This is a genomic window from Caballeronia sp. AZ1_KS37, assembly GCF_023631165.1.
GTDB lineage: Bacteria > Pseudomonadota > Gammaproteobacteria > Burkholderiales > Burkholderiaceae > Caballeronia > Caballeronia zhejiangensis.
On the sequence record NZ_JALQDP010000030.1, the window covers coordinates 1 to 228917 of the forward strand.

Annotated in this window: 210 protein-coding genes and 1 pseudogene (1 of these 211 running past the window's edge); 106 read left to right on the forward strand and 105 right to left on the reverse strand. The window is 64.5% G+C overall.

Annotation, left to right across the window (positions count from 1 at the left end; all coding sequences use genetic code 11):
• Positions 1-91: 91 nt before the first annotated feature.
• The 3 genes from NCS00_RS16250 to NCS00_RS16260 all read right to left on the reverse strand — a co-directional run bounded on the left by NCS00_RS16250 (position 92) and on the right by NCS00_RS16260 (position 4389).
• Positions 92-448 carry a host attachment protein gene (locus NCS00_RS16250; RefSeq protein WP_250440513.1) on the reverse strand — a complete coding sequence of 119 codons (357 nt, stop codon included), beginning with the start codon at positions 446-448 and terminating at the stop codon, positions 92-94.
• 123 nt (positions 449-571) lie between these two features.
• On the reverse strand, positions 572-2068 hold the full coding sequence (gene scpC, locus NCS00_RS16255; RefSeq protein ID WP_175979195.1) for a succinyl-CoA:acetate CoA-transferase ScpC: 1497 nt from the start codon (positions 2066-2068) through the stop codon (positions 572-574).
• Between the two features lie 269 nt (positions 2069-2337).
• Positions 2338-4389, reverse strand: a complete 2052-nt coding sequence (locus NCS00_RS16260) for an FUSC family protein (RefSeq protein ID WP_250440514.1) — start codon at positions 4387-4389, stop codon at positions 2338-2340.
• Between the two features lie 160 nt (positions 4390-4549).
• Here NCS00_RS16260 and NCS00_RS16265 point away from each other — a divergent pair, with 160 nt between their 5' ends.
• On the forward strand, positions 4550-5509 hold the full coding sequence (locus NCS00_RS16265) for a LysR family transcriptional regulator (protein ID WP_033537142.1): 960 nt from the start codon (positions 4550-4552) through the stop codon (positions 5507-5509).
• A 1-nt stretch (position 5510) separates the two neighbouring features.
• Here the strand turns inward: NCS00_RS16265 and NCS00_RS16270 are convergent, their stop codons facing one another.
• From NCS00_RS16270 to NCS00_RS16325, 12 genes are all read right to left on the reverse strand, one after another.
• Positions 5511-6194 carry a Fe2+-dependent dioxygenase gene (locus tag NCS00_RS16270; RefSeq protein ID WP_008353646.1) on the reverse strand — a complete coding sequence of 228 codons (684 nt, stop codon included), beginning with the start codon at positions 6192-6194 and terminating at the stop codon, positions 5511-5513.
• 63 nt (positions 6195-6257) lie between these two features.
• Positions 6258-8471, reverse strand: coding sequence for a TonB-dependent receptor (locus NCS00_RS16275; RefSeq protein ID WP_250440515.1), 2214 nt, complete (start codon positions 8469-8471; stop codon positions 6258-6260).
• A 401-nt stretch (positions 8472-8872) separates the two neighbouring features.
• Complete coding sequence (locus tag NCS00_RS16280) at positions 8873-9826, reverse strand: LysR family transcriptional regulator (protein WP_250440516.1); 954 nt, start codon at positions 9824-9826, stop codon at positions 8873-8875.
• Between the two features lie 70 nt (positions 9827-9896).
• Entirely contained in the window at positions 9897-14402 is a 4506-nt protein-coding gene (locus NCS00_RS16285; protein ID WP_250440517.1) for a cellulose biosynthesis protein BcsC, read from the reverse strand.
• Positions 14396-15538, reverse strand: coding sequence for a cellulose synthase complex periplasmic endoglucanase BcsZ (gene bcsZ / locus NCS00_RS16290; protein WP_175979199.1), 1143 nt, complete (start codon positions 15536-15538; stop codon positions 14396-14398). Before bcsZ ends, NCS00_RS16285 begins: the two co-directional genes overlap by 7 nt.
• Position 15539: 1 nt before the next feature.
• Complete coding sequence (bcsB, locus tag NCS00_RS16295; RefSeq protein ID WP_250440518.1) at positions 15540-18029, reverse strand: cellulose biosynthesis cyclic di-GMP-binding regulatory protein BcsB; 2490 nt, start codon at positions 18027-18029, stop codon at positions 15540-15542.
• A 2-nt stretch (positions 18030-18031) separates the two neighbouring features.
• A complete protein-coding gene (bcsA, locus tag NCS00_RS16300; RefSeq protein ID WP_033537141.1) occupies positions 18032-20248 on the reverse strand; it encodes a UDP-forming cellulose synthase catalytic subunit in 2217 nt (738 codons plus the stop codon).
• On the reverse strand, positions 20245-21033 hold the full coding sequence (gene bcsQ, locus NCS00_RS16305) for a cellulose biosynthesis protein BcsQ (protein WP_008353638.1): 789 nt from the start codon (positions 21031-21033) through the stop codon (positions 20245-20247). The genes bcsA and bcsQ overlap by 4 nt, the downstream gene beginning before the upstream one ends.
• On the reverse strand, positions 21030-21764 hold the full coding sequence (bcsP, locus tag NCS00_RS16310; protein WP_239295024.1) for a cellulose biosynthesis protein BcsP: 735 nt from the start codon (positions 21762-21764) through the stop codon (positions 21030-21032). The genes bcsQ and bcsP overlap by 4 nt, the downstream gene beginning before the upstream one ends.
• A 122-nt stretch (positions 21765-21886) precedes the next feature.
• Positions 21887-22342 (reverse strand): cellulose biosynthesis protein BcsD, encoded by a 456-nt coding sequence (gene bcsD / locus NCS00_RS16315; protein WP_250440519.1) that lies wholly within the window; start codon positions 22340-22342, stop codon positions 21887-21889.
• A 577-nt stretch (positions 22343-22919) separates the two neighbouring features.
• Positions 22920-23117, reverse strand: a complete 198-nt coding sequence (locus tag NCS00_RS16320; RefSeq protein WP_008353634.1) for a hypothetical protein — start codon at positions 23115-23117, stop codon at positions 22920-22922.
• A 52-nt stretch (positions 23118-23169) separates the two neighbouring features.
• Entirely contained in the window at positions 23170-23406 is a 237-nt protein-coding gene (locus NCS00_RS16325; RefSeq protein WP_250440520.1) for a hypothetical protein, read from the reverse strand.
• A gap of 153 nt (positions 23407-23559) precedes the next feature.
• Between NCS00_RS16325 and NCS00_RS16330 the strand changes: the two genes are divergently transcribed.
• Positions 23560-24174 carry an NAD(P)-dependent oxidoreductase gene (locus NCS00_RS16330; protein ID WP_008353633.1) on the forward strand — a complete coding sequence of 205 codons (615 nt, stop codon included), beginning with the start codon at positions 23560-23562 and terminating at the stop codon, positions 24172-24174.
• Between the two features lie 6 nt (positions 24175-24180).
• Here the strand turns inward: NCS00_RS16330 and NCS00_RS16335 are convergent, their stop codons facing one another.
• From NCS00_RS16335 to NCS00_RS16355, 5 genes are all read right to left on the reverse strand, one after another.
• Entirely contained in the window at positions 24181-24648 is a 468-nt protein-coding gene (locus NCS00_RS16335; protein WP_144403834.1) for a DUF3331 domain-containing protein, read from the reverse strand.
• Between the two features lie 348 nt (positions 24649-24996).
• The gene (locus NCS00_RS16340) at positions 24997-25833 is read right to left on the reverse strand and encodes an ABC transporter permease (RefSeq protein ID WP_008353631.1); all 837 of its coding nucleotides are present in this window, start codon (positions 25831-25833) and stop codon (positions 24997-24999) included.
• A 5-nt stretch (positions 25834-25838) separates the two neighbouring features.
• The gene (locus tag NCS00_RS16345) at positions 25839-27110 is read right to left on the reverse strand and encodes an ABC transporter permease (RefSeq protein ID WP_051079071.1); all 1272 of its coding nucleotides are present in this window, start codon (positions 27108-27110) and stop codon (positions 25839-25841) included.
• Positions 27111-27174: 64 nt separating this feature from the next.
• Complete coding sequence (locus NCS00_RS16350) at positions 27175-28209, reverse strand: ABC transporter substrate-binding protein (RefSeq protein ID WP_409017527.1); 1035 nt, start codon at positions 28207-28209, stop codon at positions 27175-27177.
• Positions 28210-28265: 56 nt separating this feature from the next.
• Complete coding sequence (locus NCS00_RS16355; RefSeq protein WP_008353628.1) at positions 28266-29372, reverse strand: ABC transporter ATP-binding protein; 1107 nt, start codon at positions 29370-29372, stop codon at positions 28266-28268.
• A gap of 188 nt (positions 29373-29560) precedes the next feature.
• Between NCS00_RS16355 and pdxR the strand changes: the two genes are divergently transcribed.
• Positions 29561-31054 (forward strand): MocR-like pyridoxine biosynthesis transcription factor PdxR, encoded by a 1494-nt coding sequence (pdxR, locus tag NCS00_RS16360; protein ID WP_250440521.1) that lies wholly within the window; start codon positions 29561-29563, stop codon positions 31052-31054.
• 14 nt (positions 31055-31068) lie between these two features.
• Here pdxR and NCS00_RS16365 read toward each other — a convergent pair whose 3' ends face one another.
• A complete protein-coding gene (locus tag NCS00_RS16365; RefSeq protein WP_250440522.1) occupies positions 31069-31647 on the reverse strand; it encodes a TetR/AcrR family transcriptional regulator in 579 nt (192 codons plus the stop codon).
• Between the two features lie 98 nt (positions 31648-31745).
• Between NCS00_RS16365 and NCS00_RS16370 the strand changes: the two genes are divergently transcribed.
• Entirely contained in the window at positions 31746-32213 is a 468-nt protein-coding gene (locus NCS00_RS16370) for a nuclear transport factor 2 family protein (protein ID WP_008353625.1), read from the forward strand.
• A 12-nt stretch (positions 32214-32225) separates the two neighbouring features.
• Here NCS00_RS16370 and NCS00_RS16375 read toward each other — a convergent pair whose 3' ends face one another.
• On the reverse strand, positions 32226-33248 hold the full coding sequence (locus NCS00_RS16375) for a transporter (protein ID WP_008353624.1): 1023 nt from the start codon (positions 33246-33248) through the stop codon (positions 32226-32228).
• A gap of 259 nt (positions 33249-33507) precedes the next feature.
• Between NCS00_RS16375 and NCS00_RS16380 the strand changes: the two genes are divergently transcribed.
• The 3 genes from NCS00_RS16380 (at position 33508) to NCS00_RS16390 (ending at position 34944) form a co-directional block, all read left to right on the forward strand.
• The gene (locus NCS00_RS16380; RefSeq protein ID WP_033537148.1) at positions 33508-33852 is read left to right on the forward strand and encodes a hypothetical protein; all 345 of its coding nucleotides are present in this window, start codon (positions 33508-33510) and stop codon (positions 33850-33852) included.
• 62 nt (positions 33853-33914) lie between these two features.
• Positions 33915-34346 (forward strand): response regulator, encoded by a 432-nt coding sequence (locus NCS00_RS16385; protein ID WP_008353620.1) that lies wholly within the window; start codon positions 33915-33917, stop codon positions 34344-34346.
• A 322-nt stretch (positions 34347-34668) separates the two neighbouring features.
• A complete protein-coding gene (locus tag NCS00_RS16390; RefSeq protein WP_008353619.1) occupies positions 34669-34944 on the forward strand; it encodes a hypothetical protein in 276 nt (91 codons plus the stop codon).
• A 106-nt stretch (positions 34945-35050) separates the two neighbouring features.
• On the opposite strand, the gene NCS00_RS16395 is transcribed toward NCS00_RS16390, so the two are convergent.
• Complete coding sequence (locus tag NCS00_RS16395) at positions 35051-36004, reverse strand: chemotaxis protein (RefSeq protein ID WP_250440523.1); 954 nt, start codon at positions 36002-36004, stop codon at positions 35051-35053.
• 286 nt (positions 36005-36290) lie between these two features.
• Here NCS00_RS16395 and NCS00_RS16400 point away from each other — a divergent pair, with 286 nt between their 5' ends.
• From NCS00_RS16400 to NCS00_RS16410, 3 genes are all read left to right on the forward strand, one after another.
• Positions 36291-36731 carry a CBS domain-containing protein gene (locus NCS00_RS16400; RefSeq protein WP_175979204.1) on the forward strand — a complete coding sequence of 147 codons (441 nt, stop codon included), beginning with the start codon at positions 36291-36293 and terminating at the stop codon, positions 36729-36731.
• Positions 36732-36847: 116 nt separating this feature from the next.
• Positions 36848-37846: a diacylglycerol/lipid kinase family protein gene (locus tag NCS00_RS16405; RefSeq protein ID WP_250440524.1), complete on the forward strand. Its 999-nt coding sequence runs from the start codon at positions 36848-36850 to the stop codon at positions 37844-37846.
• Complete coding sequence (locus NCS00_RS16410) at positions 37843-38694, forward strand: metallophosphoesterase family protein (RefSeq protein WP_250440525.1); 852 nt, start codon at positions 37843-37845, stop codon at positions 38692-38694. Before NCS00_RS16405 ends, NCS00_RS16410 begins: the two co-directional genes overlap by 4 nt.
• Here NCS00_RS16410 and NCS00_RS16415 read toward each other — a convergent pair.
• The gene (locus NCS00_RS16415; RefSeq protein WP_008353614.1) at positions 38678-39073 is read right to left on the reverse strand and encodes a PPC domain-containing DNA-binding protein; all 396 of its coding nucleotides are present in this window, start codon (positions 39071-39073) and stop codon (positions 38678-38680) included. The genes NCS00_RS16410 and NCS00_RS16415 overlap by 17 nt on opposite strands.
• Positions 39074-39177: 104 nt before the next feature.
• On the opposite strand from NCS00_RS16415, the gene NCS00_RS16420 reads away from it, so the two are divergent.
• Positions 39178-39567 (forward strand): MAPEG family protein, encoded by a 390-nt coding sequence (locus NCS00_RS16420; protein WP_008353613.1) that lies wholly within the window; start codon positions 39178-39180, stop codon positions 39565-39567.
• A gap of 16 nt (positions 39568-39583) precedes the next feature.
• Positions 39584-40258 (forward strand): alpha/beta hydrolase, encoded by a 675-nt coding sequence (locus NCS00_RS16425; protein WP_008353612.1) that lies wholly within the window; start codon positions 39584-39586, stop codon positions 40256-40258.
• Between the two features lie 654 nt (positions 40259-40912).
• Here the strand turns inward: NCS00_RS16425 and NCS00_RS16430 are convergent.
• From NCS00_RS16430 to cobA, 9 genes are all read right to left on the reverse strand, one after another.
• Positions 40913-42928: an ATP-binding response regulator gene (locus NCS00_RS16430; protein ID WP_241484858.1), complete on the reverse strand. Its 2016-nt coding sequence runs from the start codon at positions 42926-42928 to the stop codon at positions 40913-40915.
• A gap of 250 nt (positions 42929-43178) precedes the next feature.
• The gene (locus NCS00_RS16435; protein WP_160172890.1) at positions 43179-43337 is read right to left on the reverse strand and encodes a hypothetical protein; all 159 of its coding nucleotides are present in this window, start codon (positions 43335-43337) and stop codon (positions 43179-43181) included.
• Between the two features lie 163 nt (positions 43338-43500).
• Entirely contained in the window at positions 43501-46296 is a 2796-nt protein-coding gene (locus tag NCS00_RS16440) for an Hsp70 family protein (protein WP_250440526.1), read from the reverse strand.
• Positions 46297-48189 (reverse strand): Hsp70 family protein, encoded by a 1893-nt coding sequence (locus NCS00_RS16445; RefSeq protein ID WP_250440527.1) that lies wholly within the window; start codon positions 48187-48189, stop codon positions 46297-46299. It abuts the gene before it with no gap.
• A complete protein-coding gene (locus tag NCS00_RS16450) occupies positions 48186-48782 on the reverse strand; it encodes a DUF2760 domain-containing protein (RefSeq protein ID WP_008353605.1) in 597 nt (198 codons plus the stop codon). The genes NCS00_RS16445 and NCS00_RS16450 overlap by 4 nt, the downstream gene beginning before the upstream one ends.
• A 279-nt stretch (positions 48783-49061) precedes the next feature.
• On the reverse strand, positions 49062-49547 hold the full coding sequence (locus NCS00_RS16455) for an adenosine-specific kinase (RefSeq protein ID WP_008353603.1): 486 nt from the start codon (positions 49545-49547) through the stop codon (positions 49062-49064).
• A 45-nt stretch (positions 49548-49592) separates the two neighbouring features.
• Positions 49593-50714 carry a CmpA/NrtA family ABC transporter substrate-binding protein gene (locus NCS00_RS16460; RefSeq protein ID WP_250440528.1) on the reverse strand — a complete coding sequence of 374 codons (1122 nt, stop codon included), beginning with the start codon at positions 50712-50714 and terminating at the stop codon, positions 49593-49595.
• A gap of 15 nt (positions 50715-50729) precedes the next feature.
• A complete protein-coding gene (locus NCS00_RS16465) occupies positions 50730-51302 on the reverse strand; it encodes an ANTAR domain-containing response regulator (RefSeq protein ID WP_250440529.1) in 573 nt (190 codons plus the stop codon).
• 72 nt (positions 51303-51374) lie between these two features.
• Complete coding sequence (gene cobA, locus NCS00_RS16470; protein WP_250440530.1) at positions 51375-52142, reverse strand: uroporphyrinogen-III C-methyltransferase; 768 nt, start codon at positions 52140-52142, stop codon at positions 51375-51377.
• Between the two features lie 619 nt (positions 52143-52761).
• On the opposite strand from cobA, the gene NCS00_RS16475 reads away from it, so the two are divergent.
• The 9 genes from NCS00_RS16475 (at position 52762) to NCS00_RS16515 (ending at position 64311) form a co-directional block, all read left to right on the forward strand.
• Positions 52762-54087, forward strand: a complete 1326-nt coding sequence (locus NCS00_RS16475) for an MFS transporter (protein WP_250440531.1) — start codon at positions 52762-52764, stop codon at positions 54085-54087.
• 12 nt (positions 54088-54099) lie between these two features.
• Positions 54100-56622 (forward strand): nitrite reductase large subunit NirB, encoded by a 2523-nt coding sequence (gene nirB / locus NCS00_RS16480; RefSeq protein WP_250440532.1) that lies wholly within the window; start codon positions 54100-54102, stop codon positions 56620-56622.
• 18 nt (positions 56623-56640) lie between these two features.
• The gene (gene nirD / locus NCS00_RS16485) at positions 56641-56985 is read left to right on the forward strand and encodes a nitrite reductase small subunit NirD (RefSeq protein WP_008353596.1); all 345 of its coding nucleotides are present in this window, start codon (positions 56641-56643) and stop codon (positions 56983-56985) included.
• Entirely contained in the window at positions 56982-58241 is a 1260-nt protein-coding gene (locus tag NCS00_RS16490) for an NAD(P)/FAD-dependent oxidoreductase (RefSeq protein ID WP_008353594.1), read from the forward strand. Before nirD ends, NCS00_RS16490 begins: the two co-directional genes overlap by 4 nt.
• Positions 58242-58269: 28 nt before the next feature.
• Positions 58270-60999, forward strand: coding sequence for a nitrate reductase (locus NCS00_RS16495; RefSeq protein ID WP_250440533.1), 2730 nt, complete (start codon positions 58270-58272; stop codon positions 60997-60999).
• A 603-nt stretch (positions 61000-61602) separates the two neighbouring features.
• Positions 61603-61953: a hypothetical protein gene (locus NCS00_RS16500; RefSeq protein ID WP_008353592.1), complete on the forward strand. Its 351-nt coding sequence runs from the start codon at positions 61603-61605 to the stop codon at positions 61951-61953.
• 123 nt (positions 61954-62076) lie between these two features.
• Complete coding sequence (locus NCS00_RS16505; RefSeq protein WP_175979218.1) at positions 62077-62424, forward strand: hypothetical protein; 348 nt, start codon at positions 62077-62079, stop codon at positions 62422-62424.
• Between the two features lie 144 nt (positions 62425-62568).
• Positions 62569-63540 carry a hypothetical protein gene (locus NCS00_RS16510; RefSeq protein WP_008353590.1) on the forward strand — a complete coding sequence of 324 codons (972 nt, stop codon included), beginning with the start codon at positions 62569-62571 and terminating at the stop codon, positions 63538-63540.
• A gap of 144 nt (positions 63541-63684) precedes the next feature.
• Entirely contained in the window at positions 63685-64311 is a 627-nt protein-coding gene (locus NCS00_RS16515; RefSeq protein WP_250440534.1) for a hypothetical protein, read from the forward strand.
• 10 nt (positions 64312-64321) lie between these two features.
• Here the strand turns inward: NCS00_RS16515 and NCS00_RS16520 are convergent, their stop codons facing one another.
• From NCS00_RS16520 to NCS00_RS16545, 6 genes are all read right to left on the reverse strand, one after another.
• Positions 64322-65818, reverse strand: a complete 1497-nt coding sequence (locus NCS00_RS16520) for a heavy metal sensor histidine kinase (protein ID WP_008353588.1) — start codon at positions 65816-65818, stop codon at positions 64322-64324.
• Positions 65815-66528: a heavy metal response regulator transcription factor gene (locus NCS00_RS16525; RefSeq protein ID WP_250440535.1), complete on the reverse strand. Its 714-nt coding sequence runs from the start codon at positions 66526-66528 to the stop codon at positions 65815-65817. Before NCS00_RS16525 ends, NCS00_RS16520 begins: the two co-directional genes overlap by 4 nt.
• Before the next feature lie 92 nt (positions 66529-66620).
• A complete protein-coding gene (locus NCS00_RS16530) occupies positions 66621-68075 on the reverse strand; it encodes an efflux transporter outer membrane subunit (RefSeq protein ID WP_250440536.1) in 1455 nt (484 codons plus the stop codon).
• Positions 68072-69313, reverse strand: a complete 1242-nt coding sequence (locus NCS00_RS16535; protein ID WP_250440537.1) for an efflux RND transporter periplasmic adaptor subunit — start codon at positions 69311-69313, stop codon at positions 68072-68074. Before NCS00_RS16535 ends, NCS00_RS16530 begins: the two co-directional genes overlap by 4 nt.
• Before the next feature lie 21 nt (positions 69314-69334).
• Complete coding sequence (locus tag NCS00_RS16540; protein ID WP_175979222.1) at positions 69335-72520, reverse strand: efflux RND transporter permease subunit; 3186 nt, start codon at positions 72518-72520, stop codon at positions 69335-69337.
• Between the two features lie 320 nt (positions 72521-72840).
• On the reverse strand, positions 72841-73122 hold the full coding sequence (locus NCS00_RS16545) for a DUF4148 domain-containing protein (protein WP_008353580.1): 282 nt from the start codon (positions 73120-73122) through the stop codon (positions 72841-72843).
• 263 nt (positions 73123-73385) lie between these two features.
• On the opposite strand from NCS00_RS16545, the gene NCS00_RS16550 reads away from it, so the two are divergent.
• On the forward strand, positions 73386-74717 hold the full coding sequence (locus NCS00_RS16550) for an Nramp family divalent metal transporter (RefSeq protein ID WP_250440538.1): 1332 nt from the start codon (positions 73386-73388) through the stop codon (positions 74715-74717).
• A 61-nt stretch (positions 74718-74778) separates the two neighbouring features.
• On the opposite strand, the gene motB is transcribed toward NCS00_RS16550, so the two are convergent.
• Positions 74779-75759 carry a flagellar motor protein MotB gene (motB, locus tag NCS00_RS16555; protein WP_008353578.1) on the reverse strand — a complete coding sequence of 327 codons (981 nt, stop codon included), beginning with the start codon at positions 75757-75759 and terminating at the stop codon, positions 74779-74781.
• A gap of 30 nt (positions 75760-75789) precedes the next feature.
• Positions 75790-76662, reverse strand: coding sequence for a flagellar motor stator protein MotA (gene motA, locus NCS00_RS16560; protein WP_008353577.1), 873 nt, complete (start codon positions 76660-76662; stop codon positions 75790-75792).
• Between the two features lie 238 nt (positions 76663-76900).
• Here motA and NCS00_RS16565 point away from each other — a divergent pair, with 238 nt between their 5' ends.
• The gene (locus NCS00_RS16565) at positions 76901-77719 is read left to right on the forward strand and encodes a helix-turn-helix domain-containing protein (RefSeq protein WP_250440539.1); all 819 of its coding nucleotides are present in this window, start codon (positions 76901-76903) and stop codon (positions 77717-77719) included.
• Positions 77720-77850: 131 nt separating this feature from the next.
• Positions 77851-78123 carry a hypothetical protein gene (locus NCS00_RS16570; protein WP_008353575.1) on the forward strand — a complete coding sequence of 91 codons (273 nt, stop codon included), beginning with the start codon at positions 77851-77853 and terminating at the stop codon, positions 78121-78123.
• 92 nt (positions 78124-78215) lie between these two features.
• Here NCS00_RS16570 and NCS00_RS16575 read toward each other — a convergent pair whose 3' ends face one another.
• From NCS00_RS16575 to NCS00_RS16585, 3 genes are all read right to left on the reverse strand, one after another.
• A complete protein-coding gene (locus tag NCS00_RS16575) occupies positions 78216-78383 on the reverse strand; it encodes a hypothetical protein (protein ID WP_008353574.1) in 168 nt (55 codons plus the stop codon).
• 66 nt (positions 78384-78449) lie between these two features.
• Complete coding sequence (locus tag NCS00_RS16580; RefSeq protein ID WP_250440540.1) at positions 78450-79892, reverse strand: MFS transporter; 1443 nt, start codon at positions 79890-79892, stop codon at positions 78450-78452.
• 115 nt (positions 79893-80007) lie between these two features.
• Complete coding sequence (locus NCS00_RS16585; protein ID WP_250440541.1) at positions 80008-81300, reverse strand: MFS transporter; 1293 nt, start codon at positions 81298-81300, stop codon at positions 80008-80010.
• Positions 81301-81827: 527 nt separating this feature from the next.
• On the opposite strand from NCS00_RS16585, the gene NCS00_RS16590 reads away from it, so the two are divergent.
• A complete protein-coding gene (locus NCS00_RS16590) occupies positions 81828-82571 on the forward strand; it encodes a response regulator transcription factor (RefSeq protein ID WP_008353569.1) in 744 nt (247 codons plus the stop codon).
• A gap of 64 nt (positions 82572-82635) precedes the next feature.
• On the opposite strand, the gene NCS00_RS16595 is transcribed toward NCS00_RS16590, so the two are convergent.
• Positions 82636-83541, reverse strand: coding sequence for a dihydrodipicolinate synthase family protein (locus NCS00_RS16595; RefSeq protein ID WP_008353567.1), 906 nt, complete (start codon positions 83539-83541; stop codon positions 82636-82638).
• 212 nt (positions 83542-83753) lie between these two features.
• Between NCS00_RS16595 and NCS00_RS16600 the strand changes: the two genes are divergently transcribed.
• From NCS00_RS16600 to NCS00_RS16625, 6 genes are all read left to right on the forward strand, one after another.
• Complete coding sequence (locus NCS00_RS16600) at positions 83754-84686, forward strand: 4-hydroxyproline epimerase (protein ID WP_250440542.1); 933 nt, start codon at positions 83754-83756, stop codon at positions 84684-84686.
• On the forward strand, positions 84683-85822 hold the full coding sequence (locus NCS00_RS16605; RefSeq protein ID WP_250440543.1) for an NAD(P)/FAD-dependent oxidoreductase: 1140 nt from the start codon (positions 84683-84685) through the stop codon (positions 85820-85822). Before NCS00_RS16600 ends, NCS00_RS16605 begins: the two co-directional genes overlap by 4 nt.
• Complete coding sequence (locus NCS00_RS16610) at positions 85815-86063, forward strand: 2Fe-2S iron-sulfur cluster-binding protein (RefSeq protein ID WP_008353563.1); 249 nt, start codon at positions 85815-85817, stop codon at positions 86061-86063. The genes NCS00_RS16605 and NCS00_RS16610 overlap by 8 nt, the downstream gene beginning before the upstream one ends.
• On the forward strand, positions 86060-87331 hold the full coding sequence (locus NCS00_RS16615) for an NAD(P)/FAD-dependent oxidoreductase (protein WP_250440544.1): 1272 nt from the start codon (positions 86060-86062) through the stop codon (positions 87329-87331). Before NCS00_RS16610 ends, NCS00_RS16615 begins: the two co-directional genes overlap by 4 nt.
• Before the next feature lie 85 nt (positions 87332-87416).
• Positions 87417-88211, forward strand: coding sequence for an AraC family transcriptional regulator (locus NCS00_RS16620; protein WP_008353561.1), 795 nt, complete (start codon positions 87417-87419; stop codon positions 88209-88211).
• 349 nt (positions 88212-88560) lie between these two features.
• A complete protein-coding gene (locus NCS00_RS16625; RefSeq protein WP_051079069.1) occupies positions 88561-88971 on the forward strand; it encodes a response regulator in 411 nt (136 codons plus the stop codon).
• Positions 88972-89017: 46 nt separating this feature from the next.
• Here NCS00_RS16625 and NCS00_RS16630 read toward each other — a convergent pair whose 3' ends face one another.
• On the reverse strand, positions 89018-89188 hold the full coding sequence (locus NCS00_RS16630; protein ID WP_008353559.1) for a hypothetical protein: 171 nt from the start codon (positions 89186-89188) through the stop codon (positions 89018-89020).
• Positions 89189-89337: 149 nt separating this feature from the next.
• Here NCS00_RS16630 and NCS00_RS16635 point away from each other — a divergent pair, with 149 nt between their 5' ends.
• The 3 genes from NCS00_RS16635 (at position 89338) to NCS00_RS16645 (ending at position 93567) form a co-directional block, all read left to right on the forward strand.
• Entirely contained in the window at positions 89338-90009 is a 672-nt protein-coding gene (locus NCS00_RS16635; protein WP_250440545.1) for a glutathione S-transferase, read from the forward strand.
• A gap of 78 nt (positions 90010-90087) precedes the next feature.
• Positions 90088-91725 (forward strand): ATP-binding domain-containing protein, encoded by a 1638-nt coding sequence (locus NCS00_RS16640; RefSeq protein WP_008353556.1) that lies wholly within the window; start codon positions 90088-90090, stop codon positions 91723-91725.
• Between the two features lie 3 nt (positions 91726-91728).
• Complete coding sequence (locus tag NCS00_RS16645) at positions 91729-93567, forward strand: ATP-binding response regulator (protein WP_008353554.1); 1839 nt, start codon at positions 91729-91731, stop codon at positions 93565-93567.
• On the opposite strand, the gene NCS00_RS16650 is transcribed toward NCS00_RS16645, so the two are convergent.
• A complete protein-coding gene (locus NCS00_RS16650) occupies positions 93564-94418 on the reverse strand; it encodes a helix-turn-helix domain-containing protein (RefSeq protein WP_008353552.1) in 855 nt (284 codons plus the stop codon). The two genes, NCS00_RS16645 and NCS00_RS16650, sit on opposite strands and share 4 nt — an antisense overlap.
• A gap of 158 nt (positions 94419-94576) precedes the next feature.
• Positions 94577-94846, reverse strand: coding sequence for a hypothetical protein (locus NCS00_RS16655; protein WP_033536125.1), 270 nt, complete (start codon positions 94844-94846; stop codon positions 94577-94579).
• 196 nt (positions 94847-95042) lie between these two features.
• Between NCS00_RS16655 and NCS00_RS16660 the strand changes: the two genes are divergently transcribed.
• Positions 95043-95207, forward strand: coding sequence for a hypothetical protein (locus tag NCS00_RS16660; RefSeq protein ID WP_250440546.1), 165 nt, complete (start codon positions 95043-95045; stop codon positions 95205-95207).
• An 82-nt stretch (positions 95208-95289) separates the two neighbouring features.
• Here NCS00_RS16660 and NCS00_RS16665 read toward each other — a convergent pair whose 3' ends face one another.
• A complete protein-coding gene (locus NCS00_RS16665) occupies positions 95290-96774 on the reverse strand; it encodes a Fic family protein (protein ID WP_008353549.1) in 1485 nt (494 codons plus the stop codon).
• A gap of 217 nt (positions 96775-96991) precedes the next feature.
• Here NCS00_RS16665 and NCS00_RS16670 point away from each other — a divergent pair, with 217 nt between their 5' ends.
• Genes NCS00_RS16670 through lra1 form a run of 4 tightly spaced genes read left to right on the forward strand, consistent with a single transcriptional unit; the run spans position 96992 to position 101096 of the window.
• Entirely contained in the window at positions 96992-97753 is a 762-nt protein-coding gene (locus NCS00_RS16670; protein ID WP_250440547.1) for an SDR family oxidoreductase, read from the forward strand.
• Positions 97754-97775: 22 nt separating this feature from the next.
• Entirely contained in the window at positions 97776-99095 is a 1320-nt protein-coding gene (locus NCS00_RS16675; protein WP_008353546.1) for an MFS transporter, read from the forward strand.
• Positions 99096-99124: 29 nt separating this feature from the next.
• A complete protein-coding gene (gene rhmD / locus NCS00_RS16680) occupies positions 99125-100303 on the forward strand; it encodes an L-rhamnonate dehydratase (protein WP_008353545.1) in 1179 nt (392 codons plus the stop codon).
• A gap of 10 nt (positions 100304-100313) precedes the next feature.
• The gene (gene lra1, locus NCS00_RS16685) at positions 100314-101096 is read left to right on the forward strand and encodes an L-rhamnose 1-dehydrogenase Lra1 (RefSeq protein ID WP_250440548.1); all 783 of its coding nucleotides are present in this window, start codon (positions 100314-100316) and stop codon (positions 101094-101096) included.
• Here lra1 and NCS00_RS16690 read toward each other — a convergent pair.
• Positions 101090-102058, reverse strand: a complete 969-nt coding sequence (locus tag NCS00_RS16690) for a LysR family transcriptional regulator (RefSeq protein WP_008353543.1) — start codon at positions 102056-102058, stop codon at positions 101090-101092. The two genes, lra1 and NCS00_RS16690, sit on opposite strands and share 7 nt — an antisense overlap.
• 163 nt (positions 102059-102221) lie before the next feature.
• Between NCS00_RS16690 and rhaM the strand changes: the two genes are divergently transcribed.
• Genes rhaM through rhaS form a run of 6 tightly spaced genes read left to right on the forward strand, consistent with a single transcriptional unit; the run spans position 102222 to position 108080 of the window.
• On the forward strand, positions 102222-102536 hold the full coding sequence (rhaM, locus tag NCS00_RS16695; RefSeq protein ID WP_250440549.1) for an L-rhamnose mutarotase: 315 nt from the start codon (positions 102222-102224) through the stop codon (positions 102534-102536).
• Positions 102537-102567: 31 nt separating this feature from the next.
• Positions 102568-103452: an amidohydrolase family protein gene (locus tag NCS00_RS16700; protein ID WP_250440550.1), complete on the forward strand. Its 885-nt coding sequence runs from the start codon at positions 102568-102570 to the stop codon at positions 103450-103452.
• A 10-nt stretch (positions 103453-103462) separates the two neighbouring features.
• On the forward strand, positions 103463-104977 hold the full coding sequence (locus tag NCS00_RS16705) for a sugar ABC transporter ATP-binding protein (RefSeq protein WP_250440551.1): 1515 nt from the start codon (positions 103463-103465) through the stop codon (positions 104975-104977).
• Complete coding sequence (locus NCS00_RS16710) at positions 104977-106017, forward strand: ABC transporter permease (RefSeq protein ID WP_175979565.1); 1041 nt, start codon at positions 104977-104979, stop codon at positions 106015-106017. Before NCS00_RS16705 ends, NCS00_RS16710 begins: the two co-directional genes overlap by 1 nt.
• Complete coding sequence (locus tag NCS00_RS16715; RefSeq protein WP_250440552.1) at positions 106010-107014, forward strand: ABC transporter permease; 1005 nt, start codon at positions 106010-106012, stop codon at positions 107012-107014. Before NCS00_RS16710 ends, NCS00_RS16715 begins: the two co-directional genes overlap by 8 nt.
• Before the next feature lie 52 nt (positions 107015-107066).
• Positions 107067-108080 (forward strand): rhamnose ABC transporter substrate-binding protein, encoded by a 1014-nt coding sequence (gene rhaS / locus NCS00_RS16720; protein ID WP_008353534.1) that lies wholly within the window; start codon positions 107067-107069, stop codon positions 108078-108080.
• 180 nt (positions 108081-108260) lie between these two features.
• Here the strand turns inward: rhaS and NCS00_RS16725 are convergent, their stop codons facing one another.
• From NCS00_RS16725 to NCS00_RS16755, 7 genes are all read right to left on the reverse strand, one after another.
• On the reverse strand, positions 108261-108866 hold the full coding sequence (locus tag NCS00_RS16725; protein ID WP_008353527.1) for a copper-binding protein: 606 nt from the start codon (positions 108864-108866) through the stop codon (positions 108261-108263).
• A gap of 49 nt (positions 108867-108915) precedes the next feature.
• Positions 108916-109320 carry a helix-turn-helix domain-containing protein gene (locus NCS00_RS16730; protein ID WP_008353526.1) on the reverse strand — a complete coding sequence of 135 codons (405 nt, stop codon included), beginning with the start codon at positions 109318-109320 and terminating at the stop codon, positions 108916-108918.
• A gap of 463 nt (positions 109321-109783) precedes the next feature.
• Complete coding sequence (locus NCS00_RS16735; protein WP_008353524.1) at positions 109784-110116, reverse strand: H-NS family nucleoid-associated regulatory protein; 333 nt, start codon at positions 110114-110116, stop codon at positions 109784-109786.
• A 364-nt stretch (positions 110117-110480) separates the two neighbouring features.
• A complete protein-coding gene (locus NCS00_RS16740) occupies positions 110481-110726 on the reverse strand; it encodes a hypothetical protein (RefSeq protein ID WP_008353523.1) in 246 nt (81 codons plus the stop codon).
• Positions 110727-110967: 241 nt separating this feature from the next.
• Complete coding sequence (locus NCS00_RS16745; protein ID WP_008353522.1) at positions 110968-111963, reverse strand: LLM class flavin-dependent oxidoreductase; 996 nt, start codon at positions 111961-111963, stop codon at positions 110968-110970.
• Positions 111964-112086: 123 nt separating this feature from the next.
• On the reverse strand, positions 112087-112899 hold the full coding sequence (locus NCS00_RS16750; RefSeq protein ID WP_250440553.1) for a phosphate/phosphite/phosphonate ABC transporter substrate-binding protein: 813 nt from the start codon (positions 112897-112899) through the stop codon (positions 112087-112089).
• Between the two features lie 25 nt (positions 112900-112924).
• Positions 112925-113929 (reverse strand): fatty acid desaturase, encoded by a 1005-nt coding sequence (locus NCS00_RS16755; protein ID WP_175979242.1) that lies wholly within the window; start codon positions 113927-113929, stop codon positions 112925-112927.
• Between the two features lie 164 nt (positions 113930-114093).
• Here NCS00_RS16755 and NCS00_RS16760 point away from each other — a divergent pair, with 164 nt between their 5' ends.
• Positions 114094-115158 carry a HoxN/HupN/NixA family nickel/cobalt transporter gene (locus NCS00_RS16760; protein ID WP_175979243.1) on the forward strand — a complete coding sequence of 355 codons (1065 nt, stop codon included), beginning with the start codon at positions 114094-114096 and terminating at the stop codon, positions 115156-115158.
• An 82-nt stretch (positions 115159-115240) separates the two neighbouring features.
• Positions 115241-116098 carry a formate/nitrite transporter family protein gene (locus NCS00_RS16765; protein ID WP_008353518.1) on the forward strand — a complete coding sequence of 286 codons (858 nt, stop codon included), beginning with the start codon at positions 115241-115243 and terminating at the stop codon, positions 116096-116098.
• A 7-nt stretch (positions 116099-116105) separates the two neighbouring features.
• On the opposite strand, the gene NCS00_RS16770 is transcribed toward NCS00_RS16765, so the two are convergent.
• The 6 genes from NCS00_RS16770 to NCS00_RS16795 all read right to left on the reverse strand — a co-directional run bounded on the left by NCS00_RS16770 (position 116106) and on the right by NCS00_RS16795 (position 120539).
• A complete protein-coding gene (locus NCS00_RS16770) occupies positions 116106-116438 on the reverse strand; it encodes a hypothetical protein (RefSeq protein ID WP_008353516.1) in 333 nt (110 codons plus the stop codon).
• A 189-nt stretch (positions 116439-116627) separates the two neighbouring features.
• On the reverse strand, positions 116628-116933 hold the full coding sequence (locus tag NCS00_RS16775; protein ID WP_008353512.1) for a hypothetical protein: 306 nt from the start codon (positions 116931-116933) through the stop codon (positions 116628-116630).
• A gap of 273 nt (positions 116934-117206) precedes the next feature.
• On the reverse strand, positions 117207-117497 hold the full coding sequence (locus NCS00_RS16780; protein WP_034471787.1) for a hypothetical protein: 291 nt from the start codon (positions 117495-117497) through the stop codon (positions 117207-117209).
• Positions 117498-117509: 12 nt separating this feature from the next.
• Positions 117510-117875: a hypothetical protein gene (locus NCS00_RS16785; RefSeq protein WP_008353509.1), complete on the reverse strand. Its 366-nt coding sequence runs from the start codon at positions 117873-117875 to the stop codon at positions 117510-117512.
• Between the two features lie 104 nt (positions 117876-117979).
• Positions 117980-119683 carry a peptidoglycan D,D-transpeptidase FtsI family protein gene (locus tag NCS00_RS16790; RefSeq protein ID WP_008353508.1) on the reverse strand — a complete coding sequence of 568 codons (1704 nt, stop codon included), beginning with the start codon at positions 119681-119683 and terminating at the stop codon, positions 117980-117982.
• A 13-nt stretch (positions 119684-119696) separates the two neighbouring features.
• Positions 119697-120539 (reverse strand): arylamine N-acetyltransferase family protein, encoded by an 843-nt coding sequence (locus NCS00_RS16795; RefSeq protein WP_175979245.1) that lies wholly within the window; start codon positions 120537-120539, stop codon positions 119697-119699.
• A gap of 208 nt (positions 120540-120747) precedes the next feature.
• On the opposite strand from NCS00_RS16795, the gene zwf reads away from it, so the two are divergent.
• The 3 genes from zwf to NCS00_RS16810 are packed head-to-tail and all read left to right on the forward strand — an operon-like array spanning position 120748 to position 124044.
• Complete coding sequence (gene zwf, locus NCS00_RS16800) at positions 120748-122304, forward strand: glucose-6-phosphate dehydrogenase (RefSeq protein WP_250440554.1); 1557 nt, start codon at positions 120748-120750, stop codon at positions 122302-122304.
• 40 nt (positions 122305-122344) lie between these two features.
• Complete coding sequence (locus tag NCS00_RS16805; protein WP_372492552.1) at positions 122345-123166, forward strand: ROK family protein; 822 nt, start codon at positions 122345-122347, stop codon at positions 123164-123166.
• Positions 123166-124044, forward strand: coding sequence for an HAD family hydrolase (locus NCS00_RS16810; RefSeq protein WP_250440555.1), 879 nt, complete (start codon positions 123166-123168; stop codon positions 124042-124044). The genes NCS00_RS16805 and NCS00_RS16810 overlap by 1 nt, the downstream gene beginning before the upstream one ends.
• 137 nt (positions 124045-124181) lie before the next feature.
• Here the strand turns inward: NCS00_RS16810 and infA are convergent, their stop codons facing one another.
• The 6 genes from infA to NCS00_RS16840 all read right to left on the reverse strand — a co-directional run bounded on the left by infA (position 124182) and on the right by NCS00_RS16840 (position 129141).
• Entirely contained in the window at positions 124182-124448 is a 267-nt protein-coding gene (gene infA, locus NCS00_RS16815; RefSeq protein ID WP_006999277.1) for a translation initiation factor IF-1, read from the reverse strand.
• 475 nt (positions 124449-124923) lie between these two features.
• Positions 124924-125901 carry a magnesium/cobalt transporter CorA gene (corA, locus tag NCS00_RS16820; RefSeq protein ID WP_008353501.1) on the reverse strand — a complete coding sequence of 326 codons (978 nt, stop codon included), beginning with the start codon at positions 125899-125901 and terminating at the stop codon, positions 124924-124926.
• Between the two features lie 169 nt (positions 125902-126070).
• Positions 126071-126505 carry a bactofilin family protein gene (locus tag NCS00_RS16825; RefSeq protein WP_175979247.1) on the reverse strand — a complete coding sequence of 145 codons (435 nt, stop codon included), beginning with the start codon at positions 126503-126505 and terminating at the stop codon, positions 126071-126073.
• Positions 126506-126565: 60 nt separating this feature from the next.
• The gene (locus NCS00_RS16830; protein WP_175979248.1) at positions 126566-126931 is read right to left on the reverse strand and encodes a hypothetical protein; all 366 of its coding nucleotides are present in this window, start codon (positions 126929-126931) and stop codon (positions 126566-126568) included.
• Positions 126918-127868 carry a M23 family metallopeptidase gene (locus NCS00_RS16835; protein WP_175979249.1) on the reverse strand — a complete coding sequence of 317 codons (951 nt, stop codon included), beginning with the start codon at positions 127866-127868 and terminating at the stop codon, positions 126918-126920. Before NCS00_RS16835 ends, NCS00_RS16830 begins: the two co-directional genes overlap by 14 nt.
• Positions 127869-128160: 292 nt before the next feature.
• Positions 128161-129141 carry a LysR family transcriptional regulator gene (locus NCS00_RS16840; protein ID WP_502801585.1) on the reverse strand — a complete coding sequence of 327 codons (981 nt, stop codon included), beginning with the start codon at positions 129139-129141 and terminating at the stop codon, positions 128161-128163.
• Positions 129142-129331: 190 nt separating this feature from the next.
• Here NCS00_RS16840 and NCS00_RS16845 point away from each other — a divergent pair, with 190 nt between their 5' ends.
• The 3 genes from NCS00_RS16845 (at position 129332) to NCS00_RS16855 (ending at position 132395) form a co-directional block, all read left to right on the forward strand.
• Positions 129332-130864: a CoA-acylating methylmalonate-semialdehyde dehydrogenase gene (locus NCS00_RS16845; RefSeq protein WP_175979251.1), complete on the forward strand. Its 1533-nt coding sequence runs from the start codon at positions 129332-129334 to the stop codon at positions 130862-130864.
• A 12-nt stretch (positions 130865-130876) separates the two neighbouring features.
• Positions 130877-131770, forward strand: coding sequence for a 3-hydroxyisobutyrate dehydrogenase (gene mmsB / locus NCS00_RS16850; RefSeq protein WP_250440557.1), 894 nt, complete (start codon positions 130877-130879; stop codon positions 131768-131770).
• Positions 131771-132038: 268 nt separating this feature from the next.
• The gene (locus tag NCS00_RS16855; protein WP_033536128.1) at positions 132039-132395 is read left to right on the forward strand and encodes a hypothetical protein; all 357 of its coding nucleotides are present in this window, start codon (positions 132039-132041) and stop codon (positions 132393-132395) included.
• 60 nt (positions 132396-132455) lie between these two features.
• Here NCS00_RS16855 and NCS00_RS16860 read toward each other — a convergent pair whose 3' ends face one another.
• Together NCS00_RS16860 and NCS00_RS16865 are read right to left on the reverse strand one after the other, a co-directional pair.
• On the reverse strand, positions 132456-133892 hold the full coding sequence (locus NCS00_RS16860) for a dihydrolipoyl dehydrogenase (RefSeq protein WP_250440558.1): 1437 nt from the start codon (positions 133890-133892) through the stop codon (positions 132456-132458).
• A gap of 14 nt (positions 133893-133906) precedes the next feature.
• Positions 133907-134707 (reverse strand): SDR family oxidoreductase, encoded by an 801-nt coding sequence (locus NCS00_RS16865; RefSeq protein WP_175979254.1) that lies wholly within the window; start codon positions 134705-134707, stop codon positions 133907-133909.
• Positions 134708-134855: 148 nt separating this feature from the next.
• Between NCS00_RS16865 and NCS00_RS16870 the strand changes: the two genes are divergently transcribed.
• The gene (locus NCS00_RS16870; RefSeq protein ID WP_250440559.1) at positions 134856-136241 is read left to right on the forward strand and encodes a dienelactone hydrolase family protein; all 1386 of its coding nucleotides are present in this window, start codon (positions 134856-134858) and stop codon (positions 136239-136241) included.
• On the opposite strand, the gene glgA is transcribed toward NCS00_RS16870, so the two are convergent.
• Both glgA and glgC read right to left on the reverse strand, forming a co-directional pair.
• Positions 136217-137680, reverse strand: coding sequence for a glycogen synthase GlgA (gene glgA, locus NCS00_RS16875; RefSeq protein WP_008353485.1), 1464 nt, complete (start codon positions 137678-137680; stop codon positions 136217-136219). The two genes, NCS00_RS16870 and glgA, sit on opposite strands and share 25 nt — an antisense overlap.
• A gap of 43 nt (positions 137681-137723) precedes the next feature.
• Positions 137724-138998: a glucose-1-phosphate adenylyltransferase gene (gene glgC, locus NCS00_RS16880; protein ID WP_008353483.1), complete on the reverse strand. Its 1275-nt coding sequence runs from the start codon at positions 138996-138998 to the stop codon at positions 137724-137726.
• Between the two features lie 474 nt (positions 138999-139472).
• Here glgC and pdxY point away from each other — a divergent pair, with 474 nt between their 5' ends.
• Complete coding sequence (pdxY, locus tag NCS00_RS16885) at positions 139473-140354, forward strand: pyridoxal kinase PdxY (protein WP_033536161.1); 882 nt, start codon at positions 139473-139475, stop codon at positions 140352-140354.
• Here pdxY and NCS00_RS16890 read toward each other — a convergent pair.
• Positions 140351-141960, reverse strand: a pseudogene (locus tag NCS00_RS16890) (IclR family transcriptional regulator). The gene pdxY and the pseudogene NCS00_RS16890 overlap by 4 nt on opposite strands.
• Before the next feature lie 122 nt (positions 141961-142082).
• Between NCS00_RS16890 and NCS00_RS16895 the strand changes: the two are divergent.
• Positions 142083-143042, forward strand: a complete 960-nt coding sequence (locus tag NCS00_RS16895) for an MBL fold metallo-hydrolase (RefSeq protein WP_250440560.1) — start codon at positions 142083-142085, stop codon at positions 143040-143042.
• 102 nt (positions 143043-143144) lie between these two features.
• Positions 143145-144467 (forward strand): MFS transporter, encoded by a 1323-nt coding sequence (locus tag NCS00_RS16900; RefSeq protein WP_250440561.1) that lies wholly within the window; start codon positions 143145-143147, stop codon positions 144465-144467.
• Positions 144468-144470: 3 nt separating this feature from the next.
• On the opposite strand, the gene NCS00_RS16905 is transcribed toward NCS00_RS16900, so the two are convergent.
• Positions 144471-144947, reverse strand: a complete 477-nt coding sequence (locus NCS00_RS16905; protein ID WP_175979286.1) for a hypothetical protein — start codon at positions 144945-144947, stop codon at positions 144471-144473.
• 200 nt (positions 144948-145147) lie between these two features.
• Positions 145148-145993: an alpha/beta fold hydrolase gene (locus tag NCS00_RS16910; protein ID WP_008353478.1), complete on the reverse strand. Its 846-nt coding sequence runs from the start codon at positions 145991-145993 to the stop codon at positions 145148-145150.
• A gap of 382 nt (positions 145994-146375) precedes the next feature.
• Between NCS00_RS16910 and NCS00_RS16915 the strand changes: the two genes are divergently transcribed.
• A complete protein-coding gene (locus NCS00_RS16915) occupies positions 146376-147725 on the forward strand; it encodes a hypothetical protein (protein ID WP_250440562.1) in 1350 nt (449 codons plus the stop codon).
• Here NCS00_RS16915 and NCS00_RS16920 read toward each other — a convergent pair.
• The 4 genes from NCS00_RS16920 to NCS00_RS16935 form a co-directional block, all read right to left on the reverse strand.
• On the reverse strand, positions 147692-148156 hold the full coding sequence (locus NCS00_RS16920; RefSeq protein WP_250440563.1) for a hypothetical protein: 465 nt from the start codon (positions 148154-148156) through the stop codon (positions 147692-147694). The genes NCS00_RS16915 and NCS00_RS16920 overlap by 34 nt on opposite strands.
• 257 nt (positions 148157-148413) lie before the next feature.
• Positions 148414-149241, reverse strand: a complete 828-nt coding sequence (locus NCS00_RS16925) for a shikimate dehydrogenase family protein (RefSeq protein ID WP_008353472.1) — start codon at positions 149239-149241, stop codon at positions 148414-148416.
• 174 nt (positions 149242-149415) lie between these two features.
• Positions 149416-151110: a SulP family inorganic anion transporter gene (locus NCS00_RS16930; protein ID WP_250440564.1), complete on the reverse strand. Its 1695-nt coding sequence runs from the start codon at positions 151108-151110 to the stop codon at positions 149416-149418.
• Between the two features lie 67 nt (positions 151111-151177).
• A complete protein-coding gene (locus tag NCS00_RS16935) occupies positions 151178-152065 on the reverse strand; it encodes an NAD-dependent epimerase/dehydratase family protein (RefSeq protein WP_250440565.1) in 888 nt (295 codons plus the stop codon).
• A gap of 94 nt (positions 152066-152159) precedes the next feature.
• Here NCS00_RS16935 and NCS00_RS16940 point away from each other — a divergent pair, with 94 nt between their 5' ends.
• From NCS00_RS16940 to NCS00_RS33360, 6 genes are all read left to right on the forward strand, one after another.
• Entirely contained in the window at positions 152160-153938 is a 1779-nt protein-coding gene (locus NCS00_RS16940; protein ID WP_250440566.1) for an FAD-dependent oxidoreductase, read from the forward strand.
• On the forward strand, positions 153935-155674 hold the full coding sequence (locus tag NCS00_RS16945) for an FAD-dependent oxidoreductase (protein WP_250440567.1): 1740 nt from the start codon (positions 153935-153937) through the stop codon (positions 155672-155674). Before NCS00_RS16940 ends, NCS00_RS16945 begins: the two co-directional genes overlap by 4 nt.
• Positions 155671-156282, forward strand: coding sequence for an NIPSNAP family protein (locus NCS00_RS16950; protein ID WP_250440568.1), 612 nt, complete (start codon positions 155671-155673; stop codon positions 156280-156282). Before NCS00_RS16945 ends, NCS00_RS16950 begins: the two co-directional genes overlap by 4 nt.
• A gap of 13 nt (positions 156283-156295) precedes the next feature.
• Positions 156296-157117 carry a sugar phosphate isomerase/epimerase family protein gene (locus NCS00_RS16955; protein ID WP_008353465.1) on the forward strand — a complete coding sequence of 274 codons (822 nt, stop codon included), beginning with the start codon at positions 156296-156298 and terminating at the stop codon, positions 157115-157117.
• A 58-nt stretch (positions 157118-157175) separates the two neighbouring features.
• Entirely contained in the window at positions 157176-157997 is an 822-nt protein-coding gene (locus NCS00_RS16960) for an IclR family transcriptional regulator (RefSeq protein ID WP_175979296.1), read from the forward strand.
• A gap of 142 nt (positions 157998-158139) precedes the next feature.
• Positions 158140-158271 (forward strand): hypothetical protein, encoded by a 132-nt coding sequence (locus NCS00_RS33360; RefSeq protein ID WP_284502551.1) that lies wholly within the window; start codon positions 158140-158142, stop codon positions 158269-158271.
• 5 nt (positions 158272-158276) lie between these two features.
• On the opposite strand, the gene NCS00_RS16965 is transcribed toward NCS00_RS33360, so the two are convergent.
• Positions 158277-158912, reverse strand: a complete 636-nt coding sequence (locus NCS00_RS16965; RefSeq protein ID WP_008353462.1) for a helix-turn-helix domain-containing protein — start codon at positions 158910-158912, stop codon at positions 158277-158279.
• 198 nt (positions 158913-159110) lie between these two features.
• On the opposite strand from NCS00_RS16965, the gene amaB reads away from it, so the two are divergent.
• The 8 genes from amaB (at position 159111) to NCS00_RS17005 (ending at position 167469) form a co-directional block, all read left to right on the forward strand.
• Positions 159111-160610: an L-piperidine-6-carboxylate dehydrogenase gene (gene amaB / locus NCS00_RS16970; RefSeq protein WP_250440569.1), complete on the forward strand. Its 1500-nt coding sequence runs from the start codon at positions 159111-159113 to the stop codon at positions 160608-160610.
• 7 nt (positions 160611-160617) lie between these two features.
• Positions 160618-161790 carry an NAD(P)/FAD-dependent oxidoreductase gene (locus tag NCS00_RS16975; RefSeq protein ID WP_250440570.1) on the forward strand — a complete coding sequence of 391 codons (1173 nt, stop codon included), beginning with the start codon at positions 160618-160620 and terminating at the stop codon, positions 161788-161790.
• Between the two features lie 263 nt (positions 161791-162053).
• Positions 162054-162245, forward strand: a complete 192-nt coding sequence (locus tag NCS00_RS16980; protein WP_175979298.1) for a hypothetical protein — start codon at positions 162054-162056, stop codon at positions 162243-162245.
• A gap of 295 nt (positions 162246-162540) precedes the next feature.
• Positions 162541-162927 (forward strand): PaaI family thioesterase, encoded by a 387-nt coding sequence (locus NCS00_RS16985; protein ID WP_008353455.1) that lies wholly within the window; start codon positions 162541-162543, stop codon positions 162925-162927.
• Positions 162927-163844 (forward strand): LysR family transcriptional regulator, encoded by a 918-nt coding sequence (locus tag NCS00_RS16990; protein ID WP_008353454.1) that lies wholly within the window; start codon positions 162927-162929, stop codon positions 163842-163844. Before NCS00_RS16985 ends, NCS00_RS16990 begins: the two co-directional genes overlap by 1 nt.
• A 125-nt stretch (positions 163845-163969) precedes the next feature.
• Complete coding sequence (locus NCS00_RS16995) at positions 163970-165163, forward strand: CaiB/BaiF CoA transferase family protein (RefSeq protein ID WP_250440571.1); 1194 nt, start codon at positions 163970-163972, stop codon at positions 165161-165163.
• Entirely contained in the window at positions 165160-166098 is a 939-nt protein-coding gene (locus NCS00_RS17000; protein ID WP_250440572.1) for a hydroxymethylglutaryl-CoA lyase, read from the forward strand. Before NCS00_RS16995 ends, NCS00_RS17000 begins: the two co-directional genes overlap by 4 nt.
• A 33-nt stretch (positions 166099-166131) precedes the next feature.
• Positions 166132-167469 (forward strand): MFS transporter, encoded by a 1338-nt coding sequence (locus NCS00_RS17005; protein WP_008353451.1) that lies wholly within the window; start codon positions 166132-166134, stop codon positions 167467-167469.
• 129 nt (positions 167470-167598) lie between these two features.
• Here the strand turns inward: NCS00_RS17005 and NCS00_RS17010 are convergent, their stop codons facing one another.
• On the reverse strand, positions 167599-169998 hold the full coding sequence (locus NCS00_RS17010; RefSeq protein ID WP_250440573.1) for a phosphoketolase family protein: 2400 nt from the start codon (positions 169996-169998) through the stop codon (positions 167599-167601).
• A gap of 175 nt (positions 169999-170173) precedes the next feature.
• Positions 170174-171472 (reverse strand): glycosyltransferase family protein, encoded by a 1299-nt coding sequence (locus NCS00_RS17015; protein WP_250440574.1) that lies wholly within the window; start codon positions 171470-171472, stop codon positions 170174-170176.
• Positions 171473-171606: 134 nt separating this feature from the next.
• On the opposite strand from NCS00_RS17015, the gene NCS00_RS17020 reads away from it, so the two are divergent.
• Positions 171607-175974 carry a DEAD/DEAH box helicase gene (locus tag NCS00_RS17020; protein WP_250440575.1) on the forward strand — a complete coding sequence of 1456 codons (4368 nt, stop codon included), beginning with the start codon at positions 171607-171609 and terminating at the stop codon, positions 175972-175974.
• A 36-nt stretch (positions 175975-176010) separates the two neighbouring features.
• Here the strand turns inward: NCS00_RS17020 and NCS00_RS17025 are convergent, their stop codons facing one another.
• Positions 176011-176232, reverse strand: coding sequence for a hypothetical protein (locus NCS00_RS17025; RefSeq protein ID WP_250440576.1), 222 nt, complete (start codon positions 176230-176232; stop codon positions 176011-176013).
• Positions 176233-176673: 441 nt separating this feature from the next.
• Between NCS00_RS17025 and NCS00_RS17030 the strand changes: the two genes are divergently transcribed.
• Entirely contained in the window at positions 176674-178818 is a 2145-nt protein-coding gene (locus NCS00_RS17030; RefSeq protein ID WP_250440577.1) for a serine/threonine-protein kinase, read from the forward strand.
• 7 nt (positions 178819-178825) lie between these two features.
• On the opposite strand, the gene NCS00_RS17035 is transcribed toward NCS00_RS17030, so the two are convergent.
• Both NCS00_RS17035 and phaP read right to left on the reverse strand, forming a co-directional pair.
• Positions 178826-179638 (reverse strand): class I SAM-dependent methyltransferase, encoded by an 813-nt coding sequence (locus NCS00_RS17035; protein WP_008353444.1) that lies wholly within the window; start codon positions 179636-179638, stop codon positions 178826-178828.
• 71 nt (positions 179639-179709) lie between these two features.
• A complete protein-coding gene (gene phaP, locus NCS00_RS17040; RefSeq protein ID WP_008353443.1) occupies positions 179710-180132 on the reverse strand; it encodes a phasin family protein in 423 nt (140 codons plus the stop codon).
• A 297-nt stretch (positions 180133-180429) separates the two neighbouring features.
• On the opposite strand from phaP, the gene NCS00_RS17045 reads away from it, so the two are divergent.
• Entirely contained in the window at positions 180430-180621 is a 192-nt protein-coding gene (locus NCS00_RS17045) for a DUF2964 family protein (protein ID WP_033536164.1), read from the forward strand.
• A gap of 18 nt (positions 180622-180639) precedes the next feature.
• Here NCS00_RS17045 and NCS00_RS17050 read toward each other — a convergent pair whose 3' ends face one another.
• Positions 180640-181014 (reverse strand): DUF3564 family protein, encoded by a 375-nt coding sequence (locus tag NCS00_RS17050; RefSeq protein ID WP_033536165.1) that lies wholly within the window; start codon positions 181012-181014, stop codon positions 180640-180642.
• Positions 181015-181590: 576 nt separating this feature from the next.
• Here NCS00_RS17050 and NCS00_RS17055 point away from each other — a divergent pair.
• Positions 181591-182580, forward strand: a complete 990-nt coding sequence (locus NCS00_RS17055; protein WP_250440578.1) for a zinc-dependent alcohol dehydrogenase family protein — start codon at positions 181591-181593, stop codon at positions 182578-182580.
• A gap of 1 nt (position 182581) precedes the next feature.
• On the opposite strand, the gene NCS00_RS17060 is transcribed toward NCS00_RS17055, so the two are convergent.
• Complete coding sequence (locus NCS00_RS17060; RefSeq protein ID WP_008353439.1) at positions 182582-183286, reverse strand: Crp/Fnr family transcriptional regulator; 705 nt, start codon at positions 183284-183286, stop codon at positions 182582-182584.
• Positions 183287-183361: 75 nt separating this feature from the next.
• Positions 183362-184015, reverse strand: a complete 654-nt coding sequence (locus tag NCS00_RS17065) for a glutathione S-transferase family protein (RefSeq protein WP_008353437.1) — start codon at positions 184013-184015, stop codon at positions 183362-183364.
• Positions 184016-184189: 174 nt separating this feature from the next.
• On the opposite strand from NCS00_RS17065, the gene NCS00_RS17070 reads away from it, so the two are divergent.
• Entirely contained in the window at positions 184190-185563 is a 1374-nt protein-coding gene (locus NCS00_RS17070; RefSeq protein WP_175979308.1) for a polyhydroxyalkanoate depolymerase, read from the forward strand.
• A gap of 2 nt (positions 185564-185565) precedes the next feature.
• Here NCS00_RS17070 and NCS00_RS17075 read toward each other — a convergent pair whose 3' ends face one another.
• Genes NCS00_RS17075 through NCS00_RS17085 form a run of 3 tightly spaced genes read right to left on the reverse strand, consistent with a single transcriptional unit; the run spans position 185566 to position 187925 of the window.
• The gene (locus NCS00_RS17075) at positions 185566-186900 is read right to left on the reverse strand and encodes an ATP-binding protein (RefSeq protein WP_250440579.1); all 1335 of its coding nucleotides are present in this window, start codon (positions 186898-186900) and stop codon (positions 185566-185568) included.
• Positions 186897-187610 carry a response regulator gene (locus tag NCS00_RS17080; protein ID WP_008353432.1) on the reverse strand — a complete coding sequence of 238 codons (714 nt, stop codon included), beginning with the start codon at positions 187608-187610 and terminating at the stop codon, positions 186897-186899. Before NCS00_RS17080 ends, NCS00_RS17075 begins: the two co-directional genes overlap by 4 nt.
• Before the next feature lie 12 nt (positions 187611-187622).
• Entirely contained in the window at positions 187623-187925 is a 303-nt protein-coding gene (locus NCS00_RS17085; RefSeq protein ID WP_008353431.1) for an EF-hand domain-containing protein, read from the reverse strand.
• A 258-nt stretch (positions 187926-188183) separates the two neighbouring features.
• Here NCS00_RS17085 and NCS00_RS17090 point away from each other — a divergent pair, with 258 nt between their 5' ends.
• The 10 genes from NCS00_RS17090 (at position 188184) to NCS00_RS17135 (ending at position 197296) form a co-directional block, all read left to right on the forward strand.
• Positions 188184-188534, forward strand: coding sequence for a hypothetical protein (locus NCS00_RS17090; RefSeq protein WP_250440580.1), 351 nt, complete (start codon positions 188184-188186; stop codon positions 188532-188534).
• A 118-nt stretch (positions 188535-188652) separates the two neighbouring features.
• Positions 188653-188934 carry a DUF3303 domain-containing protein gene (locus NCS00_RS17095; protein ID WP_250435734.1) on the forward strand — a complete coding sequence of 94 codons (282 nt, stop codon included), beginning with the start codon at positions 188653-188655 and terminating at the stop codon, positions 188932-188934.
• Between the two features lie 176 nt (positions 188935-189110).
• Positions 189111-189947: a 3-oxoadipate:acetyl-CoA acetyltransferase gene (locus NCS00_RS17100; protein WP_250440581.1), complete on the forward strand. Its 837-nt coding sequence runs from the start codon at positions 189111-189113 to the stop codon at positions 189945-189947.
• Between the two features lie 229 nt (positions 189948-190176).
• Positions 190177-190869, forward strand: coding sequence for a FadR/GntR family transcriptional regulator (locus tag NCS00_RS17105; protein ID WP_250440582.1), 693 nt, complete (start codon positions 190177-190179; stop codon positions 190867-190869).
• Positions 190870-191002: 133 nt separating this feature from the next.
• The gene (locus NCS00_RS17110; protein WP_250440583.1) at positions 191003-191953 is read left to right on the forward strand and encodes a dihydrodipicolinate synthase family protein; all 951 of its coding nucleotides are present in this window, start codon (positions 191003-191005) and stop codon (positions 191951-191953) included.
• A gap of 313 nt (positions 191954-192266) precedes the next feature.
• On the forward strand, positions 192267-193439 hold the full coding sequence (locus NCS00_RS17115; protein ID WP_008353424.1) for an ABC transporter substrate-binding protein: 1173 nt from the start codon (positions 192267-192269) through the stop codon (positions 193437-193439).
• 80 nt (positions 193440-193519) lie between these two features.
• Entirely contained in the window at positions 193520-194596 is a 1077-nt protein-coding gene (locus NCS00_RS17120) for an ABC transporter ATP-binding protein (RefSeq protein WP_008353423.1), read from the forward strand.
• A complete protein-coding gene (locus NCS00_RS17125) occupies positions 194593-195456 on the forward strand; it encodes an ABC transporter permease (protein ID WP_250440584.1) in 864 nt (287 codons plus the stop codon). The genes NCS00_RS17120 and NCS00_RS17125 overlap by 4 nt, the downstream gene beginning before the upstream one ends.
• Positions 195456-196364: an ABC transporter permease gene (locus NCS00_RS17130; RefSeq protein WP_033536134.1), complete on the forward strand. Its 909-nt coding sequence runs from the start codon at positions 195456-195458 to the stop codon at positions 196362-196364. Before NCS00_RS17125 ends, NCS00_RS17130 begins: the two co-directional genes overlap by 1 nt.
• Positions 196365-196405: 41 nt before the next feature.
• Complete coding sequence (locus NCS00_RS17135; RefSeq protein ID WP_250440585.1) at positions 196406-197296, forward strand: aldose epimerase family protein; 891 nt, start codon at positions 196406-196408, stop codon at positions 197294-197296.
• Positions 197297-197407: 111 nt separating this feature from the next.
• On the opposite strand, the gene NCS00_RS17140 is transcribed toward NCS00_RS17135, so the two are convergent.
• Positions 197408-197860 carry a response regulator gene (locus NCS00_RS17140; RefSeq protein WP_008353416.1) on the reverse strand — a complete coding sequence of 151 codons (453 nt, stop codon included), beginning with the start codon at positions 197858-197860 and terminating at the stop codon, positions 197408-197410.
• 195 nt (positions 197861-198055) lie between these two features.
• On the opposite strand from NCS00_RS17140, the gene NCS00_RS17145 reads away from it, so the two are divergent.
• Positions 198056-198751, forward strand: a complete 696-nt coding sequence (locus NCS00_RS17145; protein WP_284508147.1) for a response regulator transcription factor — start codon at positions 198056-198058, stop codon at positions 198749-198751.
• Between the two features lie 145 nt (positions 198752-198896).
• The gene (locus NCS00_RS17150; protein WP_008353414.1) at positions 198897-199418 is read left to right on the forward strand and encodes a hypothetical protein; all 522 of its coding nucleotides are present in this window, start codon (positions 198897-198899) and stop codon (positions 199416-199418) included.
• A gap of 16 nt (positions 199419-199434) precedes the next feature.
• Here the strand turns inward: NCS00_RS17150 and NCS00_RS17155 are convergent, their stop codons facing one another.
• Entirely contained in the window at positions 199435-199791 is a 357-nt protein-coding gene (locus tag NCS00_RS17155; protein ID WP_008353413.1) for a hypothetical protein, read from the reverse strand.
• 411 nt (positions 199792-200202) lie between these two features.
• Between NCS00_RS17155 and mprF the strand changes: the two genes are divergently transcribed.
• Complete coding sequence (gene mprF / locus NCS00_RS17160; RefSeq protein ID WP_250440587.1) at positions 200203-202797, forward strand: bifunctional lysylphosphatidylglycerol flippase/synthetase MprF; 2595 nt, start codon at positions 200203-200205, stop codon at positions 202795-202797.
• Entirely contained in the window at positions 202794-204089 is a 1296-nt protein-coding gene (locus NCS00_RS17165; protein WP_250440588.1) for a virulence factor family protein, read from the forward strand. The genes mprF and NCS00_RS17165 overlap by 4 nt, the downstream gene beginning before the upstream one ends.
• An 18-nt stretch (positions 204090-204107) precedes the next feature.
• Here NCS00_RS17165 and NCS00_RS17170 read toward each other — a convergent pair whose 3' ends face one another.
• Positions 204108-204617, reverse strand: a complete 510-nt coding sequence (locus tag NCS00_RS17170; protein ID WP_008353409.1) for a DUF1993 domain-containing protein — start codon at positions 204615-204617, stop codon at positions 204108-204110.
• 92 nt (positions 204618-204709) lie between these two features.
• The gene (locus NCS00_RS17175; protein ID WP_372492483.1) at positions 204710-204895 is read right to left on the reverse strand and encodes an oxidoreductase-like domain-containing protein; all 186 of its coding nucleotides are present in this window, start codon (positions 204893-204895) and stop codon (positions 204710-204712) included.
• Between the two features lie 142 nt (positions 204896-205037).
• Here NCS00_RS17175 and NCS00_RS17180 point away from each other — a divergent pair, with 142 nt between their 5' ends.
• The 3 genes from NCS00_RS17180 (at position 205038) to NCS00_RS17190 (ending at position 210345) form a co-directional block, all read left to right on the forward strand.
• Positions 205038-207488, forward strand: coding sequence for a penicillin acylase family protein (locus tag NCS00_RS17180; protein WP_250440589.1), 2451 nt, complete (start codon positions 205038-205040; stop codon positions 207486-207488).
• A 98-nt stretch (positions 207489-207586) separates the two neighbouring features.
• The gene (locus NCS00_RS17185; RefSeq protein WP_250440590.1) at positions 207587-209056 is read left to right on the forward strand and encodes a M20 family metallopeptidase; all 1470 of its coding nucleotides are present in this window, start codon (positions 207587-207589) and stop codon (positions 209054-209056) included.
• Between the two features lie 179 nt (positions 209057-209235).
• Positions 209236-210345, forward strand: a complete 1110-nt coding sequence (locus NCS00_RS17190; protein ID WP_008353401.1) for a malate/lactate/ureidoglycolate dehydrogenase — start codon at positions 209236-209238, stop codon at positions 210343-210345.
• A gap of 58 nt (positions 210346-210403) precedes the next feature.
• Here the strand turns inward: NCS00_RS17190 and NCS00_RS17195 are convergent, their stop codons facing one another.
• Positions 210404-211300 carry an NAD-dependent epimerase/dehydratase family protein gene (locus NCS00_RS17195; RefSeq protein WP_250440591.1) on the reverse strand — a complete coding sequence of 299 codons (897 nt, stop codon included), beginning with the start codon at positions 211298-211300 and terminating at the stop codon, positions 210404-210406.
• A gap of 137 nt (positions 211301-211437) precedes the next feature.
• Here NCS00_RS17195 and NCS00_RS17200 point away from each other — a divergent pair, with 137 nt between their 5' ends.
• The gene (locus NCS00_RS17200) at positions 211438-211830 is read left to right on the forward strand and encodes a RidA family protein (RefSeq protein ID WP_008353398.1); all 393 of its coding nucleotides are present in this window, start codon (positions 211438-211440) and stop codon (positions 211828-211830) included.
• Between the two features lie 3 nt (positions 211831-211833).
• Here the strand turns inward: NCS00_RS17200 and NCS00_RS17205 are convergent, their stop codons facing one another.
• The 4 genes from NCS00_RS17205 to NCS00_RS17220 form a co-directional block, all read right to left on the reverse strand.
• Positions 211834-213531, reverse strand: a complete 1698-nt coding sequence (locus tag NCS00_RS17205; RefSeq protein WP_250440592.1) for an acid phosphatase — start codon at positions 213529-213531, stop codon at positions 211834-211836.
• A 252-nt stretch (positions 213532-213783) separates the two neighbouring features.
• Positions 213784-214578, reverse strand: coding sequence for a sulfite exporter TauE/SafE family protein (locus NCS00_RS17210; protein WP_175979322.1), 795 nt, complete (start codon positions 214576-214578; stop codon positions 213784-213786).
• A gap of 413 nt (positions 214579-214991) precedes the next feature.
• A complete protein-coding gene (locus NCS00_RS17215) occupies positions 214992-215687 on the reverse strand; it encodes an acyltransferase family protein (protein WP_350029723.1) in 696 nt (231 codons plus the stop codon).
• Positions 215612-215974 carry an acyltransferase family protein gene (locus NCS00_RS17220; RefSeq protein WP_250440594.1) on the reverse strand — a complete coding sequence of 121 codons (363 nt, stop codon included), beginning with the start codon at positions 215972-215974 and terminating at the stop codon, positions 215612-215614. The genes NCS00_RS17215 and NCS00_RS17220 overlap by 76 nt, the downstream gene beginning before the upstream one ends.
• Positions 215975-216174: 200 nt before the next feature.
• Here NCS00_RS17220 and NCS00_RS17225 point away from each other — a divergent pair, with 200 nt between their 5' ends.
• Positions 216175-218415 (forward strand): amylo-alpha-1,6-glucosidase, encoded by a 2241-nt coding sequence (locus NCS00_RS17225; RefSeq protein ID WP_250440595.1) that lies wholly within the window; start codon positions 216175-216177, stop codon positions 218413-218415.
• Between the two features lie 48 nt (positions 218416-218463).
• On the opposite strand, the gene NCS00_RS17230 is transcribed toward NCS00_RS17225, so the two are convergent.
• Both NCS00_RS17230 and NCS00_RS17235 read right to left on the reverse strand, forming a co-directional pair.
• Positions 218464-219645, reverse strand: a complete 1182-nt coding sequence (locus NCS00_RS17230; RefSeq protein WP_250440596.1) for a 4-hydroxybenzoate 3-monooxygenase — start codon at positions 219643-219645, stop codon at positions 218464-218466.
• Positions 219646-219831: 186 nt separating this feature from the next.
• On the reverse strand, positions 219832-220884 hold the full coding sequence (locus tag NCS00_RS17235) for an aldo/keto reductase (RefSeq protein ID WP_008353389.1): 1053 nt from the start codon (positions 220882-220884) through the stop codon (positions 219832-219834).
• A gap of 219 nt (positions 220885-221103) precedes the next feature.
• Between NCS00_RS17235 and NCS00_RS17240 the strand changes: the two genes are divergently transcribed.
• The 5 genes from NCS00_RS17240 to NCS00_RS17260 all read left to right on the forward strand — a co-directional run bounded on the left by NCS00_RS17240 (position 221104) and on the right by NCS00_RS17260 (position 224210).
• Entirely contained in the window at positions 221104-222090 is a 987-nt protein-coding gene (locus NCS00_RS17240) for an AraC family transcriptional regulator (RefSeq protein ID WP_008353388.1), read from the forward strand.
• A 165-nt stretch (positions 222091-222255) separates the two neighbouring features.
• Positions 222256-222636 carry a COG4315 family predicted lipoprotein gene (locus NCS00_RS17245; RefSeq protein ID WP_250440597.1) on the forward strand — a complete coding sequence of 127 codons (381 nt, stop codon included), beginning with the start codon at positions 222256-222258 and terminating at the stop codon, positions 222634-222636.
• Positions 222637-222710: 74 nt separating this feature from the next.
• Complete coding sequence (locus tag NCS00_RS17250) at positions 222711-222851, forward strand: hypothetical protein (protein WP_250440598.1); 141 nt, start codon at positions 222711-222713, stop codon at positions 222849-222851.
• A gap of 46 nt (positions 222852-222897) precedes the next feature.
• A complete protein-coding gene (locus NCS00_RS17255) occupies positions 222898-223422 on the forward strand; it encodes an RNA polymerase sigma factor (RefSeq protein WP_008353386.1) in 525 nt (174 codons plus the stop codon).
• A complete protein-coding gene (locus tag NCS00_RS17260; protein ID WP_250440599.1) occupies positions 223419-224210 on the forward strand; it encodes an anti-sigma factor family protein in 792 nt (263 codons plus the stop codon). The genes NCS00_RS17255 and NCS00_RS17260 overlap by 4 nt, the downstream gene beginning before the upstream one ends.
• Positions 224211-224277: 67 nt before the next feature.
• On the opposite strand, the gene NCS00_RS17265 is transcribed toward NCS00_RS17260, so the two are convergent.
• Complete coding sequence (locus tag NCS00_RS17265; protein WP_008353384.1) at positions 224278-224502, reverse strand: hypothetical protein; 225 nt, start codon at positions 224500-224502, stop codon at positions 224278-224280.
• Positions 224503-224901: 399 nt separating this feature from the next.
• On the opposite strand from NCS00_RS17265, the gene NCS00_RS17270 reads away from it, so the two are divergent.
• On the forward strand, positions 224902-225426 hold the full coding sequence (locus NCS00_RS17270; RefSeq protein WP_008353382.1) for an RrF2 family transcriptional regulator: 525 nt from the start codon (positions 224902-224904) through the stop codon (positions 225424-225426).
• 6 nt (positions 225427-225432) lie between these two features.
• Here the strand turns inward: NCS00_RS17270 and NCS00_RS17275 are convergent, their stop codons facing one another.
• The gene (locus NCS00_RS17275) at positions 225433-225855 is read right to left on the reverse strand and encodes a BspC domain-containing protein (RefSeq protein ID WP_250440600.1); all 423 of its coding nucleotides are present in this window, start codon (positions 225853-225855) and stop codon (positions 225433-225435) included.
• Positions 225856-226091: 236 nt separating this feature from the next.
• Between NCS00_RS17275 and NCS00_RS17280 the strand changes: the two genes are divergently transcribed.
• The 4 genes from NCS00_RS17280 to NCS00_RS17295 all read left to right on the forward strand — a co-directional run.
• Positions 226092-226655 carry a putative glycolipid-binding domain-containing protein gene (locus NCS00_RS17280; protein WP_250440601.1) on the forward strand — a complete coding sequence of 188 codons (564 nt, stop codon included), beginning with the start codon at positions 226092-226094 and terminating at the stop codon, positions 226653-226655.
• 32 nt (positions 226656-226687) lie between these two features.
• Positions 226688-227743 carry a selenide, water dikinase SelD gene (selD, locus tag NCS00_RS17285; protein ID WP_250435750.1) on the forward strand — a complete coding sequence of 352 codons (1056 nt, stop codon included), beginning with the start codon at positions 226688-226690 and terminating at the stop codon, positions 227741-227743.
• A gap of 15 nt (positions 227744-227758) precedes the next feature.
• Positions 227759-228685 (forward strand): cation diffusion facilitator family transporter, encoded by a 927-nt coding sequence (locus tag NCS00_RS17290; protein ID WP_175979332.1) that lies wholly within the window; start codon positions 227759-227761, stop codon positions 228683-228685.
• A 145-nt stretch (positions 228686-228830) separates the two neighbouring features.
• Positions 228831-228917 carry the 5' end (the start) of a mechanosensitive ion channel domain-containing protein gene (locus tag NCS00_RS17295; protein ID WP_175979333.1) on the forward strand. The gene runs 2469 nt beyond the window's last position, so the window shows 87 of its 2556 coding nt (coding positions 1-87); it begins with the start codon at positions 228831-228833; its stop codon lies off the right edge, out of view.

The window sequence follows — 228917 nt, forward strand, 5'->3', positions numbered from 1 at the left end:
CCCCCCCCCCCCCCCCCCCCCCCCCCCCCCCCCCCCCCCCCCCCCCCCCCCCCCCCCCCCCCCCCCCCCCCCCCCCCACCGCAAGCGTCGTTCAGGGCCGGTTCAGTTGACGGCCGATATCGCGCGTGCCGAACTTCGACCCGTCGTTATCGGCTTCTTCATAGACGAGCTTGAGCGTTTCGACGCTCAGATATTGACGCAAGAGGCCCAAAAATTTTGGCTCGACCGCGAGACGCAGCCGGTCGAATCGTTGATGCAAGCGGCTCCGTTCGAGATAATCCGCGACGGCCCGCGCGAACTTCTCACGATCCATTTCTGCCGTTTCGGTCGCGCGCGGCGCGGGGTTCCTGAGGTCCTCGACTTGCCGCAAATCCAGCTTCAATCCCTGCGTTTCGAAGATCCGGGCACGGCTGCCGTCGGCGGCGAGAACCCAGGTGATGGCGGTCATGATGCTCCTCCTGTTCGCCAGCCCAAGCGGGCTCCCGCCATTGTGCGCCTAATCTTCGTGTAGCGGCTTCGTTGGCGCCCCGCATTCGTTTTCGCGGCGCAGCAACGCGCGCGCGAATGTGCATCAAGGCAGCATCGAACCGCTCGCTGCGAAGCGCGTGTGGAACGAAAACGCCTGATCGAGACGATGCGGCGTATGTCCGCCGAGCGCTGCTGCATCGCGGTAATAGTCGCGCAAAAGATCGCGATAGAGCGGATGCGCGCAGTGCTCGATCACGCTCATCGCGCGTTCGCGTGGCGCGAGGCCGGTGAGGTTGGCGAGCCCGCGTTCGGTCACGACAATATCGACATCGTGTTCGTTGTGGTCGCAATGGGGCACCATCGGCACGATGCTCGAGATACGGCCGTCCTTCGCGACCGATTTCGTCGCGAACACCGCATACGCCGCATTGCGCGCGAAGTCGCCCGAGCCGCCGATGCCGTTCATCATGTGCGTGCCGCCGACGTGCGTCGAATTCACGTTGCCGTAGATGTCGGCTTCGAGCGCCGTGTTGATCGCGATGAGACCGAGGCGCCGAATCACTTCAGGATGATTGCTCACTTCCTGCGGCCGCAGCACGAGCCGGTCGCGATAGCGTTCGATCTCGTTGAACACTTTCTCCTGCCGTTGCGCGGACAGCGTGATCGACGCGCCCGATGCGAACGTCGCCTTGCCTGAGTCGAGCAGATCGAAGGTCGAGTCTTGCAGCACTTCGGAATAGATCGTCAGCGCTTCGAACGGCGACGCCGCGAACCCCGACAGCACAGCGTTCGCAATGGTGCCGATGCCGGCCTGCAACGGCGGCAACTGTTTCGGCAGACGCCCGCGCGAGACTTCATGCTGAAAGAACTCGATGAGATGACCGGCGATCAACGCCGTGTCCTGGTCGGCGGGCAACACGGTGGATGCGCTGTCCGGCTTGTCGGTGATGACGATCGCGGCGATCTTCTCGATCGGAATCTCGATGGCGGCCGCGCCGATCCGGTCATGCGGGCGCACGATCGGCAGCGCTTCGCGCGCGGGACGGCGCTCGGGAATCCAGATGTCGTGCAGGCCTTCGAGCGAGAGCGGCTGCGCCAGATTGATCTCGACGATCACGCGTTCGGCGAGGATCGCGAAGCTCGCGGTATTGCCGACCGAGGTCGTCGGCACGATGCCGCCGCTCTCGGTGATCGCGGCTGCTTCGACGATCGCGAGGTCGAGCTTGCCGAGGCGATTCGCGCGCAGCAGTTCGACCGTCTCCGACAGGTGTTGATCGACGAACATTACGTCGCCGCGGTTGATCGCGCGGCGCAAGGTCGTGTCGACCTGAAACGGTAGGCGTCGCGCAATCGCACCGGCTTCGGTCAGGATGCGGTCCGTGTCATGACCGAGCGATGCGCCCGTCATGAGCGTGATACGCAACGGTTCGTCTTCCTCGCGGGCGCGGCGCGCGATTTCGAGCGGCACGGCTTTCGCGTCACCCGCGCGCGTAAAGCCGCTTGCGCCGACGATCATGCCGTCGCGAACGAGTTGAGCCGCTTCGGCGGCCGTGGTGATTTTTCCGCGCAACGCGGCACAGCGAATACGATCTTCGTACATCGACGTCTATCTTCAAGAGCTTCGTTTAACCGAAGGCGATTATAGGTAGCGCGGTTTGCCGTCGAAATCGCAACGTTGAAAGACATTGTTCCAATGCCGTGCGACATTGCGCTTTGTCCAAATCGATGCACGCGAGCGCGTTCGCACGCGCCATGAAAGTGCGGCAAAAGAGCGCGCTGGCGAAAAATCGATTCGACTATAAGACGCGCGACGCCGTGGATTAATCGCCGGACCAGGAAGTCAGCTTTGCATGGCGAGGAAGGATGCGTTCAGCGATGCGCGTCGAAGGGCGCATCCGGATCCACCAGCGCCGTGCGGACGAAGTGCAGGCACGCGAGCACGCGCTGCACCTCGCGCCGCGCGTTGCGTTCGTCGCGCGTGCGTTCGAGCATGTCTTCTGCGATCACGATCGATGCGACGACCGAAGCTATCGCGCGACGCAGCGTCCGGCTATCCGGCGTGCGGAACAGCACGGCGATATCGCGCAACACACGCGCGAGCGACATGCTCCACGCGATGCGCAATGCATCGGGAAAGCACGCCGTATGCAGCGCGCGGGAGTCGCGCCGAAGATCGATCATCGCTTGTCCGACTTCGAGCGTGACGAGCATCCACAAAAGCGCATGCCGATGTTCACGCGAGCGTCGCGTGAGCAAGGCGCGCAATTGCGACATCAGATCGTGCGTGCCCGAATGGAAGCGCTCGCCGAGTCCCGCGAGCTTGCCTTCGCATGCGAGCGCCGCTTGCGCGCGCAATTGCGCGAGCGTCTTGCCGACGAGCCAACGCGTGCGTGGCGGCACGATGACCGCGCACGCGATGGCCGCGCCGAGCATCGCGACGAGAACGGCAACGCCGTTGTTCAGCAACAGGCCCGGATCGTAGACGATGCGATTGTCGGGCGCGGCGAGCAGGCAGAAGAACACGCAGAAGCCGATGCCATAGCCCGCGCTCGACGAACGCATCGCGAGAAAAGCGCCTGCCGCGAGCGGCGGCGCGAGCATCGCGCACAGGAGCGCCAGGCCGTCGATCGCCGGATACACGCGACACAGATATGCATATCCGATGACGATCGCGAGCGCCGCACCCGCGGCCATCTGCGCGATGAATTTCGAAGGCCGCGCCAATGCCGACGACAACGCGCACGCGAGCGTCGCGCCGATGACGGCGTAGCCTCCGCTCGGCCACGCCGTCACGATCCAGAACCAGGCCGTCGCCGCGATCACGATGCCTGTACGCATGAAGGTCGCGACGACGACGAAGCGGCTGGTCCGCGCGTCGTATCGCGGCGCCGCGCGATGGTTCGGAATCGACAGATAGCGAATCGTATCGGCGATGAAGCGATACAGCAGCTCCGCCGATGTCGTGAAATCGAGTTGCGTCGCGTGATCGGTGTGAGGGAGCGCGCGTTGTGCATCGCGCAGGCGTTTCGGCAGCGTCGCTTTGTAGCGCTCCAGATGTTCCTTCAGCGCTTCGCGTTCGAAGATCTGCGCAAGCTCTTCGAAGAAGGGCGCGAGTGCATCGCTCGCGCGCAGGCGCTTCATCGATTGATCGAGCGCATGCAGGCGCGCGCATGCGTCCATGAAGGCGCTGTTCAGTTGCGCCAGCTTGCCGTTGCCCTGACGCATCGCGGGCGACTCATACGTGGCGAAACCACGCGTCGCTTCGAAGCCGACGATCTCATCGACGAAATCGGCGAAGCGGCGTTCGCGCGCGATACGCGAAAGACGTCCGCGCAATACGTCGGCGGCGAATGCGGCGAAACGCATCCGGCGCGCATCGAGCGACTGCGTGAGCGTCGCGCTCGCATGACGCGGAAACACGAGCGCGCTCACCACGCTCGAACACACGATGCCGAGCATCACTTCCGCACCGCGCGTGAGCGTTGCGATGAGCAGGCTGTTCGGATCGGTGACGGCGGGAATGCCGATCAGCGCAGCCGTATAGCCCGCGAGCACGAAGCCATACCAGCGAAAGTGCCGGTAACGCACGGCGAGCGCGGTGCACGCCGCGACCCATATCGTCAGCGCGAGCGCATGGAGCTCGGGCTGTTGCACGAACACGGCGCCGAGCGCGAGCGCGGCGATCATGCCGAGCGCCGTGCCCGCGAAACGATAGACGCTCTTCGCGAGCACCATGCCGGAGAACGGCTGCATCAGGACGAAGGTGGTCGTCATCGCGACGCGCGGCTGCGGCAATTCCAGCCGCATCGCGATGCTCATCGCGATGAACGCGGCCAGCAAGGTCTTTGCGAGATGCAGCCAGACGTGGCCATCGGTGACGAGCCAGTCGCGCATCGACAGGCGTGCTTGCTGGAGCGACATGCTGACCGCCGATAGTCCTCTCGTCATGAAGGCGCCGATTGTAGGCAAGCGGACCGGGCGGATTAATGTGCAAATCAGGGAACATTCTTTCCTGATTCAACAACAATCGATCGCGCGCCAAGGCGGACAATAGCGCTTCCGAAGTGAATGTGACGGTTTGATGGACACCCTACAGAACATGCGGGTTTTCACTCGCGTGATCGAAGCCGGCAGCTTCACGGCTGCGGCTCAGTCGATGAACTCGACGACCGGCGCGATGTCGCGCGCCGTATCCGAACTCGAAGCCCATTTGCGCACGCGCCTGATGAACCGCTCCACGCGGCGTCTCGCGCTGACATCGGCGGGCGAGCGTTATCTGAAGCGCGTGCGGCAGATTCTCGCCGATATCGACGGCGCCGAAGAAGAAGCAAGCTGCGCGTATGAGCATCCGACGGGCACGTTGCGCATGTCCAGTTTCGCGAGCGTCGGACAACATTACATATTGCCTGCGATCGCGCGATATCGCGCGCTCTATCCCGATGTGAAAGTCGAACTCACGCTATCGCAGCGCATGCCCGATCTCTTCGAAGGCAGCAGCGACGTAGCGGTGGTGTCGGCGGGCGCGCTGTCGGATTCCGAAGTGATTTCGCACAAGCTGGGCGAGACCTTCAGCATTCTGTGCGCGTCGCCGGAATACATACGTTCGCGCGGCGCGCCCGACGTGCCCGCCGATCTCGCGCAACACGATTGCCTCACGCTGCAGACGCCCGCGTTTCCCGCGCGCGAGTGGACGCTCGAAGGGCCGGAAGGCCGCGAGACGATGCAGATCAGCGGAACGGTGCAGGTGAACATCGCGGAATCGCTCGTCGTCGCGATTCGCGAAGGCATGGGCATCGGCATGTTGCCGCTCTATGCTGCGATCGAAGGCTTGCGCAATGGCTCGCTCGTGCGCGTGCTGCCGCAGCACACGCTGCAGCGCACGAATCTCTATGCGCTCTATGCGTCGCGCAAGTTCGTCGATGCGAAGACGCGTACGTGGGTCGAATTCCTGCGCGCGCATCTTCCCGACGTGATCGCGCGCGATGAAGCGTTGCTCGCGGAAGTGGGCCGAACGCCATCGAAGGTTCTGCGCGCCGCGTGAATCACGTATCGCTCCACATGCGCAACAGGTTGTGATAGCAGCCGACGAGCGTGCGTTTCGCGCTTTCGTCGCCGTTGGTCGCATTCAGGCGTTGAATGGAGTTGTCGAGATCGAAGAGCAGCGCGCGTTGCGCATCGTCGCGCACGAGGCTTTGCGCCCAGAAGAAACTCGACACGCGTGCGCCGCGCGTGACGGGCCGCACCTGATGCAGGCTCGTCGCGGGATAGACGATCGCATGTCCCGCGGGCAGCTTCACTTCCTGCACGCCGTACGTGTCTTCGATGATGAGCTCGCCGCCGTCGTATTCGTCGGGCGGCGTGAGAAAGAGCGTGATCGATACATCGGTACGCACGCGCGCGCCATGCCCCGGCACGATGCGGATCGCGCCATCGACATGACTGCCGAAATGCATGCCGCCTTCATAGCGATTGAAAAGCGGCGGATACACGCGATTGGGCAGCACCGCGCTGATGAAAAGCGGATGACGCTCCAGCACGCCGACGAGCGCGTCGCCGAGTTCGAGCGCGATCGGCGAGCCTTCCGCGATCTGCATGTTGCGCTTGACCGGCGCGCCCTGATAGCCCGCGGTCGCGCGGCCATCGACCCAGGAGTCGCTTGCTTCGAGACGCGCGCGCATTGCGGCGGCGTCCTCGGGGGAGAGCACGTTCGGTATCGAGAGGATCATTGTTATTGCCTTCGCGAGCGCGCGCCATGAGTCGCATGGCGCGCGCATTCGCATCACATCACATCAACGGAAGCGGTAATTCAACGTCGCGATGAACGTGCGGCCGAGACCCGGCACCGCGCGTCCGCCATCGGACGGAATCAGGGCGTCGTAGTACTTCTTGTCGAACAGGTTCTGCACGTTGAACTGGATATCGTAGCGCTTCTGATGATATGCGGCCATCGCGTCCCAGCGCACGTAGCCGCCCGCTTGAACGAGATTGTTGTTCGCCGCGTAGCGCGACGATACATACGAAGGCCCGCCGCCGATCTGCCATACGGGCGTGAAGTCGTACGTCGTCCACAGCGTCAACATGTGCTTCGGCGTGTTGGCGGGCGTGTTGCCTTGCGTGCCGTCGAATGCCTTCAGGATGGTGCCATCCATGTACGTGTAGCCGCCGAACATCTGCCATTGCCGCGTGATGTGGCCGGCGATGCCGAGCTGATAGCCGCGCACGCGCACGTCGCCATCGAGTGAATAGCTGCCGTCCGAAGCGAGCGTGCGCGCATTGGTCTTCTCGATGTTGAAGAGCGATTGCGTGATCGACAGGCCGCCGTTCAGCAGATCCCACTTCGAGCCGATTTCATAGGACTTGTTGTGCTCGGGCGGCAGGTTTTGCTGGCCGTTGGTGAGCGTGAGCGCTTCGAGCGACGGATCGAACGACGTGCCGTACGAGACGTAGTACGACTGCCAGTCCGTCGGCTGCCATACGACGCCTGTGCGCACGCTCGTGAAATAGTTCGTCTGCGTCGCGTAACCGGGCTGATTGATCGAGTTGTTGATCGCCGCTTCATAGCGGTCCCAGCGCACGCCGCCGATCCACTTCCAGTGCTCGCCGATCGAGATGGTGTCGTTCAAATAGACGCCGATGCCGTTCGCGCTCGACTCCGCGAGATTGGTCGCCACTTCGCGATAGTTCGCCGGACGCGGCACATACGCCGGATCCACGAGCGGCACGATGGCGAGCGTGTTCGACGGCAGACCCGGCGTGGTCGCCGTGAAGGTCTGGTTGCTATACGTTTCGTGACTCAGATCGACGCCCGCGAGCATGTCGTGCTTCAAGGGGCCGGTCGCGAACTTGCCTTGAACGTCGGTCGTGTTGTAGACCGAGTGATCGTTGATGGTGCGGTCCTTGCCTTGCAGACGCACGAAGAGCGACGAGAGCGGCAGCGTCGTGTAATTGCCGTTCGAGAGCGCGGGCGACGTGCCGAGCGGGCCCGTCAGCACGGCCGCCGCGTTGGTCGCGCGCGCTTCGGTGCTGTAGTGGCTGAACTGCGTCTGGTTGCGCAGCGTGAACATGTCGTCGAAGCGATGTTCGATGCGCGCGTTCACCGTCTGCACATCCTGAATCGTGCGGTCGTCGGTGAAGCCGTAGAAGGTCTTCGTATCGACGGGCGCGGGATGGCCGTTCAACGGCGGAATGCCGTAGTCGGGCTGATCGCGGTTGTGCTGGATCAGCGCCGACAACGTCACCTGCGTCGGCGTGCCGATGCCGAATTTCACTTCGGGCGCGATGCCGTAGTCCTTGTTGATCATCTCGTCGCGCGTCGAGCCCATCGACTGGCCGAACGCGTTGATGCGGAACGCGGAGGTATCCGTCATCGGCTGATTGATATCGACCGTCGTGCGATAGCGGTCGTGCGTGCCGGCTTGCAGCGAGACATCGGCGCGCGGATTCAGCGTCGGCTGCTTGCTGACCTGATTGATGACGCCGCCCGTCGAACCGCGCCCGAAGTACAGCGACGACGGCCCGTACAGCACGTCGATCGATTCCAGATTGAACGTATCGCGATAGTACTGGCCGCGATCGCGGAAGCCGTCGAGATAGATGTCGGTGCGCGCCGAGAAGCCGCGCAGGTTGATGTTATTGCCGATCTGGCCGCCTTCGGCCGCGCCGAGCGTGACGCCGGGCACGTTGCGCAGCGCATCGGAGAAAGAGCTCACGGCCTGCGATTGCAGCACCGCCTTCGGCACCACGACGACGGCTTGCGGAATGTCGCGCAGCGCGGTCGGCACCTTTGCGCCGACGCTCGACATCTCCGGCTGGAAGTCGGGCGCGTTGGCCTGACCCGTCACCTTGACGGCGGGCAGGGTCGCGGTTTCGGGTGCGGCGGCGGAGGGCGTGTCTTGCGGTCCGGCTTGTGCGGATTGCGGGGCGGTCTGGGCGTAAAGCGGCGCGGCCATGGGCACGGCGGCAATAGTCACCAATGCCGCAGCAAGCGGCGTCTTTCTCAACATGTCGTTTTCCCGATGCTTGTTAGTGAAATTCAAATCGGCAGCGAAGCGGGTTTTCGACTGCCGACGTTGACCGATCCGAGATCGAGGCGAAGGCGGGCGACGTCGTCGAGAAAGAACCGGCGGCGGCGCCCTGAGAGCGCACGTCGCGCTCGACGGGCGTCATTGAGTCAACCTATCGACGCGATGGTGTTAAATGCGAATCAGTATCATTACATTTCTTAGAAACATTTGGAAATATCCTAGTTTCGCGACGGGTCTTTTTGCCCCTTTTTGTGACGGCGGCGCAACGTAAGATTCTGTAAGGTTGGCTTTGGCGCTTGGGCGGCGCCGCTGAAGGCTTGCTGGACGGGATCGAGCGGGCGAGCAGCAGGCGATGAAGAACGACGCTACGACGAAGCGCTTCAGAACCCCGCGACGCCCGATGTAACGAGCGAGTAAGGTCCGCTCGTCAATTGCTGTCTGAGAAACTCGATGCACACGCGAATCTTCGCCGAATGCGACGAGCGCGCCGACGTCACCGCCCACACGTCCGCGCGCTGCCGATAAGCCGGCAGAACGGGCACGAGACGGCCGTTTTGAAGACTGCCGGCGGCGTCCCAGATCGAGCACATCACGATGCCGAAACCTTCCTCGGCCCACTGCCGCACGATGTCGCTGTGGTTCGAAGCAATCGGCCCGGTCACTTTGACGCTTTCCTCGCCGTTCGGCCCGGCGAGCCGCCAGACGCCGAAACGCTGATCGCGCCCGCGAAACAGCAGGCAATCGTGATGCGCCAGTTCGGCCAGCGTTCTAGGCGTGCCGCGCCGTTCGAGATACGCGGGCGCGGCGGCGAGCACGCGAAAACTGTCGACGATCTTGTGCGCGATCAGATGCGGCGCCAGCACTTCGCCGACGCGAATGTCGATATCGAAGTTCTCGCCGACGAGATCGACGCGCCGGTCGAGCAGTTCGAGCCAGATTTCCAGCCCCGGATGGCGACGCCGTAGCAAGGTGAGCGCGGGCGAAACATGCTCGCGCCCGAGCCGCAGACTCGTGCCGATCCGCAAGACGCCGCGCGGATCGTCGAGGCCGGCGAAGGCGTCGGCCATGCCCTGGACGTCGTCGAGAATCTTTTGCGCCCATTGGAACGCCGCTTCGCCGTCGCTCGTGATGGACACGCGGCGCGTCGTGCGCGTCAAGAGCCTGACGCCGAGACTCGTCTCCAGCATCGCAATGCGCTTGCTGACGTGCGCCGGCGAGATGCCGGTCTCGGTCGCGGCGGCGATGAAGCTCGAACGCCGCGCGACGATGCAGAACAACTGCAAGTCGCGCAGGAATTGGTCGTTGTTCGCGACGAGCGCGCTTTGCGTTTTCATTCGAACGATGTTGGCCCGCTTGCGGCAGTGGATCAAGCCTAGCCGCAAGCGCGGCGCACGCGCAAGAACATCAGTTCGACAGCGACAGATACGGCGAGCTGAACGCCTGCGGCGGAAACACCGGCTGCGCGCCGCCTTGACGCGTGAAGCTGTAGCGCACATAAACGGCGGCGAGCCACTCGCGATACTGATACGCGTTGCCGAACGATGCCGTCGCGCCGAACGCGAGTTGCGGCGCGAGCTGGTATTCGCCCGTCGCGCTGAGCGAATACGACACGCCCGTCTTGCTCTGGCCGGGATAGACCGCGCCCGCATCCGGCGTCGCGCCGGAACTCGCGGCTCGCGCCTGATACGTGCCGTTCGTCGGGAAATAGTCCGACGCGTCCTGCCGATAATGCTGCACGCCGATCGAACCCTTCAGGTCGTACGTGAAAAGCCCCGTGCGTCCCATGTATTCGACCGGGAAGTTCAGGATCACGTACTGCTGCGGGCTGAAGTAGCCGCCTTGGCCATACGTGAAGTACGACAGGTTCTTGTCGTAGTGCATCAGCGTGGTGTTGGCGCCGACGGTCAGCGTCTGGTCGGCATCCTTGATGAGACGCGTGTAGATGCCGCCGCCGCCCTTCACCGCGTTGTTGGTCGCGACCTGATTGCCGTCGAGGAACTGATACGCCGCGTTCACGTAGACGCCGCTCGTGCCGTCGTCCCAGCCGAGGTCGGCGCGCGCGCCCGTCGATGTCACGCCGCCCCATTCGAGGTTCGCGCCCTGATCGCGCGCGCCGGCGTACGAAAGCAGGCTGTCGGTGACGGCGCGGCGGGCGACGGCGAGCGAATACGACACCTTGTCGGTGATCGCGTTCTGATACTGCAATCCGCCGACGACATTGGTCTCGCGAAAGCCGAGCGGCGTCGTGCCGACATCGCCCTTGAAGTTGCGGTTCTCGTAGCCGAGCGAGAGCCCGACGCCCGTCGCCGTCTGCGAGCCGTAGTTGTTGGTCGGCGGCGTGGCGGTCGCGCCGAGGCCGGAGCCGAAGCGCGCGAGCGTGTTCGGCTCGCTGCTCGCGGTGCCGGCGTCGAGCGTGACGGGCGTCGCGCGCACGATGACGTGGCCGTTGCCGGCCTTGATGCGGCCTTCGATGGGCGCTTCGATATCGGTCAGGTTCGAGAGGCCGTCCTCGCCGTCGCGGCTGCGGAAGATGAGGCCGCCGGAAATCGTGCTCGCCTGCTCGCGATTGATCTGCGCGAGTTCCTCCGCGACGCCCGCCGTCTGCGAATTCGCGACCGGCGCCGGAACGCCGCCCGTGCTCATCGTCGCGGCTGCGGCGGCGCGCTGCGCGGGTTGCGCCTGCGACGGGTAATAAGGCTGCGCGTAGCCCGCGGGCGGCTGCGGGATGTACTGCTGCTGCGCGTACTGCGGCGGCGCGTATGGCTGCGGCGCGTACTGTTGCGGCTGCTGGTAATAAGGCTGCTGCTGCGGCGGCGGCGCGCCGTAGGCGTACGGATCGGCGGGACGCGTCGTCGCGGTCTTGGGCGATGACGCCGGCTTCCTCTTCGAGCTGGCGGGCAGCGGCGCGTTGTACGCATTGGCTTGCGCCTCGCGCGCGCCGGGCGACATCGGCCAGGGCTCGGCATACGGATCCTGCGCGGCGTAAGGCTGCTGCTGATACGGCTGCGGTTGATACTGCTGCGGCTGCGGATAAGCCGGCTGATACCCGCCATCCTGTCCCGGATACGGCTGCAACGGCGCGCCCGATTGACCCGAGCCATACGCGTCGGGTCCGTAGCCGCCGCTCGGCACCGGGCGCGGCGCGGCGTTGGGCATCGTCATCGGAGCGGAGGACGGCGCGACGTAAGGCACGGAATACGGCGCGGGCTGAGGAGGCGGCAGATAGTTCGGCACGGGCTGCGAATAACCTTGAGGAAGGGCCTGACGATAAGACGCGTCCGATGCGAGCGCCGGGTTCGACGCCGTATCGACGGCCGTCTTGCCTTCGAACGGATTGGTGCCGGGCAGCGGATTCGAGCCGACACGGCTCATCGCGGTTTCCCAGCCGGGCGGGACATTGCCGCGTCCCTGCGCCGACGCCGCCGGCGCGGGCGTATTCGCGGCGACGAGCGAGCGTTGCAGGAACTGCGCGGCGAGATCGAGCTTGCCTTGCGCGCGATACATCCGGCCGATCGCGGCGAGCACGCCCGGATCGTTCGGCGCGGCTTCGTACGCCTGATTCGCGTAGGTCTGAGCGAGCTTGAAATCGCGCACGCCGCTCGCCGCCGACATCGCCGCCGTCTGCAAGCCGATATCGTCCGGACGGCGCGACAGCGCTTTTTGATAGCACGAGAGCGCGTTGCGGTCATCGCCCGCCGATGTGTACATGCGGCCGAGCGCCGCCTGCAGGTCGGCGTTGTCGGGCATCGCGGCGAGCCACGGCGCGATCACGTCGTAGGCGGCGGCGAGATCGCCTTGCCGGCGCACGACATCCGCACGCGCGATGACGATGCCCACGTTCAGATTGTTGAAGTCCGCGCGCTGCTGCGTCGTGAGCGGCATCGATTGCAGGCGGCGCATCACCGAGCCGAGCTCGGCTTCCTGCTGCGTCGCCGACAGAATGCCCGCGTATTGCAGCAGAAGACCGGTGTCGTTCGGCGCATTGGCGATGGCGCCGCGCACGAGCGACAACGCCCGCGCCGGATCGCCCGCCTTGACGTAGGCCGATGCCACCGCGCCCATCAATTCCGCATTGCCCGCCGCAACGGGTTCCGCGCGGCGCAGAATCGCGAACGCCTGCTGACGCTGACCGGACGCAGCGGCGCGCGTCGCGAGATCGGCCTGCTGATGCACCCACAGGCGATGTTGCAACGCGGTCATCGCCGGCGTGCGTTGCGCGGCCGGAATGCGGTCGAGTTGCGCGAGCCCGGCCGGCCAGTCCTGCGTTTCGGCGGAAAGCAGCGCGCTCGCGTAGAGCGCGTCGGTCATGTCGGGATGCGTGGCGAGCAGGCCGTCCATCATGCTGCGCGCATTGCCGACCGCGCCCTGACGCACGTAGATGCGCGCGAGATCGAGCCGCAGCCACGGATCGTCGGGATTGTTGAGCAGCGCGTCTTCGAAGAGACTGCGCGCCGCACCGAGATCGCCGCGTGCTTCCGCCGCGCGCGCCTGTGCCGCCTGCGCTTCGCCGCGCAGCTTGTTGATGCCGCCGGCCTTCGCCTGCTGTTCCGTGTTCAGCCGATTGGCGAACTCGAGCGCTTCGTCGCCGCGCCCTTGCGCGGCCAGTGCGCCGACGAGTCCGCGAATCGCATCGGGATTGTCGGCCTGGCGGCGCAGCGCCATGCGATACGCCGCTTCCGCGCCGCGCGGGTCGCCGTTCGCGAGCAGCATTTCGCCGAGCAGCACTTGCGCGGTGACTTCGGACGGATCGGTTGCGATCGCGCGTTCGAACAGCGCCTTCGCTTGCGCGATCTGGCCGTTGCTGCGCGCGCCGATGGCATCGCTCGTATAGGTCCAGTAGGTCGCGCTCGTGAGCGCGTCTTTCCAGCGCGCCGCATTGCCGGCCCGCGACGCGCGTTCGAGATACGTGCGCGCTTCGGAAAAACGCTCCTGCTTCAACGACGCGACGCCCATGCCGCCGAGCGCATCGGCGTCGTTCGGATTGCTCGCCAGCACCGACGAAAAACGCGCGCGCGCCGTCACGAGGTCGCCGCGATCGAGCGCGGTGAAACCTTCCGCGACGGTCCGTCCGCGCGCATCGACGGCGGCGTCGGCCTGCGAGCGCTCGCGTGCCGACTTGTCCTGCTGCACCATCGAATCGAAGCGCGCTTTGACGGCGGCGTCATCGGGCGCGACTTGCAGATACGCCTGATAAAGCGGCGCATCCGATGCGCGCGCGCCGAGCCACAAGAGCGCCTGCCGCCAGCTTTTTTTCGCGTCGGCGCCGACAGCGCTGTCGCCCGACAACTTCGCGAGCCGCGCGATGCCGTCGCGCCGCGTCGTATCCCGATACGTCAGATGCTGCGCATAGGCGAGCTGATAGCGCGGCTCGTCGGGATTCTCGCGCGCCAGTTGTTCGAGGCCGCGCCGCGCTTCGTCCCAGCCTTGCGGCGTGGCGGCGAGCGCCTGGTAATACTCCAGCTGAAGTCCGGGCGTCGCGGGCTTGCCGTCGATCGCGCGCTTGTATTCCTGCACCGCCGATGCGCTTTGTCCGCTTTGCGCGAGACGCCGCGCGTCGTTCACGGTCTGATCGCGCGAACTGGTTTCGCCAAGCCGCCGGCCGAGTTCGTCGATGTTCGGATAACTCGGCGCGACCTGGCGCAACTGCGCGAGATACTGCTGCGCGCCGCTGCCGTCCTTGCGATCGGCGAGCACCATGCCCATGCCGAAAAGCGCATCGGGCTGCTTCGGATTGATGCGCAGCACCTTCTGCCACGCCTGTTCCGCGAGATCGCCGCGCTTGTGCGCCTGCCAGTATTTGCCTTGATCGATGAGCACGTTCAGCGGATCGGCGGCGGCCTGCGCGAAGGCCATCGCCGGTGCGGCGCAGATCAGCGCCGCGATCACGCGTTTTCTGGTCTGGATCAGCATGCGCTTCTCCAGTTCGGCACGAGACGGCCGTTTTCATCGAAGCGATATCGACCGTCGATGAAACCGCCGCCAAAGAGACCGAGCACGCGATCGTAATAGACCGGCTCGCGTCCCGCGCCCGGCGGCGCGGTCAGCGCTTCGAGATGCGCGCGCGCGAGGCCCAGGCCGCGTTCGTCGTTGAGCGCCTTGAAGTACGGCGCGAGCGCGGCCCAGTAAGACAGCGGACCTTCGCCCGTCGCCGCGCCGGTCGTCACGTTGACCTTTTCCGGCGGAAAGCCCGCCTGCGCGACGCTCTGGCGCATGCCGCCGAGCGCATCGAGCCACGGACGCGCGAGCGGATCGCCCGGTGACGTCATGCCGGCCCACAGATAGACGCGGATCGCGTCGTAGCTGCCGACATCGCCGTTCTTCGGATCGACGACGAACCGGCCGTTCTGATACGCGGCCCAGTCCGGCGCGTAGCCGCGCGGCGACGTCACCTTGATCGTTTTCGCGGCGCTCTGCGCGAGCTTCGTCCACGGGCCGTCGGGCATGTCGTGCGCGAGCCCGCGCAAAACCGGCAGCGGCAGATAGCTCGGATTCAGCCGCGTCACGTCGCCGATGCGAAAGCCTTGCGGACCGGGCAGAAGCATCGGTCCGAGGCCGGGCAGGTCGACGGTTTCCTGCTTCACGATCTGCGTCGCGAGCGCGTAGGCGAGCTTCGTGTACGCCGGTTCCTTCCACAGGCGACCGGCCTGGAAGAGGTCGTACGCGATCCACACATCCGAGTCCGACGCCGAATTCGGGTCCATCACGCCGAACGAGCCGTCCGGTTTCTTGCCCCATTGCCATGCGGGCAGACGCACGTTATTCGAATCGAACTGATTGGCCGACAAGTTCGTGCGCGTCCAGCCGAGCACCCGGTCGAAGGTCGCGCGGTCGTTGGCGACGAGCGCGAAGAACAGCGCGTAGGACTGGCCTTCGGAGGTCGTCTGCTGCGCTTCGGTCGAGCGGTCGATCACGCGGCCATCGGCCTGAACGACGCGCTCCACGAACAGCCGATACGCGGACCAGTCGCATTGCTGCGCCGCGTTTGCGCCCGTCACGGACGCGGCAATCGTTGCACCAGCGAAAATCTTGGCGGTCGATACCCGCATATCAGTCCCTCAGGCGCCGCGCGGCGATCGAGCGCAGCGTACGGTAGAACAGGGCCGCGATGATGAGCGCGGCGAGCACGCCGGCGAGCACCAGCAGAATCGGATGCGACGACAGCGCCCAGCGCATGTAGTGCATCGGCGAAAGATGGCCGACGTAGTACGCCTCGCCGTTCGACGTGACCGTCACCGTGCGGCCGTGGATCACGGCCATCGCGCCTTGAATCGACGGCAGCAGGTCGTTGTCGAGCAGCGCCGCGGAAAGATCGGCGTCGGACTGGCCCGCCGCGCTGATGAGCGCCACCGCGCTGCGCCCGTTCTTGAGCGGCGATTCGAAGCCGGTCAGAAGCGCATCGCCGTTCGAGCTGACGAGCGACAAATCCGCGCGCGCGGGCGAGCGTTCCGGGCCTTGCTCGCCATGCCACCAGTCGACGAGCTTGAACGCGACATCGGAAAGCTGGAACGTGCGCGCGTCGCCGTCGCCGGAAAAGGGCATCTGCTTCGCCCAGCGTTGCAGCAGCGGCTGGCGTCCGGGCGAACCGAGGATCAGCAGATCCTTGTCGGCGAAGCGGTCGACGTCGTTCGCGCTCGTGACCGTCACGCCCGTCACCGGATAACCCGTCGATGCGCCCATGCGGCCCATTTCGAGCAGATACAGGCTGTAGTCGGCCGAGTTCGGCTCGTTCGGCAGCACGACCGCCGTCTGCGAAAGATCGGCCATGCGCGTGAACGGGAAGCCGCCGTTGGCGAACGCGGCCAGATCCGGCAGCGCCATGTAGTGCGGGAAACCGGAGAGATCGATGGTCGAATTCGGATCGACCGCGCCGACGACGTTATCGAGCACGCGGCCCTGGCATTCGCCCGTCTTGGGGATGTCGTAATAGAAATGCAGACGCAGTTGCGCGCGCGGCGTGATGAGCAGCGGCGGCAGATAAATCTCGCGGCGCGCGGCGACCGTCTTGTCCGGCATCACGCGGCTGAAGTAGTGACCGAGATCGAACGTCGATGTCGATACGGCCGGAATGCGCAGCGACTGCACGAAGCCATTGTTGACGCTGATATTGAGCGACGAGCGATCCGGCGCGGGCCGCACCGTATAGCGATAGCCGAGATCGACGGGCACGCCCTTCGTCTGCCACATGAAGAGATCGGGCGGCACGCGCAGATTCACGCGCACGGCATCGGCGTCGTAGCCGTAGGCGGTCAGGTCGCGCGCTTCCGCGAGCTCGCCGAAGCGCACCGGGCGGTCGGTCGGCAGCCAGTTGGGGGCATCGTACGGGCGGCGCGGCTGAAGGTCGTTGAACTGCGTGATCGTCGCGCTCGTGCCGGACAGCGTGTTCTGTCCGACGCCCAGCGCCTTCGCGGCGGTCTTCAGCTCGTTGTCGTCGCGGCCGAGCACGAGCAAGAGACGCCCGCGCGCGTTCGCGTCGCGTTCGACGAGCGCGATCGTCGGACCGGAGACAGCCGGAATGTCGACGCCCGCGATCTTCGCATCGCCGATGGCGAACACCACGGCATTGCCCGACAGCGGCACGTTGTCCGTCTGCGCCGGAAAGATCGCGCCGCGATAGCCCGCGAGCGAGCCGAAGTACGACGCGACCATGCCGGCGGCTTCGAGCGTCGGCAGGCTCGGCTTGCCCGCGAACACGAAAGGCAGTTCGAGGCGGCGCACGTCGCGCCGGTCGAAGAACGGAGTCGGCAGCGCGGCGAGATCGGGCTTGTTCGCGATCGACGCATACGTGAGATCGAGCGAACTCGCGTTGCTGACGGTCGCCCAGAGCGTCGAGTTCGACGGATCCTCGCACTGCTGCGTGTAGTGGCCGATCAACTGCACGTTGAGGTGATTGAACTCGGTGATGAAGCGCGGATCGATCGCCACGTCGCGCGCGACCAGCGTGCCGGCCTGTTCTTTCGGCACCGGCAGCGTCGCGGCCACTTCGCCGTTGATGAGCACCTTCAACTGCGAAATCGACGGCAACAGCGACGGCGAATAGCTATAGATCAGATGCAGGATCGCGCCGGTCACGACTTCGTCGCCGCGCACCGAAAACGCGATGCCGTTCTGGCCATCGGTGCCGCGCAGTTGCAGCGGATCGAGCGCGCCGTAATCGGCGAAGGTCAGCGTCTGACGGCGGCCGCCCGGAACCAGCGTGCCGGGATCGGCGGTCGTCGGAATGCGCGACGTGAGCGGCTTCTCGGGCTTGCCGGAAAACGCGGGCACGGGCATCGCGAGCGGCGCTTGCTGAATCGACGCCGGGTTGTAGACGACGGCGGGACTCGGCGCGGGCACGGCGCCGACGCCGGTCGCCTGCTGCGCGCCGCCGGTTGCCGCAGCGCTTTCGGCCGCCGCCGCGATGGACGCGAAGGGCGCGGCGAACGCCGTCTGCAAGGCCACGAAGACGGCCAGCGCGCGTGCAAAGGGTCGTTCGCAAAAACGCGGCGCGCGCTCGCCCGTTTCTTTTTCAACGCGCAACTTCGACATACCGATGCCCATTTTTATTGGTCTTTGGTTTTCAGCTTCTTCACATCGACCGGGCGCTTGTTCATCCAGGTTCGAAGGTCGCTGTACAAGTGCTCGAACAGTCCCGCGATGCCGCGCGTGCCGACGAGCAGCACATGCGACAGGCCGCGCAACGGCGTGTCCGGACGGCGTCCCTCCGACCATCCGGTCCAGGCGTCCGCGCGCGCGAAAGTGGTCTTCACGAAGTCGTATTCCTGCTCGCGCGTGAGTTGCGAGAAGCGCAGGCCGACGCGTCCGGGTTCCGTATAGCCGACCGTCGCCGGAAACGCGTATTCCTCGTCGCCGCGAAAGAGCGAGACGGTGACGCGCTCGTGCATCGGCACTTCGATCTTGCTCGGCAACGCGACGCCGACGCCGCCTTCCGAATAATCGATGGTCTCGCAGGCGAGCGTGCGGCCGGTCGAGAACTTGAGCATGACGGGCATTTTCATCGTGACGCGATGCGTCGCGCGGACCTGCTTGCGCTCGCTCGCCGCCGCCACCGATGCGCCGAGAATCAGCATGTTGTAGACCGTCCAGCAGAGGTTGAGGATGGTCGTGTTCACTTCGCTGCGCACATGCCAGTTGATGGCGATATGCACGATGCCCGCGACGAAGCCGAGCAGATTGAGGAGCAGCAGGAACAGATACGGCCGCGAGATGGACCAGTCGAAGTAATCCTTCGCGATCTGCCCGCCCTTGGCCGTCACGTTGAACTTGCCGAGCTTCGGGTTGATGACGGCGAGCAGCGTCGGCGCGGTGATGTACGACGCGAGCACCGATTCGTACACTTCGGCCCAGAACGAATGGCGGAAGCTGCGCTGCATGCGCGAATTGGTGATGCTCGCGTGCATCATGTGCGGCAGCGCGAAGATCGCGATGGTGCTCGCCGCCGCTTCGATCACATGCGCGCCGAAGAACAGATACGACAGCGGCGCGGTAAGAAACACGAGACGCGGCACGCCGTAGAAGAAGTGCAGCATGCCGTTGAGATAACACAGCCGCTGGCCGATCTTGAGGCCCTTGCCGGTAAGCGGATTGTCGATGCGGAAGATCTGCGTCATGCCGCGCGCCCAGCGGATGCGCTGCCCGATATGCCCTGAAAGACTTTCCGTGGCAAGACCCGCGGCCTGCGGAATCGCGAGGTACGCGGTCGTATAGCCGAGCCGATGCAGCTTGAGCGCCGTATGCGCGTCTTCGGTCACGGTCTCGACCGCGATGCCGCCGATCTCCTCGACCATCGAACGGCGCAGCACGGCGCAGGAGCCGCAAAAGAAGGTCGCGTTCCAGAGATCGTTGCCGTCCTGCACGAGACCGTAGAACAGTTCGCCTTCGTTCGGCACCTTGCGGAACGTGCCGAGATTGCGTTCGAACGGATCGGGCGAGAAGAAATGGTGCGGCGTCTGCAGCATCGACAGCAGCTTGTCGCGCAGGAACCAGCCGAGGCAGATTTGCAGGAAGGAGCGCGTCGGGATGTGATCGCAATCGAAGATCGCGAGGAATTCGCCCTTCGTGATCTTGAGCGCCTCGTTGATGTTGCCCGCCTTCGCGTGACGGTTATGCGTGCGGATCGTCCAGTTGACGCCCACTTCCTCGCAGAACGTCTTGAATTCGGGGCGACGGCCGTCGTCGAGTACGTGGATCGCGAGCTTGTCCGACGGATAGTCGAGCGCGAGCGCCGCGTAGATCGTCGGCTTCACGACGGAAAGCGGCTCGTTGTACGTCGGGATGAATACGTCGACGGTCGGCCACTGGCTGCGGTCGGCCGGCAGCGGCAAGGGCTTTCTCTTCAGCGGCCACGCGGTCTGGAAGTAGCCGAGCATGAGCACGAGGGTCGCGTAGACTTCGGCGGCGACGAGCAACATGCCCCAGGCGGCGTCGAGCGGACGTTCCCAGTAAGTCGTTTCCGTGAGCCGCCAGAACATGTAGCGGCCCGACGCGACGATCGACAGCATGATCATCACGAGCGTCGCGTACTGGCCTTGCAGGCGGCGAAAGCCGAGCGCGCAGACGAAGCAGATCGTCGCGAACGCGAGTTGCTGGCCGAACGCGAGCGGCACCGTGACGACGAAGTAAAGCGCGAACGCGGCGAAGAGCGTGAGCAGGATCACGACGATCCGGCTGCTCCAGATGCCTGCATCGACGAAACGTTCGAGGCGCGAGGTCGCGACGCTCACTTCGGTCTCGGGCGACGGGATCTTGGCGGAACTCATGCGAGCTTCCTCGGCGAAGCGGCCATCGCATCGACGGCCGAGAGGAGCCACTCGCCGCACGCGCGCAAATCGGCGGCGGCTTGCGACAGCGGATCGTAGTGGATGAGCGTCGTGTCGCACGCGAGCGATTCGGAGACGCCTTCGTCCTGATGGATGACGCCCGGAAACAGCTTCGTGCCGAGCATGTTGCGCAGCACCTTCAGCACGTCCTTGCTCAATTGACGCGACTGATCGACCTGATTCACGACGTAGCCCTGACCCGCGAAATCGGCGCGCGGCGCGGCGTAGGCGTCGATCATGCGCTCCATGCCGGGGATCGCGGCGTAGGACGCGGCATCGGCCAGCACGACGTTCAGCGCGAAGTTCGCCGCCGTGAGCGCGGTGCGCGTGTAGACGGACGAGCCCGGCGGCGTATCGACGATCACGATGTCGTTGGGGTCGAGCGCGAGCGAACCGAGCGCATGCGCGAGCCACGCCGGATCGCTATCGACGAGCGCCTCGAAGCGGCGGCGGTCGTCTTCGGTCACCGCGCCGTAAGGCAGCACGGTCACGCCGTCGACGCCATCGAACATCACCGTCTGCCAGGGATCGCGGCTGAGCGTCGCGCGCGAGATGCCGTCGATGCTGTCGAGCGGAATGCCGAAGTGCAGGCGCAGCGCGTTCTGCGGATCGAGATCGAGCACGATCACGCGACGATTGCGCGCGGCGAGCACCGACGCCAGATTGGCGGCGAGCGTCGTCTTCCCGACACCGCCTTTCGCGGAAACTACCGTGATGACTTTCATGAGCGTGAGAGGCGGCTCGCGCGAGCGTGCGTGTTCGTGGATTCGTCGCCCTGCGGACGGGCGTGGCGCAGGCGCTCGAACATGGCGTCGAGCGAGTTCGCGGACGCGCTCGGCGCGCTCTGCGTTTGCGGCTTGAAGAGCTTGCCGAGGATCGATTGCGGCGCGGCGGGCGCAGCGGCTGTCACCGGCGCAACTTGCGCAGGCGTGCGGCGCGCCGCGAAGTCCGTTCCGAACGAGGCGGCGGGGCGCGCGAGTTCAGTAGCGTTCGATTCGACCGGCGGGACCATTGTATGAACCGGCGCTGCGTTCGTCTTGGACACGGTCGCCGAATCTGGAATCGTTTCCGTTTGCGCCGGCGCCGATTCGCCGAGCACCGAAAAGCGCAGCGCGCTCAACGACTCCGCCGCCGGCGGATTGACGGCCGGAATCGTGCGGCGATGCGGCCGCGTGAAGAGAGGCTGCCTGCCGCGATGGATCGGCGTCGGCTTGTCGGCATGGTGAGCGGCGGGCGGGGCGGCGGCTTCGTCCGGGCGCGCCCGCGCGGCGTTCGGCTGCACGTCGTGGCGCGGCGCGATCTCCGGAATCGCCGGCTGCGCGAAGTCGAGCGTGGCAAGCAGCGGCCAGCGGGTGCGGGCCGTCGTGGCCTCCTTCTCCCGGCCGATTTCCTGATAGTCGCCTGCATTGCCGCCGAAATGATCGAAGAGCTTCTCGATATCGCGCGAAGTATTCATGATGCCGCTTCCTCGTCGTGCCTGTTCTTGATGCCTGGCCGGTGCTGCCTGTTTTTAGCCGCCCGTTCGGGGCGGTCGATGCCGCCGCGTCGAGGCGGCGGTCGCAATGTGCTGAAGATGCTTCAGGCCGCGACGCGCGCGAGCCTGAATTCGATGGCCGCGTCGTCGCCGAAGTCGCTCGCCTGACGGATCGCGAGTCCTTGTGCGCCGAGCCCGGCGAGCCATCGCTGATAGGCGCCTTCGAGGAACGCGGGCGTCCATTCGAGCGCGCTTTCGCCGAAGGCGGGCAGCGGCGCGCAGAAATGCACGATGCTCAGATAGTCGCGCTCGTCGGAGAGCTCGACGAAGCCCCAGTCGGTGTCGTGCCACAGCGCGTTGAGCGCGTCGGCGAGCGCCGACGTGGAATCGCAGGGCGGCAGCGGCCGGGCTTCGGCGAAGCGGCTGCCGACGTTGTGCATCAGTTGACGCAGTTCGTTGCGCCCGATCTGCGCTTCGAACTCCTCCGCGAGCGCTGCCAAAAGGCCGCGCCATTGTCTGGAAATCTGACTGTCCAACAGATAATCGAAAATAGCGGCCATGTTTTGTTCGGCAGGGCGTGAGCCGCCGCGCGTGGTTGATCGGTCCTGCAGACTTGTTTGCGTTCTCGCGGGGGACTGCCGAACCGCGACGATGGATCCGGACGTTTGTCCAGGCGCTATGACACGTCTGAACTTACTTCAATGCAGTTTTTTTCGCCAGTAGAAACACTAGCAGAGGATTTTTTGTCGGATCGGGCGATCAGGACGCAGCAGACGACCCAATTCGGGCGTTCGGCCCTCGCGCGGATGGACGAAATATCGACAGACGCGCGCTATTCCGAAGTCGGATTCGGGCTCGCCCGCAACGGCGGCGGAAGTGTACCATCTCGTTAATGAGCAAAATCAGAGCGTTGGCCCTGAATCACACCGATTGACTTTTCGCGAAACGGCGCAGCCACGGCGTGAACTAAGCCATTGTTTTGTCTGATTAAACGGCCTAAACGCAATCGGACGCGTTGCGGGGCATTTATCTCCCGCAGGCAACGGCCGACAGGCAATCGAAACGCCGCTTCAAAGGGTTTCGCAAGGCCAAAAAAACACGCCCCGAATGGGGCGTTTCGTATGACGTTTCGAACGTTCAGGGATTCGCGCGTACGGCGTCCCTGACTGCGTCCATCACAATGCCGTAATTGAGCGGGATGTCCAGCGAATCGGAGTAGCCGGGTTCGTCGGCGGACTCCTTGGGGACAGCGTGAACCGGAATCGGTTCGTAGGCGGTTTCGCCTGCCGGATTGTCGCGTCCTTCGATGGCACCCTGCAATTGCGGATTCTTCACGGTTAACTCCTTCCGGTAATGGAGCGGCGAGGAACTGCAATATAAACCAATGTCATGACATTTTGGCGACTTCGATTTGGAAACTCGCTCCGAAACTGCTGCGGGCGGCGCGCCGGTAATCGCCGCTGTCGCGCATCTCGAAAGAGTGCGGGGCCTCTAGTTTAATGGTGCGGCGCGCCTCCGAAAGCGCCGTTTCATTATGACGATCGCATGCCGATATTGCGCCCGCCTCGTGAATTCGGCCCGGAAATTGCATGAGTCCAAGTTTATCAGGTAAGTTTTTAATCATCGCCGCACGCTATTCGATTCTACGAATCGGTATTCTCCGGAAACAAACTCCATCGAAAGCGTCGGCTGTGGCGCCGGTTATTTCGCTCTATCATCAACCGCGCGGTCGGATCACGCCGGCGCGCCTGCCGCACATGCAAAGGAGAAAGTGGCAATGAGCAGAATCGCGATCATCGGGGCGACGGGCAATGTCGGCAGCCGTCTGGTGGAAGAATCGTTGCGCCGCGGACACACGGTCACGGCGATCGCGCGCGATACGTCCGGGCTCGCGCAGCGCGATGGCCTCACTCCGCTGAACGTCGATGCCCTCGATGCCGACGCGCTCGCCGCCGCGCTCGCCGGACACGACGCCGTGTTCAGCGCGACGCGCTTCGCCACGGTCTCCGAGCCGGCCATCGTGGAGCCGGTGAAGCGGGCGGGCGTGCGGCGCCTGCTGGTCGTGGGCGGCGCGGGCAGCCTGTACGCGGCGCCCGGCCAGCGCGTGCTCGATTTGCCCGATTTCCCCCCGGCGTACAAACCGGAAGCTACGGCGGGCGCGGCATTTCTCGACGCGTTGCGGCGCGAACGCGACGTCGACTGGACGTTCATCTCGCCGTCGGCGGAATTCGTACCGGGTCCGCGGACGCAGAAATTCCGGCTCGGCGTCGACGAATTGCTCGTCGACGGCAGCGGCCGTAGCTGGATTTCGTTCGATGATTACGCGATCGCGTTTCTGAACGAGTTCGAACGCGAATCGCACATCAAACAGCGCATCACCATCGGATATTGAACGCCGTCAGCCGTGCAAATCGACTTCCATTTGCTCGGCGTCTTTGGGCATCGCGGCGGCCAGAATCATCGCGGATGCGTTTTGCGGCTTCGGATCGCGCTGCGACGGCCGATAAACCTGATCCCCGCGATGAATCGGCATTCCCGATAGCGAGCACACGCCTTCGGCCGTCGCCGTGGTTGCGCGCCAGCCCTGATAGCCGTAGTGGCACGTACCGGGATCGGACCAGTACACGAGCGCCGTCGCGCTGCTCGGGCGCTCGATCACGCGCACGATGGCTTGCGGAAACGGCAGCCGATCATCCGAATGATGCGGATGCGTGCGATTCCAGTCGCGCGTCAGGCGTTCGAGAAACGCGCTCTCCGCGCGGGCGGATTTCTGGGAAGGCGCGGTGCGGGCGATATCCGTGGGCATCGCCTCGAGCAGGTGAACCGTCTGTGACCACGGGTCCGCTCTTTTCGTAAAAGCTGTCATGGCATTGTTCCAGGCTTTGACTCGACCTAGAACGTACGTCATTAAGCATATTCCGATAAATACCGCATCAGTGAATACACTATCCCGTTGCTGCGAATAATCGGGCGGCAACACAAGCGACCCTTCGTCGCGCCTTGGTGGGCGGGCGTTTAAGAGATTCGTAAGCTCGCTCGCGGGCCGGTGCAGACCGAAAAATCGATCGGAATCTCCCTCGTTCGCGAGGGTTTTGCGCGATTTGTACGGCAAGCGCACCTGGCGCGGATGCGAGAGCGACAGCGAGGCCCCGATCGGAGCCTCGCGGGATGGGCCCTTCGCATAGTCCGCGATGCGCGTCGCGGACCGGCCAATTTACGCGACGGCGCGCGCCGCCGCGCGGCCTCGCAGCCACTCCAACGCGAGCAGCAGGCTCGTCGAGAACACGATGAGAATCGTTGCGAGCGCCGCTATCGTCGGGCTGATATTTTCGCGGATGCCGGTGAACATCTGCCGTGGCAGCGTCGTCTGGTCGGCGCCGGCGAGAAAGAGCGTGACCACGACTTCGTCGAACGAAGTGGCGAACGCGAACAGCGCGCCCGAAATCACGCCCGGCGCGATGACCGGCAGCGTCACGCGGAAGAACGTCTTGAGCGGGCTCGCGCCGAGCGACTGACTCGCGCGCACGAGATTGTGGTTGAAGTTCTGCAACGTCGCGCCGACGGTCGTCACGACGAAGGGCACGCCGAGCGCCGCGTGCGCCAGAATCAGCCCGAAATACGTGTTCGCGATGCCGAGCGGTGCAAAAAACAGATACATGCCGACGCCGACGACGATCACCGGCACGATCATCGGCGAGATGAGCACGGCCATCAGCACGCTCTTGCCGATGAAATTCGCCTTCGTCAGTCCGACCGCGGCGAGCGTGCCGAGGATCGTCGCGACGAGCGTTGCCGAAGGTGCAACGATGAAGCTGTTCTTCGCCGCCATGCGCCATTCCTGCGACATGACGAGGTTGTGATACCAGCGCATCGACCAGCCGGGAATCGGATAGACGAGGAACGTGCTCGACGAGAACGACAGCGGCACGATTGCGAGCACAGGCAGGATCAGATACAGGAGCGTCAGCACGCACAGGATGCGCAGCGCGAAATACCAGATGCGCTCTATCGCGGACGTGTGGGGCGCGAACATCGGTTTGGCGAGTTTCATCTTCTTTACCCCAGGCTCACGTTCGCGCGCGTGAAGCGGCCGTAGACCACGTAGAGCAGCAGCGTCGCGGCGAGCAGCAGCGCGCCGAGCGCGCACGCCATGCCCCAGTTGATCGTTACGTTGGTGAAGTAGGCGATGTAATAGCTGACCATCTGATCGTTCGGCCCGCCGAGGAGCGCCGGCGTGATGTAATAGCCGATGGCGAGAATGAACACGAGCAGCACGCCCGCGCCGATGCCCGGATACGTCTGCGGCACGTACACGCGCCAGAACGCGGCGAACGGATGACTGCCGAGCGACACGGCCGCGCGCTGATACGTCGGCGGCACGGATTTCATGACGCTGTAGAGCGGCAGGATCATGAACGGCAGCAGGATATGCGTCATCGAGATATACACGCCGACACGATTGAACAGCAGCGCGAGCGGCGAGCCGATCAGTCCCGCGCCGATCAGCGCCGTGTTCACGAGGCCCTCGCTTTGCAGCAGCACGATCCACGCGGCGACACGCACCAGTACCGACGTCCAGAACGGGATCAGCACGAGCACCATCACGAGGTTGGCGCGGCGTTCGGGCAGCGTCGAAATCCAGTACGCGAGTGGATAGCCGAGCAGCAAGGCAAACAGCGTCACCCCGACGCCGATCACGAACGTGCGGCCGAATACGTTCAGATAAATCGATTGATCCGGGTCCGCATGGACGATATTGCCGAAGCCGTCCTGCTTGTGATCCAGCGACGCGAGGACATAGAACGGCGAATAGCGGCCGGCGTTCTTCGCGATCGCCTGCCAATAGGCGGGATCGTTCCAGCGCTCGTCGAGTTCGACGATCTTCGACTTGATCTGCGCGGCGGGCAGCGGCTTGCCGTCGTCGCCGGTGAGCGGCATCGCGCGCGCGGTCTTCGCGACGAGCGAGCGGTAGCCCGGAATCTCGGTGTTCAGCCGGCGGGCGAGGGCGCCCATTGATTCGCCTTCGGAAATCGCGGTCAAATCCTGCGCGAGCGCGGCATACGCTTCATCCGATGGCGGCGTCTTGCGGTCCCATTTCGCGAGCGCGGCGCCGGTGTGCGGCAGCGCATTGGCCACTTCGGGATTTTCGATGGCGCGTGTGAGCAGCGCGCCGATCGGCACGACGAAAATCAGAAACAGGAAGATGGCGAGCGGCGCGATCAGCGCGAGCGCCATCGCGCGCTTTTTCGCATCGGCGATCTTCAGTTCGCGCTTCAGACGCGCGCTCGATTCGCGCGATTCTTCCGCGGGGATCGTCATGGTGTTCACGCTTGTGTCTCCTTCTTGACGGTCGCGCCTCCTGGCGACGCGCGACCGTCGCGCCAGCCAGTGCTTACTTCGACGCCCACGCGGTAAAGCGCTGCTCGAGCTCGTCCCCGTGATCGGTCCAGAACGCCATGTCCTGCAGCACGGCGTTCTTCGCGTTCTCAGGCGAGTTCGGCATGTCGGCCTTGGTCTTCGCGTCGAGCGCGGCGATCGCGGCCTTGTTCACCGGGCCGTACGCGATGTTCTTCGCATAGGTTTCCTGCGGCTTCTGCGACACCGAATACGCGATGAACTGCTGCGCCACGTCCTTGTTCGGCGAGCCCTTCGGAATCGCCCAGTAGTCGAGGTCGTAGATGCTGCCGTTCCAGACGACCTTCAGGTTCTTGCCTTCCTTGCGCGCAGCGTCGATACGGCCGTTGTACGCGGTGGACATCACGACATCGCCCGCGACGAGGAATTGCGGCGGCTGCGCGCCCGCTTCCCACCACTGAATCGACGGCTTGAGTTCGTCGAGCTTCTTGAATGCGCGATCCGCGCCCGCCTTGGTGCCGAGCACCTTGTAGACGTCCTTCGGCGCGACGCCGTCGGCCATCAGCGCGAATTCGAGGTTGTAGCGCGCGCCCTTGCGCATGCCACGCTTGCCGGGGAATTTCTTCGTGTCCCAGAAGTCCGCCCAGCCGGCCGGAGCGGTCTTCAGCTTGTCGCCGTTGTAGGCGAGCGCGGTGGACCACACGAAGAAGCCGACGCCGCAGGTTTGCGGCGATTCGGGCACGAGATCGGATTTCTTCGCGATCTTCGACCAGTCGAGCTTTTCATAGAGACCTTCGTCGCAGCCGCGGCCGAGATCGCCGGATTCCACTTCGACGACGTCCCAGTTGACGTGCTTCGCTTCGACCATCGCCTTGACCTTGGCCTGCTCGCCGTTGTATTCGACGGCCGTGACCTTGTTCTTCGACGACTGCTCGAAGGGCTGGTTGAACGCGACTTTCTGCGCGTCGCCGTTCGCGCCGCCGAAGTTGACGACGGTGATTTCCGCCGCGCCCGACACTGCCGACGCGCATGCGAGCGCCGCCGCCATGGAACACAAAGCGAACTTCTTCATGATGGTTTCCTCTCTTCTTCGACTTGGTTTTGTCAGTGGACCTACGGTTGGGAAGTTCAGGCGAACACGCGCAGATGCTCGGGCGCGAATTCGAGCGCGACGGGCGCGCCGGGCGTGAAGCCGTCGAGCGCGGGCGTGCCGAGCGGCACCTTGACGAAGCATTCGTCCTGTTCGCGCACGCCGCAGCGCATGCGAACGTGGTCGCCGAAATAGATGAGGCTTTTCGCTTCGCCGGACAGCGCGTTGATGTTGCCGTTCGCATGGCCGTTGCCTTGCGTGAGATCCGTGAGCTTCATGCGTTCGGGCCGGATGCACGCAATCGCTTCCGCGCCGGGCTTCGCGTTCGCGACATTGAGCCCGGACACGCGCGTGCCGTCGGCTAAACGGATCTCGCAGAACTCGCCCTGAATCTGTTCGATGGTCCCGCGCAGCCGGTTACTGTCGCCGATGAAGTTCGCGACGAACTCGTTGCACGGCGCTTCATACAGATGATCGACGGTGTCGAGCTGCTGCACGATGCCCTTGTCGAATACGGCGACGCGGTCGGACATGGTGAGCGCTTCGCCCTGATCGTGCGTGACGTAGACGAACGTGACGCCGAGCTTCTCGTGCAGCGCCTTGAGTTCGATCTGCATGTGCTCGCGCAACTGCTTGTCGAGCGCGCCGAGGGGTTCGTCCATCAGCACGAGCTTGGGTTCGAACACGAGCGCGCGGGCGAGCGCGATACGCTGCTGCTGCCCGCCGGAAAGCTGCGCCGGATAACGCTTCGCGAAGCTCTCCATGCGAACCATCTTGAGCGCGTTGTTCACGCGATGCGCGCGCTCTTCGGCGGACATCTTCCGAACGGTCAGCGGATATTCGACGTTCTGCTGCACCGAAAGATGCGGAAAGAGCGCGTAGTTCTGAAACACCATGCCGATGTCGCGCTTGTGCGGCGGCACTTTGTTGAGCAACTTGCCGTCGAGCCAGATCTCGCCGCCGGTCGGGAACTCGAAGCCGGCGAGCATCATGAGACACGTCGTCTTGCCCGAGCCGGATGGCCCGAGCAGCGTGAGAAATTCGCCCTGATAGATGTCGAGATCGAGCGATTTGACGACGAGCGTTTCGCCGTCGTACGTCTTTCGAACGCCGCGAAAACTGACGATCACCTGATCGGATTTCATCTGTCCGTGTCTCCTTCGGAAAAACCCTGTTGCCTACTGCCGGACGGCTGCCGACGTGCGGAAATTATTTCCACTACCTGCGATAACTATAGCCCGCCACGGTTCTACAATGTGGAGCCATTTCAATATTCAAAATAGAACCACTTGAGGGTGACCGGAATAGTGGTTTTCATGCGATGGGAGATACCGTGGATACGATCATCCTGGCCGACTGGCTGAGCGCGCGGCTCGATCGCACGGCCGCCGAGCCGATGTACCGGCAAGTGCTCGAACTGATGCAGCAGGCCATTCTCACGAGCCAGCTCGCGCCGGGCACGAAGTTGCCGAGTTCGCGCACGCTCGCGATCGATCTCGGCATCGCGCGCAATACCGTCCTGCATGTCTACGATCAGCTCACGGCCGAAGGCTATGTGAATTCGACGACCGGCAGCGGCACGTATGTCGCCGACACCGCGCCGCGCGATGGCGTCGCGAAGAAAGCGAAAGCCGAGGAAACGAAGGCGTCGTGCACGATCTCGCGGCGCGGCGAGCGCCTGATCGCGCAGGCGGGCGTGTCGCCGAAACAGTGGGGCGCGTTCATGCCCGGCGTGCCGGACGTCGCCGAGTTTCCGGCACGCACATGGAGCCGCTTGCAGGCGCGTCTATGGAAGCGCGCGAACCCCGATCTGCTGACGTATGCGCCGGGCGGCGGCTATCGTCCGCTGCGGCGCGCGTTGTCGGATTATTTGCGCGTCGCGCGCTCCGTGAAGTGTCAGCCGGACCAGATCATCATCACGACGGGCATTCATCAGTCGATCGATCTCGCCGTGCGCCTGCTCACCGATTTCGGCGATCGCGCGTGGGTCGAGGAGCCGTGCTACTGGGGCGCGCGCAGCGTGCTGCAATCGTCGGGGCTGACGCTCGTGCCGATTCCCGTCGACGCGGAAGGGCTCAATCCGGCCGCGCGCGACATGACCGAGCCGCCGCGCATCGCGCTCGTGACGCCGTCGCATCAATATCCGCTCGGCATGGTGATGAGTCTCGCGCGGCGTCGCGCGCTGCTCGAGTTCGCGCGCCAGCACAAGGTGTGGATCATCGAGGACGATTACGACAGCGAGTTCCGCTACGGCAGCCGGCCGCTTTCGTCGTTGCAGGGACTCGACGACGCGGGGCAGGTGATCTATGTCGGCAGTCTCGGCAAGATGCTTTATCCCGGCTTGCGCATGGGTTACATGGTCGTGCCGGAGGAACTTGTCGAAACGTTTCGCATCGGCGTGGCGGAACTGTATCGCGAAGGGCAACTGATGCAGCAGGCGGTGCTGACCGAGTTCATTCTCGACGGGCACCTGACGTCGCATGTGCGGCGCATGCGCGGACTGTACGGCGAGCGTCGCGAATTGCTGATCAACGCGATCCGCGCGCGTTTCGGCGATACGCTCGCCGTGCGCGGCGACGAAGCCGGACTGCATTTCGTGCTCGAACTGCCGCAGTTCGTCGACGATCGCGCGGTCGCCGCCGATGCGCTGGCGGCCGGCGTCGTCACGCGCCCACTGGTCAATTACTTCATGAACCGCGACGAGGCGTTGCGCGGTTTGATGCTTGGCTACGCGTGCGTGCCGAATCATGACATCGCGCCGAATTTCGCGAAGCTCGCCGATGTGATCGAGCACGCAATGGCGCCCATGCAGGTCGCGCAGGCATGAAGCCGTTCATCGCGCTACTCGGCTGCGCCGCGCCGGACCGCGCGGACGACGCGTGCGAGCGCCTTCAATGCATCGGCGGGCGAATCGCTGAATTGCGCGGCGACGATCGCGCCGTCCACGGCGAGCGCGAGCGCTTGTGCATCGGCTTTGGCGGTGCGCGAAGCCGGCATCAGCGCGCGGATCGCCGCGGTCATGTCACGCTTGTGGCGACGTGAAATATCGATGGCCTGCGGCAGCGTCGCGCCGACTTCGACGACCGAATTGATGAACGCGCAGCCACGATAATTCTCGCTGCCGAACCATTCGGCGAGCGCGGGCACGAGCGCGTTGAGCGTTCCGCCGTGGCGAGCGAGCGCGTCGCGGAACCATGCCATCCAGTTATCGTGACGAAACGTGAGGAACGCGACGATCAGATCGTCCTTGCTCGGGAAATAGCGATAGAACGTCTTTTTCGCGACGCCCGATTCGGCGATCACACGATCGATGCCCGTTGCGCGAATGCCATCGCGATAGAAGAGATCGTGCGCGGTGTACAGGATGCGCGCGTCCGGCGCGAGCTCGGAGAAATCGCTGGAGATTGCGGAAGTATTCATGCAATCGATTGTAGACAGGTTCGTCTACCTGCGCTAGAGTGCGTCGGGTAGACAGACCTGTCTACTCATCTCATCGCTTAGAGCAAAGAGGACTCGCCATGGAATCCAAGCCGCCGTTTCCGCCGTTCGATGAAGCATCCGCCAAGCTGAAAGTCCGTCTCGCCGAAGACGGCTGGAACACGCGCGATCCGGAGCGCGTATCGCTCGCGTATAGCGTGGACACGCGCTGGCGCAATCGCGCCGAATTCGCGAACGGGCGTGAGGAAGTCGTCGCGTTTCTGCGTCGCAAATGGGCGCGCGAACTCGACTATCGGCTTATCAAGGAATTGTGGGCGTACACGGGCAATCGCATCGCGGTGCGTTTCGCGTACGAATGGCACGACGACGCGAACAACTGGTATCGCAGCTACGGCAATGAAAACTGGGAATTCAACGAAGCGGGATTGATGACGCACCGTCACGCCTCGATCAACGATCTGCCGATCAAGGAAGCGGACCGCAAATATCATTGGCCGCTCGGTCGCCGGCCCGACGATCATCCGGGCCTGAGCGACCTGGGCTTCTGACTTCGGGGCCGGCTACATATCGCGTCGTCGCCGGAACGCCCACCATCCGGCGAGCGCGGTGAAGGTCGCGACGATCGCCACGAGCAGCCAGAAGCCGTGGTGATTTTCCGCGAGCGGAATGCCGCCGACGTTCATGCCGAAGAAACCCGCGACGATATTGATCGGCAGCGCGAGCACGGTCACGAGCGTCAGCGTGAAGAGCGTGCGGTTGCTTTGCTCGTCCATGCGCGTCGCGACTTCTTCCTGCAGGAGCTTGATGCGCTCGACGAGCCCGGCGAGATCGTTGAGCACGAGCGAGAACTCTTCGGTCGCGTCGCGAAGGTCCTGAATGTCCTGCGAATGCAGCCAGCGCGGCGGCCGCGCGAGCAGCCGGAACACGGAGCCGGGTTCGGGCGCGAGCAGGCGCTGCAGCCGGACGAGCACGCGCCGCAGTCCGCCGAGATCGGTGCGGGTCGCGGCGCCGCGCATCGACAGGAAACGGTCTTCGATGCCGTCGACCTCGACGCTCGTGCGCCGCACGATATGCACGAGCAGATCCGCCTGATCGCGCAGCAGATGCGCGAGCAACTCGGCGGGCGAACGGAAGATTTCGCCGCGTCTAACCGACTCGCGCAGCGAATCGACCGATCGCAAGGGCTTGAGCCGCGCCGTCACGATCAGCTTCTGATGCGTGTAGACCCACAGCGTCGCGATCTCCGAGGGCGTCAGCTCGAAGTTGAACATCACATCGTTGATGACGGCGAGGAGCGCGCCTTCCTGATGCTCGATGCGCGTCGAATGCGAGCCTTCGTTGAGCGTGTCGAAGAACGCGTCGGGCAGGCCGAGGCGGCCGCGCATCCACCGTTCGCACGAACTGTTCGCGAGATCGAAGTGCAGCCAGACGAATTCCTTGGGCGTGTCGTCGCGGGCGAGCCATTCGCTTGCGGCTTCGGCATCGATCGGCACGCCGGGCAGATCGGCATGAAATCGGAAACCGCAGACGAGGCCGGAAAAGTCGGAGCCGTAAGGCGGTCTTTGCAGGGTAGCGGGATTCATGCGGGCGTTCGGTTACATTCTGAGTATGTCGGCGTGTCGGCGGATGACGCGGCCCCGACGCTTCTGGCATGCGCGTCGCCACGCGCTAGTGTGCCATCGGTCGCGCCCCGGATCGCGATCGTATCGCGTGAAAGCGAGCGAAACGACGGCCACGAACGCGGTGCGCCGTGCAAATATGACTGTCATTTTGTCGGCGTATCATCGCGCCACGCAAGACGGGCGCACGCGAGGCGCCGCGCGCGAAACTGGGGAGAAGGCAGTGGAAGACCATGACGACATGGACGGGGCGACGCAAACCACCGCGAACGGGCTGGTTCGCCTGGCGTCGGTGATTGCGGGACTGGCGCGCGAAGGCGCGATCGATACGCGCTTCGGCGCGAAGCTCCTCAAGCGGCTCGACAAGGAAGCGCGGCGCGTATCCGAACCCGGCGGCGCGCCGCTCGACGAGACGGAGCAGTCCGCGCTGTTCGGGGCGCTCGGAGAACTGGATGTCGCGTTGCGCCAGCGCGACGCGGCATCGCTCGTCGAGGCGAATGCGCGGCTGCGCGAGAGCGAAAGCGCGTCGGGAAAGCGTCGCAAAAGCCGGAAGAGCGGCGACGCCTGAGCTTGGCGGCGGGCGGGCGCGAAACATGCTGTTGGGCAGTCGTATGTTTCCGTCGAACGCCCATGCCCCTGTACTTGCATTCTCCTCATTGCGCGCTTTGGACGAATCGCAGCGTCGATGTCGACCGCGATTCGTGGCGCATCCTTATCGTCGACGACAACGCCCATAGCGCCGAAGCGCTTTGCGCCGCGCTCGAAGCGGAGGGCTTCGACACGCGTTTTGCGTTGTCCGGCGTCGATGCGCTCCATACGATCGACAACTGGGTGCCGCACATCGTCATTCTCGATATCACGATGCCGGAACACGACGGTTTCGCAACCGCGCGCGTGCTTCGCCGTATCGCCCGCACGCGCGACGCGGTGATCATCGCGTTCACGGCGCTCGGTGAGGACATCGTGCGGGCGGAGGGCATGCATTCCGGATTCGACGGTTATTGCCAGAAGGGCAACCCGCCCACGGAACTGCTCCGCCTGATCGGACGGCTCGTTCACTGAGATAACGCGGGATGTCGTTCGCGCTAGCGGGAAATTCGCACGCCCGTGCGCTAAATAATTGTTCGTTCCCCGCTAAACGAAGCAGCCGAGCGCGCCGCTTGTCGCCACGCGCAATCGCCCGCCAGGCGGACGTTTAGGACGATTTTGAACGATCGTGCGGCCAACTATTGTTGGTCCATATCGAAAACTGAATTGAAATTTATGGAGATAAAAAAGCGATAGTAGGGGTATACACTGCATTCCATCGACGTAGCAGACAGTTTCTCGCAAGACCGCTGCGGCGCTTTCTGATTGAACGTCAACCGTCTTTGGAGCTCACACTATGAAACGCAATCTTCTCGCTACCCTTCTGATCGCCGCTACCGCCACGCTCGCCGCTCCCGCTTTTGCAAGCGGCTACGGTCCGGCTCCGTTCTACCGTCCGGCTGTCGGCGCGCCGACGTCGCAACAAGGTCCGAGCGCACAAGCGATCGCCGCCGAAGAAAACGCGAACGGCACGAGCACGACCGCTTTCGGCGGCTCGCGCGACGCGCTGGCTCAGTCGGGCACCCGCACGCAATCGGCCAACAAGGCTCAGTCCGTCTTCTTCGGTCAATAACCGGTTCGGCCAGCCCGGCTCATCCGCCGGGCCGACAGGCTGAAAGACTGATTCGGCGCGCGCCGCGCAGGCTCAAAAGGTCTGCGTTGCGCGCGCCGAACGCGTTTCAGGCCGCGAGCGCGCCGCGCATCACGTTCGCGAGCTCCGACGCCTCGAACTTCGACACATACGCGTTCGCACCGACCTTGCGTACGTGCTGCTCGTTCGCCGATCCCGACAGCGACGAGTGAATCACCACCGGAATGTGCATCAGCCCCGTCTCCGCCTTGATGCGGCGCGTGAGGGTGAAACCGTCCATTTCGGGCATTTCCAGATCGGTGAGCACGAGCGCGATGTGATCCGCGACCTCGGTGCCGTCCTTCTCCGCCTTTCTGAGCGCCGCTTCCAGTACGTCCCACGCTTCCTGGCCGGTTTTGGTCATCACGAAGGGCACGCCCATCGCCGTGAGACTTTGCTCGATGAGCGCCCGGGCGACGCCCGAATCGTCCGCCGCAAGCACGCGCGCGCCCGGCTTGAGCTGCAGCCGACCGGTGTTGGCCTCGGTGATATCCGTTTCCTGCGACGGCAGCACATCACGCACGATGCGCTCGACGTCGAGCACCTGCGCGAGCCGCGAGCCGTCGACGTTGCCATCGAGCCGCGCGAAACTCGTCACGGTCTTGCCGCCCGAGTGCGATTCCGCCGACAGCACCTGATTCCACTCGAGCCGCACGATATCGTCGACTTCCTCGACCGCGAAGCCTTGCGTCGTGCGCGCGAATTCGGTGACGAGCAGAATTTTCGGACCGTTTTTCGGCCGGCAGCCGGTGATGCGCGCGAGATCGATCACGGGAATGATCTGGCCGCGGATATCCGCGACGCCGAGAATCTCCTCGCGCGAACCGGCGACGGCGGTGATCGTCGGCATCGCGAGAATCTCGCGCACCTTGAACACGTTGATGCCGTACAGCTCCCGTTGCTCCGAGCCCGGCGACTCGCCGAGCCTGAACAGAAGCAATTCGAACATGTTGCTGCCCGCGAGCCGCACGCGCTGCTCGATATCCTGTTGTGAACTGCTCACCTCGTTCTCCCTCTAAGCGATGCCTTCGTGTGTTTGCCGGTGGCTTCACTTTCCACCAGATGCCTGATTAGCGGCATTAATCGGCGAAACTGAAGGCATGCGTGACGACGCGCGAGATGAAACGCGCGGCGCACGTCTCGCGCGGCGCCGGTGATCTATACTTTTTTTGAATGGTCGGGTTAATGCCGATGAAGGCATCGCGCGCGAGGCTTTACGCTGCATACAGGCGCAAGATTACCCGTCGCCCAGGCGCAACAACGTTCCCCGCTCATAACGGAGGCGCTCGATGGCAACAGTCGCACAGGTTCTGAATTCGAAACCCGACCAGACGGTCTTTACCGTTCCAGCCACGGCGTCGGTCTTCGATGCAATCAAGCTGATGGCCGACAAGCACATCGGTGCGGTGATCGTCACCGAAGGCGACGAGATCGTGGGCATCATGACCGAGCGCGACTATGCGCGCAAAGTCGTCCTGATGGACCGCGTCTCGAAGCACACGCCGGTGCGCGACATCATGACGTCGCACGTGCGCTACGTGCGCCCCGACCAGACCACCGACGACTGCATGGCGCTCATGACCGACAAGCGCATGCGTCACTTGCCGGTGATCGACAACGGCAAGCTCATCGGCATGATCTCCATCGGCGATCTGGTGAAGAACATCATGGCCGAGCAGCAGTACACCATCCAGCAGCTCGAGTACTACATTCGCGGCGAGCACACTTGATTGCCGGCGATCCGGCTGTAAGCATTTCGTTATAATCGGCAGGCTTCGCCTATGAGCGCGGAGCCACGCTCGTCGTGCGCGATCCGCGCGCGCGGAGCATCGAGGGAGCGCCGCCGATGACACCGACTGCCGCATCCGCATCTCCATCCGCCGACACCGCAAAAACGCTCGCCGCCGACGCGCCGTTCTTCATCGTGATGAACGCGGGCTCGGGACGCCGTCAGTCCGACGCGACCCGCAGCCTGCTCGAAAGCGAACTCGGCGCGGCCGGGCGACGTTTCGAATTGCGCGTCGTCGACGATCCGCGCGGTCTCGCGGACGTCGCGCGCGAAACCGCGGCGGCGGCGTGCGAAGCGGGCGGCGTGCTCGTCGGCGCGGGCGGCGACGGCACGCTTTGCACGGTCGCGCACGCGGCGCACGACGCCGGCTGCCCGTTCGCGGTGCTGCCGCGCGGCACGTTCAACTACTTCAGCCGCGACCACGGCATTCCCGCCGATCTCGAGCAATCGACGAAACTTCTGCTCGACGCGCGCGCCTATCCGGTGCAGGTCGGCTTCGTGAACGCGCGCATGTTTCTCGTCAACGCGAGCCTCGGGCTTTATCCGCGCTTGCTCGAAGATCGCGAAATCTACAAGCGGCAATTCGGGCGCAGCCGGCTCGTCGCGCTCTGGTCGGCGCTTTCCACGATGCTCAAGCCGCATCGCCATTTGCGTCTGCATATCGATCACGATGGCAGCACGACCGAAATTCGCTCGTCGACGCTCTTCGTCGGCAACAACCGCCTGCAGATGGAGCAGATCGGCATGCCGGACGAAGCGCGCGCGCTGGAACAGGGCTTGCTCGTCGCGATTGCGCCGCGGCCGGTCGGACGGCTCATGCATCTGTGGCTGTCGCTGCACGGCGCGGCGGGGCGTCTGTCGGATTCCGATCACGTCGTGAGCTTCACGTTCGAGCGCATCACGGTGACGCATCCGTCGAAGAAGCGCAGACTCGTCAAGATCGCGACGGATGGCGAGGTCGCAAAACTGCAGATGCCGCTGGAATTTCGCGTGTCCGACAAACCGCTTTTCCTGCTCAAGCCTGAGCCGACAGTGGCCGAAGCCAATCGCTCATGACCTTGCTGTTGCAGATTTCCGATACGCATTTCGGCACCGAGCGGCCGCCGGTGGTCGCAGCGCTCCTGCGGCTCGCCGATGCGCTCGCTCCCGATCTCGTCGTGCTGTCCGGCGATATCACCCAGCGCGCGCGCAAGCGGCAGTTCGCGTCGGCGCGCGCGTTCGTCGATGCGCTCGGCGCGACGCCGACGCTCGTCATCCCCGGCAATCACGACATTCCGCTTTTCGATCCGCTCGCGCGGCTGTGTTATCCGTACGCGAATCATCAGCGCGCGTTCGGCGCCGATCTCGAACCGGCGTTCGATTCGGCGGGGTTGCTCGTGCTCGGCGTGAACACGACGCGGGCGTATCGTCACAAGGACGGCGAAGTGTCGATGCAGCAGGTGAGGCGCGTCGCCGCGCGGCTGGAGGCGGCGAGCGCGGCGCAGTTGCGCGTCGTGGTCACGCATCAGCCGGTGGCCGTCACGCGCACTCAGGACGAAAAGAATCTGCTGCACGGACGCGAGCGCGCGGTGCCGCGCTGGGCGCGTGCGGGCGCGGACCTGATTCTCGGCGGGCATATTCATCTGCCCTACGTGTTGCCGCTGCACGATACCTTCGCGGGACTCACGCGCCGCATGTGGGCGGTGCAGGCGGGCACGGCGCTGTCGTCGCGCACGCGCGGCACGATCGACAATTCGGTGAACGTGATCCGCCACGACGCAAGCGTTGGCAATGGCGACGGGCGTCGCGCGACGGCCGAACGCTGGGACTATTCGGAGACGACCGAAGCATTCGAGATGATCGCGCGCCACGATCTCGCGCTCGGCGTCGCGCAACCGACGGATGCTGTCACGTCGCCCGGATGACGAGTTCGGCGAAGCCCGTCGCGGCATCGTGCTCACGCGTGTAACGTTCGCCGGGCAGATGCGCGACGATGATCTCCGCCGTCGTCCGCACGATGCAGCCCGGCGTGACGTGGCCGCCGGAGACGCGGCCATCGGCATCGGCGATGCTCATGTGCAGGTGCGGGCCTTGCGCTGACAGCGTGCCGGCGAGCGTGACGATTTCGAGATCGCCGCGCAATTCAACGGCTTCGTCGCGGCCCGCGTAGCGCAGACGCGCGACGTTCAGGCTGCCGATGCCCTGAAGGACGAACGCGGCGGAGAGCGCGTGCGCGCGGAAGGCATGATCGAGCGCGGCGCGCAGATCGTCGCCGGGCGACAGACGAAGGGTCATCGCATGCATGGATGAAGGACTCGTAGGGGATCACGTTCAAGACTACACGCTGGCGGATCGCGGTGGCATCATGGGCGCGGTCCGCCGTGGCTATTTCTTACTGTGGAGACGCCATGAGTTTCGAACTGACGATGCTTGCCTGGACGCTCGTGCTCGCGCTGGTGCAAGTGTTGCTCCCTGCGGTCGTGCGCAACCGCGAAGTCGGCATCAGATACCAGGCCGGCCCGCGCGATGCCGCCACGCCGCCGCCCAGCAAGCTTTCCGGACGGCTGATGCGGGCGCAGTCGAATCTGTTCGAGACGCTGCCGATTTTCGCCATTGCGGTGCTGATCGTGCACGTCACGGGGCGCGAGAACACGCTCACGCACTATGGCGCGCTTGCGTATTTCGTCGCGCGTCTGGTCTACGTGCCGCTCTACGCTGCCGGCGTGCCGTTCGTGCGCTCGCTGGTGTGGCTGGTGTCGGTCGTGGGCATCGTGCAGATTCTCGTTCCCATCATCTGACGAGGAGTGAAGGGCAATGACCGATCAAGCTTCGACCATCGAGATCGAAACCGCGCCGAATCCCGAATTCGCCGTGATCCTGATGCACGGCCTCGGCGCCGATGCCAACGACTTCGTGCCGCTCGTGCCCGAATTGCGTCTCGCCGATGCGCCCGCGATCCGCTTCGTGTTTCCGAACGCGCCGGAGATCGCCGTGACGGCGAATAACGGCTATGTGATGCGCGCGTGGTACGACATTCTGTCGTTCGAGGGCATCAACCGGCGCGTGGACGAGGCGGGCATCGTCGCTTCGGTCGGGCGCGTGCGGGCGCTTATCGAGGCGCAGAACGCGCGGGGAATTCCCAGTGAGCGCATTTTTATCGCGGGATTTTCGCAGGGCGGTGCGATGACCTATCAGGCGGGGCTCACTCATCCCGAGAAGCTCGCTGGGTTGATCGTGCTGTCGGGCTACATTCCTTCCGAAGGGCTGATCGATGAATCGCTTTCCGAAGCGAACCGATCGGTTCCCATCTTTGCCGCGCATGGGAGCTTCGATGATGTGCTCAATGTGGCTCTCGGTGAGCAGGCGTGCGAATTCGCTCGCGGGCAAGGGTGTGAGGTCGAATGGCATGCCTATCCTATGGCGCATTCGGTTTGTATGGAGGAGGTTGAGGCGTTGCGGGCTTGGTTGGGGGGGCGGTTGCGAGGGTGAGGTTTTTTTTCGCCGGATCCCGTTTTCGTGTCGGTCTATTAGCGTTGCCCCTGTGCGGGGCGGCACTCACTTTCTTTGCTGCTGCAAAGAAAGTAAGCAAAGAAAGCAGCTTTTCAGGCCCGCGGTCACACGCAATTTGGGTAGTCCTCTCGTCCTCGATGGCACTCGCCTAAAGAGTGCCCTCATCACAATAACGGGACTTGGATCGCGCACGGTCCGCCGCCCGAATACGTTGAGCGCGCTGGTTCAGCACGAAAGAGCTTCGGCACAGCGCTACGCGCTGCCGCCGGGTATGCAAGGGAAACCAACGTGCGGCACTTGCAGTGAGATGGAGACGTTAGTAGAGAAGCACGCGCGGACCCGATTGACCGGTCGGCCGCGAAGCGGGCCGGAGCTATGTGGTGCTGAACCAGATTGTTGTGTGGTGCGATGTGACAGACCGTGCGCGAGCCAAGCCCGGTGATTGTGATGAGGGCACTCTTTAGGCAGCCCACGATGGACGAGAGGACTACCCAAATTGCGTGTGACCGCGGGCGTATCGGAAGCTGCTTTCTTTGCTTACTTTCTTTGCAGCAGCAAAGAAAGTGAGTGCCGCCCCGCACAGGGGCAGTGCTAATAGACCGACGCGAAACCGGGATCCGGCGAAAAAAAGACTCACGCACCCGAGTCACAAAAACCAGCAATCAAAGCAAGCATCCCACGCCGCAATTCCCCAGGACTAACGGGCTTGGAAAGCACGTCCTGCTCACACGCGAGCGGCACGATACACGCGGCCGGTTCACCGGTAACGACGAGACAAGGACAAGGCCGCCCAAGCCGCGTCGCACCGAGCATCGCCACTTCCCGCGCGGTCTTGGCATCACGCAGTCGAAAGTCGGTAATGATGAGATCCGGAAACCGCTCGATATCGCCGAGAATCGTCTCGAACTCCTCGAAGCTCGCCGCCGAGTCATAAAGCACGCCCCATTGCGACAGCAGCGCTTCGGTCGACGCCCGCACGAGCCCATCGTCCTCGACGAGCAACACATAACGCCCCTTGAGCTGCGCCATTTCCGCCGCCTCGGAACGCGCCGGCGCACGCGCCGACGGCGTGTCGGGCGACGGTCCGCACAGCGGCATTTCGAGCGAAAAGCGCGAGCCGCGCCCTTCGGTGGACTTCAGTTCGATGCGATGCTGATCGAGCATCGACATCACCGCATTGACGATCGACAGCCCGAGCCCCAGCCCCTTGTCGCGATCCTGCTCGGGATTGTCGACCTGAAAGAACGGCTGAAAAATCGCATCGAAATAATCGGCCGGAATGCCGATGCCGTTATCCAGCACGTCGATACGCGCGCGCGTCGGCGAACGCACCACGCCGACGATCACGGTCGGCTTCGAAGTCTTGCTCTGATCTGCATACTTGATCCCGTTGGACACCAGATTGGCCACGGCGCGCCCGAGCCAGTGCGCGTCGCTGCGCACGCAGACGACATCGTCCTTCGGCAGCCGCAGGCGCAATTCGACGCCGCGGCTCATCGCGAACGGACGCAACTGCTCGGCGGCTTCCTCGACGATCTGTCGCACGTCGAATACGTGATAGCGCGGCACGACGCGCCCCGATTCCAGCCGCGAGAGATCGAGCACCGCGTTCAGCAGCCGCGCGAGGATCACGGACGAACGCCCGCACTCGTTGATGAGCCGTTCGGCCTGATCGAATTCGCCATTGCGGATGGCCTCGGCCGCCGCCTGCAGGAACAGATTGAGCGCGTGCATCGGCTGACGCAGATCGTGCGTCGCCGCGGCGAGAAAGTTGGATTTCTCGCGGCTCGCGGTCTGCGCGGCGATCATCTGCTGTTCGCGCAGCGCGAGCAGCGCGTTGGTCTTGTTCTCCTGATCCTTCTTGGAGACTTCGAGCTCGCGATTCTTGCGGCCGAGCGAAACATTCGCGGTGCGCAATTCGTCGTTGAGGGAAGCCAGCGCGCGCTCCGAACTATAGCGCTCGCGCGAGACGCGCTCGGCGTGCGTGCAGACGCCGTGCCCCACGACCACGACGTTGAACATATAGAAGAGCCCCGCGAAGAAATCCTCGGGGTTGAGCAGATGAATCGTCACCTGCAACACCACGATCGACGCCAGCGTGATGATGCCCGCTGTCAGCGCGACGCGAGAGCGCAGATAAAAGAAACTGAACTGGAAGAACAGCGCAAGGCACAGCCCGATGAAATGCTGCGTGTAGTTATAGGGCGCGGGCGTGATCGCGACCATTGCGAGGATCAGGCACAAGAGCCCGTAAATGCCCGTCAGAATGATGCGTTGCGCGGTGGCGTGCGAGCGGAACGACGGCCGCAGCACCAGCACGCCGACAAAAAACAGCAGCGCGATGCCCGCGAAGCGCAGCGCGAGGATGTCGGGCAGGCGCGAATCGAGCGCGCGGTTGCCCCGCGCGAAGCTGAAGTCCCACCAGAGGAAGCACGTCCAGATGGCAAGCGCGAGCAGCGTCGACGCGCGCCGGAATGCGCAGAAGCGCTGGCTGTGGTCTTCGAGAAACTGCGCTTCGAGGACGGGATCGGAAAACGGCGCCGGAATCGAGAGATTGCGCACCAGGCTCGCGCCGGCCTCGCGGGCCGCCGAGAGAAGAATGCCTGGATTGCGCACGCCGGCGGCGCGTTGCGGTACGGCCATCTTCATGCTCGCTCAGGGAATCGGGATATCTACTTTATGCCAACGCGGTCAGACAAATACGCCTTTTTTTAGCAATCGGCCATTATCTCCGGCAATTATTGCGCTTTTTTGGCGAGTTGCGAGGGCACGCGGCGAGACGGAAGGAAGGAGGAAGGGAGCCGATCGGCGGGCGTTTGATCGTTTGCCCGCCGATTCGAAGGACAGCCACAACGAATGCCCCCCGCACGATGACGAGGGCGGTCTCGAGGAGAACCGTTCAGCTTTTCGGTTTGGCCTTGGTGGTGCGCTTCGTGACCTGCGTTTCCTTCGCGCCTGCGGCCTTCGCGGGCGATGCCTTGCTGCCGGCCGTTTTCTTGCGGCTCGACATTTCCGTTTCTGCGGGTTGGCTCGCTTGAGCCTTGCGTGGGGATGGCATGTTGACCTCCTTCAGTATGTGTCCATATCGACACATTGATAACCATAGGATGCGGTCAGCCGGTATTCAAGACTCGGCGGGCTTCTCGCGCGGCGCATCGGCCAAAAAACTTCTGAGAGCGAAGCATTTCGCCCGATGCCCGCAACGAGCGCGACGAGCGCGATCAGTGGATGAGCTTCAGCCCCGCCGGCAGCGTTTCGCCGAACACGCGTCCGACGTCGGCGCGATCGAGCTCGACGGTCTCGCGGACCATCGCGATCCACGCCTGCGCCGCGCCCATCGTTTCGAGACGCTGCACGACAGCCGCGCGCGCATCGTCGGGCAGATCGCGCGAGCGGTCGCCGGTCATGCGCGCGATCTGCACGGCGGCGAACGCGGCGGGATCGACCTTCTTCCAGTCGAGCGCGAGGATCGCATCGAGCCAGACGACGGCGACCTCGGGCGGCACGACACCGTGCGCGCTGCCGTAAAAGGGCGCGCGGGCGCCGATGCGGCCCAGCGCCCACCAGCTTTGCACGCTCTCCGAAGGCTTTTTCAGGCGCGTGAGCAGCCATTCGCCGACCTCGATCTTGCGCTCGACCGGCACGCGTTCCAGCGACGCCGCGAGCCGCACCATGTCCTCGTAGCCCGCGCGCGCAGCGCCCGCCGCCTTGCGATAGCGGCTCGTGCCGGGCGGTTGCAGCACGAAGGCCATGTCGTCGAGCAGCTTGAGTTGCGCCGCTTCGGGCAGGCCACCGGCCGCGCGGCGCCAGAGCGTCCACCATTCGGACCAGATCTGGCTTTCGTTGCTGTACTGAATGCCCTGATCGAAAAGCGTCCAGAGTTGCTCGACACGCCATTCGTCGAGCGGATGCCCGAAGCCCGGACGCATGCAGTAGCCCGCGAGATTGAGCCACAGACGCTCGTGATCGGCGGTGCGGCGGCGCTTTTTCGCGCGCTCGAACAGCGCGCCGAAGACCTCGCGCAAGAGTGCGATGTCCCAGGTGTCGCGCGGGCCGAGCGTCTGTTCGAGCTGCGCGCGCAGGCGTTTGACTTCCTTCGGCCCGACATCGTGCGACTTCGCGCCGAACGTGCGGTCTATCAGTTCGATGGCTTTCGGCAGCGCCGGATGCGATTCGCTCACGGTCTCGTCGGTCTGCGACGCCTCGCGGCGCAACTGGAATTCGAGCAGCCAGCGTTGCGCGGGATCGTCGACGGCGATGCAGTGCATCTCCAGCGTGCCGACTTCGGTGAGCGAGGTCGTCAGCTGAACCGCCGTTTCGCGCGCTCGGCCCTTGCCGGCGGCATGCGGATCGACGACGGTCGCGATCGGCGGCAGACGGATGAAATCGCCCGATGCGGCCGCGAGGTCTGCGAGCGCGCCCGCTTCGTAAGCCGTCTCCGACACCGACGACGCCAGGTGAAAGCGCACCGGCGCGCCGAGCGTGAGCGCGAAGGTGCGATCGGCGAGATGGATCGCCTGGCCTTCTTCGGTGCCGCGCGGCAGGACGCAGACGCCACGCATCGCGTTGGCATCGTCTTCCAGCAGCAGAAAGAAGCTGCGCGCCGAGCCACCGCCGATCTTCGGCGCATTGCCCGCGCGCGCGAGCGCGTAGGCGACCGCGCCGCGCGCGACCGCGACATCGGGATTGCCGTTCGCGAGCACGTTGACGGCTTCGCCGCGCCAGCCGGAAAGCGTATCGGCGATGCGGCGCGCGAGCGGAGCGGCGCGAAACACGCCCCCGTTCAACAGCAAGGTGTCCGGAATGGCGAGCGTTTCGGCGGGCGCATCGACGAGGCCGAGCGCCTTCTTCGCCTCGCCGGCATGCTGGCCGAGAAACGCCGCGATATGCCGCGTGATGGCCGCGTCGCTCGCATACGGCAGCCCGAATTCGACGATGCCGCCGCGCGAACGGCCGGGGCGATCGCTCGGGGCGACCATCGGAAAGAATCCTTCGACGATGATCCGCTCGATCTCGTCGCGCGTGACATCGGCCGAACGCGCGCCGCCGATCAGCTTCGAGCCCGCGCCGAGCAGCGTGATCGACGTGGATGCGGGCGCGTTGTCGCCTAGCAATTGCTCTTTCGCCGCGCGGCAGCGCTCGACGAGTTGCGACAGGCGTCCGGCGGAAAGACGCGCATCGCTGCCCGCGAGACGCTTCTCGACGAGATGCGCGAGCGCGAGATCCATGTTGTCGCCGCCGAGCATCAGATGGTTGCCCACGCCGATGCGCGTCAACACCGGCTCGCCGTTCTCCATCGCGACCTGGATGAGCGTGAGGTCGGTCGTGCCGCCGCCGACGTCGACGATCATCACGAGCCGCGTCGCCTTCAGATCATCCGCGAGCGTCGCGCGATGATGAAACAGCCAGTCGTAAAACGCGGCCTGCGGCTCTTCCAGCAGCCGCAGTTTTTCGAGTCCCGCCATGCGCGCGGCTTCGAGCGTCAGCGCGCGGGCGCCTTCATCGAACGAGGCGGGCACGGTCAGCACGACGTCCTGCGTGTCGAGCGGTGCATCCGGAAAGCGCTCGTTCCACGCCGCGTGGACGTGCGCGAGATAGCTCGCGCTCGCCATCACCGGCGAGATTTTTTCGACGTCGTCGCCCGCGCCCCACGGCAAGATGGCCGCGAGGCGATCGACCGCCGCGTGCGACAGCCAGCTTTTCGCGCTCGACACGAGCCGTCCCGGCACCTGCGCGCCGAGCATCCGAGCGAATCTGCCGATGACGGCGGGCGCTTCCATCTCGCCCCACGGCAATTGCAGATCCTCGGACTTGAGTTCGCCTGGCGCGAAGTGATAGCGCAGCGACGGCAGAAGCGGCAGCGCCGCGACTTCGCCCGCGCCGACGAGCTGGTCGATGTCGAACACGCGGATATCGTTCGAGCCGATTTCCGCGTACGCGACGACCGTATTGCTCGTCCCGAGATCGATGCCGACGCTGTACCGCGCGCCGGACACCTTTTTCTTGCGCCCGGACACTTACAGGCCCATGCCCTGATCCGCGCCCGCGTTCGCGCCGCCGCGCACGTCGAACTCGACCTTCCAGCGCTCGGACGAGCCGCGCGGAATCGCTTCGAGTTCGAGCGTGCCCGCTTCGGTCACGCGCGCGTGCAGCTTGACGGGCACGACCTCGCCCGGCGTGCGGCCTTCGGGCGGCAGCGACGCTTCGATCTCTTCGAGTTCCTGCAATTCGTCCGGTTGCCAGTAATCGAGCAGCGTGCCGACCTGATCCTGACGACGCACCGAGGAGCCGAAGAAGCGGAAATGCACCGGCTCGCCGACGACGAGTCCGAATTCCTGCGCGGGCAATTCGGCGTCCGTGCCTTCCTCCATGCCGAACGGCGCGACGCACAGCGCCTGCACGGGCGGCTCCAGTCCGGGAACGGCCGGCATCGCCGATTCGACCGCGACGTAGTACGCGCGCGCCGTGCCGCCACGGATGCGCACGCCCTTGCCGCGCCGCACATAGCCGTAATAGGCCGCGCCGCGCGCCACCGCGAGATCGAGGTCCGCGCCTTCGAGCAGACGCGCGGCGGGCGCGTTTTCGGAGGCGAGCCATGAATTCAGCGTCGTCATCACGCGCTCGACGAGCAGCGGCGACTTGAACACGCCGCCGTTGAACAGCACGACGGTCGGATGCAGCAGCGTCGCGCCCTGCGGCGCCTGATGCTGCAGGCCTTCGACTTCCGTGAGCGCGTTGACCTGACGGCCGAGGAACGCGGCGAGATGGCGCGTGACGGCGGCGTCCTGCGCGTACGGCAGACCGAGTTGCGTGAGACCGACGCGCGCGCGCGAAACGGGGCGAGCCGCGGCATCGACTTGCGGGAAAAAGCCTTCGAGCAGGATCTGCGTGAGTTCGGCGCGCGTGAGTTCGGTGCGCAGCGACCCGCCGATCAGCTTCGAGCCGCGGCTCGGGACGACGAGCGGCACCGCATCGACGGACGGATCGGAAAGCAGCGTTTCCTTCGCCGAGCGGCACGCGTAGGTGAGGGCGCGCAACTGCCACGGATCGGGCTGCGTGCCCGATTGCGCGAGCTTGCGCGCGACGGTATGCGCGAGCGCGAGGTCCATGTTGTCGCCGCCGAGCAGGATGTGCTCGCCAACGGCCACGCGATGCAGTTCCAGATTGCCTTCGCGCTCGACGACCGCGATCAGCGACAAGTCGGTCGTGCCGCCGCCGACATCGACGACGAGAATCACATCGCCCACTTTGACCTGCTTGCGCCAGCCGCCCGACGATTTTTGAATCCAGCTATAGAGCGCGGCCTGCGGCTCTTCGAGCAGCGTCATGCGCGTGTAGCCGGCTGCGGCGGCGGCTTCGGCGGTGAGTTCGCGCGCGGCGGGATCGAAGGACGCGGGAATCGTCACGGTGACGTCCTGCTGATCGAAAGGCGCATCGGGATGCGCGTGGTTCCACGCTTCGCGCAAATGCGTCAGATAGCGCACCGAGCTTTCCAGCGGCGACACGCGCTCGACTTCCTCGGGCGCATCGGACGGCAGGATTGACGCGCGGCGATCGACGCCCGGATGGCACAGCCAGCTTTTCGCGCTGGAAACGAGGCGGATCGGCGTGCCCGCGCCCCGGCTGCGCGCGAGTTCGCCGACGATGAACCTGCGCTCCTGCGTCCACGGCAGCGTGAGATCGCCGGGCGCGAGCTCGTTCTCGTGCGGCAGATAGAGAAACGAGGGCAAAAGATCGCGTTCTTCGGCGGCGCCGGGCGCGGTCAGTTGCGAGATGGGCAGCACGCCTTGCGCGGTCTTTTCGCCGTCGCTCGCGCTCATGTCGACGTAGGAGAGCGCGCAATGCGTCGTGCCGAGATCGACGCCGATCGAGTAGCGCACCGGGTTATCGTTCGCTTGAATGTCGCTCACAGTTCCACCTCCGCGGGCGCGACGATGCTCGCATCATGGGACGGCGCGAGCTTCGGCAGGCGCGTCTCCTCGACCTTCCATCCACGATGGCTGATGCTGCCCGAAAAGGGCGGCTTGCCGACGACGTTGCCCGTCAGCCGGATGGCGGCGGCATCGAAACCCTCCTGCAGCGTGATGCGCGTGCCTTCCGCTTCGGTGCGCACGGGCTTGACCGTGAAATGCTCGCGCAGCACGTTACGGCAGCCGTCGTGCACGAGGCGGGCGGCCGCGCCGATATCGGCGTCGCTGTAATTGACGATGTCTTCTTCCACGAAATCGATGAAACGCGCGTCGCGCTGCAAAAGGCCGAGCAGTTGCAACGCGGCGACCGGGCTCGCCTCCTTCAGCGCGGACGGCGCGGGTTGAACCGGCGCGGCGGCAGGCTTCGGCGCTTCGGCTTTGAAATCGGGCGCGGCTGCGGGGGCTTCAGGCGCTTCGGGCGCTTCGCGCAGGCGCTGCACGCGGCCCGCGAACGATGCATTGCCGAGAATGCCGAAGAAGGCGCCGAAGGCAATGCCTATCCTGCCGAAAAAGCCTGGATTCATGTCGGTCATGTGATGCTCCTGTAGGCCGCGCGAGGACGACCCTATCCTCGGGCGGCGCGGGTGGCCGGTGTTCGGTGCCGTATCGGCGGGGTGATGCCGGGAATGTCTGCCCGTGCGGCTTTTCAGAAAAGGCACGAAAAACGCCAACGGCCTTTATACCGTATCCCGATATTTTCCATGATGTCGCGCCCCGGCCGGGAAAATCGCTCCGGATGGGCGCGCGGCGGCGGGCCTCATTCTCGCGATTTGCGCCGTCAAGTCAAGGCGCGGCAGGCTTCGCGGCGCGCTTCAGGCCTTGTAGCCGATCTTGCGCAGCAGGTCGTGGCGCCACTTCACGTCGTCTTCGCTTTCGACGCCAAGCGGCGGGAACCCGTCCACCACGCCGACGATCCCGCGTCCCTGATCCGTCTGCGCGACAAGCACCTGCGTCGGATTGGCGGTCGCGCAGAAGATACGGCACACCTCCGGCACCGCCTTCACGGTATTGAGCACGTTGACGGGAAAGAAGCCGTCGCCGAGCACGATGATGAAGCTGTGTCCCGCGCCGATGTTCTGCGCGTTGCGCGCGGCCAGCTCGACGCCATGCTCGTCCGTGCCCGACGTGCGTACGAGCCGCTTGCCCGACGCCTCGCAGAACGCGAGTCCGAAGCGGATGCCGGGCACCGCGCCGACGAGCGCCTCGTGCAGATCCTCGACCGTCTTGATGAAATGCGACTGACCGAGGATGAAGTTGGTGTCCTCGGGCTTGTCGATGGCGATGGCGAGCAGTTCCATGGCGGATCTCCGGTGCGCGCTGGAAATTCCATGGTAGGCGCTTTTCTACGCGCGTATTTCGAACCCCGCGAGATACGCCGCCGCATCGCCGCCGTCCCAGACGCGGCCATCGCAGAACGTCGCCGCGCGCCGTTCACCGGGAATCGCAATGCCCGCCGCCTGCGCCGCCTCGCGATAAAGCGCGGTCTGATTCACGCTCGCCGCAATGGCCGCATCGTCGATATCGGCGCCGAGCATGCCCCAGCGCCGGTATTGCGTAATGAACCAGACGCCGTCCGATACGCGCGGATAGTTCACCGCGCCTTCATCGAAGAAACGCACGGGCAGCGCGCGCGCATCGCCGCCATCGGATGCGGCGAGGCGCGGCTCGATCAGCGCGCGCGGCACGCCGAGCAGCGCGGACGACGACAGCGCCTCGGCGATCTCCTCGCGATGCGCCCGCGTATCGAGCCAGGCGCACGCATCGAGCATCGTGCGAACGAGCGCGCGCGCCGTCGCGGGATAGAGCGCCGCGAAATCGCGCCGGCACGCGAGCACCTTCTCCGGATGATCCGGCCAGATCTCGCTCGTGTACGCGACCGTCCTGCCCGCGTCGCGCGCCTCGGCGACGGCGTGCCACGGCTCGCCCGCGCAGAAGCCGTCGAGCGCGCCCTCGACGAGCGCATCGGCCATGCGCGGCGGCGGAATCACGATGCTCTGCACATCGCGCAACGGATGCACGCCGTGCGCCGCGAGCCAGTAGTACAGCCACATCGCGTGCGTGCCGGTCGGAAAAGTCTGCGCGATGACCGGCGGCCGCCCGAGCGAATGCAACGCTTCCTTCACGCTGGCGCCGTTCCGGATCGCATCGGCCAACGGACGCGACAGCGTGATCGCCTGACCGTTGCGATTGAGGACCATCAGCACGGCCATGTCCGCCTGCGGCCCGCCGATACCGAGTTGCACGCCGTACACGAGGCCATAGAGCGCGTGCGCCGCGTCGATCTCGCCGGACAGCAGCTTGTCGCGCACGGCCGCCCACGACGGCTGACGGCACAGCTCGATCGAGATGCCATGACGCGCGCCGAGATCGCGCAACGCGGCGACGGCGAGCGGCGCGGCATCGGAAAGGGCGACGAAGCCGAGCCGCAAATGCGTGCGTTCGGGTTGGGAGGAAGTGATGTTCATGAGATGTCGATAAAGCTAGAGCAGATCGGCCATCGAAAGCAATTGGCGCGCGATCTCGGCGACCTTCACGCCCTGATCCATCGCGCGCTTGCGAAGCACCGCATAGGCTTCGTTTTCGGACATGCCGCGCCTGTCCATCAGAAGACGTTTCGCGCGGTCGATGACCTTGCGCTGCTCCAGTTCGTCCTCGACCTTCGCGAGCCGCTGACGCAACTGCGCTTCATGCGCGAAACGCGCGAGCGCGACTTCGATGATCGGCGCGAGACGCTCGGGCGCGAGTCCTTCGACGGAATACGCGGTGACGCCCGCGCCCACTGCCGCGCGAATGAACTGCTGATCCGCGTCGTTGCTGAACATCAGCACGGGACGCGGCGCGGCCTTGTTCATCACCGCGAGCTGTTCGAGCGTGTCGCGCGAGGGCGACTCGGTATCGATGATGACGACATCGGGCTTCTGGCTCTCGACGGCCTTGTGCAGCGCCGAAGGCGCGGCCGCTTCGGCGAGCATGTCATAGCCCATGCGCGCGAGTTGCTCGCGCAAATCGCCTATGGGCTTGGCGGTGTCGGTGACGAGAAGAACGCGAAGCATGCGGGAAGCGGAAGCGGTCATGCGAGGGACGCTTGAGACTTTAACGCGCCGTCCGCGCTTTGAGAACCCGCTTTACGCGGCATGAGCGAAGCCTTTGGCGCTTTGCATATGCGCCGCGAATTCCGCCGCTTCGCCGATCGCACCGCCGATCAGAATCACCGCCGGACTGCCGAGGCCGGCAGCGTTGGCATCATCGGCAAGACGATCGAGCGTCGTCACGAGCCGCTTTTCCTGCGACGATCCCGCGTGCTGCACGACGGCCGCAGGCGTGCTCGCGGGCAACGCATCGAGCAACGATGCCGTCAGACTCGCGATGCGGCTCATGCCCATATAGATCGCGAGCGTGGTGCCCGTTGCGGCGAGCGCGGCCCAATCCGGCTGACTGTGATCCTGCATGTGCGCGGTGACGAACGTCACGCCCTGACAATGATCGCGATGCGTGAGCGAGATGCCGAGTCCAGCCGCCGCCGCGAATCCCGATGACACGCCATTGACGATATCGACCGGAATATCCGCCCCGCGCAATGCGGCGATCTCTTCGCCCGCGCGTCCGAAGAGCAACGCGTCGCCGCCTTTCACGCGCACCACATGCAGTCCTTTCTTCGCGTATCGCTGCATGAGGCGCTGAATGAAGGCTTGCGGCGTGGACTTGCATCCGCCGCGCTTGCCGACGCGAATCACGCGCGCGTTCGGCGCAAGCGTGACGATGTCGGCGTTGGCGAGATCGTCGACGAGAAGGACGTCGGCGGCGGCGAGCGCCTTCGCGGCGCGCAAGGTCAGCAAGTCCAGATCGCCGGGGCCCGCGCTCAACAGAGTGACTTTGCCTTTGATGGTGCTCATCGTTGCTTCCTGAGTCTGCGTGCTTCGTATGTGAGGCATCGGCGCGGCAAACGCAGATAGCGTCCGCTCGTGTCGCTGCACGATGGGGACGCCTTTGTCCTTGCTTTCATGTATCGGGGCGCCGCGAACGCCGTTGCTCGCAGCGCTTTCGACAATGCAATAAGCGGGCCATTGGTCGAATAAGGCTTCGAGCACGTTATCCGCACTGTCGTTGTGCGCGGGCGGCACCGCGAGGGCGCATGGGCGCTTGCTCGATGTGATTGCGTGCGTTAACCGTGCAGTACAAAGTCGAGGAGCGTACGAAGCGATCGCTTGCACGTTCGCACGGCATCAGTGCTGCGTCGCACCATCCCTGTGCCCGCCTGCATCGAAACATGACGTGAAGCTCATGCGCGCAGTCCGTGCATATAACGCGCAAAGCCTTGCGCGACAAGCGTCTGAAGTCGATGCGGCCCGCATGGCATAGGCCTTGCCTTATGTCTCGCCATCGGATCAACGGCGATCCGTCCTGAATACAGCGCCCGGCAAGTGAAAAACATGCGGGCATCGGACAACGGCGTCCCCCGCATCGGCTTCCCGGCCCATGCGCGGGACGCCTTTCTTTTTTTGCGGAAAGACGATGGACAAAGCCACCCGGATCGATCTCTTCAGCATGCGCAGCGCGCCGATGCGCGCCTTCCATCTCACGTGGATGGCCTTCTTCGTATGCTTCTTCGCGTGGTTCGCCTGCGCGCCGCTGATGCCGCTCATCAAGCGCGAATACGGACTCACGGCGGATCAAGTTGCGAACATCAATATCGCGGCCGTCGCCGTGACGATTCTGGTGCGCCTCGTCGTCGGACCGATGTGCGATCGCTTCGGCCCGCGCCGCGTGTATGGCGCGCTGCTGCTCGCGGGTTCGGTGCCTGTCATCGGCGCGGCGCTCTCTACGGGCTACGACAGCTTCCTGTGGTGCCGTCTCGCGATCGGCGCGATCGGCGCGAGCTTCGTCATCACGCAGTACCACACGTCGGTGATGTTCGCGCCGAACGTCGTCGGCACCGCGAACGCAACGACTGCCGGCTGGGGCAACGCGGGCGCGGGCGCGGCGCAGGCGATCATTCCGCTTCTCGTCGCGGCAGCGATCGCGCTCGGCGTGGGCGAAGCATCGGCATGGCGGGTCGCTTTGATCGTGCCGGGCATCGCGATGCCGGTGATGGCCTTCTTCTACTGGCGCTATACGCAGGATTGCCCGCAAGGCGACTTCGTCGCGCTGCGCCGTGCCGGCGTCGCGATCGACGGCGGCAAGAAGGGCGGCTGGCAGAGCTTCCTGACCGCGTGCTCGAACTATCGCGTGTGGATGCTCTTCGTCACGTACGGCGCGTGCTTCGGCGTCGAAGTGTTCATCCACAACATGGCGGCGATCTATTACGTCGATCACTTCGGCCTCTCGCTCGCGCAAGCCGGCATGGCGGCGGGCAGCTTCGGTCTGCTCGCGCTCTTCGCCCGCGCGCTCGGCGGCTGGCTCTCCGATAAAGCCGCCGCGAAGAAAGGCCTCGATATCCGCGCGACCTTCTTGTTCGCGCTGATCGCGGGCGAAGGCATCGGCCTCTATGCGTTCGCGCATGCGCCGAGCGTCGTGCTCGCCATCGTCGCGATGCTTGCGTTCGGCCTCTTCACGCACATGGCATGCGGCGCGACTTACGCGCTCGTGCCGTTCATCGATCGCAAGGCGCTCGGCGGCGTGGCTGGCGTGATCGGCGCCGGCGGCAACGTCGGCGCGGTCGCAGCGGGCTTCCTGATGAAAGGCCTCGGCAACGCGCAAGCCACGCTCTCGATGCTCGGCGTGATCGTCGCGACGACGGCGCTCTGCGCGCTCGCCGTGCGCTTCTCCCCCGAACACAAGGCACGCGAAGCGGCACTGCGCGAAAGCGCGCTCGCAGCCAATAACGTCATTGCAAACTGAGAAGGCCCCGTCATGAAAATCGTCGTCATCGGCCACGGCATGGTCGGCCACAAGTTCCTCGAATGTCTCGCCGAGAGCGGCAACGAAGCGCTCGACGTGACGGTCCTGTGCGAAGAACCGCGCGCCGCGTACGACCGCGTGCATCTGACCGAATTCTTCACGGGCAAGAGCGCGGATGATCTCTCGCTCGTCGAAGAGGGCTTCTTCGAACGTTCGGGTTATGCGCTGAAACTGAATGCGCGCGCGGTGTCGATCGATCGCGCGGCGCGCACGGTGACGGCTTCGACGGGCGAAGTGCTCGCGTACGACAAGCTCGTGCTCGCGACCGGCTCCTATCCGTTCGTGCCGCCCATCGAAGGCCGTGATCGCGACGGCTGCTTCGTGTATCGCACGATCGAAGATCTCGAAGCGATGCAGGCATGCGGCGCGCGCTCGAAGACGGGCACGGTCGTCGGCGGCGGTCTGCTCGGTCTCGAAGCAGCGAAGGCGCTGCGCGACATGGGACTCGAAACGCATGTGATCGAATTCGCGCCGCGCCTGATGGCCGTGCAGGTCGATGACGGCGGCGGACGCGTGCTGCGCGCGAAGATCGAGGAACTCGGCGTCACGGTTCATACGGGTAAGAACACGCTTGCGATCGTCGATGGCGAAGGCGCGGCCAACCGCATGAATTTCGCCGATGAGACGCATCTCGACACCGACATGATCGTGTTCTCGGCAGGCATTCGTCCGCGCGACGACATCGCGCGTGCAGCGGGTCTCGACATCGGCGCGCGCGGCGGCATCGTGATCGACGACGCCTGCCGCACGAGCGACGAAGCGATCTATGCCATCGGCGAATGTGCGTTGTGGAAGGGCCAGTTGTTCGGCCTCGTCGCGCCGGGTTACGACATGGCGCGCATCGTCGCGAAGCAGATCATCGGCGAGGAGGCGGCGTTCGCGGGCGCGGACATGAGCACCAAACTCAAGCTGATGGGCGTCGATGTGGCGAGCATCGGCGATGCACACGGCAAGACGCCCGGCAGCCGGACGTATCAGTACAGCGACGAGCGCAAGCAGGTCTACAAGAAGATCGTCGTGTCCGACTGCGGCAAGTTTCTTCTCGGCGGCGTGATGGTCGGCGATGCAGCGGAATACGGCACGCTGCTGCAGATGATGTTGAACAAGATCGAGTTGCCCGAAGCGCCCGAATTCCTGATCCTGCCGTCGAGCGATGGAAAAGCGAAGCCCGCGCTCGGCGTCGAAGCCTTGCCCGATGCGGCGCAGATCTGTTCGTGCAACAACGTAAGCAAGGCTGAAATCTGCGCGGCTGTCTGCGCGGGCGCAACGAGCATTGGCGCGATCAAGTCGTCGTGCAAGGCGGGCGCATCGTGCGGCGGCTGCGTGCCGCTCGTCACGCAAGTGATGAAGTCGGAGATGAAGCGGCAGGGTCTCGCGGTGAACAATCATCTGTGCGAGCACTTCCCGTATTCGCGTCAGGAGCTTTATCACATCGCGCGCGTGGAAGGACATCGCACGTTCGGCACGCTGCTCGCGAAGCACGGCAAGGGACGCGGCTGCGATATCTGCAAGCCTGCCGTCGCGAGCATTCTTGCTTCGTGCTGGAACGAGTTCGTGCTGAAGAAAGAGCTCGCGAGCCTGCAGGATTCGAACGATTACTACCTCGCGAACATCCAGCGCGATGGCACGTACAGCGTCGTGCCGCGCATGCCGGGCGGCGAAGTGACGCCCGATGGCTTGATCGCGGTCGGCCAGGTCGCGAAGAAGTACGGCCTCTATACGAAGATTACGGGCGGCCAGCGTGTCGACATGTTCGGCGCGCGCGTAGAGCAATTGCCGTTCATCTGGGAAGAGCTCATCGCGGCGGGCTTCGAATCGGGTCATGCGTATGGCAAGGCCCTGCGCACCGTGAAGTCGTGCGTCGGCTCGACGTGGTGCCGTTATGGCGTCGGCGATTCGGTCGGACTCGCGATCGAACTGGAGAATCGCTACAAGGGTCTGCGCACGCCGCACAAGATCAAGTTCGGCGTGTCGGGCTGCACGCGCGAGTGCGCCGAAGCGCAAGGCAAGGACGTCGGCGTGATCGCGACGGAGAAGGGCTGGAATCTCTACGTATGCGGCAACGGCGGCATGAAGCCGCGTCACGCCGAGCTTATTGCGTCCGATCTCGATCACGACACGCTCGTGCGGTACATCGACCGCTTCCTGATGTTCTACGTGCGTACGGCGGATCGCCTGCAACGCACGAGCGTATGGCGCGACAACCTCGAAGGCGGACTCGAGTATCTGATCGACGTCGTCATCAACGACAAGCTCGACATCGCCGCCGAGCTCGAAGCGGAGATGCAACTCGTCGTCGATACCTACGAGGACGAATGGAAGAAGGCCGTCACCGATCCGCATACGCGCAAGCGCTTCCGTCACTTCGTCAACAGCGAACAGGGCGATGCGAACGTGACCTTCGTGGAAGAGCGCGGCCAGATTCGCCCCGCCACGCTCGAAGAGCGCAAGTCGAAGCTTGCCGAAACCGTTTAACGCGTGAGGAAAAACATCATGAACGACCGTATCGAACAGGACTGGACCGCCGTTTGTGAACTCGACGACATCGTGCCGGATACGGGCGTGTGCGCGCTCGTGAAGGGCACGCAAGTCGCGGTGTTTCATGTCGCGGGCGAAGAGGCAGCCGTGTACGCGATCGACAACTACGACCCCCATTCGCAAGCCGCGGTGCTCTCGCGCGGCATCGTGGGAAGTCTGGGCGAGCGTATCGTCGTTGCATCGCCGATCTACAAGCAGCACTTCGATCTGCGCACGGGCGAATGCCTGGAAGCGCCGGAGCTTTCGGTGAGCGCGTATCGCGTGAAGGTCGCGGGCGGCAAGGTGTGGGTCGCGGCATGAAGACCGAATATGCGGTTGCGGGCATGGCGGCGTTGAAGCACGCCGCATCGCGCCAGCGGCTCGTGGTGATCGGCAACGGCATGGCCGGTATGCGTACGGTCGAAGAACTGCTGAAGATCGCGCCCGAGCTGTACGACATCACCGTATTCGGCGCCGAGCCGTACGGCAACTACAACCGCATTCTGTTGTCGCCGGTGCTCGCGGGCGAGAAGAGCGTCGACGACATCATTCTCAACACGCGCGAATGGTACGACGCGAACGGCATCACGCTGCATGCGGGCGATGCCGTGATCGAAATCGATCGTGCGCGGCGCGTCGTGCGTTCGGAGAAGGGCGTGGAAGCGCACTACGACCGTCTGCTGATCGCGACCGGCTCGAAGCCATTCATCATTCCGGTGCCGGGTTGCGAGCTTTCCGGTGTGATCGCATTTCGCGACATTCAGGATGTCGAAACGATGCTCGAAGCGGCACGCGATCATCGGCACGCGGTGATCATCGGCGGCGGTCTGCTCGGGCTCGAAGCGGCCAACGGCTTGCAGCGGCAGGGCATGTCGGTAACGGTCGTGCATGCGAGCGGCAGCCTGATGGATCGTCAGCTCGACGCTACCGCGTCCGCGTTGCTCAAGCGTTCGCTCGAAGCGAAAGGCCTCAACTTCGCGATGGCCGCGCAGACCACGGAGATCGTCGGCGACGACCGCGTGCGCGCCGTGCGTTTCGCGGACGGCACGCAGATCGACGCTGATCTCGTCGTGATGACGGCGGGCGTGCGGCCCAACATCGCGCTCGCGAAAGAGGCGGGGCTGCACTGCGAGCGCGCCATCGTCGTCGACGACACGCTGCAGACTTTCGATCCGCGCGTGTATGCGGTGGGCGAATGCGTGCAGCATCGCTCGGCGACCTTCGGTCTCGTCGCGCCGATCTGGGATCAGGCGCGCGTGGCGGGCGCGCATCTCGCGGGCGCGGGGCATCGCCGTTACGTGCAGCGCGCGACGGCGACGAAGCTCAAGGTGACGGGCGTCGATCTGTATTCGGCGGGCGATTTCATCGGCGGCGAGGACAGCGAGGATCTCGTGCTGCGCGATCCGCGCCGCGGCGTGTACAAGCGTGTCGTGCTGCAGGCGGGACGCGTGATCGGCGCGGTGCTGTACGGCGACGTGAAGGACGGCGGCTGGTATTTCGATCTGATTCAGAGCCGCGCGGACGTATCGCATCTGCGCGGCAAGCTTCTTTTCGGCAAGACGCTTTGTGAAGCCTGAATACGGCCAAGGATAGAGAAACGTGAGCATGTCCATCATCCCCATTCAAACGGCTTCTGTTAAAACGACTTGCCCGTATTGCGGCGTCGGCTGCGGTGTGAACGCATCGCCGAAGAGCGCGACCGAAGTGTCGATCGCCGGCGATGAAACGCATCCATCGAACTTCGGCCGTCTGTGCGTGAAGGGCTCGGCGCTCGGCGAAACGATTGGACTCGAAGGGCGTCTGCTCAATCCGAAACTGCGCGACCGCCGCAGCGGCGCGCTTACCGATGCATCGTGGGACGATGCCATCGGCACGGTTGCGAGCGGCTTTTCGCGCATCATCGCGGAGCATGGTCCCGACGCGGTCGCGTTCTATGTATCGGGTCAGTTGCTCACCGAGGACTACTACGTCGCCAACAAGCTGATGAAGGGCTACATCGGCAGCGCAAACATCGATACGAACTCGCGGCTGTGCATGTCGTCGTCGGTGGCGGGACACAAGCGCGCGTTCGGCGAAGACCTCGTGCCGATGAGTTATGAGGACCTCGAACTCGCGGACCTCGTCGTGCTCGTGGGATCGAACACGGCATGGTGTCATCCGATTCTCTTCCAGCGCATCGTGAAGATGAAGGAGAAGCGGCCGGAGATGAAGATCGTCGTCATCGATCCGCGCTATACCGCGACTTGCGAAATGGCCGATCTGCATCTGCCGCTCAAGCCTGGCAGCGATGTGGCGCTGTTCAACGGCCTGCTCGCGTTCCTCGCGGAGCACGGCGCAATCGATGCGGCTTTCGTCGATGCACATACCAACGGTTCCGGCGACGCGCTCGCAGCGGCGGGTTCTTCGGATCTCGCGCAAACCGCGAAAGACTGCAAGCTGGATCACCACGATCTGATGGAGTTTTATCGTCTTTTCGCACGCACGGAGCGCGTGGTGACGGTCTATTCGCAAGGCGTGAATCAGTCGAGCGCCGGCACGGACAAGGTCAACTGCATCATCAATTGCCATCTGCTGACGGGGCGAATCGGCAAGCCTGGCATGGGACCGTTCTCGTTCACCGGCCAGCCCAACGCGATGGGCGGACGCGAAGTCGGCGGCCTCGCGAATACGCTTGCCGCGCATCTCGAGTTCGGCGATCCGCTGCATGGCGAGATGGTGCGGACGTTCTGGAATTCGCCTGCGATTGCAGAGCGCGCCGGATTGAAGGCCGTCGAGTTGTTCGATGCAATCGAAGCGGGCCGCGTGAAAGCCGTATGGGTGATGGGCACCAATCCTGTCGTCAGCCTGCCCGATGGCGATCGCGTGAAGCGCGCGCTCGAGAAATGCGAGCTCGTGGTTGCATCGGACATCATCGAAAAGACGGATACGAACGCGTTCGCCGATGTGCTGCTGCCCGCGCTCGGCTGGGGCGAGAAGGATGGCACCGTGACGAACTCGGAGCGGCGCATCTCGCGTCAACGCGCGTTCATTCCGACGCCGGGCAAGGCGCGCGCGGACTGGCGCATCATCTGCGATGTCGCGCGGCGCATGGGCTTCGAAGGCTTCGATTTTGCGGGTCCGCATGAGATTTTCGACGAGCACGCACGGTTGAGCGCGTATCGCAACGATGCGTCGGCGGGCGTGCATCGCGCGTTTCATATCGGTGGGCTGGCCGGGCTCGATCGCGCGCAATACGATGCGCTGCAGCCGACACAATGGCCGTTGCGCGAATCGGCAGAGGGAGGAACGGAGCGGCTCTTCGAAGATCACCGCTTCAGTCATGCAGATGGCCGTGCGCGCTTCGTAGCAACCGTTGCACGCGCGCCCGTGAATGCGCCCGATGACGACTATCCGCTCGTGCTCAACACCGGACGCGTGCGCGACCAATGGCACACAATGACGCGAACGGGCCGCTCCTCGAAACTCGCGGGCCATATCAGCGAATCGTTCATCGACATGCATCCGCAAGACGCGCTCGCATGCGGCGTGCGCGAAGGCGAACTCGCGCGCGTGTCGAGTCGCTGGGGCTCGATGATCGCGCGCGTGCAGCATGGCGGTGGCATGCCGCGCGGCAGCGTGTTCGTGCCGATCCACTGGAACGATCAGACCGCCTCCGACGCGCGCGTCGGTGCGGTGGTGAATCCCGTCGTCGATCCGGTTTCGGGCGAACCGGAGTTCAAGCACACGCCTGTCGCAATCGAGAAGTTTCACGTTACATGGCACGGCTTTTCGCTCTCTCGCGCCGCGCCGGACCTCGACATGGTCACGCACTGGACGCGCGTGCATGGCACGGGCTTCGTCCGCTACGAAATGGCGGGCCGTAATCGTTTCGATGCATCCCATGGCGATCATCACGATTGGGCGCGTGCGCTCTTTCATATCGACGATGAGCACGCTGACTGGATCGAATACGAGGACAAGAGCGCGGGCGTGTATCGCGCGGCGCATGTGGTCAATGAGCGTATCGAGAGTTGCGTGTTCATCTCCGAGCGGCCCGATCTGCCCGCGCGTGCGTGGCTCGCGACGCTGTTCGAAAAGGGACGCCTCGACGACGAGGACCGCGCGAGCCTCCTGCTCGGTCAGCCGATAGGCAAGGGCGAGGACACCGGGCCGACCGTGTGCTCGTGCTTCGGCGTCGGACGCAATACGATCTGCAACGCGATCCGCGACAAGGGATTGAAGACAGCCGCCGAAATCACCTCGTGCGTGAAGGCGGGCGGCAACTGCGGATCGTGCGTGCCGGAGTTGAAGAAGCTCATCGTTGAGACGGAAATGGCGCGTCTCTCCACGGTCTGATTCGTCCGTGGTCTAACGAACGAACGCGGGCACATGTCGCCCGCGTTTCGCGTTTTCAAGCCTTCCGATTCCTGCGGAGATCTCCGGACAAACCCTCGACAACAGGGCGTTTCCGGGCTATTGGTATGCTCGAATGAGCGCTCGCCAACCAAACTCCTTACGATTTATTACGACGTGAAATGGTGTGTTGGATTGCCAACGCATTCGCCGGTTCATCTTCCGTACAGTCACCTCAAAACACAGGCACTAAACAAACGGATGCCTGAAAACAACACGAAAAGGTAATACGGGGATTGCGATGAAGAACGCAAAACTATTCGAACAAGCGGAAGGCCAGCGCGCCACGATCCGCTCATCCCAGGCCAGCATCGACCTGTTGCACGAACGACGACTTCTGATCGACGTGCGAGCCTCATTCCCAGTCTGATTCGTCAAGCCGCCCCAAAGGGGCGTCCTTTCTCAAACGCTCGCTGATCCATCGAAGCCAGATTCGATCAGACGTCGGAGATAGGAATACTAACGAAACGATATTTGCTGTATCCGCTACATACCGGCGTCGATGTAGCTGGAATTGACTGTGCGCCTACACTTGGAGACCTCACCATGCAACGCAAACTGATCGCAGCAGCCGCCGTCCTCTCGCTCGTTTCCGCCGCTGCCTTCGCAACGGGCACGAACTCCAGCTCGAGCTCGACCTCGGGCGGCACGACCAGCGCAGCCGTGTTCGGCTTCGGCTCGTTCACCGCAACCAACGCGGGCGCCGCCAACGGCCACGCTTCGTCGATCGCCGGCCAGGGCTACGGCGTGACGGGCAACACGACGAACGCGACGACGAGCCACATCAACACGTCGTCGGTGGGCGGCAAGGGTTTTGGCGGCTCGACGGCGACGGGCGTCTCGGGCGCCGACGCTGCCGCGAATGCCTGGAGCAAGCTGGGCGGCGGCTGGCGCTAAGCACACGGCGACGGACGGCGAACTTCGCCGCAACGGGGTTCGCTTTCCCGCAACCGATGTGATCCCGGTTCGAACAACAAAAAACGAAATCCAATCTTACCGATTCGATAAGGAATGCAAATCATGAAACGCACTCTGATCGCTGCTGCACTGCTCTCGTTCGTCTCCGTCGCCGCGATGGCCACGACCACGAACTCCAGCTCGTCCTCGACCTCGGGCGGCACGACGTCCGCTTCGGTCTCGGGCTTCGGCCGCTTCACGGCGACGAACTCGGGCACGGCCAACGGCAATGCGCAATCGATCGCCGGCAACAAGTTCGGCGTGACGGGCAACGCCACCAACGCAACGACGAGCCACACGAATACGTCGACGGTGAGCGGCTTCGGCCACGGCAACGCACAAGCGGGCGGCACCTCGGGCGCGGACGCAGCGGCCAATGCATGGAGCAAGCTGGGCGGCGGCTGGCGCTAAGCTGGTCGGCGACTCAAGGCAGGGGCGGCGTCATGACGAGCGTGCGCTTGCGGGATACCGCCTTTGCCGAACTCATAAAAAAACTCTAAGTCGTCCGGGACCGTCATGCGCTGTGGCGTTCCCCTTTTCTTCCGGAGAACCAAAATGAACAAGACCACTCTGCAATTGGCATGCGCGGTGCTGTTTTGCGCCGCGCAACTCGCCCACGCCGACACCACCGCCAATTCCTCGTCGGGCTCGGTTTCGGGTTCGACGTCGACGGGCATCGGCCAGGGCGGCGGATCGAGCCTCAACAACATCGGCACGTCGGCGAATTCGACGGCCAACACCAGTTCCAATTCGTCGTCGGTCGGCGGCCTCGGCGTCGCGACGGCGAGCGGCGGCCGTTCGACCGCGCAGGGCGGCTCATCGAATGTGAACATCTCGCTGACGATGCCGCAACTGACGACATCCGGCACGGATGCAAGCGGCGCCGATGCGACCGGCAAGGCGGCCACGAGCGGCCCCGGCACGAGCGCCTTCGACACGCGCACGACGGTCGACTACAACCAGAGCTCGTACTCGGTCCGCACGACGCCGTCGATCGCCGCACCCTCGCTCACCACGACGCTCTCCGACACCTGCATGGGCTCGGCCAGCTTCGGCCTGTCGATCACCGGCTTCGGCGCGACCGGCGGCACGACGCTCGTCGATCAGGCTTGCGTACGCCGCCTCGATGCACGCGAATTCCGCGCAATGGGCCTGACCGATGTTGCGCTCGCGCTCCTCTGCCAGAGCGAAGCGAACCGCCGCGCCGTCGAGGCGACGGGTCATCTGTGCCCGGGCACGACCACGCCGCTCGCGAAATCGGGCGAGGACGCGGTGCTGTCGGATGACGAGAAGTATCGCGATCCGCTGGTGCGCGCGCGCCTCGGCCTGCCGGTGACCGCGGCCAACAATCCGGAAGTCAGCATGAAGACGCAGAACGAGGCCAAGCAGGCTCAGCCGGCGCCCGCGAAGCAGGTCGCGCAGCCGACGCCGGTCGCCGCTCGCGTGTACGATCAGGCTGATACGAATGGCGTCGAAGTGGCGAGCACGCCCATCGGCGAAAAGATCGAAGTCTCGCTGGTGAAGTGAGGAAGCAACAGGTCCAATGGCAGGGTGACGCCATGGAGCGAGAGAGACGCGCCTGAGCAATCGGGCCGTCTCTACCTTTGAAGGGTTGGCTTTTGAAAGACTGGTCCCGGAGAGTCAACCCTCGTTTTCCCGCTGAGGCATGCGATGAAGAGTCACAAGAAAATGGCGGCCATCGCGCTCGCGGCGAGTGCGACGGTCTCGATGATGCCGATGAGCGCGCGCGCCGATGCAAGCGCCGGCGTGATCTGGGCCGCGAACCCGGTCGGCGTGCAGTCGATGCCCGATGCGCAGGCGCTCGCGCTCTTGCCTTCGAGCGGCTACGTGCCCTTGCAGACGTCGGGCGGCAAGTGCCTGCTCGTCGCGCGGCGCGGAACGCAGATCGTCGCAGTGGAGTTGTCGCCGCTCGCGATCGGCGCGAAGGTGATCGGCTGGAAGCCGCAGCAGATCGACATGAGCACGGTCACGTCGAAGTGGGGCTACGTGCCGCCGAAATCGTCGATCGATACGAAGAGCTTCCGCAATCCCGTCACGAGCACGATCTCGGAAGCGAACAAGACGGATACGTCGAAAGGCGGATCGTATGCGCGCGCGAGCAGTTGGGGCAATGGCAACGTCGAAGCGCATAGCAGCGCGATCGCGTCGGCAACGGGCGAGACCGAAGCCGCCGAATCGGTGACGGTGAACGGCAAGACGTATCGCAAGTACAGCCACTTCAGGCCGGCGACAGCCGAAGCGCCGATGGCCGCATCGGATGAATACTTCTGTCAGTGATGCACGCGCTTCATGTCGTGGCGGACTTCCGTTCCACGACCGGCGGCACGGGCAAGGCGACGTCTTCGACGGGTCGCGATTCAGTGCCGAAACGCGCGACCGAGAACGAGAACGTGTTGACGCCGTTCTCGCTCGTCGCCGACACGGTGCCGCGATGCATCTCGGCCACCGCCTTCACGATGGCAAGCCCGAGGCCGTGATTCTCGCGGCTATTCGTGCGCGAACTTTCCGCGCGATAGAAGCGGTCGAAGAGATGCGCCATCACATGCGGCTGGATCGATTCGCCGGGATTGGCCACGGCGATGCGAATGCGCCCATGTTCCCGCGTGATGGCCACGGAAATCGTCGCGCCGGGCGCGCAATGCTGAATTGCGTTCATCACGAGATTGGACAGCGCACGGCCGAATAGCGACGTATTGACGAACGCGCGCGCATCGCCGTTCGCGACGGCGCGCACTCGCGCTTCTTCCAGCGGAATCTCGAGAAACTCCAGTGTGCGATTGACCTCCGCCGCGAGCGACACTTCGACGAGTCCCGTCGCGCGTTCGCCTTGATCGGCGCGCGCGAGAAACAGCATGTCGTTGATGATCGCGCGCACGCGTTCGAACTCCTCGAGATTCGATTGCAGCGTGTGACGCAGCTCGTCGATCGAACGATCGCGCGTCAAGGCGACTTCCGTCTGACCGATGAGAATCGTGACCGGCGTGCGCAATTCGTGCGCGACATCGGCGTTGAAGGATTCGAGCCGGCCATATGCGTGATCGAGCCGTTCGAGCGCGCCATTGAAGGACTTCGCGAGATCTTCGAGTTCCATCGGCAGCGCGCGCGTGTTCAGGCGTTGCGATCGATTGGTCGGGCTCAGCTTCGATGCATCGCGCGTGAGGCGCGTGAGCGGTGCGAGGCCGAGCCGCGCGACCGAATAACTCAGCAGCAGGACCGCGACCGTGGCGAGCGCCATCAGCGCGGCGAGCGCGAGACCGAACGCGCGCATCGTATGAACGTTCGGCGAGCAATCGATCGCGACGAAGAGCTGCAGCGGCGGACGATCCCCGTTGGGCGGAATCGTGAGCGTGGTCATCAGCATGTCGTAGGCGCGATCTTCCGGACGGAAGTGAACGTAACCGCCCATCACGCGCTTGACGACGCGGCCCGCGGGCGGCGAGCCGTATTCATAGCGCGGATCGTTGCTGGACACGGCAAAGAGCGTGGAGCCGTCGCGCGGGGTGATGTCGGCGAGCTTCTCCTTCGCGATCTTCCATTTCTCCGGCGTCGATACATGCGTGACGATGAGCCGCGCAATCTCCGCGCGATTGTCGAGCGAGTCGCGCAAATGCTGCTCCAGTTGCACGCGCAGCACGAGAAAGAGTCCCGAGCCGACGAGCGCAAACACGAACAGCGCGACGAGCGCGAACATGACGGCGAGCCGCCGCGAAATGGAGCGTTGCGTGCGCGGCTCGCGCGCGTCGCGTGCCTCGCGTGGCGTCGACGATATCCACTGCGTGTTCATGATGGTCTCGCGTCTTCCCTTGCTTCGCGCATGTCGCGAACTTCGCGCACTTCGAGCACATAGCCCATGCCACGCACGGTATGAAGCAGTTTGGTGCGGAACGGTCCGTCCAGTTTCGCGCGCAGCCGCTTGATCGCCGTTTCGACGACGTTCGTGTGACTTTCGAAATCGACTTCCCAGACGAGCTCGGTGATCGCGGTCTTCGAGAGAATGTCGCCGTGACGGCGCGCGAGCACCGAGAGCAACTGAAATTCCTTCGCGGTGAGGTCGAGCCGCACGCCGTCGCGTGTTGCGCGGCGGCCGATCAGATCGACATACAGATCGCCGACCGATATCAATGTCGATTCCTGCGCGCGCGTGCGGCGGGCGAGCGCATGCAGACGCTCGACGAGTTCGAGAAACGAGAACGGCTTCGTGAGGTAATCGTCCGCGCCTTCGCGCAGGCCGCGCACACGATCGTTGATGTGATCGCGCGCGGTCAGCATGATGACCGGCGTCGACTTCTGGAGGCGCAGCGCCTTCAATACCGCGAAGCCGTCGCGTCTTGGCAGCATCACGTCGAGCACGATCACGTCGTAGTCGTATTCGATGGCGAGATGCGTGCCTTCCTCGCCGTCCATCGCGACATCGACGACCCAGCCTTGCTCGGTCAACCCCGAGCGCAGGTAATCCACCACTTTGTGTTCGTCTTCGACTATCAGGACTTTCATGCCTGGCACCTGTGCGCGTTCAGTGTGTGTTTACCGCATTGTTCAACTGCTAACTATACGAGCCTCGCGGGCATCGTGCTTACGTTTTCTTTCTACTCGCCCGAAGTAGTTGCGTTCGCAAGCTTCTGATCGTCGTTCGATGCAGTGTCCCATCCGCCGCCCAATGCCTTCACGAGCGCCACCGATACGGTGCGCTGCTGTCCGCGAATCTGCACGTCCTGTCGTTCGCTCGTGAGCAATTGCTGCTGTGCGGTGATGACGTCGAGATAGGCGACGAGCCCGCCCGAATAACGATCGTTCGCGAGCGACAGCAAGCGTTGCGCATCGACGACCGCGGCGTGCGACTGTTTCGCCGCGCCGTCCAGCACCGACAATCCGACGATGCCGTCCTGCACTTGCTGAAACGCGCCGAGCACCGTCTGCCGATAATTCGCGACGGCCGCGACATAGCCTTCGTTCGCGAAATCGACGGCTGCCGAGCGCCGTCCGCCATCGAAGATGACCTGGCTTGCCATCGTCCCGATGGTCCACAAAAGGCTCGGCGCGGAAATCAGACTTGAGAACGCCGTGCTTTCCCAGCCGACCGTGCCGTTCAACGTGAGGCTCGGAAAGAACGCCGCTTTCGCGACGCCGATCTGCGCATTGGCCGCGGCCATCGCACGCTCGGCGGATGCGACATCCGGCCGGCGTTGCAGTACATCGCTCGGCACGCCGAGTGGAATCGGCGGAAGCGGGCGTTCGTTCAATTCAGGCGCGATCGAGAATTGCGGCGCGGGCGTCCCGACGAGCGCGGCGATCGCATGTTCGAATTGCGCGCGCTGATTGAGCAGCAGTTGCGCCTGCACGCGCGTCTGATCGAGTTGCGCTTGCTGCTGCAATACATCGAGGCCTGACACCGCGCCGAGATCGTGTTGCGCCTGCACGTAATCGAGCGCTTTCTTTTGCAGCACGACAGAACGATTCAGCACGTCGATCTCCGCATCGAGCTCGCGCATCGAGAAGTAGTCGCTGGCGAGATCGGTGGTCAGCACGAGACGCGCATTCGCGAGATCGTCGCGCGACTGATCCGCCGATGCATGCGCGGCCTCCACTTCGCGACGGATGCGGCCGAACAGATCGACGTCGTAGTTGACCGTCGGCGCGAGCTTCAGATCGCTTTGAACGGTAGCGTTGCTCGGCGTCGCGTAGTTGGTGACGGGCCGGTTCTTCGAAATGCGCGAGCGCGACGCGTTTGCACCGAGATCGACTTCAGGCAGCGCCAGCGCGGATGTTTGCGCGAGCGTCGCGCGAGCCTGTGCGTAGTGCGCGCTCGCCGCGGCGAGCGTCTGATTCTGTGCGAGCGCCTGCGTTTCGAGACCGTTCAACGTCACATCGCCGAAGCCTTGCCACCAGTCGAGCGCGAGCGGCGCATGCGACGGCTCGCCCACGCGCCAGTACGAATCCGTCTTCCACGTAGGCGGCGTTGCGGCGACGGGCCGATGATAGTCGGGCCCGACCGTACACGCGGCAAGCAGCGAGACGAGCGTGATGCCAAGCGCGGTCTTCATGATGCGGCCTTGCTGCCCGACGCGGGCTGTCGTTGCGTTTGCTGCGGCGCGATCACGACGTGATCGCCATCGGCGATCGAATCGCTCGGGTTGATGATGACCTTGTCGGTCGCGTCGATTCCGCTCTCGATTTCGAGCGATTGTCCGAGATCCTGCGCGATCACGATCTTGCGCAGGCTCACATGACCGTTGCCATCGACGACCGCGAGACGTGGACCTTCGGAACGGAAGAGCAGCGCGTTGCCTGGCACGAGCAGACGCGCGTGCGCGGTCGCGGGCACGGCGACCTGCACATACGCGCCGGGCCGTAGCCGCCCATCGGGATTCGGCAGCGTCACTTCGACTTGCAACGAGCGCGTGGGCACGTCGATCGCGCCGGAGATGTGCGTGATCTTGCCGTGGAACTGTTCGCCGGGCAGCTCCGCCTGCGTGACCGTCACGTCCTGTCCGACCGATACGTTCTGCGCGTAAGCCTGCGGCAACTGCACGAACACGCGCAACGGGTCCGACTGGGCGAGCGCGAAGAGCGCGCGGCTCGTGCCGCTGCCCGCATCGATCAGATCGCCGACATCCACATTGCGCTGCGTGACGACGCCCGCAAAAGGCGCGACGATGCGCTTGAACGATTCGAGCTGACGCAGACGCTTCACGTTGGCATCGGCGGCCGCGAGATTCGCGACGTCCTGGTTGTACGTGCTCTGACGCTCGTCGAGTTCCTGTTGCGACACGGCATCGCGCTGACGCAATTGCTGCCAGCGTTCGAGCGAGCTCTTCGCGAGTCCGAGGCTCGATGCCGTCTGATCGCGTTGCGCGACCGCTTGCGCAAGCTCCTGATCGATCTCGGGCGTGTCGAGATCGGCGAGCAACTGGCCTTGCTTCACGCGCGATCCGATATCGACGTACCAGTGCAGCAGATAACCCGTCGCACGCGCATAGATCGGCGATTCGACGAAGCCGCGCAAGGTCCCCGGCAACGTCGTTTCGCCGCCGCCATCGGTCTCTTTAGGCATGACGACGTTCACGTATTGCTGCGCGTTCTGCTGCGTGCGCGCGGCGATGGAATGGCCATGCAGCACATCGGTGACGACCGTGCGCGCCGCGCCTATCGCGAGCAACGCGAGCACGATCACGAGCGCGATCTTCGCGCGTTTCCATTCGACGTTGCGCGGCGGCAGCGCGGGCCCTTCGTTCGGGTCGCGAGCGGGAATCGCAAGCGATGCGTGGTTCTTTTCAGTCATGTTCGTCGGGATGCTTTGATGTCAGTGTTGGCCGCTGCCGTCTTCATGTTGCGTGTTACCTCTTCGCGCGGCGCGCCGTGCAAGACGTGCGTGAATGCCTGCGAAGACGAGCGGCACGAAAAAGAGCGTGGAAACCGTTGCGAACAGCAGGCCACCGATCACCGCGCGGCCGAGCGGCGCGTTTTGCTCGGCGCCTTCGCCGAGGCCGAGCGCCATCGGAATCATGCCGATGATCATCGCGAACGCGGTCATCAACACGGGGCGTATGCGGCTCGCGCCCGCCTCGAGCGCGGCGGTGAGCGGCGGCATGCCCGCGTTCAGACGCTGTCGCGCGAACGAGACCATCAGAATGCTGTTCGCGGTGGCGACGCCCATCGTCATGATCGCGCCGGTCAGCGCGGGCACGCTCAGGTGCGTGCCGGTGAGAAAGAGCATCCAGATGATGCCCGCGAGCGCGGCGGGCAATGCGCTTACGATGATGAGCGGATCGATCCACGACTGGAAGTTCACGACGATCAGCAGATACACGAGCACGATCGCCATCGCGACGCCCAGTCCGAGGCCGACGAACGACGTCCGCATCGTCTCGACCTGACCGCGCACGACGATCTGGCTGCCGCGCGGAAGCGTCTTCTGCGCTTCATCAACGAGTTGATTAACCTGGCGCGCGACGCTGCCGAGATCGCGGCCTTCGACGCTCACGAAGAGATCGATCACGGGCCGGATGTTGTAGTGCGTGACTACCGCGAACTGATTCTTCGGCGAGAGGCGCACGAGGTTGCCGAGCAGTTGCGTGGGACCGTTGAGCGATGCGGACACGGGCGTTCGCAGCAGTTCGTCGATCGATGAAATCTGATACTGCGGCGTCTGCACCGCGAGGTTGTATTCGACGCCGTTGCGCGGGTTGAACCAGAATCCCGGCGCGGTTTGCGAGCTTCCCGAAAGCGAAACCAGCACGTTCTGCGCGACGTTGCTTGCGGACAGATTGAGTTGCTGCAGGCGCGTGCGATCCATCTGCAAATCGATGGCCGGTTCGTCTAGCTTCTGCTGGATGTGCGTATCGACATTGCCGGGAATCATGCGGATCTGCTTCATCAGCTTGCTCGCGACTTCGAAGTTCGCCTGGCCGTTCTGCCCTTGAATCTGCACGTCGATGGCGGCGGGCAAGCCGAAGTTGAGAATCTGCGTGACGATGTCCGCAGGTTGAAAGAAGAATTCGACGCCGGGAAAGCGGCGCGGCAGGAGCGCACGCAATTCGTCGATGTACTTTTGCGTCGGCGAATGATCCGCGTTGAGCGCGACCTGAATTTCGCCGTCGAGCGTGCCGATCGTTCCGGCATTGCTGTACGACAGGTTGATGCCGCTATAAGGCAGACCGAGGTTATCCAGTATCGTCGCGAGTTCGTCTTGCGGCACGATCTGGCGCACGACCTTTTCGACTTCATCCGCGAGTCGCGCGGTCTCCTCGATGCGCGTGCCGGTCGGCGCGCGCATGTGCAGGCGAATATCGCCCGCATCGACGCTCGGGAAGAAGTCTTCGCCGAGCACGAACACGAGGCCCGCCGACAACAGGCAGAAGCCGAGAAAGAGCGTCGCGAACAGACGCCGCTTCACGAGCAGGCTCGACAGAATCACGATATACGCGCCGCGCATGCGCTCGAAGCCGCGATCGAAGCGCTGATGCAGACGCACGAAGAGATTCGGCTTTGCCTTCGCATCGGGTGCGTGCGCGTGGCCCATCAACAGCATCGCGAGCGTCGGTACGAGCGTGCGCGAAAGGATGTACGACGCGAGCATCGCGAACACGACGGCTTCCGCAAGCGGCACGAACAGGAACTTGGCGACGCCGGTGAGAAAGAACATCGGCACGAACACGATGCAGATGCACAGCGTCGAGACGAGCGCGGGCACCGCGATTTCACCTGCGCCTTCGAGGATCGCGTCGTGCAGATTCGTGCCCATGTGCAGATGACGCTCGATGTTCTCGATCGTGACGGTGGCATCGTCGACGAGAATGCCGACTGCGAGCGCGAGGCCGCCGAGCGTCATGATGTTGATCGTCTGCCCGAGCGCATGCAGCACGATCAGCGACGAGAGAATCGAGAGCGGTATCGAGATCGCGATAATGCAGGTGCTGCGCCAGTTGCCGAGAAAGAGCAGGATCATCGCGGCGGTGAGCGCGGCGGCGATGAGCGCTTCGCGCACGACGCCTTGCACGGCGGCCTTCACGAACACCGACTGATCGAAGAGCGCGCTGATCTTCAGATCGGAAGGCAGCGACGCCCGCGCTTGCGGCAAGAGATCATGCAACGTATTGACGATGGACAGCGTCGACGCGTTGCCGTTCTTCAGCACCGAGATCAGCACGCCGCGATGCCCGTCCTGACGCACGATGTTGGTCTGCGGCGAGAAGCCGTCGCGGACGTGCGCGACTTCGCGCAGATAGGTCGTCGCGCCGTTGATCGTGCGAACCGGAATGTCGTTCAGGCCCGCGACGGTCGCGGGCGAACCGTTCATGTCGACCGTATATTCGCGCGGGCCGATCTTTGCGGTGCCGGTCGGAAGGATCAGGTTTTGCGCGTTGACGGCCTGGACGACATCGGTCGGCGTGAGTCCTTTCGCGAGCAGCGCGCGCGTGTCGAGATCGACGGAGATGAGGCGCGTCTTGCCGCCATACGGATAAGGCACGGCCGCGCCCGGAATCGTCACGAGTTGAGGGCGCAAGAAATTGAGCGCGGTATCGTTCAGGTCCTGCTCGGATTGCTTCGGACTCGAAAGCCCGAGCTGAATCACCGGAATGCTCGACGCCGAATAGCTGATGACGAGGGGCGGCGTCGCGCCCGGCGGCATCTGCTTCACTTGCGCCTGTTCGACGGCCACTGTTTGCGCGATCGCGGTCTGGATGTTCGCGGTGGGCTGCAGAAAGAGCTTGATGATCGCGATGCCTTGCAGCGATTGCGACTCGATGTGCTCGATATTGTTCACCGTGGTCGTGAGGCTGCGCTCGTTGACCGACGTGATGCGATTGGCCATGTCCTGCGCGGAAAGGCCTGTGTAGTTCCAGATGATGCTGACAACCGGAATGTCGATTTCGGGAAGCACGTCCACAGGCGTCGTCATGAGGACGAACGGCGTCGCCAGCAGGATCATGATGGCCATCACGATGAACGTGTATGGCCGCTTAAGCGCAACGTTGACTATCCACATTGAGTCGTTCGGAAGAAGCTGGGAGAGGGCGCTGCGAATGAGGCGAATGCAACGCGCGGGACGCAATGACGGAGCGGGGCGTGCGGTTCGCCATCAGTGTCGTTATGGTAGTGGCCGGGTGCCAACGACAATATGACGTGAATATGGCGCCGATGTCAGATAAGGCGGTTTGAAAGCAAGCTTGCGAAAGCCCATGGTAGGGCGGAGCATTCGCATCGGACAGCGGGGAATAGCGAAGCGCGAGCGCGGGTTACGCGCTTCGAAGGGACGCGAGCGAGACGGCGCGGAAGGCCGCGCGTGTCTCGTTCGATGAGCGTGCGTTACTGCGGGGTTTGACCGAGCGGCGTCGTCGACATCGTGCGTCCCGAAGACGACGAACCGTCGCTGGACGAGCCATATGCGCTTTGCGCGCTGACCTTGGCTTCGGCTGCCTGGATGTCGTTGGGATAGAACGCATCGCGCTCGGACGGGTTATAGCCGGCTTGTTCGACGCGTTGCAGATCCGCTTTCACCTGCGCGCGCGTGAGACCTTCGGATTGTGCGAGCGCGGCGAGCGGCGCGGCAGCAAGGGCAATTACAGCGATGCGTGTGACTAGTTTCATGGCGCACTCCTCATGCGGTAAAGATGAACGGGACGTGCGGTTGCGCGATATGCAGCGTCGGCACGCTCGCTACAGCCACCACTGAATTCTATTTGTCGTACCGTGACGAGATGCTGGCGATGAGATGACGCTTTGGTCAGATTGGGGCTGTCTGTGAATGCGCGCAGCCGGTGATAGACTCGCCCGCGAGACGCGCCTTGTAAGCTACCTGAACAACATCGTTCGCGGATGTTGTCCCCGATATCCCATCAGGACTCGATAAATTGCCGTTCAATCTGCCGACCACGGCCACCGCGCCGTTTTGCCCATCGGAAGTCAAAGGCTCCGTCGCCGTTTCGCCGGGCGCGCCGCTATGGAAGAAGCTTCTGCAATTCGCGGGGCCGGGCCTGCTCATTTCCATCGGCTATATGGACCCGGGCAACTGGGCGACGGATATCGAAGCCGGCTCACACTACGGCTATAGCCTGCTCTTTGTCGTCGTGTTGTCGAGTCTTGCGGCGATGGTGCTGCAATGTCTTTCGATGCGCCTTGGCATCGTCACGGGAAAGGATCTCGCGCAGCTATCGCGTGAGCGTTACGCGAAACCGGTCGCGAGCGTGCAATGGATGCTCGCGGAGTTATCGATCATCGCGTGCGATCTCGCGGAAGTGCTCGGCGGCGCGCTCGCGTTTCATTTGCTGTTCGGCGTTTCGCTGATGTGGGGCGTGGTGCTCACCGCATTCGATACGCTCATCGTGCTGGGCCTGAAAGGCAAGAACTTTCGCGATCTCGAAGCCATCATGCTCGGGCTCATCGCGACGATCGGCGTCGGTTATATCGTCGAGCTCGTGCTCGTCAAACCGCATTGGCCTTCGGTTGCTGCCGGGCTCGTGCCATCGATTCACGCGTTGAGCGATCGCGAGCCGCTTTATCTCGCGATAGGCATTCTCGGCGCGACCGTGATGCCGCATAACCTGTATCTGCATTCCTCGATCGTGCAGACGCGCGTGGTGAATCGCGATGCGAAGAGCCTTGCATCGGCGATCAATCTTTCGCGGCTCGATACGATCGTGTCGCTCGTTCTCGCGCTGCTGATCAATGCGGCGATCCTGATTCTCGCGGCATCGGCATTTCACGCGACGGGACACACGCAAGTGACCGAGATCGAAGATGCGTACAAGCTGCTTGCGCCTATCGTGGGAACCGGGCTTGCGGCGATTCTCTTCGCGGTGACGCTCTTTGCATCGGGCCAGAGTTCGACGTTCACCGGGACCATTGCAGGGCAGGTCATCATGGAAGGGTTCCTGCAACTGAAAATCCCGTGCTATCAGCGCCGATTCATCACGCGGGCGCTTGCGCTCGTGCCAGCCTTGATCGGCGTGTACGTGATGGGCAACGGCGCGGTCGGCAAGCTGCTCGTCGCGAGTCAGGTCGTGCTGAGCCTGCAACTGCCGTTCGCGCTTTATCCGCTGATCCGGATGACGAGCGATCGCGGCCTCATGGGAGCGTTCGCGAACAAACCGTTCATGAAGCTCCTCGCGTGGGCGCTGTTCGTGGTCATCAGCGCGGCGAACGTCTGGCTCGTGGTGCAGACGGTCGCGGAGTGGCTCGGCTGAAATGAAAAAGCGCCATGCACGATTCGATGTGCATGGCGCTTCGTCAAGCCGCGAGCGTTGTCTACTTCACCACCGCCGCCGGCGCATCCGACTTGACCGAGACCGGCGCGGGAAGCGCCGCTTCGACAGGCCGCGTTTCATCGACCGTGGTTCTGCCGCCATCGCGGAAGAACGCCTGTTCCGCGGCCTTGTTCAGCACGAGAATACTGATCCGCCGATTCGTCGGCTCGTCGACGACATCCTTGTTGAGCGGCAGCACGTCGGACAGTCCGCGCACTTGCAGCACCTTGCTTTCCTTCATGCCGCCCGCGACGAGCGCGCGCCGCGCGGCATTCGCCCGCTCGCTCGAAAGCTCCCAGTTCGAATAGCCCGCCTGACCGCCGGAATAGGGCACCGCATCCGTATGCCCCGCGATCGACACGCGGTTATCGACATCGTTCAGCGATGCGCCGATGTTCGTCAGAATCGTCGTCACATAGCTTTCGAGTCTCGAACTGCCCGATGCGAACATCGGCCGCTTGAGCGAATCGACGATCTCGATACGCAAGCCTTCACTCGTGATCGCGATGCGAATCTGATCCTTATACGCGCGCAGCGCAGGCGTCTGCTCGATGAGCGCCATCAGCTTCTGCTTGAGTTGCTGCAGCTTGCGCAAGTCGTCCATCGCAACGGCAGCGCGCGCGATCGATTGCGGCACCGGTTGCGTCTGGGTCTTGTTGCCTTCACCCGGACGCGTGCTCGACAGATCCCTGCCGCCGCCCGCGATGACGCTCGTATGCGCCGACGCGCCGCCATCGTTGCCGAACAATGCGGAAAGCGGCGTATTGAAGTATTGCTCGATGCCTTCCTTGTCGTACTTCGATGTCGATCCGAGCAGCCACATCAACAGAAAGAACGCCATCATCGCGGTGACGAAGTCGGCGTAGGCGATCTTCCATGCGCCGCCATGATGGCCGTGTCCGTGCGCCTTCTTCTTGCGCTTGACGACGACAGTCGGCGCAAGCACGGACTGCAGCGGATCGCGTGACGGTTTCTCAGCCATGTGCGTTGGTCCTTTGCGTACCCGATGTCATCACGAAGCCGCCTTCGGCATCTTGGTGGCACGAACCGCGTCGTCGAGTTCCTTGAAGCTCGGACGATCGGCGGTAAAGAGCACCTTGCGGCCGAACTCCACCGCGATCGTCGGCGCATAACCGTTCATCGATGCGAGCAGCACGGACTTCACGCACTGGAACGGCTTCGCTTCGGCCGCGCCCTTCGCGTTGAGCAGGTCCGCGAGCGGGCCGATGAAGCCGTACGCCAGCAGAATGCCGAGGAACGTGCCGACGAGCGCACCCGCGATCATCTCGCCGAGCACGGCGGGCGCGGCGCCGACCGAGCCCATCGTGTGCACGACGCCCATCACCGCGGCGACGATACCGAATGCAGGCAGGCCATCGGCCATTTTCTGAATGGCGTTCGCGGCGATCGAGCTTTCGGTGTGGTGCGTGTCGAGCTCTTCGTCCATCAGATCCTGCATTTCGAGCGCGTTGACATTGCCCGCCGACATCATGCGCAGATAGTCGACGATGAAGTCGAGCAGATGATGATCGGCCATGACGTGCTCGTACTTCTGAAAGACCGGGCTGGACTCGGGCGCATCGACATCGGCTTCGAGCGCCATCATGCCTTCCTTGCGCGCCTTCTGAAGCAGTTCGTAGAGCAATGCGATCAGCGCGAGATATTTCTCTTTCGTGTAGCCGCCGCCCTTGAACGCCTTCGGAATCGATTGCAACGTTTTCTTGAGCGTCGCGGTCGGATTCGACACGACGAACGCGCCGATCGCCGCGCCGAAAATACACAGCAGCTCGAACGGTTGCACGAGGGCCGCGAGGTGGCCGCCGACGCCGACGAAGCTTCCGATCACCGAGCCGATGACCAACAACCATCCGATGATGACAAACATGATTTCTCCGCAAAAGTCCGGGCGCCGCGGGCCGTGCGTGCTCGGGATTGAGACGCGCACGGCTCGCGACGCATTGTTCGCTTGTTGTTGGACTTATCGGCGCGAAAGTGCCGGAGATTTAGGGTGTCGCGCGCAAGTTTTTCTTCGCAGATGTTTGCGGCGTAAATGTTACGTTCGTGGCGCCGCTTACTTCGCAGGTAATGGATCGCGTGATCATGTTTCGTCTAACATCGGTTGCATGAACTCGACCCTCGTACATCCGGCCGTTCGATCGGACGTCGGCGCGCTATTGCGCGAATGGCGTCAGCGCAGGCGCATGAGCCAGCTCGATCTCGCAGGCGTTGCGGACGTGTCCACGCGTCACCTGAGCTTCGTCGAATCGGGCCGCTCGCTGCCGAGCCGGGACATGCTGATGCGCCTCGCCGAGCAACTGGACGTGCCGCTGCGCGAGCGCAACACGCTGCTCGTCGCGGCCGGTTATGCGCCGGTTTATCGCGAGCGCGCGCTGGCCGATCCGCAACTTTCCGCTGCCAGGCGTGCTGTCGATCTCGTGCTCAAAGGGCATGAGCCGTATCCCGCGCTCGCGGTCGATCGTCATTGGACGATGATCGCGGCCAACGCGGCTTTCGCGCCGCTCGTCGCATCGGCGGATGCGCAATTGCTCGTGCCGCCGGTCAACGTGCTGCGGCTGTCGATGCATCCGCAAGGTCTCGCCGATGCCATCGACAACTGGCACGAGTGGCGCGCGCATCTGCTCGCGCGCCTGCGCCGGCAAATCGACGTGTCCGGCGATGCGACGCTCGTCGCGCTCATGGCCGAACTGGAGGCGTATCCCGCGCCGCGTCACGCGACCCACGAGCCGCGCGGCGAGACCGATCCCGTCGTCGTGCCCTTGCGTTTGCGCACGCAGCACGGCGTGCTGTCGTTCTTGAGCACGACGACGGTTTTCGGCACGCCCGTCGACATCACGTTGTCGGAGCTTGCGATCGAAGCCTTCTTTCCCGCCGACGATTCGACCGCCGCCATCCTTCGCGAACTCGCCGACGCAAGACGTTGAGCTTGCGTCGCGCCGCGCATGCTTACAGAATTGAACCTAGTCGACATGCGCGGATCAATGAGAAAGCAGGCTGCGCGCCGCATGGCGCGCAGCGTGTGTCAGCTTATGTCCAACCAACGCGGAAGGCAGCGATGATTCAAACATTCGAACAAGTGATCGGCGGGCAAACGATGCAGTTTTGCGCCAGCATCGCAGAGGGCGGCGGGCCGCTGCGCGTCATCATCAGCCGTGCGGATTCGGCGGAATCGCTCGTGATCGTCGAAGCGGACGGCATCATCGGCGCGATCAAGGCCGAAGTGGAAGCGCCCGATACGCTCGTTGCCGATGCCGTTCGCAAGGCGCAGCAGGAAGCGCTCATCGAGCGTGCGCTGGAAACCGGCGCGGTGCAGACCACTAGCCTGTAACGCTCTTCGTCCACGAGCATCAGTAAGCATGCCCGCGCGGCTTTCAAGGCCGCGCGGGCATTGCTTTATGCGCGCGATGGCCGCCCGGCGTTCTACATGCGCGGTTCGCCGTTTTTCGGATCGGCGGGCACCATCGGCGTCGCGGAATCCGGGCCGTCAGGCATGTCCGGATCTTCGGGGTTCGGCGCGGCGTCGGGATCGAGCAGCTTGTCCGGGTCCGGTTCGAGCGGCTCCTCGGGGGAGCGGGGCATTGTCGACATAGTGTTGTCCTCAAAAGATTCGCGGCTTTACCTGGGCGTTGCAACGGCCGTTCCCGACGTCCGTCTCTAAGTAACACGTTCTTCGGCGTTCGCGCTCGCCGGATTGTTCACATGACGCGCGATCGACGCGGCGCACAACAGAAGCGCGACGGAGATCGCCGCCGACCAGCGCACCGCATCGACGATCTGGTGCGCGCTCGCCGCGCCGTCGCCATGAGCCGCGAGCGCGCCGAACGCCGCGACGCCGATCGCGCCCGCCGCCTGCCGCGCCGTGTTGAGCACCGCCGACGCCGTGCCCGCACGCGGCTGGCCGACGGTGCCGAGCAGCGCGGTCGTCATCGCCGGGACCGCGAGTCCCATCCCCGATGGAATCAGCAGGAACGGCACGAGCAGCGCGGCCGTGGGCGTCGTCGCATCGACGAAGGCGAGCGCGGCGAAACCGGCGGCGTCGAGCAGCGCGCCGAAGATCATCGGGCCGCGCGAGCCGAAGCGCGCGACGACAGGGCCGCTCGCCAGGTTCGAGATCAGGAATCCGCCCGTCAGCGGCAGGAACGCGAGGCCGGTCTGCAAGGGCGTGTGACCGAGCACGCGCTGCAAATACAGGCTCAGCACGAAGACCATTCCATAGTAGGTGAGATTCACGCCGATACCGAAGGCCACGGCCGCGCTGAACGTGCGCTCGGCGAAGAGCGACAGCGGCAGCATCGGCGTGCGGCTTTCGCGCTCGATCGCGATGAACGCGCCGCCCGCCGCCAGCGCGAGCAGCAAGGCGCCGATGACGAGCGGATGCATCGGTCCGAGCGGGCGCAGTTCGATCACCGCGCCGACGAACGAGGCGAGCGCGACGATCGCCAGCGCCTGGCCGGGCAGGTCGATGCCGCGCGCACGACCGGCATCTTTGGGTCGCGCGTTTTCTATCCACGCGAGCGTCGCGACGATGCCCGCCGCGCAGATCGGCAGATTGACCCAGAAAATGCTGCGCCAGCCGAACGCCGCGATCAGCACGCCGCCGACGATCGGCCCCGCCGCGATCGACACCGCGCCCGCCGCCGTCCACAAGCCGACCGCTCGCGCGCGCAGACGCCGGTCGTGGCCGCACGCCGCATTCAGCAGCGCGAGCGAGTTCGGCAGCATCGCCGCCGCGCCGACGCCCTGCAAGGCCCGCCCGGCGATGAGTTGCGTCGCGTCGCCGGAAAAGGCGCACGCGAGCGACGCCAGCGCGAAAAGCGCGAGTCCGCCGACGAACATGCGCCGCGCGCCGAAGCGGTCGCCGAGCGAACCGGCCGAGAGCATGAGCGCGGCGAAGGCGAGCGCGTAGCTGTCGATGGTCCATTGCAGGCTCGCGACGCTCGCACCCAGATCGTGGCCGATGCGCGCGAGCGCGACATTCACGATCGAGACATCGAGTTGCGAGACGACGAAGCCGACGCTGGTCGCCGTCACGGTGAGCGTCTGCCGTGCGGACAGACGCGTTTCGGATGAAGAAAGATTCGAGTTCATGCCGGCCATCGTAGGCGCGCGGCGCGGCCGATGTTTCGGCGTGGGCCGAAACGTGAAAGCGCAATGAAAAATGGCGCACCGCGTGAACGGTGCGCCACTTCGCGTGTGGAACGCTAACGCCGGATCAGCGCGCCTGCTTGATGAACAACGTCGTCAGCGCGCCGACCGCGCACAGTGCGCCGACGTAGATCGCGGGCGCCATCGGGCTCGATTTCATCATCAGCGAGACGACGATCGGCGTGAGTCCGCCGAACACCGCATACGCGACGTTGTACGAAAACGAGATGCCGGAGAAACGCACGGCCGCGGGGAACGACTTGACCATCACGAACGGAATCGCGCCGATCACGCCGACGAAAAAGCCCGCGAGCGCGTACCACGGCAAGAGCGCGGAGGCATCGGCCGCGACCTGCTGGAACATCATCCAGTACGTGACGGCGAGCGCCGCGCCGCCGACGAAGATCGTCTTGCCCGCGCCGATGCGGCCCGCGATCGCGCCCGCCAGCACGCAGCCGATCGTGAGGCACAGCGTCGCCGCGCAGTTCGCGACGAGCACCGTCGCCGGCGCGATGTGGAACTGCTTCTGCAGCAGCGTCGGCGTCATCAGGATCACGACGACGATCGCGGCGGAAAGCATCCACGTCAGCAGCATCGACACGATGACGGCGCGGCCGTGATCGCGCAGCACGGCCTTGAGCGGAAGTTCCGCGGCGAGCGACTTGCGCTTCTGCAACTCGGCGAACACCGGCGTTTCATGCAGCCAGCGACGCAGATACACCGAGCACAGACCGAAGATGCCGCCGAGCAGGAACGGCAGGCGCCACGCGAAATCGGCGACTTCGGCCGGCGCGAACGCCTTGTTGATGCCCGTGGCGATCAGCGAGCCGAGCAGAATGCCCGCCGTCAGGCCGGCCGTGAGCGTGCCGCACGCATAGCCGATATGACGCCCCGGCACATGCTCCGACACGAACACCCACGCGCCCGGCACTTCGCCGCCGACCGCCGCGCCCTGCATCACGCGGAACACGAGCAGCAGGACGGGCGCCATCAGGCCGATCGACGCGTACGTGGGCAGGAGGCCCATCAGGAGCGTCGGCACGGACATCAGCAGCACGGAAAGCGTGAACATGCGCTTGCGTCCGAGCAGATCGCCGAAGTGCGCCATGATGATCCCGCCGAGCGGGCGCGCGAGATAACCCGCCGCGAAGATGCCGAAAGTCTGCAATTGACGCAGCCAGTCAGGAATCGACGGCGGAAAGAACAATTGGCCGATGACCGGCGCGAAGAACACGAAGATGATGAAGTCGTAGAACTCGAGCGCGCCGCCGAGCGCGGCGAGCGTGAGCGTCTTGTAATCGCCGCGCGTGAGCGCACGGCCGGCCGCGCGCGGGGCGTCGGACAGAGGTGTTGCCTGCATCGGAAAAGAACCCGTAAGTGGAAAAGCCACGCATGACGCGCGGTAGAACGAGGCTTTGCCCTGCGGGAGTGACTAAACGCGCCGGGTGGACGCGAAGCGAAGGCCCGGGCGCGGAACGCGAACGATCCGGGCCGGAAGCCAGCGGGCGCGGATTCGAAAGCCGCTGCCCGTCATCCGCGCTGCGCGATGCGACGGACAGTCGCGGCGCAGCTTGCTACGCGACGTCTCGGTAAAACGGCGGAAGCGGGAACTTTTGAGCCAAACACGGCATGTTACAGGATGAAAGCGCGCGCAAAAGCGAAAACCCGTTCTAATTTCGAGATGGTTGCGCGCATCAGACGCCGCCCGTTCCGGGCGCTAGGCAGTCACATGCGTTGACAATTCGGATGAGTCCGATGGGAAAGGGTCGCATCGCTGCCCAGAATTCGCAGCTTGTAAATCCCCGTCTCATCCCGCGACGAGACGCCCGGCGGGCGCCGCAAAACGGCCTCCGCTTCATGTCCCTTGGACTCATCAGGTAAGACACTATGCGCGTCGCCGTTTTGCAAACCGACCCCAGTTATCGAAATCTCATCAGCGATGTCGTCAAACGACTCGGCCACACTTGCGTGACTTTCGGCGATGGCCTCGTGCTGTCGAAGGCGCTGTCCCGCTCCACGGTCGATCTGCTGATTCTCGACTGGAATTCCACGGGCCTCTGCGGCCTCGATCTGCTGAAATCCGTGCGCTCGAGCTTCGGCGAACGCGTGCCGGTCATGTTCGCGACGCCGGACGGCGCCGAACACAACGTCGTCTGCGCGCTCACCGCCGGCGCGGACGATTTCGTCGTGTATCCGATCCGCCCGGGCGAGTTCGGCGCGCGCGTCGAAGCGCTCTTGCGCCGCGCGTATCCCGCGACGTCGAGCGCATGCCTCGAAGTCGGGCCGTATCGTTTCGACGCACGCCAGCAAACCGTCACCGTGCGCGGCAAGCCGGTGCAGTTGAGCGGCACGCAATTCCGTCTCGCGCAGCTTTTCTTCTCGAACATCGGCCGCGTGCTGTCGCGCGATCATATTTTCGCGATGGTCTGGGGACGCGAGTTCCGCGAAACGACCCGCACGATCGACAGCCACGTTTCGCGCCTGCGTCTCGCGCTGGAAATCGAGCCGGTCAACAACTTCCGCCTGCAGCCGGTGTACAAGAGCGGTTACCGTCTGCTGCATCTCTACGATGAAGGCGCGGATTCGGATGGCGGTCTCACCGATCCCGCGCCTGCGCAGATCGCGGCCTGAAGCCCATCAAGAAGCAAATGCCGCCGGTTGACAAACCGGCGGCATTTTTCATTTCGCGCGCGTCTTAAAGCGCCGGCAATGCGGGGCGCGTCTCGATGCTCCGGCGAATCAGCGTTTCGACTTCCTTGCGCTCATCGCCGGCGAGCGGCAGGCGCGGCGGACGCACCGGCTCCGTGCCCAGACCGACGATCGCCTCGGCGAGCTTGATGTTCTGCACGAGCTTGTGCGACACGTCGAGCGCGAGCAGCGGCGCGAACCAGCGATAGATCGCGCGCGCTTCCTCGACACGCCCCGCGCGAATCAGCTTGCTGATCGCGACCGTTTCGCGCGGGAACGCGCACACGAGACCCGCGACCCAGCCGTGCGCGCCCATCAGCATCGCTTCCATCGCGAGATTGTCGACGCCGCAAAAGATCGCATAGCGGTCGCCCGTTTCGTTGATGAGATCGGTGATGCGGCGCACGTCGCCGCTCGATTCCTTGATCGCCGCGAACTTCTTGTCTTCGGCAAGTTCGGCGAACATCTTGGGCGTGACATCGACGCCATAAGCGAGCGGATTGTTGTAGACCATCAGCGGCAGCGGACTGGCATCGGCGACCATGCGGAAATGATTGAGCGTCTCGCGCCGGTCCGACAGATAACGCAAACCCGGCAGCACCATATAGCCCGCCGCACCGTGGCGCGCGGCGCGCTCGGCCTGGCGGCAGCCGTCGAGCGTGCTGTTCTCGGCGATCGTCAGGAGCACCGGCACGCGGCCGCGTGCGGCGTCCACGGCGATGTCGAGCACGTCGAGCTTTTCGTCCAGCGATAACGTCGATGCTTCGCCGAGCGAGCCGCACACGATGATGCCGTCCACGCCCGCTTCGATCTGCGCGTCGATGTTCTTCGCGGTCCACGCACGGTCTATGCTGAAATCGGCGTTGAACTTGGTGGTCACGGCGGGCATCACGCCTTCCCAGATATGCGTCACGGCGGCTCTCCGAAATTGATTGGACGGTACGCAGTGTAAGCACCGAAAAATCAGGCGTCTTGCGTGATTCGCGCGCGCCGCGTGCCGATTTCGGCATAGCCGTTTCGCACCGCGAAAAGCCCCTCCGGACGACCTTCGATTATGCCGATTTCGTCATCCAAACCGTCCAGCCGCGTCAAGACGCCCGGCGTACGCGTTTCTACGATAGCGGCATGAAAACCATCGACATCATCGACTCGCATACGGGCGGCGAACCGACGCGCCTCGTGATCGCGGGCGGCCCCGATCTGGGCAACGGCACACTCGTGCAACGGCTCGACGCGTTTCGCACGCGCTTCGATGACTGGCGCCGCGCCATCGTCACGGAGCCACGCGGCTCGGACGTGATGGTCGGCGCGTTGCTCTGCGAACCCGACGATCCCGCAGCCGCGTCGGGCGTCATCTTCTTCAACAACGTCGGCTATCTCGGCATGTGCGGGCACGGCACGATCGGGCTCGTCGCGTCGCTCGCCCATGCGGGCAGGATCGCGCCGGGGCGGCATCGGATCGATACGCCCGTCGGGCCCGTCGATGCGACGCTGCACGAGAACGGCAGCGTCAGCGTGCGCAACGTGCCGGCGTATCGGCATCGGCGGGCGGTATCGGTCGATGTGCCCGGCCACGGCACGCTCACCGGCGACGTCGCGTGGGGCGGCAACTGGTTCTTTCTCGTCGCGGATCACGGTCGCGAACTGGTGCCCGCGCGCATCGCCGAGCTGACCGCGTTCACCGAGGCGATCCGCGATGCCTTGCATGCGCAGGGCATCACCGGCGCGGACGGCGCGTTCATCGACCATATCGAACTGTTCGCGGATTCGCCCGTCGCCGGCGTCGACAGCCGCAATTTCGTGCTGTGCCCGGGCAGCGCCTACGACCGTTCGCCGTGCGGCACCGGAACGAGCGCCAAGCTCGCGTGCCTCGCGGCGGACGACGCGCTCGCGCCGGGCGACATCTGGCGCCAGGAGAGCATCATCGGCAGCGTGTTCGAGGGCAGTTACGCGCTCGACGGCGACGCGCTGATCCCGACGATCACCGGTTACGCGCACGTCATGTGCGAAGGACGGCTCGTGTTCGACGCGCGCGATCCGTTCATCAAAGGCATATGACGGCGGACGTGATCGTCGTCGGCGGCGGGATTGTCGGGGCGGCGTGCGCAGCCGAGCTTGCCGCGCGCGGCATGACGGTCGATGTGCTCGACGCGGGCGGCATCGGCGGCGGCGCGACGGCGGCGGGCATGGGCCATATCGTCGTGATGAACGATTCGCCCGCCGAATTCGCGCTGGCGCGGGCTTCGCGCGAACTGTGGCTCGCGCTCGGCCCGCAACTGCGCGAGCGCGATGCGTTCTCGCGCTGCGGCACGCTCTGGATCGCGGAAGACGACGAGGAACTCGACGCCGCGCGCGCGATGCGCGACGCATTCGCCGCGGCGGGCGTGCGCGCGCATATGGTCGACCGCGCCGCGCTGCGCGAATCCGAGCCGTCGGTGAGCCACGCGATGCAAGGCGGCCTGCTCATCGACGACGACGCGATCGTCTACGCGCCCGCCGCCGCGCAATGGCTGCTGGCGAGTTCGACGCGCATTCGCGTATCGACCGGCTGCGCGGTGCATTCCGTCGATGCCGCCGGCGCGCACGCGCGCGTCACGCTCGCGAATGGTGAACGACGAACGGCTGCGCACGTGGTCGTCGCCAACGGGCTCGCCGCGCCGGATCTGATCGCGGGACTGCCGCTCGAAGCGAAGAAGGGGCATCTGCTCATCACCGATCGTTATCCGGGCACGGTTCGTCATCAGGTGCTGGAGCTCGGCTATATCAAGAGCGCGCATCACGCGCGCGGCACGTCGGTCGCGTTCAACGCGCAGCCGCGTCCGACGGGGCAAGTGCTGATCGGGTCGTCGCGTCAATTCGGCACGCTCGATCCCGCCGTCGAAATGAACGTGCTCGCGATGATGCTCGCGCGCGCGACGCGCTATCTGCCGGGAATCGGCGGGCTCGATGCGATTCGCGCGTGGACCGGTTTTCGCGCCGCCACGCCCGACGGCTTGCCGCTGATCGGACCGGCGCGTTTCCCCGGCGACCGGCTGTGGCTCGCGGCGGGTCACGAAGGGCTCGGCGTGACGACGTCGCTCGGCACCGCGAAACTCCTCGTCGCGCAGATGCTCGGCGAGCCGCTTCCATTCGATATGCCCGACACGAACGCTTTCTCCCCGCAACGATTCGCGCCGGAGCACGCCGATGGCTGAGCGCGTGCGCGTCATCATCGACGGCGAATCGCTCGACGTGCCCGCGTTCGCGACCGTCGCGGCCGCGATCGCGATGCGGGGCATTCGTGGCACGCGGCGCTCTGTCACCGGCGAGCCGCGCGCCGCGCTGTGCGGCATGGGCGTGTGTCACGAATGCCGCGTGACGGTCGATGGCCGCGCGCATGTGCTCGGCTGTCAGACGCTTTGCCGCGACGGCCTGTCGATCGAGACGACGCGATGAACATCGAACGAGTGGACATCGCGATCGTCGGCGCGGGACCGGCGGGCTTGAGCGCGGCGCGAATGGCGGCGCGAGCGGGCGGGCGCGTCGCGCTCATCGACGACAATCCGCGCGCTGGCGGCCAGATCTGGCGGCAAGGTCCGACGCAAGCGCCCGCCGCGCCATTGCGCCAATGGCTCGACGAAACGCGCTCGCACGCGAAGCTGATCGTGATGAACTCGACGAAGGTCGCGGCAGCGCCCGGCGACAAACGGCTGCTGCTCGAACGCGACGGCGCGCCGCTCGTGCTCGCGTATTCGAAGCTCATCCTCGCGACCGGCGCGCGCGAGCGGCTGCTTCCTTTCGACGGCTGGACCTTGCCCGGCGTGACCGGTGCAGGCGGCTTGCAGGCGCTCGTCAAAGGCGGCATGCCGGTGCGTGGCGAGCGCATCGTCGTGGCGGGCAGCGGGCCGCTGTTGCTCGCCGCCGCCGATACCGCGCGTCGTCACGGTGCGCGCGTCGTCGCGGTCGTCGAACAGGCGCCGTTCGCGCGGGTCGCACGATTCGTCGCGTCGCTGGCGCTGACGCCGGGAAAGCTGGCGCAGGCCGTCGCGCTCGGCGTCGCGTGTTACCGGACGGGCAGCGTCGTCGTGAAGGCGCATGGAAGCGCGCGCGTGGAGGCGGTCACGATCCGCACGCGCGGGCGCGATGAAACGCTTGAAGCGGATCGCATCGCGTGCGGTTTCGGACTCGTGCCGAACACGACGCTCGCGCTTGCACTCGGCTGCTTGACGGACGAACGCGACGGCGCGATCCACGTCGACGGCGCCCAGCGAACCTCTCAGCGAGACGTATTCGCGGCGGGCGAATGCGCGGGCATCGGCGGGATGGAGCTCGCGCGCGTCGAAGGCGCGATCGCGGCGCAGGCGGCGCTCGGCGTCGCCATCGATGCGCGTTTGGAGCGCGAACGCGATCGCTGGCGTGCCTTCGCGCGACGCGTCGCACGTACGTTCGAACTCGGCGCCGACGCCCGCGCGATGCCATCGCCGGACACGTTGCTGTGCCGCTGCGAGGATGTTTCAATCGGCGAAGTCGCCTCATACGCAAACTGGCGCGATGCCAAATTGCAGACGCGTTGCGGCATGGGGCCGTGTCAGGGGCGCATCTGCGGCGAGGCGGCGTCGGTCCTGTTCGGATGGCCGCGCGCGGTGGCGCGTCCGCCGTTCGCGCCGGTTTGCATCGACACGCTGATCGCTGCGGGCGAGCTGACTGAAACGCGTCATTTCTAGTGGGGCCAGCGCCAATTTTGTCCGCGTATTGGCGCTCCTATAATCGGTCGCCAGAATCCACCGAGCGCAACCGACACCCGCACGCATGACGATCGCACCACCTCCGGCATCGACGCTCGCCGACATGCTCGCGCATTTCGCGCTGCTCGCGCCGGTTTTCGACGCGATGCCCGACATCGTGTTCTTCGTGAAGGATCGCGAGGCGCGCTACGCGATGGTCAATCGCACGCTCGCGCGCCGCTGCGGTCACAAGGACGACAAATCCGCGCTGCTCGGCAAGACCGCCGAGGACGTATTCCCGCGTCGCTTCGGGCGCATCTACACGGCGCAGGATCAGGCGATCATCGCGCAGGGACATCAGCTGATCGATCAGCTCGAACTGCATCTGTATCCGGGGCGCGAGCCCGGCTGGTGCATGACGTGCAAGCAGCCGCTGCACGATACGCAGGGACATATCGTCGGGCTCGCGGGCATTTCGCGGGATCTGCAAGCGGCCGAAGGCACGCATCCCGCGTACAGCCGGCTCGCGGCGGTCGTGCAGCACATTCAGGAAAATTACGTGCAGCCGCTCAACATGCGGCAGCTCGCGCAGATGGCGAACATGTCCATCGCGCAACTGGAGCGCTACTTTCACAAGGTCTTTCATCTGACGCCGCGCCAGGTGCTGTTGAAAACGCGGCTCGACGCGGCCACTGCGCTCCTCGTCTCGCAGGAGAAAGTCACCGATGTCGCCGCGCTGTGCGGGTACACCGATCACAGCGCCTTCACGCGCCAGTTCAAGGCGACGGTCGGCCTCACGCCGAGCGAATATCGCGCGCTGCTGCAGGCGGGCACGTCGAGCGCCTCGCGCCCCGATTCCATCCGCGAGACAAACGTCTGATGGGAAAACAGGGTACGGCCGATGCCGGAATTACACGATCGTGCGCGTGTGACGAGCGTTTGGGCGAGGCGGATCGGCCGGGAGGCCCGCGCGACGCGGCGCTTGCGGCGAAAGATGCAAACCGGTCCGGTTTTTGCTCTTTTAGGCACGCTGCAACCGGGCGATTTTTCGCGTCGGCGCAGTCACAAACCGCGAGGCGTTCCGCACCGGCGTACGCGCGGCATAAAAAACGGTGCGTTCGGAATTCCCGCCGCGTTCTCGTGTCAATCAGTGCGCGCTACCGCGCGCGCGGCGGAAAGAGCTGGAGACCGACGCGAGAATTCCGTTTTTGGCAGTAGAAAAGAACATCATGAACGAAGTGGCAAGACTGGGGCATATGCGGATCGTCCTCATCGAAGACGATCCCGAGAGCAGAGCGTCGCTGCAGACGTTGCTGGAAGAAGAGGGTGCCGAAGTCATCGCCGTAGCCGACGCCGAAGACGGCGCGCAAGCGGCGATCGAGCATCTTCCGGATGCGGTGATCTGCGATCTCGACCTTCCCGAGATGGACGGTTTCTACCTCGTCCAACGTTTGCGGGATCACGAAATACGCGGAAATCTGCCGCCGTCCGTGGCGATCGCGCTGACGGGGCACGGCGGCGAGGAATACCGATTACGCAGCATCGGCGAAGGCTTTCAGCATTTCATGACGAAGCCGGTGCATCCCGACGAACTCGTCACGCTGATCCAGGACGCGGCTCGGGCCCGTGTGGTGATGTAATGTGATGTGAGTCGCGCGGGCCGCCATCGACGGCGGCCCGGAACGCCTAGGACCGGTCGCGGTTGCGCGCCCGCGTCGCGCCCGTGATGACGGCGATGCCCAGCATGATGACGGCCACGATCATGATCGTGTGCTGCGAGACGTGCATCGCCACGAGCGCCCACGACACGCCGCCAATGAAAATCAGCCAGCCTACGAGATAAATGATCAGCGTCATCGACTTCTCCTTTTTCGTTGTGTGTTAGAAATCGTTGCGCGGCCTTCATCGAAGGGCCGTATGCTTTCGACGCCCGGCCGCGCATCAGTTCGCTGGATGCAAGTGGCGTACCGCGAGCGGCATCGTCGAATATGAAGAAGAGTCCAGGCATGCTGACCGTTCATCATCTCAACAATTCCCGCTCGCAGCGCGTGCTGTGGATGCTCGAAGAACTCGGCGTCGAATACGAGCTGAAGCGCTATCAGCGCGACCCGCGCACGATGCTCGCGCCTGCCGAGTTGCGCGCGGTGCATCCGCTCGGCAAATCGCCCGTCGTGACCGTCGATGGCCTCACGCTCGCCGAGTCGGGCGCGGTCATCGAATATCTCGTCGAACGGTACGGCGAAGGCCGTTTCGCGCCGCCGCCCGGCACGACGCCCGAACGCGTGCGCTACAACTACTGGATGCATTACGCCGAAGGCTCCGCGATGCCGCCGCTCCTGCTCAAGCTCGTCGCGCGGCGGCTGGAGAGCGCGAAAATGCCGTTCTTCGCTAAGCCGATCGCAAGGCGCATCGCGCAGACGATGCAGAGCAGTTTCATCGATCCGCAACTGCGTTTGCATTTCGGCTATATCGATGCCGAACTGGCAAAGTCGCCGTGGTTCGCCGGCGATTCGTTCACCGCCGCCGATGTGCAAATGAGCTTTCCCCTCGAAGCCGGCAGCGCCCGCGCGGGCGCGAAGTCGATGCCGCATATCCGCGCCTTTCTCGAACGCATTCACGCGCGTCCGGCATATCAGCGCGCGCTCGAAAAAGGCGGCCGATACGATTACGCAAGCTAGCCATCCGGCCTATTGCGGGAACGGTAAGCGCGTTGCGTACAATGACTCGGACGCAATCACTCAGCCCAAAGGCGACGCATGGCCCGAATCGTTCCCGACGACTGGAAGAACCTCGAAGCGACCGGCGCGGCGGCGCGCGAACTCGAAACGCTCGCGCGCCTCGAAAAGCTGCCCGACGACTACACGGTCTATCACGGCGTGCACTGGACTCGCGTCAACGAAGGATTTTCGGTCTTCGGCGAGGCGGATTTCGTAGTCGTCGCGCCGTCCGGCCGCGTGCTGATGATCGAGCAGAAGGCCGGTTTTCTGCGCGAGACGGGGCAAGGTCTCGTCAAGGTCTATTTGCAGAAAGAGCGCAACGTCGCCATTCAGCTCGCGCGCACGCTGGAGAACCTGCATCGGCGGTTCACGGCGGCGTTCGGCGCGGGCACGTACCGGATCGAGGAACTGCTTTACTGCCCCGATTACACCGTCAAGAACACGGCGATCGCGGGCGTGTCGCCGGCGCGCATCGTCGATGCGAGCCGCAAGTCGCAGCTTGCGCGCGTCGTGCTCGAAATCCTGCCGCCGGACGAGCCGCGCTTCGAATCGGCGGCGCGCATCCATCATTTTCTCGCCGACGAACTTTCGCTCACGCCCGATACCAACGCGCTCGTCGGTGCGGCGAACACGCTCGTCACGCGTCTGTCGGGCGGGCTCGCGACGTGGGCGCGGCGGCTCGAATTCGAACCGTTCCGTCTGCGCGTGATCGCGACCGCGGGCGCGGGCAAGACGCAACTCGCCGTGCGCGTGATGCGCGACGCGCTCGCGCAGGGCAAGAGCGTGCTCTACGTGTGCTTCAACCGGCCGCTCGCCGACCATATCCGTGCGATCGCACCGAAAGAGGCGAAGATCGCGAATTACCATCAGTTGAGCGCGGCCGTCGCGCGCGATGCGGGCAGTCCGCCGGACTTCAGTCAGCCGAATGTCTTCGCGACGCTCGAAGATCGCTTCGCCGCCGTGCCCGTGCCCGAGCAATGGAAGACCGATGTGCTCATCGTCGATGAAGGCCAGGATTTTCAGGCGGCGTGGGTCGAGGCGCTCGAACGTCTGCTGAATCCTGAAGGCGCGTGGTGGTGGCTCGAAGATCCGATGCAGAACCTTTATTTGCGCGAGCCGGTGCCGCTGCCGGGCTGGACGATCCTGCGCGAAACGACGAACTATCGCAGCCCGCGCGATCTGCTCGGGTTCATCCGCAAGGTCGTCGGGCCAGATGTGCGGCTCGATGCGGGCAGTCCCTTCGACGGCTCCGACGTGAGCGTTTCGACCTACGCCGACGGGCATCCCGAGGAAATCATCGAGGCGACCAAGCGCGCGATCACGCACGCGTTGTCGCTCGGCTTTCGCAAGCAGGACATCGCGGTGCTGTCGTTCCGGGGCCGCGAGGGTTCGGCGCTCACTGCCGTCGATCACCTCGGCCCGCATCGGCTGCGCGCCTTCACCGGAACGTACGATCTGTTCGGCAACCCGGAGTATCGCGAGGGCGACGTGCTGCTCGAATCGATCTATCGCTTCAAGGGGCAATCGGCGCCCTGCGTGATTCTCACCGAAGTCGATTTCGACGCGCTCGACGAGCAGGCCGCGCGCAAGATCTTCGTCGGCGCGACGCGGGCGACGATGAAGCTGATCGTCGTCGCGTCCGAGCGCGCGGCCCGGGCGATCGAAGCCTTGCAATAGCGGATGGCCGTCATCCGCACCGAATCCCCGTTGCGCGCACACGCCGCGCGACCCTGGTTTCGCCGGCTCTGGTATGCGGCGCTGATCGCGCTCGCGGTCGCGCCGCCGATCGGCGCGGTCGGCTACATGCTGTATTCGGGTCTGGTCGCGCGCGAGACGCATCGGCTCGTTCTGCCTTACGACGTGTACTGGGACGCGGCGCAGTTTCAGATCGCGTACGCGCGCTTCGAAAATCACGTTCTGCTGTATCGCAATGGCATCGACGAGGACGCGGGGGGCGTGCGCGCGAGCTATCGGCTGCTGCGGGCGCGGCTCAGGCAGGTGTCGGAATCGGCGGGGGTGTCGGACGATCATCAGGCGCTGCTGAACCGGCAGCGCGAGATTCTGCGTCAGTTGCAAACGGCGCTCGATTCCATTCAAGGCGATATCGACGGATTGCAGAGCGAGCACCAGCGCACCCTGCGCGTGATCGGCGTATTGCGGCAGAACGCGCCCGTCGTCGCGGAACTGGCGGGCGGGCGTCGGCTGATGGATGTCGCGGAGCGCGAGGCGATCGTGCGCGATTTCGAGGCGAAGCGCCGCTATCTGATTTACGGCGGCGTGCTGCTCGGCCTGCTCTCGGCGGCGGCGACGATCCTGCTGCTCTTGAACGGCTATCGGCGCACGCGCCTTATCGAACAGCAGCGCGCGGCGCTGGCGGCGGAGCATCAGGCGACGCGCGCGGCGCGCGAGGCGGGCGTCGCGAAAGACACGTTCCTCGGCATGATCAGCCACGAGCTGCGCACGCCGCTGCATGCGATCGTCTCGTCGGTCGAATTGCTCGGGCTGAACGCGCGCGGCGACGCCGACCGCAAAATCATGCAGCGTCTGGAAGCGGGCGCGCGTCATCTCGAGGCGCAGATGCGCGATCTGACCGATTACGCGCGTCTCGGCGCGGGCAAGCTCGAACTGCGCATGGCCGTGTTCGATCCGGTCGAATTGCTCGAATCCATCGTCGATGCGAACACACCCGCCGCGAGCGCGAAGGGCCTGGCGTTGCGCGGCGATTATGCGGGCGAGCGCGGCCCGATCGAATCCGATCCGCATCGGGTGCGGCAGATCGTGACGAATCTCGTGACCAACGCGATCAAGTACACCGAAGCGGGTTCCATCGACGTGCATTTCGCGCGCACGGAGAAGCGCCTCGACATCTCCGTGATCGATACGGGGCCGGGCATTTCCCGCGAGCAGTTGCCGCTCATCTTCCAGGAATTCACGCAGCTCGATTCATCGAGCACGCGGCGCTTCGACGGCGCGGGAATGGGCCTCGCGGTCGTGCGCGGACTTGTCGAGCTGCTTGGCGGGAAGATCGAGGTTTCGAGCGAAGTCGGGCAGGGCGCGGCGTTTCGCGTGAGCCTGCCGGCGGTCGCGGCGCGTCATGTGCCCCGGCGTGAGCCGGAAGCCGATGCGCCCGAGTTGCGCAAGTCGCGCGTGCTCGTGATCGACGACCACGAGTCGATCCGCGATTCTCTGATCGAAATGCTCACGCATCTCGGCTATTACGCGGTCGCGCTGCCGGATGTCGACAGCGCGCTCGCGTGGCTGCGCGCGAACGACGCCGACGTGATCCTCGCGGACCTGCATATGCCGGGCAAGGACGGCTATTCGTTCGCGAACGAGTATCGTGCGCGCAGTGCGCCCGGCGCGAGCGTGCCGATCATCGCGGTGAGCGCGTACGCGCCCGAACTGGTGGATCCGAGCGCGGCCGTGCTGTTCTTCGACTATCTGCTGAAGCCGGTGCGCTACGAGGTGCTGAAGGGCGCGGTGCATCGCGCGGTGACGGTGCGCCGGCGCGTCAGCTAATTGCGCATCAGCCGCTTGGAGAGATCGGCGACGAGAATGCCGAGCCTCGCGGGCTTCTCGAAACACGTCGCGTTGTAGTCGCGGATGACCTGGCTGATTTCCGATTCGCTCGCCTTGCCCGTGGTGAGCTCGCCCGTCAGCACGAAAACCGGCGCGTCCGGATTGTCCGACTCGCGCACCGCGCGGATCGCATCCGCCGACGTATGCACGCCGAACAGCCAGTCGATCACGACGGCATCGAACACTTGCGTCTGCAGCGCTTCGAGGAACGCGTCGAGGCCGTAGAAGGCCATCGCCGCGAATCCGGTGGCTTCGAGATAGTCGTGCAGATTGTCGGCCGAGGCGTGATCGTCGTCGACCACGGCGATGATGGGTTTGTCGGTATCCGGCCGGCGCGGCTGGATTTCGATCTTGTGGACGTCGCTGGCTTCGTGCAGCAGCACGCCTTCGTGCTTGGTGACGATCCAGCGATTGTTGAGTTTCTGCGCGATGAAATCCGGACGGCTGCCCGCATCGAGCGCGTTGCCGACCCACGCCATGCAGGGAATTTCCACCGAACCGAGCTTGAGCACGGCGTCGTGCGCGGTGCCTTCGGTTTCGTCGGGGCGCGTGTTGATCGAATCGAAGAGCTTGAGCGCGGGTTCGTCGAAGGCATCGGCGACGCGGCGAATCTGCGCGAGCGTCCACGGACTGTTCCCGCGCAGTTTCCGGTGGCCCTGCGAGAAGCTCAGGTCGAGAATGCGGCACAGCTCCGCTGTCTGCTGACGCTTTCCGATGCCGTGACGGCCCATGAGTTCGCGCACGCGTTCAGCGACGGCGAGGGATTCCGATGAAGACGTTTCAGTGACCATACAGCCAGTCGGATGCGTGAGAGTGGGACCGCGAGGGGCGTGAATCGGCGCGGGCCGGGCAGCCCATGCGCAGCCGATCCGACATTGTAAATGGCGCGGGTCCGCGCGCTCAAAATTGTCTCGATGGAACTCATTGATTCTAGTGATGAAACATTCCGCTACGCGAGCGCCGATGCCAGCTCGCGCGTCGGCTTCGACATGGCGGGAATCTCGTCGAGCAAGGTCGAAAGCTGGCTTTCGGCATCGCGTCCGCTGAATTCGCGCAAGGTCGCGAGCAACGTCCGCCACGGCGCGGGCCAGCGGGTTTCGCGCACGCAGCGGCCATTCGCGTCGGTGATCCGCAGCAGCGTGGTGTCGGGGAAGTAGGTCAGCGTGACGGGCATTCCGTCCAGTACGCAGGTAGCGGTGCAGGCTTTCGGTGTGAACATGCTTTTCCAGGTTGATTCGGTGTCGGGATCGACGGCTGGTGCATGTAGCAACAGCCGTGCCTGGCACCACGATCCGGTGCGAATACGCACGCTCATCGAATCAAACGGGGTGAAAGTTCGCGAACGTTGAACGGAGTATTGTCGATTTTGGCGACAATTGGCGGCTTTACGCGGGATACACTGCGAGCATCATCGAATGGAGGTTGCCGTGCTCGTTGCTGCTTTCGTCATTTGCCCGCTCGGCGTGGCCGCGCTTTTCGGATTCGCGCTTTTTGCCGATAAGCATTTCAAGGATTCGGTCGCCATGCCGCGCGGCCACGTTTCCGGGGTGGAAAGGCCCGAGCGCCGGCAAACGCACTGACGGGCGAGGGAATCGAGATTTCTTCACGCCCAACGAGATATTTTGATTTTCGATGGATTTTTGGCGTTTGACTCGAGAAATCTTAACTTTCCGAGTCTGCCGCCCTGCTTGCGAACGCACCGTGCACCACTTCCTCGATTCGGTCGAGTACGGGGCGAGGAAGGTGCTGATACTGCTTCCTGCGATGCGCCGACAGGACCCCCTTGTTCGACTGAACCATCCGAATGAGCGCTGAAAGATCCTTTCGCGGCAAGTCGAACTCGTCGTTCAGTTGCGCAAAAGCGGCATCGTAGCCCTGAAGCCACGCGATCTCGCGCGGAATTTCCTCGCGCACGGCCTCCTTGATCATCGCGTGCAGAAACGCGACTTCACGATCCGCGTTGAAGAACCGATACGCGCGGCTCGAAGGCGCACTCAGTACGAGCGGCTCCGTCTCTACGCGACGGTAATTCCATAGTCGCGTGACCGGGCGCGAGAACGCCGTCAGCACGGCGTGGTAAGCCGGAATGTTTCGCTCCATCACAGCCGACACCGGAATCACGGTATCCGCGCCTAGCACGCCCGAGCGCGCAAGCACGTGTTGGATGAGAAATCGATGCAGCCGGCCGTTGCCATCGAAGAACGGATGCAGATAAACGAAGCCGAAGGCCGCGCAGGCGGCCTTCACGAGCACATCGGGGCACCGTTTCCGATCGTTGACGAAGGCTTCCCAATCGGTCATCACGCGTCGAAGATCGTCAACCGGCGCGGGAAAGAAGTCGATCCGGCCCGCAGCGTCCTCCAGCCAGTTTTGTCTCGTCCGATACGACGCTTCCTGGCTATACACGTCCCGCACGATCACGTTTTGCAACTGCACCAGCCATTCTTCGTCGATCTTCGCAGGCTCGCCCGCGCGCTTCAGAAGCTGCACAAAACGCTCTTGCTTGTCGGAGCTGGGGGTTTCGGATTCGATCGCGTAGCTGCCGCGCGTCTCCGATAAATACAGAAAAGCGAGCGCGCGCTTGTACAGATCGGGGTCCTGCATCGCGTCGAGCGCGCTTTGCGCTTCCAGAAGCAGGTCTCTCAAGGGCGGATCGTCCGGAATCGCGGCGCGGTGCACGACCGGACAAAACCACGGCGTGCCCGGCGCGTTATTGCGCACGCGGTAGCGAGGCGAATTCACGGGCTGCGGCGCCGTGTAATAGACATCGGGCGCAAAGAGGTCGACGTAACCGCCGCGGACGCTCACGCCCGCATCCAGTGCCTTGCCGGTCAGCCATTCCCACAGGAAACAGGCGCGGCGAATCTGCTCGCCGGAAGGCGTCGCGCGCAGACGGGCGATGAGTTCTTCCGGCTCGATATGCTCGAACGCGGCATCGATAATCTCGAGATTCACGCCTTCGTGGCGTAGCGCGAACTCCAGATGACCGACGGGCGTATCGTCGAACGCCACGCTGTTTGGAAACAGAATATGGCTCTCGCTGTCGACGCGCCGGTTTACCGACGAACTGGCGTACGCCAGCCTCCGCGGCGGCGTTACGCGCAGTTCGCCGATGGCGATGAGTCGGGAATAACCGATCGGTGTCATCGAGATTTCTTAACGTTTATCGAGAAATTATAACTTTAGGCGCGCTTCCGCGATTTGTATCGAGAAATCTTAACCCCCGCCCGCTTCGACTCCGCCACCGATCCGCTTTTGCTATCGAACGATCGCCCTTTCGAATTGTTGCGCTATTGCCGCCGGACTATAGTGCCTCTCACGGCATGACCATCCAAAGCAACGAACAACGAAAGGAGACACATCCATGAACCGTATCGACCTGGCGAACCGCGTCGTGATCGTCACGGGCGGCGCGCGCGGCATCGGCCTCGCTGTGGCGGAACGCGCGCTGCAGTCCGGCGCCGAGGTATCGCTCTGGGATGTCGACGGCGAGCGCCTCGCCCGCACGAGCGCCGAGCTCGCGGCAAACTACAGGGAGCGCAAAGTCAGCGACGCGGTCGTCGAACTGACCGAAGAATCCTCCGTCGATGCAGCCGTGAACAAGGCGCTGGCGGCGCACGGCAAGATCGACGTGCTCGTCAACAACGCGGGCATCACCGGTGGCAACGGCACGACCTGGGAACTCGCGCCCGACGTATGGCGGCGCGTGATCGATGTCAATCTGATCGGGCCGTACCTGACGTGCCGCGCCGTCGTGCCTCACATGCTGAAGTCGGGCTACGGGCGCATCGTCAATATCGCGTCGATCGCGGGCAAGGAAGGCAATCCGAACGCGTCGCACTACAGCGCGTCGAAGGCCGGATTGATCGGGCTCACGAAATCGCTCGGCAAGGAACTCGCGGGCAAGAACATCCTCGTGAACGCCGTCACGCCCGCCGCCGCCAGGACCGAAATCTTCGATTCGATGTCGCAGCAGCACATCGACTACATGCTCTCCAAAATTCCGATGAACCGCTTCCTGATGCCGGAAGAAGCTGCGTCGCTGATTCTGTGGCTCGCGTCCGAGGACTGCGCGTTCAGCACCGGCGCGGTGTTCGATCTGTCGGGCGGACGCGCGACGTACTGAAGCGCATCATCGGGAGACTCACATGAACCATTCCGCACAGGCGGAAGGCGCGGTCACGTCGCGTGTCATGCGCCGGCTGCTGCCGTTTCTGCTGCTCATGTACGTGCTCGCGTTTCTGGACCGCGCGAATATCGGCTTTGCTCAAAAGGCGCTGCAGCAGGACACCGGCCTCACGAACGCCGCGTTCGCCTTCGGCGCGGGCGTGTTTTTCGTCGGCTATGCGATTTTCGAAGTGCCGAGCAATCTGCTGTTGCATCGCGTCGGCGCAAAGCTGTGGATGTGCCGGATCATGGTGACGTGGGGCCTCGTCTCCGCGGCGATGGCCTTCGCGCATAACGCCACGACGTTCTATACCCTGCGCTTCCTGCTCGGCGTGGCGGAGGCGGGCTTCTTTCCCGGCATCGTCTATTACCTCACGCGCTGGTTTCCGCAATCGTCGCGCGCGCGTGCGCTCGGCGTGTTCTATTTCGGCGCGCCGCTCGCGTTCATCTTCGGCGCGCCGCTGTCCGGTCTGCTGCTCGATCTGCACGGCGCGTTCGGCCTGAAAGGGTGGCAATGGCTCTTTCTGGTCGAAGGACTGCTCGCGTCGATCGTCGGCGTGTGGGCGTTCTGGTATCTCGACGACGATCCCGCGAAAGCCCGCTGGCTTACGCCCGATCAGCGCGCGCTGCTCGCCAGCCGCCTCGACGACGATGCGCGCGCGGCGTCGTCGCACGGACCGCGCAGTGTGCTCGCGTCGCTCGTCGATCCGCGCGTGCTCGTGCTCTGTTGCGTGTACTTCCTGATTCAGGCGGCGGTGTACGGCGTCGTGTTCTATCTGCCGCAACAGGTGTCGGCGCTGCTCGGCACGAAAGTCGGATTTCGCGTGGGACTGGTGACGGCGCTGCCGTGGATGGCCGCCGTGATCGTGACGTGGATCGTGCCGCGCTACGCCGATCGCACCGGCCGGCATCGCGTGTGCGCGGTCGCGCTGCTCGCGATGTCGGGCGTCGCGATCGCCGTGTCGGGCATCGCGGGATCGCCGGTCGTGTCGCTGATCGCGCTGTGCTGCGCGGCGAGCGGCTTCATCGCCGCGCAACCGCTCTTCTGGACCTTTCCGACGCGTTATCTCACGGGCGCGGCCGCCGCGGCGGGCATCGCGCTCATCAATTCGCTGGGCGGACTCGGCGGCTTCTTTGCGCCGATGGCCCGCACCGCCGCCGAAGCCGCGTTCCATTCGGCGAGCGCGGGGCTGATGGTGTTGGCGGGCGCGAGCGTGCTCGCGGCGCTTGTCATCGTCGTGCTGGTGCGCGTGCCCGAACGTCATTCGATTACGCGCGGCGAAACCGCCAGCGCATCCTGAACAGAAAGAACAGAGAAGGAGACGAACACATGTCCATGCCGACGATCAAGCAAGTACGCGCTTTCACCGTTCGCGGCGGCGGCGCCGATTACCACGATCAGGGCGCCGATCATTGGATCGACGATCACATCGCCACGCCGATGGCCCGCTATCCCGAATATCGCGCGAGCCGCCAGTCGTTCGGGCTGAACGTGCTCGGCTCGCTCGTCGTCGAGATCGAAGCGAGTGACGGCACCGTCGGCTTCGCGGTGACGACGGGCGGCGAGATCGGCGCGTTCATCGTCGAGAAGCATCTGGCGCGCTTTCTCGAAGGCCAGCGCGTGACCGACATCGAAAAGATGTGGGATCAGATGTACAACGCGACGCTGTATTACGGGCGCAAGGGCATCGTGCTCAACGCGATTTCGGGCGTCGATCTTGCGCTGTGGGATTTGCTCGCGAAGGTGCGCCGTGAGCCGGTGTTCCATCTGCTCGGCGGACCGGTGCGCGACGAGTTGCAGTTCTATGCGACGGGCGCGCGTCCGGATCTCGCGAAGGAGATGGGTTTCATCGGCGGCAAGATGCCCTTGCAGCACGGCCCGGCGGAAGGCGAGGAAGGGCTGCACAAGAACATTGCGAAGCTCGCGGACATGCGCGCGAAAGTCGGCGACGATTTCTGGCTGATGTTCGATTGCTGGATGAGCCTCGATCTCAACTACGCGAAGCGCCTCGCGAACGCGGCGCGCGAGCACGGCCTGAAGTGGATCGAAGAAGCGCTGCCGCCCGACGACTACTGGGGCTATGCCGAACTGCGCCGTTCCGTGCCGGGCGGCATGATGGTGACGACCGGCGAGCACGAAGCGACGCGCTGGGGCTTTCGCATGCTGTTCGAAATGGGTTGCGCGGATCTCGTGCAGCCGGATGTCGGCTGGTGCGGTGGCATCACGGAGCTCATCAAGATTTCGGCGCTCGCGGACGCGCACAACGTGCTCGTCGTGCCGCACGGTTCGTCGGTGTACAGCTATCACTTCGTCGTGACGCGTCATAACTCGCCGTTCGCCGAGTTTCTGATGATGGCGCCCAAGGCCGATCAGGTCGTGCCGATGTTCACGCCCTTGCTGCTCGACGAACCCGTGCCGGTCAACGGCCGCATGAAGGTGCCGGAGACGCCGGGCTTCGGCGTGCGGCTGAATCCGGAATGCGCGTTGACGCGGCCTTACACACACTGAGGGGCATCGCATGTTGCTGGAGAACAAGGTCGTCGTAGTGACGGGCGGCTCGCGCGGCATCGGCCGTGCGATCGCGCTCGCGAGCGCGCGCGAAGGCGCGGACGTCGCGATCAACTACTGGCGCGACAACGACACGTCTTACGGGAAGGCGTCGGCGGTGGAATCGATCGTCGGCGAGATCGAGGCGCTCGGGCGGCGCGCGATCGCGGTCGAAGGCAACGTCGCCGAGCGCGAGACCGGCATGGAACTGATCCGGCGCACGGTGGAAGCGTTCGGGCGCGTCGATGTGCTGTCGAGCAACGCGGGCATCTGTCCGTTTCACGCGTTCCTCGACATGCCGGCTTCTGTCTATGAAACCACGGTCGCCGTGAATCTGAACGGCGCGTTCTACGTCACGCAGGCCGCCGCGAACCAGATGAAAGCGCAGGGCACGGGCGGTGCGATCGTCGCGACGAGTTCGATCAGCGCGCTCGTCGGCGGCGGCATGCAGACGCATTACACGCCGACCAAGGCGGGCGTGCATTCGCTGATGCAATCCTGCGCGATCGCGTTGGGACCGTACGGCATCCGCTGCAATTCGGTGATGCCCGGCACGATCGCGACGGACCTCAACGCCGACGATCTCTCGAACGAGGACAAGCGCGCCTACATGGAAAAACGCATCCCGCTCGGACGTCTCGGCGCACCGGACGATGTCGCGCAGTGCGTCGTGTTTCTGGCTTCGGATCGGGCGCGCTATGTGACGGGCGCGTCCTTGCTCGTCGATGGCGGGCTGTTCGTGAACCTTCAGTGACGCGACGACGCCGAGTACTTGCGCAACAACGCGATGAAGTACTCGGCCGGTTCGCTCAAGGTTTCGAACTTGCGCCGCAACAAGCCGAATCCGGACAGGCTCTTGCCGATCTCGATCGGCAGTTCGATCAGCAATTGCGCGCGCAGATAGTCGCGCACGACTGATTCCGGCAGCATCGCGACGGCTTCGCTGTTTTGCAGGAGTTGCAGCGTCGCGAAGATCGACGCGCATTCGACGATATCGGCGGGCGTCGTCAGCCCGGCGCGCGCGAGTTCGTCTTCGAAGAGGCCGCGCGCGGGACTCGTGATCGGTTGCAGAATCCAGGGCCAGCCGACGAGCGTTTGCAGCTCGAGCGAAGCCTTGTCCGCCAACGGATGCCCCGCGCGCACGACAAGCCGCATCGCTTCGCGCGCGAGCGGCTCGAAGTCGAAATCGTTGTGCTGCAACGGCGTGGTGAGGCGTCCGAGCGCGAGGTCGACTTCGCGGCGATGCAGCAATTGCACAACCTGATCGCTCGTCTCGCCGAGAATGCGCACGTTCAGTAGCGGACGTTCGGATTTCAATTCGGTGACGGCCATCGCGAGCACGTCGGGCGCTGCGCCCATGATCGCGCCGACCGTCAGTTGACCGTGACCGCCGCGGCGCTTGGCGTCGAGATCGTCGGCGAAGCGCGTCAGGTCCGCGAGCGAGCGGCGCGCGTAAGCGAGCGCGGCGGTGCCGAGCGGCGTCGGCTGCATGCCGCGTGCATTGCGCTCGAAGAGCAGAAAGCCGAATGCTTCCTCGATGTCGGCGAGCATACGGCTCGCGCTCGGCTGCGCGACGTTGATCGCGTCGGCGGCCTGATGCAGATTGCGCGCGTCGTCGAGCGCGACGAGAAGGGCGAGATGTTTGAACTTCAGCCGATTGACGAGCGCGATCGGTGAAAGGCTGGACGACACACTTTGGGACACGTTCTGGTTCATTCGACAGTCCGCTCGAAACCGCGCGATGATAAGGCGCAGCGATACGTTTTTGCGATCGGCCAATCCTGCAATCGGATTGTCGTGTTATCGGTCGGCGAATTATAGTCGCAGCACAACGAGTCCCGAACACAGGGATTCACCAAACATAAAAAGGCGGTCCGCCATGGAGACAGTGGCATTTCGCATGACCCTCAAGCCGGGCATGCGCGACGAATACGAGAAGCGTCATCGCGAGATATGGCCGGAACTGGCCGATGCGTTGCGCGCCGCCGGAATCCGCGATTACCGGATCTTTCTGGACGACTCGAACGGGCATCTCTTCGCCATTTATCAGCGCACCGACACGCACACGACCGATGCGTTGCCGACGCTGCCCATCATGCGCAAGTGGTGGAACCTCATGGCCGAGTTGATGGACACGCACGCGGACAATTCGCCCGTGACGACGCCGCTCGTGCCGGTCTTTCATCTTCCCTGAAACGTTCGCCTCTTTCGCGAGGAACGCCATCATGCAGGTCGTCGATCCGCACATTCATTTGTGGGACTTGAAGACGCATCATTACCCGTGGCTTGCGAATCCGCAGACGTCGTTCGTCGGCGATGCGCGCGACTTGCAGCACGACTATCTGCTCACCGATCTGCTGCGCGATGCCGAAGACATCGAAGTGCTGAAGCTCGTGCACGTCGATGCAAATCACGATCCCGCCGATCCCGTCGAGGAAACGCGCTGGCTTCAATCGATCGCGGATATCGAAGGCATGCCGAACGGCATCGTCGCGGGCGCGGATCTGTCGGCGGATAACGCGCAGCAAGTGCTCGAAGCGCATGCGGCGTTCGCCAATACGCGCGGCATCCGCCAGATTCTCAACGTGCATGACAGCAAGCTCTACGACTACGTCGGGCGTCATTACATGCGCGAGCCGCAATGGCGCAGGCACTTCGGCTTGCTCAAGCGCTTCGGCATGTCGTTCGATCTGCAGCTTTATCCATCGCAGATGAAAGAGGCGGCGCAACTCGCGCGCGAGCATGCGGATACGCAATTCATCGTCAATCACGCGGGCATGTTCGTGGATCGCGCATCGACGCAAGGTTATCGCGCGTGGCGCGACGGCATGCGCTTGCTGGCCGCTTGCCCGAACGTCGCGGTGAAGCTGAGCGGCTTTGCGATGTTCGATCACGGCTGGACTATCGAAAGCCTGCGTCCTTACGTGCACGAGACGATCGATACGTTCGGCGTCGAGCGCGCGATGTTCGCATCGAACTTTCCGGTGGATCGGCTGTTCGGCACGTACACGGCGTTGTGGAACGCGTATGCGCGCATCGTCGCCGACGCGAGCGACAGCGAGAAAGCAGCGCTCTTCGTGCGCAACGCGGAACGCATCTACCGCATCTGAGGAAAACGACATGACGACGCCACGTCTTGAACTGAGACACGCCAGCAAATCGTTCGGCCGCGTGCGCGCGCTCGGCGACGGCAGCCTGCAACTCTTTCCCGGCGAAGTGCACGCGCTGCTCGGCGAAAACGGCGCGGGCAAATCGACGCTCGTGAAGTTGCTCGCGGGCGTCTATCAGCCGGATGCGGGTGAGTTGCTCGTCGAAGGCGAGGCGCGCCGCTTCGCGAATCCGGCGCAAGCGCGCGATGCGGGCATCGCCGTGATCTATCAGGAGCCGACGCTTTTCGCCGATCTTTCCATCGCCGAGAACATTTACATGGGCCGCCAGCCGCGCGATCGCTTCGGGCGCATTCGCTACGACGAGATGCATCGCGAAGTCGATGCGTTGCTCGCGTCGCTCGGCGTGAATCTGCGCGCGCAACGGCTCGTGCGCGGATTGTCGATCGCGGATCAGCAAGTCGTGGAAATCGCGAAGGCGCTGTCGCTCGACGCGAACGTGCTCATCATGGACGAGCCGACGGCCGCGCTTTCGCTGCCCGAAGTCGAGCGGCTCTTCGCGATCGTGCGTGCGTTGCGCGAGCGCGATGCCGCGATTCTCTTCATCACGCATCGTCTCGATGAAGTGTTCGCGCTGACGCAGCGCATGACGATCATGCGCGACGGCATGAAGGTCCACGACGCGCTCACCGAGAACATGAACATCGATGCGATCGTGAGCAAAATGGTCGGCCGCGATCTCGACACGTTCTATCCGAAAGCCGATGTCGCGCCCGGCGACGTGCGTCTTTCGGTGCGCAATCTCACGCGCGAAGGCGTGTTCAAGAACGTGTCCTTCGATGTGCGCGCGGGCGAGATCGTCGCGCTCGCGGGACTCGTCGGCGCGGGACGAAGCGAAGTGGCGCGCGCGATCTTCGGCATCGATCCGGTCGATGGCGGCGAGGTGAAGATCGCCGGCAAGAAGCTCGCGCTTGGGCATCCGGCGGCGGCGGTGCGCGCCGGGCTCGCGCTGGTGCCGGAAGATCGTCGCGCGCAAGGGCTCGCGCTGGAGTTGAGCATTGCGCGCAACGCATCGCTGACGGTGCTCGGCCGATTGATGCGCCACGGGCTCATCACGGCGAGAAGCGAATCGACGCTCGCCGCCGACTGGGGCAAGCGCCTGCGTCTGAAGGCCAGCGATCTCGATGCGCCCGTCGGCACGCTGTCGGGCGGCAATCAGCAGAAGGTCGTGCTCGGCAAATGGCTCGCGACGAATCCGAAGGTGCTCGTCATCGACGAACCGACGCGTGGCATCGACGTGGGCGCGAAAGCGGAGGTGTATCGCACGCTCGCCGAACTCGTCAGAGAAGGCATGGCCGTGCTGATGATTTCCAGCGAGCTGCCCGAAGTGCTCGGCATGGCCGATCGCGTGCTCGTGATGCACGAAGGCCGCATCAGCGCCGATATCGCGCGCGCCGAGGCGAACGAAGAACGCGTAATGAGCGCTGCGCTGGGCGCATCGCCTGCCGTTTTGGGGCACGCAGCATGATGACTCGACATACATCTTCACTCCCCGCGATGCACGCCGCCGATACGAAGCGCGAAAGCCTCGCGGTCACGATCGCGAAGAGCCGCGAGCTGACGCTCTTCATCGTGCTGCTCGTGCTGATCGGCGCGACCGGCGCGGTGAAGCCCGATTTCCTGAACCTGCAGAACCTGCGCGACGTGCTGCTCAACGTGTCGATCATCGGCCTGCTGACGGCGGGCATGACGATCGTGATGCTGATGCGGCATATCGATCTGTCGGTGGCGTCGGTCGTCGGCGTGAGCGCGTATGGCGTCGGCAGCCTCTTCGTCATGTTCCCGCACATGCCGGTGATCGTGGCGATGTTCGCGGGAATCGGCATCGGCTTCGTGATCGGCGCGGTGAACGGCGCGCTCGTCACGTTCGGGCGCGTGCCGTCGCTCGTCGCGACGCTCTCGACGCTCTATATCGTGCGCGGCGCGGATTACGCGTGGGTCCACGGCGGCCAGATCAACGCGACGAGCCTGCCCGACGCATTCGCGTCCATCGCGACGGGCTCGCTTATCGGCGTGCCGAATCTCGTGCTGATCGCGCTCGTCGTGCTGATCGCGCTGTCGGTGTATCTGAAGCAGTATCGCGGCGGGCGCGAGCATTATGCGATCGGCTCGAATCCCGAGGCCGCGCGTCTTGCGGGCATACGCGTGGATCGCCGCGTGATGATCGGCTTCCTGCTTTCCGGCGCGATCGCGGGGCTCGCGGGCGTGCTGTGGCTCGCGCGTTTCGGCACCGTCGATGCCAGCACGGCGAAGGGCATCGAACTGCAAGTCGTCGCCGCGGCGGTCGTGGGCAGCGTCGCGATCACGGGTGGCGTCGGGACCATCGCCGGCGCGACGCTCGGTGCGCTCGTGCTCGGCGTCATCAACATCGCACTGGTGGTGCTGCGCGTGTCGCCGTTCTGGCAGCAGGCGATTCAAGGCGCGCTGATCGTCGCGGCGATCGCGCTCGATACCTTGCTCGCGCGTTCCGTCGCGCGCCGCATGATGAGGAAACGCGATCATGGCTAAACCCGATTCCGCTCTGTCCACGACGAAACGCCGCCCTCTGCAATGGGAAGCGATGCTCGCGATCGTGCTCGTCGTATCGCTCGTCGCCGGGCGCGTGCTGTCGCCGTTGTTCCTGTCGACGGCGAACATCTCGAACATGCTCGCCGACTTCACCGAGATCGCATTGATCGCGCTGCCGATGACGCTCGTCATCGTCGCGGCGGAGATCGATTTGTCGGTGGCGTCGGTGCTCGGCGCATCGAGCGCGCTGATGGGCGTGCTGTGGCACATGGGCTTGCCGATGCCGCTCGTGATCGTCCTCGTGCTCGCGTTCGGCACGCTTGCTGGCCTGCTCAACGGCCTCGTGATCGTGCGCTTCAGTCTGCCATCGCTCGCGGTGACGATCGGCACGCTCGCGCTTTTTCGCGGCCTTGCGTACGTGCTGCTCGGCGATCAGGCGATCGCGGATTTTCCCGCGTCGTACACGGCGTTCGGCATCGATACGGTCGGCGACACCTTCCTGCCGATGCCGTTCGTCCTCGTCATTGCAGGCGCGATCATCTTCACGGTCTTGCTGCAAGCGACGCCTTTCGGCCGCAGCCTCTTCGCGATCGGCGCGAATCCGACGGCCGCGCAATTTTCCGGCATCGATGTGGCGAAGACGAAGCTGAAGCTCTTCATGATGTCGGGCGCGATGGCGGCGCTCGCGGGCATCGTCTACACGCTGCGCTTCACGAGCGCGCGCGGCGATAACGGCGAAGGCTTCGAGCTTTCGGTGATCGCGGCGGTGCTGTTCGGCGGCGTGAGCATCTTCGGCGGACGCGGCTCGATGATCGGCGTGCTGCTGTCGCTCGTCATCATCGGCGTGCTGCGCAATGCGCTGACGCTCGCGGACGTATCGAGCGAAACGCTCACCATCGTGACGGGCGCGCTGCTGCTTTCGTCGGTGCTGATCCCGAATCTCGTCGCGCGCTGGCGGGCCGCGCGCGAGAAGCGTCTGATGGCGCAGGCGCTTTGAACGTCGTAATCAACCAGCGCAGCCAATGCGCAATGACAGGAGACATGCCAACATGAATAAACCTCATCGATTCCTGCGCGGGCCGGCGCTGGCGGCGGCCTTTCTCGCGGCGACCGTGGCGCTTTCGGCAAGCGCCGCCGATATCAAGAGCGGCCTGAAGATCGCTTTCCTGCCGAAGCAGATCAACAACCCGTACGAAGTGATCGCCGACGACGGCGGCATGGCCGCGATCAAGGAGCTCAAGGGCGATGGCAAGGTCGTGGGTCCGTCGGATGCGGGCGCGTCGTCGCAGGTGAGCTACATCAACACGCTCATCACGCAGCGGCAGAACGCGATCGTGATCGCGGCGAACGATGCCAACGCGGTCGTGCCGTATCTCAAGAAGGCGATGTCGCAAGGGATCAAGGTCGTGACCTTCGACTCGGACACGGCGCCCGATGGCCGGCAGATCTTCGTCAATCAGGCCGATTCGGAAGCGATCGGGCGCGGACAGATCCAGTTGCTGTCGAAGCTGATCGGCGGCGAGGGCGAATTCGCGATTCTCTCGGCGACGCCCAATGCGACGAATCAGAACACCTGGATCAAGTGGATGCAGGAGGAACTGAAGAAGCCCGAATATTCGAAGATGAAGCTCGTGAAGATCGCGTACGGCAACGACGACGATCAGAAGTCCTTCGTCGAGACGCAGGGCTTGTTGCAGGCTTATCCGAACCTGAAGGGTATCGTCGCGCCGACATCGGTCGGGATCGCGGCGGCGGCGCGCTATATCTCCAGTTCGCCGGCGAAGGGCAAGGTCGTCGTGACGGGCCTCGGCACGCCGAATCAGATGCGCGCGTTCGTGAAGAACGGCACGGTCAAGGCGTTCCAGTTGTGGGATCCGGGTCAACTGGGTTATCTCGCGGCGTTCGCGGCGGCCAATCTCGCATCGGGGACGATCACCGGCAAGGAAGGCGATTCGTTCGAGGCGGGCAAGCTGGGCAAGCGCACGGTCGGCAAGAGCGGGGAAGTGATTCTCGGCCCGCCGACGACCTTCGATGCCGCGAATATCGACAACTTCAATTTCTGACGCGAAGGGCGCGCTTCGAGCCTGAGAGGATGACGAAACGCCCTGCGGGGCGTTTCGTTTTTCAGCGGCTGCCGCGTTGTCGATGCACGAAGGAAAAGCCTTTGCGATCAAAGCGTTGAGGCGATGCTCCCACGGCTATCCACAAGGCTCTCCACAAAAACTGTGGACAACCGCACACATTCATTTGATCCCCTGGCCGCCGCGCATCACCTGCACGGCGGTCGCCGATTCGAACCGCGCGTGCACCATATCCCCGGATTTCAACCCGGCGAGCGGCACATCCGGCGCGGCTTGCAGCGTCACCGTCTTGTTCGGCCCGCGCAGCGTGATGCGCCGGTTCTTCGCATCGACGCGCTCGATCGTCCCGATCACCTCGACGACGCGCGCCTCCGCCGCCACGCCCCCGGACGCGGGAATCAACGCGTCCGTGTCGATGCGCTCGCGGATGCCGTTCGACTTCACCTTCGTCGCGCTCACGAGCACCGCGCTGCGATATTCGATGTTCACGATATCGCCGAGCTGAAGTTTCTTCACATCGCCGACTTCGGGATTCACCGCCACTTCGACGACGCGCCCGCCCGGACCCTGCAGCGACACGCTGTTCGTCGTCGGATCGATGCCGACTACGCGCGCCTGCACCTGCGCGATGGCCGCCGCGCCGCGCGTCGTCGGGGCGGACGCGGCATCGTCGGCGGATGCGCTTCCGATCGCGCCGAGAGCGAGCGCCACGCAGGCGGCGAGGATCCTGACCGAACGATGCGAAGCTTGAGATGACGAGCGGAACATGCCGTGCCTCCTTATGTTCGTGTTGCTTCAGTCAACTTGCGGAACGCGCTCAGCGGCGCGACTTCGACAGCAAATGTCCGAGCCCGAGGTTCGTCGCGATCTGCCAGATATAGACGCGCGAGTAACGCACGCCGTAGCGCCGCTCGATCAGTTCGCGCAGACGCGCATTGGTCCACGTATCGCTCTCGAAACCGTGCGCGCGCGCGGGCCCACGCAGCGCGGCGGCGATCCAGTCGAGCGCCTCGCGATCCAGCACCGACGCGCGCCCGCCGACGCCCATCTTGCCGAGCGCGTCGAGGCCGCCTTCGTCGACGATCGCCTTGTAACGCCGCACCGTTTGCAAGGAAAGATGCAGCGCCTCGGCCACCGCCTCGACCGACGCGCCACCGAGCAGCATGCGTCCGGCCGTCATGCGCCGCACGACGCTCGGCAGTGTGTCGGGACGGGAGAGCATGGCGCGCGCCGCTCGATCGTTAGGATTACTTCGGTTGACCGGGACGTCAGGCGCCACTGTGCGAACCCGAGCCGGTGCCTCGCGCGCGTTCCTGTGCCGGTCGATGCCGGCGAGCGGCGGGTGCAACGTTGCGGCGTCCGTATGCGTTCATGCGTGCCCCCTGGTCGAATGGAGACGGCGGGACTTGATCGGGCGTGCTTGACGTCAGGCCGATGCGTGGCTCGAATAGGAGCCGACTTACAGAGAAGTATCAATAAACGTTTTCAGGCTCGATGGGCAACCATCGGCGAAAATTTTTTGGGCTTGATAAATCCCTGTGAATTGCCTATGAACGCTGCCTATGAGCAGCGAAAACGCGACCGGCGAGCGCGCTGGGCGCAATGTACCGGGTCTGCGTTTCAAAGGACGCGCGCGAACCGCCGCGAGCGAGGCGCGGCCTGCCTCGGCAATGTGCCGACGACGCTCAAACGCGATAAAACTCAATGTCCTGCCCGGCGTGCACTGCACGCTTGAGCCACTCGGGCATATCGCCGATGCCGTCCCACGTATCGCCGCTCGCGTTTCGGAATATCGGCGCCCCGGCATCCGACGAATGCGGTATCAGGGGCAATTGCGGCATCGGCCGCTTTGCCTTGGGTGCGCCATGAGTTCCGTTGGTCTTGGTGAAGGAGGGCGGCGGCGGATTCTCCGCCGGCGCTTCGGCCAATGCTTCGGCCAACGCTCTTTCCGAAATGCCGAACTCAGCCATTCGGCTGCGCAAATACGCAATGATGCTGTCTCGCTTTCTTTCGTCCACGGCTTTCCTGATTCAGCTTTTTGATTTTCAGAGGACGAACCGAAACCCCGCGCGGACCGGGGCGGTTCGATGACTTGAATATATGTGTTTTATGAAGCGTGACGCAGCGCATGGCACGCGTCAATTAGTGTATTACCGCACGCCTATTAATTCGCGCGATGACTTTGCCTTTAATGTGTGCATTGCCACCAATGCGAACGTTCGCCCGCCCGAGCATCGCCGTGACGGACGCGCGAACGGGAAGCGCGCGGAACGTCACGTGGGGAGCCACGAACCGATGGCGAAGCCGCTCCGCCAATTCCGCATGGCGGCCGAAACCTCGCTAACTCTATTGTATGCTGCCGATGGCAACTATTAAAACGTTTTAACGACTGTGTTGTTCCCCAGGTAATTCGGCACCGTGCGCGCGAATGGCGGCAATCAGCTCCGCGGGCGTAATTTCATAACGCACTTCGCGGTGAATGCCGGGTTTGCGCTCATCGATTTCAATCAGCAGTACGGCTTTGCCGTCCGCTGCCGGTTCGAGGCGCAGCGAACGCACTTCCTGTCCGCTGGCATCGTCGTATTCCGTCAGGAGCGTCATGGCGCCAGTGGCGGCGCTTCTCGGCATCGACATTCTTCCTCCCGTCTTGCGACGTCGTTGTTGTTGTGTCGCCGCGCCGAACACCGGCATGCACGAATATCGGGCGCGCCATGCGGAGTTTCAACTTGGCAAGTGAAGCGGACGCGAAGGATGGCGCGGCCCGCGCCGTCCTCCGGTATCTCATTATTGCCTGTCAAAAGCGCGCGCGTAAAGCGGGAGACCCGTCGAAGCCTTGCGACCCCTAATTTTCTCTGCTCAGGCCGATGGTTCAGGCGCTCGCGCCGATCGCGTCGCGCGCCTGGCTCGTGAGCTCGAACGACCGCAGACGCGCCTTGTGATCGAAGATCTGCGCCGTGACGATCAGCTCGTCGGCCTGCGTCTGATCGATGACCGAGCGCAGCCCGGCTTCGACATCGGCGGGCGCGCCGACGACCGAACACGCGAGCGAATGCTCGACGCCCGCGCGCTCGGCGTCGCTCCACGCGATCGACTCGACCGGCGGCGGCAATTGTCCGGGCGTGCCGCGCCGCAGATTGATGAACTGCTGCTGCAGCGACGTGAAGTGAAAGCGTGCTTCATCGGCGGTATCGGCGGCGAAGACGTTCACGCCGACCATCGCGTAGGGCTTTTGCAGCGTCGCGGAAGGGCGGAATTGCTTGCGATAGACCTCGAGCGCGGTCAGCAGATAATCCGGCGCGAAATGCGACGCGAACGCGAACGGCAGCCCGAGCGCGGCCGCGAGTTGCGCCGAGAACAGCGACGAGCCGAGCAGCCAGATCGGCACGTTCAGGCCGGCGCCGGGCACCGCGCGCACGCGCTGGCCTTCGACCGGATCGGCGAAGTAGCGCTGCAATTCGACGACGTCATCGGGAAACGATTCGGCGCTGCCGTGCAGGTCGCGGCGCAGCGCTCGCGCCGTGGTCTGGTCGGTGCCGGGTGCGCGTCCGAGTCCGAGATCGATGCGTCCCGGAAACAGCGAAGCCAGCGTGCCGAACTGCTCGGCGATCACGAGCGGCGCGTGATTCGGCAGCATGATGCCGCCCGAGCCGACGCGAATCGTCTTCGTGCCCGCCGCGATATGGCCGATCACGACGGCGGTCGCCGCGCTGGCGATGCCCGTCATGTTGTGGTGCTCGGCGAGCCAGTAGCGCAGATAACCCCAGCGCTCGGCGTGCTGGGCGAGATCGAGCGAATGGGCGAAGGCGTCGGCCGGCGTCGAGCCGAGCGGAACCGGGGAAAGGTCGAGTAGCGAGAAGGGGATCATTGCGGCTTTCCGAAAGCGTGACGGATCGCGATGCATCCGGCATCGCGCTGGTTTCACGCGCTGAAAAGACCGATTGTGCCGAAAGTCCGCGGAATCTGCCGGAATGCACCGTGGGGCGAAGTGTCAGGCGAGGCGAGGATAGCCGCGCTCGATGGCCTCGCGCTCGTAGTCGAGGATGGCCGCGTAGTCCGTCTGTGTGCGTCTGACGATGCCTTTGAGCCTCAGCCGTGCGGCGAGCGCGGGGTCGTCCGCGAGTGCATCGGCGAGGGCGTCGAGGATTGCGTCGATGGAATCCGGCGGCACGCGCAGCGACGCGATGAACGGCAGCGCGCTCGCGCCGGCGGTCACGTCGAGCACGCGCACGCCCGCCGTCAATTCGGGCAGATGCGCCTGCGCGAACGCGAACGTGACACAGTCGATCGCGGCGATGTCAGCGCGCGCTTCGGCGATTGCGGCGAGCGACGCGAGATGCGCGCCGGTTTTCGTCACCGACGCGAAAAAGCGCCCGTCGTGCGCGTAAGGAGCGACGGCGTGTCGGAAAAGGTTCATGCCGCTGTTGGAATCGTCGTCGTTGTAGGCTGCGCGCAGGTTTCGGCAGTCTTCGACCGATTGCGCGCCGACACGCGCCCCGACGACGATCACGCTGCGATAAGCGCCGGTTTCGCAGCCGGGCGCGTTGAAATCGGGCGCGCCTACGACTTGCACGCGATTCGCGAGCGCATGCACGAGCGGATAGCCGCAGGTTTGCGACAACAACACGTCGTCGCGCAGCCAGAACGCGGTGAGATCCGCACCGGGATCGACGATCTCGAGCGTATCGCCGCGTGCGCGTAGCCAGTCCGCGAGCTGCTCGCGGACACGTTCGAGCAGCGTGCGCCAATCCGCGGCGAGCGCGGGCGCGACGTTGTACATCGGCAGGGCGGCGATCCAGTGCATGACGCGAATCGTACCGTGGGAGGCGTCAGCTCGCGAGACGCGCGGGTTCGCGGCGCGCGTCGCGGCGTCGATCGGCAGATGCGTCCGGCGCGGCGAACGGATGCACCGGTTCAGCAGCCTGCGCGAACGCGTGACGGCTCGCCCATTCGCCGTATCCGCGCACGACGAAACCGCCGTTGCTCGCGCGATAGGCATCGCGCCGCCGCGCATAGATCCGCCCGAGCGCGAACCACGGCACGCCCGGCAGATCGTGATGCACGGCGTGAAAGTTATTGTTGAGAAAGAGCAGTCGCCACGGCCACGCAGCCTCGTTGACGACCGTGCGTTCGCTATGGCTCTCCGCCGCGCGATGCTCCTGAAACGAGCGAATCGACGCCAGCGCGAGCGACGCATAGCCGACACCGAACACGAAGGCGCGCCACGGAATGCCGCATCGCGTGTCGAGCCAGCTCGCGAGCAGCACGAGCGACGCGAGATGCACGATCCAGCTCGCGACGATTTTCCAGCGCCGCTCGACGACGGCCTGCGCCGCCTCGCGCCACGATGCCGCGATCGAGAACCACGGCCCGATGAGCATCCGGCCCGCGAAGGTATTGCGCGCGGCGAGCGCGGCGCGCAGGACGGGGCCCGCGCTCGCCCACTGTTCGGGCGTCACGTAATAGCTCTCGGGATCGCGTCCCGGCTCGGTCAGATGCGCGTCGTCGTGATGCCGCAGATGCGACTCGCGATACACCTCATACGGAAACCACACCGCGAGCGGGGCGATGCCGATGAGCATGTTGACGAGCGGCCAGCGCGTCGGATGACCGTGCATCAGCTCGTGCTGCAGGGACATATACCAGCACGACAGCACCGCGAGCAGCGCGACGGCCGGAACCAGCCCGATCGCGCGCGCGTTGAGCGCGACGCCGAACCATCCGCCGTAGATCGCGACGGCGACCGCCCACGTCGGCCATTCGCTGCGCCAGCGCCAGGTTTCGCGCTGGCGTTGGAGTTCCTGGCGTTGGGCGTCGTCGAGATAGCGGGGCATGGCGGACGTCGAAAATGGCGAAGGGCCATGGTAGCGGCGCGTCGCACGCCTCCCAACCAAGGAATCCGGCTAAGGATTTCGCATTCGACGCAATATGCATCCGATTTTTGACCATGCTCGGCGCACGTTATGCTTTGTCCCTTCATCCTCGCAAGCGCGCGCATATGTCCGAACCGATCGAGCCCGCTTCCGCGCCGCATCAGGCGCATCGCAACCTGCCGCGCAAATCCGCGCGGCTCATCGGCGGGCTGATCGCGTTCAACGTGCTCGCGTGGCTCTGGGCGTTGGTCGCGTTCCGTCACTATCCGCTGCTGCTCGGCACGTCGTTGCTCGCGTATTCGCTCGGGCTGCGCCATGCGGTCGATGCCGACCATATCGCCGCCATCGACAACGTCACGCGCAAGCTGATGCACGAAGGCAAGCGGCCGCACTTCGCCGGCTTCTTCTTTTCGCTCGGACATTCGACGATCGTCGTCGCCGCCACCGCGCTCATCGCCGCGACGGCGATGGCCGTGCACGGCCGGTTCGCCGAGTACCGCGAGATCGGCGGAATCATCGGCACGTCGGTGTCGTCGCTCTTTTTGTTCGCGATCGCGGCGATGAACCTGTTCGTGCTGCGCGGCGTATGGCGCGCGTTCCGTCGCGTGCGGCGCGGCGAAACCTGCCGCGACGACATAGACATGCTCACGGTCGGCGGCGGTCCGCTCGCGCGCATCGCCCGTCCGCTTTTCAGGCTGATCGGCAAGAGCTGGCACATGTATCCGCTCGGCTTTCTGTTCGGCCTCGGCTTCGACACGGCGACCGAAATCGGGCTGATGGGCATCGCGGCGGCCGAAGCGGCGCGCGGCATGCCGGTGTGGTCGATTCTCGTGTTCCCGATGCTGTTCACGGCGGGCATGTCGCTCATCGACACCGCCGACAGCCTGCTGATGACCGGCGCCTACGGCTGGGCCTTCATGAAGCCGATCCGCAAGCTCTACTACAACCTCACCGTGACGCTCGTCTCGGTGCTGATTGCCGTGCTGATCGGCGGCATCGAGGCGCTCGGGCTGATCGCGGACCGGCTGCGGCTGAAGGGCGGACTGTGGGACGTGGCAGCGTCGCTCTCCGAGCACTTCGGGATGCTCGGCTACGGCATCGTCGCGCTGTTCGCGGCGTGCTGGATCGTCTCCGCGCTCATCTACAAGTGGCGCGGTTACGAATCGCTCGACGGCGGCGTCGCCAGATAATCAACGGGCATTCTTCCTGCTTCGTGGATGCGCCAGCCGCTCATCCACATTTCGCATCGAGCGGCGTTCAGGGAGAAAGAACATGAACGACCCGCAAGCGGGGGCCGACTCGCCGCATCTCGACAGCGCCGAGCAGGAGCAAGCCGCCGAGCATTCCGCACCGCATCCGCTCGTCATCCACGAGATCGTGCGCGAGGAAGGCGAAGTCGCGATGGAGCGCACCTTCGCCGCGCTGATGTGGTCGGCGCTCGCCGCCGGCCTGTCGATGGGATTCTCCTTTCTCGTCCAGTCGATTCTCGAAAGCGCGCTGCCGGAGGCCCGCTGGACGGGACTCGTATCGAGCTTCGGCTACACGATCGGCTTCGTCTTCGTGATCCTCGGACGTCAGCAGCTCTTCACCGAAAGCACGCTGACGGCGGTGCTGCCGGTCCTTACGCGGCGCGATTTGTCGACGTTGTTCAAGGCGCTGCGCCTTTGGGCGATCGTGCTTTTCTTCAACCTGGTCGGGACGACGATCTTCGCCGCGATCCTGCAGATTCGCGGCGTCTTTTCGCCGGAAGTGAGCGAGGCGCTCGCCAAGGTCGCGATGACGCCGCTTTCCGCGGATTTCGGCGTGACCGTCGTTCGCGGCGTGTTTTCCGGCTGGTTGATCGCGCTGATGGTATGGCTGCTGCCGAGCGCGCGCTCGGGGCGGCTCCTCACGATCCTGCTCGTGACCTACACCGTCGCTGTGAGCAAGCTCACGCACGTCATCGCCGGATCGGTCGAAGCGGCCTACGCGGTGATGATCGGCGCGGCGGACATCTCCGACTACTTCTTCGTGTTCCTCGTGCCGACGTTCATCGGCAATGTGATTGGCGGCGTGTCGCTCGTCGCGATCGTCAATCACGCGGCGATCGCGCCAGAGATCACGAGCGCGCCGCAGCGGCATCGCGACTAAGCGCGCATCATTTGTTGTTGCCCGCGCCCGTGCCGTAAAGGCCGTTGTTGAAGCCGGTGCTGCCCTCGGCCTTGTGCTTCTTGTCGGCGGTCGCGGCGCGGCCCTGCGCGGCATCCTTCGATTGCGGTTTCTGCGATTCGACCAGCGGCGAGCCCGATGGATTCGCGCGCGAGCTCGAATCCGACTGACGGCTTTCCTGTCGCTCCGAGCCGCCGCCGTTCGTGATCTGCGCGACGCCGACCGTGCTGAACGTCGCGATGAGACTGGCGACGATCGCGTTCGCGAGCATCGGCGAGGGCCGGCGCGATGCGCCCGCGCGGTCGTGAAAGAAAGTGGACATGGCGATTCCCGGCATGATCGAAAGACTAGCTTTCGAGCATGAACGGTGCCTGACGCGGCAAAGCGGCGCGTTGAAACGCGCGTGCCGTGAATCGTCGGAAGTTCAAAGGACCGTTGCACGCCCGCTTCGTCGCGAGACGCGGGCGCGAACGAGGGATTCGCGCCGCAGCGCGAGCGGCGAAAGCGGTTCTTAGGCCGCTTTCGCCCAAAGCCTGTTGGTCGATCTTTTACGGCTGCCGGAGCCGTCGCGCGGACCGCTGTCGACTGTGTCGAGCGCGACGCGCAACGCTTCGATGCGTTGCTTCTGCGCCGGCACGAGCGCGTAACCCTTGACCACGGCGGCGAGCCGCTCCCGCCAGTATTCGACGTTGAGCGTGCCGGAAGACTGCTTGTGCATCGTGCGAAGTTGCGCGAGTGCGCGCTCGATGTGCTGAAGCTCGACGTCAGCCAACGCCGAGGGCAAGAGACTGCCCTTGGTCTCGTTTTTCTTCTTCATTATTTGGTCTTCCTCTCGGCCATACGACGGCTTGTCCCGACATCGGACACGCGCGCCGTTGAGGCACCCCGTTCACCCGCGCATATTTTTGTGGCTAAGCGGGTGGCCCTTGCTCTTTTCTTCGGATGACCGATCGTTGCCTGTCTCGGCGATTTCGATCGTTAACAAAAATGTACGCAACGCGGACCTGATGGCTCCGTCTGTCATCGCACATTGGTGTGAGAGCAACGCGGGGATTTCGATGTTGCGTCGCGCAAGGGCGACGCAGGCCGATCATTCGTCGTTCGCGGACGGCGTTTTTGCCGTGCGTTTGCCGCTGCGGCCGATCTGTTCTTCCATCGCGAGATCGAGCTTGCTGGCCTTGCGCGGCTTGGCCGGATCGCGGGCGTTGACGAACGCGACGAAGTCGTCCATCGGCATCGGCTCGGAGATTTTCTTCGTGCCTTCGGGCGCGCGCTCGGCGAGATAGAAGTAGCCGCCCGGCATCGAGATGGCCGCGTAATTCGCGTTGCCGCTGCGCGTCTTGAGCCGTTCGACGGCGCTGATGGCTTTGGTCGAGCGCATGGTCCTGTCTGCTTATTTCTGAGGTTCGTCGTGAGCGGTGGCGTCCGCCGGCGCGCATTTCTTGCCCGCGCCTTCGATCCACATGTTCGACGGATGACGCTGCCCCGGATAGTACCGGTACGTGGTCTCGCCGTTGTCGTAGCGGACCTTGATGACGTTGGAATCGCCGAATTCGAGCATCACGCCTTGCGGGATGGACGTCTGCTTGTATTGGGCGTCGTGCTTTTTCGCTTCGGCGGCGATGCATTGCACGATGCCGTTCACCTTGTTTTCCGTCGACGATTTCTCGACTTCGGGTTGTCCTGCATCTTCGTTATGAAACTGGGCGCAGGCGGCGAAAAGCACAGGCAACGCGAGCGCCGCGGCGAGTTTTTTCATGGTCTTTCCCGTTTGATCTTCTGGTGCCGAACACGACATTAGAGCACAAGCCCTTGACAGTCCGGTCACGCTGCAGCAAGGCCCGCGCCCGCGTGCGCCGCGCTTCATGCGTCGGGCGGCACGCCGAGCAGCGGCAGCGTCGCGCCGACGATGCCCGAGAACACCGGCCCCGCGACCGTTCCGCCGTAATAGGTGCCCCCCGTGGGCTCGTCGATCATCACGGCGACGATCACGCGCGGATCGCTCATCGGCGCGATGCCGACGAACGACGCGCGGTACTTGTTCGCCGCATACGAGCGTCCGACCTGCTTGCGCGCCGTGCCCGTCTTGCCGCCGACGCGATAGCCTTCCACCGCCGCCGCGCGGCCCGTGCCGTGGTCGCCGGTCGCGTTTTCTAGCATGTTGCGCACGGCCTTCGCGGTCGCGGGCTTCGTCACCTGCACGGCGTCGCGGCGCGTTTCGCCGTGAATCAGCGTGGCGGGATAAAAGCGTCCGTCGCCGGCGTACGCCGTGTAGATCTGTGCGATCTGCACGAGCGACAGCGATAAACCGTAGCCATACGCCATCGTCGCCTGTTCGATCGGCTTCCAGCGCTCGGGCGCGCGCAGGCGGCCGGTCGCGGCGCCCGGAAACGTCAGCTCGGGCGCGCGGCCGATGCCGTATTCGCGGTACTTGTCCCAGATCGTCTGCGCGGGAATCTGCAGCGCGAGCTTCGTGAGCGCGACGTTGCTCGACATCTGCACCGCCTCGGACACGGTGATGACGCCGTGATTCGACGTGTCGTGAATCACGTTCGGGCCGAGCTTGAACGTGCCCGGCGATGTGTCGATGCGCGTTTCGGGCCGCACGCGGCCGAGATCGATCGATAGCGCGGCGACGAGCGGCTTGATGGTCGAGCCGGGCTCGAAGGTGTCCGTGAGCGCGCGGTTGCGCAACTGCTCGCCGGTGAGGCGCGAGCGATCGTTCGGATCGAAGCTCGGATAGTTGGCGAGCGCGAGCACTTCGCCGTTCTTCGCATCCAGCACGACGACGCTGCCCGCGCGCGCCTTGTGCTTCGCGATCGCCGCCTTGAGTTGCGAATGCGCGAGTTGCTGGATGCGCCGGTCGATCGTCAGCTGAATGGTTTCGCCGTTCTGCGGCATGGCCGGCTCGCCGATCTGCGAGACCACGCGCCCGAGCCGGTCGCGGATCACTTCGCGCTGGCCGGCCGCGCCCGTCAGACGCGCGTCGGCGGCCAGCTCGACGCCTTCCTGCCCGTGATCCTCGTTATTCGTGAAGCCGACGACGTGCGCCGCCGATTCGCCTTCGGGATAGAAGCGCTTGGTGTCCGGCACGAGCGTGATGCCCGCGCGCCCGATCGTCGCGATGCGCTCGGCGGTTTCCGCTTCCACCTGACGTTTGAGCAGGACGAACGCGCGAGTCCCGTCGATGCGGCGCTGCAGATCCTTCGGCGGCATGTCGAGCAGGCGCGCGATCTCGCCACCGTGATCGCCGTCGAAGAGCTTGGGCGTCGCCCAGACTTCGTAGGTCGCGAGGCTGACGGCGAGCATCGCGCCATTGCGATCGACGATGCGTCCGCGCGTCGCCGAGAGCGCCAGCGTGCGCTGATAGCGCTTCTGGCCTTCGCCGATATAGAACTTGTGGTCGATGACCTGGACCCACAGCGCGCGTCCGGCTAGCGTCAAAAACGCCGCCGTCACCCCGATGACGACGAGCCGCGAGCGCCAAGCCGGCAGCCGGTTTGCGAGCACCGCGCTGCGGTGATGCGTCTGGAAATCGCTGCCGCCGCGCGTCTTCTTCTTGAACATCGTGGTCTTCTGATTAAGCTTGGTTGGGCAGACGGGCGAGGGCGGCGTCGAGTTCGGCGCCATCCGGCAGACGAATGCCGAGTTCGCCTTCGAGCACGCGGCGCAGACTGGCCGTGCCGTCGAGTTCGCGATGATCGCTGCCTTCGCGTTCGTCGTGGATCGAGAAACGCCGGTTGAACAGGGCGAGGCGCTTGCCCGGCGCGAGACGCGCGGCGAGCAGGTTGTGCAGGAAGATCGACTGCGGATACATCGACACGAAATGATTGGCCATCTCGTAGTCGGCGTCATACTGCGGATCGAGGTCGAAGCGATAGACGTTCGTCCACGCGCCGTTCACGAGCGCCTGCAGGATGTAGCCGGGCGCTTCGCCGGCCCCTTCGAGGCGGAAAGCGCCGTGCGGTGTGATCTGTTCGAGGCCCGTCTGGAGCGCGAGCGGCGCGGAAAGCGTCATGCCGCCGAAGCCGACGTCGGCGAGGAACGCGCCTTCGTCGAGATCGACGAGCAGCAGCATATGCGTGCGCGCAGGCATGTCAGACCGCTCGCGGCCCCACAGGACGCGTCCTGCGAAGCTGCGCACGCGAAAACCGAGCGTCTGAAGTACGCTGCGAAACAGCAGGTTGTGCTCGTAGCAGTAGCCGCCGCGCCGTCCGGCGACGAGCTTGCGCTGGATCGATTCGAGATCGAGCCGGATCGGGCGGCCGATCAGCACGTCGAGATTTTCGAAGGGAATGGCCTGAGGATGCAGCAGATGCAGCGCGCGCAGTGTGTCGAGCGTCGGCGCGGGCCGCACGGATTCCGCGTACCCGATGCGCTCGAAGTAGGCGGCGAGGTCGATGGAAGTGTCGTGTGCGTTCATATGGAGTTCAGGCTTCGTCAAGCTTCGATGTCGCAATGTCCGCGAGTGCTGTCGTCAGGCGCGCATATTTTACGACACGAAAGGTTAAAAATTACAAAATGCATACGTTATTCGTCGCGCGAGCTTGCAACGCGTCGTTCGAATGAACTGTGCCGCATCGATGCAGGTCTTTCCAGGTTCAAGCGCAACTGACAAGGGGCGATACGCCATGCCGAAAGAATCGAACGAAGCGAATCAATCGACGGAAAACAACCCGGCCAGCGCGACGTGCGCCGGCAAGCATCCCGCGCCGCCATGCACGCTCGTGATTTTCGGAGCGGGCGGCGATCTCACCAAGCGCTTGCTGATGCCGTCGCTCTACAACCTGTCCGCCGACAAGCTGCTCGACGACGGCATGGAGATCATCGGCGTGAATCACGGCGAGCGCGAGACGTCCGAATGGCGCGACGAGCTCACGCAATCGCTGCGCACGTTCGCCGCCGACAAGGCCGCGACGTTTCACACGTCGCAGTTGAACGAGGACGCGTGGAACTGGGTCGTCGGGCGGCTCGAATATTTCCCCGGTGAATTCGAAGAGGACGAAACCTTTGCCCGGCTCAAGGCGCGGCTCGCGCAGGCGAAGTCGGACAACGTCGTGTTCTATCTCGCGGTGGGCGCGCGGTTCTTTCAGCCGATCATCGAGCATCTCGGCGCGGCGGGCATGCTCGAAGAGAAGGACGGCAATTTCAGACGGCTTGTCATCGAGAAGCCGTTCGGCAGCGATCTGGCGTCGGCGCAGGAACTGAACCGCTGCATCCTCAAGTATGCGGATGAGTCGCAGGTGTACCGCATCGACCATTTTCTCGGCAAGGACACGGTGCAGAGCATTCTCGCCGTGCGCTTCGCCAACGCGATGTTCGAACCGATCTGGCGGCGCGAGTACATCGACAACGTGCAGATCACGGCGGCGGAGACGATCGGCGTGGAAGGGCGCGGCAAGTTCTACGAGCAGACGGGCGCGTTTCGCGACATGCTGCCGAACCATCTGTTCCAGTTGCTCGGCATGGTCGCGATGGAGCCGCCGAATTCCTTCGATGCCGAATCCGTGCGCGACAGAAAAGCCGAAGTCTTCGATGCGATCCGTCCGCTCACCGCCGACGACGTCGTGCTCGGCCAGTACGAAGCTGGACCCGCCGGGCCGGGCTACAAGGAAGAACCGGGCGTGGCCAAAGATAGCCGGACCGAAACCTACGCGGCGGCGCGCGTGTACGTGGAGAACTGGCGCTGGGCCGGCGTGCCGTTTTATCTGCGCACGGGCAAGCGGCTCACCGAGCGTCGCACGGAGATCGCGGTGCAACTGAAGGCGGTGCCGTTTTTGCTGTTTCGCGATACGCCCGTCGATGCGCTGACGCCGAATGTGTTCACGCTGCGCATCGATCCGGCGCACGGCACGAGCTTCGATTTCAACGTGAAAGTGCCGGGACCGGTAATGCAGATCGGCAAGGTGCGTTCGAGGTTCGACTATGCCGACTTCTTCGCGGAGCGCGCGAACGTCGGCTATGAGACGCTGCTCTACGACTGCATGCTCGGCGACGCGACGCTCTTTCAGCGCGCGGACAGCATCGAGACGGCTTGGGCGGCGGTGGATCGCGTGCTGCATCCGGACAGTCCGCTGCCCGTGCGCGGTTACGCGGCGGGCAGCGCGGGGCCGGCCGAAGCGGACGAGCTGCTTGCCGACGACGGCCGCGCGTGGCGACCGCTGACCGACGCGCACAAGAAGAACTGAACTCATCTCATCGCAACGCAAACTCAAAAGGACAACGAGCGTGAGCACAGAATCAAGAGCCAAGCAGAAGACCCACGTCACGGCGGACAAACTCGCGATCAAGGCGGAACGCATTCTCGCGATCGATATCGGCGGGACCGGGTTGAAGGCGGCCATCATCTCGGAGGACGGCGAGATGAAGAGCGACCGCGTGCGCGTGGCGACGCCGCATCCGGCGAAGCCCGACGTGGTCGTGGAGACGCTCATCGAACTGATCGCGCCGATCGTCGCCGAGCCGCCGACGCACATTTCCATCGGCTTTCCGGGCGTCGTGCGCGATAACGTCGTGCTGACCGCGCCGAATCTCGGCACGCCCGCCTGGCGCGGCGTGCCGCTCGCGCAACTGATCGCCGAGCGCCTCGGCAACGTGCCCGCGCGCATGATCAACGACGCCGAGATGCAAGGACTCGCGGCGATCGAAGGGCGCGGCATCGAAATGGTGCTGACGCTCGGTACGGGCGCGGGCACCGCGCTCTTTCGCGACGGCGAACTGATGCCGCATCTGGAGCTCGCGCATCATCCGGTCGCGAAGGACAAGACTTACGACGAGTACATCGGCAACGCGGCGCGCGAGAAGGCGGGCAAGAAGCGCTGGAGCCGGCGCGTGGAGAAGATCATCGGCATCCTGGCGACACTGACGAACTACGACAAGCTGTGGATCGGCGGCGGCAACGCGGCGCATATCAAGTTCAAGCTGCCGGATAACGTCGCGGTCGTGTCGAATGCGGCGGGCATCGAAGGCGGCGCGCGGCTGTGGCATCCGCGCTCGGTGCGCGAGACGCGCCAGTTGCCGCATTTCAATCAGCGTGAAGGGGCGCACTGATGAACGCCAACAGCAAATACGGACTTTACAGCGTGAACGGCGACGCCGATGCGGCGTTCGCCGCGCTCGCCAAAGCGGAACTCGTCGTCACCGATTGCGACGGCACGCTGCTCTATACCGACAAGGCATTGGGCCAACCGGCGATCGACGCCGTGCGCCGCCTGAAGGAAGCGGGCGTGCGCTTTACCGTGGCGAGCAGCCGGCCGGGCAAGGGCATGAGGCATATCGTTGAGGCGCTCGACGTCGACATGCCTTACGCGTCGTACAACGGCGGCAGTCTCGTCAGGCCGGGCACGTGGGATTTGCTGTCGTCGCACAAGCTGCCGCGCGATGTCGTGCAGACATCGCTCGAAGCGCTCGCGTCGGCGAACGTCGACGCGTGGGTGTTCATCGACGACGCCTGGTATCTGACGAATCCCGAAGGCACCTACGTGCCGCTCGAAACGCGCACGGTCGGCTACGAAGGCGTGCTCGTCACGCGTTTCGACGATGTCGATCTCGGCGAGGTCGACAAGATCGTCGGCTCGACCGCCGATACGGCGCTGGTCGCGCGCGTCGAAAGCAGCGTGCAAAAGCAACTGGAAGGCCGCGGACACGCCGCGCGCTCGCAGACCTATTACCTCGATATCACGAGCCTGGAAGCGAACAAGGGCACCGCGGTGCGAGAACTGGCGCAACTCGCGAACGTGCCGCTCGGACGCGTGGCTGTGCTCGGCGACATGGGCAACGATGTGGCGATGTTCGAGATCGCGGGCGTATCGATCGCGATGGGGCAGGCATCCGACAGCGTGCAGCGTCGCGCGAGCCTGGTCTCGAAGAGCAACGACCAGGACGGCTTCGCGGTCGGCATCGACGCGCTCTTGGCGGCGCGCGGCTGAAGGAAGAAGGGACATCGACGCGCTGCGCAGCCTTGACGGATGAGCGGCCGCGTCGAAGTTCAGAATGATCCGCGTGTTTGGTTCAAAAGCGCGCGCTGCGGATCAGGCTCACGCTCGTTACGGATGATGCAGGGAAATCAACGACGGCGCATCGGTGCGCGCGGGGCGCCGCCACCGGCACGCTCGTCCTTGTGACGGAAGTTGATGCGGCCCTTCGTCAGGTCGTACACCGACAGTTCCAGCGTCACGCGGTCGCCGGCCAGAATACGGATGTGATTCTTGCGCATGCGGCCCGAGGCGTAAGCGCCCACGACGACGCCGTTGTCCAGCGTCACGCGATAGCGGCTGTCGGGAAGCACTTCGTCAACGATACCGTCGAGTTCGATGAGTTCTTCTTTCGCCATATGGGGCTCCTGTAATGAGTTGTAGTGGGTGCTGCCGCGCATCGCGCGAAAAACGCGCATTCGACGCCAACGAACCGGTCTGCGCCGCTGCCCGAAAGCGTCGTCGCTACGAATCGTAAGTGGCGATGCAAAGCGTGGCCTGGCGCGTCCATGCACGATAAACGTGCATGCGGGGCGCGCCGCGTCTCTATCTCAGGCTCGTCGTGAGCTTGACGGCATAGGCCGGACGACAGGGCGAACCGCGGATGCGGCGCGCCGTGGCCGGCATGACCGGGACGGCGACATCGGCAACAGCAGAGCCGATGTGCGGTTGAAACGGAAAAGCAACGTGTGCTGCGGAAGTGAGCGCTTCTGCCGTGCGCTTACGTCATGTGCGGTCGATAGGCCAATTTTGCAAGGCCAGATGACATTCTCTCGCAAATCGCTTGATTAGACAACGAATTTCGCCCGAAGGTTCCGAAAAGGAACATTCTTGCTACAGCCAGCCGGCCTTCTTGAAGCGCCAGTAGAGCACGACATCGACCACCAGCATGACCGCGAGACACGTCGGGTAGCCGTAGACCCAGTCCAGCTCGGGAATCGACTTGAAGTTCATGCCGTAGATGCCGGCGATCATCGTCGGCACGGCGAAGAGCGCGGCGAACGAGCCGAGGCGCTTGGTCACTTCGCTTTCCGCGAGCGCGATCAGACCGAGATTCACCTGGATCGCCGTGACGATCATTTCGCGCCGTCCTTCGATGGTCTTCACGATGCGCAGCAGGTGATCGTACACGTCGCGGAAATATTCCTGCATGCCGGAGCACACGCCGGGCGAGCGCCCGCCATACAGCTTGCTGACGGCTTCGAGCAGCGGCGCGGTGTGATGCTGCAGGATCGTCATGCGCCGCTTGAGCGAGTACAGATCCTCGATGATCTCGCGCGATTCCACCGAGCCTTTTTGCTCGAAGATGCGCTCTTCCACTTCGTCGACTTCCGCGCCGAGCGTCTCGAGCACGGGAAAGTATCGATCGACGACCGCATCGAGCAGCGCGTACATCACGAACGCGGGGCCGTGCTTGAGCAGATGCGGCTCGCGCTCGCAGCGCTTGCGCACTTCCTGAAAACCTTGCGTCGTGCGGTTGCGGACCGAAAGCACGTAGTTCGTGCCGACGAACACGTTCATTTCGCCGACGAGCACTTCGCCTTCTTCGTCGAATTCGACCGTATGAAAGACCGCGAACAGCGAGTCGCCGTATTCCTCGATCTTCGGCCGCTGATGACCGTGCTGCGCGTCTTCGACCGCCAGCTCGTGCAAGCCGAACTGCTGCGTCATGTGCGCGAGCTCGCCGGGACCGGGCTCTTTCAATGCAACCCAAATGAAAGAGTCGGGCAGATCGCGATAGGCGTTGATGTCGTCGATCTCGACGTCCGCGAGCTTTCGGCCATTCTGATAAGCCGCGCAATTGACCAGCATGGGGCGCCCTTTATCGTTATCTGGATATAACCGGCCACGTGTCGATGGACGCTCGAAGTCGCGTGATTTCGCCAGGGGCGCGAGCGCGTGGCCTTGATCCATCGAATCTTAGCCGGACACGCGCCCGGCTGCCAGCACGCGCGGATTCTCCGGCGCTCGTTGTCTGCCGTCAGTTCGAGACGAGGTCGATGTTGTATTCGGGCGGCGCCGGCAGACTCGGGACGTGCGCCGCCTGCGAATCGAACTTGGTGAGCTTGCCTTCGACCGTCGCGCCGATATCCATGCGCAACTGCTGATAGTAAATGTTGCCCAGCACGCGCGCGTTCGACTGAAGTTCGACGAAATGCGCGACGGTGACATCGCCCGTCACGCAGCCGTTGATGATGACGTTATAAGCGCTGACGTTGCCGCGAATCGCGCCCTGATCGCTCACGACGAGCAGCGTTTCTTCGCCCGGACGGCCGGCCACGTTGCCCGTGACCTGGCCGTCCATGCGCAGGCCTTCGCTGAACTCGAGATCGCCCGAGATATGCACGTTATGCGCGACGAGCGTCGCGAGCTTGGCCATCTTGATGCCGTTGGAATCCTTCTTCGATGAAAACATGTCGAGTCCTTGCGATGCGGTAAAGGGTTGCTGCACGAAGCCCGCGCTGACGCGTGCCGCTCAATTGGGTTTTTGCTGCTTCCTGAGGAAAGCGAGATCGGTCTGCAGACGCTGGATTTCGGCCGCGCTGTCCTTTGCGCGTTCTTCCAGCGAGGTACGGCTCGCCATCTCCTGTTCGAGCGCGAGCTGAGCATGCGCGAGCTGCTCGCGCAGCTTTTGCTCGGAGACGGGCGGCGCGCAGAGCGTGTCGAGCTTGCGCACGTCTTCATGCGAGCGTTTGAGTGCGAAGCCTGCGGCGGCGAGCGCCGCGATCGCACACACGGCCGCGATCAGTCCGAGCCAGATGCCCGCGCCGCGCCTCGGCGTCAGCGAATAGGACTGGCGGGAGAGTTGCAGCGACAGCCGCTTCGAATCAACTTTGCGCATGCGACAAACGCCTGAAGAGCGCGAGATAGGGAGAAGGATTGATCTGAGCGCCGTCGACGATCACTTCGAAATGCAGATGCGGCCCCGTCGAGCGGCCGGTCGAGCCGACTTCCGCGATCACCTGTCCCGGCATCACGAATTCGCCGGTTTTCACGAAGATGCGCGACGCGTGTCCATAGCGCGTCACCATGCCGTCGCTGTGGCGGATGTCGACCGAAATGCCGTAGCCGTTGCGCTCGCCCGCCGCGATGACGCGTCCGCCCGCGCTGGCGAGAATCGGCGTGCCCGCCGGTCCGGCGAAGTCGATGCCGGGATGAAAGCTCAGACGTCCCGTGAACGGGTCCAGACGGTTGCCGTAAGGCGAGCCGCTGCGCAGGCCGGGTGCCGGATTGCGGCCGGGAAAGGCCATGTACGCGGCGTAGTGGGCGAGCGTTTGCGTCTGCAATTGCGAGACTTCGTCGTTCAGGCAATCGATGATCCGATGCGCGCTCTTCAAACGCTGCCGCGGCGTGCCCGCCGCCGCGCGACCGATATCGCACAGGCGCGGCGGCAAGGCGGGGCCGCCCGCGCCGTCGAGCGACGTGGCTGGCTCTTCGCTGTCGGGCAGCGGCGGCACGTCATGCACGCCGGACGTGCCGCCCGCGCCGTGCGCGGCCTTCAGATGCGTGTCGAATTCGTGCAGCTCGCTGACTTGCGCGGACAGGCCTTCGACGCGGGGCGTCAGCTCGATCAGCGCGGCATTGATGCGGCCGAGCTCTTCGATCTCGTACGAGCGGCGCGACATCAGCGTCTGCTCCTCGCCGAGATGGCTGCGCGCGAACATGGTGCCGATCGCGATGCCGAGCGCGAGCGCGGCCACGAGAAGCGTAATGGCGCCGATGACCGCGATGGCGCGCGCCGTGCGGGCCTCGACGAAACGGATGCGCTGGCGGGACATGGACCGCCGTGACCAGATGACGAAAGCCATTAGCGCACGGCGCGGCCCGTCGGGGCAGCGGGAAAGAAACTAGAGGAAATCACGGGAATGGAGTGCGCCGCGCTCTCCACGGCAATGCAATGAAACTGGCCGGCGATTATGCCCGAGCTCGCGTGGGCGAGTGACGTTTCGGCAGGACATCGAAGCAAAATTCCACGAATTTATCGAGTCAAATTTTGTGATGTTCGCGGTGGCGTCACGCATACCACGTTCGGTCTCGAGTCGCTGTCAAAAAGCGTGTCGCCGGTCAGGATCACTTGACATCGACCCAGGCCATCTGCGCGCCGTCTCCCATCAGGAAGACGCGGTTCGCGTCGGCCGCCGCGCGCAGGTAGTCCCATACAGCCGTGATGCGCTTCAGCTTGCGCAAATCCTCGCGGCAGGACAGATAGAAGGCGCGCGTCACGACGATATCGTCGGGCAAGACCGGCACGAAGCGCGGATCGGGCGAAGTCATGAAGCACGGCAGGATCGCGAGCGCGCGGCCCTGCAGCGCGGCGAAGTACTGCGCAATCGCGCTCGTACTGCGCCAGCGCGACACCGCGCCCGGCACCGCGCGTTCGAGATACAGCAATTCGTAGCTGAACGCGAGATCGTCGATATAGCTTGCGAAACGATGATGACGCAGATCGTCGCTCGTGCGGATCGGTTCGTGCGCGTCGAGATAGTCGGCGGTCGCGTAGAGCTTGAGCCGGTAATCGCACAGCTTCGTATAAACGTATTGGCCCTGCTCGGGTCGTTCGAGCGTGACGGCGATATCCGCCTCGCGCTTCGACAGACTCACGAAATGCGGTACCGGCAGCAGATCGATGGAGATGTTCGGATGCGCGTCCTGAAAGCGCGCGAGTTGCGGCGCGAGAAAGAAGCAGCCGAAGCCTTCCGTCGAACCGACGCGAACGTGTCCGGACAGCGCGTGCCCCGTGTTGGCGATCTGCTCGGTCGCGGACTGCACCGTCGTCTCGATCGAATCGACGTAACCGAGCAGGCGCTGGCCTTCGGCCGTCAGAATGAATCCGCCGCTGCGCGATTTGTCGAACAGAAGCGTGCCGAGCGCGTCCTCCAGCGCGCGAACGCGCCGCGCGACCGTCGTGTAATCGACGCCCAGACGCTTCGCCGCGCCGCTCGCGCGCTGCGTGCGCGCGACTTCCAGGAAGAAGCGCAGGTCGTCCCAGTTGAGGCGCCCGATATCGAGCTTGGCGCTTGGAATAACGTTTGGCATGGCGTTTTTTTGCATATCGATCGGGTGTTTTTCTAGTGCCATGATGGACTTTTGCATAACTATACTCAAGGAAACGAGCGTGCTGCACTGCGCGCCGATTTCTTATAAACGGAGACGACATGCCTTTTCCCTTCGGCGCCGCACCGGCGCTCCGTCCGCGCGTCTTCGTTCCCCTTCGTGACAACTCATCCAAAAGGAGTGACTCGTGAATATCGCTGCTGAACATCCGGCGCAGAGTGCGTCCGTCCGTACGGCCAAACTGCTGATCGACGGCCAGTTCGTCGATTCGAAGACGACGGAGTGGCGCGACATCGTCAATCCTGCGACGCAGGAAGTCGTCGGTCGCGTGCCGTTTGCGACGGTCGATGAAGTCAACGCCGCCGTTGCCGCCGCGCACAAGGCGTTTCAGACGTGGCGCACGACGCCGCTCGGCACGCGCATGCGTCTGATGCTCAAGTTTCAGGACCTCGTGCGCCAGAACCAGAAGCGCATCGCGCGGACGCTGACGGCGGAGCAGGGCAAGACGCTCGCCGATGCCGAAGGCGACATCTTTCGCGGTCTCGAAGTGGTCGAGCACGCGTGTTCGATTTCGACGCTGCAGCAGGGCGAATTCTCCGAAAACGTCGCGGGCGGCGTCGACACGTACACGCTACGGCAGCCGCTCGGCGTGTGCGCCGGCATCACGCCGTTCAATTTCCCCGCCATGATCCCGCTGTGGATGTTCCCGATGGCGATCGTCTGCGGTAACACGTTCGTACTGAAGCCGTCCGAACAGGATCCGCTCTCGACGATGGAACTCGTCGAACTCGCGCTCGAAGCGGGCGTGCCGGCGGGCGTGCTGAACGTCGTGCATGGCGGCAAGGAAGTCGTCGATGCGATCTGCACGCATCCCGATATCAAGGCGATTTCGTTCGTCGGGTCGACGGCCGTCGGCACGCACGTCTACAATCTCGCGAGCCAGCACGGCAAGCGCGTGCAGTCGATGATGGGCGCGAAGAATCACGCCGTCGTCCTGCCCGACGCCAACAAGGAGCAGACGCTCAACGCGCTCGCGGGCGCGGGCTTCGGCGCGGCGGGTCAGCGTTGCATGGCGACGTCGGTGGCCGTGTTCGTCGGGGCGTCGAAGGACTGGGTGCCGGAACTCGTCGAGAAGGCCAGGACGCTCAAAGTCAACGGCGGCACGGAGCCGAATACGGACGTCGGCCCGGTCGTGTCGAAAGCGGCAAAGGAGCGCATTCTGGGGCTCATCAGCAAGGGCGTGGAAGAGGGCGCGACGCTCGCGCTCGATGGCCGCGATATCGACGTGAAGGGCTACGAGAAGGGCAACTTCATCGGACCGACGATCTTCACGAACGTCGATACCGACATGTCGATCTACAAGACGGAAATCTTCGGCCCGGTGCTGTGCGTGCTTGAAGCCGATACGCTCGACGACGCCATCGCGCTCGTCAATCGCAATCCGATGGGCAACGGCGTCGGCCTCTTCACGCAAAGCGGCGCGGCGGCGCGCAAGTTCCAGAGCGAGATCGATATCGGTCAGGTCGGCATCAACATTCCGATTCCGGTGCCGGTGCCCGCGTTCAGCTTCACCGGCTCGCGCGGCTCGAAGCTCGGCGACCTCGGCCCGTACGGCAAGCAGGTCGTGCAGTTCTACACGCAGACGAAAACCGTCACCGCGCGCTGGTTCGACGACGCCACCGTGAACGACGGCGTCAACACGACCATCGCGCTTCGCTAAAGGGAGATGTCCATGCGAATCGGCTTCATTGGTTTGGGTCACATGGGCGGTCCGATGGCCGCGAATCTCCTGAAGGCCGGCCACGCGGTGACGGCGTTCGATCTCGTCTCCGCCGCGCTCGATGCGGCGAAGGCGGCGGGCGCGACGCTCGCCGCATCGCCGCGCGCGGCGGCGGAAGGCGCGGAAGTCGTCATCACGATGCTGCCCGCGGCGCAGCATGTGAAGACGGTCTATCTGGGCGATGACGGCGTGCTCGCGGGCGTTGCGAAAGGCGTGCCGCTCGTCGACAGCAGCACGATCGATCCGGCGACCGCGAAGCTCATCGGCGAGGCGGCGGCGAACCAGGGCAACCCGTTCGCCGATGCGCCCGTTTCCGGCGGCGTCGTCGGCGCGCAGGCGGGTACGCTGACGTTCATGGTCGGCGCGGATGAAACGCTCTTCGAAACATTGCGTCCCGTCTTATCCGGCATGGGCAAGAACATGGTGCGATGCGGCGAAACCGGCACGGGCCAGATCGCGAAGATCTGCAATAACTTGCTGCTAGGGATTTCCATGATCGGCGTCGCCGAAGCGATGAAACTCGGCGAAACGCTCGGCATCGATCCGACGAAACTCGCGAGTATCGTCAATACATCGACTGGGCGTTGCTGGAGCTCGGATACGTGTAATCCCTATCCGGGCATCATCGAAACCGCGCCGGCGTCGCGTGGTTATTCGGGCGGATTTGGCGCTGATTTAATGCTCAAGGATCTCGGACTTGCCGTCGATGCAGCGCGCGCCGCGAAGCAGCCCGTATTCATGGGTGCGCTGGCACAACAGCTGTATCAGTCGATGAGCCAGCAAGGATTCGGCGGGCTCGATTTTTCGGGCATTATCAAGTTGTACGCGAAGAACTCTGGCGCTTAATACGGCTCGAACACTTTAGGAAATCGGCACGTATCCGCGTGTCGAATTTAGGGCCGGGAAATAACTGCTTTATTCAGTTGCACTGCACAACGAAGCGCGTAAAGCCTTATTGGATACGATCATCGGGAATACGATGATTCGCTTTCCAAAAAATTGTCCTATTCTGAAAGCACGACGCCCGTCTGCCGTTCGATCAGAACGCTCCGGTTTGCGCCACGGTGCAGGTAGAACGCCCGTCGTTTTCGGGCAATCAGATGAGGAGTACGCGATGCAAGTAACACGTCACTTAAATATGGAACTGCGGCACGCCACGGTGCCGACTTATGTAGCCAGCTATTTCTTCCCGTTGCTGCTATTGGCATACGAAGCTTGGCGAGTGGGGTCTTGGGTGGCGGTGAACGGCTTTAACTTCCTGAACTTCAACTCGATGGGTTACGAGTTCGCGTTGATGATTGCCGTGTTTTGCATGCAGGTCATCGTGGAAATCGCGTTCCTCGCGGGCGCCGTGCTGACGAAGCACAAGGACGTCGGACATAGACTGGCGAATTTGTCCTTGGGGCTTTTCTGTTCGCTCGTCGTGCTCGGGTTCGATCTCGCACTGCAATATGGTTTGAGCGGAAGCTGATCCTTGCTCTTTCCGACGATAAACGCCGGTTGCTTGCAACCGGCGTTCGTTTTTTTTGGATCAGCAACCCGCGGCGCTTGGTAATGCCGGCGGTGTTTCCGATCTTTCCTCGTAGCATTTTCTATCTGCATCTTTTAGCGCGGTGCGCAAGCCTTCTTCCACGACCGGATGATAGAAAGGCAGTTTGAGCGCTTCATCGAGCGTCAATTCCAGTTGCAGCGCCCACGCCAGCAGATGCCCGAGATGCTCCATCGCCGGGCCGCAGCCTTGCGCGCCGCGCAGCTTGCCGGTTTTCGCGTCGGCATAGACGTGCAGCAGGCCGCGATTCTGACGCATGACGCGGCTTCGTCCCTGATTCTCGAACGATGCTTCTCCTGTGACCGTCATCGGCTTGTCGAGATCGTCATACGATGCGCCGACGATCGCCACCTGCGGCTCGCAGAACACGATCGAGAACGGCACCTTGCGCTCGATCCGCTGCACGTCCGGAAAGCGCGCGGCGTTGTCGCCGGCGAGCTTGCCTTCGTCGGCGGCGTCGTGGAGCCACGGGCGTGCGCCGTCGCAATCGCCCGCGATGAAAATCGCGCTGTCGCCGCTTTGCATCGTTGTTTCGTCGAAAAGCGGCGCGCCTTTTTCGTTCAGTTCGATGCCCGCGTTTTCCAGCGCGAGCGGCTTCAGATTCGGCGCGCGTCCGGTCGCGGCGAGCACGAGATCGAAGCGTTCGACGCGCGCCACGCCGTCCGGCGACGTGAAGCGCAGCGTCGGCTGGCCGCCCTCTAGCGACATGCCGTCGATTTTCGCGTCGGGATCGAAATAGAACTCGTCGGCGAGCGCGGCGATAAGCGCATCGCGCACCGGTTTGTCCGTAATCGCTCCCGCGCTGCCGCCTTTGCCGAACATGAAAATTTCGATGCCGAGCCGCGCGAGCGCTTGCCCCAGCTCGAGCGCGATCGGTCCCGCGCCGAACACGGCGATGCGCTTCGGCAACGTGCGCAGTTCGAAGAGATCGTCGCTCGTGATGAGTTTGTCGCCGAACACCTTCAGCTCGTCGGGCACGCTCGGCGCGGCGCCCGTCGCGATGACGACGCTTTTGGCCTCGACGCGCGTGTCGTCGCCGATCCGCAATCGCGTCGGCGCTTCGAAGCGCGCCTTGCCGCGCAGCAGCATGCCATCCGGCAGCGCTTTGATTTCGTCGAGTACGCCCTTGACGAAGTGATCGCGTTCGCGCCGCACGTAATCGAGCACACGCGCGCGATCGGCTTCGAGCGCGTGCGTGCCTTCGATGCCGCGCGCGGCGAGCGAATGCGCGTCGTGCAAGCCGTTGGCCGCCGCGAGCAGCAGCTTCGACGGCATGCAGCCGACGCGCGCGCAGGTCGTGCCCGGTTCGCCGCCCTCGATCAGCACCGCGTTCGCGCCCGCGAGCCGCGCCGCGCGAAACGCGGCCATGCCGGCCGTGCCCGCGCCGATCACGGCGACGTCCACCTTGATTGGGTTCATTCCGTTGTCCGCCATCAGCCGTTATCCGCGAATCCCGGATAGAGCGTCATGCCGCCATCGACGAAAAGCGTCGTGCCGACGACGTAATCGCTATCGTCAGACGCAAGCCACACCGCCGCGCGCCCGATATCCTCGACCTCGCCGACGCGCCCGTACGGAATCAGCGTCAGCAACTTGTCGAGCTTGTCCTGCGTATCCCAAGCGTCCTTGTTGATCGGGGTGCGGATTGCGCCGGGCGCGATGCCGTTCACGCGAATGCGCTGCGGCGCGACTTCCTGCGCGATGGTTTTCATCATCATCTGAATGCCGCCCTTGGACGCAGCGTAGTTCACGTGTCCCGCCCACGGAATGACCTCGTGCACGGAACTCATGCAGATGATCTTCCCGAGCGCCTTCGACACGTCGCGCATGCCGCGCCGCTCGAATTCGCGCACGGCGCGCTGCGCGGTGAGGAACTGGCCGGTGAGATTCGTTTCGATGACCGTCTTCCAGTCGTCGAGCGTGAGCGCGGTGAACTTCGCGTCCTTCTGCAAGCCCGAATTCGCGACGACGATATCGACCGTGCCGTAGCGCTTCACGACGGCATCGAACATCGCGTCGATCTGGGTTTCGTCGGAGACGTCCGCGCCGACCGCGAACGCTTCGCCGCCTTTCGCCGTGATCGCGGCGGCGAGCTTTTCGGCGGGTTCCGCGTGCGAGTGATAGTTGATGGCGACGTGCGCGCCCGCATCGGCGAGCGCGGTCGCGACGCCCGTGCCGATGCCCGAACTCGCGCCCGTCACGAGCGCAATCTGGCCTGCGAGGGGTTTATGCATATGCGCTCCTGCATTTGTATTAATTTGTGCCTTACGCAAATTGCGCGCCCGCCGGCGCAAGGTCGCGAACAGGAAACGCCGATAATGCGGCCTTTAGGCTACGCGCGCGGGAACCATGTTTCGACTGCAGCTATTTTTCGTCTTTCTGATGGCATTCCATCTATCGGACAGTCATGCAACCAGCGCCTACGACGCGTTGCGTGCGCCGGTTCCCGCATTGCCCGGCGAACGCGTCGTGCAAGTGCCGGTCGGCGAGCGCGGCGATACCGCGCAATTGCAGGTGACGATCGCGATGCCGGAGGGCGCGGGACCGTTTCCGCTCGCCGTCATCAATCATGGCGGTTACGGCAAGAAAACGAAGGCGACGATGCCACGCTTTCATCTCACCTATCTGGCGAACTACTTCATGTCGCGCGGCTACGCGGTTGCGCTGCCGATGATGCGCGGCTACGCGGGATCGACGGGCGAACTGCGCGCGCACGGGTGCGATCTGGCGGGGCTCGCGAACAAGGCGGCGGACGATATCGGCAAGGTCATCGCGTACATGCGTCAGCAGCCTTACGTCGACGGTTCGCGCGTCGTTGTCGCAGGAGAGAGCGCGGGCGGTTGGTACAGCCTCGCGTTCGGGGCGCGAAACGCGCCGGAAGTGAAGGGCGTCGTGAACTTCTACGGCGGCGTGCGCGTCGACGTATGCGCGTCGGACGACGCTGCGCTCATCCGCGACAGCGCGGCGCTCGGCGCGCGTGCGCACGTTCCGTCGCTGTGGCTGTACGGCGAGAACGATTCGTTCTTTCCGGCCGGCACCTGGCGGGAAATGTTCGCGCGCTACACGTCGGCGGGCGCGAACGCCGAACTGGCGAACTACGGCGCCTTCATGACCGATTCCCACAAGCTGCTGGGTTCATGGGAAGGCTTGCGCGTGTGGACGCCGAAACTCGATGCGTTCCTGAAGAAAATCGGCATGCCGTTCGCGTCGATTTACCCGGAGAACATGCCGATGGCGACGCCGCCCTCGAGCGGATACGCCGCCGTCGACGACATCGCCGCCGTGCCGTATCTCGGCAGCGAGGGCATGCGCGCGCTGTATCGGAAGTTCCTCTCGAAGCCGTTTCCGCGCGCGTTTGCAATCGGACCGAACGGCGGCGCGGCGGCGCACGGCGGCTTCGATCCGTTGACGCAGGCCCTGCGCGACTGTGCGGCGCTCACGGCCGATTGCCGTCTCTATGCGTACGACGACCAGGTGGTCTGGACGCGCTCGGGCCCGCCCGCGACCGGTTTCGCCGCGCTTGCCGATGCGAGCGCCGTGCCGTTCATCGACGCCGCCGGTCGCAAGGGCTACGACGCGTTTCTGAAGTTGCCGCGTCCGCGCGCTTTCGTGATCGCGTCGGATGGCGCGTGGTCGATCGCGGCACTCGGGCCGGACCCGATCGCATCGGCGATCGCGCATTGCAGTCGCAAGCATCGCGGCTGCGCGCTCTACGCGGCGGATGGCGACGTCGTCTGGACGGCTCAGCCGCCCGTCAAATCCCGATAAACCTCCGCGTACTTGAGCGCGGCGTCTTCCCAGCCGAAGCTCCGGCCCATCGCGCGCTTGACGACGGCCTTCCACTCCGTGCGACGCGCCTTGAGCGCGAACGCGCGCCGGATCGCGCCGACGATGCCCGCGCGATCGAAAGTATCGAAGACGAAGCCGGTCGCGAGATCCTCGGCGAGATTTTCGAGCGATGAATCGACGACGGTATCCGCGAGCCCGCCCACGCGATGCACGAGCGGCAGCGAGCCGTACGCGAGCGCGTAGAGCTGCGTGAGCCCGCACGGCTCGAAGCGCGACGGCACCATCACGACGTCGCTGCCCGCGATGATCGAATGCGAAAGCGTCTCGTCGAAGCCGAGTTCGACCGCGACCGCGCCCGGATGCGCCGCCGCCGCGTTCTTCATGCCGGTTTCGAGCGCCGGGTCGCCGGTGCCGAGCACGACGAGCTGGCCGCCGCGCTGGACGATATCGGGCACGGCCGAAAGCAGCAGGTCGAGTCCTTTCTGCTCCGTCAGACGGCTGACGACGCCGAAGAGCAGGGCGTCGTCGTCCTTCGCGAGACCCATGCGCTCCTGCAGCGCCGTCTTGCATTTCGACTTGCCGCCGATCTTCGCCTGCGTGTATTTCGACGCGATGGATTCATCGGCGGTCGGGCTCCAGATCGAATAATCGACGCCGTTCAGAATCCCGGTGATGTCGTGCGTGCGCGTCTGCAGGAGACCGTGCAGTCCGGCGCCTTGCGCCTGCGTCTGGATTTCGCGCGCGTAGGTCGGGCTGACGGTAGTGATGCGATCGGCGAAATAAAGCCCCGCCTTGAGAAACGAGACGTGGCCGTAGAATTCGACGCCTTCCACCGCGTAGAAATCGCCGGGCAATTGCAGCGCGCCGAATTCCGAAGCCGGAAACGTGCCTTGATACGCCAGGTTGTGCACCGTCATCACAGTGCCGACCCGCGCCGCGCCGCCGCGCTCGAACGCGCGCAGATACGCCGGCGCAAGTCCCGCATGCCAGTCGTGAGCGTGGACGATATGCGGCTTCCATGCCGGGTCCACGCCCGTCGCGATGCGCGCCGCCGCCCAGCCGAGCAGCGCGAAGCGGCGATCGTTATCGGCATAGGGGCGATTCGTCGCATCCATATACGGATTGCCCGGACGATCGTAGAACTGATCCGCGCGCACCACATACACGACGATGCCGTGCGGCTGCAACACGCCGCGCTCGAGGCGGATATTGCCCGCGCCGAACGCGCTGCCGAGATCGGCCACGGGCTGAAGATCGTCGAGACCCGCGAGCACGGCGGGAAAGCCCGGCAGCACGACGCGCGCGTTCGTGCCCAGTTGCGATTGCGCGGGCGGCAACGCGCCGACCACATCGGCGAGGCCGCCGGTTTTCAACAGCGGAAACATTTCTGCTGCGGCATGCAGCACGCATACGGTCATCGGCACTCCCGTCGATTGGTTTTTATTGGCCGGCGCGCGGCGTCTAACGCTGTCCGAGCCGCGCCAGCGCGTCGCGTGTGATGAGCGTGACGCCGGACTCCGTGCGGAAGAAACGCGCGGCATCGTCGTCCGGATCCTCGCCGACCACGAGACCTTCGGGCACCGTGCAGCCGCGGTCGATCACGACCTTCTGCAAACGGCAACTCGGCCCGATGGTCACTTGCGGCAACAAGACTGCCTCATTGATGTTACAGAACGAGTGGACCCGCACCGCCGACGAAAACACCGACTTCGACACCTGCGATCCCGAGATCACGCAGCCGCCGCACACGAGCAGATTGGTGATCGCGCCTTGCTGCCCGTTCAGGTCGCGTACGAACTTGCCGGGCGGCAACTGCTCCTGATTCGTCCAGATCGGCCATTTGCGGTCGTACAAATCGAGCTCCGGAATCGTCGATGCGAGATCGAGATTCGCGGACCAGTACGCATCGACGGTGCCGACATCGCGCCAGTACGCGGGCGCTTCCGGATCGCTGCTCGACGTCACGCACGACATGCTGAACGGATGCGCGATCGCCTTGCCGGTCGTCACGACGCGCGGAATGATGTCCTTGCCGAAATCGTGATCCGTGTTCGACGTCTCGATGTTTTCCTGCAGCAGGTCATACAAATACTTCGCGCTGAACACGTAGATGCCCATGCTCGCGAGCGCGATGTCGGGCTTGCCGGGCATCGCGGGCGGATCGGCGGGCTTTTCCAGGAAATCGGTGACGCGGCGGTTTTCATCGACGTGCATCACGCCGAACGCGACCGCATCCATGCGCGGCACCTCGATGCAGCCGACCGTGCAGTCCGCGCCGCTTTCCACATGGTCGAGCACCATGCGCGTGTAATCCATCTTGTAGATGTGATCGCCCGCCAGCACGATGACGAACTCCGGCCCGATCGAGCGGACGATATCGAGGTTCTGATAGACCGCGTCGGCGGTGCCGCGATACCAGCTCGAATCCACGCGCTGCTGCGCCGGCCAGATATCGATGAACTCGTTGAACTCGCCGCGCAGGAAACCCCAGCCGCGCTGCAGATGGCGGATGAGCGAATGCGCCTTGTATTGCGTGACGACCGCGATGCGGCGGATGCCGGAATTGAGGCAGTTGGACAGCGCGAAGTCGATGATGCGGTACTTGCCGCCGAAGTGGACGGCCGGCTTCACGCGCTTGTCGGTGAGCGGACCGAGCCGGGTGCCGCGCCCGCCGGCGAGGACGATTGCGAGGGTCGACTTCTGCAAATCGGTGCGATTCTTAGCCAGCATCTCCATGTCAGCCTCCTGATTTGACCTGCGACTATTGATGTTCGATGTCTTGCCGTGTGTGCGTCCTCGTATGCTTTTGTTGGTATCTGTCGATGGAGCATTATCCGGCGCGCATTCGAATTCGTGTGCTGAAGTCGCCCGTTTTTTTCGCCGGGCGATGCGGACCGTTTCGCCGTCCGCATCGAGCAATGCGTGTGCCGAACGCGCACGAGCGTGCTGCGGTGTTGCAGACGCGCGACCTTTGGACTTCCTGTCGATCGCATCGCTCGACAAAACGCGTCCGCGCAATTTATAACGGGCACGCCATGCCGCAGTGCGTCGAGGCACGGCACAATATGAAGGTTGCACTGCCCGCGCACGGCGTCCGCGGGCGTGCTTTCCGAAACCATCGTCGCGTTGCGTTGCGCTGCACGGCGCTGGCGCGCGACGAGCGTTTCGACGTTTCATCCGACCGGACACGATCAATCGGGAAAGCAGAACATGAACAACGTCCTGAGCATTCAATCGCATGTGGTGTTCGGCCATGCGGGCAACAGCGCGGCGGTTTTTCCCATGCGGCGACTCGGCGTGAACGTCTGGCCGCTCAACACCGTGCAGTTTTCCAATCACACGCAGTACGGCCGCTGGACAGGCAGCGCCTTCGATGCCGACGAATTGCAGAACGTCATCGAAGGCATCGGCGCGATCGGTGTGCTCGGGCGCTGCAACGCGGTGCTCTCCGGTTATCTCGGCGCGCCGGAGCAGGGCCGCGCGGTCGTCGAAATCGTGAAGATGGTGAAGGCGGTGAATCCGCGCGCGCTTTATTTTTGCGATCCGGTCATGGGTCAGACGGGCGGCTGCACGGTCGCGGCCGGCATCGAGGATTTCCTCGTCACGACGATGCCCGGAATCGCCGATGCGATCATGCCCAATCACGTCGAGCTGGAAAAGCTCGTCGGGCGTCCGATCGAGACGGTCGAGGAAGCCGTCGACGCATGCCGCGAAGTGATCGCGCGCGGGCCGCGCATCGTGCTGGTGAAGCATCTGCTCGATCGCAACAGCCGCGCCGACACCTTCAATATGCTCGCCGTCACGCCCGGCGAAGCGTGGTTCGCGCAGCGCCCGCTGTATCCGTTCGCGCGCCAGCCGGTGGGCGTCGGCGATCTGACGAGCGCGGTCTTCGTCGCGCGCACCTTGCAGGGCGACTCGCTGCGCACCGCGCTCGAGCACACGCTCGCGGCGGTCAATGCCGTCGTCAAGGCAACGTACGATGCCGGGCGTTACGAACTGGAGATCGTCGCATCGCAGGACGAGATCGCGAAGCCGACCGACCGTTTCCCCGCGATCCGCGTGACCGGCACGGAGATGGTCAAGGGCGGCTAGCTCGCGTCCATCAGACCGAAACGCCACGAAAGGCGCCGCGTCGCGGAAAGCAGCGCGCGGGCGAGCGGGCCGTCCGCGGCGCTGTCGAAGCCCCCCGACGAACCGATCAACGCGATCACGAGGCACACGCTGCCGGTGTGATCGAACACGGGCGCGGCCAGCGTATGGATGCCGGGCACCGGCGCGCCGAGCGCGGTATCGAGGCCGCGTTCGCGGATGTCGTCGAGCCGTGCGCGGTACGCGGCGTCGCTTCCCGCAGCCGCTTGCGCGCCCGCGAGGCGGATGGCGTCCTGCGTCATCAGGCTCGCGAGCATGTCGGCGGGAAGGTGCGCGGCGTACACCCGCCCGATCGCGGTGTTGACGAGCGACATCACCGTGCCGACGCGCAAGCTCACATGCTGCGGCCGCGCCGATTCCTCCAGCCGGATCACGGTCGGGCCGAGCGGTCCGAGCGCGGCGGCGGCGACCGTCATCGACGTGCTCGCGGCGAGCGCGACGATCTCGGCTTCGGCATCGCGGATCGGCGAAAGGCGCTGCAGCGCGATCAGCCCGAGCTCGCGGCTCAGCGGGCCGGCGTGGAATAACCCGGCGTCGTCGCGCGCGAGCAGGCCGACCTTCACCAGACTCACCAGATGCGCGAACGCCTTCGCGGGCGGCATGCCGGCCGCGGCCGCGAGGTCGCGCAGCGTGAGCGGCTCGCCGGCGGCGACCAGCGCGCGCAGCAGATCGCCGGTCGCGTCGAGCGCGTTGATGCCGCGCTGCGGTTTCGTGTCTTCGTCGAAGATCGTCATGAAAGCAGCCCGGAAATGTCGCGCGCGGCGTCCTTCAGCGCGTGCGCGAGCGGGCCGTCCCACGCGACGTCGGCGAGGCCGGTCGGTCCGATCGCCGTCAGTGCGAGCTGCATCCGATGCGCGCCGTCGAACACCGGCACGCTCATGCTGCTCACGCCGGGACTCGGCGCATCGACGCTGCGTTCGATGCCGCGCGCGCGAATCGCTTCGATGCACGCGGCCATCTCCGGCGCATCGGCTTCGGCCTGATGCGCGAGCATCGCGGCGACGCGGGTGTCGTCGTCGAACGCGCGGAACACGCGGCCCGTGGACGTCGCCGAGAGCGACATCACCGTGCCCACGTGCAGATTCACATGCAGCGGATAGCCGCCGCGCTCATAGCGCACGATCGTCGGCCCTTGCGGCCCGGCGACGCTCACCGCGACGCTCATGCCGGTCGCGAGCGCCAGCGCCGACACGCGCGGCGCGGCGGCCCGATACGCCGGCTGATGCTCGAGATTCAACAGGCCGAGCCTGAGCGAGAGCGGCCCCGGCTCGTAATTGCCGGTGAGCGCGTCGCGCTTGACGAGACCGAGCCGCGTCAAGCTCACGAGGTACGTGTGGGCCTGCGCGGTCGACAGTTCGGCCGCTTCGGCCAGCGCGCTCAACGCAAGCGGCTCGCGGCGCGCGGCGAGCGCATCGAGCAGACGCGCGCCGACTTCGACGCTCTGGATGCCGCGCTGTTTCTTTTCTTCGCCGATTTCGGAACGAGCCAAAAGCACTCCGCGATCTATAAAGGATGAACGAACCGCAGATGTTAGCCGAGCAGGAATCATCCGATGAAGCGATTCGGTACTTACCCGTAATTTGCAAATAGCAAGTACGCTTGCTGTTGACAAACAACGGCATCACGCCGATCATCCACCCATCCCCACGAGAATGGAAGCGAGACACGACCATGGCAAAAGCATTCGCATCGCAGGCCGATCTGGAAGAGAAGAAGATCACGTTCACGCAACTCTCCGAGAACGCGTACGCGTACACGGCGGAAGGCGATCCCAACTCGGGCGTGATCATCGGCGACGACGGCGTGCTCATCGTCGATACGACCGCCACGCCCGCGATGGCGCAGGATCTCATCGCGAAAATCCGCAGCGTCACCGACAAGCCGATCAAGTACGTCGTGCTGTCGCACTATCACGCGGTGCGCGTGCTCGGCGCGTCGGCGTACTTCGCGGAAGGCGCGCAGCAGGTCATCGCGAGCCGCGGCACGTATGAAATGATCGTCGAGCGCGGCGAGCAGGACATGAAATCGGAGATCGAGCGCTTTCCGCGCCTTTTCGCCGGTGTCGAGACGGTGCCGGGCCTGACATGGCCGACGCTCGTCTTCGAGAAGGAAATCACGCTGTTCCTCGGCAAGCTCGAAGTGAAGATCGCGCATCTCGGCGCGGGTCACACGAAGGGCGATACGGTCGTCTGGCTGCCGTCGCAGAAAGTGCTGTTTTCGGGCGATCTCGTCGAGTACGACGCCGCCTGCTATTGCGGCGATGCCCAACTCGAAGAATGGCCCGCGACGCTCGAAGCGCTGCGCGCGCTGAAGGCCGACAAACTCGTGCCGGGACGCGGCCCGGCGCTGCTCTCGCCGGCGGAAGTCGACAAGGGCCTCGATTACACGAAGGACTTCGTCACGACGCTCTTGCAGGCGGGCCGCGAGGCCGTCGCCGAGAAGCTCGACCTGAAGGGATCGATGGCGCTGACGCGCAAGGCGATGGATCCGAAATTCGGTCACGTCTTCATCTACGAGCACTGCCTGCCGTTCGACGTCTCGCGCGCTTACGACGAAGCGAGCGGCATCAAGCATCCGCGTATCTGGACGGCCCAGCGCGACCAGGAAATGTGGGCCGCACTGCAGGACTGACCGCCGTTTCTTGCGGCGCGCACTGACGCGCCGCTTCTCCCTCTCTCAAGGCAAAAGGCGCGCGCAAGACGCCGGCCTCATTACGCCCATCTGGAGCGAGACATGTCGAAGTCGATCAGCACGGCGGCGCTTGAGCCCAGCGCCGTCGCGGATGCGCACGCCCAATCGGACGACGCGCTGTTCCGCAAAATCGCGTGGCGCATCATTCCGTTTCTGTTCCTGTGCTACGTCGTGTCGTTTCTGGACCGCATCAACATCGGCTTCGCGCAATTGCAGATGAAGCACGATCTCGGCTTCTCCGATGCAATGTACGGCCTCGGCGCCGCCGTGTTTTATGTCGGCTACGTGCTTTTCGAAGTGCCGAGCAATCTGCTGCTCGCGAAGTTCGGCGCGCGCCGCACGTTCACGCGGATCATGCTGCTGTGGGGCGTGGCGTCGGTCGGAATGATGTTCGTATCGACGCCCGGCCATTTCTATCTGCTGCGCTTTCTGCTCGGCGTGTTCGAAGCGGGTTTCTTTCCGGGCATCGTGCTTTATCTGACGTACTGGTTTCCGGCGAAACGGCGGGCGGGCGTGATGTCGGTGTTCTTCGCGGGCGTGGCCGTCGCGGGCGTGTTCGGCGGACTCGTGTCCGGCTGGATCATGCGCGATATGGCCGGCGTGATGGGCCTGCACGGCTGGCAGTGGATGTTCGCGATCGAGGGCGCGCCCGCGGTGCTGCTCGGTCTTATCGCGTTGCGCCTGCTGGTGGACACGCCGCGCGATGCGCAATGGCTCACGCAAACGGAGCAGGATCGGCTCACGGCACTCTGCGCGACCGGCCATCACGAGAAGCACGATAACAGCGGCATGCTCGATGCGCTGCGCAATCCGCGCGTCTATCTCTTCGCGTTCATCTATTTCTCGCTGACGTGCGCGTCGCTGACGCTGAGCTTCTGGATGCCGCTGATGATCCGCGACTTCGGCATCACCGATGTCATGTCGGTCAGCCTCTACACCGTCGTGCCGAACGCGATCGGCGCGGTGGGTCTGATTCTGATCGCGCGCCATTCGGATCGCGTCGCCGAGCGGCGCAAGCACTTCGCGTGCTGCACGATCGGCGGCGGCATCGCGCTCGCGGCCCTCACGCTGCATTTTCCGAGCTTCCCGCTGATGCTCGCGATTCTCTCGCTCGCCGCGACGCTGATTTTCGCCGCGCTGCCGATCTTCTGGGCCGTGCCCGCCAGCCATCTGCCGGGCAAGAGCGCGGCGGCGGGCATCGCTTTCATCAGCAGTATCGGCATCACGAGCGGGATCGTGAGTCCGTGGGTGATCGGCCAGATCCGCACCTCGACGGGCAGCATGGATCTCGCCGTGCATCTGCTTTCGTTGCTGCTCTTCGCGAGCGGCGCCGCGCTGTTTTTCGGGCTGCGGCGCGGCAATTGAGCGTCAGGCCGCAGCCGCGGCCATCGCCTTGAAGTTTTCCGGCGTCGCGAAGGCGAGATATTCGGCCTGCATGTCGGGTGTGAGGAATTCGAGCATCGTCGAGTTCTCGATCCAGAATTCGATGACGTGGAAGAAGTTGTCGCCGCGCGTGCAGCGCACCGCACGCCAGCCTTCGCGTTCGCCGATCGCGATGACTTCCTCTGCGTTCAGCTTCGTCGCGATGGCCATGTGGAACGCGCTGTACTGCGGGCGCTTCACCGTGTCCGCGCCATAGCTGACGCTTTCCTCGTGACCGCCGCCCGGCGTGATGACCTGATCGCTCGGATAGACCTCGATGATGCTGCCGCGATCGTCGCCGGCGACCGCCATCCACGCGCCGGGAAAGGGCGAGAAGGGCGCGGCGAAGCCATCCCACAGTTCGGCGAGCACTTGCGCGACGTGTTTCGGATCGTGGGCGGGAATGGAGGCGTGGAAGATCATTGCGATGGACTCCGGTGGACGTGGGGCGGATTGCGCGGCGATTGCAGAGCCGCGCGGTGGAATGTCGATTCGCAGTGCTATGGTGTGCCGGGATTCTTCCAGAGTCTATTGTTATGAGTGTTTTCAAACGCGTCAGGACTCAGCGCTTATCCGACAAACGCCGAACTTGTTATTAAGCCGCCGCAACAGAGCGCCAATCGCTACGCCGACGCAAACGCGCCGATATCCGCCGTCAGCCGCGCCGCGTCGCTCAGAAAGATGCCGTGCGGCGCGCCTTCATAGACGACGAGCCGCGCGTTCGGAATCAGGCGCGCCGTGCGCTGCGAAGTCAGTTCGAGCGGATTCGATTCGTCGCGATCGCCTTGCACGATGAGCGTCGGGACGTCGATGTCGCGCAACTCGTTGCGGAAATCGCCGCGATTGACGGTTTCGTTGCACGCGAAAAGCGCCTGATGCGACGTCCGCAATGCCATTTCCCGAATCCAGTCGATCATGGCCTGCGACGCGCCCGGCCCGGCGAAGGGACGCGCGTTGTCGGCCAGCCATTGCGGATAGTCCGTCGTCAAGTCGTGCAGGAAGGCATCGTTGTAGTCGCGGTCGATGCCGTCGGGATTGTCCGGCGTCTTCGCGAGCATCGGCAAGGTCGAAGCGATCAACGCGAGGCGCGCAACGCGCGTGCTGCCGTGACGCGTCAGATAGCGGACGGCTTCGGCGCCGCCCATCGAGTAGCCGACGAGCGTCACGTCCGACAGATCGAGCGCATCGATGAGTGCGGCGAGATCGTCCGCAAGCGTGTCGTAGTCGTAGCCGCCGCCCGGATCGCTCGATCGTCCGTGGCCGCGCCGGTCGTAGGTGACGCAGCGAAAGCCCTGTCGCGCGAGCGACAGCATTTGATAGGCCCACATGTCGCCTGGCAGCGAATAGCTCGGAACGAAGACGATCGTCCTGCCGTTGCCCGGCGTGCCTTGCGGATGCCAGTCGCGATAGAACAATTCGACGCCGTCTGCGGTCGCGATAAAACCTGGGCGTGAGTGCTTTGCAGGCATTTCCGTCTCCTCGTCGATGAACAGTGTGAGTGCATCGTCGCAGGAGAAAGTGAGCCGGACAATGACGCCAGAGGTAATAGGCCGCGTGCAAAAAAACGCCGCCCGGGGAGGCGGCGAGAGCGTCCGCTTGTGGGCTCGTTAGTCGAGTGCGGACGCTTGAGGAGACAGGGCGAATGAACTCAGTATGGCAAAGCGCCGCGCCGCACACAATCGCCGATTCGAATCACTGCATTTCAGCATGACCTGAAGATAGTTCGATATGCAGATTAAACGATCCGGCATTGCTATTTTCGGATTTATCTCGTGCTTTACGGTATTCCTATGAACCTTGATTCATATAAACTCAGCACGCGTTTCAAACACCGTTCTATTGCAGTCATTCATGTACTCCGATTCATTCGCACCTCCGCTCTCTTTGTCCGATCCGGACCACGCGCTGGCCGTCGCGCTCGACATTCGCCGCTCGGGCGACTGGCTCGCGCTCGAACGTTTCTGCGTCGAAGCACTGGAACGATTCCCGAGAGACTACGAGCTTCGCTGGCAACTGAGTCATTGCTATTGGCTGCGTCACGACAGCGTATCGGCGGAAGCGATCATGCGCGAAGCCGCGCGGCATCATCCGGACAATGGTCACGTGACCGGCGCAATCGCCATGTACCTCAACGAGCAGTCGCGCTACGGCGAAGCGGAAGCGATGTACCGTCTGGCGCTCTCGCAGACGCCCGATGCGGCCTGGCTCGCCGTCGATCTCGCCGACCTCGAATTGCGGCGCGGCGCGTGGCGCAGCGGCTGGATGCGCTTCGATCGCCGCACATCGCAACAGGGCGACAACGGCGTCGTCGCGCGCATGGAGCGGCTCGCGCCGGGCTGGCGCGGGCAGCCGCTCGACGGCAAGCGCATCGTGGTCTACAGCGAACTCGGCCTCGGCGACGACATTCAATTCGTGCGGTACTTTCCGCAATTCGCGGAGGGCGTGCGAAGAAACGGCGGCGCGGCGCTATTGGCGGTGCGTTCGGCGCTGTATCCGCTGGTGCGGCGGTTCGTGCCGGACTGCGTGCAGATCGAAGCGCACGACTTCGGCACGGTGGATTACACCGTCGGCATGATGAGCCTGCCTGTCTGGATCGGTCTGTTGCCGCATCACGTCGATGGCCGCGCGTATCTTCACGCCGCGCCTGAGCGCATCGACGCGTGGCGGCGCGAACTCGCATCGGACGGCACCCATGCGTTGCGCGTCGGTCTCGTGTGGGCGGGCAGCCCGACGCATCGTCGCGACGCCCAGCGCAGCATTCCCGTCGAAGCGCTCGCGCCGCTCTGGAGCCTGCCGAACGTCACGTTCCATCCCGTTGCGCCGGGCCGCGAAGACGATATTGCCGCAATGCGTTCGGCGGGCGCGCGTATCGCCGGCGTGCCCGACTATCGCGAGCAGTTTCATGATTCCGCCGCGTTCGTCAGCGCGCTGGATGTGCTCGTGACCATCGACAGTTCGCCGCTGCATCTCGCCGGCGCGCTCGGCAAGCCGGTGCTGGCGATGATCGATCGCGCGTCGCATTGGTGTTGGGGTGAAGACGAGACGCAGCCGTGGTACGACTCGGTGCGGCTCATTCGTCAGCGCGAACCGGGCGATTGGGCCCCGGTTATCAGGCGCGTCGCCGCGGCGGTGTCGGGGCGGCTCATCGGACGAGCGGCGCCGGAAGATCAGCAGGCGTCCGCGCCCGTCAGTCTCGGGTAGCCGGGCTGGCTCGAGTCGATCGTCGTCACGCAGGCACCCTCGTTGAGATCGAGCGGGCTGTCGATGTCGCGCTTCGAGCCGTCCTTCATCTGCACACTGTAGCGGTAGATTTTCGCGGTCTGTTCCGGGGCCTTCTGGAACAGGTTCGTCAGGTCGAAGCTCAGGCCTGCGCCGCCGCCCACGCCGTTCCATCCATTGCCGCCGATGCCGCCGCCGCCCACGCCGACGGTCGGTCCGGAAGAAGAAGCCGTGTTCGTCGACACAGTCGTCAAATACTGTTTGCCGACAATGCGGCCGGTCGCGAGCGTGCCGTCAGCCGGCAGCGGCGCCGATGCGCCCGGTCCCGATGCGCACGCCGCGAGCACGGCACATGCGATGGCCGCGAAGCCAGCTCGCGCAACGCGTTGAATTGTTTTTTGATCCGAGTTCATTCCAGCCTCTTGCTTCCATTGCCCTCGATGCGAGCGCACGAGTCTTGTGGAATCGGCCGCTAGCGCCGGCGTGGCGGGAACGTGGCGCAGAAATACGCCGCCTTCGAAGGGGCGGCGTTCGTCGACGATTCGTTCCGGAGCTTGCAAGCCGGCGCGCTTCGCGAGGGACGCGAATGCGCGGCGGGAATGTTGACTGATCGTGTTTCGCGATTGAACCAGATTGCTCCGATTCCTCGCACGGCAAACGGTCCCGCGATTCACCCCTTCAATAGATACGCGACGATCGCATCGCACACGCGCCCGAACATCTGCGTGCCGGTGACGGTCGTGCAGCCTCGCGCGCGGGCGGCCTCGATGAAAGGCGTGACCGGCGGCTTGGTCACGACATCGCCGACGAAGGTCGTCGGTGGCAGGCGCGAGACGTCGATCGGCAGCGGGTCGCCCGGACGCATGCCCGCCGGCGACGCATTCACGATGAGATCGTAGGTCTCGGCAGCCGAATCGTCGGCGACGCTCACCGCGCCGCGCCCCAGCGCAGCGAGGCGCGAGGCGAGGGCGCCGGTGCGCGCGGCGTCGAAATCGCGGATCGCGAGCGAGGCCACGCCCGCATCGACGAGCGCGTGGCCGATCGCCGAACCCGCGCCGCCCGCACCGATCAGCAGCGCGCGTTTGCCCTTCGGGTCGCAGCCCGCATCTCTCAACGCCGCCACCATGCCGATGCCGTCCGACGCGCCGCCGTGCCAGGTGCCGTCGGCATTGCGCTTCAGCATGTTGACCGCGCCGAGGAACGCGCCTTCATCGGTCAGCGAACGGCAGTATTCGGTCGCGCTGAACTTGTGCGGGACGGTGACGATCACGCCGTCGCAATTGCGCAGCGGCGCGATGCCCGCGAAAAACGCGCCGAGATCTTCGGGCGCGACGTGCGCCGGAATCACGATTGCATCGCGTCCCGCCGCACGCAGCGCCGCTGTTACGCCGGAAGGCGAGCGTACCTGCGCGATCGGATCGCCGACGATGAAATAGACGCGCGTCGCGCCGCTCAAGCCCGCATCGAGCGATGCGGAAAAAGAAGTGTCCTGCGCCATGCCTCGATTGCCTCCTGATCCGTGATCGGAAAATAGTGTGACCGCACTCGCTGAATGCTAGTTGAAAATGGAATGCTATTCAACAAAATTGCTACTTGAAGGAAGGCAACTAACGGTCTTCCCGAGCCGCGACCACCAAAAAACGCCGGCAGAAAGACGGCTGCCAACGCGCATTCAGAGAACGTTCGGCTCGTGCGCGCCCGGACTTACGCCAGCCGCTGCCAGCGCTTCGTGAAGTGTGTCGTACACGTTCGATGCGCCGAGCGCGGGCGTCAGTCCGTGCCGGTCCATGTCGCTGCGCAGGAAGCGGTTCACGCGTCCGAATATCACGACGACGCCGCGTCCGCGCAGCGTTTCGACAAGTTCGCCGATGGTGCGGGCCGCCGAATAATCGAGGTCCGTGATCGCGCCGGCATCGACGACAAAATGGCGCAACTCGTCCGGCGCCGTATCGACGAGATTCGTCACTTCGGACGCAAAAAAGTGATCGTTCGCATAGAACAGATCTGCGCCGAAGCGATAGACGATCAGGTGCGGCGCGGTCATCGCGGCGGGCTTCGTCGGCTCGTACTGCCACGGTTTGCCGGGCGCGACGGGCGTGAGCACCATCGTGTGCGGATGATAGCTGTGGCGCACGTGCCGCAGCAGCGATAACGCCACCGCGAGCAGAATGCCGTGCTCGACTCCTACCATGACCACCGCAGCCGCCGTGATGAGCGCGAGCGTGAACTCGCCGGGGCTTTCCGCGCGAATGTCCTTCAGGCTTTGCACGTTGATGAGCCCGATCGCGATCGTGAACACGATGCCCGCCAGCACGCAATGCGGCAGATAGCGCAGATAGCCGCTCAAGAAGAGCAGCACGACGGCGACGACTGCCGCGAACACGAGCTGTCCGAACTGGCTGCGCGTGCCGGCGCGGTCGGCCATCGCGGTCTGTGTCGGACTGCCGTTGACGACGAACGTGCCGCTCACGGCCGCCGCCGCGTTCGCCGCGGCCAGACCGAGGATGTCGCTGTTGGTATCGACGTCCTCGCGATACTGCTGCGCGAAGACCCGCGCCGCGGCGGCGCTCTGCGCGATGATCATCACGAAGCACGACAGCGCGACCGGCACGAGGTCGAGCGATTGCTGCCAGGTGATGTCGGGAAAACGGATCGCGGGCAGGCCACCATCGACCGGACCGAGCACCGAGATGCCGTGCGCGGCGAAATCGAACGCCTTGCTCGCGGCGATGCTGCCGATTACCGCGATGAGCGGCATCGGCAGGCGCGGCGCGAAACGCTTGCAGCCGAGAATCGCGACGACCACGGCCAGCGCGAGCACGAGCGTCGGTCCGTGCGCGTGCACGAGATGACCGAGCACGTAAGCAAGCTGGGCGAGACTGCGCGAGGACGGATACGGCACCGTCATGCCGAAGAGATCGCCGAGCATCGCGATCGACACCTGTACGCCGACGCCCGCGAGAAAACCGGTGAGCACCGTGCGCGACAGGAAATCGGCGAGAAAGCCGAGTTTGAAAAGCCGCGCGACGAGGAGCAGCGCGGCCGTCTGCAACGCGACCATGCCCGCCAGCGCGACGTATTGCGGGCTGCCCATCGCGGCCATCGACGAAACCTTGCTCGCGAAGATCGTCGCGGTCGCCGAATCGGCCGCGACGACCAGATGCCGCGACGCCCCGAACAGCGCAAACGCGATGAGCGGCAGGAACGCGGTGTAGAGGCCCGTCACCGCGGGCATGCCGGCGATGCGCGCATAGCCGAGCACTTGCGGAATGTCCATCGATGCGAGCGAGATGCCCGCGAGCGCGTCGCGCCACGCGGCGGCGCGGCTGATCGGCAGGATGCCTTTGAGCAGTGTCGTTTTTTGCATGCTGGCACCGTGTTCCTGAAGAGGCGATCGTGCCCCAAGGAACAGGCGGTGCCAAGACCCGCTTCGTCTATCGATAGAACGCCACGGTTTGCCGCAATCCGTCGATCAGCGGCGTTTTCGGAAGGCCGGGCAGCGATCGGGCGAGCGCGGGATCGTCGGGAAAGGATGTCGCGATGGGCAACGGCGCGCCTGCTGCGTCGATGCGCGCGCCGGGCGCGATGCGCTCGAGCGTCGAGACCACGCTTTGCATCGGCGTGATGTCGCCTGCGAGCGTGAACGCGTGCGCGCCGTCGAACGCGGTCACGAGCGCGAGTTCGTAGGCGGCGGCGACGTCATCGGCGTAGACGAGGCCGGTCGCGCCCGTGAAGGGAATCGTGTACGGCTCGCCGCGCGCGGCCGCACGGCACGCGAGACTCGGACCCGCGCTCGAACCGGTCTCGCGTCCGGCGCCGTACACGACGAGCGGCCGGAATCCGATGCTCGCGATTCCATGATCGTGCCAGTACGCCCGCGCCGAGCCTTCGCACGCGAGTTTGAACGCGCCGTAGTGCGTCAGCGGAAAGGGCGTCGCGCCATCGTCGGGGCCGAAGACGCCCGCGCTGCTCGCGTAAAGCACCGAGCGCAAATTGCACGCGATGGCCGCATCGAACACGTTCAGCGTGCCGATCAGATCGATGCGCGCGCCGCGCACAGGATCGGCGGCGCACGCGGGCGTAAGCACGCCCGCGAGATGTACGACGGCATCGCAGCCGTCGAGCGCGTTCGCCACATCGCGCGCCTCGCCGATATCCCCGATCCGCCATTGCACGTCACCGGCGCGTTCGGGCGCGAGCGCGTACAGAAGGCGCGCGTCCTCGCGGACATCGAATGCGCGCACATCCATCCCGCGCGCGAGCAGCCGCCGCATGACCCACGCTGCCAGAAAGCCGCTTCCGCCTGTAACCAGCACTTGCATACCGTTTCTCCATCGTCTCAAAAAGAACTTGGCTTACGTCGCGTTTCTGGAATAGTATTCCAATATCAAAGAGAGTTCTACAGGAAGCGCGCACATGGCGGAGACACTGGACAAACTGGAACAGAACGAGACCTTCGATGTAATCGTGGTCGGCGCGGGCGGCGCGGGCATGTCGGCGGCGCTGGTCGCGGCGATCGACGGCGCGCGGGTGCTGCTCGTCGAGAGCACCGAATACGTCGGCGGAACGACCGCGTACTCGGCGGGCACGACGTGGATTCCCGCGTCGAAGCACGCGGCGAGCGTCAATCGCGACGATTCGTCCGCGAATGCCGAAGGCTTTCTGAATCGCGCGGTCGGCGAGCGCAGCAGCGCCGCGATGCGCCGCGCGTTCCTCGACGCCGGCCCGAAGGCCGTCGCGCACATCGAAGCGAACTCCGATGTCAAATATCGCGCGCGGCCGTTCCATCCGGACTATCTGTCGGAAATCGAAGGCTCGACGTTGCGAGGCCGCGCGCTGGAGCCGCTGCCGTTCGACGGCCGCAAGCTCGGCCGCGCGTTCTCGCTGATTCGTCCGCCGATTCCCGAATTCACCGTGCTCGGCGGCATGATGGTCGACCGCGACGACGTCGGGCATCTTTTGAACATGACGAAGTCGTTGGCATCGTTCAGGCACGCGGCGAAACTGCTCGCGCGTCATGCACGCGACCGCATGAGCTCGCCGCGCGGCACGCGTCTCGTGATGGGCAACGCGCTGATCGGGCGTCTGCTTTACTCGCTGCTTCAGCGCGGCGTGACCGTGCTGACGAGCACGAAGGTGGAGGCTTTGCACGCGGGCGCGAATGGCATCGAAGCCGTGACGCTGAGCCAGATCAACGAGCGTCGGCGCGTCAACGTGAAGGGCGGCGTGATTCTCGCGAGCGGCGGATTCAATCGTCATCCGATGCGGCGCGCCGAGATGCTGCCGGGCGCCGATGCGGCGTGGTGTCCCGGCGCGCCCGGCCACAGCGGGAACGCGCAGGATCTCGCGCTCGCGGCGGGCGCGCGCTTCGGCGTTGGCGCGCTGTCGAACGCGTTCTGGGCGCCGGTCTCCGTGCGCAAGCGCGCCGACGGTACGACCGCCGTGTTTCCGCACTTCATCATGGATCGCGGCAAGCCCGGCATGATGACCGTCGACAAGTCCGGCAAGCGGTTTCTCAACGAAAACACGTCGTATCACCTGTTCGGGATTGCGATGCAGACGGCGAACAAGACGACGCCCGCCGTGCCCGCCTATCTCGTCACGGACTCCGAAGGATTGCGCAAGTACGGCCTTGGCATGGTGCGTCCGGGCGGCAAGGGACTCGCGCCGTTTCTCGCCGATGGCTATCTCGTCGAAGGCAAGACGCTCGACGAACTGGCGGACAAGCTCGATATCGACAAGGCCGGTCTCGCCGATAGCGTCGCGCGCATGAATCGCTACGCGCAAACCGGCGTCGACGCGGATTTCCAGCGCGGCACGACCGATTATCAGAACGCCAACGGCGACGCCAACTGGACCGGCCCGAACAAGTGCCTCGGTCCGATCGGCCAGGCGCCGTTCTATGCGGTGCGGCTCTATCCGGGCGATATCGGCGCGGCGACCGGCCTCGTTATCGATACCGACGCGCGCGTGCTCGACCGCGACGACCGGCCGATCGTCGGCCTCTATGCCTGCGGCAACGATGCGCAATCGGTGATGGGCGGCGTGTATCCCGGCCCCGGCATCACGCTCGGACCCGGTCTCGCGTTCGGCTACCTCGCGGCGCGCCACGCGACGTCGCGCGCGAAGCAACCGAAGCGCGACGAAGCGCTCGATCTTCCGGTCGATCTTTCAATGCACGCGCACGCCAAATGAAGCTCGAACCGATTCTCGAATGCGACGTCCTCGTGTTGGGCTCCGGCGCGGGCGGCTTGTCGACCGCGGTCACGGCGGCCACGCGCGGCCTGTCCGTGCTCGTCTGCGAGAAGGAAGACGTGTTCGGCGGCACGACCGCGTGGTCGGGCGGCTGGATGTGGATTCCGCGCAATCCGCTCGCGACGCGCGCGGGCATCGTCGAGGATGAAAGCGCGCCGCGCACGTATCTGAAGAGCGAACTCGGCGCGCATTTCGATGCCGCGAAAGCCGATGCGCTCATCGAGCACGGTCCGCGCATGATCGAATTCTTCGAGCGCAATACGTCGATGCGTTTCATCGACGGCAACCGCATCCCCGATTTCCACACGACGCAAGGCGCGGCGACGGGCGGCCGCTCGGTCTGCGCGATGCCGTTCGACGGACGCGAGCTCGGCCCGCTCATCGACAAGCTGCGTCCGCCGCTCGCCGAAGTAACGATCAAGGGCATGGCGATCGCGTCGGGACAAGACCTCGCGCACTTCCTGAACGCGACGCGCAGCGCGAAGTCGGCGTGGCACGTCGCGAAGCGTTTCGCCACGTTTGCGTGGCACATGCTGCGTTATCGGCGCTCGATGCATCTGGTGAACGGCAATGCGCTCGTCGCGCGGCTGCTCAAGTCGGCGGCGGATCGCAGCGTCGATCTGCGCACGCGGGCGAAGGCGGTATCGCTGACGCGCGAGGCGAATCGCGTGACGGGCGCGCGCGTCGAGATCGATGGCGTCATGCACGACGTGCGCGCGCGGCGCGGCGTCGTGCTCGCGTGCGGCGGTTATCCGCACGACGCGAAGCGGCAGACCGAAACGTTTCCCGTGATGCCGCACTGGTCCGCCGCGCCCAAGAGCAATACCGGCGATGGCATTCGCCTGGGCGAAGCGGCGGGCGCGCATTTCGACGCGTCGCTCGAAGCGCCCGCCGCGTGGGCGCCGGTGTCGCTCGTGCCGAAATCCACGGGACGCGAAGTCGCGTTTCCGCATCTGATCGAGCGCGCGAAGCCCGGTCTGATCGCCGTCACGCGCGCGGGCAGGCGCTTCACGAACGAGGCGTCGTCGTATTACGACTTCATCTCCGCGCTCATCGGCACGACGTCGCCGGGCGAAGAGACGTGCGCGTGGCTCGTCTGCGATCACCGGTTTCAGCGCCGATACGGCCTCGGTTTCGCGAAGCCGTTTCCGTTTCCGCTGCGGCCTTACGAACGCTCGGGATATCTCAAGTCCGCGCCGACGCTCGAAGCGCTGGCGCAGCAATGCGGCATCGATGCGCGCGGCCTCGCCGATACGGTCGCCACGTACAACGGCTACGCGAAAGACGGCTTCGATCCGCAGTTCCACAAAGGCTCGACGCCGTATAACCGGGTTCAGGGCGATGCATCGCACAAGCCGAATCCGTGTCTCGCGCCGATCGTCGATGGGCCTTTTCACGCGGTGAAGATCGTGCCGGGCAGCCTCGGCACGTTCGCGGGTTTATCGACGGATGCGCGCTCGCGTGTTCTCGACGACATGCGCGCGCCGATTCCCGGCCTCTACGCGGTCGGCAACGACGCCGCGAGCATGATGGGCGGCCACTATCCCGCAGGCGGCATCACGCTCGGCCCAGCGATGACCTTCGGCTATCTCGCGGGCCTCGAACTGGCCGAACCGGCGCGCGAGGACAGCATCACGAATCTCTCCAACTTCAATCAGGCAAGGACTCTGCAATGACTCTGTACGACACGGTCACGTTGACGGTGAAGATCGGCGCGAACGCGCAGGTCTTCGAAAACATCAAGGCAAGCGGCGATGCGCCCGGCTCGAAGCTGCTCGGCTGCTGGTATTCGGATATCGGCGCGCTCGGCAAGGTCATGGTGCTGCGCGGATTCGAATCCGAAGCGGCGCTGATCGGGGAACGCCGGCGCTTGCTGCTCGAAGGCAATCCGTTCGGCTGCGGCGAGTTCATCACCGATGTCGAAGTGAACAGCTACGCGCTTTTTCCCTTCCTGCCGCCGATCGAGCCGGCCGTGCACGGCGGCATCTACGAGATGCGCGTCTACGGCACGAAGCTCGCGAGCCTGCAACACACGATCGACGCATGGCAGAACGCCGTGCCTGAGCGCACGAAACGCTCGCCGCTCATCGGCGCGATGTACGCGCTCGACGGCACCGTGCCGCGCTTTCTCAACATCTGGCCGTACAACAGCGTGGACGAGCGCTCGCGGATTCGCGCGGAAGCCGTGAAGGACGGCATCTGGCCGCCGAAGGGCGGACCGGCGCATCTGACGACGATGGAATCGACCATCTACGTGCCCGCGCCGTTCTCGCCGCTGCGCTAACCGGAGATTGTCGATGTCACGACGCAAGCTATCTCTGTCCGCGCTGACGATCCTCGAACTGACGCCGCCGCAGATGGTCGAGTGCGCCGCGCAGGCGGGCTACGACTTCGTCGGCCTGCGCCTCGTGCCCGCGACCGATACGGAAGTGCGCCACGAGATCGTCGGCGCGACGCCGCTGAAACGCGAGACGCTCGCGGCTTTGCGCGATACCGGCATCGGCGTGCTGGATGCCGAAATCCTGCGCCTCAAGCCCGACACGAACGTCGCCGATTACGAACCGATGCTCGCAACCGCCGCCGAGCTGGGCGCGCGCTACGTGCTCGTCGCGGGCAACGATCCCGACGAGGCCCGCACGGCCGAGCGGCTCGCCGCGCTGTGCGATCTCGCGAAGCCGTATGGCCTGTCGCCGTCGCTCGAACCGATGCCCTGGACCGACGCGAAAGACATCGTGCAGGGCGCGCGCATTGTGAAAGCGGCGCAGCGCGCGAATACGGGCCTCATCGTGGATCCGATCCATTTCGACCGCACGGGATCGTCGACGCGAACGCTGCGCGAATTGCCGCGCGAATGGTTCGGTTACGTGCAGTTCTGCGACGCGCCCGCCGAGCGCCCGAGCGATCTCGAAACGTTGCTGTATCAGGCGCGCGCCGAGCGGATGATTCCGGGCGAGGGCGGCCTCGATCTCGCGGGCATTCTGCGCGCGTTGCCAGACGATCTTCCGCTCTCGCTCGAAGTGCCGATGAACGAATGGGCGAAATCGGCGAGCGCGCTCACGCGTGCGAAACGTCTGCGCGAGGCGACGATTGCATGGCTGGAGGAAACATACGCCGGTTGAATTCCGAGGTGGAATCGTGTTCTCATTCCGAATCATCGGAACTTCGAGAGACTGAAAGATGGCGGGAAATCTGGAGCGGGCGTTGTCGATCATCGAATTGTTGGCGAAAAACGGCGGGCGGATGCAACTCGCCGCCATCGCCGACACGCTCAATATTCCTCGCAGCGGCACGCATCGCCTGCTCGCGATGCTGATCGACGAAGGGTACGTGCGGCAGGACGAGGATCATGGCGAATACATGCTCGCGCTCAAGCTCGTGTCGCTCGCGCTCATCTATCTGTCGACGGGCGGCGTACTCGACGTGTCGCAGCCCGTGCTCGACCGGCTCGCGGCGCAATCCGGCGAACTGGCGCGGCTGGGCGTCGTCGAGGACGATCACATTACGTTCGTCGGCAAGGCGCAGGGCGCGAAGTCGGGGCTGCGCTACGACCCGGACATGGGCAGCCAGCCGCCCTTGCATTGCACGGCGAGCGGACAGGCGTGGCTGTCGTCGCTTTCCGATGAGGAGGCGCTCGAACTCGTGTCGAAGCAGGGCGGGCTCGGCAAGCCCGGCTCGGGCGGACCGAAGGCGCCGAAGACGATCCAGCAGTTTCTCGCCGATCTGCAGGCGGCGCGCAAACGCGGCTACGGCATCGCGAGCGAGACGTACGAGGCCGGCATGACGTCGATGGCCGCGCCGATTCATCATCCGGTGACGGGCGTCGTCGTGGGCGTCGTGAGCCTCGCCGGGCCGACGAGCCGTTTGCCGGAGGCGCGTCTGAAGGAGCTCGCGCCCGCGCTGCTGGAAGCGGCGTCGGACATGGGCGCGGCGACGTTGAGTTCGCCCTATTTCAAGCGGTCGGCGGCGAAGGTGGAGGGGAAGGCTGTCAGTGCAGGCTGATGCTGGATTAGCCCGAATGGACGAGGTGACGCGGGGAAAACGCCCGCATTATCATCGTTTTCATCATGAAACGAGAATTTGAAATGCCTACTCCACTCGATCCGATCGTGTCCGAATTTGCCACTGTCTGGCGGCGGTGGAAATGCGTCTCGTCGTGTCGATGCTGACGGCGAACTTCACCGCGCAACTCGCGACGAATCCCGCCGATATCCACGAGGTCTGCACCTTCACCGTCGGCCCGAACGAAATGCCGATGCGTCTTTTCCTGCGATGAACGCGTCAGCCGGCGTCCACGGCATCGCGCGCGGATGAGGGCGCCGGCACGCCGCCTGTGGCCATCCACAGCACTTCGGCGTCTTCGTCGCTCGTCGAAATCGCCGCGTGGCCGGTGCGGCTGTCGAAGTAGATGCTGTCGCCGGCATGCAGATGCGTCGGCGCGTAGAGTTCGGAATAGAGGCACACGCTGCCGCTGATCACGTAAAGAAACTCCTCGCCTTCGTGACGGCCCCAGTCGTCGAACGCATCGAGCGTGTGCGCCGAAATGCGGATGCGAAACGGCAGCATCGCCTTGTGCGCGAGTTCGGTGGCGAGCAATTCCATCTGATAGCCGCGATACGCGTGGCGCTGTCCTTCGTTGCGGCGCGTGAGCGCGCGCCGGCCGCTCGCATTCGGCGCGGGCGCGGTGCCGAAGAGTTCGGCGAGATCGATCTGCAGGCCGCGCACGATTTTCTGAAGCACGTCGAAGGTCGGCGACATCAGCCCGTTCTCGATCTTCGACAGCGCCGAGCGCGACACGCCGCACATCCGGCTCGCGGTTTCGAGCGTCAGGTCGTGCGCGAGCCGCGCGCGTTTCACGCGGGCACCGAGATCGGACGCGGATTGTTCGGGCGAATTCTTGGTGCCGGGGCTGGACATGGGAACGTGTGGGAGCGCTTTGTTTCCGATAATAACATCGCGCAAAACGGCGGCGAACGGCCCGCATCTGGTGACAACCCTAATATTGGCAGCTGTTGTGAGCGCCATCGGCAGCGCGTATAGTCTCCTGACTTTCGAAAGTTTCTTATCAGAAACTTTTGCTCCGACGAACGAACCCGCTTCGCAAGGACTTTCATCGTGAATGCACAATCGATTCTTTCCGACCTCGGCATCGCGAGCCTCGTCACCGATGGCGATATCGCCGTCACTTCCCCGATCACGGGCGAAGTCATCGGCCGCGTGAAGCAGAACACCACCGCCGACGTCGACGCCGCGCTCGCCGCCGCCCGCACCGCGTTCGCCTCGTGGCGCAACGTGCCCGCGCCGCGCCGCGGCGAACTCGTGCGCCTGCTCGGCAATCGGCTGCGCGAGAAGAAGGAGGCGCTCGGCCGGCTCGTGTCGCTCGAAGCGGGCAAGATTCTCCAGGAAGGCTTGGGCGAAGTTCAGGAAATGATCGACATCTGCGATTTCGCCGTCGGTCTCTCGCGCCAGTTGTACGGCCTGACGATCGCGTCGGAGCGGCCGGGTCATCGCATGGCGGAGACGTGGCATCCGTTCGGCGTGTGCACGATCATCTCGGCGTTCAATTTCCCGGTCGCGGTGTGGTCGTGGAACGCGGCGCTCGCCCTCGTGTGCGGCAACGCGGTCGTGTGGAAGCCATCGGAGAAAACGCCGCTCACCGCGCTCGCCGTCGACCGCATCCTGCGCGATGCCATCGATGAATTCGGCGCGGCGCCTGCGGGCCTCGCGTCGGTCATCATCGGCGGGCGCGAGGTCGGCGCGGCGCTCGTCGCGGACAAGCGCTCGGACATCGTCAGCGCGACGGGCAGCACGGAAATGGGCCGCAAGGTCGGCGTCGCGGTCGCGGAACGCTTCGGCCGCTCGATCCTCGAACTCGGCGGCAACAACGCGGGCATCGTGTCGCAGACGGCCAATCGCGATCTCGCGCTGCGCGGCATCCTGTTCTCGGCGGTCGGCACGGCAGGGCAGCGCTGTACGTCGCTGCGGCGTCTTTTCGTGCACGAAAGCATCTACGACGAAACCGTCGCGCGTCTGAAAGATCTCTACGCCAAAGTGCCCGTCGGCAATCCGTTGGAGCAGGGCGTGCTGATGGGCCCGCTCATCGACGTGCAGGCGTTCGCGCGCATGCAGGACGCGCTCGAACAGGCGAAGGGCGAAGGCGGCAAGGTGACGGGCGGCGAGCGCGTGACCGTGAAGGGCCACGAAAACGGCTACTACGTGCGCCCGGCGCTGGTCGAAATGCCGTCGCAGACGGAGGTCGTGCTGAAGGAGACCTTCGCGCCGATTCTCTACGTGATGCGCTACACGGATTTCGACGAAGCCATCGCCGCGAACAACGCCGCCGCGCACGGATTGTCGTCGTGCGCGTTCACCACCGATCTGCGCGAGGCCGAGCGCTTTCTGTCCGCATCGGGCAGCGACTGCGGCATCGCGAACGTGAACATCGGGCCGAGCGGCGCGGAGATCGGCGGTGCATTCGGCGGCGAGAAGGAAACCGGCGGCGGCCGCGAATCGGGCTCGGATGCTTGGAAAGCCTACATGCGCCGCGCGACCAACACGATCAACTACTCGTCGGAATTGCCGCTCGCGCAGGGCATCGACTTCAATCTGAGCTGAGGCCAACGTGAGTTCGAGCGTTGTCATCGTAGGTGGCGGCGTGATCGGCAGCTCGGTCGCGTACTTTCTGCGCGCATCGGACCCGACCGTGCACGTCACCGTGATCGAGCGCGACCCGACTTACGCGCGTTCGTCGTCGGCGCTGTCGGCGGCCTCGATCCGGCAGCAGTTCTCGACGCCGCTTTCGGTACGCATGTCGCTCTTCGGCATCGACTTCCTGCGTTCGATCGGCGAGCGGCTCGAAGTAAACGGCGAGCGCCCGTCGATCGATCTGCACGAAGGCGGTTATCTCTTTCTCGCGACGGCGGCGGGCGCGTCGACGCTGCGCGAAAACCACGCGTTGCAGCGAGAGCTCGGCGCGGACATCAGCCTGCTCGACGCCGCGCAACTGCGCGCGCGTTTTCCGTGGCTCAACACGGACGATCTCGCGGCGGGCGCGTTCGGCGAGAGCGGCGAAGGCTGGTTCGACGGCTACGGTCTCGTGCAGGCGCTGCGTCGCAAGGCGCAGGCGCTCGGCGCGCGTTACGTGACCGCGGAAGTCGTCGGCATCGAACGCGAAGGACGGCGTGCGAACGCCGTGCGCGCGGCCAACGGCGAAACGTATCCATGCGATGTCGTCGTGAACGCGGCGGGTGCGTGGTCGCGTCCGGTCGCGGCGATGCTCGGCATCGACATTCCGGTGTTCGCGCGTCGGCGCAGCATCTTCAATGTGTCGTCGCCGGCGACGCTCGAGCGCGCGCCGTTGCTGATCGATCCCACGGGCGTCTATTTCCGTCCTGAAGGGCGCACGTATATTTGCGGCACGTCGCCCTCGGCGGACAACGATCCCGACGACCTGCCGCTCGACGAAGTCGATCACGCGCTCTTCGACGACGTGATCTGGCCGACGCTCGCGCATCGCGTGCCGGCGTTCGAGGCGCTGCGCGTCGAGCGTTGCTGGTCCGGCTATTACGAATACAACGTGCTCGATCAGAACGCGATCATCGGCCATCATCCGGATGTCGATAATTGCATCTTCGCGAACGGGTTCAGCGGACACGGCCTGCAACAAGGCCCGGCAACAGGGCGCGGCGTCAGCGAACTGATTTTGCGCGGGCGTTACGAAACGCTCGATTTATCGCCGCTCGACTGGACTCGCGTGCTGGAAGGCCGGCCGATCGTCGAAAAGAATGTCGTATAACTGATAGAAGACTGCCAACGCCGCTTTCCATAATCGATGATTCAAGTCTGCCCGGTCATGCACCGGGCATTTTTTTCGCTACGAAACAGACAGGCGGATTGGAACCGGTTCGGATTTGCGTTGCGAACGGGCATTCTTATCATCATCGTCAGGCTGGCGGGCTTCGTCCATTAATGAAATCCACTAGGGCCAGCCGCTTTCGATGAGTGCATTCTGAATCTGTCAAAACGCTTTTTTCGCGCTTCATAGATAGGAGACAAAACATGGAAGCCAATACGAGCGCGCATTTCTACGCCTGGATCGACGACGGCGAGCTGCCGCACGACACGAGCGTTCCGGTGTCGCATCGTTCGAGTCAGGTATCGGCGGAACCCGAATATATCGCAGAGATTTGCGGACGTTTCGGCAAGACCGATGAGGAAAAAAACTCCTGCGTCATTCGTGGATATAACTGACGCCCTTTAATGCAGTGTGTTGCGTTCGTGAGACGCTTTGTCACGACGCATATTTACGCGCACAAAGATGCGCCATGCGATTCATGACGGACCTTCATGAAACGCATATAGCGAATTTCTGTGTGCGTTGCCAAACGGAACGCGGTCCGGTAAGTTTGTAAATCGGAACTGCGTAAATCGAACCCGCCGCGTGCGGGTTTTTCCATTCTGGATGTCCGGAAAACAGGTTCGTGCCGCCGGCACCGCCTGGCCGCCGATGGCACAATCGCCGCAACGCAGGCAATCAGGAGCAAAGGTGGCGAACCTGGATCTGGACAATCCGTTTCTCGAAGCGCTCGGCGCGACGCTCACGGAATGGCGCGCGGGCTACGCCGAATTCACGATGCCGATACACGCCGGGCATCTGAACCGGCAGCGCATCCTGCAAGGCGGCGCGATCGCCACGCTGCTCGACGCCGCTTGCGGCTACGCCGGTCTCTTTCCGACCGGCGCCGCGCCTGTGCACGGCTTCACTCTTTCGCTGACCGTGAACTATCTCGATCGCGGCATCGGCGACAAGGTCGTCGCAAAAGGCTTTCTCGAACGTCAGGGACGCTCCGTCTATTTTGCACGCGGCGAAGCGTGGGTCGACGATCGCGTGATGATCGCGAGCGCGCAAGGCACCTTCAAATACGCGCGCTGATGGCTACCCGCAATCTCCTTCGGCGTCTCGATCTCACGACGCTGCAACTCTTTCTCGCGGTGTTCGAGGAAGGCACGCTCACGCGCGCGGCGGAACGCGAGGCGATCGCGGTGTCGGCGGCGAGCAAGCGTCTGCTCGAACTGGAGCAGGCCGTCGGCGCCGCGCTGTTCGAACGCAAGGCGCGCGGCATGGCGCTGACGCCGGCGGGCGAAACGCTGCTTCATCACGCGCGGCGCGTGCTGCGCGATGTCGAGAACATCGGCATCGAACTCGCCGAACATGCGAGCGGCGTCCGCGGCTACGTGCGGATGATGGCGAATCTCTCGGCGATCGTCGAATTCCTGCCGGAAGACTTGCGCGCGTTTTCGTCCGTGCACGAGCAGATCAAGATCGATCTCGAGGAGCGCCCGAGCGGCGGCATCGTGGAAGGCGTCGCGGACAGTCTCGTCGACCTGGGCATCTGTTCCGGCGACGCCGACACGCGCGGCCTCGAAACCGCGCATTACCGGCACGACCGGCTCGCGCTCGTCATGCCCGGCGATCATCCGCTGGCGAAGCGCGCGAGCATCGCATTCGCGCAGACGCTCGACTTCGATCACATCGGGCTGCATTCGGCGAGTTCCATCAACCAGCGCACGCATCTCGCGGCGCGTCAGGCGGGGCGCGCACTGCGGTTGCGCATCCACGTTCCCGGTTTCGACGCCGTGTGCCGCATGGTGCAGGCGGGCATGGGCGTCGGCGTGCTGCCGATGCAGGTGTTCGAAGCGATGGGCCGTCAGCTCGGACTCGCGGCCGTCGCGCTCGACGACGACTGGGCAGCGCGCAGCCTCGTGATCGTCGTGCGCGATTCGGATGCGCTATCGCCCGTGAGCCGGCTGCTGTTCGATCATCTGCGGACCGTCGAAGCAGGCATTTAGCATTCAAAAAACCGGCGAGCGTTCGCGTTTGACGAACGATGCTTGCCGAAATGCGGTTGGACGCCCCCGAGCGTTCGCCAATAAGCTTGTCTCCATCGAAAAGCACATCATCAGGAGACAGCGGCATGAGCGGACCTCTTCAGGGCATTCGCGTCATCGAAATCGGCACGCTGATCGCCGCGCCGTTCGCGGCGCGCATGCTGGCCGAATTCGGCGCGGAAGTCATCAAGATCGAAGCGCCGAATACCGGCGATCCCCTGCGCAAATGGCGCAAGCTGCACGAGGGCACTTCGCTCTGGTGGTATCTGCAATCGCGCAACAAGAAGTCGGTGTGCGTGAATCTCAAGTCGCCCGAAGGCGCGGACGTGATCAAGCGTCTCGCCGCCGATGCCGACATCGTCATCGAAAACATGCGGCCCGGCGCGCTCGAAAAACTCGGTCTCGGCTGGGACGTTTTGCATGCAATAAACCCGAAGCTCACGATGGTCCGCATCTCCGGCTACGGCCAGACGGGTCCGTACCGCGACCGGCCGGGCTTCGGCGCGATCGGCGAGGCGATGGGCGGCATCCGTTACACGACGGGCGACGCAGAAGGGCTGCCGGCGCGCGTCGGCGTGAGTCTCGGCGATTCGCTCGCTTCGCTGCACGGCGTGATCGGCGCGCTGATGTCGGTGCTGCGCGTGAAGACCGGCAAGGGCGACGGCCAGGTGGTCGATGTCTCGCTCGTCGAAAGCGTGTTCAATCTGATGGAAAGCCTCGTACCCGAATACGATCTGCTCGGCCATGTGCGCGAGCGCAGCGGCGGGGCGCTGCCGGGCATTGCGCCGTCGAACACGTATCGCACGGAGGATGGCGGCTTCGTTGTGATCGCGGGCAACAGCGACCCGATCTACAGGCGGCTCATGAACGTGATCGGCCGTCCCGATCTCGCGGACGATCCCGCGCTTGCCCGCAACGACGGCCGCGTGCGTCACAGCGCAATGCTCGACGAAGCGATCACCGCGTGGACCTCGCATCATTCGATGGACGATGTCCTGGCGACGCTCGAACGCGAGGAAGTGCCGTCGGGTCGCATCTACTCCGTCGCGGACATCGTCAACGACGCGCATTACCAAGCGCGCGAGATGCTGCTGAAGGCAGAACTGCCGGGCGGCGCATCGGTGAAGATGCCGGGCATCGTGCCGAAGCTCTCCGATACGCCGGGCGAAGTGCACTGGCAAGGCCCGGCGCTCGGCGAGCATACGCAATCGGTGCTCGAATCGCTCGGCTTCGCCGCGGATGAAGTGGAACGGTTGCGTGCCGAAGGAGCGGTGCAATGAATTACGAATACAAAGAACCGTTGGTCGTGCAGGAGGTCGCGCCGCGCGACGGTCTGCAGATCGAAAAGCAGTGGGTCGAGACCGAAGACAAGATCGCGCTGATCGACGCATTGTCGGCGTGCGGCTTCTCCCGCATCGAGGCGGGCTCGTTCGTGTCGCCGAAAGCGATTCCCGCGCTGCGCGATGGCGACGCGGTCTTCAACGGCATCCGGCGCGGGCGAGGCGTGATCTACGTCGCGCTCGTGCCGAACGTGAAGGGCGCCGAGCGCGCGCTCGCCGCGGGCGCCGATGAACTGAACCTCGTGATGTCCGCGAGCGAGACGCACAATCGCGCGAACATGCGTATGAGTTGCGAGTCGTCGCTGGCCGGTTTCGGCGATGTCGTTCGGCTCGCCTCCGGCAAGGCTTCGCTGAACGCGACCGTCGCGACCGCGTTCGGCTGCCCGTTCGAGGGGCGCATCGACGAAGAGCGCGTCGTGTCGATCGCGCGGACGTATCGCGAAATGGGCATCGACGGCATCACGCTCGCGGATACCACCGGCATGGCGAATCCGCGTCAGGTCGCGCGGCTGGTCGCACGCGTGCTCGAACACGTCCCCGCCGCCGATCTGACGCTGCACTTTCACAATACGCGCGGCCTCGGCCTCGCCAACGTCCTCGCTGCCTACGACACCGGCGCGCGCCGTTTCGACGCCGCGCTCGGCGGTCTCGGCGGCTGTCCGTTCGCGCCGGGCGCTTCGGGAAACATCTGCACCGAAGACCTCGTGAACATGTGCGATGAGATGAGCATTCCGACGGGCATCGATCTGCCAAGGCTGATTGCGCTGTCGCGCACGTTGCCCGCGCTCGTCGGACACGAAGTGTCGGGACAAGTCGCGAAGGCGGGACGCAATTGCGATCTGCATCCGGCGCCCGATTACGTGCAAGCGATCTGATTCAAAAGACCAAAACAACACTGGAGACAAAACATGAGCGATCTAAGCGTCCACGCGGCCGATGAGCCGCACATTGTCGGCAACACCTCGCACATCATCCGCAAGGTGGCATTGCGGCTCATGCCGCTCATCATGCTGTGCTATTTCTTCGCGTTTTTCGACCGCATCAATATCAGCTTCGCGAAGTTTCAGATGCAGAGTTCGCTCGGCCTGTCGGACACCGCATACGGTCTCGGCGCGAGTCTTTTCGTGATCGGCTATGTGCTCTTCGAAGTGCCGAGCAACATGCTGCTCTACAAGGTCGGCGCGCGCCGCTGGATCGCGCGCATCATGATTTCGTGGGGCATCGCGACCGCGCTCATGGTCTTCGTGCAGACGGAATGGCAGTTCTACGGACTGCGCTTCATCATCGGCGCGATGGAAGCGGGCTTCGCGCCGGGCGTGCTGTATTACCTGACGCTGTGGTTTCCGGCGAGCTATCGCGGGCGCATCACGTCGATGCTGTTTCTCGCGTCGGCCTTCTCGGGGCTTTTCGGTGCGCCGCTGTCGGGGCTCGTGCTCGGGCATCTGAATGGCGTCGCGGGCATCGCGGGATGGCACTGGCTGTTCCTGCTCGGCGGCCTGCCGTGCGTGCTGCTTGGCATTCTCGTGCTGAAGGTGCTGAAAGATCGCGTCGATGACGCCGCGTGGCTCACGAGCGACGAGAAGACGTATCTGAAGAGCCAGATCTCGACGCAAAGTCAGCATACCGACACCGGCCATTCGCTGTTCGGCGCGATCAGAACGCCCGGCTTCCTGATGCTCGGCCTGATCTACTTCCTGATTCAGATCGCGTCGTACGGTCTCAACTTCTGGGCGCCGCATCTGATCCGGGCGGCGGGCACGCAGAATCCGACGATCATCGGCTTGCTCACGGCCGTGCCATATATCTGCGGCGCGATCTGCATGGTCGTGGTCGGCCGCATGTCGGACCGGTCGGGCGAGCGCCGCAAGTTCGTCGCGACGCTGCTCGTGATGGCGGCTGCCGGCTTCTTCGCGGCGGGCATCTTCGACAAGCAGACGACGCTGCTCATCGCCGCGCTCGGCGTGATGGGCGCGGGTGTGATCGCCTCGATTCCGGCGTTCTGGGCGCTGCCGCCGAAGCTCTTGACCGGCGCGGGCGCGGCGGGCGGGATTGCGCTGATCAACACGCTGGGGCAACTGGGCGGCATCGTGAGCCCGGTGATGGTCGGCCGCATCCGCGACACGATGGGCAGCACGACGCCCGCGCTGTATGCGATCGGCGCGATGAGCGTGCTGTGCGCGCTGTTGCTGCTCTTCGGCTTGCCGCAGACGCTCAGGCAGAAGGATCATTCGGAGCGCAAAGCCTGACGCCAAGGCTTCTCCGAACGGGAAAGCGCCCGGCGGACTGCATGTCCCCGGGCGCTCTTTGCATTTTGCATCCGGCGTTTTGCATTCATCAGGCCAGATGGCATCTTGCATGCCGCATTCAGTCTCGCATCAATCCTTCCACGTCCACTCGCGGATCTCGTCGCGATCGATGCCTTCCTCATGCGCGTACCGCACGCTCTCGATGATCTGGTTCTTGAGCCATTCCTTCGTATGCGCGCTGCTGCCCGCGATGCGCGGCACGCGGTCGATCACGTCGATCGCGAGCGTATAGCGATCCACGCCGTTGATGATCGCGAGTTCGAACGGCGTGTTGATGTTGCCGCGCTCGCGATAGCCGTGAACGTGCATGTTCGCGTGATTCGTGCGGTTGTACGTGAGCTTGTGCACGAGCGACGCGTACGAGTGGAAGTTGAAGATCACGGGTTTGTCGCGCGTGAAGATCGAATCGAAATCGCGATGCGACAAGCCGTGCGGATGCTCGGTGTCCGGCAGCAGCCTGAAGAGATCGACGACGTTGACGAAGCGAATCTTCAGATCGGTGCAATGCGCCTTCAGGATTTCGACGGCGGCGAGCGCTTCCATCGTCGCGATATCGCCCGCGCACGCGATCACGACATCCGGCTCCGCGCCCTGATCCGTCGACGCCCAGTCCCAGATGCCGATGCCCTTCGCGCAATGCACGATGGCGTCCTGCATGTTCAGATATTGCAGATGCGGCTGCTTGTCCGCGACGATCACATTCACGTAGTCGTGCGTGCGCAGACAGTGATCCGCGACGCTCAACAGGCAGTTCGCATCGGGCGGCAGATAGATACGCACGACGTTCGGGCTCTTGTTCGTAACGACATCGAGAAAGCCGGGATCCTGATGCGTGAAGCCGTTGTGATCCTGCCGCCACACGAGCGACGTGATGAGCAGGTTGATCGACGGCACCGGCGCGCGCCAGCCGACTTCGGTTTTTGCTTTTTCGAGCCACTTCGCGTGTTGGTTGAACATCGAATCGATGACGTGCACGAACGCTTCGTAGGTCGCGAAAAGACCGTGACGCCCGGTGAGCACGTAACCTTCGAACCAGCCTTCGAGCGTGTGCTCCGACAGCATCTCCATGACGCGTCCGTCGACGGACAGCGCGCCGCCGTCTTCGTCTTCGGGCAGCGTCTGTGCGATCCAGCGCTTGCCCGATACTTCGTACACGCCGTCGAGCTTGTTGCTCGCGGTCTCGTCCGGGCCAAAGAGACGGAATCTCGTCATGTTGCGGCGGATCACTTCGCGCAGGAACGTGGCGAGCACGGCCGTCGGCGACGTGTAGACGCTTGCGGCGCGTTTGAACTCGAACGCGTAGTCGCGGATATCGGGCATGTCGAGCGATTGCCGCAGCGCGCCGCCGTTCGCGTGCGGATTCGCGCTGATGCGGCGCGTGCCTTCGGGCGCGAGCGCGCGCAGCGGTTCGATCAGACGGCCGTCTTCATCGAACAGTTCCTCGGGCTTGTAGCTGCGCAGCCACGCTTCCAGTTGCGCGAGACTGCGGGGATTGCTTACGGCATCCGCGATCGGCACCTGATGCGAGCGCCAGTAATCCTCGACCTTCCGGCCGTCGACTTCCTTCGGTCCGGTCCAGCCTTTGGGCGTGCGCAACACGATCATCGGCCAGCGCGGGCGCGTCACGTTCTCAGGCTTGGCGCGCGCGTTCGCCTGAATCGCGCGGATATCAGCGATGCAGCGTTCCAAGGTCGCGGCCATGCGCTGATGCATCGTTTCCGGATCGTCGCCTTCGACGAAATGCGGCGCGTAGCCGTAGCCCCTGAACAGGTCTTCGAGCTCGTCGTGCGGAATGCGCGCGAGGATCGTCGGATTGGCGATCTTGTAGCCGTTCAGGTGGAGAATCGGCAGCACGGCGCCGTCGGTCGCGGGATTGAGAAACTTGTTCGAATGCCATGATGTGGCGAGCGGGCCGGTTTCCGCTTCGCCGTCGCCCACGACCGCCGCGACGATCAGATCGGGATTGTCGAACGCCGCGCCGAACGAATGCGACAGGCTGTAACCGAGCTCGCCGCCTTCGTGAATCGATCCCGGCGTTTCCGGCGTGCAATGCGAGCCGATGCCGCCCGGCGACGAAAACGCGCGAAAGAGCTTGAGCATGCCGCGCTCGTCGAAACTGCGATCGGGGTAAATCTCCGAGTAATGGCCTTCGAGCCACGAGTTCGCGAGCGTCGCGGGCGCGCCATGGCCGGGACCGGAGACGAACAGGACGTTCAGATCATCGCGCTTGATGAGCCGGTTCAGATGCACCCAGACGAACGACTGGCCGGGATCGGAGCCCCAGTGTCCGAGCAGACGCCGCTTGATGTGTTCGCGCTCGAGCGGCTCGCGCAGCAGCGGATTCGCGCGCAGGTAAATCATGCCGACCGAAAGGTAATTGCAGGCCCGCCAGTAGGCGTCGATCTTCGCGAGAAGATCGGGATCGAGAGGCGTCTCGAGGGCGGTCGTGCGAGTGACGTCGTCGTTCAATTGGTTCTCCTGATGAGTGAGAGGATTGGTCGAGCGTCGTGCGTGCGGCTTGCGCAGATCGAATCCTGCGCGCTGGTTAATGATCGGCTGTGATTGTGGCGGTTTGGTTGCAGGGCACGCGCGGCGCCGTCCGGTACATCTTACCGGCGGCGCGGCAACGATGGTGGCGAGCGCGTCATTCCATCGCGGCGTGGCGGAGGTCGTAGTCCATGATAAGCGCGCGGTTATCTTCCCACATGCCGATGTAATGAACCATGAAGCTGTCCGGGCGGCGATAGACCCAGGGCGTGTTCAGTTCGATGAAATCGTAAATGCGCGTCGAATCGAAGTCCGGCAGCGAGTGGAAGACATCGATGAAGTAATACTGATCGCCCTGGTTCGCATAGATGTGGGATCTGTCGGCGAGGTTCCGGCACCTTTCGATCACGCGCGCGAGAGCGTCGTAGTTCTGCTGATTGCGCTGAAAGCCCATGATGCCGGAGTTGAACGCCCACGTTCCGATATCGCGTGCCAACACGGTGTCGCGTTCGCGCGTGAGCGGTTCGAGACGGCGGTTCATGTCGTTGATGAGCACATCGGCATCGAGCCAGAACACCCATTGATGATGCGGCAAGTACGCGTGCAGCAACGCGGCCTTGTGCCAGTTCGCCGACGTCTTTCCGTCGTTCAATCGCGGCGGAACATCGCGATGCACGTAAAGCGTGTAACCGTGGCGTTTGCAATATTGCCTGATGTTGGCCTCGGCGATGCGCCCGTACTGCGCGATATTCGGCGTATAGAGCATGACGATCGCGATCGCGTGGTTCGGTTGATAGACGCTTTGCGTTTCGGTTTCATGCACGCCCGGATTGGCGAGCGAGAGAAACGGCGTTGCGCGCGTCCTGCATTCGTTGATGTGTTCAAACGCTGCCGCACGAAGCCGCCGATGATGTTTCTCGTCGCGAAAGCAGGTGGAGAAGCTGTTCCACGTCGCCCAGACGCATTCGAGATTGACCGCGGCCGGAAGCACAACGTACACGTCGCCGACGCGGAACTGTTGCGGGCAAATCGTGAAGTCATGCAGCATTTCGCCTTCGTTTTCCGGCAACGCGACGCCGAGCCGGCAGCGGCCGACGAGATCCGCGAGCTTGCGGCGCACCGGTTCTGTATTGCGGAAGATGAGGATATCCGTCTGCGGGATATGGCCTTCGGCGCAAGTCAGGAGCCAGTCGCGCCCGGCCATGAGATCGGGCAAGGCGACGGGCCGCAGTATCGCGGCGTTCTCGCTCAGCAGCATGAGGATTTCGTTCGGCGCGGCGCGGCTCAAATGACGCAGCAACGCTTCGTACTTGTAGACCCATTGCAGGTGCTTGTTGCTTCCCGACAAATCGGACAAGTCGATCTCGATGTGGCGATAGCCGAATTCCCGTGCGTAGTGGCGATGGTTGGCGAGCGCGCCGGGCGCGTGGTCGGACAGAAGGCTTAGGACGATCATGAGAGGCGGAAAGCGTTTGAACGGATTGCTTGGGCGAACCGCCTAGCATCGCTGTAAAGCGTTCCGGGTCGCATGGGAACTGTCCGAAAAGCGCCAGTAATACGCCGTTTCTCAAGCGCCCATAGAATGTCCGAATGATCCGAAAATCCGCTTCCATCGCCGACGCGCTGCACGGCTTTCATCCCGCCGTCGCCGCGTGGTTCGGCGCCCGCTTTCCCGCGCCGACCGCGGCGCAGGCGCGCGCGTGGCCGCTCGTCCACGCGCGCCGCTCGACGCTCGTCGCCGCGCCGACCGGCTCCGGCAAGACGCTTACCGCGTTTCTCGCCGCCATCGACGAACTGGTGCGTGACGGCGTCGCGCGCGGCGGGACGCTGCCGGACGAGACGCGCGTCGTATACGTGTCGCCGCTGAAGGCGCTGTCGAACGACATCCACGTCAATCTGGAGGAGCCGCTCGCGGGCATCGCGCAGACCTTGCGCGAATCCGGCGTGGCGGCGCCCGAGATTCGCGCGGCCGTCCGTACCGGCGACACGACGCAGCAAGAGCGCAACGCCGTCAGGAAGCGCCCGCCGCATATCCTCGTTACGACGCCGGAATCGCTCTACGTGCTGCTGTCGTCCGATTCCGGCCGCGCGATGCTTTCGACCACGCGCACGGTGATCGTCGATGAGATTCATGCGGTCGCGGGCAGCAAGCGCGGTTCGCACCTGAGCCTGTCGCTCGCGCGCCTCGACGCGCTGTGCGAGGAAGCGGGCGGGCAGCGGCCCGTGCGCGTCGGCTTGTCGGCGACGCAAAAGCCGATCGAACTCGTCGCGAAGTTTCTCGTCGGTGATAACCAGCCCTGCGAGATCGTCGATGTCGGACATGTTCGAGCGCGCGATCTCGCGCTCGACCTCCCGCCGATGCCGCTCGAAGCGATCATGTCCAACGACATGTGGGAGCGCGTCTACGACCGTCTCGCGGAGCTTGCCGGGCTGCATCGGACGACGCTCGTCTTCGTCAACACGCGGCGCATGGCCGAGCGCGCGGCGCGGCATCTGACCGAGCGCCTCGGCAAGGAAGCCGTGGCCGCACATCACGGCAGTCTTGCGCGCGAGCATCGGCTGGACGCGGAGCAGCGTCTGAAGCGCGGCGAACTGCGCGTGCTGATCGCGACGGCGTCGTTGGAACTGGGCATCGATATCGGCGATGTCGATCTCGTCTGCCAGATCGGCTCGCCCGGCTCGATCGGCGCATTCTTGCAGCGTGTCGGGCGCTCCGGGCATCACGTCGGCGGCGTGCCGAAAGGACGGCTTTTCCCGACCTCGCGCGACGATCTGATCGAATGCGCGGCGCTCCTCGATTGCGTGCGGCGCGGCGAACTCGATGCCCTGACGATCCCGCACGCGCCGCTCGACGTGCTCGCGCAGCAGATCACCGCCGAAGTCGCGTGCCGCGAGTGGGGCGAGGACGCACTGTTCGAGCGCATCACGCGCGCGTATCCGTACGCGACGCTCGATCGGGCGCATTACGAGGCCGTGCTGCGCACGCTCGCGGAGGGCTATACCGGACGGCAGGGCGTGCGCGCGGCGTACGTGCATCGCGATGCAGTCTCGCGCACGCTGCGCGGCCGTCGCGGCGGCAAGCTGACGGCCGTGACCTCGGGCGGCGCGATACCGGACAACGCCGATTTCGCCGTGATCCTCGAACCGCAAGGCTTGCAGATCGGCACGGTGAACGAGGATTTCGCCGTCGAGAGTCTCGCGGGCGACATCTTTCAGCTCGGCAATACGTCGTACCGGATCGTGCGCGTGGAAGGCGGGCGCGTGCGCGTCGAAAACGCGAACGGCCAGCCGCCGAACATCCCGTTTTGGCTCGGCGAAGCGCCGGGCCGCAGCGACGAGCTTTCTCATGCGATTTCGCGTCTGCGCGCCGATGTCGACGCATGGCTCGATAGCGGCGTCGAAGCGACGGTCGCGCGGCTTGCACAAGAAAGTGGCATCGACATCGAAGCCGCGCGGCAGATCGTCGATTATCTGGCGCGTTCGCGCGCCGCGCTGACCGTGCTGCCGACGCAGGACACGCTCGTCATGGAGCGCTTCTTCGACGAATCCGGCGGCACGCAGCTCGTCATCCACGCGCCGTTCGGCAGCCGCGTGAATCGTGCGTGGGGACTCGCGCTGAGAAAGCGCTTCTGCCGCACGTTCAACTTCGAGCTGCAGGCGGCCGCGACCGAGGACGCGATCGTGCTGTCGCTGACGGGCAGCCACAGCTTTGCGCTCGATGACGTCTGGCGCTATCTGAAATCGGCGACTGCCGAGCACGTGCTGATCCAGGCGCTGCTCGACGCGCCGCTCTTTGGCGTGCGCTGGCGCTGGAACGCGACCAACTCGCTTGCGCTGCCGCGCTATACCGGCGGGCGCAAGGTCGCGCCGCAGTTGCAGCGCATGAAAAGCGAGGATCTGCTCGCGGCGGTGTTCCCGGATCAGGTCGCGTGCGCGGAAAACATCTCGGGCGAGCGCGACGTGCCGACGCATCCGCTCGTCGAGCAGACGATCGACGATTGCCTCCACGACGCGATGGATGCCGACGCGTGGCTCGCGCTCCTGCGGCGCATCGAAGCAGGCGATGTGCGGCTCGTCACGCGCGAATTGCCCGCGCCGTCGCCGCTCGCGGCCGAGATTCTGTCGGCGCGGCCGTATGCGTTTCTCGACGATGCGCCGCTCGAGGAACGCCGCACGCAGGCCGTGCTCGCGCGCCGATGGAGCGATCCGCATTCGGCGGACGATCTCGGCGCGCTCGATCCCGACGCCATCGCGAGCGTGCGCGACGAAGCCTGGCCCGAAGTCACGAGCGCCGATGAAATGCACGAGGCGCTTTCGACGCTCGCCTGCATCGCCGAATCCGAAGCGCAACGCGACCCGCAATGGATCGCGTGGCTGGATGCGCTCGCGCGCTCCGGCCGAGCGACGCGTCTGCAGATCGCGGAGCACGACGCGCTGTGGACGCCCGTCGAACGTCTCGCGTGTGTGCGCGCCGTCTACGAGCATGCGCCGATGCATCCGTCGCTGCAGCCGCCGCCCGGTTTCGACGATGCGTGGACAACCGACGACGCGCTCGTCGAAATCGTGCGCGCGCGTCTGTCGGGATTCGGGCCGCTGACGGTGCCGGAGATCGCGCGTCCGCTCGCGCTGCCCGCGTCGGCGATCGCGCTCGCCCTGACGCGGCTCGAAGCGCAGGGCTACGTGATGCGCGGACGGTTCGCGCCGGGCGCGCAGGTCGAAGAGTGGTGCGAGCGGCATTTGCTCGCGCGGATTCATCGCTATACGGTGCGGCGGCTGCGTCGCGAAATCGAGCCGGTCGAGCGGCAGGATTTCATGCGCTTTCTGCTCGAATGGCAGCGCGTCGCGCCCGATTCGCGCGGCGAGGGCCGCGACGCGCTCGGCGCCGTGCTCGAACAGCTCGAAGGTTTCGAGGCGCCCGCCGTCGCGTGGGAGGAAGAAATACTGCCGGCGCGCATCGCCGATTATTCGGGCATGTGGCTCGACGATCTGTGCCGCGCGGGCAAACTCGTGTGGACGCGTCCGGCAGGACGCTCGCGCGCATCGGGCGGTCCGGTGCGCGGCACGCCGATCGTGCTGCTGCCGCGCCGTCACCTCGATGCATGGAACGCGCTCATGCGTCCCGACGAAGCGCCGGAACTGTCATCGCGTGCCGAACGCGTGTTCGACGCGCTCAAAGCGCACGGCGCGATGTTCTTCGACGAACTGCTCTCCGACGTGCGCCTTCTGCGCACCGAACTCGAAGACGCGCTCGGCGAACTGGTCGCGCTCGGACTCGTCAATGCCGACAGTTTCGCGGGCCTGCGCGCGCTGCTCGCTCCGGCGGCGAAGCGCAACGCGTTCGCGCGGCGTCCGAGGCGCGGTGGCCTCTTCATCGGCGGAATGGACGACGCGGGCCGCTGGGCGCTCCTGCGCCGCGCGAAACCGGACGACGCGCGCGAAGACGGCGATCTCGAACACATCGCGCTGACGCTTTTGCGGCGCTACGGCGTCGTGTTCTGGCGTCTTCTGGAGCGCGAGGCGCAATGGCTGCCGCCGTGGCGCGATCTGCTGCGCGTGTATCACCGGCTGGAAGCGCGCGGCGAGATTCGCGGCGGGCGCTTCGTCGCCGGGCTCGCGGGCGAGCAATTCGCGCTGCCCGAAGCCGTGCCGCTGCTGCGCGACATGCGCAAGCGGCCGAAGGACGGCGTGTTCGTGGCGCTGTCGGCGGTCGATCCGCTCAATCTCGTCGGCACCTTGCTGCCGGGAGAAAAAGTGCCGGCGCTCGCAGCCAATCGCGTGCTGTATCTCGACGGCGTGCCGGTCGGCGCGGTGGTCGCGGGCAAGACGCGCTATTTCGGCGATTTCGATGGAGAAGGGCGCGAGCGCATGCGTCTCGCGCTCGTCAAGCGCACGGCGCGTTCGCTCGGCAGTTCCATCGGCAGCGGAGTGACGGGCGCGAGCATGCGGACGCGCCATTGAAGCGGCGAAGGACGCGATCCCTCGCCACTATCGACGTTATTTCTTCGAGACGAATCTCCTGGTGAACGGACCGGCCTGCGTAGCGGGCACGTCCTTCACCGGCACGCCCGGATAATCGACGACGCGATTCGTCGCCGATGCCGGCCGGATGCGAAACAATGGACGCACGCCATCGCGCGCGCCGCCGACGATCGTATGCATCGCCTGCCTGTCGAGTTCGACGCTGTCGGCGAGATCCCTGATTTTGATGACGGCCATGGATGCTTCCTCCGGAGTGGGGAGTCGCAATCGAGTATAGACAATCGTCTTCGATGTGCCGGAGCGACTCCGTGATCCGCAACACCGATCGCGCGTGAACGCCAATGGCGGCACAAGGCGCGTGCCTTCTGCCGCAAAGACGTTCGTGAAGACCGATGCGAATCGCGTGCCAACGCCGCGTGCGAGCGGCACGAACTGTCCAGTGCGTTGATTTTTCGGTCCTTTTTGCCACGCGGCGAGTTCGTGCCAAGCGTATTTCGATGGCGTGACGCCAACACTCGTCATCGATGTGTCGGTCTCCGAACGACATGTGCGCGATGCCGCTCATGATCGAAAACGCCATTTGCGAAAGCTCCATGTGAAGGCTAGTATCGAACGATCACCGGGGTTTTGTTACGACAAGTAGTTGTCGATCGATTGGAGCCGCGTCGCGTCGCACAGATGACAAGTTTTGCGCAAGCGATTCGTACTTATCGGGGCGACGGCGGGTCGCGCGACGAGTTCTTTGCGGGAGTGGACGGCGCACTGGCGACCGAACAGACTCCGGCAAGGCGGCTCATGGAGATCCTCGACGAGGAGCACGCGGCGCGGCCGTTGCCCCCCGACATCTATGCGGCCATCCGCCGCCGCATCGAGCATGCGGCGCGCATGCGTCCCGAAGCCGATTCCCCCACCGGGCCCGCGAGCCGCGACGAGACGCGTCTGCAAACGTCGCCGGGTTTCGCGCCGCCGCCTTCGCGCGATCCGAGCGGCGGCACCGGGAGTCAGGCGACGCAAGTGATGGTCGATCACGATCAGCAGATGAAAGGCGTCGGCGACACGCTCAACAGCCGTTTCGTGCTGGAAGAATGTCTCGGCATCGGCGGAATGGGGACCGTGTACAAGGCGCTCGATCTGCGCAAGCTCGAAGCGTCGGACCGGCGGCCGTATGTCGCGATCAAGGTGCTCAATCTCCAGTTCCGCGGCAATCCGAAATCGCTGATCGCGTTGCAGCGCGAGGCGCGCAAGGCGCAGCAGCTCGCGCATCGGAATATCGTCACCGTGTACGACTTCGACCGCGACGGTCAGGTCGTCTATCTGACGATGGAATATCTGTCTGGCCAGCCCCTCTCGCGCCTGCTTCGGAACCCGAACTTCAAGGGCATGCCGTTCTCCGAGGTCTTTCCGATCTTCAAGGGCATGGCCAACGCGCTCGCCTACGCGCACGAACGCGGCTTCGTGCACTGCGATTTCAAACCGGCCAACGTGTTTCTCACGGACACGTCGGAAGTGAAGGTGATCGACTTCGGCATTTCGCGCGTGATCCAGCGGCCCGAGGAGGAAACCGAGGCGACCGTGTTCGATCCCGGCAGCCTCGGCGCGCTCACGCCCGCGTACGCGAGCCCGGAGATGCTGGAGCATCGCGAGCCCGATCCGCGCGACGACATTTACGCGCTCGGCTGCATCACCTACGAATTGCTGACGGGCAAGCATCCGTTCGATCGCGTGCCCGGGTTGCAGGCGAGAAGCGCGGGCATGAAGCCGCAGCGTCCCGAGCATCTCGGCAACAAGCAGTGGAAAGCGCTGAAGGCCGCGCTCGCATTCGAACGCGAAGCGAGGACGCCGAGCGTCACGCAATTTCTCGAAGATATCGCCGACGAAAATGCCGCGTCGCCCGCGGGCCGCAAGGGAAAAAAAGGCGGCGTGCCGAAGTTTGCGATCGGCGCGGCGGCGCTCGTGGCCCTGCTGGCGGCGGGCGCGGGATATTACTTCTACGATCAGTCGAGGGGCGGCGAGGAAGTTGCGCACGAAGCGCCGCCCGCGCCGGCAGAAGGCAGCGCCGCGGGCACGGTGACACCGCATTCGCCCGGCGCGCCCCCCGCTTCGGCGGCGGTGGCGGTCACGCCCGCCGTGCCCGCGACGCCCGTTCCCGAACTCACGATGGCCGCCGTCACGCCCGTGCTCGGGAGCGTGCCGTGCTCGGCGCTGGTGGCGTCGGTGCACGATCAGACCGTCGACGTGCAGGGCTTCGTATCGCAGAAATACGGTCTCGCGCGACTGAAGGAAGCGCTCGGCCGCGTGCCAGGCGTGAAGACGACGAACTTCGGCGTGCAGCCGGTCGCCGACGACAAATGCGATCTGCTCAAGGTGTACGGCCCGTTCTGGACGGCCAACCGCCAGTCGGGGCGACCGGCATCGGTGCACACGCGCTCGCGCGCGACGAGCCTCACCGAAGGCGACCCGCTCATCGTCGATCTGATGACGCCCGCGTTCGAGTCCTACGTCAACGTCGACTATTTCATGCTCGATGGCAGCGTCGTGCATCTGTTGCCGAACGCGCGCTCGCGCGACAACCAGGCGCCCGCGAACTACACGGCGACCATCGGCACAATGGGCGATTGGGTCGTCGGCAAGCCGTTCGGTTCGGAGATGATCGTGCTGACAGTCACGCCCGCGCCGCTCTTCGACTCGCCGCGCCCCGACAGCGAAGCGAAGTCCGAATATCTGCGCGCCGTCGACAAGCGGCTCTCGGCGCTCGCGGGCAAATACGGCCGCGAGCGCGTCGCCGTCGATATCTTTCAGATCACGACGCAAGCCAAAAAGTAGCGCCGGCTCAGGGTTTCGTGGCGGACGCCAGCACACAGGGCATCGGCACGAGCAGCTCGCCGTGCCGCGCGTACGCCGTCACGCGGGCGTGCACTTCCTGCGCGATTGCGGCAAGCGCGCTTTTCGATTGCGCGCGCAGCAGCGCCGCCATTCGCACGCCGCCGTGCATCAAGGCGTCGAGCGGCGTTTCGGGCAGCACGAGATGCCACGTTTGCTCGACTTCGACGGCGCGCGCGTCGGCAAAGCCGGCTTCGGTGAGCACGCGCACACATTCGTCGGGATCGCTGAAGCGAAAGAAGGGCGGCGAGGGCGGCAGTCCGACATCGAGCGTCCCATGCAGCCGGACCGCGTCGAGCACCATGCCGAAGCCGACCGCGCGTTCGGGTGCAGCCCACGCGGTGAACGCAATGCGTCCGCCCTGGCGGAGCACGCGCGCCGCTTCGTCGAGCGCGCGCTCGGGCTCGGGAAAATGCAGCATGCCGAAGTTGATGCCGACGGCGTCGAAGCTTTCGTCGCCGAACGGCAACTGCTCCGCGCCTGCGAGATGAAACTCGATCTCGGGATGAAACTGCCGCGCGTGCGCGATCATCGACGCGGAAAAATCGACGGCCGCCGCAGTCGCGCCACGCTCGATCGCCGCCGCGGCGAGATTGCCCGGCCCGGCGGCGACATCGAGCATGCGGATGCCCGGCGCGACCGAAAGCGCATCGAGCAGCGCGGGATGCGCCTGAACGGTCAGCCTTCCAAAATAGTCCTCGTACGACGGGACCACATGCTCCCAGCCGTCCTTCTCGAACGCTGCGAATTCGTCGAATTGCATGACGCACCTCCGCTCGCCGCACGCGCGGCTCGTCGTTGCCGGAGGCCGGGCCTCGTCAGGACCGCGCGAGGCTAGGTCTTGGGCTTCTCGATAGAAGCTTTGAGTTCGTTCAGGGCGTCTTCCATGCGTTTGCTGACGAGCGCATAGGCTTCGGCCTGAGTCTGCTGGGTCGTGCGCGCGATGTCCTGCATGTCCGCGAGCGCGTTGTGCAGCGCGCGTTGCACGACTTCGTTGGCGTTGAACGGCGGTTGCGTCGAGGTCGTGGCGAATTGTTTTGCGATGCCTTCGAGATCGCTCAAGGTCCGGCGCAGGATTTCGAGTTGTTTGTCGCGCAGCGCCTCCATGCCGCCGAACGCGACGCGATTGGTCGCCGCGAGCGCTTCGACGTCCTTGCGGCGCGATTCCATGATCGCGGTGACGTCGAACCCAGGAAGCTGGTACTGCTGGAACATGGCTGCAAACTGGCTGAACGGATCGCTGAAATTTTGGTTCATCGTGCCTCCCCAGGGTTTTGTCGGTCGAATGCGAGCCATTCTTGCGGGCAAAAGCGAGGATGGCCCGGGCAGCATGCGCCGTGTGCGCGAAGCCATGCCAACGCGCAGCCAGCACCTGATACTACCAATATAAGCCGTGGAAATGGGGCAAGGGAAAACACCAGAACGAGCGGTCGCCTCCCCGGCGCGCGCGACGTTCGATTGAGGTTGATGCAGGTCAATTCGTGCCGCGCCGAGCAAGCGACCATTGAATTATCGCGGCGCGGTATCGGTGCGCCCGACGGTCGGGAGAACATCATGATCAGGGGTGAAGGGCGCATCGTCGCGGCTTTGGGCGCGGTGTTCGTGACGCTGGGCGGCATCAATGCGGCGCTGCGCGGCCTGCTCTTCGACGAGACGTCGGTGATGTACTACGGCGTGCTCGCGATACTCATCGGGGCTGCGTCGTTCGTCGTGATGCTGACACCGTTCCCGAGCGACGAGCCCTGACGATTGAGCGCGTGCCGATCAGATTCTCTCCTCGTCGGCGAATACGCCGTGCTCCGCCTTGATCTGCTCGCGATCGATGCACTGGACGTGCCAGCGTCCGGTGCTCTTCATGCCGGCGCCGTCGGCATACCAGAGGACGCGTCCCGCGAGACCCTCGCATGGGCCATCCGGCGCGTCGACATCGAGGCGCTCCAGAACGCAGATGGGATCGCCCACTTGCTGGCCGCAAATCATCGTGCCGTTCGAACCTGTGCGCAAGCCGCCCCAGTCCGGCACATCGACGGACTGATGGCCCTCGCGCGACCATCGGCGGGTTTCCTTGTCGAGCCACAGGATGGCGTAGGCCGCCGATTGAGCGCCTTCGAAGCCATCCAGCTTGACCGTGATACGCATGTCATCCTCCATGAAGCAAATTCGATGGACGAAGACGCTCGGCGCTTTCGCCGGCCATGAGCGTCCTCGGTTGAATGGCGGCTTGCGCCGCGCGTATTGTTGAGGCGTTGCGACGCGATCTTCTCAGACCGCGATGAGAGGTTCGAACTGGACGCCGCAGATAAGTTTAATCGCGCCGCATGTAATGGGTTCCATCGCCGATGCGTTCGTAAGGCACGCTTCGGATCGCGAACTTGCCGCGCCGCAACAGCGATGATGTCCGAACCAAACAAGCAAGTCCGATGCCGAAATGTGTCGCCGACACATGTTCGCTTCGTGACTGCATGAGTCAAGTTTAGTACGACAATCTGACCGTTCAGCGACAGTCATCGGAGGCAAATCGCCGCACGGGCGAGCAACCGATGCGCGATGCGTGCGCCGCATCATCGCGTGATGTGGCGTAACCAGAATGCCCGGCGAGCGTGCATCGGTGCACCAAGGCGGGCTCGCGCGCCCCAGCGCATCGCGCGTGCGTGCGGTTCGTTTGCTGCTGCGACGGACAACACGCTGCGCTGCAATATCGATGGAGATGAATTCATGCGCGCAATGGTCTTCGACGGCAACGGTCCTTTCCTGCAGTTGCGCGATCTGCCCGATCCGGTGCCGCGCGCAGGTGAACTGCTCATCGACGTCCATGCGTGCGGCGTGTGCCGCACCGATCTCCATGTAGTCGACGGCGAGCTCGCGCATCCGAAGCGGCCCGTGATACCGGGCCACGAGATCGTGGGAACGGTCGCGCGGCTCGGCGCGGGCGTGACGAACTTCGCGCCCGGCGATCGCGTGGGCGTGCCGTGGCTGGGCCATACCTGCGGCCGTTGCCGCTACTGCATCGCCGGCCGCGAGAATCTCTGCGATGCGCCGGGTTTCACCGGCTATACGATCGACGGCGGTTACGCGCAACGCGTCGTCGCCGATGCGCGCTACTGCCTGCATCTGCCGCAACGGTATTCGGACGTGGAAGCCGCGCCGCTGCTGTGCGCGGGACTGATCGGCTATCGCACGCTCACGATGGCCGGCGACGCGCAGCGCATCGGCATCTATGGCTTCGGGGCGGCCGCGCATATCGTCGCGCAGGTGGCGAAGCATCAGGGGCGCGCGGTCTATGCGTTCACGCGTCCGGGCGATATCGCGGCGCAACGTCTCGCGCTCGCCCTGAAGGCGCATTGGGCGGGCGGCAGCGACGAGACGCCGCCCGATGAACTCGACGCCGCGCTGATCTTCGCGCCCGCCGGCGCGCTCGTGCCCGCGGCGCTCAAGGCGGTCGCGAAGGGCGGCGCCGTGGTGTGCGGCGGCATCCACATGAGCGACATTCCTTCGTTTCCGTATGCGCTGCTCTGGGGCGAGCGGCGCGTCATGTCGGTGGCGAATCTCACGCGCGAGGACGGCCGCGCGTTCATGGGGATCGCCGCGCAGTTTCATTTGGATCTGCACACGACGCCTTATCCGCTCGACGAAGCGAACCGCGCACTCGCCGATCTGCGCGACGGCAAGCTGACGGGGGCGGCGGTGCTGACGGTCCGCGCGTGAATCAGTGATGTTCGAGCATCGCGCGATCGACGATGCGGACCTGACGCCCGTTGAGCCCGATCGCGCCTTCGCGCTGCAGCTTCGAGAGCGTGCGGCTCACGGTTTCGAGTTCGAGCCCGAGATAGCTGCCGATATCCGCGCGCGTCATCGGCAAGAGCAGATCGACCGGATGTCCGCCGGATGACGTTGCGCCCGCGTCGAGGCGTTCGGCGAAATCGAGCAGGAACGCCGCGACGCGTTCGCGCGCGGGCATGGTGCCGAGCATCAGCGCGAGACGCGATGCGCGCACGATCTCCGCGCTCATGATCGCGAGCAGTTCGTGCTGCATCCCCGCGTATTCGCGACACAGCGGTTCGAGAATGCCGACCGGCATGATCCGCACGACGCTCGCTTCGAGCGCGACGGCGTCGCTTTCGTGCCGGTTCGTGCATATGCCGTCGAGACCGAGCGTTTCGTTTTCGAAGTGAAAGCCCGTGACCTGCGTGTGCGGCGCGCTGTCATCGTCGCTGCTGGGGAATGTCGCAACGGTCTTGAAGCAACCGCTTTGCACCGTATACAGGCTGCGCAACGGCTCCCCCGCGCAATACAACGCATCGCCACGCTCGACGGTGCGCGTCGGAAACGGGATCGCGTCGGTGTCCGAAAAGCGGACGTGCAACGTCGGCGCGCGCCGGGTCGAAGCGCCTGCATCGATTGAAGGTTCCATTGCGACTTCCTCCTTCAAGACCAGTATGGTTCACGAATGGAGGAAAAGAAAATCGGCCTGACTCGCGCGCCCGTTTCAGAACTCGATATCGAGTTCGTCGATTTCCTCGGCTTCCTGTTGCGCATCGGCGATCCAGCGGCGCATCTCCGGCATCGCGAGAATGCGCTCGCCGTACGCGACGATATCGGCGTCGAGCTTGACATCGTAGGTGACGAAGCGCGTGACGACCGGCGCGAACATCGCGTCCGCGCACGTCCGTTCGCCGAACAGATACGGACCACCATACTGCGCGAGACATTCATGCCAGATCGTCACGATCCGCTCGATGTCGGTCTGCGCGCGCGCCCATACCTTGAAGCCCGGAAAGTGCGCCTTCAGGTTCATCGGCAGGGCGGAGCGCAGTGCGGCGAAACCCGAGTGCATCTCGCCGCAAATCGCGCGGCAATGCGCGCGTTCGGCGCGCTCCTTCGGCAACAGGCCGGCATCGGGGCATACTTCATTCAGATATTCCGCGATGGCGAGCGTGTCCCAGACCTTGATGCCATCGTGAAAGAGACACGGCACGAGTATCGATGGCGACAGCAAAAGCAGTTCGGCGCGCGCGCCGGGATCGTCGGCGGGCATCACGACTTCCTCGAACGGCAGTCCGCTGAACTTCGTGAGCAGCCAGCCGCGCAGCGACCAGGACGAATAGTTCTTGCTGCTAATGGTGAGCGTGGCGTTCGCCATGAGTCGTTCCTCGCGCGTCGTGCACCAAGACGGATCGAGCGCGGTGCGCCCAAGCACCGAAGCGCGGCAAAACGCGCTCGTGAATGGCATCTGTGCAAAGCCTATGCCAATCGCGTGACATATGAAGGCCCATGTAGCCATCGATTGGCATGGCTATTGCCTCCTTTCGTCGCCATGAATCCGTTCACCTATGCGGGCTATCAGGCCTGGTCCGATTCGATGCTGCCGATCCGCCACGCCGCCACGCTCGTCGAAGGCGCGCTGCGTGTCTGGAAGGATATCGGCGAGACGCCGCAGGCCCGCGGTATGGCGGCGCTCTGCGAACAGGTCGCGCTCGCGGGCCTGACGCACGCGCGGCCGCCATTCGATATCGCGCCGGTGCAAGCCGAAGGCAAAACGATGCGCGTCCTGGAAGAAGTCGCGGCATCGACGCCGTTCTGCGATCTGCTGCATTTTCGCAAGGACGATGCGTCCATCGTGCAGCCGCGCGTGCTCGTCATCGCGCCGATGTCCGGCCACTTCGCGACCCTCTTGCGCGGCACCGTGCAGACGATGCTCGCCGATCACGACGTCTATATCACCGACTGGCGCAATCCGCGCGACGTCTCGCTGATGCACGGCCGCTTCGGCTTCGACGAATACGTGCAGCACATCATCGATTTCATCGAGACGATCGGGCCGGGCGCGCATCTGCTCGCCGTCTGCCAGCCGACCGTCGCGGCGCTCTCGGCGGTTGCGCTGATGGCCGAGGACCGGCATCCCGCCGAGCCGGCGAGCATGACGCTGATGGCCGGTCCCATCGATACGCGCGTGAACCCGACGCGCGTGAACGAACTCGCGAAAAGCAAGCCGATCGACTGGTTCGAGCGCAATCTCATCAGCATGGTGCCGTTCGGTTTCGCGGGCGCTATGCGGCGCGTTTATCCGGGCTTCGTACAGCTGGGCGCGTTCATGTCGATGAATCTCGCGCGTCACATCGAATCGTTCGAGGAGATGCATCATCAACGCGCGAAGGGCGACGTCGCGAAGGCCGATGCGATCCGCGTTTTCTACGAGGAATACTTCGCGACGATGGACCTCACCGCGGAGTTCTATCTGGAAACCGTCGACACCGTGTTTCAGCGGCACGCACTGCCGCTGAAGCAGCTCGAAGTGCGCGGCCGCAAGGTCGATCCGTCGGCGATCCGGCGCACCGCGCTTTTCACCGTCGAGGGCGAGCGCGACGATATCTGCGCCGTCGGCCAGACGCTCGCGGCGCAGGATCTGTGCGACAAGCTGCGGCCGTATCTGAAGGCGCATCATGTTCAGACGGGCGTCGGCCACTACGGCGTGTTCAACGGCAAGCGCTGGGAGCAGCAGATTTATCCGCGCATTCGCGCATTGATCCACGACAACGAGCCCAGTCCCGCCGGTGTGAATGCGCGCACGCAGCCGATGGTGCCCTTGCACGCAATCGCGCCGCTCGCACGCGAATCCACGGTCGCCGAGGATCAGGCGCAGACGGCGAACGAGGGCGATGACAAACAGGCGATCGCCGATCCCGAATAACGCTAGCTCGAGAGCGGCAGAACGATGCGCGACTCCGCGCCGCCGCCGTCGCGCGCGCTCAGTTCGAGCGTTCCGCCGTGCAGCCGCGCGATGCGCTCGACGATTGCAAGTCCGAGGCCCGTGCCCTTCGGCTGGCCTTCGCCGCCGCCGCGCTTGAACGGCTGCTTCAGCGCTTCCGGATCCTGACCGCCGAGGCCTTTTCCGCGATCCGCGATCACGACGCAGGCCGTGTTCGCCTCGCGATCTGTCCACGTCCGCACTTCCAGGCCGACTACGCCGTAGAGCACTGCGTTCTGCATCAGGTTCATGAGCATCCGCATCATGCTGATCGGCCTGAACGGGAACGGTTCGATCTCGCCGAGATCGAGCGCGAACTCGTGCCCCAGTCCGGCGAAATCGGCGGCCAGATTGGCGATCAGCGCGTTGAGATCGCCGACGACGGGCGTTTCCTTCGCGCCGCTGCCCGCGTAGTCCATGAACTGCTGAAGAATCGTATCGATGGTGTCGAGATAGCCTTCCGCCGATGCCGCGAAAGCCGCGTCCGTCGATGGCACGGCGGACATCGCCATGGCGAGGCGCAGCTTGGTCATCGGCGTGCGAATGTCGTGCGAGATGCCCGCGAGCATCAGCGCGCGCGTGGCGTCGGCTTCCTTCAGCGCGGCCGTCATGCGATTGAAGGCGCCGCTGACCTGGGCGATTTCCGTCGGACCGTCGGTCGGCAGGACGCCCGGCTCGCCGCCCGCGGACACGAGCCGCGCGGCATCGGCGAGATGCGCGAGCGGACGGTTCAGATGGCGCTGGATCACGTACGCCGTCGCGAACGCGAGCGCGCCGAGTCCGAGCGAAAGGAAAAGGGCGGTCGCGAGGCCGTCGTCGTGCGCCGCTTCGGGCACCGGCAGCGCCAGCCAGCGCGGCTCGCCCGCCAGATGCGCGCGGATCCACAAGCGCTGCTGACCGTCGTCGGACGCTTCTGCGCCTTGCCAGCGCACGAGCATGTCGGCGGGCAGATGCGCGCGCAGGCTCTCGATGAACGTCCGGCGCTGATACGTTTGATAGAAGCGCAAGCGCGATCCCGGCGCCATGTCGCGCGCGCCGGCGGGCAGTTCGGCGCGAAGGTCGAGGTTCACGGCAACGCCTTGCGCGGCTTCGGGCGGCGAAGTTTTCAGGAGCGTATCGAGCGTGACGATATAGCTCGCGAAGGTCGCCGCCGCGCGCTCGATGCGCGGCGTCTGGATGAAATGGAGCAGCACGGCGATCGCGCACACCTGGCTCACCGCGACGAGCGCGACCAGCAGCAGGATGTTGCGCGCGAAGAGCGAGCGCGGCGCCCACTTCACGATTCGATTTCCGCGAGCAGCATGTAGCCGACGCCCCACACGGTCTTGATGAACCGAGGCTTGCCCGGATCTTCCTCGACGATCTGACGCAGCCGCAACACCTGCACGTCGATGCTGCGATCGAGCGCGTCGTGATCGCGGCCGCGCGTGCGGGCGATGAGGTTGTCGCGGCTGACCGCGCGGTTCGGCGACGAGCCGAGCGCCGTGAGCAACTGCATCTGCGCGGAATGAATCTCGAACGGCTCGCCGCCGCGATACAGCTTTTGCTTCGCGAGATCGAGGCGGAAATCGCCGAAACGGATGCGCTGCTGCGTATGCGTCGGGTCGCCCGCCGCAATCTTCTGGCGGCGCAGCAACGCACGCACGCGAGCGACGAGTTCCTGCGGCAGAAAGGGCTTGGCAAGGTAATCGTCGGCGCCGGTTTCGAGGCCGACGACCTTGTCGACCGGATCGCCTTTCGCGGTGAGCATCAGGATCGGCAGCGTCTGGCCTTCGGCACGCAGGCGCTTGCAGACCGAAAGGCCGTCTTCGGGCTCCATCATCCAGTCGAGCACCAGCAGGTCGTAAGGCTCGCGCTGCAAATAGCGGTCGAGCCGCTTGCCATTTTCGACGACGCGTACCTCGAAACCCTGCGAACTCAGAAATCGCTGCAGCATGTTGCGCAACTCGGCTTCGTCGTCAAGCACGATGATCTTCGGCAGGGTTTCCATGGAGGCTCCGGGTCAGCGTTGCGCGGCGTGCTCGTGCATGAAGGCTTCGATTTGCGGCAGCGTGACGTAGCCGTTCTTCTGCGTGTCGATTTCGTCGAAGTGCTTGGCGACCATCGGCATGCCCGTGGATGCCTGCTCGCGCGTGAGCTTGCCGTCGTGCGTGGTGTTGGCGCTCGAAAAGCGCGTCTGCAACTGGCCGAGCACGTGTTCGAGGCGCGGGCTCGCGCCCATCGGCTGCGTAGCGGTCTGCGCGAACGCCGCGCCCGACGTGGCGCACGCCGCGCATGCCGCAAGGATGACAAGAATCTTTCGCATGGCTCTCTCCCCTGATTCGCTACGGATGAACGTCGACGGTGATGCCATTCTATTGAGCCGCGCCGCGAACGCAATCTTGGGGATGCTACGAATCATGTCGCCGTATTTCGCGTTCGATGCCGCGCATTCGCGCCGACATCCCGCGACATAAGTTACGACTCACGCATCGGGCAGGGCTTCGCTATCGTTCTCATCGCCGGCAGTTGCATTTCTTTGTTGCTGCCGTATTAACGTCTCACGATGCATGAGGACTTCAACATGAATTGCCGTTTGCTCAGCGTTTCCGCCGTTGCCGCCATCAGCCTGACCTGCGCGAAGACCGCATCGGCTGGAACGAGCGTGCAGGTTTCCTACGTCGCGCCCGCCGTCGTTTACGCGCCGCCGCCGCGTCCCGTGTACTACTACGCGCCGCTGCCGAGGCCGCCGTATTACTACGTGCCCGCGCGCACGATCGTCGTCGAGCCGGCGTTCGCGCCGGTGGTGGTCGCCGCGCCGCCGCCTCCGCCGCCGCAGCCTGCCGTCATCGTGACGCCGTATGGAGTTGCGCCTGCCGTCAGAGTGACTTACGCGCAGCCGGTGCTCGCGACGCCCGTCGTCGTCATGCATTGATCAATGCGATCCACGGCCGCCTCCTATACTGGATGAACCGCATCGGCGCAACTGCCGATGCGGCGGCGAGCCCGGCGCGTCGCGCCGTTTCATGGCGTTCCAACAGGAGGATCGAGCCATGCTATTCATCGTCAACTGGACTGCGCAACCCGACGCCGAACGACTCGCGGCCGAGCGATTCCTGCAAACTCGCGGCGCGCCGCCCGACGGCATTCATCTGCTGGGCCGCTGGCATGCGATCGGTTCGATCTGGGGTATCGCCGTGTGCGAATGCGACAACGTCGAGCCGCTCGCGCAATGGGCGCACGAATGGGCCGATTTGTTCATGTTCGACATCAAGCCGGCGATCACGGACGAGCAGGTCGGAAAAATGCTCGCCGAGTATGCGCAGCGACAGTAGCGGGGCAAGCGGCCCGATTCGTCGTACGAACGCGCGTCGCGAGCTTAGGGTTTGCGTGGCTTGCAGCGGCACGGAGAATGCCTCAACATCACAAATGTACTAGTTAGTTCAAATTTGAGCGCCATATACGATCTCCGCGAAGTTGTTTCAAGCATGGCGCCGTCAAGGAGCGAAGCGTGACCCAATCCCCTACGAAAGAACCTTGCGTCATATCGGTTGCGATCACCGGCTCGGTGCCGCGCAAGAAAGACAATCCTGCCGTGCCGATCACGATTGCCGAGCAGATCGAAAGCACGCACGAGGCGTATGAAGCGGGCGCGACGCTCGTGCATCTGCATGTGCGCGACGAGGATGAGCGATCGAGCTCGGACCGGCACAGGTTCGCGGAATTGCAGGAAGGCATCCGCAAGCATTGCCCGGACATCATCATCCAGTTCTCGACGGGCGGGCGCGGGCGTTCCTTCGAGCAGCGCGGCGCGATGCTGGACTTGAAGCCTGACATGGCGTCGCTCGCGACGGGATCGGTCAACTTTCCGACGATCGTCTACGAGAATCCGCCCGATTTCGTGCGCTCGCTCGCGCAGACGATGCTCGATCACAACGTGAAGCCCGAGATCGAGATCTTCGATCTGGCGATGCTCTATAGCACCGTCGATCTCGTGAATCAGGGTTTGTTGAAATCGCCTGTACACGTTCAGTTCGTGCTCGGCGTGAAGAACGCATTGCCCGCGCGACGCGAGATTCTCGAGTTCGAGGTCGAGCAGTTGAAGAAGAATCTGCCGGATGCCACGTGGACGGCTGCGGGCATCGGGCGCCATCAGCTCGAAGTGAATCATTGGACGTTGCAATTGGGCGGACATTGCCGAACGGGACTCGAAGACAACGTGCGCTGGGACAAGGACACGCTCGCGAAGAGCAATGCGCAACTCGTGAGCCGGGTGGCGTCGTTATGCGCGGAGTACAGTCGGCCGGTGGCGACGGCGAAGGAAGCGAGGAAGCTGTTGTCGATCTGAATTTCGATGGCGATGGCCGAAGCGCGCTTGCGGGAGACCGCGGGCGCGTTTTTGTTTACGCTGCGCAATATCGCTTCGCATGCCGAAATGTCATTCACGGCTCGCACTTCGCGTGCAGTGAAATACTGAGCATGGGACAGGCGGCTTGCGGTGCCTCGCGCGAAAAATCTGCCTGACAAAATCTGCCTTACAATCGGTCTCCACCCTGACAAGCACGTCACGCGCGAACATGAACGAGCGTAAGTCATCCGGCCTCGCCGACCGGATTTATAGCGACATCCTCAACAGCATCATCGAAGGCGAGTTCAAGGAGGGCGACCGGCTCCTCACCGAACACGCGCTCGCGGAACGATTCGCCACCTCGCGTCCGACCGTGCGCGAGGCGCTCGCGCGGTTGCGCGCAGACGGCATCATCGTGACGCGGCGCGGATCGGGAACGATCGTGGGTCGCCGCCCCGATCCCGACGTGCGCCGCTTCGCTCCGCTGGAAACGCTATCCGACATTCGTCGCTGCTACGAATTTCGCGTGGTGACGGAGTCGGGCGCGGCGGAACTGGCCGCCGTCAAGGCCGAGGAGCAAGACATCCGCGCGATTCAGGACGCGTGGGATCAGCTCGAACGCGTCGTCGAAACGCAGGAGGGCATCGGCGCGAAAGACGATTTCGCGTTTCATCTCGCGGTCGCGCGAGCGTCTAAAAATCAGTTCTTCATCACCGTGCTGTCGTTCATCGAAGAACAGGTCGAAGTCAGCATGAACCTGTCACGCAACCTGTCGTACGTGAAGACGCTCGAACGCCAGCGTCTCGTTCAGAGAGAGCATCGCGAAATCCTTGAAGCGATCCGCGCGCGCGATTCCGCCCGAGCCGGGCAAGCGATGAAGGCGCACCTCGAGAACGCGCTCGAGCGCATGTTCGGTGAATAATTTCGACCCGACAGTTGTCACACAACCTTAGCCAACTTGCGATAAACCGGCTCCCTCCCGGCAAAGTTGTTTGACAACTTTTACCCGCCTTGCTACCTTCTGCGGACCTTTTCCGTCGATTCAGCGAGGCGTCATGAATACCGATCCCATCGTCGTCAGCGAGTTTTCCGCATCCGTCATGGCGGTGCCGCCCCTGGCGCGTCGCCCGGATTATTCGCTGGATCCCGAAGCCAACCGCAGGCTGATCGCTCACATCGAGGCCGGCGGCGTGTCCACGCTGCTTTACGGCGGCAACGCGAATCTGTACCACGTCGCCGTCAGCGAGTTCCGGGAGTTGCTTGACATGCTGGCCGAGTCGGCTGGCCCGCGGACTCGCGTCATTCCGGCCATCGGCCCTGACTACGGGAAGATGCTCGATCAGGCGCGCATCCTCGCGCAGACGGGCTACCGCACCGCGATGATCCTGCCGCTCGCGGGTTTCACCACGCCGGAGGGCGTCGCGCACGGCCTCAGACGTCTTGCCGATGTGGCCGGCATGCCGTTCACGCTCTATATCAAGAGCGAGAGTTACATCGACGTGGACGGGCTTGCCGGCCTCGTCGATGACGGCACGCTGCTCGCGGTGAAATACGCGATTCAGCGGGCCAATCCAGCGGACGACGGCTATCTGCGGCGCTTGCTCGAAAGCGTGCCGGCGTCGAAGGTCGTGTCGGGCATGGGCGAGCGCCCCGCGCTGGTTCACACGCGCGACTTCGGTCTCGCGTCATGGACGACCGGCTCGGGATGCATCGCGCCGCACGCAGTGATGGCGCTGCTGCGCGCGGCAAAAGCAGGCGGCACCGGGGCCGATTCCATCTACGAGCACTTTATGCCGCTCGAAACCCTTCGCGACGAAGTCTCGCTGATCCGCGTTCTGCACGACGCCGTGACCTTATCGGGCATCGCCGACATGGGCCCGGTACTGCCGTTGCTGAGCGCGTCGCCCGAAGCTGCGTTGCCGGCCATCGAACGTGAAGCGCGCGCGCTGCTCGCATTCGATGAAACCCTCCGCGTTTCCGGGAAACGTGCAGGAAACCCCAGTTAAATACAGGTTAAAGCGGGAGGTAACAAGCGCTCGGGGTATATCCCGAGGCGGCTTGCAAAGCGCTATCGGCAGAGGAAAAAAGGCGGTTCGGCTGTTTCGGTAACAGCATCGGCGGGTTGCGATTTGCTTGACATCCTATAACCTCGTTAGCTATTTTTCAGCATCCAAGCCGCAACGAGGACGCACGCGCACGATAGACACGCAAGAATCAGAACGAAGTACAAACAGGCCGGCGATCAACACAATCGACAACATCGACGATCCGACCGGACCTCTTCCCGACCAGCGGTTGCGAGAGAAGTGAGGAGACAACATGGCTTTCAAGGCAGGACTGTCAGTGAAACTGGCGGCGATTTGCGTCGCCGTGAGCGCGGCTTTCGGCACGAGCGCGGCCCACGCGGCCGATCCCGTGTCGATCAACATCGTCGACGTTGCAGGCAATCTGCAACTGACGCAAAAGGGCTTCGAGGCGTTCAAGGCCAAGTATCCGGACCTCGTGTCCAGCATCACGTTCACGAATGCGCCGGCGCCGCAACTGCCGGGCAAGATCAAGGCGATGCAGGCGGCGGGGCGCTCGGACATCGACCTCGTCGTGACGGGCACCGACGCGCTCGCGGCCGGCATTCAGCAAGGTCTGTGGGAGAAGCTTCTGCCCGACAACGCCAAGGCATTCCCCGGCGTGCTCGACAAGTACGCGCCCGGTCCGCGCAAGATGCAGGACATCGCGCAGGGCTACGGTCTGGAAGTGACGTACATGCCAGCGGGTCCGCTGCTCGAATACAACCCGGCCAAAGTCACCGATGTCCCCAAGACGCCGGATCAACTGCTCGCGTGGTGCAAGGCGCATCCGAACAAGCTGATCTACGCGCGTCCGGCCAACTCCGGTCCGGGCCGCACCTTCCTGATGGGCCTGCCGTACGTGCTCGGCGACAAGGACCCGATGGACCCGATCAACGGCTGGGACAAGACCTGGGCGTTCCTCAAGCAACTGAACGACTGCATTCCGTACTACCCGGGCGGCACGTCGGCCGTGATGAAGGAGCTGGGTGAAGGCACGCGCGACATGACCGTCACCGTGACGGGCTGGGACATCAATCCGCGCGCGCTCGGCATCGTGCCGGCGGAATTCAAGGTCGGCGCATTCGACAACATGACGTGGGTCAACGACGCCCATTACATGGTGATTCCGAAAGGCGTGCCGAAGGAAAAGCTCGACGTGCTCTACAAGCTGATGAACTTCATGCTCGAGCCGGCGCAGCAGGCGCTGACATATGACGATGGCTATTTCTATCCTGGCCCGGCGGTGAAGGACGTGCCGCTCTCGATGGCGCCCGCGAAGAGCCAGGAAGTCATCCAGAAGTTCGGCCGTCCGGAATACGCGAAGCTCCTCGCCGACCGTCCGCACGTACTGCCGCTGAACGCGCAGGCGATGGTCGCCGCGTTCCAGAAATGGGACCGCGAAATCGGCGCGGCGAAGACGAAGTAAGTCGACGTATCGGTGTGATGAGACGGCGACGTTCCTCGCGAGGAGCGTCGCCGCTTGTACAAAAAAGCGCAGGAAATGTCATGAAGCACACTTTTGAGCAGTTGCGCCTCGACTCGGTCTCGCGCAGCTTCACCAACGCCGAAGGTCAGCAACTCGCGGCGTTGAAGGGACTCGATCTGAACATCCAGCGCGGCGAGTTCATCGCGCTGCTCGGACCGTCGGGCTGCGGCAAGTCGACCGCGCTGAACTGCATCGCCGGATTGCAGCCGTTGACCGGCGGCGGCATCTGGCTCGACGACAAACGTATCGACGTGCTGCCGCCCGAAAAGCGCGGCTTCGGCATGGTCTTTCAGAACTACGCGCTCTTTCCGCACATGTCGGTGCTGGACAACGTCGGTTTCGGATTGAAGATGCGCGGGGTATCCAAGGCCGAAGCGACGAAGCGGGCGAAAGCCGCGTTGCAACTCGTGCAACTGATCGGCCACGACGCCAAGCTGCCCGGTCAGCTTTCCGGCGGCCAGCAACAGCGCGTGGCGATCGCGCGCGCGATCGTCATCGAACCGCCGCTCGTTTTGATGGACGAGCCGCTCTCTAACCTCGACACCAAGTTGCGCATCGAAATGCGCGCCGAGATTCGCCGCATCCACGGCAAGCTGGAGCGCGCGACGATCTACGTCACGCACGATCAGGACGAAGCGCTCTCGATGGCCGATCGCATCGTCGTGATGAAAGAGGGCGTCGTGCAGCAGGTCGCGTCGCCGAAGGAAGTCTATTCGCGTCCGAAGAACCTGCACGTCGCGCGGTTCATGGGCTTTCGCAATGTCGTGCAGGCGACGCTCGAAGGCACGCAGGGCGATTGCGTCGCGGTGAACGCGAACGGCGTCAGGCTGCTCGGCACGCCGATGGAAGGCTTCGACAGCAAGCGCGTTGCGGTCGCGCTGCGTCCGGAAGACATGGAGCGCGTCGCGCCCGGCACGGAAAACGCGTTCGACGCGCACGTCGAAGTCGTCGAGTACGGCGGACGCGATTCGCTCATCATCATCGATACGGCGTTCGGCAAGCTCTGGGCGCGCATCGCGGGCGAATGCAGCGAAGGCGAGCGCATCACGCTGCGCGTCGCGCCTTCGAAGACGCTCGTGTACGGAGAAGAAAAATGATCGCGCTTCCCGCGCAGCGCGATCCGAAGGGCTGGCTCGTAGCGCCCGCGCTCGTCTTCATTCTCGCGCTGTTCATCTATCCGTTCGCCTACGGGCTGATGCTGTCGTTCAATCCGATGAACGGCGGCGGCATATGGGCGAACTACGTCACGTTCTTCACCGATTCGTCGATGTGGCCGACGATCATCGTCACGCTCAAGCTCGCCGTGCCCGCGACGATCATCAACGTCGGCGTATCGGTGCCCGTCGCGTTCGCGCTGCGCCGCACGTCGCCGTGGCAGAAGTTCGCGACGACGCTGCTCGTCGTGCCGGTGACGCTCGGCACCGTGCTGATCGCCGACGGCATGCTCACGTACTTCAGTCCGAACGGCTGGTTCCCGCAGGCGTTGCAGGCGCTGCATCTCTACGGCGATGAAGTGCGTCTCACGCACAACTACTGGGGCGTGCTGATTTCGCTGATCGTGTCGGGATTTCCGTTCGCGTTTCTGCTGACGCTTTCGTACGTGACCGGCATCGATCCGACGCTCGCGCGCGCGGCGGCCACGCTCGGCGCGAATCCGTGGCAGCAGTTCCGTCAGATCTATCTGCCCTTGCTGTTGCCCGGCCTCACGATGACCGCGTGTCTCTCGTTCGTGCAGGCGTTCTCGGTGTTTCCGTCGGCGGTGCTGCTCGGCGCGCCGGCCGGCCCGACGCGCGTGATCTCGATCGCCGCATCGGAGGCTGCGTTCGAAAACTACGACTACGCGCTTGCATCGACCATCGCGATCGTGATGGGCTTCGTGCAGTTGCTCGTGGTCGGCGGCATGCTCGGCGCGCGCCGCTTCTTCTATACGGGTCCGGTGACGGGAGGCAAGGGATAATGACGACCGATAACCGCGCGGCGTCCGGCTGGCAGGCCGGCGCCCCGACTCGAAGCACGGGCAAACAGATGAAACAGCAAGCGAGCCTGCGCGCCAGGCTATGGAAGTTCTTCGTCTGGACGACGATGGCCTTCTTCCTCGTCAACGTGCTGCTGCTGATCGCGACGGTCGCCGTGAATTCGGTGGCGACGCGCTGGTTCGGCACGCTGCTGCCGCAAGGCTTCACGCTGCACTGGTACGCGCAGGCGTGGAGCGACTTCCAGCTTTCGAGCGTGCTGCTCGTGACGCTCGAAGTGGTCGGCGCGGTCGTGCTGCTGTCGATCGCGCTCGGCGTGCCCGCCGCGTATGCGCTCGCCCGCGTGCAATTCCCCGGCAAGCGTTTCGCGATGCTCGTCTTCCTGCTGCCGCTGATGGTGCCGCCCGTGACCTACGGCATCCCGATGGCGACGGTCATGTACAAGTTCCATCTCGCGGGCACGCTGACCGGCGTGATCCTCGCGAACCTGGTGCCTGCGCTGCCGTTCGTCATTCTCGTGATGACACCGTTCATCGAGCAGATCGATCCGAATCTGGAATCGGCCGCGCGCATCTTCGGCGCGAACACGGCGAAGTATTTCCGCTACGTGCTGCTGCCGCTGCTCGTGCCGGGCATGCTGGCTGCCGGCTTGCTGGTGCTGGTGCGGACCATCGGTATGTTCGAGCTGACGTTCTTCACCGCCGGTCCGACGACGCAGACGCTCGTCGTCGCGCTGTACTACGCGGTGTTCTCGACGGGCGTGCGCGCGCCGCAGTCCATCGACGCGATGGCGATGATCTACATGGCCATCACGATGATCTGGGTGCTGATCGCGTTGCAGTTCGTGAGCCCGACGCAGCTCGTGTCGCGCGTGAAGGAACAGAAGCAGTGACGAAATTTCGTGCAGTTGGAGAGCTGAACGCGGAACCGCGCTTGAGTATCGCGAGCGGGCCGCATGTGCTCGAAATTGCGCCGATGGCGGGCGGGCGCATCACGCGCTTCGCCACGCGGGATGCGCGCGGATTGCATGACTGGCTCGCGCCGGTGACAGTCGCGAGCTGGTCTTGCGATGCGTGGCCCAAGGGCGGCAGCTATCCGCTCGTGCCGTTTTCGAATCGCGTGCGCGATGCGCGTTTTCCCGCGCCGGACGGTTCCGTCGTCGAACTGGCGACGTTTCCAGGCATGACGCACGCGTTGCATGGATTCGGCCAGTACGCGGCGTGGAGCGTCGAGTTGCACGAGGCGGATTGCGTCGTGATGCGTTACACGCATGGCGAGGGCGAGCACGGCTGGCCGTGGGCGTTCGAGGCCGTGCAACTGATCGAGGCCAATGCGGATGGCGCGCGGCTGTCGATGCGTGTCGCGAACCGGTCGTCGAGCCCGATGCCGGTCGGCCTCGGTTTTCATCCGTATTTCGGCGCGCTGGAAGCCGAACTCCATACGACGACGCATTGGCGTCACGAAGCCGAAATCGCGATCGAGCCGACGGACGAACGTCCCGCGCTTCTCCACCAACGCGAGACGGAAGGGTACACGCGCTATCTGAGCGGCTGGGACGGCCGTGCGACGCTGCATTACGCCGACGGCCGCACGCTCGGATTGATCGCCGACGACGCGCTCGGTCACGTCGTCGTGCATTGTCCGGCCGGGGCGGGTTATCTGTGCGTCGAACCGGTGTCGCACGTGAGCGACGGCTTCAATCTCGCGGCGCAGGGCTTGCGCGGGACGGGCATCGCCGTCATCGAGCCAGGTAGTGAAATACAGGCGTCGCTCTCGATGGCAGCCGGCGCGAACCCGGCCCGGCACGACGGCGCCGCCGCCTGACGCGCGCTTCGACACAGGCGCGCTCGCGGACCGCGCGGCAGCGCGATGCGTTCGCGGGCAGCACGCCCCCGACGATGCAAATATCCGTGTTCATGGCGCACCTCCATCGACTCAGCGCGTGAGCGGCATCGAAAAGAACGATTCGACGAGATCGACGATGCGCCACGTCGCGCAAGGCCGACGGCAATGGGCGTCGAAACCGGCGTCCTTGAGCGTCTGCACCGGATCGGCGGGCCACACGTTGCTCATCGCGACGAGCAGGCGGCCGGTGACATCGCCGTCCGTACTCAACGTGCGCAGAAAGACGTAGCCGGATTCGTTGTCGAGGCTCGTGTCGAGAAGCAGCGCGTGCGGATGCCAGCTATTGACCAGCGCGCGCACCGACTTCAGATCCTGCGAAAGGATGACCTGCAAGCCTTTGAGCCGAAGTTGCACGGCGAGCGAATCGCCGATCGACTTGTCCTTGTGGGCGATCAGCACACGGCGCGATGCGTCTCCGGTACGCGCCCGCTTGATGCGCCACAATGCGAATTCGCTTTCGCTGGCGGCCAGACGGCTTGACATCTCATCCTCCATTCTCGTTTTGGGTTACGTGGTGATTCGACTGCGTTCAGTTTCGGCCGAACGTGCCGGTCGCTAAACCCGGCGCGCGAGGGGAACGCAGGAGATTTTGGGAGACTGCCGAATGTATCCCTGCGAAAGGAGGGTGGAAGTCGGGCAAGGCGCGCGTAATATCGGAACCGTTCTCGGAGCGTCGCAATGGAAAATGGCTATTTCAAAACTGTGTTGCTAGTAGAGGACGAAGGGCTCACCAGGAGCGCGATGAAAAGCCTGATCCTGGCGAACGAGCCTTTGCTCGAAATCGACGAAGCCGATGGCGTCGAGCAGGCGAAAGCCAAGCTTTCCGCCACTACCTACGATCTGATGTTTCTCGACTACCACTTGCGCGGCCAGGCGACCGGCATGGATCTGCTCAACTGGATCCGCGAAGAAGAACGCGAGGTCCAGACGATCATGCTGTCGGCGCAGGATGACCGCGACACGGTGCTCGAATGCATCAAGAACGGCGCGTGCGGATTCATCTCGAAGGGCAGCGAGCAGGGCGCGGGCGTGTTTCGCGAGGCGCTGAAAACGATTCTGAACGGGCGCGTGTATTTGCCGAATACGGTGCTGGGCAAGGGCGGTCACAGCCCGAAGCCGGTTTCGCCGCACGCGGGCGTGACGATCGAATCGCTCGAACTGCCGCCGCGCCTCACCGAGACGCTGCGCTATCTGCTGCAAGGGCTGTCGAACAAGGCGATCGCGCGAAAGATGAACATCAGCGAAAACACCGCGAAGGAATATTCGAGCGATCTGCTCGCGCGCTTTCACGTCACGCGGCGAACGTTTCTAATCGTCGAAATGGCGCGGCGCGGGATCGAAATGCCGATGAGCAATACGTCGTCGGCCTCCTGAGCCTCCCGTTTCTCTTCCTCGACGCGGGCGCACCGAAAGGGCGTCCGCGTCGTCTTTTTTTCATCGGTCCGATGAATCATCCCGGGGATGGTAAGGTAGAGCCCGGACTAAATTTGAGATGGGGTCAGCGTAGGTGATTCGCAGGATGACGTTCACGAAAATGCAAGGCGCCGGCACGGCATTCACGGTGACAGCGGCGCTGCTTCTTGGCGCATGTGCGCCGCTTCCGCAGCAGAACGACACGGACGCGGCCGCGGCGGCATCGGCGGCATCGGCCGCGCAAGCGGCTCAGGCGGCGGTCAAGGCGCCCGTCGCGCCGGCGCCGCCGGGGGAAAGGCGCATCATGGTCGGCACCGCGAACGGCTATCACCTGATGCTCAAGACGACGCCGCCATCGCAAGTCTGCGACGACAACGCGTTCGCCGACGGCGTGCGCTACGGCTATGCGCTGACATGGAACCGGCTCGTCAGCGAAGACGTGCGCAACGGCGGCAAGGCGAAGCGCAAGTTCGACGCATCGGCCGTTCATTCCCAGGACGATCAATACAAGATCCAGTGGGAAGGAAAGGAGCGCGTCAACGCGTGCGCGTCGGATGGTTATCTGATCGGGCGTGTCGTCGGGACGCATCTCGCCGGCGTCGACATGCGCAACGGCAAGCCCTCCTGAAGCGCGGAAACCGGGGTTAATCGCAGGTGTGCGTCGCGGTGACGTAGCGGCCGGCCGCCGCGATGTCGCCGTAGATCGTGTAGCCCGTGCCGTTCGCCGACGCCTGCGCGATGACGAGCACCAGCGACTGGCTCGTCAGGCCGCCGCTGGGCACGGAGACGGCCAGCGTGTCGGAGCTCGGCGAGTATTCGCGCACGCGCGGCGCGATCGGCGTCCATTTTTCCTTCACGCAGCGGATGAACTCGTACGGCTTGTACTGCGACGTGCCCGACCCGAACGGGACGGTCTTGAGCAGGGCGTCGTCGGTCGAAACGCAGGCGCTCAGGGCGCACGCGCCGATGGCGGCGAACAAGATCGATGTGGTTTTTCTCATGATTCCGATGCCTTTTTCTGTAGTATCCGCTTAAGCTACCGACCCGCGTCTATTCGATGCCCGACTAGCTTCACGGCCGTCGATCCTAACCGTTTCCCTGACAAACCGTAAAGCATGGGCGACCGCTCGTTCGTGCCGGTCGTGCTGTCCGGAACTCCGCGCCAGATCTGAAAGCAAGCTTTCGATCCGTAGTTTTCCCAATATTGGTCAAGTCGGGTCAACCATGGCCGTTATATAGGCGTTTCACACGTTGAAGCCTTTTGTATGGCGCGAGCGCGGGCGGCGGGAGCCGAAATGGCGCTCTCCGTCCGCGCGAAGTCCCGGCAATGCGTGGACCCCGATAACCTTGACGTACCGTTGCCGTCGTCGATTCGCTGACGAAACGCAGCGTGAGCCAGTTTCATAGAACGCATGTCTCGCACAAAGTTGCTCGCCCGGCTTCGCGCCATTTCCCCGATCGGACGTTTGTCCGGCGGCGTCGATCTTCAGCGGCTCGCCGCGCCCGTGCTCACGGTCGTCATCTGCGTGCTGCTGCTCGTCGTCTTCCAGCATCTTTCGCGCTCGGTCGATTACAAGTCGGTCATGCACTCGCTGCGCATGATGAGGGCGCAAGCGTGGTTCGCCGCGCTGTTCGCCACCGCGCTCAGCTTCGCCGCGCTCATCGGGCGTGACGCCGTGGGGCTGCGTCACATCGGCGTCGCGGTGCCGCGGTCTTTGTTGTGGGTCGGCGCGACGGTCGGTTCGGCGCTCGGCAACGTGACCGGTTTCGGCGCGCTGACGGGCGGCGCCGTGCGTTGCCGCGTGTACGGCGCGGCCGATGTCACGCCCGCGCAAGTCGGCCGTCTGACGATTTTCACGAGCATCACGCTCGCGCTGTCCCTCGCGTTCATGGCCGCCGCCGGCATGGTGTTCGGCGCGGAGACGCTCTCCGGCATGATGCACCTGCCGCCGGCCGCGTTGCGCGCGACCGGCGCGGCGCTGCTCGCCGTTTTCGCCGCGATGGTCATCGTCTGCGGCCGCGAGCCGCGCACTTTGCACTCGCGCTGGAAGTGGCTGTCGTTCACCGTGCCGGCGCGCCGCGATTTCGTCGCGCAGGCCGCGCTCGCCGTCGTCGACGTGTTCGGCGCCGGACTCGCGCTCTGGGCGCTCCTGCCGAATCCCCAGGTCGGCTTCGGCGAATTCATGACGGTCTTCTCGGCGGCGATGCTGCTCGGCATGATCGGCCATACGCCGGGCGGCGTCGGCGTGTTCGAGGCGGCGATGGTCTTCGCGCTCGGCGGCAGCGCACAGACGCCGGACGTCGTCGCCGCGCTGCTCGCGTATCGCGCGATCTACTTCGGCTTGCCGCTGATCCTGTCGGCCGGCGTCATGGCCGCCTTCGAAGGCCGCGCGCTGAAAGGCCGCTTCAATTTTCTGAGCCCGCATCACGTTTCGCAGCTTGCGCCGTTGTTCCTGTCGATCGTCACGTTCGCGGCAGGCTCGATGCTCGTCATCTCGGGCGCGACGCCCGCGTTCAAGATGCGTATCGCGCTGTTGCAGACCATCGTGCCGCTTTGGGTGCTGGAAAGCTCGCAACTGCTCGGCTCGGTGCTCGGCGTCCTGCTGCTGTTCGTTGCGCGCGGTCTCATGCGCCGCCTCGATGCCGCCTGGTGGCTCGCGCTGATTCTCGCGGTGGCCAACCTCGCGCTGTCGCTCGCGAAAGGTCTCGCGTTCGTCGAAGTGGGCGTGCTCGCGTTTCTCGTCGTGCTGCTCGTCCTGACGCGCGAGCGCTTCAATCGCCGTTCATCGCTCTTCGCCGAGCGTTTCACCGCGACGTGGCTCATTTCGATCGGCGTCGTGATGGCGCTCGCCGTGTGGATCATGTTCTTCGCCTTCCGCGACGTGCCTTATAGCCGCGATCTCTGGTGGCAGTTCGCATTCGACGAGCGCGCCCCGCGTGCGCTGCGCGCGACGCTCGCGGCGGCGCTGTTCGCGTCCGCGTTCGCGGTGTGGCAACTTCTGCGCCCGGCGGCGGGCCGCTTCGTGAAGCCCGCGCCGCAGGATCTCGCCGATGCCGCACGCATCCTGCGCGCGCAGGAACGCAGCGACGCCGGCCTCGCGATGATGGGCGACAAGAGCTTCCTCTTCTCCGAGTCGCGCGAAGCCTTTCTGATGTACGCGAAACACGGCCGCACGTGGGCCGCGCTGCACGATCCGGTCGGTCCGCGCCGCGAGTGGGCCGAACTGATCCGCAAGTTCGTCGAGCTCGCGCACGCGCACAACGGCCGCGCGGCGTTCTATCAGGTGCGCGCCGATGCGCTGCCGCTCTATCTCGACGCCGGCCTCACGCTGATGAAGCTCGGCGAGGAAGCGCATGTCGCTCTGTCCGACTTCGATCTGAAGGGCTCGCATCGCTCGCATTTGCGCTATGCGATCAAACGCGGCGAGCGCGACGGTCTGGACACCGAAGTCATCGGACCGGAGCGCATCGGAGCAAGCATGCCGATGTTGCGCGCCATCTCCGACGACTGGCTCGGCAGCCGCTCGGCGCGCGAGAAGAGCTTCTCGGTCGCGGCGTTCAACGAGGAATACCTCGCGGCGCAGTCGGTGCTGCTCGTGCGCCAGCAGGGCGAGCCGGTCGCGTTCGTCACTTTCATGACGACCGACATGAACACCGAAGCGACCGTCGGCGTGATGCGCCATGTTTCGGCCGCGTCGCCCTACGCGATGGAATATCTCTTCACCAAGCTCGCGCTGCATCTGAAGGAAGCGGGTTTCAAGTCGCTGTCGCTCGGCATTGCGCCGCTGTCGGGCATGGAGCCGACGCCGCTCGCATCGCCGTGGCATCGGATGGCCGGACTGGTGTGGCGCTTCGGCGGCCGTTTCTACAACTTCCGCGGTCTGCGCGGATTCAAAAGCAAGTTCCAGCCGCGCTGGGAGCCGCGCTATCTGGCGGCGTCCGGCTCGGTCGGCGTATTTTTCACTTTGGCGGATCTTTCGCTCCTCGCGGGCGGCTGGCGTTCATGAAATTCCTTTGCAAGAAAGCGGCGGCGCTCGTGGTGGCCGCCGTCTGTGGTGTGTCCGTGACGGGTATGGCGCATGCCGCCGAGTCGATCTCCGGCGGACGTTACGGTCAGGTCCAACTCACGAAGCCTGCGGGCGACATGACCGGCTTCGTCGTGCTGTTTTCCGAGAAGAGCGGCTGGACGCCGGCCGATCAGCAGGCCGCCGATGCGCTCGCCGCCAAGGGCGCGATGGTCATCGGCGTCGACACGCCGCGCTATGCCGCGCGCCTCGCCGCCGACAAGACCGAGAAGTCCTGCCACAACCTCGTCGGCGATGCGGAAAACATGAGCCATCAGCTCGAACGCACCGTTCAGTCGAATCGATATTTTTCGCCGATTCTCGTCGGCACCGGGCAGGGCGCGATGGTCGCGGAAAGCGCGCTGAAGCAGGCGCCGGACAACACCGTCGCGGGCGCGGTCTCGCTTGCGGCCGACCCGATGCTCGACCCGCGTTTCAATCCGTGCGCGCCGGATGCGACCATCATCCACGCAAAGGGTTTGCCGGGCTTCTTCGAATACACGGCCGTGCTGGAAGCGAACCGCTCGAAGGCCGACGCGCTCGTCGCGATGACGGCGCCGCGTCTGAAAAAAGCCGGGCGTCCGACCGAGAACGATGTCTCCGATCTCCCGCTGATCGAACTGCGCGCCGCGCAACCGACCGACTTGCTGGCGATCGTGATTTCCGGCGACGGCGGCTGGCGCGATCTCGACAAAACGATGGCGCTGGCGCTGCAACGCGATGGCGTGTCGGTGATCGGCCTCGACTCGCTGCGTTACTTCTGGAGCGAGAAGTCGCCGCAGCAAACCGCCGACGATTTGGCGCGAATCATCCGCACGTACAACGCGCGCTGGCATACGAGCCATGTCGCGCTGGTGGGCTATTCGTTCGGCGCGGACGTGATGCCGTTCGCGTACAACCGTCTGCCGGACGCAGTCCGCGCGCAGGTGTCGTATATCTCGCTGATGGGCTTCGCGCCCGACGCCGACTTCCAGATTCGCGTGACGGGCTGGCTCGGCATGAAGGCGAGCGACAAGGCGCTGAAGGTGCGGCCGGAATTCGACAAACTGCCGCCATCGATGGTGCAGTGCATCTACGGCGCGAACGAAGAAGACACACTGTGTCCCGCGCTGACGAAGACGGGGATCGAAGTGGTGAAGCTGCCGGGCGATCATCACTTCGGCGGCGACTACGATGTGCTCGCGCGGCGGATTCTCGCGGGCTGGCGCAAGCAGATCGCGGCGCGGCAGCAATAACGCAGCGCCGCGACCGGCTTACTTGAGCGGGCCGAGATAATCCCGCTTGCCGATCGGCGCGCCGAGATGGCGCAGGATGTCGTGGGTCGTGACGACGTGGAAATAGAAGTTCGGCAAGCCGAAGCCGAACAGATAATCGTCGCCTGAGAACGAAGGCGAGAAATCCGGGAATTTCAGCGTGACGGTGCGCGTTTCGCAGCCGGCGAGCGAAGCCTTGTCGATGCTCTTCAGGAACGCGATCGTCTTCTCGATGCGCGCCTGCAGCGCCGGAAAGCTGTCCTCGTTGTCCTCGAAGCGCGGCGCCTCGATGCCCGCGAGACGCGCGGCCGAGAGCTTCGCCGTGTCGCTCGCGCGCTGGATCTGCGCGGCGAGCGGCAGCATGTCGGGCGCGAGGCGCGCGTTGATCACATCGGCGTGAGCGAGGCCTTTTTCATCGGCGAAGGCGGCGCCTTTCTTCAGCAGATCCGCGCAGACTTCGAGTCCGCGAATGAAGACCGGAATCGATGCGCGATACATCGTGAGGGACATGGGTTGCGCTCCTTGAGGTTCGGATTCGACAGCGACAGGGGTCACAAGCATAGCGCCGCGCCCGGTTGCCTGCTCGAATCGGCCGGAGTCACTCACGAACGGGAAGCCTGCGCATGCCGCGCTTCCCACGCGCGCACGTCGGCCTCGTAGCGCTCCAGCGCTTCCCTGTACAACTCGAACACGCACTGATTGCAGCCGCTGCGGCAGCAGTCTTCCGGCAGCGGACGCTCGGGCGGCGTCGGGCGAGGATCGTCGGCGGGGCGGGATGGATCGTTCATCGCTTCATTGTGCATCGGCTTCGCTGAGCGGACGCGGGCGGCTAGACTTTGGCTGCGGCGCGCGTCATGCGCAATGCGATACTGCGCGCGGGGCGGCGATTGCGCCCCGTCATCACGTCGATCGGATCGAGGAACTCACGCGATGAATCAGATCGTCAGCCTTGCGATCTCCGCTGCGCTCGCGAGCGCTTTGCTTGGCGGCTGCGCGGCGCCCGGCCAGCAGCCGGAGTCCGGCGCTCAAACGGCCTGGCACGCCGAAATCCGCCGCACGCAGGACGGCATTCCGCATATCCGAGCGGCCGATTGGGGCAGCCTCGGCTTCGGTTTCGGCTACGCGCAGGCGCAGGACAATCTCTGCACGCTCGCCGATGGCTTCGTCACGTATCGCGGCGAGCGCTCGGCGTATTTCGGCGCGGATGCACGCCCGACGTCGGCGGCGACGTTCGGTCAGCCGCGCAACATCGACGCCGATTTCTTCTTTCGTCTGGTCGGCGATCAGGCGGCCGTCGAGCGTTACCGTGCGGCGCAATCGCCCGAATTGCGCGATCTCATCGACGGCTTCGCGAACGGCTACGACCGCTATCTCGACGACCTCAACGCCGGCAAATTTCCCGAGGCACATGCGGCGTGCCGGGGCAAGCCGTGGGTCGACAAGATCAGCGCCGACGATATCTACCTGCGTCTGATCGCGGCGAATCTCGCGGGCGGCTCGGCGCGTTTCGTGACACCGATCGCGCTGGCGCATCCGCCGAAACCGGGCGCGGCGGCCCCGCGCGGCGACAACGCCGACGCCGACGCCGCGCGGACCGCGCTCGATTCGCTGCGGTTTCCGATCGGCGAAAATCCGGGCATCGGCAGCAATGCGCTCGCGTTCGGCGCGCAGATCACGCGCGACCGGCGCAGCATCCTGTTCGGCAATCCGCACTGGTTCTGGCGCGGCCCGGACCGTTTCTATCAGGCGCAACTGACGATTCCCGGCCAGATGAACGTCGCGGGCGTGTCCTTTCTCGGCGTGCCGCTGATCGTCCTCGGCTTCAACGAAAACATCGCGTGGACGCATACGGTGTCGAGCGCGCGGCGTTTCGGCATCTTTCAGTTGACGCTCGATCCCGCCGATCCGACGCGCTATCTCGTCGATGGCCAGAGCGAAGCGATGACGCCCGTGCCGCTCACCGTGCGCGCGCGCCGCGCCGATGGCACGTATGAGTCCGTGTCGCGCACGCTGTACAAGACGCGCTTCGGGCCGGTCGTCGATCTGTCCGCGATGGCGCAAGGCCTCGGCTGGACCGCGCAAACCGCCTTCGCGATCGCGGACGTGAACGTCGACAACACGCGCGCCTTTCAGAACTTCTTCGCGTGGAATCAGGCGCGCTCGCTCGCCGATTTCATGGCGATCCAGAAGCGCTACGCCGGCATGCCGTGGGTCAACACGTTCGCGATCGGTCGCGACGACGTGCGCGTCTGGTTCGCGGACATCGGCCCGATCCCGAACGTGCCTGACGCGCTCGCGCAATCGTGCACGCCGCCCGCCGGACGCGCGTTCGCGGCCCGCGCGCCGGGCGTGCCGTTCCTCGACGGCTCGAAAAGCGCGTGCGCGTGGCGCGTCGATGCGACGAGCGCGCAGCCGGGCGCGTTGCCGCTGGAGCAACTGCCGAGCGCCGTGCGCGGCGACTACGTCGGCAACTTCAACGACAGCTACTGGCTCACCAATGCGAATGCGCCGATGTCTGGCTATCCGCGTATTGCGGGCGCGGCGCGCGTCGAACAATCGCTGCGCACGCGCTACGGCCATCTGCTCGCGGCGCGTCTGCAGCGCGAACGCGGCGGCGTGACGCGCGAGGCGCTCGAATCGGCGGTGCTCGAGACGCACTCGATGTCCGAGCGGCTGTTCCGCCGGCCGCTGCTCGACGCCGTATGCACGGTGAATGAAGCGGGCGGGCCGCTGCACGAAGCCTGCGAGGTGTTGCGCAAGTGGAACGGCACGGCGGATATCGACGCGCGCGGCGCGAACCTGTGGGACGAGTTCTGGCAGCGCGCGATGCAGATCGCGCCCGAGCGCCTGTACCAATCCGGCTTCGATCCGAACAAGCCGCTCGCGACGCCGGGCGGCTTCAACATCGACAATCCTGCCGTCGTGCAGGACTTGCGTCAGGCGCTGGGCGGCGCGGCGCTCGCGCTGAAGCTGAACGGCTTCGCGCTCGATTCGCGGCGCGGCGACATCCTCTACACGACGCGCAACGGCGCGCGCGTGCCGCTTTACGGCGGCTGCGACGAAGCGGGCTATTTCACGATCGTCTGCGCGCGGCGTCCGCTCGATCCCAAGGGCTATCCGATGGACTCAAGCGGCCAGGGCGACAGCTACGTGCAAGTCGTCACCTTCGGCGAAAACGGCGTCGAAGCCGACACGATGCTGTCGCACTCCGAATCGGACGATCCGGCATCGCCCCATTCGGGCGACGCGACGCGCGCGTTCGCGGCGAAACGCTGGGCGCGCTTTCCCTTCACCGAACAGTCGATCGACTCCGATCCGGCGGTGACGCGCGTCGTCGTTTCGGGAACGCGCGACGGAGGGCCGGGCGCGCCGAAACGTTGAAAAAAGTCGCGGAAAACGTGCGCGCGCGGCGCGGCGGCGGTCGAACCGCGGGCAAATCCCGTCTATGATGGAAGTTTGCCTCGAAGGGAAACACGGTCATGACTATCGGCGACAGCACGCATCACGACGAAGCAGTACGGCTCGATTCCGTCGCGCTGCGGGATTTCGTGGATCGCAAATGGAATGACGAAATCGTGCCCGCGCTGACGGACTACATCGCCGTGCCCGCGAAAAGCCCGATGTTCGACAGCGACTGGGCGCGTCACGGCTTCATCGAACGCGTGGTCACGGACGCCGTCGACTGGATCAGAACGCAGCCGGTCAAAGGCCTGAAGGTCGAAATCGTCCGCTTGCCGGAGCGCACGCCGGTCATTTTCTTCGAAGCCCCCGCCACGCGCTCGGGCAGCACCGAAACGGTCGTCCTGTATGGCCATTTGGACAAGCAGCCGGAATTCGAAGGCTGGCGCAGCGATCTCGGTCCGTGGACGCCCAAGCTCGAAGACGACAAACTGTACGGCCGCGGCGGCGCCGACGACGGCTACGCGACCTACGCGAGCATCACCGCGCTGGCGGCGCTGGATGCGCAGGGCGTCGAGCGTCCGCGTTGCGTGGGTATCATCGAGACGTGCGAGGAATCGGGCAGCTACGATCTTTTGCCGTATATCGACGCCTTGCGCGACCGGCTCGGCGATGTCGGCCTCGTGATCTGTCTCGATTCCGGCGCGGGCAATTTCGATCAGCTCTGGCTCACGACGTCCCTGCGCGGCCTCGTCGCCGGCGATCTCGAAGTGCAGGTGCTGGACGAGGGCATTCACTCGGGCGGCTATGGCGGCATCGCGCCGTCGGCATTTCGAATCTTGCGGCAACTATTCGAGCGCCTCGAAGATTCGAGCACCGGCAATCTGCTGCCGGAAAGTTTTCATTGCCCGATTCCGATGCTGCGCCGGCGCGAAGCCGAAATGACCGCGCGCATTCTCGGCGACGATGTCTGGAAGAAGCTGCCGTGGGCGTGCGGCGCCGATGGCGGCAGCGTTCTGCCCACGACGACCGATCCGCGCGAGGCACTGCTCAATTCGACCTGGCGGCCGTCGCTCACGGTGACGGGCGCGTCGGGCCTGCCGCCGCTGGCCGATGCCGGCAACGTGCTTGCGCCGCGCACGGCGTTCAAGCTGTCGCTGCGCTTGCCCCCGCTCGTCGACGCTGCCAGTGCGATCGTCCGCCTGCAGCGGCTGCTCGAAATGGATCCGCCGTACAACGCCAAGGTGACGTTCAAGCCCGAAGCGGGCGCGGCGACGGGCTGGAATGCGCCGGATCTCGCGCCGTGGCTGCGCTCGTCGCTGAATGAGGCGTCGAAACGGCACTTCGGCGCGGATGTCGCATACATCGGGCAGGGCGGCACGATTCCGCTGATGAATACGCTCAAGGAAGGCTTCCCGCGCTCGCAATTCATGGTGTGCGGCGTGCTCGGTCCGAAATCGAACGCGCACGGTCCGAACGAATTCCTGCACGTGCCGTACGCGAAGAAGCTGACGGCGTCGGTGGCCGAGGTCATCGCGGCAGCGCCCTGAGGCCGGGCGGCCGAACTTCTGTCTGGAGAAAGCCCGGTTCGTCCGGACTTTTTTTCGGCCAATTTCAGCGATTTCGTAAAAACAAAGTGGTAAGGCCAGTTGATCGTCTGTAAAGTGATAATCCGCGCGCATCTCGAAAAGCAGAGCGCGAGCCATCAACTATGGAGACGAGTGTCGCAATGAATGCATCCCCCACGTCCACCCCATCCGCCACTGAACGGCGCATCGCCGCCGACACGCTGCACGCGTACGTCCGCGCCATCTGGGAGTCGGCCGGCAGCGCGCCGCGCGAGGCGGAACTGGTCGCGGATCACCTCGTGATGTCGAACCTTTCGGGCCACGATTCCCACGGCGTCGGCATGATCCCGCGCTATGTCGCGTCGCTCTCCGAAGGTCAGTTGCAGCTCAACACGCACGCCGAAATCGTGCGCGATGCGGGCGCGGTGCTGACCGTCGACGGCCGCAAGGGCTTCGGTCAGGTCGTCGCCTACGAGGCGATGGAGCACGGCATCGAGCGCGCGAAGAAGCTCGGCGTATGCGCGGTCGGCTTGCGCAACGCGCACCACATCGGGCGTATCGGCCACTGGGCGGAACAGTGCGCGAAGGCCGGACTCGTATCGTTCCACTTCGTGAACGTGGCGGGCGATCCGCTCGTCGCGCCCTTCGGCGGCATCGACCGGCGCTTCGGCACGAATCCGTTCTGCGCAGCCTATCCGCGCGACGGCAAGAGCCCGCTCGTGCTCGATTTCGCGACGGCGGGCATCGCGTACGGCAAGACGCGCGTCGCCTACAACAAGGGCGTAAAGGTCGCGCCGGGCATGTTGCTCGATCATGAGGGCAAGCCGACGATCGAGCCGAAGGTGATGCACGAGGAGCCGTTCGGCTCGCTCACCGCGTTCGGCCTGCACAAGGGTTCGGGCCTGGCCGCGCTGTGCGAGATCTTCGGCGGCGCGCTCTCGGGCGGCTACACGACGCACGAAGAGACGCTGGAGAAATCGAGTGCGATCATCAACTGCATGACTTCGGTGATCGTCGATCCGAACGCGTTCGATGCGCCCGCCGCGCAAGCAGAGGCCGAAGCGTTCCTCGAATGGATGAAGGCGTCGCCGCGCGCGGAAGGCGTCGATGCGATCTACGCGCCGGGCGAGCCGGAAGAGGCGCGTCGTGCGGACCGCGGCGCGAACGGCATCGCAATCGATCCGACGACGTGGCAGCAAATCCGCGATTCGGCGACGAAATCGGGCATGCCGGAAGCGGAAATCGAAAAGTTCGCGGCGGCGCTGCAGTAATTGCGTGAAGCGGTAGGCGCGGCAAATTGGTCAAGCCAATTTGCCGCGCGAACTTCACTCAAGCAGTCAATTCCGTTTCGATCCATTCGACCACCGACGTGCGCGACGGCTGCCAGCCCAGAATCTCGCGGGTGCGCTTGCTGCGCACGCGGCTGTTCGAGCCGAGGCCGTACGAGGCCATCTCGTAGCCCCATTCCTTGATCGCTTCTTCGAGCGGCCAGTCTTCCGGCCCGCGCAGATCGAGCGCCTTCGCCATCGCGACGGTCATGTCGCGGAATTGCGCCTCGCCGCTTTCGACGAAGTAGAACGTGCCCGCAGGCGACTTTTCGAGCGCGAGCCGATAGATGGTCACGACATCGTCGATATGCACGTTCGACCAGATGTTGAGGCCACGCCCCACATGGCGCACGATGCCGCTCTTGCGCGCCTGTCGTTCCAGACGCGGCAACTGCACGCTCGCGGTATCGCGCACCGCGCCGTGGCCGTAGATCAGCGTGTTGCAGAGCACCGTCGAGCGCACGGCACGCTTGGCGGCGTCGAGCACGAGATTGTCGATCGCTACGCGCGGCGCCTTGTCGGGCGTCGGCTCCGGCAGGTCGTCCTCGGTATAGATCTTCTCCGATGCCTCGCCGCCCGATGCGTCGCCGACGATGCTCGATCCGCTCGTATGCAGAAACGGCTTGTTCGTGCCTTCGAGCGCGCCGATCAGCGTTTCGACCGCGCCGCGATGATCGCTGCTCGCCGCGTTGATGACGGCATCGGCCGCGTGCGCTTCGGCGGCGAGCAAGGCCGCGTTGTCGAGACTGCCGATCACCGGTTCGATGTTCAGGCGTTTCAGTTCGTCGGCCTGTTCCGCGCGACGGATGAGGCCGCGCACGCGATGTCCGTCCCGCGCGAGTCCCGCCGCGATCGAGCCGCCGATGAAACCGCCCGCGCCCGTGATGAAAACGTTCATGTTCTTGCTCCGTTGAATGTTCAAACTGCGATGAACACAGTATGAGCCGCTTCGACTTTCGCAAAAACGGTGATAGTCTCAAATGAAACTTGACTCGGAATCAATAATCCGAGGCCATCCACCCAACGCGACCGACGATGCCACCGATCGAACTCATCAACGCTCCGGGCCTGCCGATTCCCGCCGGACACTACAGCCACGCGACGCGCGCCGGCAATCTCGTCTGCGTTTCGGGTCAATTGCCGATGCGCGCGGACGGCACGCATACCGGAGATCTCCCGTTCGACGAGCAGGCCGAACAGACGCTTTCGAATCTGCGCACCGTGCTCGAAGCCGCGGGTGCGAGCCTCGCGGATTGCATCGAGGTGACGGTGTATCTCGTCGGCGTCGAACACTGGAAAGCGTTCAACGAGATCTACGCGCGTCACTTCGGCGCCTGGAAACCGGCACGCGCCGTCGTGCCGGTCGGCGCGCTGCACTACGGCTATCTGCTGGAAATTTCCGCGCGAGCGTGGGTCGAACGCGTCTAGCCGTTACGCGAGATCGAGCGATTTTGTCAGGTCGCCGAGCGGCGCCTGACCGCTTGCGGCGAACGCGCGATCCCGCGCGGCCACGCCGTCCAGCGGCGCGAGATCGTGCACGCGCGAGATGAAGCGCAGGATCGAGTTCGTGTCATACACGGTGTGATCGACGTAGCCCTTCTTCGCGAACGGCGAAATCACGAGTGCCGGGATGCGCGAACCGGGCCCCCAGCGATCGCCCTTCGGCGGCGAGACGTGGTCCCACCAGCCGCCGTTTTCGTCGACGGTGACGATCACCACGGTGTTCTCCCATTGCGGCCCGCGCCGCAGACGCTCGATCACGTTCGAAATATGCCGATCGCCCGAAGCGACATCCGCATAGCCCGCGTGCATGTTGAGATTGCCCTGGGGCTTGTAGAACGTGACGGCAGGAAGGCGGCCCGCGTCGATGTCCGCGAGCAGCTTGTTCGTCGACGGATCGTCGCCAAGTCCCGCGTCGCGCAAATGCTGCGCCCGTGCGGCCGTGCCCGGCGCAAAGTTGGCGAAGTAATTGAACGGCTGATGGTGGTACTGGAAGTCCGGCACCGCGCCGGTGTCCCGATGTTCCAGTGCGTACTGCCACGCGCCGCTGTACCACGCCCAATCGACGTTCTTGTCCGACAGGCGGTCGCCGATCGTCGCATACGTCTGCGGCGGCAATACCAGCGCGTTCGAGCGGTCCGCATAGCGCGAGTCGCCGCCTTGCGGAGGCGGCACGTTGCTCGGCTGATACGGCGGGAACATGGTGTTGACGGCGTATCCGTCCGCCGTGAGCGCGCCGTCGCGCACATACTTCGGCGGGCCCTCGAGCGCGGATTTGGGCGAATCCGGGGCGAGCTTCAGGCGCGAACCGGCAGGATCGTCGCCTTCGACGACCGCGAGCAGCTTCGCAGCCGGGCTGCCTTTGACATCGGGATAGAAGGGCGCCTGCGCGGAAATGAGGAAGATATGGTTCAGCCAGGAGCCGCCGAACGCCGACATGAAGAAGTTGTCGCAGAGCGTGTATTGCTGCGCGAGCCCCCAAAGTTTCAGCGTTTCGGGTGAGTTTTGGTAGTGCCCCATGACGAGGCCGCCCGAATCGCCCCACGCCGCGAACTGGTTGTTGCGCCCTGCGTTGATCTGCATCTGATTCTGATAGAACCGATGCACGAGATCGCGCGTGATGACGGAATTGGGCAGCGGCGCACCGTGCGCGTCTGCGATCTGGAAGGGCGCGTTGCGCAGATCGATGATCTGCTGCTCGGTGATCGCGTAGCGCTTGCCGTCGACTTCCTGCGCCTGCGGCACAAGCCCGCCCCAGATTTTCGGCAGCGTGGGCATGGGCGTGACGCCATCGCGATCGAGTTGCGTGTAGTGCGATGCCGGCACCGCCGACAGCGGATATTGCACGCCCGGATAGTTGCCGTAGAGATTCGTGAAGCTGCGGTTTTCCGCGTAAATCACGACGATGTGCTGCACTTTCGCGGCCAGCGTGCGGTCGAGTGCGATATCGGCGGCAGTTTTCGGGGTGGTCGGCTTGTTTTCGAACAGATTGCACCCGCCGAGCGACAGCCCCGCCAGGCCCACGCCCGCGGCGAGCAGCCGCCGCCGCGCGGGGTCGGCGGGTGCGTCGCCTGCTGGCGTATCGTTGCCGGAAGGAAGCTCGTGCTGCGGATGATTATTTTCATTCATCGCCTGACTCCTCGTGAATATGCGGCCCACGCCCGTTGACGCACGCTGCATGATCGACGCCGAAAGATGACGCGCCCGTTACCGGCGCCCCGACTTGAACCGCTCTGCGTGCGGCTCAACTGAGTGGGGATGATGCCGCATCGTCCCGCCGCGGGAAACCCGGCCGAACGACATAGGCAAAAAACAGGAATATCGTACGAATCGGCCTATGTCTTTTGGCCGACTGGAAAGCGCGAACGACCGTGACTAACATCAACTGAACACGAGCTTTGCTCCGACGAGAACGAGCGTCGCGGCGAGAACGTGACGGAGTAACGCTTCCGGCGCCTTGGTTGACAGCATGCTGCCAAGGGCGATGCCGGGGATCGAGCCCACGAGGAGCGAGGCGAGCAAGGACCAGTCGACTGAGCCGAGCATCCAATGGCCAGTGCCGGCAATCAGCGTGAGCGGCACCGCGTGAGCCACGTCCGAGCCGACGATGCGCGCCGTCGCGAGACGCGGATACAGCAGCAGAAGTACAGTCACGCCGATTGCGCCTGCGCCCACGGAAGTGATCGAGACCAGCAGGCCGAGAATCGCGCCGGTGAAGACGGTCCACGCGGCGGTACGCGTCGGGTGTTCGGGGCGGCCATGTCCCTTTTTGTAGGCAAGGCGCGCGAGTTGCGGCCGGAAGATCAGCGAAACCGCCGTGATGAGGAGCGCGGTGCCGAGTATCAGCTGGATGAGCCGCGCGGTGCCCGGCGCTGTCAAACCGTGCTCGTGCAGAAAGTAGAGTGTGATGGCCGCAGCGGGCACGCTGCCCGCCGCGAGACGGCCGGTGATGCGCCAGTCGACCGAACCCTTGATGCCGTGCACGAGCGTGCCGGCCGTCTTGGTCGCGGTGGCGTACAGCAGATCGGTGCCGACGGCGGTCGCCGGATGTATGCCGAACAGCAGGACGAGCAGCGGGGTCATCAGGGAGCCGCCGCCGACGCCCGTCAGGCCGACCAGGAAACCCACTGCGAGACCTGAGGCAGAATAAAGTAAGTCGATATGCGGAAATGACATGCCGGACGCCCGCAACCCTTGCTGGGCGGGGCTGTTTAACGTTCATCCAAAATTTGTCCGAATCGCGACTCTTGGCTTCGGACATCCTTGTACGACTCGGTCATCGCGGCCGACCGACGCCCGAAAATTGCCCGGGCAAAATCCTTTACTTTTTCCTGCAAACGGAGGCGCGCCGAGAGCGGTCGGATTTCGTGAGAACCTTTCGGCGTCGCGGCTTAGGGTGTCCCGATTTCGCGCGCGTCCGCGAAGTACTCTTTCAGCGATCGGAGCCCAAACGCTGCGCCGGCCTTCTAATGAAACCGTGCGCCTCCCGGCAGACGCCTTTTCGCGCTGGCCGGACAAAAGGGCTAAGAGCATAGCACTCTTCAGCTATGGCTCGCGGAGCCTATGCCGAACTGACCAGCCTGGCCGGCCTAGACCGCAGTTGGGCTTGCGCGTTGTCCCGATTCGATCGAGAACACGCGCGCGATTGCCGGAATGCGTCGAAGCAGGAAAACGAACCCGACGGCTAACGCCATTTCCGAAGCAGCGAAGACGAACCACGGCGTGGTCGGCGCGAACAGCCACTGAGCAAAAAGATTGAGGGGATAGTTGAACGCGAATATGGGCAGCGTGTTTTTACCGAGAAAACTGAGTGCGCGCGACGTCGCGGTGAGCCGGGCTAACCTGGCCAATGCCCATATCCCACATATTGATGCGAGGAGGAACAGCGCTGGATTACCGATAGTCTCGCCGGCGAGGTTCGCTGCTTTGGGATTCCACAGCGAAGCGATGATCCATCCGAGCGCGCAAACTGGCAGCGTCCAAGCGGGAAAACGCCTGCCGTCCAGCATTTTGGATTCGGCTGCAACGAAACCCAGGTGGAAATAAAAGAGCGCGACAAAAGCGATCTTGATATTCCAGGGTGAGAAGCCTTTCACGAAGGCCATTAACGTGCAGCCGACGACCAATGATGCGGCGATCACGACATGCACAACGTGTCGCGCGTACCGGGTCAACGCCGCGTACATGGCTTCGGTGCAGAACAGGCAAGTTAGAAACCAGAGCGGCGTGCAATAGAAAGTAAGATTCGATCGAGGTATGGAATACGCGGTACCTCCGAGTTGCACGAAGAATTGGAGAGACTGGTTGTATTCCTAAATAGAATCGACGGGAAGATCGCGATTGCGGCGGCGACTGCGTACGGCATCAGAAGGCGTCGGGAATTCCTGCGCATGACCTCTAGCGGACCTCTCTTGCCGTTGAAAAGGTATCCAGACAGGAAAAAGAACAGAGGCATATGACACGAGTAAATGACTCGGAAGAGCCACTCTGGCAAACCAATGGCGTGTCCAAGGACAACAAGAACGATCCCGATCCCTCGGGCTGCGTCGATTGTTCTGTTGCGCAAATCCACCTCTGAGTTCGCTCAAAAAGCGCAATTTTAGCCCAAGCCATTGCCACATAAGGCCGAGAGGCTTATGGTCCGACATATCGAGATGACATTGCGCGCGGAGAACGCGTCAGGCGTGGGCGGGTCGAAAGGCTGTCGATGACAGCGGGTAAGCGCCCCCGAACGCCTCACGAAACCCTTCAGATTACTTTCAGGAAGGTGCAATGAACACACAGGAACAGCAGCAACAACAGCAGATGCAGGTGTCGCAATCGAAGCTGCCGGACGAAGCGTTCATCCCGACGGAGCACCCGAACATACCGAGCGAACGCCAGTTCGTGCTGAAGTCGGGCAACACGTTCGCCGTCTACGATGCGAACGGCGATATCCGCGGCGACGACGACGGCCTCTTCGTCAACGACACGCGCGTGCTGTCGGAGCTCGTGCTGACGTTCGGCGGACGCGCGCCGTCGCTGCTTTCGGGCAGCGTATCGAGCGACAACGCCGTCTTTACCGCGCACCTGACCAACCGCCCGCTGCCGCCCATCGGCGGAGCACGCACGCCGGAAGGCGTAATCCACGTCGAACGCAAGCGCGTGCTGTCGGGGCATGTGCTGCACGAGAGCATCGTGCTGACGAACTACGGCACGGAGCCGTCCACCGTGCCGCTGTCGATCTCCTTCAAGGCCGACTTCCTCGACATGTTCGAGGTTCGCGGCGCGATACGTGGCAAGCGCGGGGCTTTGCGTCCGCCGGTCGTCGAGAACGGCGAGGTCGTGTTGCGCTATGTCGGCCTCGACGAGGTGGAGCGCACGGCGCGCATCCAGTTCACGCCCGCGCCGGACGTGCTTTCGCCCACCCGCGCCGACTACGCGCTGCATATCCAGTCGGAAACGGCCATTTCCGTGTACCTCTCGGTGACGGCCGTGACGCACGCGCTCTCGGACGCCAGCGAGCAAAGCAAGCGCAACGCCGCGGAAGCGGCCGAATGCGCGCCCGAATCGGGCCGTCCCGCGATCCGCGACGCGCTCGTGGAGGCGCATCGCCGCATGCGCGACCGGCGCCGCGCGAGCGCGCGCGTGCGTTCGAGCAATCCGCTCTTCAGCGAATGGATCGACCGTTCGCTCGCCGATCTCGGGCTGCTCACCACCGATCTCGAAACCGGCCCTTATCCGTACGCTGGCATTCCGTGGTTCTCGACGGCGTTCGGCCGCGACGCGATCATCACGTCGCTGCAAATGCTCTGGCTGCATCCGACGCTCGCGCGCGGCGTGCTGCGCTTCCTCGCCGCGAATCAGGCGCGTGAAGACTCCGCTTTCCGCGATGCCGAAATCGGCAAGATCATGCACGAGACGCGCAAGAGCGAGATGGCGGCAACCGGCGAAGTGCCGTTCGCGCTCTATTACGGCGGCGTCGACAGCACGCCGCTCTTCATCGTGCTGGCGGGCGCATACGCGGAACGCACCGGTGACACCGCCCTGATCGATGAAATCTGGCCGGCACTGCAGCTCGCGGCGCAATGGGTCGCGCGCCATTGCGACAAGAATCCGCACGGTCTGCTCGACTACCAGCGCGCATCCGAGCACGGTCTGGCGAATCAGGGGTGGAAGGACAGCCAGGATTCGGTCTTCCACGCGGACGGCAAGTTTCCGATCGGCCCGATCTCGCTCGTCGAAGTCCAGGGTTACGCATCGACCGCGTTTTCCACGATGGCGCGTCTCGCCCGCGAGCGCGGACAAGGCGAGAACGCAAGCGAGTTCGAGCGGCGTGCGCGTCACATTCGCGAGCGTGTCGAAGAGATGTACTGGATGCCGGAGATGGATTTTTACGGCATTGCGCTCGATGGCAAGGGCGAGCTATGCCGCGTGCTGTCGTCGAATGCGGGGCATCTGCTCGCGTTCGATCTCGTCGAACGCGAACGCGGCGAGGCTGTCGCCAAGCAACTCGAATCGGCGCTCTTTCACACGGGCTGGGGCGTGCGGACGCTTGCGGCGGGGCAGCCGCGCTTCAATCCGATGTCGTATCACAACGGCTCGGTATGGCCGCACGACACCGCGCTCTGCGCACGCGGCCTCGCGCGCTACGGCGATCGCGGCGCGGCCGTGGGACTGCTGCAGTCGCTGTTCGAAGCCGCCGTCACGTTCGACATGCGTCTGCCGGAGCTTTTCTGCGGATTCACGCGCCAACGCGGCGAACGGCCGATCGCCTATCCGGTCGCGTGTCTGCCGCAGGCGTGGGCGGCGGGCGCGCCTTTCATGATTCTGGAAGCGTGTCTCGGCGTGACCGTCGACGCCGTCAAGGAAGAAGTGCGTATCGACCGGCCGGAGTTGCCCGAAGGCATCGACTGGCTCGAAATCGGCGATCTGCGACTCGGCGACAAGACCGCGACGATCACGTTCCGGCGCGTCGGCGGGCAGGTCATTCCGTCCGTCGAAGGCGACGTCAGGGTCGTGGCCGTTCTGTAACGTCGACGACGCACGGCGCCGACCAAGCGCCGTGCGACCGGTCCGCGCTTATACCGCGACGCTGCCCACGTAATTTTCGGCGAGGGCAGTGGCGGCCGCGCGCGATGTCGTCACATGTTCGAGTTCGGCCACCTGCAGGCGCTGCTCGAACGGCGACGTATCGTCCAGCTTGTGCAGCATGCGCGTCATCCACCACGAGAAATGCTCGGCGCGCCAGACGCGCTTCAATGCCGTTTCCGTATAGTGGCTGAGCTTCTCGCCGTTGCCTTCCTGATAGAAATCGAGAAGCGCGGCGTTCAGTACGCGCACGTCCGACACGGCGAGGTTCAGGCCCTTCGCGCCGGTCGGCGGCACGATATGCGCTGCGTCGCCCGCGAGGAACAGCTTGCCCGACTGCATCGGCGTGGACACGAAGCTGCGCATCCCGACGATGTTCTTCTGGAAGATCTTGCCTTCGGTGATCTGCCAGCCATCGGCGGTATCGACGCGTGCGTGCAGTTCGGCCCAGATGCGGTCGTCGGACCAGGCATCGACCGTATCTTTCGGATCGCACTGGAAGTACATGCGCTGCACGCCCGGCGAGCGCGTGCTGATGAGCGCGAATCCGCGATCGTGCCGCGCGTAGATGAGTTCATCGGAGGAGGGCGGCGCTTCGACCAAAATGCCGAACCAGCCAAACGGATAGATGCGCTGATAATCCTGCCGCACCGCTTCGGGAATCGACTGTCGCGAAACGCCCTGCGAACCGTCGCAGCCGATGATGAAGTCGCATTCGAGTTCTTCGTCGCGGCCTTCGTGCTGATACTTGATGCGCGGCTTGCGATCGCTGCCATCCTGAAAGTCGTGCAGCGACACCTTCGACACGTTGAACTTCAGCTCGCCGTTCGCCGCGAGCCGCGCCGCGACCAGATCCTTGATGACTTCGTGCTGCGCGTAGACCGTGATCGAGTGACCTGTGAGCTCGGTCAGCGCGATACGGCGGCGCTGGCCTTCGAACGCGAGCTCGAAACCGTGGTGCAGCGCGCCTTCGGCCTGCATGCGCGCGCCGAGACCGGCCTGAGTGAGCGTGTCCATCGTGCCTTGTTCGAGCACGCCGGCGCGAATCGTCGATTCGATGTCGTTCTGGCTGCGCGCTTCGAGCACGACCGATTCGATGCCGCGCAAATGAAGCAGGTGCGAGAGAAGAAGCCCGGCCGGGCCGGCGCCGACGATGCCGACTTGAGTACGCATGATTGTCTCCGTGAGGCAGTGGTGATGTTGTGCGTACAGTGTCGGCAGAGCGGCCTTATGCCGCAACGCGATAGGGAGGATAAGAACTATCTGATTCGGAGATAAAGCCCCTAAAACGCGGGAAAATCGCCTGAAGTACGGGTAAATCCCTAGCCGGCGCGGGCCGGTCGCCCGCGCCGGACGGCCTTACTCCGCCGCTTCCTCCTTCAACTGATTACGTCGATATTCGCCCTGGCGCGTGAGCATCCAGCCGGGATATTCCGACGGCAACTGGCTCACCTCATCGAGCGCGGCGAGTTCGTCTTCGTTGAGACGCACGTTGGTCGCCGCGATGTTGTCGTCGAGCTGCTCGATCCGTTTCGCGCCGACGATCACGCTCGACACGACCTTCTGATGCAGCAGCCAGGCAAGGGCGATCTGCGCGACCGATACACCCTTGGATTCCGCGATGCGGCGCATCACGTCGACGCAGTCGTACGCGCGGTCGACATTGACCGGCGGGAAGTCGAACTTGGTGCGCCGGCTGCCTTCTTCCTTGCCGCCTTCGCGCGTGAACTTGCCCGAAAGCAGGCCGCCCGCGAGCGGACTCCAGACCATCAGCCCGACGTTCTCGCTTTGCAGCAGCGGCACGATTTCGCGTTCCAGATCGCGGCCAGCGACCGTGTAATACGCCTGAAGCGACTCGAAACGCGCAAGACCGAGACGCTCGGAAATACCGAGCGCCTTCATGATCTGCCACGCCGCCCAGTTCGAAACGCCGATGTAACGCACGTGTCCATGCTGCACGAGATTATCGAGTGCGCGCAGCGTTTCCTCGATCGGCGTCGCCGGATCGAAACCGTGAATCTGGTACAGATCGACGTGATCGAGCTGCAGCCGCTTCAGGCTCGCCTTCACGCCATCGATGATGTGATAGCGCGACGCGCCGCGCGAATTCACGCCCTTGGTGCCGGTCTCGCCAAGGATTTTCGTCGCGACGACCACGTTTTCGCGCGGCACGTTGAGGTTCTTCAGCGCCTGGCCGGTGATGATTTCGGATCGGCCGTCGGCGTAGACGTCGGCGGTGTCGATGAAATTGATGCCCGCATCGAGCGAACGGCCGATCAGCTTGTCGGCTTCCGCCTGCTGCAACTGACCGATGTTGTCCCAGATTCCGCCCGTTCCGCCGCCGAAGGTCATCGTGCCCAAGCACAGCTCCGAGACGAAAAGACCGGTGTTGCCGAATTTCCTGTAACGCATGGTTGCTCCCGAGTGACTGGAATGGCGCGGCATCGCACGACCTTCACGACAGGGTCCGCGCCGGCAATGCAGTATCGTCCCGGCGCGCGGCGGGTTCATAGCCTGATCCTGTTCAATCCTTGCCTGTTCCTGCAAACGCTGGGGGCGCGCGCGAGCAATCACGCGCTCGCGCGAGTAAGCTAACCAGACTTCTCCCATCTTGAAAATGGTCCGCAAACCATGGCTCTGAACGACACGCCCGGCTTCGCCGGAAAAGAAAGTCATGACCAGCCGAAAGAAACGCGTCATGACGCCGCGCTGGATCAGGCGCGCCTCGATCTCGTCGCGCTGCTCGACCGTTTCACCATCGGTTGCGAAGGCTCGGTCGAGACGCCGGTGCCGGGGCTGTTCCTGCATCGGATCATGAATCCGGGCGGGCCGAAGCACGGCATCCAGACGCCCGCGCTCGCGCTCATCGCGCAGGGCAGCAAGCGCCTCATGGTCGGCGACGAGGTCTATATCTACGATCCGATGCACTATCTGGTGTCGTCGGTGGATCTGCCGGTGTGCGGGCAGGTGTCGGTGGCGAGCGAGTCCGAGCCGTATCTCGGCATGCGGCTCGATCTCGATGTCGACGAAATCACGTCGCTGATCCAGGACGAAAGCCTGCCGCCCGCGACGCAGACCGACGCCTCGCGCGGTCTCTACGTGAACCGCCTCGGCAACTCGATGCTCGATGCCGTGTTGCGCCTTTTGCGGCTCGTCGACACGCCCGAGGACGTGCCGATCCTCGCGCCGCTCGTGAAGCGCGAAATCCTGTATCGCCTGCTGATGAACGGCTCCGGCGCGCGTCTGCGGCAGATCGCGCTGCAGGACAGCCAGACGCAGCGCATCGCGAAGGCGATCCAGTTGCTGCGCCAGCATTTCGACCAGCCGCTACGCGTGGAGGACATCGCGCGGGACGTGCACATGAGCGTGTCGTCGCTGCATCATCATTTCAAGGCGGTGACGGCGATGAGCCCGCTGCAATACCAGAAGCAGCTGCGGCTTCAGGAGGCGCGCCGCCTGATGATGCTCGATATCGTCGATGCCGCCACCGCCGCGCATCGCGTTGGCTATGAAAGCGCATCGCAGTTCAGCCGCGAGTACAGCCGGCTTTTCGGTGCGCCGCCGTTGCGCGACACCCGCCGCTGGCGCGACGCGACGGCCGCCGCCGCGGGGGCCTGAGCACCGAAATTTCAACGAAGCACTGGCCGAGCGCGCGCGAATGGTCTTGAATGGATTGCCGACAGGCGATGCGACGGCGCTGCCGCATCGATTTATTTCATCGTCCGCGGAATAGTGCAGCGCTTCCGAACGTTCTACGGATACTTCTACAACAAGGAAGATGAAATGAAGAAGCGTATCCAGATGTTCGTCGCTGCCGCAACCGTCGCTACCGCTTTTGCTTCGGTCGCGTCGTCCGCGCATGCTGCGGCGCCGAAAGAATCGAACGGCATGTTCGTCGATGAAAACGGCATGACGCTCTACACCTTCGACAAGGACACGAAAGGCGGCCCGAGCGCGTGCAGCGGCGGCTGTGCGCAGGCCTGGCCCGCCGCGATGGCGAGCGACTCCGACAAGCCGAGCGGGAAATGGACCATGGAATCCGCCGACGGCGGCAAACAGTGGGCCTATGACGGCAAGCGCGTCTATCGCTTCGCGAAGGACACGAAGCCCGGCGACAAGAACGGGGACAATTTCCGCGATGTCTGGCACGTCGTGAAGCCCTGAGCGCCTTCGCATCGATGCGGGCTCGCGGAATAAATCGGCGAGTCCGCCAGTCTTTCAATCAACAGGTAACGACCATGAAACGATCGATCGGCGTGACGGCGCTCCTGATCGCGCTCGGGCTCGCGCTCGGCACAGGGGGCTGCGCGAGCGGTACGCAAAGTGCGCCGCCTTCTTCTGGCGCGCCGAGCGGACCTGCCGGCGGAGGCAGCTACTGATGGCGAACGCCTCCGGCTCGCCCCGCACGCAAGAGGACGCACGGTCTTGAGCTTCGAGAGCGATCTTCTCGCGCATCTGCCGCAGTTGCGCCGCTACGCGCGCGCGCTGACGGGCGATCGCGCCTGGGCCGACGATCTCGTGCAGGACGCGACCGAGCGCGCGCTCAATCGCGCCCGGTCGTTTCATGCGGGCACGAATTTGCGCGCGTGGCTGTTCACGATCATGCGCAATCTGTATATCGACCAGTTGCGCGGTCGCCGCGATATCGCCGTCGATGATGAAAGCGCGCCCTGGCGGCAGATGGCCGCGCCGCGCGGGGAAGTCGACGGCCTCGTGCTGCGCGACGTGCAGCGTGCGCTGTACTGTCTGCCGGTCGAGCAGCGCGAAGTGATGCTGCTCGTGTGTGTCGAGGAAATGAGTTATCAGGAGGCGTCCGTGGTGTTGAATGTGCCGACCGGAACCGTGATGTCGCGCTTGTCGAGAGCGCGGGAGCACATGCGCGTTCTGCTCGGCGAGGAATCGGGCCGCAAGGCGTCGCCTTCGTCGCTGAAAGTGGTGAGCCGCTCATGACCAATCAAGACCGTCCATCCGAAGGCGGCGACCGTATGGGGCCGCCCAAACCCGATCGCGATCTGCAGGCGCTGTCCGCCTTTATCGACGACGAACTTCCCGGCAATGAGCGCGATGCCGTGGCCGAACGCGTCGCGGGCAATCCCGCGAGCGAGGCGACCGTCGCCGCGTATCGTGCGCAGGACAATGCGTTGCGCGCGCTCTTCGCCGATCAGAGCGAGCCGCAGATCGTGCGTCTGCGGCCGCGCTCGCGCGAGCGTTATCTGATCGCGGCAGGCTTCATGGCCGTCGGGGTCGGGTGCGGATTCCTGTTGCAGATGCTCCTGCCCGCGCTCGGCGACAAACCGCGCTTCGCGGAACGCGCGGATATCGCGTATGCCGTGTACGCGCCCGAGCAGCGGCACGCGGTGGAAGTGGCGGCGTCGCAGCAAGATCATCTCGTCACCTGGCTCTCGAAACGGCTGAATCGCGCGGTGACGATTCCGTCGCTGGCCGAGTACGGATTTCAGCTCGTCGGCGGACGCCTGTTGCCGGACGAAGAGGGTCCGGCCGCGCAGTTCATGTATCAGAACGCGGCGGGCGAGCGCCTCACGCTCTACATGACGACCGCCACGATCAGGCGCAACGACAGCAAGATCCGCACGCTGAAGGACGGACAACGCACCACGTTCTATTGGGCGTGGAATCGCGTCGGCTATGCGCTTTCGGGGCAGATCGGCGAGGAAAAGCTGCAGGCAATCGCCTATGACACCTGCAAGGAGCTGGGCGGCGATCCGAAGAACTGGTGAGCCGGGAATCGATAAAAAGGCCGCAACGATGCGTGATCGTTGCGGCCTTTCTCATGCGCGATCGTGCTTATCGATAGCGATGCGGCGGAGGCGGCGCGACATGGTGATGATGGCGTTCCCATTCCTGACGCTGCCAGTAACGATGACCGTCCCAGTAGCGCTCGCCATGCCAGCCGACCGTCACGCGATGCGTGGGACCGTGGTGAACGTCCGCCGACGCCGCGTTTGCGAGACCCATGCCCAGCGCGGCGGCAAGGGAAGCGATCAACAGGCTTTTCTTCGTCTTGTTCATGATGTGTGCTCCTTGGTCGTTTGCCTGGCGGTGAAACCGCGAGTCGATTGGTCGCAGTTCGGCCAAACTTTGGCGTGTGGTTCAGGACCGGCTTATCAACGGTAGTAATCGTGATGATGGTGATAACCGCCGCCGTCCGGCACGACGATGCAGCCCGATAGCGCGCTACCCAACAACACGCTCAACGCTGCAAGGATCGCTAGTTTCTTCATGGGTTTCTCCGTGTGAATCCATGGAGACCAATTTAGCGGTTCGCAAAATGACAAGCCGTGTTCGTTTGTAAGCAAACGTGTAATCTGAAATATTCGCGACGGGCGTCTACAAGCTCCGTCGTGCGCCGTTGTACGGCGGATGCAGGACGCGCTATCCTGAACTCCGATTCGAAATGTCGGAGTGAACATGTCTCACATCAGCACGGGCGTCGAGTACGCGCTGCACTGCATGCTGTATCTCGCGGAGCCGCCACACGGCGTGCGCGAGGCGAGCGTGCGCGATCTGGCGGAATTGCAGGGCGTGCCTGCGGAATACGTCGCGAAGCTCTTCACGAAGCTGCACAAGGCGGGACTCGTCGTCGCGACGGAAGGGGCGCGCGGAGGTTTCGCGCTCGCGCGTCCGTCGAAGGAAATCAGCGTGCTCGATGTCGTCGACGCAATCGACGGCGACAAGCCTCTCTTCGAATGCAGGGAGATTCGCGCGCGCTGCGCCGTGTTCGGCGACGACGCGCCGCCTTGGGCGACGAGCGGCGTATGCGCGGTTCACGCGGTGATGAAGAACGCCGAAAAGCGCATGCGTGAAGCGCTCGCGGCGGATCGGCTGGCGGATCTCTCCGGGCGCATGCATGCGAAAGCGCCGCGCACGTTCGGGCCGCAGGTCGTCAAATGGCTCGGCGGGCGCACGGACCAGCGCCGCGCGGCCAAGCGCTGAAAGACTTTAGCGGACGATCTTCGGCTTCATGTTCGGCGTGAGCGATACGCCGACCACATGTCCGGCGCGCACGCCGCAGCGGCTATCTACGCGCGTCCATTGCTCCTTGCCGCGCGCCTTCGCGAACGCGCGCATCACGATGACCTGATCGACCGGAATCGGGTTGCCGACACTGAAGATCGTAGTATCGTCGTCGATCTTCGCGGAGAGCACGCGGCGGTCGGGCACGATGAGCGTGTCGTACTTCGGCGCGTTCTCCACCCAGCGATCGAATGCGGCGACACATTGCGCGACGGCATCCGGCACGTGAAGCCTCGTCAGATACGAATAATCCTCGGGCACGTCCGGCGTTTGCTGCGCCTGGACGAGCTGAAACATCGACGCCGACAAAGCGAGCGCGGCCAGGGCGGGAGCAAGAATGTTCTTCATGCGATGGGCGATGAAAAGGGCGTTCGGAGATGTTCGGGCAGAGCGCGGATCGCCGGAGCACGGATCGCGTGAATGGCGCTGAACGTGCGGTGCGCGCGCCTGCGCAGGAATGGCGCGAAGTATACCGTGTGACGTTTTGTGACGTCGAGCGATTCGCGCAGGTCGAATGCCGATCGAAAGCCTCGCCCGCAGCGATGTATCCTTTGATGCCGATAAACACGCGAACGAGGTGCCCAATGAAAGCGGTGCGATGGTCGCAACAAGACGGCTCAGGGCTCGAGCATCTCGTTCTCGATGAAACGCGCGATGGCATCGTGATCGAAAGCGCGGTCGTGGGCGAAGACGAAGCGCGTGCCTTCGGTCTCGTGTATCGCATCGAATGCGATGCGCGCTGGCAAGTGACGCGGCTCGCGCTGAAGCTCGCGGGCGGCGCATCGCTCGATCTGCATCGCAGGGACGGCGACAACGGCGACGCGCACGCATGGACCGATGCGAGCGGCGAGCCGCTCGAGGCGCTGCGCGGCTGTATCGACGTGGACATCACCGCGACGCCTTTCACCAACACGCTGCCCATCCGCCGCCTGAAACTCGAACGCGGCGAACGGCGCGTGATTCGCGTCGCCTATGTGCGCGTGCCCGAGCTCGGCGTGAGCGCGGTGGAGCAGGCTTATACGTGCATCGAGCCGGATTGTCGCTATCGTTACGAAGGGCTCGACACGGGCTTCACGGCGGATATCACCGTCGACGAAGACGGCCTCGTGATCGACTATCCCGGCCTCTTCACGCGCATCCGGCGATAATACGCAGACATTCGCCTCAACCGATTTCCACTATGACCGACACGACTTCCCCCCGGCTCACGAGCCTGTCCCACGGCGGCGGCTGCGGCTGCAAGATCGCGCCCGGCGTGCTCGCCGACCTGCTCAAGCGCGCGACGCCGCTGCCCGCGTTCCCGAATCTTCTGGTCGGCAACGACACCGCCGACGATGCCGCCGTCTACAAGCTCAACGACGAGCAGGCGATCGTCGCGACGACGGACTTCTTCATGCCGATCGTCGACGATCCATTCGACTTCGGCCGCATCGCCGCGACCAACGCGCTCTCCGACGTCTACGCGATGGGCGGCAAGCCGATTCTCGCGCTCGCGCTCGTCGGCATGCCGATCAACGTGCTGCCGCATGAAGTCATCGCGCAAGTGCTGAAGGGCGGCGAAGCGGTGTGCGCGGAAGCGGGCATTCCGGTGGCGGGCGGCCATTCGATCGATTCGGTCGAGCCGATCTACGGGCTTGCGGCGCTCGGCATCGTGCATCCGTCGCGCGTGAAGCGCAACGCGGCCGCGCGCTCGGGCGACGTGCTCGTGCTCGGCAAGCCGCTCGGCGTCGGCGTGCTGTCGGCGGCGCTGAAGAAGGACAAGCTCGACGCGGCGGGCTACAGGGCGATGATCGACGCGACCACCAAGCTCAATCGTCCCGGCGCGGAACTGGCGCAGCTCGAGGGCGTGCACGCGCTCACCGATGTCACCGGTTTCGGCCTGCTCGGTCACACGCTCGAACTCGCGCGCGGCGCGCAACTGACGGCGCGCATCCGTTACGCCGATCTGCCGTGGCTGCCGCAGGTGCGCGAATTCGTGCGCGCGGGCATCTACACGGGCGCGTCGGGACGCAACTGGAGCGCGTATGGCGACGACATCTCGTTGAACGTCGAAGGCAAGGAAGGTGAGGAGGCCCGCGCCTTGCTGACCGATCCGCAGACCTCGGGCGGCCTGCTCGTGTCGTGCGCCCCGCATGCCGTGAACGACGTGCTCGCGATCTTCCGCGCGGACGGCTTTCACGACGCGACGATCATCGGCGAAATGGTGGACGGCCGGGGCCACGTCGACGTCAGCTAAACAAACTCGAAACGCATGAAGGAAGAATCCCCGAAAGCCATTTTCTACGCGCTCGCCGCGAATTTCGGCATCGCCGTCTGCAAGTTCGGGGCGGCTGCCTTCACCGGCTCGGGCGCGATGTTCGCCGAAGCCATCCATTCCACGGCCGATTGCGGCAACCAACTGTTGCTGCTCTTTGGCCTGAAGCGCGCGCAGGCGCCCGCGAACGCGCTGCATCCGCTCGGCTCCGGGCGCGAAATCTATTTCTACGCGCTCATCGTCGCGCTGCTGCTGTTCTTCGTCGGCGGAGCGTTCTCGGTGTACGAGGGCGCGCATCGGTTGATGCATCACGAGCCGTTGTCGAACCCGATCGTCGCGCTCGTGATTCTCGGCATCTCCGTCGTGCTCGAAGCCTTTTCGCTCGCGGGCGCGATCCGCGAAATTCGCAAGGGCGCGCCGAACAAAACCTTATGGCGATGGTTTCGCGAAACGCGCGAATCGGAATTGCTCGTCGTCGCCGGCGAGGACGTCGCGGCGCTGCTCGGCCTTGCGATCGCGTTCGCCGCCGTGCTCATGACGATGCTCACCGGCAACCCGGCCTACGACGCCGCCGGCTCGATCGGCGTCGGCGTGCTGCTGATGATCATCGCGTTTCTCGTTGCGCGTGAAGTGAAGTCGATGATCGTCGGCGAATCGGCGAGCCCGGAAGTACGCAAGGCGATCGACGCGCACTTGCGCACGCGCCCGGAAATCACGCGCATCATCAGCCTCATTACGCTGCAATGGGGCAAGCACGTCGTGGTGGCAGTGCAGGCCGAAATGATCGATTACGCCAGCGGCCGCGCGATGATCGATGCGATCAACATCATCGAAGACGATCTGCAGCGCGCCTTTCCGCAAGTGCGCTGGGTGTTCTTCGAACCCGACGTAGCACGCGATCGCGGCGAGCCGACGGCCGCATGAGGCGAGGGCAGGCCAGGAGCGCGGCGTGCTACGGCTTTCAGGGTCGTCCGGGACCGCTCCTGCCGCGCGGACGTCATCGCGCTAGCATATGGCGTGCGCGTCGTCCGCATCGAGTCCCTGAAATTCTGTGATCTTCATCCGACCCATGCGCAAATTGCTCCTTGCAGTGCTGCTCGTCGCCGTGGCGAGCGTTCTCCCGATCTTTTCCCAGTCCTCCTTCGCCGCAGCCGCT

Coding starts and splice junctions, on each gene's coding strand:
- NCS00_RS16250 (WP_250440513.1), bottom strand. CDS start 448: ATGACCGCCATCACCTGGGTTCTCGCCGCCGACGGCAGCCGTGCCCGG.
- scpC (WP_175979195.1), bottom strand. CDS start 2,068: ATGTACGAAGATCGTATTCGCTGTGCCGCGTTGCGCGGAAAAATCACC.
- NCS00_RS16260 (WP_250440514.1), bottom strand. CDS start 4,389: ATGTCGCTCCAGCAAGCACGCCTGTCGATGCGCGACTGGCTCGTCACC.
- NCS00_RS16265 (WP_033537142.1), top strand. CDS start 4,550: ATGGACACCCTACAGAACATGCGGGTTTTCACTCGCGTGATCGAAGCC.
- NCS00_RS16270 (WP_008353646.1), bottom strand. CDS start 6,194: ATGATCCTCTCGATACCGAACGTGCTCTCCCCCGAGGACGCCGCCGCA.
- NCS00_RS16275 (WP_250440515.1), bottom strand. CDS start 8,471: ATGTTGAGAAAGACGCCGCTTGCTGCGGCATTGGTGACTATTGCCGCC.
- NCS00_RS16280 (WP_250440516.1), bottom strand. CDS start 9,826: ATGAAAACGCAAAGCGCGCTCGTCGCGAACAACGACCAATTCCTGCGC.
- NCS00_RS16285 (WP_250440517.1), bottom strand. CDS start 14,402: ATGCTGATCCAGACCAGAAAACGCGTGATCGCGGCGCTGATCTGCGCC.
- bcsZ (WP_175979199.1), bottom strand. CDS start 15,538: ATGCGGGTATCGACCGCCAAGATTTTCGCTGGTGCAACGATTGCCGCG.
- bcsB (WP_250440518.1), bottom strand. CDS start 18,029: ATGGGCATCGGTATGTCGAAGTTGCGCGTTGAAAAAGAAACGGGCGAG.
- bcsA (WP_033537141.1), bottom strand. CDS start 20,248: ATGAGTTCCGCCAAGATCCCGTCGCCCGAGACCGAAGTGAGCGTCGCG.
- bcsQ (WP_008353638.1), bottom strand. CDS start 21,033: ATGAAAGTCATCACGGTAGTTTCCGCGAAAGGCGGTGTCGGGAAGACG.
- bcsP (WP_239295024.1), bottom strand. CDS start 21,764: ATGAATACTTCGCGCGATATCGAGAAGCTCTTCGATCATTTCGGCGGC.
- bcsD (WP_250440519.1), bottom strand. CDS start 22,342: ATGGCCGCTATTTTCGATTATCTGTTGGACAGTCAGATTTCCAGACAA.
- NCS00_RS16325 (WP_250440520.1), bottom strand. CDS start 23,406: ATGATTAAAAACTTACCTGATAAACTTGGACTCATGCAATTTCCGGGC.
- NCS00_RS16330 (WP_008353633.1), top strand. CDS start 23,560: ATGAGCAGAATCGCGATCATCGGGGCGACGGGCAATGTCGGCAGCCGT.
- NCS00_RS16335 (WP_144403834.1), bottom strand. CDS start 24,648: ATGACAGCTTTTACGAAAAGAGCGGACCCGTGGTCACAGACGGTTCAC.
- NCS00_RS16340 (WP_008353631.1), bottom strand. CDS start 25,833: ATGAAACTCGCCAAACCGATGTTCGCGCCCCACACGTCCGCGATAGAG.
- NCS00_RS16350 (WP_409017527.1), bottom strand. CDS start 28,209: ATGAAGAAGTTCGCTTTGTGTTCCATGGCGGCGGCGCTCGCATGCGCG.
- NCS00_RS16355 (WP_008353628.1), bottom strand. CDS start 29,372: ATGAAATCCGATCAGGTGATCGTCAGTTTTCGCGGCGTTCGAAAGACG.
- NCS00_RS16365 (WP_250440522.1), bottom strand. CDS start 31,647: ATGAATACTTCCGCAATCTCCAGCGATTTCTCCGAGCTCGCGCCGGAC.
- NCS00_RS16370 (WP_008353625.1), top strand. CDS start 31,746: ATGGAATCCAAGCCGCCGTTTCCGCCGTTCGATGAAGCATCCGCCAAG.
- NCS00_RS16375 (WP_008353624.1), bottom strand. CDS start 33,248: ATGAATCCCGCTACCCTGCAAAGACCGCCTTACGGCTCCGACTTTTCC.
- NCS00_RS16385 (WP_008353620.1), top strand. CDS start 33,915: ATGCCCCTGTACTTGCATTCTCCTCATTGCGCGCTTTGGACGAATCGC.
- NCS00_RS16390 (WP_008353619.1), top strand. CDS start 34,669: ATGAAACGCAATCTTCTCGCTACCCTTCTGATCGCCGCTACCGCCACG.
- NCS00_RS16400 (WP_175979204.1), top strand. CDS start 36,291: ATGGCAACAGTCGCACAGGTTCTGAATTCGAAACCCGACCAGACGGTC.
- NCS00_RS16405 (WP_250440524.1), top strand. CDS start 36,848: ATGACACCGACTGCCGCATCCGCATCTCCATCCGCCGACACCGCAAAA.
- NCS00_RS16410 (WP_250440525.1), top strand. CDS start 37,843: ATGACCTTGCTGTTGCAGATTTCCGATACGCATTTCGGCACCGAGCGG.
- NCS00_RS16415 (WP_008353614.1), bottom strand. CDS start 39,073: ATGCATGCGATGACCCTTCGTCTGTCGCCCGGCGACGATCTGCGCGCC.
- NCS00_RS16420 (WP_008353613.1), top strand. CDS start 39,178: ATGAGTTTCGAACTGACGATGCTTGCCTGGACGCTCGTGCTCGCGCTG.
- NCS00_RS16425 (WP_008353612.1), top strand. CDS start 39,584: ATGACCGATCAAGCTTCGACCATCGAGATCGAAACCGCGCCGAATCCC.
- NCS00_RS16430 (WP_241484858.1), bottom strand. CDS start 42,928: ATGAAGATGGCCGTACCGCAACGCGCCGCCGGCGTGCGCAATCCAGGC.
- NCS00_RS16435 (WP_160172890.1), bottom strand. CDS start 43,337: ATGCCATCCCCACGCAAGGCTCAAGCGAGCCAACCCGCAGAAACGGAA.
- NCS00_RS16450 (WP_008353605.1), bottom strand. CDS start 48,782: ATGACCGACATGAATCCAGGCTTTTTCGGCAGGATAGGCATTGCCTTC.
- NCS00_RS16455 (WP_008353603.1), bottom strand. CDS start 49,547: ATGGAACTGCTCGCCATCGCCATCGACAAGCCCGAGGACACCAACTTC.
- NCS00_RS16460 (WP_250440528.1), bottom strand. CDS start 50,714: ATGAACATCACTTCCTCCCAACCCGAACGCACGCATTTGCGGCTCGGC.
- NCS00_RS16465 (WP_250440529.1), bottom strand. CDS start 51,302: ATGCTTCGCGTTCTTCTCGTCACCGACACCGCCAAGCCCATAGGCGAT.
- cobA (WP_250440530.1), bottom strand. CDS start 52,142: ATGAGCACCATCAAAGGCAAAGTCACTCTGTTGAGCGCGGGCCCCGGC.
- NCS00_RS16475 (WP_250440531.1), top strand. CDS start 52,762: ATGGACAAAGCCACCCGGATCGATCTCTTCAGCATGCGCAGCGCGCCG.
- nirB (WP_250440532.1), top strand. CDS start 54,100: ATGAAAATCGTCGTCATCGGCCACGGCATGGTCGGCCACAAGTTCCTC.
- nirD (WP_008353596.1), top strand. CDS start 56,641: ATGAACGACCGTATCGAACAGGACTGGACCGCCGTTTGTGAACTCGAC.
- NCS00_RS16490 (WP_008353594.1), top strand. CDS start 56,982: ATGAAGACCGAATATGCGGTTGCGGGCATGGCGGCGTTGAAGCACGCC.
- NCS00_RS16495 (WP_250440533.1), top strand. CDS start 58,270: ATGTCCATCATCCCCATTCAAACGGCTTCTGTTAAAACGACTTGCCCG.
- NCS00_RS16500 (WP_008353592.1), top strand. CDS start 61,603: ATGCAACGCAAACTGATCGCAGCAGCCGCCGTCCTCTCGCTCGTTTCC.
- NCS00_RS16505 (WP_175979218.1), top strand. CDS start 62,077: ATGAAACGCACTCTGATCGCTGCTGCACTGCTCTCGTTCGTCTCCGTC.
- NCS00_RS16510 (WP_008353590.1), top strand. CDS start 62,569: ATGAACAAGACCACTCTGCAATTGGCATGCGCGGTGCTGTTTTGCGCC.
- NCS00_RS16515 (WP_250440534.1), top strand. CDS start 63,685: ATGAAGAGTCACAAGAAAATGGCGGCCATCGCGCTCGCGGCGAGTGCG.
- NCS00_RS16520 (WP_008353588.1), bottom strand. CDS start 65,818: ATGAACACGCAGTGGATATCGTCGACGCCACGCGAGGCACGCGACGCG.
- NCS00_RS16525 (WP_250440535.1), bottom strand. CDS start 66,528: ATGAAAGTCCTGATAGTCGAAGACGAACACAAAGTGGTGGATTACCTG.
- NCS00_RS16530 (WP_250440536.1), bottom strand. CDS start 68,075: ATGAAGACCGCGCTTGGCATCACGCTCGTCTCGCTGCTTGCCGCGTGT.
- NCS00_RS16535 (WP_250440537.1), bottom strand. CDS start 69,313: ATGACTGAAAAGAACCACGCATCGCTTGCGATTCCCGCTCGCGACCCG.
- NCS00_RS16540 (WP_175979222.1), bottom strand. CDS start 72,520: ATGTGGATAGTCAACGTTGCGCTTAAGCGGCCATACACGTTCATCGTG.
- NCS00_RS16545 (WP_008353580.1), bottom strand. CDS start 73,122: ATGAAACTAGTCACACGCATCGCTGTAATTGCCCTTGCTGCCGCGCCG.
- motB (WP_008353578.1), bottom strand. CDS start 75,759: ATGGCTGAGAAACCGTCACGCGATCCGCTGCAGTCCGTGCTTGCGCCG.
- motA (WP_008353577.1), bottom strand. CDS start 76,662: ATGTTTGTCATCATCGGATGGTTGTTGGTCATCGGCTCGGTGATCGGA.
- NCS00_RS16565 (WP_250440539.1), top strand. CDS start 76,901: ATGAACTCGACCCTCGTACATCCGGCCGTTCGATCGGACGTCGGCGCG.
- NCS00_RS16570 (WP_008353575.1), top strand. CDS start 77,851: ATGATTCAAACATTCGAACAAGTGATCGGCGGGCAAACGATGCAGTTT.
- NCS00_RS16575 (WP_008353574.1), bottom strand. CDS start 78,383: ATGTCGACAATGCCCCGCTCCCCCGAGGAGCCGCTCGAACCGGACCCG.
- NCS00_RS16580 (WP_250440540.1), bottom strand. CDS start 79,892: ATGGCCGGCATGAACTCGAATCTTTCTTCATCCGAAACGCGTCTGTCC.
- NCS00_RS16585 (WP_250440541.1), bottom strand. CDS start 81,300: ATGCAGGCAACACCTCTGTCCGACGCCCCGCGCGCGGCCGGCCGTGCG.
- NCS00_RS16590 (WP_008353569.1), top strand. CDS start 81,828: ATGCGCGTCGCCGTTTTGCAAACCGACCCCAGTTATCGAAATCTCATC.
- NCS00_RS16600 (WP_250440542.1), top strand. CDS start 83,754: ATGAAAACCATCGACATCATCGACTCGCATACGGGCGGCGAACCGACG.
- NCS00_RS16605 (WP_250440543.1), top strand. CDS start 84,683: ATGACGGCGGACGTGATCGTCGTCGGCGGCGGGATTGTCGGGGCGGCG.
- NCS00_RS16610 (WP_008353563.1), top strand. CDS start 85,815: ATGGCTGAGCGCGTGCGCGTCATCATCGACGGCGAATCGCTCGACGTG.
- NCS00_RS16615 (WP_250440544.1), top strand. CDS start 86,060: ATGAACATCGAACGAGTGGACATCGCGATCGTCGGCGCGGGACCGGCG.
- NCS00_RS16620 (WP_008353561.1), top strand. CDS start 87,417: ATGACGATCGCACCACCTCCGGCATCGACGCTCGCCGACATGCTCGCG.
- NCS00_RS16625 (WP_051079069.1), top strand. CDS start 88,561: ATGAACGAAGTGGCAAGACTGGGGCATATGCGGATCGTCCTCATCGAA.
- NCS00_RS16630 (WP_008353559.1), bottom strand. CDS start 89,188: ATGACGCTGATCATTTATCTCGTAGGCTGGCTGATTTTCATTGGCGGC.
- NCS00_RS16635 (WP_250440545.1), top strand. CDS start 89,338: ATGCTGACCGTTCATCATCTCAACAATTCCCGCTCGCAGCGCGTGCTG.
- NCS00_RS16640 (WP_008353556.1), top strand. CDS start 90,088: ATGGCCCGAATCGTTCCCGACGACTGGAAGAACCTCGAAGCGACCGGC.
- NCS00_RS16645 (WP_008353554.1), top strand. CDS start 91,729: ATGGCCGTCATCCGCACCGAATCCCCGTTGCGCGCACACGCCGCGCGA.
- NCS00_RS16650 (WP_008353552.1), bottom strand. CDS start 94,418: ATGGTCACTGAAACGTCTTCATCGGAATCCCTCGCCGTCGCTGAACGC.
- NCS00_RS16655 (WP_033536125.1), bottom strand. CDS start 94,846: ATGTTCACACCGAAAGCCTGCACCGCTACCTGCGTACTGGACGGAATG.
- NCS00_RS16660 (WP_250440546.1), top strand. CDS start 95,043: ATGGAGGTTGCCGTGCTCGTTGCTGCTTTCGTCATTTGCCCGCTCGGC.
- NCS00_RS16665 (WP_008353549.1), bottom strand. CDS start 96,774: ATGACACCGATCGGTTATTCCCGACTCATCGCCATCGGCGAACTGCGC.
- NCS00_RS16670 (WP_250440547.1), top strand. CDS start 96,992: ATGAACCGTATCGACCTGGCGAACCGCGTCGTGATCGTCACGGGCGGC.
- NCS00_RS16675 (WP_008353546.1), top strand. CDS start 97,776: ATGAACCATTCCGCACAGGCGGAAGGCGCGGTCACGTCGCGTGTCATG.
- rhmD (WP_008353545.1), top strand. CDS start 99,125: ATGTCCATGCCGACGATCAAGCAAGTACGCGCTTTCACCGTTCGCGGC.
- lra1 (WP_250440548.1), top strand. CDS start 100,314: ATGTTGCTGGAGAACAAGGTCGTCGTAGTGACGGGCGGCTCGCGCGGC.
- NCS00_RS16690 (WP_008353543.1), bottom strand. CDS start 102,058: ATGAACCAGAACGTGTCCCAAAGTGTGTCGTCCAGCCTTTCACCGATC.
- rhaM (WP_250440549.1), top strand. CDS start 102,222: ATGGAGACAGTGGCATTTCGCATGACCCTCAAGCCGGGCATGCGCGAC.
- NCS00_RS16700 (WP_250440550.1), top strand. CDS start 102,568: ATGCAGGTCGTCGATCCGCACATTCATTTGTGGGACTTGAAGACGCAT.
- NCS00_RS16705 (WP_250440551.1), top strand. CDS start 103,463: ATGACGACGCCACGTCTTGAACTGAGACACGCCAGCAAATCGTTCGGC.
- NCS00_RS16710 (WP_175979565.1), top strand. CDS start 104,977: ATGACTCGACATACATCTTCACTCCCCGCGATGCACGCCGCCGATACG.
- NCS00_RS16715 (WP_250440552.1), top strand. CDS start 106,010: ATGGCTAAACCCGATTCCGCTCTGTCCACGACGAAACGCCGCCCTCTG.
- rhaS (WP_008353534.1), top strand. CDS start 107,067: ATGAATAAACCTCATCGATTCCTGCGCGGGCCGGCGCTGGCGGCGGCC.
- NCS00_RS16725 (WP_008353527.1), bottom strand. CDS start 108,866: ATGTTCCGCTCGTCATCTCAAGCTTCGCATCGTTCGGTCAGGATCCTC.
- NCS00_RS16730 (WP_008353526.1), bottom strand. CDS start 109,320: ATGCTCTCCCGTCCCGACACACTGCCGAGCGTCGTGCGGCGCATGACG.
- NCS00_RS16740 (WP_008353523.1), bottom strand. CDS start 110,726: ATGCCGAGAAGCGCCGCCACTGGCGCCATGACGCTCCTGACGGAATAC.
- NCS00_RS16745 (WP_008353522.1), bottom strand. CDS start 111,963: ATGATCCCCTTCTCGCTACTCGACCTTTCCCCGGTTCCGCTCGGCTCG.
- NCS00_RS16750 (WP_250440553.1), bottom strand. CDS start 112,899: ATGCACTGGATCGCCGCCCTGCCGATGTACAACGTCGCGCCCGCGCTC.
- NCS00_RS16755 (WP_175979242.1), bottom strand. CDS start 113,929: ATGCCCCGCTATCTCGACGACGCCCAACGCCAGGAACTCCAACGCCAG.
- NCS00_RS16760 (WP_175979243.1), top strand. CDS start 114,094: ATGTCCGAACCGATCGAGCCCGCTTCCGCGCCGCATCAGGCGCATCGC.
- NCS00_RS16765 (WP_008353518.1), top strand. CDS start 115,241: ATGAACGACCCGCAAGCGGGGGCCGACTCGCCGCATCTCGACAGCGCC.
- NCS00_RS16770 (WP_008353516.1), bottom strand. CDS start 116,438: ATGTCCACTTTCTTTCACGACCGCGCGGGCGCATCGCGCCGGCCCTCG.
- NCS00_RS16775 (WP_008353512.1), bottom strand. CDS start 116,933: ATGAAGAAGAAAAACGAGACCAAGGGCAGTCTCTTGCCCTCGGCGTTG.
- NCS00_RS16780 (WP_034471787.1), bottom strand. CDS start 117,497: ATGCGCTCGACCAAAGCCATCAGCGCCGTCGAACGGCTCAAGACGCGC.
- NCS00_RS16785 (WP_008353509.1), bottom strand. CDS start 117,875: ATGAAAAAACTCGCCGCGGCGCTCGCGTTGCCTGTGCTTTTCGCCGCC.
- NCS00_RS16790 (WP_008353508.1), bottom strand. CDS start 119,683: ATGTTCAAGAAGAAGACGCGCGGCGGCAGCGATTTCCAGACGCATCAC.
- NCS00_RS16795 (WP_175979245.1), bottom strand. CDS start 120,539: ATGAACGCACACGACACTTCCATCGACCTCGCCGCCTACTTCGAGCGC.
- zwf (WP_250440554.1), top strand. CDS start 120,748: ATGCCGAAAGAATCGAACGAAGCGAATCAATCGACGGAAAACAACCCG.
- NCS00_RS16810 (WP_250440555.1), top strand. CDS start 123,166: ATGAACGCCAACAGCAAATACGGACTTTACAGCGTGAACGGCGACGCC.
- infA (WP_006999277.1), bottom strand. CDS start 124,448: ATGGCGAAAGAAGAACTCATCGAACTCGACGGTATCGTTGACGAAGTG.
- corA (WP_008353501.1), bottom strand. CDS start 125,901: ATGCTGGTCAATTGCGCGGCTTATCAGAATGGCCGAAAGCTCGCGGAC.
- NCS00_RS16825 (WP_175979247.1), bottom strand. CDS start 126,505: ATGTTTTCATCGAAGAAGGATTCCAACGGCATCAAGATGGCCAAGCTC.
- NCS00_RS16830 (WP_175979248.1), bottom strand. CDS start 126,931: ATGCGCAAAGTTGATTCGAAGCGGCTGTCGCTGCAACTCTCCCGCCAG.
- NCS00_RS16835 (WP_175979249.1), bottom strand. CDS start 127,868: ATGTCCCGCCAGCGCATCCGTTTCGTCGAGGCCCGCACGGCGCGCGCC.
- NCS00_RS16840 (WP_502801585.1), bottom strand. CDS start 129,141: ATGCAAAAAAACGCCATGCCAAACGTTATTCCAAGCGCCAAGCTCGAT.
- mmsB (WP_250440557.1), top strand. CDS start 130,877: ATGCGAATCGGCTTCATTGGTTTGGGTCACATGGGCGGTCCGATGGCC.
- NCS00_RS16855 (WP_033536128.1), top strand. CDS start 132,039: ATGCAAGTAACACGTCACTTAAATATGGAACTGCGGCACGCCACGGTG.
- NCS00_RS16860 (WP_250440558.1), bottom strand. CDS start 133,892: ATGAACCCAATCAAGGTGGACGTCGCCGTGATCGGCGCGGGCACGGCC.
- NCS00_RS16865 (WP_175979254.1), bottom strand. CDS start 134,707: ATGCATAAACCCCTCGCAGGCCAGATTGCGCTCGTGACGGGCGCGAGT.
- NCS00_RS16870 (WP_250440559.1), top strand. CDS start 134,856: ATGGCATTCCATCTATCGGACAGTCATGCAACCAGCGCCTACGACGCG.
- glgA (WP_008353485.1), bottom strand. CDS start 137,680: ATGACCGTATGCGTGCTGCATGCCGCAGCAGAAATGTTTCCGCTGTTG.
- glgC (WP_008353483.1), bottom strand. CDS start 138,998: ATGGAGATGCTGGCTAAGAATCGCACCGATTTGCAGAAGTCGACCCTC.
- pdxY (WP_033536161.1), top strand. CDS start 139,473: ATGAACAACGTCCTGAGCATTCAATCGCATGTGGTGTTCGGCCATGCG.
- NCS00_RS16895 (WP_250440560.1), top strand. CDS start 142,083: ATGGCAAAAGCATTCGCATCGCAGGCCGATCTGGAAGAGAAGAAGATC.
- NCS00_RS16900 (WP_250440561.1), top strand. CDS start 143,145: ATGTCGAAGTCGATCAGCACGGCGGCGCTTGAGCCCAGCGCCGTCGCG.
- NCS00_RS16905 (WP_175979286.1), bottom strand. CDS start 144,947: ATGATCTTCCACGCCTCCATTCCCGCCCACGATCCGAAACACGTCGCG.
- NCS00_RS16910 (WP_008353478.1), bottom strand. CDS start 145,993: ATGCCTGCAAAGCACTCACGCCCAGGTTTTATCGCGACCGCAGACGGC.
- NCS00_RS16915 (WP_250440562.1), top strand. CDS start 146,376: ATGTACTCCGATTCATTCGCACCTCCGCTCTCTTTGTCCGATCCGGAC.
- NCS00_RS16920 (WP_250440563.1), bottom strand. CDS start 148,156: ATGAACTCGGATCAAAAAACAATTCAACGCGTTGCGCGAGCTGGCTTC.
- NCS00_RS16925 (WP_008353472.1), bottom strand. CDS start 149,241: ATGGCGCAGGACACTTCTTTTTCCGCATCGCTCGATGCGGGCTTGAGC.
- NCS00_RS16930 (WP_250440564.1), bottom strand. CDS start 151,110: ATGCAAAAAACGACACTGCTCAAAGGCATCCTGCCGATCAGCCGCGCC.
- NCS00_RS16935 (WP_250440565.1), bottom strand. CDS start 152,065: ATGCAAGTGCTGGTTACAGGCGGAAGCGGCTTTCTGGCAGCGTGGGTC.
- NCS00_RS16940 (WP_250440566.1), top strand. CDS start 152,160: ATGGCGGAGACACTGGACAAACTGGAACAGAACGAGACCTTCGATGTA.
- NCS00_RS16945 (WP_250440567.1), top strand. CDS start 153,935: ATGAAGCTCGAACCGATTCTCGAATGCGACGTCCTCGTGTTGGGCTCC.
- NCS00_RS16950 (WP_250440568.1), top strand. CDS start 155,671: ATGACTCTGTACGACACGGTCACGTTGACGGTGAAGATCGGCGCGAAC.
- NCS00_RS16955 (WP_008353465.1), top strand. CDS start 156,296: ATGTCACGACGCAAGCTATCTCTGTCCGCGCTGACGATCCTCGAACTG.
- NCS00_RS16960 (WP_175979296.1), top strand. CDS start 157,176: ATGGCGGGAAATCTGGAGCGGGCGTTGTCGATCATCGAATTGTTGGCG.
- NCS00_RS33360 (WP_284502551.1), top strand. CDS start 158,140: ATGCGTCTCGTCGTGTCGATGCTGACGGCGAACTTCACCGCGCAACTC.
- NCS00_RS16965 (WP_008353462.1), bottom strand. CDS start 158,912: ATGTCCAGCCCCGGCACCAAGAATTCGCCCGAACAATCCGCGTCCGAT.
- NCS00_RS16980 (WP_175979298.1), top strand. CDS start 162,054: ATGGAAGCCAATACGAGCGCGCATTTCTACGCCTGGATCGACGACGGC.
- NCS00_RS16990 (WP_008353454.1), top strand. CDS start 162,927: ATGGCTACCCGCAATCTCCTTCGGCGTCTCGATCTCACGACGCTGCAA.
- NCS00_RS16995 (WP_250440571.1), top strand. CDS start 163,970: ATGAGCGGACCTCTTCAGGGCATTCGCGTCATCGAAATCGGCACGCTG.
- NCS00_RS17000 (WP_250440572.1), top strand. CDS start 165,160: ATGAATTACGAATACAAAGAACCGTTGGTCGTGCAGGAGGTCGCGCCG.
- NCS00_RS17005 (WP_008353451.1), top strand. CDS start 166,132: ATGAGCGATCTAAGCGTCCACGCGGCCGATGAGCCGCACATTGTCGGC.
- NCS00_RS17015 (WP_250440574.1), bottom strand. CDS start 171,472: ATGATCGTCCTAAGCCTTCTGTCCGACCACGCGCCCGGCGCGCTCGCC.
- NCS00_RS17020 (WP_250440575.1), top strand. CDS start 171,607: ATGATCCGAAAATCCGCTTCCATCGCCGACGCGCTGCACGGCTTTCAT.
- NCS00_RS17025 (WP_250440576.1), bottom strand. CDS start 176,232: ATGGCCGTCATCAAAATCAGGGATCTCGCCGACAGCGTCGAACTCGAC.
- NCS00_RS17030 (WP_250440577.1), top strand. CDS start 176,674: ATGACAAGTTTTGCGCAAGCGATTCGTACTTATCGGGGCGACGGCGGG.
- NCS00_RS17035 (WP_008353444.1), bottom strand. CDS start 179,638: ATGCAATTCGACGAATTCGCAGCGTTCGAGAAGGACGGCTGGGAGCAT.
- phaP (WP_008353443.1), bottom strand. CDS start 180,132: ATGAACCAAAATTTCAGCGATCCGTTCAGCCAGTTTGCAGCCATGTTC.
- NCS00_RS17045 (WP_033536164.1), top strand. CDS start 180,430: ATGATCAGGGGTGAAGGGCGCATCGTCGCGGCTTTGGGCGCGGTGTTC.
- NCS00_RS17050 (WP_033536165.1), bottom strand. CDS start 181,014: ATGCGTATCACGGTCAAGCTGGATGGCTTCGAAGGCGCTCAATCGGCG.
- NCS00_RS17055 (WP_250440578.1), top strand. CDS start 181,591: ATGCGCGCAATGGTCTTCGACGGCAACGGTCCTTTCCTGCAGTTGCGC.
- NCS00_RS17060 (WP_008353439.1), bottom strand. CDS start 183,286: ATGGAACCTTCAATCGATGCAGGCGCTTCGACCCGGCGCGCGCCGACG.
- NCS00_RS17065 (WP_008353437.1), bottom strand. CDS start 184,015: ATGGCGAACGCCACGCTCACCATTAGCAGCAAGAACTATTCGTCCTGG.
- NCS00_RS17070 (WP_175979308.1), top strand. CDS start 184,190: ATGAATCCGTTCACCTATGCGGGCTATCAGGCCTGGTCCGATTCGATG.
- NCS00_RS17080 (WP_008353432.1), bottom strand. CDS start 187,610: ATGGAAACCCTGCCGAAGATCATCGTGCTTGACGACGAAGCCGAGTTG.
- NCS00_RS17085 (WP_008353431.1), bottom strand. CDS start 187,925: ATGCGAAAGATTCTTGTCATCCTTGCGGCATGCGCGGCGTGCGCCACG.
- NCS00_RS17090 (WP_250440580.1), top strand. CDS start 188,184: ATGAATTGCCGTTTGCTCAGCGTTTCCGCCGTTGCCGCCATCAGCCTG.
- NCS00_RS17095 (WP_250435734.1), top strand. CDS start 188,653: ATGCTATTCATCGTCAACTGGACTGCGCAACCCGACGCCGAACGACTC.
- NCS00_RS17105 (WP_250440582.1), top strand. CDS start 190,177: ATGAACGAGCGTAAGTCATCCGGCCTCGCCGACCGGATTTATAGCGAC.
- NCS00_RS17110 (WP_250440583.1), top strand. CDS start 191,003: ATGAATACCGATCCCATCGTCGTCAGCGAGTTTTCCGCATCCGTCATG.
- NCS00_RS17115 (WP_008353424.1), top strand. CDS start 192,267: ATGGCTTTCAAGGCAGGACTGTCAGTGAAACTGGCGGCGATTTGCGTC.
- NCS00_RS17120 (WP_008353423.1), top strand. CDS start 193,520: ATGAAGCACACTTTTGAGCAGTTGCGCCTCGACTCGGTCTCGCGCAGC.
- NCS00_RS17125 (WP_250440584.1), top strand. CDS start 194,593: ATGATCGCGCTTCCCGCGCAGCGCGATCCGAAGGGCTGGCTCGTAGCG.
- NCS00_RS17130 (WP_033536134.1), top strand. CDS start 195,456: ATGACGACCGATAACCGCGCGGCGTCCGGCTGGCAGGCCGGCGCCCCG.
- NCS00_RS17140 (WP_008353416.1), bottom strand. CDS start 197,860: ATGTCAAGCCGTCTGGCCGCCAGCGAAAGCGAATTCGCATTGTGGCGC.
- NCS00_RS17145 (WP_284508147.1), top strand. CDS start 198,056: ATGGAAAATGGCTATTTCAAAACTGTGTTGCTAGTAGAGGACGAAGGG.
- NCS00_RS17150 (WP_008353414.1), top strand. CDS start 198,897: ATGACGTTCACGAAAATGCAAGGCGCCGGCACGGCATTCACGGTGACA.
- NCS00_RS17155 (WP_008353413.1), bottom strand. CDS start 199,791: ATGAGAAAAACCACATCGATCTTGTTCGCCGCCATCGGCGCGTGCGCC.
- mprF (WP_250440587.1), top strand. CDS start 200,203: ATGTCTCGCACAAAGTTGCTCGCCCGGCTTCGCGCCATTTCCCCGATC.
- NCS00_RS17165 (WP_250440588.1), top strand. CDS start 202,794: ATGAAATTCCTTTGCAAGAAAGCGGCGGCGCTCGTGGTGGCCGCCGTC.
- NCS00_RS17170 (WP_008353409.1), bottom strand. CDS start 204,617: ATGTCCCTCACGATGTATCGCGCATCGATTCCGGTCTTCATTCGCGGA.
- NCS00_RS17175 (WP_372492483.1), bottom strand. CDS start 204,895: ATGAACGATCCATCCCGCCCCGCCGACGATCCTCGCCCGACGCCGCCC.
- NCS00_RS17180 (WP_250440589.1), top strand. CDS start 205,038: ATGAATCAGATCGTCAGCCTTGCGATCTCCGCTGCGCTCGCGAGCGCT.
- NCS00_RS17185 (WP_250440590.1), top strand. CDS start 207,587: ATGACTATCGGCGACAGCACGCATCACGACGAAGCAGTACGGCTCGAT.
- NCS00_RS17190 (WP_008353401.1), top strand. CDS start 209,236: ATGAATGCATCCCCCACGTCCACCCCATCCGCCACTGAACGGCGCATC.
- NCS00_RS17195 (WP_250440591.1), bottom strand. CDS start 211,300: ATGAACGTTTTCATCACGGGCGCGGGCGGTTTCATCGGCGGCTCGATC.
- NCS00_RS17200 (WP_008353398.1), top strand. CDS start 211,438: ATGCCACCGATCGAACTCATCAACGCTCCGGGCCTGCCGATTCCCGCC.
- NCS00_RS17205 (WP_250440592.1), bottom strand. CDS start 213,531: ATGAATGAAAATAATCATCCGCAGCACGAGCTTCCTTCCGGCAACGAT.
- NCS00_RS17210 (WP_175979322.1), bottom strand. CDS start 214,578: ATGTCATTTCCGCATATCGACTTACTTTATTCTGCCTCAGGTCTCGCA.
- NCS00_RS17225 (WP_250440595.1), top strand. CDS start 216,175: ATGAACACACAGGAACAGCAGCAACAACAGCAGATGCAGGTGTCGCAA.
- NCS00_RS17230 (WP_250440596.1), bottom strand. CDS start 219,645: ATGCGTACTCAAGTCGGCATCGTCGGCGCCGGCCCGGCCGGGCTTCTT.
- NCS00_RS17235 (WP_008353389.1), bottom strand. CDS start 220,884: ATGCGTTACAGGAAATTCGGCAACACCGGTCTTTTCGTCTCGGAGCTG.
- NCS00_RS17240 (WP_008353388.1), top strand. CDS start 221,104: ATGGCTCTGAACGACACGCCCGGCTTCGCCGGAAAAGAAAGTCATGAC.
- NCS00_RS17245 (WP_250440597.1), top strand. CDS start 222,256: ATGAAGAAGCGTATCCAGATGTTCGTCGCTGCCGCAACCGTCGCTACC.
- NCS00_RS17250 (WP_250440598.1), top strand. CDS start 222,711: ATGAAACGATCGATCGGCGTGACGGCGCTCCTGATCGCGCTCGGGCTC.
- NCS00_RS17260 (WP_250440599.1), top strand. CDS start 223,419: ATGACCAATCAAGACCGTCCATCCGAAGGCGGCGACCGTATGGGGCCG.
- NCS00_RS17265 (WP_008353384.1), bottom strand. CDS start 224,502: ATGAACAAGACGAAGAAAAGCCTGTTGATCGCTTCCCTTGCCGCCGCG.
- NCS00_RS17270 (WP_008353382.1), top strand. CDS start 224,902: ATGTCTCACATCAGCACGGGCGTCGAGTACGCGCTGCACTGCATGCTG.
- NCS00_RS17275 (WP_250440600.1), bottom strand. CDS start 225,855: ATGAAGAACATTCTTGCTCCCGCCCTGGCCGCGCTCGCTTTGTCGGCG.
- NCS00_RS17280 (WP_250440601.1), top strand. CDS start 226,092: ATGAAAGCGGTGCGATGGTCGCAACAAGACGGCTCAGGGCTCGAGCAT.
- selD (WP_250435750.1), top strand. CDS start 226,688: ATGACCGACACGACTTCCCCCCGGCTCACGAGCCTGTCCCACGGCGGC.
- NCS00_RS17290 (WP_175979332.1), top strand. CDS start 227,759: ATGAAGGAAGAATCCCCGAAAGCCATTTTCTACGCGCTCGCCGCGAAT.